Raw genomic sequence first — 223,702 nt, forward strand, 5'->3', positions numbered from 1 at the left:
GGCGGGGGAGCACCACAAGGGGTGAAGCTTGCGGTTTAATTGGAGTCAACGCCGGGAATCTCACCGGGGGTGACAGCTGGATGAAGGCCAGATTAAAGGTCTTGCCAGACTAGCTGAGAGGAGGTGCATGGCCGTCGCCAGTTCGTGCCGTGAGGTATCCCGTTAAGTCGGGTAACGAGCGAGATCCACGCCCCTAGTTGCCAGCGGGTCCTTGGGACGCCGGGCACTCTAGGGGGACCGCCACCGATAAGGTGGAGGAAGGTGTGGGCCACGGCAGGTCAGTATGCCCCGGATCCCCCGGGCCACACGTGAGCTGCAATGGCGGGGACAATGGGCTCCGACCCCGAAAGGGGAAGGTAATCCCCAAACCCCGCCTCAGTTGGGATCGAGGGCTGGAACTCGTCCTCGTGAACATGGAATCCCTAGTAATCGCGTGTCATCAGCGCGCGGTGAATACGTCCCTGCTCCTTGCACACACCGCCCGTCGCTCCAACCGAGTTGGGTTTAGATGAGGCATGGTCCCCGTTGGCCATGTCGAATCTAAGCTCAGCGAGGGGGGAGAAGTCGTAACAAGGTGGCCGTAGGGGAACCTGCGGCCGGATCACCTCCTACGAAACCCTTCGACTAAGGGCGAAAGGGGAAGCGGTAAACCCGCACTTTTTCCGCGTAACCAAATGCAATTCCCGAAGAGAATCTTCGTGGGATGAAGGGCGGAGCAGGCCTCCTTTCAGAGGCTTGCAATGGTCGCCGTGCAGAGTTTCGCAAGCTGGACGTGGCTTCAACGAGAACCCGACATGATACGCTGCCTGGTGGATAGCTGGGCTCAGGCGCTGAGGAAGGGCGTGGCAAGCTGCGATAAGCCCCGGGTAGGCGCAAGCGGCCTTCGATCCGGGGATGCCCGAATGGGAATCCCACCGCTGGACTTCGGTCCAACGGTGCTCCTTCACGGAGCGGGAACCCCCCGAAGTGAAGCATCTCATTAGGGGGAGGAAAAGAAACTAACTAGGATTCCCCTAGTAGCGGCGAGCGAAAAGGGAACAGCTCAAACCGAAGACCGTGGAGAAATCCGCGGCCGATGTGGGGTTGCGGAGCCGACTGCCTCCTAACCGGCGAAGCTGAAGTGGCATGGAAAGGCCTGCCGGAGAGGGTGATAGCCCCGTAAGCGTAAGCTGGAAGGAGTTGGGTCGGCTTCCTGAGTAGCATACCTTGGTTTTGGTATGCGAAGCTGGGAGAAACCAACTTCCAAAGCTAAATACGTCCTGAGACCGATAGCGCACTAGTACGGTGACGGAAAGCTGAAAAGGACCCCGGAAGGGGTGTGAAAAGAGCTTGAAACCAGGCAGCTACACCGCGCACCGGCCTGAAAGGGTGGATTCCAGCCAAAGGAATCCGCGGCAACGCGGAGGACGAGGCTGGAGGACCAGGGTCGGGCGTTCCGTCTAGAAACACGGGCCGGGGAGTTCACGGCTGTGGCGAGCTTAAGGCTGTCAACGCCGAAGGCGCAGGGAAACCGACAGGCCTGCAGCCGAGCTTAGGCTCGGTGAGGGGCGAGGTCTGAAAGGGCCTGGAGTCACAGCTGTGAGACTAGAAGCCGGGCGATCTAGCCCTGGGTAGGGTGAAGCCGGGCGAAAGCCCGGTGGAGGCCCGCAAGGGTGCTGACGTGCAATTCGCTCCCCTAACCTGGGGCTAGGGGCTAAAGACCAATCTAGCCCGGAGATAGCTAGTTCCCTCCGAAGTGGGTCGCAGCCCAGTCCCCCCGGAGGCTGTTGAGGGGGTAGAGCACTGATTGGGAAGCAAGGGATCGAAAGGTCCCACTTTCCTTTCAAACTCCGAATCCCTCAACGTCGGAGAAGGGGGGAAACGGGTTCCAGGGGGTAAGCTCCTGGACCGAGAGGGGGACAACCCAGACTGAGGTTAAGGCCCCCAAATGCCAGCTAAACGTCAAACCAAAGGGCGTTCTTGGCCTAAAACAGCGGGAAGGTTGGCTTAGAGGCAGCCATCCTTTAAAGAGTGCGTAACAGCTCACCCGCCGAGGCCAGGAGCCCCGAAAATGGACGGGGCTAAGCTGGCTGCCGATACCTCAGGGTGCAACTTAGGTTGCAACCTGGTAGGAGGGCGTCCTGACTGGGGAGAAGTTGAGCTGTGAAGTTCAATGGACCGGTCAGGAGTGCAGATCCCGGTGGTAGTAACAGCCAAGAGGGGTGAGAATCCCCTCCGCCGAAGGGGCCAGGGTTCCCCGGCAACACGTCGTTGGCCGGGGGTAAGCCGGTCCTAAGGTCTAGCTTAACCGCGACAGACCGAAAGGGAAACCGGTTAATATTCCGGTGCCTGCAGGATACCATGCGGCAACGCAGGCCTAGCCTCTGACACTTCAAGGTAGGGGAAGCAGGGTCGTCGCCCTGTTTAACCGGCCGAGGGCCGGGGAGCGCCGTAATGGCGAGAACCGGTTCGAGGCGGGAATAGCCGCCCCCTTTAGGGCGGTTTCCCCGATCCTTGGAGTCAATGAAAAGGAGGCTGGGAAAGGGGATTCCTGCAGACCGTACCGAGAACCGACACTGGTGCCCTAGGTGAGAAGCCTCAGGTGTGTCGGGTGTACTCCGGGGCGAGGGAACTCGGCAAAATAGCCCCGTAACTTCGGGATAAGGGGTGCCTGCCGTTTCGGCTTCGGCTGGAACAGCAGGTCGCAGTGACAAGGGGGTCCCGACTGTTTACTAAAAACGTAGGGAGCCGCAAGCCCGAAAGGGTGTGTACGGCTCTTGAATCCTGGCCAGTGACGGTACCTGAAACTCGGGTACAACCGAGCTAAGGGCCGTTAAACGCCGGGAGTAACTCTGACTCTCGAGCTTAAAGGGAGTCGTTAAACCCGGCTGTATGCTGGGAAACCGGAACCCAGCGCCCCCGAGAGAGGGAAAAGAGCGTTGGGCGTTGAAGGTGACCAGCAGGGAACCACCCTCCAGAAAGCCACAAAAACTGCGCATGCAACACCATAACAGGGCGTGAGAGTCCATGGTGCTCCATGAGTTCAGTGACCTAGCCGACGTTAAGGCGCTGCCGAAACGCCGCAAATACCTAGCCTACTACCTAGCTGGCTTCGCCGACGGTGAAGGCTGCTTTTCAATCTCAGTCAAAAGGCAGAATGACACAAAATTCGGATGGGTCGTCGACCCTGTCTTCCATGTGACGCAGCATAAAGACAACCGGCTGGTGTTGGAGTTGTTTCGGAGAATGCTGCAATGCGGTCGAATAATATCGAAGCCGGGCCAGGAGAACCTTCTCCAATACGTTGTCGACAACAGAAGGCAGCTGAAAGAAAAGGTCATACCTTTCTTCAGAAAGCATCGCCTCCTAGCCAAAGCCAAGGCCTTCAGCTTCTTCGCCGAGGTGGTGGAAAACCTTGAAAAGGGAGCTCATAGAAAAGCGTCGAGTTTCAAAGAGCTCATAAGAAACGTTTACGAGCACTCCGCCGACCGAAAACATGAGCTTGACGGTATACTGAAGGAGATCGATGAAAGGGTGGACGCCTCAGAGACCATACGCCGGGCACCCCAAAGCCAGCCTTCAGCCTAGAAGGTTGGGGTGAAGATATGGTCCAGTATCCCCATTTCCCAAGATGGTGGATGTTGCTTAAGGTAGCCAAATGCCTTGTCGGGTAAGTTCCGACGTGCATGAATGGAACAACGAGGGCCCCGCTGTCCCCGCCCGGAACCCGGTGAAGCCACATAACTTGGACGAACAGTCCAGGAACTTCCAACGGGGAGAGAAGACCCCGTGGAGCTTTACTGCAGCTTGTCGTTGGGGCATGGCTCTGGATGCAGAGCGTAGGCGGGAGCCGTTGACCTTGGCTTCTCCGGGAGCCTTGGGAGGCGCCGATGGAACACCGCCCTTCTGGGGCTGTGTCCCTAACCGGGGCTTGGGCCTCGGGACACCGGCAGGTGGGCAGTTTGGCTGGGGCGGCACTCCCTTAAAAAGATATCAAGGGAGCCCAAAGCTCGGCTCAACCGGGACAGGAATCCGGTGTAGAGGGCAAGGCCAAAAGCCGGGCTGACTGGATTCTTAAAAGCAGAGAATCCAGAGGCGAAAGCCGGGCCTAGCGATCCTTCATGTCCCCCTTGGTGGGGGCTGGAGGTGACAGAAAAGTTACCCCGGGGATAACAGACTCGTCGCGGGTGAGAGTCCCCATCGACCCCGCGGTTTGGTACCTCGATGTCGGCCCTTCCCATCCTGGCAGTGCAGCAGCTGCCAAGGGCGGGGCTGCTCGCCCATTAAAGGGGAACGCGAGCTGGGTTTAGACCGTCGTGAGACAGGTCGGACTCTACCTGTTGGAAGTGTTGGCCGCCTGAGGGGAAGGTGCCCTCAGTACGAGAGGAACGGGGTGTCGCAGCCTACAGTTTACCGGTTGTCCGACAGGGCAAACGCCGGGCAGCCGCGCTGTCGGGGATAAGAGCTGAAAGCATCTAAGCTCGAAGCCCCTCCCGAAAATAGGCGGCCATTTCGCGGCCTACGCCGGCTTGGCAACAGGGCTGGTTGCCGCGAACGAGGGCTGGGGTAGAAGACCCCGTTGATGGAGTGGACGTGTACGCGCCAAGGCCTTCGGGCCGAGGCGTTCAGCGTGCCACCCCCAACCGCCCGAGGTGTCGGGTTTAAGTGCGAAGCTACGTCTGGGCGAAAAATCCTCTGCACGGCGAGTGCTCTTTTTTACCAGGTTTTTCTCTGCGCTTTTCCTTCTTGGGGGAAAGCTTAACTGGGAGGGTTGAGCTGTTCTTTTGGGTTGGCGAGCAGGTGGGCGACTTCCCAGCCCCTAGGAGGGGTTGGAGGAAACTCCGCTCACACGGTGGAGCTCGCGGTGCCGCAAGGCATAGGACGAGAGTCCTAACCCCAGAGCAGAAACGGAATGTCCCAGCCTGGCATGGCGATGGGGCGTGCTAAGTCGCCGAGGACGGGCTGGGAAGCATTGAAACGGCTGCTTCGCGAGGTGCAAGGGCGAATAGGCGTCGATGAACCTCCACCTGAGACGCGGGTGGCCCGCGTAGCCGCATGTCGCCTAAAACAGAAAGCGGGTTACGGCCTGCACGCCAACCCATCAAATGCATACGCCAACTTTCGGTTTGAAGCATTCACCCAAAGAATCCTAGAACTCAATTTTTTGTTTTGTTTCTTTCCTAAAGCTGAACTAGCTTTTCATTGTTAAACCATAAACACGAAATAAAGGAGAATTAACACAGTTGCAACAATTCCACTTATAATGTAAGCGATTTTCTTGCGTTTTTCCCTTTTATGTGTCCAGGTGTACGGATGACGCATATTGGGGGACAATTTAATTTCGTTTACACCTGGAACAGAGTAAGTGTCAACTAACCACTCACTCAGCTTCTTCTTTTTCTTTGTCAATCCTTAAGCATCATCCTCTTGAGATTAATATAAATCCAAAGGCGTATATTTTTTATGCGTGGTCATAAGCAGTTTGGTTTAGTCCGATTTGGCTATACCTACTTCAGTTTCACTGCTTCCTTATTTTTTATAAGGACAGTTAACATAGTAAACCTATTTCTCCTTCCATTGATGTTAAATCCAGAAAGCTGGTCGAAGGCGGAGGTTTGGGGAGTTGAACGGTGAGCATCCCCCCGTCAAGCTTTACGCCTACATGCTGGAGCAGGATGACCCTCGGAAGTGCACCTCCGCCAAGCTGCTCAGGTTCCACCTAGCCCGGGGGATAAGGCGGGCTTCCCAGCTTCCTCGGCAGGCGGTTCTCCTAGACCCCTCGTCCCCTGTCCCCTTGGCCTCCGAAGACAGGCCGAGGGTGGAGCGGTGGGGCCTCGTAGCCGTGGACTGCTCTTGGAACAGGGTGGAGGAGGTCTTCACCCGGAGGCTCCGAGGCGTAGGCCGGCGTCTCCCCTTCCTGGTGGCGGCTAACCCTGTCAACTACGGGCAGCCTGGAAAACTGAGCTCCTTGGAGGCCTTGGCCGCTGCGCTTCACATCCTAGGCTTCAAGGCTGAAGGCGAGCGGCTTCTGGCCCTTTACAAGTGGGGCTCCAGCTTTCTCTCCCTCAACCGGGAGCTGCTGGAAGCCTACCGCCAAGCTGGAAGCCGGGAGGAGGTCTTGAGGCTTGAGGAATCCTACCGCCCAGCCCCGGCTTAGGGCTTCTCCCTGAGAAGCATGGGGTTCTCCATGAGGCGGGGCACCTCCTCCAAAAGGTCCGTGGGCAGAATGTGGTAGCCTTTCCTCTTCAGGGTCAGGTTTCCCGCCTCCCCGTTGACGAAGGCTCCGGCCACCGAAGCCTCAAAGGGCTTGACGCCTAAGGCCATGAGCCCCCCCACGATGCCGGAGAGGACGTCGCCTGTGCCCCCCACGGTCATGCCCGGGTTGCCCGTGCGGTTGAATTTGACCCTCCGGCCGTCGGATATGATGTCCACGTTTCCCTTGAGGAGGACCACGGCCTTCAGCCTCGTTGAGGCCTCCTTCACCTGCTCTCCCCTTTCTCGGAGGCCGCTGTGGGGCTTCGCCCCTGTGACCAGCTCAAACTCTCCCCCGTGGGGGGTGAGCACGCAGGCTGTTCTGGCCTCCCGCCTCAGCGCTCCGAAGAGCTTCAAGCCGTCAGCGTCCAGCAGCAGAGGCTTAGCCAGCCCCTCCACGGCCTTCAACAAAAGCTCCACAGCCTCCTTGGTCCTTTCCCTCGTCTCCAAGCCCGGCCCTAGGACGACGGCGGTGGCCCGGTGGAGATAGGACTCTAGGGTTTTCAAGTCCTCAGGGTCCAGGTAGTCTCCGCTCAGCTTCACCGTGATAAGATTGGGGGAGTAGGAGGAAACCACCCGAGCTGTCTCCCGGGGAGCGGCCACGTAGACTAGGTCCACTCCCGTCTGAAGAGCAGCCATCCCCGCCAAGGCCGGCGCGCCCGTGTAGGTTCCGCTGCCTCCCACCACCAGCAGCCTCCCGAAGTCTCCCTTGTGAGCGTCAGCCGGCCGGGTCCGCCGAGTTCTCCTCACATCCCCAGGGCCTGCGTAGGCTTCCGCCTCCGGGGGAAGACCGATGTCGGCTACGACGACCTTTCCCGCGTAGGCTGAGGCCTTGAGGAGGCCTGTTTTGGGGGCGTGGAAGGTCACAGTCATGTCCGCCCTGACGGCTTCCCCCAGCACCTCCCCGGTGGAGGCGTCGATGCCCGTGGGCACATCCACGGCCACCCGGTAGGCGGAGGCTTGGTTGATGGCCCTCACCGCCTGAAGGATGGGCTGCTGGATTCTCCCCCTAACCCCCGTGCCCAACAGGGCGTCCACCACCACCGCCGCCGCGGCCTCCGCCTTGGGGACGAGGGACGAATCCCTGGCGGTGGAAAGTCGGAGGCTTAAGTCCATGTTTTTGACGGCCTTCCAGTTGAGGGCGACGCTGGGGTCGGAGATTTTCTCCTCCCCCCCGACCAGGACGGCTGAGACCTGAAAGCCCCTGGAAGCTAGATGCCGGGCTGCCACCATGCCGTCGCCGCCGTTTCGCCCTGTTCCCAGGTAGAACATGCAGGTTTTCCCCTTCTTCAAGGCGGCCACGGCTTCGGCCACGGCTTTCCCGGCGCATTCCATCATCTGCGGCTTGGACACGCCCAAATACTCAGCGTTGTCCTCTAGGGCTGCCATTTCCTCGGCTGTTACGCTTTCCCGGTTCACGGGTTCTCCCTTCTCATCTTTGTAGAGGGTCTGAAGGCCTTAAAGATTTTAGTGGGCGGCGGGGGGTAGTTTTATAACCATGGTGGTGGAAGATTCTAGGTGGTGAACACCTTTGCCGACGGCTTACGTGCTGATCAATTCGGAGATAGGGTCTGAAGAAGCTGTTCTCCTAGAGTTGAGGAAGATAAAAAACGTGGTGGAATCCTACGTGGTCTACGGGGTCTACGATATTATCGCCAAGGTGGAAGCTGAAACCATGGAGAAACTCAAAGAATGCATCACCTGGAACATCCGCCGCCTGGAGAAAGTCCGCTCCACCCTCACCATGATCGTCATCGAGCCTGGAACATAACCCAGCTGGCTCTCAGCCGAACAGAACCCTTTTTTCCCGGCTAATTTTATCTCTGAAGTAGGCTAATGGGAGATGCCATTAGAGGTTCATGTGGGCTTCGACGACACCGACTCCCCCCTGGGAGGATGCACCACCTACATCGGAGCCCGGCTGGTTGAAATTCTGGCCGAGAAAGGCTTCGCCTTCCTAGACTACCCCAACCTAGTGAGGCTGAACCCCAACATTCCCTGGAAGACCCGGGGCAACGGCGCCGTCTGCCTCCGCCTCTCCGTAGGCGGCGAAGGCGACTACGAGGAGTTGAAGGAAACCGTTCTCGCCTTCATCCGCAGCCACTACGAGAAAGCTTGGAAGGACACGGAGCCGGCGGTCGCCTTCCTCCGGGGAAGCGTCCCCCCGATGTTGAGAAGCCTCTCCCAGAAGGCCCTGCGGAGGGTGGTGGAGCCGAGGGAAGCCCTCAGGGTTCTCCGCGCCTGCGGGGGGGAAGCCTTGGAGTTGGAGGGAAGACAGGGTGTCGTGGGAGCTGCGGCTGCCGTCGGAGAGACTTTGGAAGGAGACCACACCTACGAGGCGGTGGCCTACCGGCTGCCGGAGCGCAGGGGTGAGCCTCGGGCGGTGAGCTTCGACTCGGTGGTGGAGATGGACAGGGCTACGAGGCCGTGGACCTTCAACAACCTCGACCCTGAAACAGGCCGGGTGCTGGTGACTCCCCGAGGGCCGGACCCCGTCCTCCTAGGGGTGCGGGGGGAAACCCCCGAAGCCGTCAAGAAAGCCCTGAGCATGGTTGAAACCGGGGAGAAGCCGGAGCGGTGGGCGGTCTTCAGAACCAATCAGGGCACCGACGCCCACCTGGGGGAGACGGTTAAAATCAGGGACATCCCGCCCTACTCCGCGGTGGTGGTGGAGGGCTTCGTAGCCCAGCCGCCTCAGACCGCGCCCGGAGGCCATGTTATCTTCAGGTTGAAGGATGCCACGGGTGAAATCTTCTGCGCCGCCTACGAGCCCACAGGAAACTTCAGGAACACCGTCAGAGCCCTGAGGGTGGGGGACAGGGTCAAAGTCTACGGAGGCCTGAGGAAAGCCCAGCCCTTAGGCCCTAGGACCGTCAACCTGGAAAAACTGGAAGTCTTGGAAACGGCTCCCGTGGTGGAGTTCCGCAGTCCCCTCTGCCCTCGGTGCGGGAAAAGAATGACCTCCATGGGAGCCCACAAGGGGTTCCGGTGTGAAAAATGCAAACACCGCAGCTCAACCCTCCGCAGGGTTCCGTTCCCCATCCCCCGAAGCCTGTCCAGCGGGCTCTACATGCCTCCGCCTCGAGCTCACAGACATCTAACCAAACCCCTCAGCCGCTACGGGCTGGAAAAAGCCGGGAAACCCGGCTCCCCACCCCGGCCTGAAGCCTTCTGGGGCCTAGGGCCTCCGGCTTAGCTCCGGAACCCGCCCGGCTGGAAGGAGGCTGGAGAGGTCGTAGCAGCTGTCGAAGACCATGAAGCCCGCCACACTGAAGACGGTCAGCTGCCCTGTCAGGCCTAGGGACACAGCGCCCACCTTCATCAGTCCCCGAAGCCTGAAAAACCAGAAGGCCGTTCCTCCGCGGCTGCCCCAGTGGTCGTGGAGTTTCTCGTCCAAGAAGCCCAGCGCTGTTAAAGCCGCCAAGAGCACCGGTTTAGGATGCTGAAATCCCAGCCCTGCTGAAAGGGCAGCCAAAAAGGCGAGGCCGAAGACCAGGTTCAGCCTGTCCACCTTCAGGGAGGCCAAGCTGCCCAACACCACGGCGACCATGAGGGTGGCTGTGGAGCCGTCGGTCTGCAGCAGCAGCCAAAAGAGGAAGGCCGCCGCGGCGGAGGCCCCGTAGGCGGGGAGGCCTTTTTTCCTCTCCCCCCAAACGTCCGCCACCTTCAAGGTGAAGCCCGCGGAGGCGAAGGTGAGAAGGATGAGGGGGTTGAAGGTCAAAGGCATTCCTTCCGGGGGTTCAGCGGCCTTTGCCGTCGAACTTGGCTGGAGGGTATCTTGAGTTTATCCCACTAAAGTTTTATCCATTATGATGCCCCTTTAATGGGGATAATCCTTTGGCGGCTGGGCTGTTGTGGAGAAACCCTCAAACCGCCGGAAGCCTGCCTCCCTGCCGGGGGAAGTCGCTTGGCTGTTGGAGGAAGGCTTCTTCGGCTATCTTGGAACCTCCGGGAAGGGCATGGAGCCCCATGTTACTCCAGTGATCTTTGTCTTCGACCGCGGTTGCATCTACTTCCTAACCTCCAAGGTGGCTAAGAAGCTTAGGAATATGAGGGAAAACCCGAAGGTAGCCTTCTTGGTAGACATTCGAGACCCCTCTGACCCCCACAACAACAGGGCTGTGCTGGTTAAGGGGCGGGTGAAAATCTACGGCCTGCTAGACGGGCTGCTTCACTTGAGGGAGTTCTGGAAGGTTAGAAGGCTCTTGGACGAGAAATACCCCAAGTACATGAGGGTCTACCGGACGGAGAAGGCTAGGATTCCCAAGGAATGGGGGACAACCATCTTCCTCCGCAGGGTTCTCATCCGGTTGGATGTTGAAAGCTTCGTCTACATGAGGGAAGCCCGGCCGGTTTCGGTGAGGTTGGAAGGACGGTGAAGACCACGGCTCTAACCCCCCAGCTGGAAGCCCTGCTCAGGGACTCCCCTTTCGCCTACCTCTGCACAGTGGACGCCTCCAACCAGCCTCATGTGACTCCCATCTTCTTCACCTTCGACTTCTCAGCCTCCTCCCTCTACTTCGCCGCGTTCTCCGCCACCAAAAAGCTGGCGAACCTCAGGGTTAACCATCGCCTGTCCCTCACCGTCGACATCCGAGACCCGGTGGACCCCCTCAACAACTTCGGCGTCCTCATCCGCGGGGAGGCTGAAATCCTAGGCTCCATGGCCTCCTTGGAGGAGAAAGAGCTGGAGGAGTGGAAGCCCCTGCTCAGCCGCTTCGAGGAGAAGTACCCCCGGTTTAGGGAGTGGCTGAGGGGAGCCCTAGCCGACGTCAAACCCGCCTGCCTCTGGTGGGTGAGAGTTAAGCCTTCGAAGATAACCGCGTGGAAAGGCCCTCGGTTCGAGGCGTTGGCCTCCCGCTGGGAGCAGTAAATCCTATATGGAGCCTCTTCTCCCAAGTTTTCCGGGGATGAGGTTGAAGGCTAGAGCCCACGTCTTCGTCAGCGGCCGGGTTCAGGGGGTCTTCTTCCGCTGGGAAACCCGGGACGAGGCGGTGAGGCATGGGGTGAAGGGCTGGGTGCGCAACCTCCCCGACGGAAGAGTGGAAGCCGTTTTCGAAGGGGAAAAGGAAGCTGTGGAGAAGCTGGTGGAATTCTGCCGGCGAGGCCCCCCGGGGGCTAGGGTGGAAAAAATCCAACTCATCTGGGAGACGCCCGCCGGCGAGTTCGAAGGCTTCCACATCAGACGGTAAAGGTTTAAAGCCTTCTTGGCGCCCTCCCTTGTGAAGGGAGGTAGAGTTGGGAGAAGTTTTCAAGCCTGAAAGGCTGACCCGCGCTAGGAAGAAGCCTCTGCTGCCCGACGCTCCGAGGGTTCCCTCTCCCCCGCAGCCTTTAACCCTCACCAGCCTCTACCAGGAAATCCTAGAACTCAAGGAGGAGCTGGAGAAGATCAAAACCGCCCTGAAAAGGCAGGGGATACTCCTAGAAGACTAGGCAGCCTCAGAAAAGGCTTAAATAAAAAGGCCCCCACATTCTCCCGTTGATGATGAATTCAGCCTTGGCTGAGCCTTTGCGATGAGGAACTTCGATGGGCGGACTGACCTCGTTTCCCCCATCCAGCCGACACGTAGACGATGGAGCCAGCTTCCAGCTTCTCCCAGAACAAAAACTTGAAGCTTGGCTGAAAAATAGTGTGAAAAAGTGGCACATATGAGCATTGTTTTTTAAGCCTAGAAAACAGGTGGAAAAAACTCCTCGATCCTGATGAGGATGTTCCCCCCGTGGATGATGTTGTAGGTCTTGGAAAGCAAAGACGTGCCTTCCCCAACTCTGAAGGACCTAGCCAACACTCCGGAGGCGGAAACCATGCGGATGCTCAGGATTTCCCTCCGAACCTCCAACCGATGCCGGGAAATAATCCTCCCAATGGGCAGGTCGGTGCAGGTGAGGTCCCGGCGTATCCCAGCGGCCAGCCTGCTCAACGCCGTCCACGACCGAGCTACGGCGAGAACCCTTGGGGGTCGAGGGTTCCTCAACTCCACCATCCTGTAGTTAACTCTGCTTCCCTTCGGCACCTGAAGCCACCGGGCAGTCTGGGCGTCGGCGGGGGCAACCCTGCGGCTCAGCGTCTTCACCACCACCGGCTTCCCGGTTAGGATTTCCAGAATCCGGGTGACGGAGCCGTCGGTGGTCAGGAGGATCTTCTGGCCTTCCCCCAGCTTCCTTCCCAGCTTCCTCTCCACGCGGCTCAGAGCCTTCAAAAGCTTAAGGTGGGTGAAGGTTTCCATAATCCCAAGGCACCCCTGTTTCCCAGCGCATAGATGGCTGTCGAACGTCCTTAATGTTTCTCTTCCCCTTCGAGGGAGAAAAGATAATAATCCGGAAGCTTCATGTATTTAACCACGCACGGCATCCTTCCATATGCCGGCTCAGCAGCGGGGTGGGGTAGCCAGGTTTAACCCGCGGGGCTCATAACCCCGAGATCCGTGGTTCAAATCCACGCCCCGCTACCACTAAACTTCTGCTGTTCGGGCATGATTTGGATTTATTTTTGCTAAATATCTTGTTAAATGTAAATTTTATTCTATTTTTAAATGATGTTTAAATCTAATATTCTAGTTTGTAATTGTTTCTTTGAATTAATTAAGGCTATTAATAATAGTCCTATAAAGTCATATGTGTCCGTCTGATAAAAAATCTTTCATGCACCCCTCTATTATAGGCAGGTCAAATTAAATATGACATTAAAGCAAGTTAGCTATGATCGACATGCTCGAAATAATATTGTTCAGTATTTTTTTATTCGTTCTCCCCATTGTTCTTTTTATTATTCTATGGAAGTATATTAGACTAAAGTCCGAATTTTCAAGGATGGTTGCTGAAGGCGCTAACACTCTCGCTTCTAAAATGTATCAGGAGTGGGTTGAAAAAAAGATCGGCGAAGTTGAACAACAGAAAGATAGCGAGTACAAGTTATTATTTGAACAGTGGAAAGTTGAGTGTGAGAAAGACATTAGAGAGGATGCGATCAGGAGGTCGATAAGGACATTATTAGGCAAGGTATCAGAACAAATAGCCCCATTCCTCATAGCTACAAAGCTTGAAGTTGACCTAAGAGACCTAAGATTCTTGGGGACTCCAATAGACTTTGTAGCATTTAAGGGTCTCTCTGAAAATGACCTTGAAGAGATAATTTTTATCGAAGTTAAAAGTGGAAGTCCCCAGCTAACTAGGAGAGAAAGAATGGTGAAGGAAGCTATTGAGACTGGCAATATCTCATGGACATTGTTCCCTCTTAAAGAGGAGGTAGCCGAGGTCGGAGAGATAATCGAAGAAGAAATAGAAAAAGAAAGTGAAAGACAAATTAAACATAAGGAGGAGGAAGATGAAGAAGAGCTATAATTACAATATGAATTATCTGTATTGAGTTTTTGTTATTTGAATTAATTATTTTATTAAATAATTGTTGGATGATAGTCTTGTGAAGCTATATTTCATTATTTTAACCATTTTATTCTTATATGAATCAGCCATTCCTTCTCTGTCTTTAACTTCCAATGTCTCACAGTTAGATGCCAATTCCTCGAATCTTCAACTCAGTTTGTCCCGAGCATATCTTCCCTCACTGTATACTTTCAATAGGTATACTGATCATGAACCTCATAAAAGCCTTAGAGTTCTAAATATTCAGTTTTACGTAGCCTTTCTTTTTAAGCCAGTATCTCTGGTTTTTCATGTACCGCCAGACGATGTCGCCGCGTTTGGAGTCAAACTCCCATGGAGAAACCAAAACGAGGTCGCCTACCCTTATCCAGACTCGGCGTTTAAGCTTCCCCACGATGCGGCAGAGCCTCTCCTTGCCGTCTTCGCAGTTAACCAGAATGCGGTCGTAGCCGTACATCTTGACGGCCATCCCGAAAACCTGGCCTTCGCCTGGGAGGATGAGGTCTTGAAGCTCCTCTTCGCTCAGCACCTTCCTCTTCAAGCCGCCTCAGCTCCCCCTTCCCGCCTGCGGCTAGGCCTCCTTGGAGGCCGGCGGCTTCCCCGCTTCCTGTAGCATTCCCGGCAGTAGGTTGCCCTGCCTTCTAGGGGCTTGAAGGGAACCTCCGCCTTCCTGCCGCATTCCGAGCAGGTAACAGGGTACATTCTCCTTTCTTTCTGTTCGCTGAAGCCCAGTATTCTGCCGCAGTCCGCGCACTTGCAGAGGTTTCCCACGGTGAGGAAGTTGACCCATCTTTCGCATCGGGCGCAGTATTTCTGGATAGAACTACTGGGAGACGCTTCCCCCCCTTCCCGGTACGCCGGCTTTATAACCGCCGACGTGCGGTCCTGTATGCGCGTGAAATCCTCTAGCTCCCTGGGGGAAACTAGGATGAAGGACTTACCTGCACCCCCTGCCCTCGCCGTCCGGCCGACCCTGTGAAAGTAGATCAGCGGATTCTTCGGGACGTCGTAGTTTATGACAGCGTCCACATGCGGGATGTCCAATCCTCTGGCTGCGATGTCCGTGGCTACGAGGATTCTGAGCCTCTTCCCCCGGAACATCTCCATGACCCTGTCGCGCTGGTTTTGGCTGAAGCCGCTGTGAAGGGCCTCCACGCCGGGAAACCGCCTCCTAAGGCTTCCAGCCAGCCTGTCGACGCGGGCCTTTGTGGCGCAGAAGACGATGGCGGTGGAGGGTTTTTCCCGGCCTAGGATTTCAGCCAGCGCGCTCAGCTTGGATTTTTCATCCGCAGTCGCATATCTCTGGTCTAAGGTCTCCACAGAAGGCTCGTCGGAGTCCACCAGTACCTTCTCAGGGTTCTTCATGTACCTCCCGGACAGGCGGATGATCTCCCCGGGCATGGTGGCTGAGAAAAGGCTTAACTGCCTTGAGCTGGGGGTCTTCCCTAGGATATATTCGATGTCCTCAATGAATCCCATATCCAGCATGGTGTCCGCCTCATCCAAGACCACAAAGTTCACTCCCCCCAACGAAACAGCCCCCCTGCGGATGAGGTCGATGGTCCTTCCCGGGGTTCCCACCAGAACTTGCACGCCCTCTTCCAGACGGCGAAGCTGAACACCAATGGGCTGACCTCCGTAGACTGCTGCGACCTGGATGCCGGTGTATTTTCCCATCCGCCTGATTTCACGGGCAACCTGAACGGCTAACTCCCGCGTCGGAGTGAGAACCAGCCCTTGGATGCGCCTGTCTCCAGCGTCTAATCTGTGAAGCATGGGGACGGCGTAGGCGGCGGTTTTACCTGTGCCAGTTTTCGCCTGGCCTATGAGGTCTCTTCCCTGCAGCAGGGGGCTTATCGCCCGCTCCTGGATGGGGAACAGCTCCATGAACCCTAAACTGTCAAGCCCCCTGACTATTCTGGGGTCTAAGCCAAATTCTTGAAATTCACTCATTCTATTTTGACACTCCTCGGCAAAACTTAGTTTTCTTCCAACGGCATCAGAACCGAAAAGAAAACGGCTTTGCGTGCAAAACTATTAGCTTGGTGGCTATTAAACGTTTAGAAGGAAAAACAGGGATGCTAATTAAAAACAGCCTCCCGCAGGCTCTGTTTCCCCTGCTATCCGGAGCTGAGGGCTATGTCCCTGATGACGTCAGCCACATCCTCGCATCTGTCAGCCACGTTCTCCATCTCGTCTATTATCTCTTTCAGCAGCAGACACTGGCCGACAGCCTTCCAGTCGTTACACCAGCTTAAAAACTCCGGAACCACAGACTCCACCCTGAAGTCGTCGATGCGCTCTTCCAGGTTCTCAACCCTCTGAGACATCTGAATGGCGAGGTTAGTTTTCTTCGTCAACGCCTCGAAGGCAGCGTTCACATCCCCGGTGATCTTCAGAAGGTTGTCGGCGAAGATTTTGAGGATCTCCCTCAGATTTGGAGTCAAGTTTTCCGGGGATATGAAGTTCAGCTTTCTGGCAGCGGCCTTCGCGTAGGCGGCTATGTCGTCGGAGGTCATGGTAAGCCGGATGATCTCATCCCGGTTGATGGGGTGAAACAGGCCCTTGGAAAGCTCTTCTAGGATGGCTCTTTTTATTTCGTCAGCTTCCTTTTCACGCTCGAAAACTTCGTTGAAACATTTGTCCACTCCTTTTCGGTCGAGCTTGTGGAAGGCTTCGAAGGCCTTATGCATCTCCTCCACCACTTGGAGGATTTTTTTGAGGTGAGTTTTACACAGCTCCAGAATTTTCTTATCCCTCTCCCTGCCCAGCCATATGATGGAGCTTGTGGATTTGAAACGGGACATCCTACTCTGACCTTATAATGTTATGAGGACGGAAGCCAATTTAAACATAGACCAACTTATAAGGATGACGCAGGGAATAGTTAAAACCCACGTCAAAACGATTTTAACGATAACCCTAGGGCCCATCGTCTTCAACCCCGTGACCAACCCCACGCCGATGATGGCCCCCACACTGCTGTGGGTGGTGGAGATGGGCAGACCCCAACCGAAGAGGACATAGGGAACGGTGGTGAAACTCCAAACTACGAGGGCGTTGGACAGCTCCGCAGCCAGCCCCGAGGTCAACGTCAACCGGGTGATGCTGTAGCCCACTGTGCGGATAACCCTGTAACCCCAAGTGAAGCCGCCCAAGGCAATACCTGCACTGCCAAGAGCCGCCAGCAGAAGCATCGTCTCCGCGGTGGGCAGCCCGACGAATTCTTCAGTCACCGAGACGTAGACGCCTGTGGCATTACCCACGTCGTTGGCTCCGAAGGAGTAGGCTGAAAAAGCCAAGGCTCCTATTAGCGAGTATCTGACGACCTGCTCCATTCTTCGGGTGGATGAAAACTTCCCCAGCAGCGATCTTAACCCCAGATAAAGCAAAGCAGCGCAGACAAGGGAGAGAAGAGGAGACAGAAGGATGCCTAAGAAAACCTTGAAGAGAACCCCCCAGTTGAGGTTCGCTCCGTAGGCGATGAGCCCGTAGCCGATGACGCTGCCGACGGTGGTGTGGGTGGTGGAGACAGGTATGCCCTTCCAAGTGCAGAGGACCAGCCAGAGGACGATGGAGAGCACCACCGTGAAGGCCGCCAGCGGGTCGATGTGGGGAACTATCCCCCGGGAAAGAGTTTTCATCACCATGTGCCCCTGCAGCAGAGCGCCCAAAGCCACAAACACCGAGAAAAGAGCTATGGCCTTGCGCAGCGTAATAGCCCCGCTGCCCACGGCGCACTCCGTCGGATTAGCAGCGTCGTTGGCGCCCAGAGACCACGCTATCGACAGAGCGAGCACAAGTCCGACGATGAAAACCCAGACCTCAATCAAGGGGCGTTCTCCTCAGAAGGATGGACGATGAAATCTGCATTGGAGGAAAAGGTTGGTCTGAGAGGCTTAGAGCAAAAGGATGCGCGGCGGCTTGCACGCGGGGATTGGAGACGGTAAGGTATGCAGCCGGCTTTTTTTATTCTTCCACACCTTTGGAGGCGTGAGTTAGACTTCGAGGGCTGAGAGGGTGGTTTAGATATATAGAGATTTTCGACGTAAACTCAATAGGGGAAAAATAGATATATAGGCTCTATAGACTATATCGACGAGGCACCCGTCATGAACCACCCGTCTGAATGGAGAAAAATCCAACTCACAGGGGGCTCCACCTACGTCGTCTCCCTGCCCAAAGAATGGGCCAAGGAAGTCGGATTAACCCCCGGAAGCCCCGTGGCCTTACTCCGCCAACCAGACGCCTCCCTCCTCATCGTCCCGGAAGGAGACACGAAGCGAGAGAGCTTTGAGGAAACACTTCTCGAGGTATCCCCCAAGGTGGACCCGGAGGTGGTTGTCCGCGATTTTATAGCCCGCTACCTTGTCGGCTACGACCTCATCCAAGTGAAGTTCGGGCTTCAGACCACCAGACACCGGGATGCTTTGAAGAAGATCATCAAAGGGAAACTGATGGGCGTAGAGATAATAGAAGAATCCGCCGACGGGCTGACGGCGCAGTGTCTGCTAGGCTACAAAGAACTCCCAGTGGACCGGGCGTTGAACCGCATGAGCGTGCTGGCCTCCCTCATGCATAAGGATGCCTTGGCAGCCTTGACCAACTGGGACCACATGCTGGCCCATGAGGTTGTGCTCCGCGACGACGAAGTGGACAGGTTCTACTTTTTCATGGTCCGGCAGCTGAAAAAGGCAGTCTACAACAGGGCGATGATCAGGGAGTTCGGCTTGGCGACTCCCCGGGACTGCCTCGGCTATAGGCTTATAGTGAAAAGCATAGAGAGGGTCGCTGACCACGCGGCCAGAATAGCCCACACGGTCCTGACAATGGACGGCTTGCCCGATGAGAAATATTTGAGGGGGATAACCGCCATGAGCTCCCTGTCTCAGGAGGTCTACGCCGACTCCCTTAAGGCCCTCTACAAGGCGGATATAAAGCTCGCCCACGAAACCATAGCGAAGACCCGACAGATAGGGGCTTTAGAGGACGAGATCGTAGAACAGCTGCTGAACTTCAGACTGGCGAACACGCTTCTCATCAAGCTGCGGGTGGTCATAGAGAGCATCAGGAGAACAGCTGAATACGGAGCTGACATAGCTGAGATAATCCTCAACCTCAACGCGGATAAAACCGTCAAATATTGAGCCGCCGGCTTCGTCTTCAAGTTGGCAGGGAAACCGGCAAAATAGGTTTGCAGGTAAGGCTGAGAGAGCTCAAGGGTCGAGGCCGCCGTTCAGCTTGTTTTGTGGATGGAGTACAGAAGTATAAGGAATCCGATCAGCGTGAAACTCGACCTGAAGGCATGGGCTTCACCCAGCGACAGTCCTGCCACCTCGAAGAGCACGCCCTCCAACAGGGAGGCTATTCCTAGTATTCCGAAGCCTAGGGCGGCTGAAAGCATGGCTTTGCTGCGGCTTTTCCGGTAGCCTCCGTAGGCCAGAGTTACGAGGACCAAGGCGACAGCAAGGGACAGAAGCTCCACCAGCCTGATGTACCAGAAGAGGGCTGAAGCCATTTTCTTTCACCTACTCATGTACCTCCAGAACCTCATGAACCTGTCCAAGAGGTCTTCGTTGGGCACCAAGTCCACCTCCAGACTTCCCCCTCCATACTTCACCGTGACGGATTTGACCATGCTCCTATACAACGTGTATCTTCCCCCACTGTTCATCAAGACGGAACGCTCACCCGTGAGAAGACCCAGGCTGCTCAGCTCTTCCAAGTACCGATAGACGCTTCGAACCGGTATTCCGAGCTCTCCTGAGAGTTCGGAGGCGGATTTCGCCCGAGCAATGGTGGCGGAAACTATCTCCCGGACATGGCGGTCTGACACGGCCTTCGCCACCCTTTCTTTCATAGCCGGGTCGTTAATCTGCATGGCGGCATTCCGCCAACTTTTGGCATAGTGCTAATTGATTTTTATGTTATTTATAAAAAATATGTTTCGAGGGAAAAGTCCTGGTAAACTCCTCGAGTAGCCGGGGTTCACGTTTCGCCCGGGAGCAGGGAAGCGACGCCCTTCGTTTCCTTCCTCTCAAAAGGGGGTTGGAGAAAATAGGCCATACCTTTGGTTGCAGGGTTTTAACGGAGGATTGTTTAAAATGGGTTTGAAGAGGAGGGACTTTGTTAAAATCTCTCTGGCCCTAGGGGCGTTTACAGCCCTAGGCAGCATGCTTCCTTTAGGAGCAGGTTATCCGCTGGGAACGCGGGCGGAAGAAGCAGAGCTTCCCTTGGAGGAATGGATACCCACCACCTGCTGGATCGGTAAACAGGACTGCGGAATACTCGCCCGCCGGGTAGGAGGCCGAATCGTTAAGCTGGAGGGGAATCCCGCCCACCCCCTGAACAGGGGAACCCTCTGCCCCAAGGGTCAGGCCCAGATAATCTCCCTCTACGACCCCTACCGGGTTAAGGCACCCCTCAAGAGGGTGAACGAGAAAGGCGTGCCCGGGAAATGGGTGGAGATTTCATGGGAGGAAGCCCTGTCCTTGGCGGGGGAGAAGATCAAGGAGGCTAGGGCTAAGGATAAGCGGCTCCTCGTCTGGCAGAAGGGCAGGAGTAAGGCGAAGAAATTCTACGATGCGGCCTTTGTAAAAACCTCAGGGGCTACCAAGCTCCACCACGGAGCCTTCTGCTCTGACGCCGGATACCGGGCTGCCGAGTACACCGTCGGCTTCCACGGAGTCCTCCACCCTGACTTTCGCCACTGCAGATACCTTCTCTCTTGGGGCTGGAACCTGACTAACGCGGGAGGCAACAAGTTCTGCTGGATCACCTGGCCTCAGCAATTCTTGGATGCAAGGGAGCGAGGCATGAAGGTGGTCACCGTCGATCCTCGGCTCCGGGGCATGGGCCCCCACACGGATGAATGGCTGCCCATCAAGCCCAACACCGACCTCGCCTTCTTCCTGGCCGTAGCCCACGTTCTCATCAGCAAGGGCTACGTCGATGAGGAGTACTTGGTGAGGCATACCAACGCTCCCTTCTTGGTCAAGGACGACGGATATTTCCTCCGGGTGGACGGTAAGGAGCAGGTTTGGGACACCGCCACCAACTCCCCCAAGCCCCATGATGTGGAAGGGATCAAACCGGCCTTGGAGGGGGAATTCACCGTCCAAGGGGTGAAGGTGAAGACGGCCTTCCAGGCCTTCAAGGAGCATGTCGCCGACTACACGCCTGAATGGGCTGCTGAAGTCTGCGACCTGCCTGCGGAGAGGATCAGGCGAGTTGCCGAGGAGCTGGGTGAGAACGCCATGATCGGCAGCACCGTCGTCTTGGAGGGGGTGGAAATACCCTATCGTCCCGTGGGCATAATGGCCTACCATGTGACTCAGCAAGAGCTGGGCTTCCAAGCCATTCGGGCTGCCATCATGGTGTTCATGTTGCTGGGGGCCATCGAAGCCGTAGGCGGGCTGCGCGTGGACTTGGGAAGAAAGCTGCATAAAAACTTCAAGAAGCTGGATGAGATAGAAATCAAGGACCCCCCCTACAACATCTACCTGAAGGACAGCAAGTTCTTTCCCATAAACAGCAACAACTCATCCCTCGTCGCCCGCGTCATGTTAAATCCGGAAAAATACGGAGTAGACTACACGCCTGAAGTCCTGATAATCCACATGGCTAACCCGGTTCTGTCGTTCCCAGACCAGGAAGCCATCATCGAGTCGTATAAGAAATTCAAGTTCATCATCGTCATCGACCCTTGGCTGAGCGAAACAGCCGACCTCTTCGCGGATTTGGTCCTTCCCGCCGCCACCCTTGAAAAGTACGAGGGCCCCAAGAGCGTGAATGACCAGTATGTGGAGGCTAAAGCTCTCAGGCTGCCTCCCATGCCGCCTCTCTTCCAGAGCAGAGGCGACATCGACATCTACATCGACCTCTGCGAGAAGGCTGGTATACTGTACGGTGAAGGAGGCTACATCGACCACCTCAACAAGGAGCTTAAACTAAAGGAACCCTACATGCTCGACCTGAACACGAAGCCGGATGTCAGAGACATATTCGACCGTTGGGCGAAGTCCACGGGCATCTCGGAGGGCTTAGGCTACTTTGAAAAGCATGGAGTGACCGAGGCGAAGCCCATTCCCGCGAATAAGCTGTATGCACCAGCCTGGGACCCACCCTACGGGGGAATCAAACACCGACTTTACGGAGAGTCGCTCAAACGTTACCAGGATGTGATGAAGGAGAAGGGCGCCCCAGAGATTTTCTGGAGGGACTACACGCCTCTCCCAACTTGGAGAAATCCTACCATGGAGCAGTCCCCCTCTGAGTATGACCTTTACCTTATTTCTTCCAAGAAAATTGAGTTCAAACAGTCGAGGTCCACCTTCATCCCCCCCCTCAATGAACTTGCACCGAGACAGAGCTTGGAGATAAATCCTGCAACGGCCATGGCGAAAGGCATTCGGGATGGGGATGAACTCTGGGTGGAATCCCAGAACGCAGTGACGGGGGAGACAAAAAAGTTGAGAGTTAAGGCACGGTATTTGGAAGGCATAAGACCTGATACCGTATCCCTCTTCCATCACTACGGATTCTGGGTGCACCCTTGGACCAAGGGAAGCGGGCCGACGCCTAACTCGATCTTCTACACCGGCGAAGGCTATGTCGCCAACACAGCCGATCAGGCTTTCCATGTAAAGGTGAAGGTGTACAAAGAGTAGGGTGAGGGCAATGGTTAGATACGGTTATGTAATCAACCTCAGGCGGTGCATGGGATGTAGGGCCTGCGTAGAGGCGTGCAAAGTTGAAAACAACACACCTCAGGGTGTCTTCTGGATGTACGTTTTCAGGTTTGAAGAAGGCAAGTATCCGAACGTGAGATACACCTTCCTACCCAGACCTTGCATGCACTGCGATAACCCGCCTTGTGTGAAGGTGTGCCCTGTTGGGGCGAGGTTTAAACGGGAGGACGGCCTTGTCTTGACGGATTTCAACCGTTGCATCGGCTGTCGATACTGCGAAATCGCCTGTCCCTATGGGGTGAACTATTTCAACTGGAAAAAGCCCGAGGATAACCAGTACTACAACTGGAAGAATGTTACCGTCCGGAAGGAGGTTGAAGGCGTTATCCCACCCTACAGGAATCCAGACCATGACAAGCTTCACGGAGAAGAAAGAAGGCTTACCTCAGGAGGCAGCCACAAGGTTGGAATAATAGGAAAATGCACATTCTGCGTACACCGCTTAGAGAAGGGTTTGAAGCCCGCCTGCGTGGCGAATTGTCCTGTTCATGCCTTACACTTCGGCAACCTCGATGATCCCAACAGCGAAGTTTCGCAACTGTTGCGCAAAAACGGCTGGTTTCGACTTTTGGAGGAACTTGGCACAGAGCCTAGGGTCTTCTACATAGGCTATCCGCCTTCAGATAAAGCTCGAACTATAGAAAGCATCAAACGCGAGTTTGTTGAGAGGGAGGAGGTGGCAGTCTGATGGGAAACAGGTTGGATGAAAACATCCTACGTCCTCTCACCTACACGAGTAAGGCTTTCTACGGCGTTGTTGCCGTGCTACTCGGCTTGACGGCTTTGTTCCTCTATGCTTGGGGCTTTCAACTGACCCAGGGGCTGGGTGTCACGGGGCTTCGGGATGTGGGTGCACCCTACGCGGGAGCTCCTTGGGGCCTGTACATCACCAATTTCATCTGGTTCATCGGCGTCGCCCACGGTGGCATAGCCATGTCGGCGGCGGTGCGGGTTATGAAGGCGGAGAAGTACCGGCCCGTAACTAGGATTGCAGAGGTCTTAACCCTCATCAGCCTAGCCATGGCCGGGTTGAGCATCGTCCTAGACATGGGGAGACCGGATAGGCTGTATCTCATGCTGGTCTTCTACTTTGAACGAATAGGCCAGTCACCGATGACTTGGGACATCACTGTCATCTTCCTGTACTTCACCCTCAGCGCCGCCTACTTCACCCTCTCCCTACGGGAGGACCTAGCCGCCTACATGGAACATGCCCCCAAAAGGTTGAGGAGGCTCTACAGGCTTCTCCTCATAGGCTACGATAAAGGTGAAAAGCCTAAGGTTGAGCAGATAACCTGGTGGCTGGCCATGGCGATCCTGGGACTCATCACCCTGCTAAGCGGCGGAATGATAGCTTGGATCTTCGGCCTGATACCGGCTCAAGCCTTATGGTTCGGAGCCTTCTCAGGGCCTTACTTCCTCTCCGCAGCCTTAGCCTCGGCGCTGGCAGCGGTCATCGTGATAGCCGCCATCTTTCGAAGCGTCTTCAAGTGGCAGGACTACATCAAGCCCGAGGTCTTCCGCGGCCTTGGCACGCTTCTGGGCATCTTCAGCCTAACCTACCTGTACATGATGCTTCAGGAGCAAACGGCCGTAAGATACGCGGGGCCTGTGGCGGAAATGCGAATATCTCAGGCTCTGTTTTTAGGGGAGTTCGCAGCCCTGTACTGGCCGGTGGTCTTGGGGTTGGCGATTCCGTTCCTCTACCTGTTCGCCCAGACTGTCTATCCGAAAATCTTCAGTCTCAGATTAACCGTCCTAAGCGCCGCAGTCATGGTGGTGGCCTTCTGGGTGAAACGGTACCTCATCGTCGTGCCTTCTCTTCTGTTTCCGCGGATGCCCTATCCTCCGGGGACATATACGCCCACGTTCGTCGAATGGTCTCTGGTGGTAGGAACCTTCGCCATCGCAGTCCTCCTCTACATGCTCCTAGTGAAGACGTTTCCCATGATGGAGTTGAAGGAGAAATGATAAACCCAGCTGCAGTCATAACCCTAGCCACATTCGACTCGGTAGCCGCATGGTACGCCGGCTCAAAGCTGGTCGGCCATGTCCTGATTTTCGTGATACTGATGCTGCCCATCTACGCCTTACTCGTAGCAGCAGCGGTAGGCCGGCCGAGGATGATGAAGCTGACGGGCTTCTTCTACGGCTTCGTCGCAAGCACTCTCCTCCTACTGGTGGCGTCGGTGTTCATCCTGAGCGGCATCCTTTCCTTGATTGTTCCATGACACTGAAAGGTCAGGGAAACTCATGGCTTCCAGATGGCTGGGAAAAGGCGGAGGCGGAAACCGGGATGCCGACACAGCGACCTTTGCGGAATTAGCCCAAGTGGCTGAGAATCGAAGCAAAACCTATGATTTTTTGAAGGCTTTCTACATTCAACCTCCAAGCCGAGAGTTTCTAAAGTCTTTGATGGGTGAAGACTTCCTTCCACTTTTGGGCTCCGTGAAAAAGCTTGAAGGATTACCGGCCGACGCTGCGGAAGGGGTAGAAAGCATCAAACTCTTCATCGGCCGGTTGAAGGACGCCGGCTTCAAACTTCATGAAAGTCTAGCCGTGGAATATACCCGGCTTTTCCGCGGGATAAAACCCTCCTACGGTCCGCCTCCCCCATACGAGTCGGTGTACAGGGAAGGTACAGTATGGGGCGAATCCGCCGCTCAGGTACTACGGACATACCGGCAGTTCGGCTTAGGTCTTCAGGACGAGTTCAGAGGTGAGCCCCCTGACCACATCGGCTTCGAACTGGATTTCATGCGCCTCTTGTGCGGTAGGGAGGCGGAGGCTTGGAAAAACCGGAACCGAAAAGAAGTCTTAAGATGTTTAAGGCTGGAGGAAGGCTTCCTGAACGAGCACCTGACGGCATGGGTCTACGATTTCTGCGACAAGGTCGTGGAGCAGGATGCACTCGGCTTCTACCGGGGCATCGCCAAAATAACAAAGAGCTTCATCCGGTTTGACCACAGCCAAATCAACGCCTACCTGGACGTGGCAGAGCGGAGTGGGTGAGCAACGAAGATGGAGACGCTTTCAACCCCCCGGAGAACCGACCTCAAAAGAACCCTGAAGCTCAAAACCCTCCAGGAGGCTCTTCAAACTCTCCTCGCCCAGGTCAAAATCAGGCCGTTGGCAGAGATGGTGCCGGTGGAAGAGGCTGTAGGCCGAGTGCTGGCTGAGGATGTGGTATCGCCCCTCAACATCCCCCGTTACACCATGACGTTCATGGACGGCTACGCCCTCCGCTCCGAGGACACAGCCCAAGCCGTGCCTGAAAAGCCGGTGGCTCTGAGGGTCGTTGGCGAGGTTTTCCCAGCTGATTTTCCCATCTCCACCAAGGTTTCCTCCCACCAAGCGGTCTATGTGGCCTGCGGAGGCCCTGTTCCGGAGGGAGCGGATGCCGTGGTGAAAGTTGAAGAAGTCACCCCCGACGATGGATGCATCAAGGTCAGCCGCCCGGTGAGGGTGGGGGAAAACATAGCCTCCGCCGGGGAGGAGGTAAAGGAAGGCAGCGTAATCCTGAGAAAGGGACAAATCCTCAGGCCGCAGGACATGGCGCTTTTGATGGGTGTGAGAAAGGAAAGCGTCAGGGTTTGGAGAAAACCCAAGCTGGCCCTGATCTCCGTGGGAGACGAACTTGTCGAGGCCGGAAAAGCCGACCCCACCAAGACGGTGAACAACTACGCCTCCCTCATAGCAGGTTTGGCGCTGGAAGCAGGGGCGGAGCCCCTCAAGGCTGAACTGGTCCCCGACGATGCGGTCCTCATCGAGGCTAAGCTTAAGGAAGCCATCTCCAAGGCTGAGATCGTTGCCACCATAGGCGGCTGCTCGGTGGGAGTCAAAGACCTGGTGCCCGATGCGGTGAATGCCCTCGGAAGCCCAGGGGTCATCGTCCATGGGGTGGCAGTGAAACCCGGCCACGTGGCCGGTGCAGGTGTAGTTGACGGGAAACCCGTCATCATGCTTCCCGGACATGTGGTCTCGGCGACGATGGCCTTCTACCTCTTCATCGCCCCCCTCATAAACTGGCACCTAGGCCTTGGCTCCCGGGGTCTGCTTCCCACTGTAAAGGCAACCCTAAACCGGGAGGTCAAAAGTAAGACAGGCTCCCTTTTCCTGCGCGTTTCCATAAAGAACGGAGGCGACGGCTTTGTGGCCGAGCCTGTGCATGGCGGCTCCAACGTCCTGGCGACCCTCGTCAAGGCCAACGGCTTCGCCTTCCTTCCCCCCATGGAAACCCTCAGGGAGGGCGATGAACTGGAAATCACCCTTTTCAGCAAACATGAGTACGCTCACCTAGGGCTCCAGTAGAAGTTATCTTCGGCCAAAAAGTGTTCATGGAAACAGGCGGTTTTGAACGGATAGATGGAAAAGCTGCTGGCAGACTTAATGATCGACGTCAACCAAATATGTAATTCTAATTAAACCAAAAATTCAGCCGTCGATCCTTAACAGGCAAGCCTCATATAACTCTGTCGTCTAAAAGACGTTTAGATGGAGCTGGAAAAGGATTGGGTGGGATTTCTGAGAAACAGCGGAAAAAGAAGATAATGAGGGACATCATCCGGAGGCTGCATCAGGGCTTATCGGTGGAGGAGGCCAAGCAGCGGTTTGAGAGGGAGGTTGGCAGCATAAGCTCCACGGAGATAGCGGAGGTGGAGCAGTCCCTCATCGACGAGGGGCTGTCCCCCGAGGAGATAAAGAAATTCTGCAACGTTCACGCTCTGCTCTTCCAGTCGGCGCTGGAGAAAACGGTTTCCAAGGAAGAATCTCCCGCCCACCCCGTGCACTTGTTCAAGCTTGAGAACAGGGAGATCGAAAAACTCACCGCCGCCCTGAAGGAAGCGGCGGGAAAGGTGGGCGGTTATGAGCTTTCCGGGTTGAAGCGGGAGATAAAAGACCTGCTGGCGAGGTTGAAGGGTGTAGACGTTCACTACACGAGGAAGGAGCAGATTCTCTTCCCCTTCTTGGAGAAGCATGGTTTCTTCGGGCCTTCAAAGGTCATGTGGGGGAAGGACAACGAAATCAGGGAGCTGCTGAACAAAAGCCTGGCGGACATTGAAGGTGTAACCACAGAGGCGGAGTTCAGGGAGTATGTGGAAAAGACCCTCACCCCCCTGGTGGAGGAGGTGGAGGGCATGATCTTTAAGGAGGAGCGCATCCTCTTCCCCACGGCCTTGGAAAAGCTGGCCGCCGACGAGTGGGTTACGGTTTTGAGGGAAAGCGACGACGTGGGCTATGTCTTCATCCAGAAGCCCAAGGAAACCGAGGCCCTCGTCGAGGAGTTCAGGAAGTTTGTGGTGGAGGAGCCTTCGGTGAAGGAGGACGGCGTGGTCTCTTTTCCCACCGGGGAGCTGCATGTGAAGGAGTTGATGGCCGTTTTGAACATGCTGCCTGTGGACCTTACCTTTGTGGACAAGGACGACAGGGTCCGGTATTTCTCGGACACCCGGGACAGGATTTTCGTCAGGACGAGGTCGGTTTTGGGGAGGAAGGTGCAGAACTGTCATCCTCCCCAAAGTGTCGATGTGGTGGAGAAGATTCTGGCCTCTTTCAAGGACGGCAGCAGGGACTTTGTCGACTTCTGGATCAACCACAGGGGAAGGTTCGTGTACATCAGGTACTTTGCGGTGAGGGACAGGGAAGGAAACTATCTGGGGACGTTGGAAGTCAACCAGGACATCACGGGGATAAGGAAGCTGGAAGGGGAAAAGCGGCTGCTCGACGAAAGAGGGTGAAGGCTTAAATGGACCCGATGAGCAAGCTTCAACTTCGGAGGTGAAACCATGTCCACCTACATCATCCTAGGCAGGTACACCCGGGAGGGAATCACGAACATAAAAGACCACCCCAGGCGGCGGGAGGAAGCTCAGAAGGCGTTCAAGGCGGTGGGAGGGGAGATCAAGGACTTCTACTTCACCCTAGGCCGGTATGACTTCGTGGCCGTGTGTGAGGCCCCCGGCGAGGAGGCTGCTCTGAAGGCTTTGCTCACCATCGGCAGCGTGGGGGCGGTGAGCACGGAGACGCTGGTAGCTGTGCCCCGCGATAAGGCGGCGGAGATCATCCGAGGTCTACCCTGAGAGCGGTGCAAGGGCTTAGTAGAAGATTTTCTTCCGAGGCATGGCGACGATCTCCCTGATCTCCAAGCCCTTTTTCTTGTCGAAAAACCTCCCAGAGGTGGAGGGGCGGACGATGAGCACGGTGTCGGCTCCCCGGTCGCTTCCGGCTATGGTGACGACCTCCCGGTTAAGGGGAATCGCCCCCGCATCCGCGGCCATCAGGGCGATTTCCACACCAACCTTCGTGCCCTAGGAAATCCTCCTGAGGGTGTCCTCGGCAACCCCGGCTATGCTGGCTCCCCCTCGGAGAGCCGTGTAGGATTTCTCCACCCCATGGAAGGCGTGGACGCCTCGGAGGACGGTGGCCTTCAAGGCCTTCAGCTTCCTCAGGCTGGCCTCCTCCAGCTCAGCCCACTCCGGCGACTCAGCTACCACCACAACCTTGACCCCGGTGCCCCGGAAGGCTTGAGCAGCCTTAACTCCGGTCCGGCCTCTGGCTGAAGCGACGACCACATGTTTTATTCCCTCTTCCAAAGTCCTCTTCTTGGCGATTTCTACGGCCTTCCCCGTGTTCTTCTCTCCAGGCTCACGGAAGAGGTAAAGAGTCCTCTTAAGAACAGACATACCAAGCTCACCGCGCATAGTCCTTTTTCCGGAGATAAAAATTAATCTCAAACATTCTAAGCATTCAACTTTCAAGAAATTAAGGCTTCAGAAATTTATTAATTTCTTCCGCAATTAGTTCAGACCTTTTCTCTATAAAATCTTTATAATTTTGCAGTTTCCAAAGATTTTCATCTAAGGGTATTAACTGTTTTTGTAATTCACTTTTATCAATACCATATTTTTGAATGTAGGTATAAGGTTGATATCTGAGTCTTTTATTTGTGCCCGGATTAATGAAAGTTATATTCCCTAACAGTTCTCTTTCTTCTTTCTTGATTCCTACACTTCTTAAGAGACTTCTGGGAAAGAAGTGATGCTCTTCGATCGTAAAATCCTTATTTATCTCATTGTGTGTTGTATAGCCTATCCTGACCCCTGTAAACCAGTCAACTGCTTCGTTTCTATAAGTAATTAGGTAAAGGAGTAATTTAAAGAACCTACCTTCTCCTTGATAGTGGATCGCGTTTTTAATAGCCTCCTTGTTAATTGAGTCAACTCTTAATTCACCGATTAACTGGTTCACTGCCTCCCCAAAGGTTCTTGAATTTTTAATCTTGTTTATATCCTCTTGTAAGGTAGTCTCCGCAGAACCGCTATATCTTCCTTGCCACAAAGCTAATAGGAAAAAAAGAAAAGCCTTTTTAAATTCAAACTGATTTTCGAATCTACAACGCAAGTATATTAAGGGTATTATCGTATTTTTTGCATAAATTAATTCTGAAGATAGAATTCCAATATTTCTAAATTCTAATATTAGTCTATTAAGACTATTTTTAAACTTTGAAAAGGCATAGTCTAATAAGTTATTTTTATTTCTCAGAAAGTCATCACTTACTTCTCTTAAAATTGCTTTGTCTTCTCCTACTGAGGTTATTGCTCTAACAAGAAGTGTAGGATCAAAGTAAAAACCTCCCTCATCTAAACTATCAAGGTATCTAGAAAATTCTTCTCTTACCCATCCTTCATTGTATGCAGCAACATAAGCTAGAGTTATATCCGCTTGTTTTATCCTTGTGCCAGAACTATTTAGCCTTTCAAAGATAGTGGCTATATTTTCTAAGGATGTATTTATCTTAATTACCGGAATATCCATATTTAAAGCGGCCTTAATCTTGCTAGCATTATCGTAGATTTTTGTGAAAAGCTCTGGTCTATTTAATTTGTAAGATAACTCTTCAGCTAACTTTTTTATGTCCTCAGCATTAAAAATATCATACGGAGATACCCACTCATGGATTTGCTTAATCGCTGGATACTCGAGTGAAACTTCCAAAGTTAGTATGTTAATTTTTACTCTATATTTTTTGACTAAATCATTCCATATATTTATATCAAGCCAATAGGGTTTTCTTAAATTCAGGATGCAGAGTGCAACTATTCTTTGCTGTCCATCTACCATCCATTCTTTTGACTTATTTTCATAGACATGTTTACCTTGAGTATAATCACTCAAGTCCCAAACCAGAATAGAGCCTATCGGATAACCTTTTATTAAAGAATCAAGCAAGTCAGCAACTTGGTTTTTTGTCCAAACAAATTCTCTTTGAAACTCGGGTATATCAATTTTTCCACTTGCTGCTTTTTCGATTAGCATATGTATAGGTTCCTGACCAAGACCCGGCTTAGATGAACTCATTCCTTTCACCAAACAAAGTTAGTATCTTTGTTCATCTTTTATTAATTTGTGAAATAGTATTTTAATTACTTTTGGAGCATAACATTTTTCTTCTAACTTCCACGACTTATTAAATAACAAAACTGTAAAATCAATAATAAAAATTTATTTTAGGACTCATCAAAGTTAATATTTCAGATATTTATAAAACACCGAATAAATATTAAAAAACTATCTTGTTGTTTGGGTTTGGAGGAGTCGGTTGAGGCCGTTGACCATGGCTTCGACGCTGGCTTTGACGATGTCGGAGCTGGCGGCTCGGGCGGAGATGACCTTCCCCCCCGCGTCCTCGATCTTCACCACCACCTCCGCCAGGGCGTCGGAGCCCCCTGTCAGGGCCTCCAGCCTGTACTCCTTCAGCCTCACGTTGATGAGGTTGTCGGTGATCTTCCGAATGGCCTTGATAGCCGCGTCCACCGGGCCTACGCCGGTTTCCGAGGCCACATACTCCCTGCCCTTCACGATAAGCCTCACCGAAGCGGTGGGAATGACGTCGGTGCCCGTGACCACGGCGAGGTCCTTCAGCTCCAGCACCCTCTCCTCGGCCAGCGGCTGACCGCAGACGGCGCTGGCTATGGCCAGCAAGTCGGTGGTGGTGACGTATTTCCCCCGGTCTCCCAGCTCCTTCACCCTCTCCACGATCTCCCTCGCCTGCTGCTCGCTGGGTTTGAAGCCCAGCTCCTCCACCCTCCTCCTGACCCCGTGCACGCCCGCATGCTTCCCAGCTACGATGGTGGTCTCCCTCCCCACCAGCGCAGGGCTGATGGGCTCGTAGGTGAGGGGCATGGACAGGACCCCATGCGCGTGGATGCCTGACTCGTGGGCGAAGGCATTCTCCCCCACAATAGGCTTGTTGGGGGGCACGGGCACCCCCGTCAGCCGGGAGACCAGCCGGGAGGTCTCGTAGAGAAGCCGGGTGCGGAGGCGCAGCCTCCTCCGGTAGAGGGAGTAAAGGGCCATGGCCACCTCCTCCAACGCAGCGTTGCCGGACCTTTCCCCCAGGCCGTTGACGGTGACGTGGACCTGGGTGGCCCCCGCTTCCACGGCGGCCAGGGAGTTGGCCACGGCCATGCCGAAGTCGTTGTGGCAGTGGATGCTGATGGGCACTTTGACGGCTTCAGCTATCTCCCCCACCAGCCGGCGGGTCTGCTGGGGGGTGAGGACACCTACGGTGTCGGGGACGTTGACCCTGTCGGCTCCGGCTTCCACCACCGCGGTGTAGACCTGTTTGAGGTAGGCGATGTCCGTCCTGGTTGCGTCTTCGGCGGAGAACTCCACCTGCAGGCCGTGGGCTTTGGCGTACTCCACGGCCTCCACCGCCTTCCTGAGGGCCTGCCCGCGGGTTAGGTGGAGTTTGTGGCGGAGGTGGATGTCGGAGGTGGCGATGAAGAGGTGGAGGCTTCGGAGGTCGCACTTCAACGCAGCGTCCACGTCCTGCCGGGTGGTTCGGGCGAGGCCGCAGACCTCCGCCTTCAACCCAGCTTGGGCTATGAGCCTGACGGCTTCCATCTCCCCCTTGGACGTGACCGGGAACCCGGCTTCGATGGCGTCCACCCTCAGCCTGTCCAGTTGGCGGGCGATGTGGAGTTTGTCCTCGGCGGTGAGGGCTACTCCGGGGGTCTGCTCTCCGTCTCGGAGGGTGGTGTCGAACAGTCTCAAGTGTTTGGGGGGCATTTGCGCCGCGGTCTCCGTGTAATGGTTATCTCGCTGCCCTGTATTAAGGGCTTTCCGCCTCCTGGGTGAAAAGGTTTATGTAGTCGGGGAAAACATGTTTAGCCCCACGGTGCCATCTCTGAGGTAGGAGGTTTGGCGGTGAGGTATCGGATTGCCGTGATCCCCGGGGACGGCGTAGGCCCTGAGGTGGTGGAGGAAGGCGTCAAGGTGCTGACCGCTGCGGGGGACGCCTACGGGGTCAGGTTTGACTTCAAGTTTTACCCCTTCGGAGGCGACTATTATCTGGAGCATGGGGAGGTGCTCCCCGACTCCGCGTTGAAGGAGCTGGAGGGAGCGGACGCCATCTACTTGGGGGCCATAGGCCACCCGAGGGTGGCTCCGGGGGTGCTGGAGAAGGGGCTGCTGTTGAGGTTGAGGTTTCACTTCGACCAGTATGTGAACCTGAGGCCGGTGAGGCTCTATCCCGGGGTTGAGACCCCCCTACGTGGGAAGGGCCCGGGGGACATTGCCTTCTACGTGGTCAGGGAGAACACTGAGGACTTTTACGTGGGGGTTGGGGGGAGGTTCAAGGGTGAAAGCCACAGGGCTGGGTTGGAGGTGAACCGGAGGCTCTACAGGCTGAGGTTCAGCTTGGACGTGGCGGTCCAAGGGGCTCCCGGCGAGGTAGCCTACCAGCTGGGGATAGCCACCCGCCGGGGCGTCGAAAGGGTGGTTCGCTATGCTTTTGAGCTCTGCAAGCGGAAGGGTCTCCGCCGGGTTACCTCCGTGGACAAGGCTAACGTGCTGGGGGATGTCTACGGCCTCTGGCGGGAGGTCTTCTCGGAGGTTGCCCGGGACTATGAGGGTGTGGAAGCCGAGTTCGCGTTCGTGGACGCAGCGGCCATGTGGTTTGTCAAAAACCCTGAGCGCTTCCAGGTGGTGGTCACCCCCAACATGTTCGGGGACATCCTCACCGACCTGGGGGCGATGATCCAAGGGGGCCTCGGGCTGGCTCCCGGGGGTAACATCAACCCGGGGGGGGTGTCCATGTTCGAGCCCATCCACGGGTCGGCGCCCAAGTACGCGGGGCAGGGGGTCATCAACCCCATCGCCGCCATCTGGGCTGGGCAGATGATGCTCAGCCACCTGGGGGAGGAAGCCGCTGCGGAGGCCGTGGACAGGGCTATAGGCCAGGTGCTGAGGGAGGGGAAGACCCTGACCAAAGATTTGGGAGGGTCCTCCTCCACCTCCCAGGTCGGAGACGCCATCGCAGCGAAAATCCATTAGCAAACGTTTTAATTAAACAGGCCCCTAGAAAATACCCGTAGGGGCAGAGTTGGGTTTTCAGACGCCGCGTTATGCTTCTGAGCGGGATTTTGTTGCGAGGTTTCTACTTCCGAAGCTTAGGGAGGCTGCTGAACGGCTCGGTGTGGCTGATGTGGTTGACTTCTTTTTTGAGAAGCCTATCAACGGGACACCTGACTTGACAGCTGAGAAAGGCGGTAGGGGTCTGTTTGTTGTTGAGGCTAAATTCAAGAAGAAGGTAGGGCGAGTTCAGAGGGACATTGAGCCTAGGGACCCTGAGGTGGTGAGGCAGGCTCTTGACTATGCGGGGTGGGGTGGTTTTCCTTATTATGCAACTTGCAACGTGCGGAGGCTCATTCTGTTTCAACGTAAGCCTGAGGCTAAGGCTCTGGAGAGTGAGATTGCCTCCTTTGAGTATGAGCGTAGCCCTGACTGGGCTGAAAGTCTTCTTAAGACGGTGTTGGAGCTTGTTCCCGTCCGCCTTAAGCCTTTGGACGACACGCTTGTGGATACGTTGCATGAAGCTTCCTCTGACCTCTACCCGGAGTTTCTCTCCGCCCTGAAAGGAAGGCTTCGGGATAAGAAATTTCGGGAGCGGTATGTTGACTGGCTGGAAAGTCAGGGTGTTAAGTTTTCGGATGAGACCAACCGGTTGATTGCGGAGCAGACTACCTACCTCCAGCTTAACAAGCTTCTCTTCTACCAGGTCATAAGGGCGATTTACCCTGACAGGTTGAGGCCGCTGAGGATAGGGGAGGAGGAAGATGTTTCCGAGGCTTTGGCTGGTTTCTTTGCGGATGCTCGGAAGATAGACTATGCGCCCATCTACCAGAGTGATGTGATAAGTGAGATACCGCTGACGCCGAGGGCTCAGGAGCGGATCAGAACCTTACTGGACACTCTCAACGAGTTTGATTTTTCCAAGATGGAGAGTGATTTTATCGGGCGGATCTACGAGAAGCTCATACCGCCGTTGGAGAGGAAGAGGCTTGGGCAGTTTTACACGCCGCCGGGGATCGTGGACTTTATCGTGCAGTTGACGGTGACGAAGCCTGAGGCTGTGGTTTTAGACCCCGGCTGCGGTTCAGGGGGTTTCTTGGTCAGAGCCTACCACAGGCTGAGGGAGCTGAACCACATCCCTAGGGTGATAGAGGGCCCTCTGGCTGAGAGGTTTCACCAGCAGCTTTTGGAGCGCTTATATGGGGTGGATATAAATCAGTTTCCAGCCCACCTTACCGTCATAAACTTGGCTGTTCAAAACCCCAAAGCCAGAATTGAGAAGGTGAACGCTGTTGTCAGCGACATCTTCGACGTCAGGCCGGGGCAGGCGACGCTTTCAGGGTTCGAGAGCCTCACAGCTGAAGGTAAGCCCACGCTGGTAGAGATGCCTCCGGCCTTCGACGCTGTGGTGGCTAATCCGCCTTACATCCGTCAAGAGCTGCTGGGTGAGAAGGAGAAAGCGAAGATCAAGTCGCTGATCGAAAGCGAATATAAGGGTAAGCTGTTCATCGGTGCTCCCCAAAAGAAGGTGAAGGGTGCGGTTATCCTCGACAGGCAAAGCGACATATACATCTACTTCTACATTCACGGACTAAGATTTCTGAAGAATGGTGGAAGGTTAGGTTTTATCTCTTCTAACAAATGGCTAGAGGTAGGCTACGGAGAACCGTTTCAGCAATTTCTTCTAGACAGCGCTAAGATTCTCTACGTGGTTGAATTCGACAGAGCCGTATTTCCCGACGCTGAAGTGGATACCGCTATAACCATAGTTGAAAAGGAGTCAAATAAGGTTGCTAAAAAGGCTAATGAGGTAAAGTTTGTCCGCGTCAAGAAGCCAATGGGCATCAGGAATATGGTTCAGACTATAGAAAATATCAGTCAAAGCTTTGAGAATGACACCTTAAGGGTTAATATCATCAGGCAAGGCAAACTAAAACTTGGAAAATGGAATACGTACCTTAGAGCCCCACCGGTGTACCCGAAAATTATTTCGCATCCAAAGGTGAAGAAACTTGGAAAAATCGTTGAGATATTTCGTGGACCAACTTCTGGTTGGAACGATTACTTTATAATATCTGTTGAAAAGGCTGAAGAATGGGGTATAGAAGACGAGTTCCTGATGCCCTGTGCTTCATCACCTAAAAAGTTTGGGAGTTTAATAATCAAATCGGATGACATAGATGAATACTTCTTTGCTGTCGATAAGCCTAAGCACGAACTTCGTGGAACCAATGCTTTGAAATATATAGAGTTTGGTGAGAGACTAGAAATCGAAGTTAGAAGAGGTTCTCAGCGTGGCAGGCGACGTTTACCGGAGTTGGAAACTGTAAAGAATAGGAAGCCGTTTTGGTATGCACTTCCAAGGTTTGCGTCACCACATATCTTGTTCCCGAAGCTGATTAGAGGGAGGTTTATAGCCTTCTACAATGAAGCTAAAGCTCAAGGGTCAGACGTCTTTTATTATGTGGTTGTAAAAAAAGGAGAACCCACGGTTCTTGCTGGATATTTAAACTCCTCTGTCGCCATGCTTCTAGCTGAATTGTATGGGCGACAGTATACTGGTATGCTTGACCTTAAAGTCTATGAATTAAAGCAACTGCCTACCCTAGACCCTAATACGCTTACGCATGAAGAACGACTGCGTATTTCAAATGCGTTTAAACAGTTAGCAAACAAAATGGATAAACGGGTAATGGCTGAAGAGAAATTGCAGAGCGTTAAAGCTAGGTCGAAAGCTGATCGGGATGTAGGTTTGTTTGAGGCTGAGGCTCGGAGGGAGTTGGAGAGGGCTGTTAGGGCTGAGGAAGAAGCGAGGAAGAAGCTGGACGAAGCAGTTTACGACGCTTTGGGGTTAACAGAGGAGGAGCGGAGACAGGTTGAAGAGGGCCTCCGAGAGCTTCAGAAGCTCAGACGCCTGAGAACCCGAGCATAATACAGCTCCCCTTACCGTCGGCTATCTTCTTTGTTTAAATGCTCAATAAGGCCTCCGCATCTGAGGATTCTCAGCGAAAATTCGGGGAACGGCCCAGCCTTCAGGGTCTTCCCCGCAAACCCTAAGTCAACCTCCTCCATGGCATGGTAAACTTTTGGAATTACCTCGTTTAGGTTGGATATTTTTTCACATCCACCTCACTTTGCAAAAAGCTTTACATAAGTAAAGTTAAGGAATCTTGAGTAGCTTGGTTTGCACTAATTTAAGCTCCCCGATCCTAGAGTCGGTTGTAACCAAGGTTCCTCCCAGCGTTTTTGCAACTGCCACAATATAAGCGTCTGCCAAAGAGAGCCTGCCTTTATGAACGCACTTCAGCCCCCCTGCGGCGCGCGTAAGCCTCTCATTTATAGCTAAAATCGACAGCTCAGAGTTTCTGAGGGACGCATGTCTCACTTCCGCAGCTTCACGGCCTAATTTTTCACAAGTTTTATAGTAAAACTCGGCGAGGTTAATCTCACACGTGCAACCCTCCACCCTCCCCCTTGCAACCTCGTCAAACATTTCTTTGACACGCTTATCTTCAGCAAAGTAAAGAAAGAGAGGCCCTGTGTCAAAGACGAGCCTACTTTTCCTCAGACGCCTCCTTCCTCCTCTCCTCTTGCAATTCCCTTATCATCTGATATACTGTTTCCTTTATGGCTTTATCCGCGCCGAAGAGCTGCTCCAACGGAATGGCGGGAACAAGTAAGACCCCTTCATCAGCTTCAACAAACTTAATACGGGAGCCCCTCTTCAGTTTGTACTTTCTCCTAATCTCCACAGGGATGGTCACGGTGCCTTTCTGCGTAACAGTATAACTCAAGACACTTTCACTATACTTCTATTAAAAAAGTATCACATATAACCATTATGTAATACTAAAACAACCTCTTGAGACATACACCATTGAACCGTAATAGACGCCAGAATGTCCAATTTCCTGTGATTAAGGGACATCCCCAACAACCATTGAACGTCCGAATAATTATGCTATTCAGACACGATTTGCGCGTTTATCCGCATAATTTTCTTAAAAAGGCGAAGAAACACCTTGCCTTGAGGGTTTTCCTTCGCCAAGGCTAGGTTTGTTTTCGCTGTGTTTTTTGTTTAGGTGGGGGATGAGGCCTCCGTCTCGGAGGATTCCCAGCAGGAATCCTGGAAACGGCTTGGCCTGCAAGGTCACGCCTTTAGACTTGTTGGTGACCAGCCCCTTCTCTAGCTCCACCTCCAGCCGGTCGCCCTCCTCCACTTTGGAGGATATCCCCGGGCAGGCCACTGCGGGCAGGCCGTTGTTGATGGCGTTCCTGAAGAAAATCCTCGCAAAGGACTCCGCCACCACGCAACGAACCCCCGCATGCTTGAGGGCCAAGGCCGCATGCTCCCGGCTGGAGCCTCCTCCGAAGTTGACCCCCGCCACCACCAGCCCATACTCCTGAGCCTTCCGGGGGAACCCCGGGTCCAACCCCTCCATGGCATGGGCCGCCAAGTCCTCAGGCCTGGTCAGGACCAGGTATTTCCCCGGAAGGATGAGGTCGGTGTTGACGTTGTCCCCAAACTTCAGAGCCCGACCCTCCACCCTCACCGCCCACCCACCTCCCTAGGGTCGGTGATCCGGCCGGTCACCGCGGAGGCCGCCACCGTAGCCGGGGAAGCCAAGTAGACCTTCGCCCCCGGACTGCCCATCCGCCCTGTGAAATTCCGGTTCGTCGAGCTGATGCAGACTTCACCCTCCGCCAGCAGGCCGAAGTGCCCCCCCAAACACGGCCCGCAGTTGGGAGGCCCCACCGCCGCGCCAGCCCGGGCGAAAACCTCCAGGAGCCCCTCCTCCAAGGCCCGCAGGTAGATTTCCTGCGAAGCAGGAAGCACGATCATGCGCACACCGTCCTTCACCCTCCGACCCCTCAGCAGCCCCGCTGCCTCCCGAAGGTCGTCCATCCGGCCGTTGGTGCACGACCCCAACACCGCCTGGTCCACCGGCAGCCCGGCTACCTCCCCCACAGGCTTGACGTTGGCCACCCTCGGCGGACAGGCCACCTGAGGCTCCAGGGAATCGACGCTGAAAGACAGCTCCCCCTCATACTCCGCCCCCTCATCCGGGTAGAGCGGCCGCAGAGACCCCGCCACCCGGCCTTCCAAGTAGCGGAACGTCACCCCATCCGGGGGGACAAGTCCAGCCTTAGCCCCCAACTCCACCACCATGTTGCACAGGGTCATCCGCCCGTCCATACCCATCTTCCCCACAGTCGACCCGGTGAACTCCAAGCTCTTGTAGTTGGCGCCGTCCTCCCCCAAGCAGCCGGCCATGTGGAGGATCAGGTCCTTGGCGGAGACGTACCTCTGAAAACGGCCCTCCACCACCACCCGCACGGTCTCAGGAACCCGAAACCAGAGGCGGCCCTGCGCCAGCACAGCCGCCACGTCCGTGGAGCCCACCCCCGTGGCGAAGGCCCCCAAAGCCCCATAGGTGCAAGTGTGGGAGTCAGCCCCCACCACCAAGTCCCCGGGCTTCACATGACCCTTCTCCGGGAGAACCTCATGGCAGATGCCCCCCTTCCCCACGTCGTAGAAGTTCCTCACCCCATACTCCGCCACAAACCGGCGGAGCCTCCGCTGAAGCTCCGCCGACCTCACCGTGTCCGCGGGAACCTGATGGTCGAAGACCACCACCACCCGGCCGGGGTTCCAAACCCTCCGCTCCACCAGCCTCTCGAAGGCGTCCAAGGCCAGAGGACCCGTCAGGTCGTGCATCATCACCAAGTCCACCTCCGCCTCCACGTAGCCCCCAGCCTCCACCCGCGGCAGGCCGGAGGCTCTGGCCAGAATCTTCTCCGTCAAAGTAAGCCCGCTGCTCATGCCGCCTACTCGGACTCCTCCAACCCCGACATCTTCCTGATGAACCTCCCCACCTTCTCGATGGGGTGGTCTTCCATCTCCTTAAGCATCCTCTGTAGGTTCTCCCGGCCGCTCCGGGCTTCCTCAATCCACTGCCGGGCGAAGATGCCTTCCTTCACATCCCTAGCCGCCTTCCTCATGTTCTCCTTGACATGCTCGTCCACAACCTTCGGGCCTACGGCCAGACCTCCATACCGAGCGGTCTCCGACACCGCGTGCAGCATCCCCAAGATGCCCTTCCGGTAGATGATGTCCACGATGAGCTTAGCCTCGTTGCAGGCTTCAAAGTAGGCCAGCTCCGGCGGGTAGCCTTCCTCCACCAAGACCTCGAAGCCCTTCTTGAGAAGCTCCACCAAGCCGCCCACCAGCACCGTCTGCTCTCCGATGAGGTCGCTCTCCGTCTCATCCTTGAAGGTGGTCTTCAGCACCCCCGCTCGGGTGCAGCCTAAAGCCTTAGCGTACTCCAACCCCACGGTCTCTCCCTTTCCTGTGTAGTCTTGGTAGACAGCCAGAAGAGCTGGGGAGCCGAAGCCTTCGAGGTAGAGGCCTCTCACCGTGGGGCCCGGTCCCTTGGGAGCTACCATGAACACGTCGATGTGGGGCGGAGGAACGATGAGCTGGAAGTGAATGTTAAATCCGTGGGAGAAACCCAAGGCTTTACCCTCCGTCAGATGCGGCTTAATCTCCTCGTAGACCAACGGCTGAACCATGTCCTGGGTCAGCATCTGAACAACCTCCGCCCTCTCAGCCGCCTCAGACGCCTTGAAAACCCTGAAACCCTCTTTCTCAGCTGTCTTCCACTGGAGGCTCCCAGGCAGGTCTGATACGATCACATCTAAGCCTGAGTCTCGCAGGTTCTGCGATTGAGCTCTCCCTTGGCTTCCGTAGCCTATCACAGCCACGGTTTTGTTTTTCAGGTAGTTTGTGGTCACATCTCGGTCATAATATACTTTAACCACGGCTGTTCCCCCTTTCACACTTTTATGGCTTCGCTTCCCCTGAGGAGAGCTGTGATGCCTGTTCTGGCCATTTCTTTTACACCGTATTCTTTTATGAGGTCTAGGAAAGCGTCGATCTTCCTAGGCTCCCCTGTGATCTCGATGACCATGGAGTCCGCGGTCACGTCCACCACCCTCGCCCGGTAGATGCGGGAAAAATGAATGAGGTCCGACCGGGCTTTGGAGTCTTTCACATGAACCTTGATGAGGGCCAGCTCCCGGAGCACCGACTGCTTAGGATTCAACCGGGTGACCTTGACGGTTTCCACCAGCTTGTAGAGGTTCTTCACAATCTGCTCCACAGCCCACTCGTCTCCCCTGATGACCAAGGTCATCCTAGCCAGCTTTCCCCCCTCAAGAGCGCCCACGGAGATACTGTCGATGTTGTGGCCTCTCCGACGGATCATGTTCGTAACCTTGAAGAGGACACCCGGCTTATTCTCTACGATAGTGGCTATGATCTGGCTTGAGGGCTCTTGGCTCACGCTTCCCCACCTCTCCTCAGGGCCGCATGGGTTCCATGCGTTTAACCTTTGCACACGCATAGCTTAAGATACTGCGGCGATAATTAAAATTATGCCTCCTCACATTTCAGGAAGCCTTAAAATGCGTAGAGGAGTATCCAGTTAGAGCCATGACGGTCACATGGGATGAAGAGAAACCTCCAGCCGAAGTAGCAGCCCGTCCTGCCAAATGGGTCTACCTAGGCGTCGTGTTAATCGCCTTTGCCGTGGTTGCCTCCGGCTTCTCCGCCTACCTCTACCTGAATTTTCAGTCGCAGGTGGAGGATTTCCACTCCGACTACGCAGCGCTGGAATCTCAGCTTTCCAGCCTCCAGTCGCAGGTTTCCAGCGTGGAAGCTGAACTGAGGAGGCTTCGCTCCCAGCTGGAAGCTCTCCAGCCCCAACCCGCTGAAGCGGGCGCGCTGCTCACCCCCCAGCAGGTCTTCAAATTGGCTGAGCCCTCCGTCGTCCTCATCAGAGCGGAGTCCCTAACGATCTTCGGTGTTGAAGTATCAGAGGGCTCCGGCTTCGTTTACGACTCCCAAGGCCACTTAGTAACCAACAACCACGTGGTGGAGGGAGCCGACGAACTGGAGGTTGTCTTCCCAGACGGAACGGTCGTCGAGGCTCGGCTTGTGGGCGCTGACCCCTACAGTGACTTGGCGGTTTTGAAGGTAGACCTGCCGGCTGAGAAGTTGAAGCCTCTGCCTTTAGGAAACTCCTCCGAGCTTTCGGTCGGAGACCCCATCGTGGCCATCGGAAACCCCTTCGGTTTAAGCAACACCATGACGGCTGGGATAGTAAGCCAAGTGGGAAGAGAGTTAAGAGCTCCGAGAGGCTACATCATCATCGACGTCATCCAGGTTGACGCCGCCATCAACCCCGGGAACTCCGGAGGGCCTCTGATGAACATGAAGGGGGAAGTGGTGGGGGTGAACACGGCCATCATTTCAGGTTCAGGAACCTCCGCCGGAGTCGGGTTCGCCATTCCCTCCGACACGGTGAAAAGGGAAGTGCCTGTCCTCATAGCAACGGGTGAGTATAAGCATCCGTGGATAGGCATCTCAGGAACCGACGTGACCCCTGAGATCGCGGAGGCCATGGGGCTGAAGGAAGTGAAAGGCTTCCTCATCACCGACGTCGTCGAAGGCAGCCCAGCTGAGGCGGCGGGGCTCCGGGGGGGCAGCAGAACCGTTACCATCGAAGGCTTGGAGGTCAAACTAGGCGGCGACGTCATAATAGGCGTGGACGACGTGGAAGTCAGGAAGCTGAGGGACGGCATCGTCTACATCGAGAGAAACAAACAGCCCGGGGACGAGATCACCCTCACCATCATCAGGGAGGGACAAGTCCTCACCGTGGAGTTGATGTTGGGGGAGAGACCTCCGCCCTAAAGCATCCCGGCTTCTCAGCCAAGTCACCTTCAACCCTCCCGGAGAAAACTTTTCCTCCTATTCGAAGAGGCCTTGCCGACAAAACTATTTAAAGTGAAACCGCTAGCTATACTCTAAGCCGGCTGATAGGACCGTTTACCCTTGATGCTTCCCCCCAGAGGTTGAGAGAGGTTTCGAGTGGAATGTTCCAAGAGGAAGTCAAAAAAATCCAGCAACAGCACAGAATCATCGGCCGTGAGGAAGAGCTGAGTTGCGCTCTGGCTGCCGCTTATGCTGGGAAACACATCCTCTTGGAGGGTGCGGTGGGGGTAGGTAAAACCGTCATAGCGTTGGCGTTAGCCAGACATCTTAACCGAAAATTTTACCGGGTTGACGGGGACGAACGCTACACCGAGCATAAGCTCACCGGCTGGTTTGACCCCTCCGCGGTGATGGCCAAGGGCTACTCTTGGGAAACCTTCATCCCAGGACCTTTGACGCAGGCCATGATGGAGGGCGCTCTCCTGTTCATCAACGAGCTGAACCGAATGCCTGAAGGCACTCAGAACGTCCTCCTTCCCGCAATGGATGAAGGGCGGATAAACATCCCTAAGATCGGAGTAGTGGAGTCCAAGCCAACCTTCCTCATCATCGCAACCCAAAACCCTGAAGAATTCGTGGGCACAAGCAGGCTGGGGGAGGCTTTAAAGGACCGTTTCGTTTGGATTCGCCTCAACTACCAGTCGGGGGTGGAAGAGTGCGAAATAGTCAAAAAGGAGACAGGCTGCGAGGATGAGGCTTTAATTTCAACAGCCGTTAAAATCGCCAGAAAAACCAGAGAAGACCCTGACATAAGGCGGGGCTCCTCGGTTCGAGGGGCCATCGACCTAGTGGACCTTGTCAGAAAGTTTGCAGGAGGCTTCACCGCGGACGTGGAAGTTTGGGTAAAAGCCGCCATGATAGCCCTGCCGACCAAGATAGAGCTTCAGGACCAAACCACGCGAAAAGTCGACGAGCTGATCAAGAAAATAGTCACCTCCAGCCTAAGTGAAGTGAAAGCCGAAGCGCCGGTGAAGACATCTTCCCAGCCGGAAAAAAGTGACCGCGGAGGCCATGCTGGGGGACAAGGTTTTCAACAAGCCCTAAAGGACAGGCTTACAGGTAAAAAATTTCAACCCCCACTGAACATGTTAGCTCCGAAAAGGTCGGAAACGGTAGGCGAACTTCTTCTCGAAGGAAAACTGTTTAAGGAAGCGGTGGCCGCCATTACAAAGGCTGAGCCGAGCTGGCTGGGTTTGCATCTTCTGGCTTCGGTTAAGCCTGAGCTTGAGCCGGAGTACCAAGAGCTTGCGAAAAGGCTTCTGATCAGGATGATCGTAAGGCTTGCGGCTCAAATATCTTGGAGAGGTCTCTCCGCCACCTACTATGGCTGCGTGCCCTTCAAACCGGGAATGGAAGAGTTCGACGTGGAGCAGACCTACGAAAACTGGCTGGGTAACCCTTGCCCCGGCCCCGAGGACATCGTGGGGGTTGAAAAATTCAGGAAGAAAAACGCCGTGGCCATCATGTTTGACACCAGTAACTCTATGCAGATGAGTAAGATCGTAACCGCCGCCTTGGCGGTGGGGGTTTTAGCCTACAAGCTGAAGGAAGACCATCACTCCATCATCACCTTCAAGGAAAAGCCTGAAGTCCTAAAAGGCATGACGGAGAACTTGGAAATCGAAACGCTGGTGGGCAGAATCCTAGACCACCAGCCCGGAGGACTGACCAACATCCGGGACGCTTTAGCCAAGGGTTTGGAGGAACTGGAGCGGGTTCAAGTCCACAGGCAACTGGGCATCATGGTGACAGACGGATGGGTTACCTACGGAGGAGACCCGGTGGAGATCGCTGAGAAATATCCCCGTCTTCATGTGATCCAGGTTCCTCTGGGTGTGGGAGGAGGAGACCCTGACATGTGCCGAACCCTCGCCAAGGCTGGGAGGGGGAAATACTCCTATATGCGAAGTTTCTACCATCTCCCCCAAGCCATCCTCTCCATCTTGTGACACTTTTTTGCGGGAGCCCGGATTAAGGTCAGTCGGCTTTGAAACCTAGGTTCAGGCAGGTTTTTCTCGCGCTGGGGTGGAGAAAATGTTTTTAAAATAGTAAATATAATAAATATAATAATAAAATTTTCTGAGGACTAGGTCATGAAGAAAATTGAAGCCTATATAAAATCTGATAAATTAAAGGAAGCAATCCACGAGCTGAAGAAAATCGGCGTTCCCGGCTTCACCTACTATGCCGTAACAGGTCACGGCAGAGAGGAAGAAGTTAAAGGATTCGTCCCTAGGGGCATCTCGGCTATTCCCATCAAAGAAGACATCCTACCCCGAACGAAAATCGAGATCATGTGCAACGACAAGGATGTTGACAAAATTTTCGAAGCCATCTGGAAAGCCTGTTGCACTAAGAAACCGGGAGACGGAATGGTCTTCGTCTCACCCATAACAGCCGCCTATAAACTGAAGGCGAAAGAAAAGCTCTCTAAGCTAGAATAAAACCCTTGGGGCCTAGACCCTGCGGGTTTAGAGGACGCTATCCTCCGGAAAGAATCTTCCACACTTCTTTTTTTAGGGTTTTCTCAGCGAAAAGAAGCCTCGTCTCGAAGGTCTCGTCGATGACTACTCTCCCATCCGGTGTGGAGACCACGCAGCCTCCTATAGACTTCAGCGGCTTCTTGTCAAACGTCACCTTCATGTTTGAGGGCAGCTTCAGTTTTTGAAGCACCTGCTGGGAGCGCTCTAGGTCTTTTTCGTTAAGCTTCACCTTGATGCTCTCCGAGCCTATCTGAGACGCTGCCAAAGCTGTGAGATGGCGGAGGCTTTTGAGGTAGGCTTCCCCCTTGACGATTCCTCGAAGCTTTTTCTCCGCCTCCTTGAAGGCTTGACCTATCAGCCTGTTTTTTTCCGCCAGAATTTTCAGGGACGCCTCCCTTCTGGCTTCGCTGAGCCTTCTATCTTCAATGAGCTTAGCCTCTTCCCGAGTTTCAGCCTCAGCGTTCTCCTCCACTTTCCGTCCTTCTTCTTCAGCCTTCTGGACGAGTTCCCTCGCCTGCTTCTCAGCTTCTTCGATTCTCTTTTTAGCTTCAGCATGGGCGTCGGCTAAAATTTCTTCACCGATCTTGGCCAGAACTTGGCTGCTCAAAGTTTAACCCCCAAAATTTCCTCCACGATTCTTTCAGCCGCTTTTTCAAGGTTTTTGGATGCTTTTTCTCTCAAGGCTTTGATTTGGTTCTCAGCTTCCTTTTCGATTTTGGCGGCTTTTTCTTGGATGAGGGCATCGGTTTCCTTTATCATTTTTTCCCTTCGATGTTTCGCTTTTTCGGAGGCCTTTGCTTTGATGGCTTCTGCCTCCGCTTCCGCCTTCCTCAATATTTCCCTACTTCTGCTTTCTGCGTCCTCTATGATCTTCCTAGCCTGCTCTTCTATTTCCCTGATTTTCCTGAGGGTTTCCACCGAAGACAAAGCCTTCACCGCAACTCCGCTGAAAGTAAGATTAAGGTTTCTTGGGTGGTTTCGACTATATAAAATCTTGTTCAACCCCGAGAAGAAGGGTCTACATATAGTCTCTAAGGCTGGGTTTTCTTTTCTTCCCGGGAGCAGGTTTTCCTGTTTCTTCTTTTACTATCAGTTTCCCGTATACTCCATCGTAGCCCGGCTTTACCGTTACTCTACCCTCTCTAACCCTCACGATCAATTCGGCGACAGGGCGTTCTACAACTTCGCACAGCTCCCCGTAGGAGGCGTCGAGCAGAACCGTGTACTCGTTTCCAAACCTCCTCACCAAGGCGTTGTACCGCAGCCAAACCCTCTGACTGGACAGGCTGTCAGCCCCCAAGGCTGTGGCTATGACCTCGGAGAGGGGGAGAAGATGCACGTAAGCCGGGGTCTTTTCAGGCTTGAACCCCGCAGGTCTGTCAGCCAACTCTTCAACCCTCTGCTCAACCCCCTTGGTCATCTTCCGCCCGCAGACAGGGCACAAGCTTTCCATCTTCTCCGCCTCTTGGGCTGGGAGGGAGACGCCGCAAGCCCGATGTCCCGTCCAGTGGTATTTCCCGTAGGCGGGGTTGGTTTCGACGGTGAAGAGGAAGCGGCGGGGGTCCTTGGATTTTATGGCCTCCACGATATTTCGGAAGCCCAGATTTTTCAACTCTAAAACGTTGGCTTCCCTCCCCAGCCTCCAAGGCCAGTAACTGTGGCTGTCGGAGTTGGAGACCAAAGCTAAACGGTCCAACTCCTTTATCCTCCAGTTCATGGGAGGATCCGAGGAAAGGCCTGTTTCCAAGGCGAAGATTTTGGAGGTCTTGTCTTGGTAGCAGTCTTCAAGGCGGTCGAAGCCGCTGAAGGTTCCGAAGAGGCTGAACCAGGGAGTCCAAGCGTGGGCGGGAAACACAACGTTTTCCTCTGAGACTTGGAGAGTGAGCTCCACAAGCTCCGGAGGCGTCAATTCCAAAGTCGGTCTTCCATCGGCTTCTAGGGAGCCGTATTTTCGGAGCTCCTCGTTCAGCTGCTCAGCCACCTCCAAGCTGGGCATCCATATGACATGGTGGATTTTTTTCTGTTTACCTTCAAAGCTAAAAAGGGTGTGAACCTCGCAGCTTACCATAAAATATACTTGGGGGTTTTCGGCTTCCTTGAGAGTGTAAAGCCCATCCCACGGGCTTTCTTCCAGTAACGCCTTCAGCTCGTTGTACCATAGGGGATGGGTGGAGTCCCCTGTGCCCACCACTTTCAATCCTTTAATCTGAGCATAACGCGCTATGGAAGTCACCGTCATATCTTGGCTGGTAGCTCTGCTGTATCGGGAGTGAATGTGGCCGTCTAGAAACACCCTCAAAGCGGCCGCCTGAAACCCTGTTTTCCTCCCTTCAACCTATCCCTGAAGAAGGTTAAATCTTTTCGGCTAACTTCGACTGCGATGTTTTTATGCCTCAAGCAAGTTTCTCTCCTCATGAAGGGAGCCTACGTTCTCCTCCTCTCCGCCGAGGAAAACGCGAAGGTTAAGGTTGGAAGCCTAGGAGAAATAAAGCTGGCAAAAGGACACTACGCCTACGTGGGCTCCGCCCTTGGAAGAGGACTGAACCTAGAGAAACGGGTGCAGAGACATAAAAGATTAGCCGAAACGAAAGCCGGCTGTTTAAGATGGCACATCGACTACCTTCTGGCCTCGCCCAGCTTCCGTTGGAGGGAAGCCATCCTCATCGAGTCATCGGAACCCTTGGAATGCGCTGTTTCCCGAAGGCTTGAAGCCTTGGCAGAGGCGGTTATACCGAAATTCGGCTCTTCCGACTGCAAGAACGCTTGCAGAGGCCATCTTCACTATCTTGGAACCCGGCCTCTTCGAGAAATCAGAGACATTTTAGAAAACCTAAGATTGAACCTTCGTCATGCTGCTGTGAAACATCCTTAGCCGGCCGGACCCGGTTGGGGGTGTCTTCGGGTTTCCCTAGATGGTTTCTGTGAAGACTGTTACGCCTTCGATGTATTTCGCCCACTGCCTCAGAAGCTTCAAAGCCTCTGGGGTGGACAGGTCTTTTTTATACTCTTCCACGTTTTTGATGTCGATGCATTCGATGTAGTTGTAGGGAAGAGGCTTCCCTTCCAAGGTTTCCTTGAGCTTGTAGACGCGGTAGGAGGTTATGGATTTAAAGAATTTCTCGGTGGTCGGGTAATCAAATTCATGAACCCACTTCTCGTATTCCTCCGCTTTGGCTTCAGGGCGAAGTTTCGATAACACGAAAACCCTAGGCATTCTTCCACCTCCAATTGTAGATAGAGAAGGGGGGAGTGCGGATAAAAAACTATCCGGGAAGGGCAACTGGGCGGCAAAACCTAATAACCGCATAAATAGTTACTTCAAGATGGCTGAACCTAGGATGTGTTGCCCATGTGGAATAAGTGCCCGAAATGCGGTGGAAGGATGGTATGCGAAGAAGTTTCCATTCTAGGAAAACATGGAACCTTAGGGCGGAAAAGCTACCTTTTTAACGCCTACATCTGTAGCTCATGCCGCTACACGGAGTTTTTCCTTCAGCCTCCGAAAAGTTAGACTCAAAAAGACCGCCTCGGAGGATAGGGGACGGTGAAATTGTCGGTTGATAAAAGAATCCTCTACTTTAAGGTTCCGGGGGAGCAGTGCACTCAAGAAACTTTTCAACGGGCCAAAGAACGGGCTGAGGAGCTGGGAATAAAGGATTTGGTCGTCGCCTCCACCACCGGTGAAACTGGAATAAAAGCCTGCGAGTATTTCAGAGGATACAACCTCACCGTTGTCTCCCATTACACCGGTTTCAAGGAGCCCGGCGTCCAGCAGATGAGCCTTGAAAACCGCGAAAAAATCCGAAAACTGGGAGGTAGACTTCTCACCTGCACCCACGCTTTCCAAGGTGTGGAACGGGGGATAAGGGAAAAGTTCGCCACCGCCTACCCTGTCGAAATAATGGCTCAAACCCTAAGGCTTTTCGGAGAAGGCGTGAAGGTTGCAGTGGAGATATCCCTCATGGCAGCGGACGCAGGGCTTATTCCTCATGACAGGGAAATCATCGCCATAGCCGGAACGAATAGAGGAGCCGACACAGCCCTAGTCCTTCAGCCTGCCAACACGACTAGAGTTTTCAGCCTAAAGGTAAAAGAAATAATAGCAAAGCCCCGGCTGAACTGAAACGGAGAATTCTCATCCGAGATTTGGAAAATAATAATTCAGAGGTCAGCCTTCAGCCGGAGGGCGCAGGTTTTTCCAAGGTGATTTCCATGGTGCTGACGTTGGATTTTCTGTCTTCCCTCTCCACGGTTTCCGTTCCTATGGTGATGTTTTTGATGACCAAGTCCTTCACGAAGGCTCTCCTCAACAGTTCCACCGTGTCCACAGCTTTGCTGATGGCGGTGCCTCGGGCTTTTACGACGATTCCGTTGTAGCCTTGGTTGAAGAAGGTCACGCAGGCTACCACGTAGTTCATGACGGGTTTTCTACCAACCAACACCACATTCCGTTGGGCCTCGGGTTTTTCTTCTGCCATTCGCATCAACTCCTCTTGGCTACCGTTGCGGTGTTTAAAATATCATCCGATGGGGTTGAAAAATATTTTGGTCTCCTCCCTTTTAGCTGCAGGCATCCACCGGGAGGGTCCTAGAGTCGATCGGGGCATCCATAAGCATAAAACTGTTAACCATCCAGTTAACAACCACTTCAACAGCCCCAAAGTTTAAATAAAATTCGTAAAAAGTCTCCCTGCACCTTAAGGCAGCGAATGTGCATGTTCCCTCCGCCGATGGGGGCAACATCTAATAGGAGCCTTGCCGAATTTTATGGTTGGACAAGGCCAAGTCAAGCCTAACGTTTCCAAAGGCCGGCGGAAGAGATGACACCAACCTCCTCCGATGCGGTGTCCGGACTTTTCCAGCTCTGGGGCTTTAACTTCAGGTTTAGCGAAGCCTCCAGAGGAGGCGGTGAGCGTTGAGCGAGCCTGCCGTGAGCCCCACGGTCTTCCACTTTCTGGAGAAGCATGTGGGGAAACGGGTGGTCATCATTTTGGACAGGGACTTCGGCTACGAGGGAAAGATTGAAGCTGTCTCCCACATACCCCCCGGCATCTGGCTGGCTGAAGCTGAAGCTGTGGTTTTGCGGTCTACCATGGTCAACCCCATTCCCAGAGTTGTGAGCAGGGAGAAGAAAAGCGAACTTTTCATCCATCTGAATTCAGTGCAGAGGGTCGAAGTGCTCAGCACCGGTAAAAGCCGCGATTAGAGCGACAGAAAGAAAGGAGCTAAGCTGATGATCAGGATCACGACTACAACAGCCACGATGACGGCCTGCGGTTTTATCTTAACGCCGAAGGACTCCTCTTCATAGAAACGGAGAAGACCGGCCATCGTGCTAGGCATAGGCGCCTCTTCTCTTCTTCTCTTCATCCGGCTCATGGTGATCCTACCGACGGAGCAGCCTAAATCCTATTGGGACACTGGAGTCTATTAACTTTTCCCGTCAGCCTTAAGCGTTAACGATATTAGTTTCTTTAAAAGTTATTTTAAAAAATTTGGGGCGGCGGGGGTACTGCGGTCTTCAAGGCTTAAGATTTTTTGGGATGAAGGCATCGTGGTTAAGGTCGGTGATTCATCCCTGTGCTTCGACCCTCAAACATCCAAGCCCTCCTATCCGCATGTTTTCATCTCCCATGCCCACGGCGACCATACTGACGGCTTCAAGTCTCCTCGGCCAACCAAGTACTCAACCCACGCCACTGTCTCCATCTACGAAACTGTTTTCGGGAGAAAGGTGGAAAAAATCAAAAAGCTAAACTACGGGGACAAGTTCAAGGTCGACGGATTCGAGATCCAGCTTTTCGATTCAGGGCATATCTTAGGCTCCGCAGCCTTCAGCGTTCACACAGGAGAAGGTTTAGTGGTCTACACCGGTGACCTTAACTGCGTTGACACCCTCGTCTCCAAGGCTGCGCAGCTCGTCTCCTGCGACATCCTCATCATAGAATCCACCTACGGGAGAGCTGAATTCTCCTTTCCCTCCCGAGATTTCCTTTACCGGAAAATGGTTCAGTGGGTTGTGGAAAAAGTGAATGAGGGGCGAATTCCCGTGTTCTATGTTTATCCCATCGGAAAAGCCCAAGAAGTCATTCGGCTGCTTAACCGGTTTACGGAAATCAAAGTTAAGGTTCACCCCCAAATTGCCAAGGTCAACGAAGCCTACACTCGCCTCAACGTTAAACTTGAAGCGTCCCCCTGGGATGGAGTAGGAGAAAAATGCGTTGCAGTGTATCCAGTGCGTAGGCTTCGGAACGAGTTTGATGGGAGAAACCAAGTCGCGGCTCTAGCCACAGGCTGGGCTTTAAAGTTTACATCTCTCAGGGAGGGCGTCTTCCCCCTCAGCAGTCATGCTGACTTCCCTCAACTTCTCAACTATGTCAAGGAAGCTAAGCCTAAACTGGTCTACACATGCTTCGGCTCCAACGTAGAACTGGCTGAAAGCATCAGGCGGAAGCTTGGCATCCCCGCTCAGCCGCTTCCCGCATCAGCGGGCAGCAAGTCCATGCCATCCTATTTTTAGGTCTGGGGCCTCGGTGTTAGAGTAGCACGTCTAAGATTATGGCTAGAAACAGCAGCCCCAAGTAGGGGCTGGAATATTTGTACACGATCCAAGCATTTTTTCCAGTGGGCTGAAGGGCGAGGAAGACGTTCAAAGTCAATATGGCAGCGCCCAGCCCGAGGGCGGAAAAGAGATAACCCCATCCTAATCCGTCTGTCATGTAGAGTAGGAAGGAAAAGGCTACCAGTAGAGTTGAGGTGAAGGCTATGCACCGGACGGCTTTCTTCTCCTCCACCAGGGTGGGAAGCATGGGAACTTTCGCCCTCCGATAGTCTTCTTTGAACCTTATGGCTAGGCTCCAGATGTGGGTGGGGATCCACAGAACCACCACGGCTGCCAGCAGAAACGCGGAGAGAGTTAATGTGCCTGTAACCGCAGCATAGCCCACCAGCACGGGGGCTCCTCCCGAGAAGCTTCCAAACAGAATGTTGAGGGGATTCTTCCTCTTCAAAAATCTGCTGTAGACTAGAACATTATCTAAGACAGCCAGAAAAATCAGGAAAGTGCAAAGTAGATTGACCGTGGAGGATGCGGCTAAGGATAAGGAGACCAGAAAAAGGCCTGAGTATAAGGCTTTTTCAGGAGGCGCTATCCTACCAGCGGGTAAAGGCCTCTTTTTCGTTCGAAGCATCTTCGAATCTACCTCCCTGTCCAAGTAGCTGGTAAGCATGTTGGCTCCTGCCGTAGCGCATGTTCCTGAGAATATCACAGCCACAAGGAGGGGCGTAGGATTGTGAAAAACCTCCTCGCCGACAGCGAAGATCGCGCCTCCGATTCCTGTGAAGAGGAGGAGAGCGATGCTCCGAGGTTTTGCGATTTCAACATAGGCTCGAAAGACCTGCATTCCCGCATCCTCTTCTACGGCCAGCTCTTCTCTAGAAATATGATTTCCTCTGATAACTTTATCTGCATGACCGGTTTCCCATCAACGGTGAAAAGTTCAGAGTAAACCTGCGCCGGGTGTAGATGGTGGCATTGAATTTGGAAGAGTGCTTGAAAAGTCCCCTATGGCCTCTACTGGTTGAAACAGCCCACGCCATTCCAACCTATCCCTACCACAAAAGCTACGTCAGAGACGTCCTCCTCCGGGATAACCCAACTGTCGACGCTTCAGAAGTACATCTCCGCTTGGGCATCCCCCTAGGAGAGGCTTTGGTCATTCTCAACGAGTTGAAAACTCAAAAGTCAAACAAATCAGAGGACGGAGGGGGTTGAGGTTCTCCCAGCAGCCTTACTTTCTGCTCTGCTGCTTTTTCTGGTAGTCAGCTATGGCTGCATGCAACCCGTCGGCGGCTAGGTTGCTGCAGTGCATCTTGATGGGGGGCAGACCGCCTAGCGCCTGAGCTACGTCCATCTTGGAGATGCGGAGGGCTTCTTCCAGAGTTTTACCCTTAGCCATCTCCGTCACCATGCTGCTGGTGGCGATGGCCGCTCCGCAGCCGAAAGTCTTGAATTTCACATCCTCCAGCCGGCCGTCTTTGACTTTGATGTAGATGGTCATCAAGTCTCCGCACACGGGGTTTCCCACCCGGCCTACTCCGTCAGCGTCGGGGATCTCCCCCATGTTCCTAGGGTTGCGGAAATGCTCCATCACCTTCTCAGAATACATGTCTGCACCCCCAGCTTACCCCCGGTCTTCCGCGTTTTCAAGCCTCCAACTTTAAGTCAGCTGCCTCTTTATTATAGGTTCTTCCCAGAGGGGAGACATCTCCCTTAGCCTGCAGACAACCTCGCACACAGCCTCCACCGCGTAGTCTACTTCCTCCTCGGTGTTCTCTCTTCCCAGCGTCAGCCTCAACGACCCTCGAGCTTCCACATCGTTCAGCCCTAGGGCCCTCAGGATGTGGGAAGGTTCGCTTTTCTTGGAGGAGCATGCGGAGCCGGTGGAGGCGGCTATGCCCTTCTCATCTAGGCCTAGGATGAGGGCTTCCCCCTCTATTCCCGCGAAGCCAAAGTGGGCGTTGTGAGGCAGTCTCTGCGTGGGATGGCCGTTAAGCCACGATTTCGGCAAGCCTTCGAGGATGCCTCGGATCAGTCTGTCCCTCAACCCGGTGAGATATTTTCTGTCCTTCTCCATTCTCTGGGCAGCCAGCTCAGCGGCTTTTCCCAAGCCCACGATGCCGGGGATGTTTTCTGTTCCTGAACGGAGGTTTTTTTCATGGCCTCCGCCATGGAGGAGAGGCATGGGGGCGAGGTTTCCTTGAACGTAGAGAGCTCCCACGCCTTTAGGGCCGTGGATTTTGTGGCTGGAGAGGGAGAGCATGTTCACGTTCATTCTCTTCACGTCCACCGGTATCTTCCCCACCGACTGAACAGCGTCTGTGTGGAAAAGTACACCTTTCTCCCGGGCTATCTCGCCTATTTCCTCCAGAGGCTGAACGGTGCCTATTTCGTTGTTGGCGTGCTGAATGGTTACAAGAACCGTGGCAGGGCTGATGGCCTTCTCCAACATTGCCAAATCCACGAGGCCTTCCCTGTTCACAGGGAGATATTCCACCTGAAAGCCTAAACTTTCCAGATAGCGGCAGCTCTCCAACACTGCAGGGTGCTCCACCCGGCTAGTGACCACATGGGGGCCTCCGGGTTTTTTCCCCTGCGCGAGCACTAGGCCTTTGATGGCTAGGTTGTCAGATTCTGTGCCTCCGGAGGTAAAGACGATCTCCCTCTCCTCAGCCCCTATCAACTCGGCCACACTTCGCCGGGCGGCCTCTAGGGCTTCATGGGCCTCCCGGCCGAAGCGGTGTAGGCTGGAGGCGTTTCCAAACCGCTCAGAAAAGTAGGGCAGCATGGCTTGAACCACTTCAGGGTCTACGGGGGTGGTGGCCGCGTGGTCTAAGTAGATTCTCCTAGGCAAAGCTTCTTAAACCCCCAAAAAACCTGCGGGTAGATTGGATGGTTTTCTTCTCCAACCTACCCTAACTATAACGCGGTTATAAGTCTATCGACCTACCGACCGCCGGAGAGGAGTCTGCTTTTAACTGTTGAAAGAGTTTCCTGCGATACTCCGCCTCCAAGTAGCCGGCTTTGTAAAGGTGGTTGAAAAGCTCGCTGACCTTGAGGAAGGAATGCAGCTTAATTCCCTTGGAGGCAAGGTTTCTTGCTCCCCCCTCCTCCCTGTCTATAAGAACGAGGGCGTAGGGGGTTTTCCCTCCCACCTCCCACACGGCCTCCGCGGCCTCCAAAACCGACTTACCGGTGGTGATGAGATCGTCCACGAGGAGCACCGAATCCCCCGGCTTCACCGAACCTTCCACCCGTTTCCCCCGACCCCAAGCCTTCGCCTCTTTCCTCACGTAGATCAGAGGCTTCCGAAGGTTGAAGGCTAAAACTGAGGCGAAAGTCATACCGGCGGTGGGGATACCTGCCACCGAGTTAAAATTTTTTAAGCCGATTTTTTTAGCCTCCTCACCGTAGAGACGGGCAATCTTCCGGAAAGCCTGAGGGTGGCTGGGCACAATCCTCAAGTCGATGTAGTAGAAGCTTTCCCTGCCGCTGGTCAGCTTGAAGGAGCCGAATTTCACGGCTTCTACTTCAGCTAGGAGGAGGGAGATTTCCCGTTTGAGAGAACGGAGCTTCCCTTTCATGTTGAACCGCTCGAAATAAAAATAAACTCCCACCCTATAAAGATAAGACCGAGGTAGGCTGGATGGTTGAAGTATGGATTCCCTACGGGATCACGGAAGTATGTCTTACGGCACCCGCTGAAAACTTTTTGGGCACCATAGAGCCTAAGCTCCACCCTCAAACCCCAGTGGAGGCTGAGGCTGAACTGCGAAAAGCCTTGGAGAACCCCCTTCGAACTCCTAGGCTTAGGGAACTTGTCAAAGCCGGAGACAAGGTGGCCATAGCCATCGACGGCGATGCGGAGTTTCTTCCCTTGCAGGCTCTGTTTTCTCTTTTAAGAGAAGAGTTAAAGGAAGGCGGTGTCCTAACTTCCGACATCACTGTTTTCTTCGGCCGAGGTTTGATGAAACCCCCCACCTCTGAGTGGGTTTCAGGTTTGCTGGGGGAAGCTGGAGGAGAAATGCGGATAGAGGTTCACGACCCCTCAGACGCTGAAAACTTGGTGGAGCTGGGAACCACCAGCTACAGGACGAGGGTTTTCGTCAACAGGAGGTTTTCCCAAGCGGATGTCAAAATTGCCCTCGGAAGGATAGGACTCCACACCTACGCCGGCTACAGCGGAGGCGCGCAGGCCGTCCTGAACGCCGTCGGCGGGCTGAGGACTCTTCAGCACAATTATTCCCTCGCCTTCGACCCCAGGGCTGAAGTCGGCCGGCTGGCGGAAAACCCCGTCCACTTGGATGGGGTGGAAACGGCTAGAATGGTAGGGGTTGATTTCGCAGTAAACCTGCTGACCGACGAGGCACGCCAACCTTTGAAGGCTTTCGCTGGAAGCTTGGAAGCCAGTTTCCACGAGGGAGTTGAGGCCGCAAGAAGCTTGTGGGAGGTTCCCGTAGGGAAGAAAGCCGGCATCATCGCCGTCAGCCCGGGAGGTCATCCCTACGACGTGAGCCTCTACGAGGCTCAAGACGCCCTGCTGCGGGTGATGGGTATCCTCGACGAGGAGGCGGTGGTGGTCTTCGCCGCGGAGTGCAGCCAAGGATTCGGCGGCTTCGAATACTTGGAATGGATCGATGAAACTAGGACTCTCGACGACGTTAGGGAGCTGCTGAGAAAAGGTCCTGTCTACGGCTTCCACAAGGTCTTCCAGCTTAGGAACAGTCTTCAAAAAGCCCGGGTGATAGCCGTCACAGCCCTCCCGGAGAACATCACTTCAAACCTTTTCGGGTTTCGGACAGCCCGCTCGGTGGGGGACGCCATGGAAACAGCTTTCAGGCTGGCGGGGAGAAAATCCAAGGTCTGGGTTGTTCCCCGCGCCATGAAGGTTCTGCCTGTTTTCTCACCACAAGATGACAGCGCTCAAGGCTAGGATGACATAGGCCAGGACGCCCAAAACCTTCTTCTTAGGGGAGAGAGGCGACACCTCATCCAGCGGGCCTATGCCTCTGCCCTGAGCCATGAGGAATAGAATCAGCAAGCCGAAAAACCAAAACCCGGTGGCGAAAGCTATGAGCATGCCTGCCATGGATGCAACCCTATGGCCTTTTTCCCCAAACATGGCGTTGGCGATATGGCCTCCGTCCAGCTGCCATATGGGCAGAAGGTTGAGGAAAGTTATGACGAAGCCCAGCCACGCGGCTAACCCGATGGGCGGAACCAAGGCCACATAACCCAAGGGCGCCTCCGGGTTTACCAAGGAGCTGAGCAGCAGCCAAGCTAAGGAGGGAGGCATCTCAAGGAGGAAGGCTCCCTGCGCCTCCAACTGCTTTAAGAAGGCCTCATCCACTAGGTGGGCGGTTTGGAGAGATAGGTAAGCCACCACTAGGGTGACGGCGAAGCCTGTGAGAGGACCGCTGATCCCCAGCTCGAAGAGCTGGTCTCGGTTGATGGGCGGCTCCTTCTGCATTATCACCGCCCCGAAGGTTCCGAAGCCTATGGGGAAAGGGGGTCCTGGGATGAAGTAGGGAACCGTAGCCTCCAAGCCTCTCCTCATGCTTAGGGTTTTGTGGCCCAGCTCATGGAGGCCTACGATGCCCAGCAGGGCGGCGGTGAAGTAGAGGGAGTGGATGAAAACGTCCTCTCCGAAGAGCTCAGCCCAGGAAACCGAGTTGAAGTAGCCGCTGGCGAAGATGGTGCCGAAGGTTACGAGGAAAAGAATCAGAGGCAGCCTTCCCCCTCTCCCCGGCTTTCTCTGGGGTTTGGGGAAAACCTGGATGACCGTCCGCCCGGCTCTCCTTCGGAGAAAGGGCATGAGGCCGTAGGGCTTCATCTTATGGACGAGGTGTTCAAAGGCTTCCTTGGATGAATCCCTCAGGTGAACGATGAAGATGGGGACGTCGAACTCGAACATGGAAGCCTCCACGTAGAACTCTGAGGCTACAAGGCTGTGCATCTCCCTCAAGGTAAGAGGGGGGGAAACTGCAGAGTCAAAGGGGCTGTAGCCCATAGGTTTTCGACCGCAGGGAGTTTTCTCCTTCAGAATGCCTTTGAAAGCAAAGGCGGACATCCATTGGAATCCAGGAGTTGGATGTTAAATTAGATAGCCGGGAAGCTTAATAAAAAAGTTGTGAATTTGGTCTAGGTATGGAGGTTAAGCTTCCCCCTTCCTCTCCTCCACCCTACAGGCTTCGAAGGTTCAAAGCCAGCGACCTAGACAGCGTCATGGCCATCAACCGAGCCTGCCTGCCGGAAAACTACAGCGGAGCATTTTTCCTAGACCTCCACAAGGATGCCCCTCACTCTTTCATGGTGGCTGAGCATGAGGGCAGAGTGGTAGGCTACATCATGTGCAGGGTGGAGTTCGGCTTCTCTGAGCTTCAAAGGTTTAAAGTCTCTCGGAAGGGTCACATAATTTCCGTGGCCGTGCTGCCTGAGCATAGAAACCGGGGAGTAGGGCTGGCTTTGCTCACAGCCGCCCTCAAGGCTCTTCAAAGCCATTACAACTGCAGCGAAGCCTACTTGGAGGTTAGAGTCAGCAACCGGGAAGCCATCAACCTTTACAGGAAGCTGGGGTTTAAACCCATGAAAACCGTTCAGGGATACTACCTCAACGGCGAAGCCGCCTCAGTCATGGGCCGCAGGCTGCCTTTGGAGAAGGAGGAGGAAGAACGCTTCCCCAAGGAGATAATCATCAGCCCTGAAGAAAATCAGCCTTAAAGTTCAGGCCCCGGGGAATAGGTTCTCCGGCTTTCATGACCACTCTGCCATCCACTCGGAGCTCCCCTTTCTCCATTCCCTTTATCATGTCCAAGTGGGAGGAAGCCTTGTTTTTCCCGTGGTAGGCGCCTGTGTTGCTGCCGATAGCCAGGTGGATGGTTTTGTAGATTTTCTCGTCGATGATGATGCTTCCCCCTGTGTATTCGGCTCCGGGGTTGCAGCCGATTCCCAGCTCAGCGATCCTGTCCTTCTCCCCGGTGTTGGCGTTGAGAAACTTGGTGAAGACCTCTTCTCCCTCAGCCGCCCTGTAGCTGGAGATTTTCCCATCCTTAAACTCCAACCATAGGCCTCGAATCTTTCCGAAACCCGGAATGGCCACGTTCTCGAAGAAGATCCTACCGTTGGCGCTGGTTTCGATGGGAGCCACAAAGACCTCGCCGGAAGGAATGTTCAAGCCCACATCCCCCCGTTTCAGGTCTTCCTCGGAGATAACGGCGTCGTCGACGAGGATAGGCCTCCCCCTTATCTCGAAACTCAATTCCGTGCCATCCTCAGCTCTGATCTCCACGACTCCACCGCCTTCCAAGGCTTCTCTGTAAAAGTTGCAAAGGCTCTGCAGCTTGTCTGTGAAGGAGTTTCGGATGCTGTTGAAGAAGATGCTCCTAAACTTTTCCACTGGGCAGCCGTAGCCCTCCGCTGCTCCGGGAATAGGCCATCCCATGTAGGCCCATCGAACCTTCCGGGCGTCTAGGATTTCTCTGAGTTTCTGCCGGTTGGGAGCGGTCAGCTTGATTCTTTCCGCGAGGTCCTTGGACCATTGGGGATCGTCTTCCTCCCCGATGAAGAGGGTTACGTCCACGGTTTCAACTAAAGCCTTGGCCAGGGGGTCCATTTCCCGGAGGGATTCCTCGGGTTTCAAGCTGTATTTCAGCTTCTCCCTCCCAGACCTGTAGGTCAGCGTCAGGGTGTGGGCGCCCACCTTCCAGCATTCTTCCTCCACCTTGAAGGCGAAGTCAACGCAGGTGGGGTCGGTGGCGTTGTAGAGGATTCTGACCGACTCGAAGCCTCCGTCAGGTTTTCTCCCGATCTTCAGAGATTCATTAACCAACGAGCGGGCTATGCTTTCTTTTTCTTCCTCGGTAAGTTCCGTCATGGTTTTCCTCTCCGCTGTGGGAATGTGGCAGAAAGACCTTTCACGCCATCCCATAAAAGTTTTAATCAACCTCGCCTTTCTACTGCCTAACCCCTCTCAAGCGCAGGGTGTTATCTGTGAAGTTCGTCCTAGTCATCGGAGACGGTATGGCTGACCGTCCTGTGGAAAAATTTGGGGGAAAAACCCCCTTGGAGGCAGCCCACCATCCCCACATGGATGAAATCGCCTCCAAAGGAACCTGCGGGCTGCTTCAAACCATCCCCCCCAAGGCGGCCACAGGCTCTGAGGCGGCTACGCTTTCCCTTCTAGGCTACAACCCGGAGAAATACTCCTTGGGAAGGGGGCCCCTAGAAGCCTTGGCAGTCGGAGCGCCCCTAGGCTGGGATGACGTAGCCTTCCGGTGTAACCTCGTAACTGAGAGGGACGGAATCCTTGTAGACTACTCCGCCGGCCACATCACCACCGAGGAGGCTAGGGAGCTAATCCAAGGCTTAAACCAGAAGCTCGGCCGAGGCGAGGTCGCCTTCTACCCTGGGCTTTCCTACCGGCATGTTCTCGTCCTCCGAGGGAGAAAATACTCCCCTGCAGTTCGCTGTTTTCCTCCCCACTCCTTTGTCGGCCACCCTGTTTCCACTCTTCCTGTTACCCCTCTTGCCGAGGAGGCTGAGGAGACAGCCCGGCTTCTCAACAGGCTCGCAGCTGAATCCAAAGCCCTCCTAACAAGCCACCCGGTGAACATGAGGAGGGCTGCGGAGGGCAAAAGCATGGGGAACATGGCCTGGTTCTGGGGTCCAGGTCGAAGGCCGCGTGTCCCCCTATTCCATGAGCTTCACGGCCTCCGGGGGGCGGTTATCTCGGCGGTGGACATCGTCAAAGGCATCGGACTCTGCGCAGGCATGGAGTTGATAACCGTTCCCGGAGCCACAGGCTATTTTGACACCGACTACGAAGGGAAAGCAGACTACGCCCTCCGGGCTCTGGAGAAATATGACATGGTCATCGTCCATGTGGAGGCTCCGGATGAAGCAGGGCACCTAGGAGACTTCCACCTCAAAGTCAAGGCCATCGAAGACTTGGACAGGCGTCTTCTAGGCAGGCTGCTCAGCGGGCTTGAGGGCGACTACACCGTAGGCGTGGTAGCTGACCATGCCACTCCCGTGGAGGTGAGAACGCACACCCGCGACCCCGTGCCCTTCGCCGTCTACCGCAAAGCCGAAGCCTCCTCCAAGCCGGCGAAGCGGTTCGACGAAGCCTCCGTCAAAAGCTTAGGGTTGCTGCTGGAGAGCGGAGAAGCTTTTATCCGCCTTTTTCTGGGCTTACCTTGAGGCTTCTAATCCAGTGCCGGAGGAGGATGAGGGTGGAAAGGGCAGCTGGAATGTAGAAGATGCCGGCCTCGAATTCCAAGGCAAACACGGGCCTCCCCAGAATTCTCATGAAATAGAGGACAGCGGCTACAGCCGCGAGAATCAAGGAGGATAAACCCCAGCCTCCAAAGTTTCCCATCCGAAAACCAGCAACCTGAAAATATGCGTTATCAGCCGCGTTTTTTAGGCTTTTCCCTTTCTTCAGCCTTCAACAGCTTCTCCAACGGTATGTCCACATAGGTGCCGTTGGGCAGCTTCCTCCGAATTGTGACGGGGAGAACTCCGGCTTCCAGCTCGTAGGCGGCGATCTCTATGGGCCTCTTAACATGGTCAGGCGGAGTTACAAGGACAGGGGCCCCTAGGGTTATCTGCAGAGCCCGAGCCCCAATGATTCTCGTCCGCTCAAACCTCGTCAGCCTAGGAGGCCCTATGATGGTCAAATCTCCCTCAGACCTCACTGTTTTCCCTCTCGGAGCCTTCCCTCCCTCCGTTTGGTCTGACATGTCCTACAGAACACAGCCCCCTCTGAAGGGTTTTTCAAGAAAATACGAGCCCACGCTTCTGTTTAGAAAAAGATAGAAACATTTCACCTTGAGTTCACTCCAACAAGCTTGAAAAGGTGCTAAAAAGCTTAAAATTGCGGATTTATAAGTTTTACTCCCTCACGGCCTCTTCAGTTTTTCTTCAGCGCACTGAATCTCCGCATTGGGCAGTATGGCCACCCTAGGGTTGAGGGGGCAAGATGCCTTAATTTCCTCGAGGACCTCCTCCCAGCTGTTCAGCCACAGGGTGGAGGAAGGGTCCCCCACGGGCAGCAGGGGATGAGGAGTCTTATATTGAGAGAAAACTATCAGTCTGCCAAACTCCGGCCTTGAGGGCGCGCCGGCCCCAGGGGCAGTCTCCTTCTTTCCGAACATTCCATACAGGTAATGCGTCACCTGGCCTTCCGGTGTTTGGGCGATGATCACCATGACTCCGTTCTTCTTCACCGCATGCTTCCAGTTGGACAGAGCAAGGGTGGCTTCGTTGGCTTTAGCGTAGGTGTTGGCGACGACCACGTCGAACTTTCCTTCAAACCTCGTTGAATAGTGCTCCTTCGCCGCTTCTACTGCCTGTTTAAACGTTTCATGGACGTTTCCGGCAAAGATTTGGGCGCTGCCGCCGAATCCGTTGACGAGCACATCTATTTTCATATCCATGGCGGCTAGGTTCGCTGCTTCCTCTATGTCTTCTCTGACGGTGTTCCCTTTTAGAATCCCCCACAAGTTCCTTCTATCTACGGCGCCCATCCGCCTGCAGAGATTCACATGGTTGTGGTAGACAGCGGCATAGGAGGCGAGACCGGGGAGTATCATCTTCGCTCCCCCTCCATAGCCTGTCATGGGGTGAGGTGTCACGCAGCCTATCCCAATCCTCAGGTCGCAGCTTAGGTACTCCGCGTTTATCTCCAACTGGGTCCCCCAGCTGGTTTCCCCAACCCTTTCGCAGTTTGCAAAAGGATTATGATTGTACACAGGGTATCTCTGCACAATCTCTTCCCCCAGCTTCTTGGCGAAATCATACCTGCAACGGGCGCCATGCAACCCTAGGCCCATGATGAACCTGATACGCTCGTCGGATATTCCCGCCTTTTTTAGTTCCTCTAACACGTGGGGAACTATCTCATATGCACGGGTAGGCCTTGTCAAGTCGTCGACTACGATGACGGCTTCCCCTCTGCCCTCAGCAAGCTTTTCCAAGGGTTTACAGGCCCAAGGCTCCTTCAGCGCTCTTTTCACTTCACCTTCGCCGACGCTGGCTCTAGCGTAGCCGTTCATGGGCAGGAACTCCACATGCCAGTTTTCCGGGAAGCGGAGTTCAAGTTTTTCTCGGCCGAACCAAGCTAAAGCAGGAACCTCGTAGCTTTTGCCGTTCACCCCAGCCACCTCAACTTCCCATGGTGGAGAAAATTTTCAACTAGGCCATCAACCTTTGGAAGGCTGCAACCCGCTTTAAAGTTATAAGCTGGCTTAAAAATTAAACTCCTTCGAATGCCTGAGCACGGTGGTAAGCACGTTCCGCTAACCGGCTTCCGCTAGGAAGGCTGGCGTGGCTTGTTTCTGTAACTTAAATCTGTTTTAAGACACGGTGGAAATCTGCGGAATTTTTAGCTAAATTTTTTTATACTTTTTTATCAAAAAATTTAAATATGATCTGTCGCCCTATGCCTTTTGCGCACCAGCGCTGAGCCTGTCTCTTAACCTTTCACGTTGATCTGGGAGTTTGAACATGAGCAGACTGTACGGTTTAAGCCCTCCCTCAGAGCTTACGCCCAACGCCCTCAAGGTCTTGGAAAAAAGGTACCTTAAGAGGGATGAAGCCAACCGGGTGGTGGAAACCCCCCAAGACCTGTTTCTAAGGGTAGCTGAAAACGTGGCCTCCGCTGATAGGCTTTACGGGAAAACCGAGGACGAGGTTGAAAAGACAGCGGAAGGCTTCTACAAGATGATGGCGGGGTTGGAGTTTCTCCCCAACTCTCCCACGCTGATGAACGCCGGGAGGGAGCTTCAGCAACTCTCCGCCTGCTTCGTCCTCCCGGTGGAGGATTCCATTGAAAGCATCTTTGAAACCATAAAGCACACAGCCCTCATCCACAAGTCCGGCGGGGGGACGGGTTTCTCCTTCTCCCGGCTTAGGCCGAAAAACGATGTGGTCAAGTCTACTAAGGGTGTTTCCAGCGGCCCTGTTTCCTTCATGACCGTCTACGACGCAGCCACCGAGGCCATCAAGCAGGGAGGGACCCGGCGGGGAGCCAACATGGGCATCCTGAGGGTGGATCACCCTGACATCCTAGAGTTCATTACCTGCAAAAAAGGCGGGGATAAGCTGAATAATTTTAACATATCCGTGGCAGTTACCGAGAGCTTCATGGAGGCGGCGGAGAAGGGGGAAGAATACGACCTCATCAACCCTAGGACCGGCGAGGTGACGGGAAGGCTTCGAGCCGACATGGTTCTCAACCTCATGGCCGAGATGACCCATCAAAACGGGGACCCTGGACTGGTTTTTCTGGACAGGGTTAACAGGGACAATCCCACCCCTGAGCTTGGGCCCATTGAAAGCACCAACCCCTGCGGGGAGCAGCCGCTTCTTCCTTACGAATCCTGCAACCTAGGTTCCATCAACCTTTCCAAGATGGTGAAGGACGGAAACATAGACTGGGAGAGGCTGAGGGAAATTGTGAGACGGGCTGTTCACTTCTTGGACAACGTCATCGACGTCAACAAATACCCGCTGCCCATTATCGAAACCATGACCAAGGGAAACCGGAAAATCGGATTGGGGGTCATGGGCTTCGCCGACATGTTGATCAAATTGGGGGTTCCCTACGACTCCCAGCGGGGGCTGGAAATCGGGGAAGCCGTCATGAGGTTCATCCAAGAGGAATCCAAAGCTGCCTCCGAGGCTTTAGCCGAAGAAAGAGGGGTTTTCCCCAATTACAAGGGCAGCATCTACGATGGGGTGCGGAAGCTCAGGAACGCTACTACCACCACCGTGGCGCCTACCGGAACCCTGTCCATCATTGCCAACTGCTCCAGCGGCATCGAACCCATCTTCGCCCTGTGCTACGTTCGCAATGTTCTGAGCGGGCAGAGGCTGGTGGAAGTCCACAGCCTCTTCGAGGAAACAGCCAAAAAACGAGGCTTCTACAGCTCAGCCCTCATGGAAAAAATCGCCTTGAAAGGTTCTTTGAGGGGGCTGGGGGAGGTTCCGGAGGATGTGCGGAGGCTTTTTGTGACGGCCTTGGACATCGACCCCGAGTGGCATGTGCGCATGCAGGCCGCCTTCCAGAAGCACGTGGACAACGCCGTCTCCAAAACCATCAACCTCCCCCACCACGCTACGGTGGAGGATGTGAAGAAAGCCTTCAAGCTGGCCTACAGCCTAGGCTGCAAAGGCATCACCATCTACCGGGACGGCAGCCGGGAAAAGCAAGTCTTAGAGAGAGGGGAAACCTCCAAGCTCAGAAGCTACATCAAACCCCGAAGCCGTCCTGAGAAAACCTATGGCGTCACCTACGAGATTGGAACAGGCTGCGGCTCCCTTTATGTGACCATCAACGAGGACGAGCGGGGCGAACCCTTCGAAGTCTTCGCCCGCTTGGGGAAGGCAGGCGGCTGCGCCTCCGCCCAAACCGAAGGCCTGGGGAGAGCTGCCTCCACAATTCTCCGCTCAGGCATCGACCCCTGGGAGGTGGTCAAGCATTACAAGGGGATAAGCTGCGACAGGCCCTTCAGGCTTGGCCGAAACAAGGTTCTCTCCTGCGCCGACGCTTTGGGGAAGGCTCTTGAAAAATATCTGATGGAAAAGAGTTCCTCCAAAGAGGTGAAAAGCCTCCCTGAGACTGTCCCCCCCTGGGAAGGAGAAACCACGCGGGCCGCCAACGGAGCTTGCCCTGAATGCGGAAGCCCCGTGGTCTGGGTGGAGGGCTGCAGAAAATGCATCTCCAACTGCGGATGGTCTGAGTGCGAGTAAAGTTTTATGGGGGAGTTAACGGAAATTATCTTCTCAGGGAGCCGTAAACTTGAGTTTTGAAACGCTCACCCCCCTAGCCGCTCAGCTGGGCTTCGGCGGCCTCTCCGGCTTGGTGGTAGGCTATGCCTTCAAAAAGCTGCTGAAGATACTGGTGGTGCTCGTAGGTCTTTTCTTTGTCGCCCTCATGTATCTTGCCTATGTTGACTTCATAGAAATAAACTACGACAAAATTTCCAGAGCCTTCCAAGGTCTGATCTCAAGTCTTCAAACTGGGGACTTTACCCTCCCCACGTTTATAACCAGCAACGTGCCCTTCGCCGGAAGCTTCGTGGTAGGTTTCGGCATAGGCTTCAAGATGGGATGATACTCCGCCAAAAATAGCTCAGCTCAACCTCAAAGGTTTAATCCATCTCTCCGGCAGGCTTAATCTGTCCTATCCCCGCTTTACCGTCCCGCCTTTCTCCTTCGAGTTGAAGGCGTGGGCGATTTCCTCCACCGCGGAGATGAACCTCTCCACGTCTTGTTGGGTGTTGTAGAGGTAGGTGGAAACCCTCACCGCCCCTTGGGGCTCCTTCAGAACCTCCCTCATAAGAGGATGAGCGCAGAGAAGCCCTGAACGGACTTCCACATCTGCGACAGAGTCCAAGAAGAGGGCTACATCATGGGGGTTGAGGTTTCCGATGTTGAAACAGGTTATGCCAACCTTCCACTCAGGCTCAGGCCCGTGGACTCTGAGGCGGGGGATCGCCTTCAAAGCCTCGTAGATTCGCAGGGTCAGGTTCCTTTCATGGGCCTCGATTTTTTCCAAGCCGATCTTCTTCAAATAATCCGCAGCCGCCCCCAAGCCTATGGCTTCCCCCACCGCCGGAGTTCCCGCCTCAAACCTCCTAGCCTTCTCCTCCAGTCGGTAGGAGGCCGTATCCACGTCGACGATGGCTCCTCCGCCCAAAAGCAGAGGCTCCACTTCCTCCATTACTTCTTCCCGGATGAAGAGGCCGCCGGAACCCGTGGGGCCGCACATCTTGTGGCCTGAAAAAGCCAAGAAGTCGCAGCCCAGCCTTCGAACGTCAACTTGAAGGTGAGGCACCGACTGGGCACCGTCCACCAGCATGTAGGCCCCGTGGTCGTGGGCGATTCGGGAGAACTCTTCCACGGGAAGCTTAGTTCCCAAAACGTTGGAGACCTGAGCTATGCTCACCAGCTTGGTGCGGTCGTCTACCTTTTTTTCCACCTCCGCCAACGGAACTACACCTCGGCTGTCAGGCCATAGGATTCGAAGTTCAACTCCGAACCGTTGGGCGACCCTCAGCCACACCATGTAGTTGGAATGATGCTCAGTGACCGTGGTGACGACGTTGTCTCCTTTCTCCCATGAAAGACCTAAAGAGACGGTGTTGATTCCCTCGGTGGTGTTTCGAACTAGGATCATTTCCTCGGGTTTGGCGTTGATGAACCCGGCGATTTTTTTCCGAGCCTCCTCCAGTTCCTCTGTTGCCCGCTGGGAAAGCTTGTAAAGGCCTCTGCCCACGTTGGCTCTGTATTCTCTGTAATATTCCAGCATTTTTTCCAAGACAGGTTCAGGGGTGAGGCTGGTGGATGCGCTGTCCAAGTAAACTATGCCTGTGTTCAGAATCGGGTAATCTTCCCGGATTTTTTGAACGTCCACGCCGAGAGAAGGCCTCCGAAGATTATGAAAATTAAGCCTAGCAGGTTAAAAATCGTTTCTTCCTTTTCTTAAGCTCATGGAGAATTATTCCGTGGACAGGGAAGCCCCTCTTGGTAAGCGAAGGTTTAACCGTTTTCACCTTCCCTAATAAGATAGGCTGTTAACAGCCGCTGGAAGGGTTGCTGAAACCTTGAGCGTGAAGGAAGTTAAACTGGTTAAAGTCAGCCTCAGAACTGAAAGCAAAGAAAGCCTCCAAGAGTTCGTCGCCACCGAAACTCCAGTAAGCCTTCATCTCAACGGCGAACATTTGGTCACCATCATGGCTTCCCCCGAGAAGTTGAAGGAACTAGCCTTAGGCTTCCTCGTCGGAGAAGGCATCGTCAAGTCGAAGGAGGATGTGCGCAGCCTAGAAGTTGAAGACTCTAAAGTGAGGGTTGAGACCCGCGGAAGCGTGGAACTGAGGGTGAAAGCCTACCAGACAACCCGGCTGGTCACCACGGCTTGCGGGAGCATCGAAGATTTCGTTCGGCTTTTAGACCGCCTAGACCAGCCTAGGGTAAGCTCCCAGCTTAGAGTTCGCCCTGAAGTCATCCTCCAAATTGTGGGGGAGCTCAACCAGAAGGCGCAAGTCTTCAGGCTTACCGGTGGAACTCATGCCGCCTTGGTCTACTCCACAGAAGAAAATCGGACCATAGCTTTTGCGGAGGATGTAGGCCGGCATTCGGCGGTGGATAAAGTTGTGGGGGAGGCTCTCCAGTTTCAGGGAGACCTAGGCCGTTGCCTCTTAGCCAGCACCGGGAGGCTGTCAGGCGACATCGTCATGAAAGCCTCCAGAGTCGGAATCCCCATCATCTCCTCCATAGCCGGCCCCCTTTACTCGGGGGTTATGGCCGCGGAGAAGGTGGGCTCAACCTTGGTCTGCTTCGTCCGAGGCCGGAGGATGAACGTGTACACTTACCCTGAAAGGATAGCCTACCCATAAAATGATAAGAATGTTTTCTTCTATCCCCCGCTGACCGCGGGGAGGACGGAGACTTCATCTCCATCTTTCAATGCGGTTTCTAAGCCTTGGAGGTGTCTGATGTTTTTGCCGTTGACATAGATGTTCAGCAGCCGCCGGAGGTTCCCCGCTTGGTCGAAGACTCTGTCCTTAAATTTTTCCCCGTATCTTTCAACCAGCTGGCTTAAGGCTTCTCGGAGAGAAGAAGCTGAAACCTCCACCTCTCTCTCCCCTCGAGTTAAAGCCGTAAAGACGGATGGAAAGGAAATTTTAACCTTACCCATTTTAGCCTTCTCCCCCTTTCAAGTCGATGATATTTTTCAGAGAATCCATCCTAGGCTCGATCTCCGTGGGTTGAGCCAGAATTTCCGAGACCGCCTCAGGAGTTTTGAGGCCGTTTCCCGTTATGTAACAGACAACCCTCTCGTCAGGTTGAATGTCTCCCTGCTCCACCATTTTCTTTAAGGCCGCGATGACCACGCCTCCCGCAGGCTCTGCGAAGACGCCTTCTGTCTTAGCCAGAAGCTGAACACCCTCCGAAATCTCCTCATCCGTCGCATCTTCTCCTACGCCTCCACTTTCCCTTATGGTCTTCAAGGCGTAAACTCCATCCGCAGGGTCTCCGATGGCTAAGCTTTTCGCTATGGTCTCAGGGTGTTCGATGGGTGTAACCTCCAAGCTTCCAGCCTTGAAGGCTGAAACGATGGGCGCGCAGCCCGCAGGTTGAGCGCTGGAGATTCTGACATCATTTCTGGAAATCAACCCCAGCCGGTGAAGTTCCTCAAACCCCTTGGCTATGGCGCAGAGGAGAGCGCCGCTGGCCGTGGGAACTATTACGTGGTCTGGTGGCTCCCAGTTGAGCTGCTCGCAGACCTCAAAGGCCAAGGTCTTGGAACCCTCCACATAGTAGGGTCTCATGTTGATGTTCACCAGAGCCCAGCCGTAGGTTTCACAAGCCTGAGCCGCCAAGGTGTTAGCGTCGTCGTAGGTTCCCTTTATCGCCACGATGCGGGCTCCGTAGACCGATATTTGAACTATCTTGTTCATTTCGATGTCGCTGGGAACAAAGACGTAGCATGGAAGTCCAGCCTTCGCCGCGTGCGCAGCGGTGGCACAAGCCAAGTTGCCTGTGGAAGCGCAGCCCACTGCTTGAACTCCGAACTCCAATGCCTTGGAAACGGCGACGGAGGTAGGCCGATCCTTGAAAGAATAGGTAGGATTAACGGTGTCATCCTTGATGTACAGGTTTTTCAAGCCTAGCATCTCAGCCAACCTACTGCTCTTGTGAAGGATGGTATATCCCGCCTCCAAGTTTACTATGTTAGCCTTATCGTTGATGGGAAGCAGTTCAAAGTATCGCCAGAGGTTTTTAGGCTTCCCCTCGAAAGAACTCCTCCTGAGACTTAGGGAATCTAGGTCGTAGACGACTTCCAAGGGGCCGAAGCAGTCCTCGCAAGCGTAGAGTCTAACCGGTGGGTACTCTCGACCGCATTCTCTGCATTTCAAGAAGATTTTCTTTTCCAGCCCAACTCCCCACTTAGCGGTCAAGCCTTATAGGTTAGAGATAAAATATGCTAAATATTTAAATCTTCCCGATAATAAAATAACTATGAGTAATAATAAGGTTTCGAGCTATGTCGCTGCACATTCCTTCCGGGAAAGATTTAAAAAGCCTAAGGAAGGCAGCTGGACTAACCCAAAAAGAACTGGCCCTCCACTCCAAGGTAAGTCAATCTCTTATCTCCCGAATCGAAGCAGGGACGGTGGACCCTAGGGTTTCCACCCTCAAAAAAATCTTAGATTCTATTTCTAGCATCAGGAAGGTGAAAAACGTAGCCAGCGTCATGCACCGCCCTGTCATCACCGTCCAGTCCGATGAACCTGTGAGGAAAGCTGTAAACCTCATGGAGAAACATGGAATATCCCAGCTTCCAGTTTTGGAGAAAAACGTCGTCGTAGGAAGCGTACAGGAAGGAACTCTCATCAAGAAAATCTTTCAAAGCAAAAACCCCGAAGAAGTCTTCAGGACAAAGCTGCGAAACATCATGGAGGAAGTCTTCCCAATCCTCGGGCCTAACGCTGGAATCGAGGAAGCTCTGGCAGCGCTCATCCGGGAGAAGCCTGCTGTGCTGGTCATGGATAAAGGCCGCTTGATGGGAATCATCACCAAAATGGACATCATCATGGGAATGCGTTCCAGCCGTTAACCCGGTTTGGGCTAGGGATTCGAACCCACGTCCAGCTGGAAGGGCAGCTACATAGCTAAAGCCTTATTCCGCTCCTTAAACTTGGAAGCGGCTAAGGGTTGACGGGTAACCTGTTCTTGGTTGCTGAGCCATCTTCGAGACCAGTTTTTCAGGCATGCTTCTGAGCAGAAAACGTAGAGTTTGTTTACGCAGCAGGTCTTCCGTGTTAAAGGCTTCTCCCGGATCTGCCTGCCGCAGACTTCGCAGCGCATCAGCAAACCAAAACCACCAGATGAAGTTGTGCTTTAAGTAAAAATAGTATTATGGCGGCCAACTTATAAGTTGATCATTTCCCCCAAAATGTGCTCAGCGTTCCCATCGAGGTTTTTCCCCTTGAACAAAAAGTGCCAACTCTGCCAAGTTAGAGTAGTTTATGCGGTGTGCAGAAGATGCGGTAAAAAAGTCTGCGAAAAATGCAGCTACCACCACGGCCTCTGCGTTCGATGCGCGAAGGACATGGGAAGAAAACGTTAGGGCGCTCCGTTGGAGTAGGCTTTTAAAAGCAGCCTAAACTATCTCCAGTAGAGAACTTTTGACCTTCCCCCAGCCTATAAAAAGATGGCAGAGGATGTCCACAGGTTCTCCCTCCCTAGACAAGCTTCTCCACGGCGGCTTCCCAGCCGGGCAACTGTCTCTTGTTTACGGGGAAGCAGCTTCCGGAAAGTCCACCCTCGCTCTCCAATGCTCTCTCCTCTGTGCTAAACAAGGCTTCCAAGTGCTTTACATCGACGCAGACGGCTCCCTGTCCGCCCAAAGGCTGGAGCAGATGGCCTCCAGCCCTCCACTGGAGGTTGAGCGCATAGGAATTTTCACCCCCCGCAATTTTTACCAGCAAACCGTTTTGATCGAGGGGTTGGAACGCTACATCCACCCCCGGGTAGGTTTGGTCGTCGTGGACACTGTTAACAACCTCTACCGCCTCGCAGCCTCGGAAGCCAAGCTTCTTCCAGCCTCCAACAGAGAGCTGAACAGGCAGCTTGCCTACTTGGCGCATATTTCTAAAACCCACTCCCTGCCCGTGCTTCTCACCAGCCAAGTTCGCAGCGTTTTGGAGGAGGATTTTGAAGTCGACAAGGTGGAACCTGTAGCGACCAGAACTCTCCGGTTCTGGGCTTCCACCATCCTACATTTGAAGCCGACCCCAAGGCCTAACGTGAAGGTCGCCTTTCTGGAGAAGCTTAACGGCCGCCCCCGTTCTCGGCTTTTCTGCCACCTCCGCATCTCCGGCCAAGGCTTAGAATAAGCTGTTAGGGAGATGCTATCTTAAGCTGCAGGAGCATCTGAGCTCCGAATAAGCCTAAGGCAAAAAGGATAATGCCCACTGCCAAAGGCAGGGAAGAGCGTCTTAGTCGGTGGTTTTCCCTCAAGCCATGATAGGCCATGTATCCACCGGCAACACCTAAGGTTAAGAAAAACATGAAAAGAATACCCTCCGCCAAAGTCTGCTCACCTATCTGACCTGGCACCATAAAGGCCGGACCTCCTCTAAGGGAGATCAGCAGCGGAGGCCCCTTCACCACCATGTACAGTCCCCCGGCTAGGAGGAAGAGGACGGCGGCGATGAGGAGGAAAAGAGCCAGCTGGGGGATGAAACTTGGATACTTCACTTCGAAGATGGGAGGCCGGCCGAACTTTTTCGCGAATTTGGCTCTTTTAGCTTTTCTTCTTCTGGAGAACATGGGCGGCAACCTCCTTCACCCAGCTTCCCGTATTAGGGTTGTTCATCACTTCCCGGAGGTAGGTTTCCCAGTCGACTTCCATGGCGGCCTGCCATTGTTTAAAGGTTTCCTTCAGGTTTCGGTAGGCTAAGCTGTGGCGGTCGCAGTAGGAGTCTTCAGGTAAAGCCTCTCTAGAACAGGCGGGGCATTTCCTCTCCGGTTTCTCCACTCCCCTCAGCTCCTAGTTCTCTCAGCCTTGGAGGGACATTCGGGGTTGATGCAGAACTGGAAGGGCCTTCGGCCGGCTGTTTTGTAGACTATGATGGGCCAGTTGCAGGTTTTGCAGGTTTTCTCCGTGGGGGTAACGCTGCCTTTTTGGGGGAGAGGCAAAGCTTTGTTGCATTTCCCCGTGAAGAAATTGGTGCATCCAATGAAGCGTTTCCCGGTTCTTCTGGACCTGAGAATTATGAGGCGGCCTGTTCCACACTGGGGGCAGGGTCCGATGATTCTCCTCCTGAGCATCTCCGCCCTGATGGCTTCCGACAGCTCCACGCCTAGGGCTTCTTCAACCCTCTTCAACTGGGCGAGGATGGGCTTAAGCTCTTGGACGGCTTCTCTGAGGACGCTTCCTCTCCTCTCCAAGCTCTGCTCGATCCTCTCCATTTTTTCCTCCAGCATTCTGGTTAACTCCACGGAGACGATGGACGGACAGTATCGGCCTAGGGAGTTGACCACGGCGAAGCCTAGGTCTGTGGCCACCATTCTTTCCTCCCTGATGTATCCTCTTTCATAGAGAGTTTCGATGATCTCAGCCCTCGTCGCCTTGGTTCCGAGGTTGTTTTCCTCCATGGCCCTGAGGAGGCTGGCTGGATTGTAGCGGGGAGGAGGCTCGGTGTGGTGGAGGAGGCCTTCCACCTTTCTCAGCATGACTTCTTCCCCCACCTTCAAAGGCGGGAGGAGGACCTCTTCCGCTTCCAAGTAAGGCTTGTAGAAGACAGTCCACCCTTCTTCAACCATCCTCCGCCCGTAAAGGAAGAACCGGTAGTCTGCGCAGTTCACCGTGACCTTTGTGCTAAGCCGGAGGGAGGGCGCGCCGAAGGCGGCCATAAACCGTTTGGCGACGAGATCGTAGATTTTAGCCTCATCGCCGGTTAAATCTCTTTCAGGCTTTTTTCCCGTGGGGTAGACAGCCGGATGGGCTGGGTCCTCCCTTTTCCCCTCCCTAGGCCTAAGCTCCTTGGCTGAGAGAAGTTTCCTTGCAAGTTTTTCGTAGGCTGGGTTTTCAGCCAGCCCCTCCAAGACGTTTCGGTAATCGATGGTGGGGGGCAGCTTCTGGCTGCTGGTTCTGGGGTAGGAGATCAAGGCTTCTAAGTAGAGTCTCTCCGCGATGTCCAAGGCTCTTCTTGGGGTGTAGCCGAAGAACCGGTAGGCTTCCCTTTGCAGCGTCCCCAAGTCGAAGGGTTCCGGGGGAGGCCTGCGGAATTCTTTTTCTTCCACGCCCACTATCTTCCCCGTCTTCCCGCTGCATTTTTCCGCTATTTCCTCTGCTTCCCGCTGGCGGCTGATTTTTTCCCTTTCAAATTTAAGCTCGTACTCTTTTTCCCCTATTTGGGCGGAGGCTTTGATTTCCCAATAGGGTGTGGGGACGAAGCTTCGGATATCCCTCTCCCTCTCTACCACCAGTCGAAGGGTGGGCCCTTGCACTCGGCCGACGCTCAGGGTAACGTACTTCTTCGAATGTTTGAGAGCGGAAAGAATGAGCGCCCGGGAGAGGTTGACGCCGTAAAGCCAGTCTACTTCATGACGGGTCTGACCGGCTTCAGCCATTTCAAAGTCTAGGCGAGGCATGAGGTTCTGGTAGGCGTGGTTGAGCTCCCGAGGGGTGAGGGTGGAGAACTTCATCCTTTTGGCTTCCTTTTCTCGGCCGTGGCAGGTGTGTTTGAGGATGATGTAGCCGATGAGGCTGCCTTCCACATCGTAGTCCGCAGCGTTCACCAGCTCGTCGGAGTCCTTTCCCAGCTTTTCAATGAGGTGGATGATGGCCTTGGTTCTCCCAGCTCCCCTTTCCACCTCGTAGCGGGGAGCCCATTTGAAGGTGAAGACAGGGTAAAAGTTCCGCCCTCCCATCTGCTGGGTGACGGTGTAGAGGTGACCGGAAGCCGGGACCACCACCACTTTTCTGCCCGCCCTCTCCAGCTCGAAGTAGGGAATCTTGCTGAAAAGCTTCCTCTTCGGCTTCCCCTCAGCGAGGGCTGATGCTATGCGCTCCGCCGCGTCAGGTTTCTCGGCGATGACCAACGTGTAGTTTCCCATAAACCAAGCCGCCGACTAAAAATTAAGCAAAGTCCCTAATAACATTTCCACGATGGATGAGAGCGGAAAAGCCCTAGGTTAGAGAAAGCTTATTCCTTTCCTCCGTATTTAAATTTCTACGACGTCAAAAATCTGTCCTCGGCTTTGAACGGGAAAATAGATCAGGGGATGGCTGTGCGGAATACGAAGACCTCGGAAAGATTCATGCGCATGCGTCTGGTTACTCAGCGGGACTACGAAGAATTTGTGAAACTCCACGACCGCGTAACCGTTGAGCAGAGTGAGATTCCGATCGGGAAAAGCTGGAGGATCAGCCGGTATGAGCCGGATCGAGAATATAAGCCTGAGGGTACAACCGTCTGGAGTTTTCCGGACAGAGGCTGCTGGGCCACTCATGTAGGGAACTTTCGAGGTAACTTTTCACCCTTCATCCCCCGGAACCTCATTCTGAAATACACGGTGAAAGGCGACTGGGTGCTGGACCAGATGGTCGGCAGCGGAACAACCCTCGTAGAATGCAAACTTCTTCAGAGGAACGCCATAGGCGTAGACATCAATCCTGAAGCAATAATGGTTGCGCGGGATAGACTGAATTTCACTTGCAACTCCCCCTCCTCAGATTACGAGGAGCCGGTCATTCGAACATACGTGGGGGATGCGAGAAACTTAAACGAGGTTGCGGATGAAAGCATAGACCTGATAGTCACCCATCCACCCTATGCCTACATCATAGGATACACCAGGAAAGGCTTGGAGGGGGACATTTCCCAGCTGAGCCTCCCCGACTACCTTAGGGCGATGAGGAAGATAGCGCAGGAGTCCCTGAGAGTGTTGAAAGGAGGGAAACACTGCAGCATCCTCATAGGGGACACCCGCAGACACGCGCACTATGTTCCCCTCGCCTTCCGGGTGATGCAGAAGTTTTTAGAGGCAGGCTTTATCCTGAAAGAAGACATCGTAAAACTGCAACACAAAGTCTTAACAGACCGAGGGAAGTGGCGGAAAGCCTACTATGACTTCTACAAGATCATGCATGAGCACATTTTCGTATTCCGGAAGCCCTCAAAAGAAGAGAAAACAACCAAGTTTAAGCTAAGCGCCAAGTGGTGGTGACTCTCCTCGTCAGTCTGGGATCCGGGGAGGGTCCGAGTAACCTGCGGCTAGGTTTTCAGGGAGGCGAGGGGCAGAGCTCTCCCGTAGTTTTCTTCGATTCTCAGAAGCTCGTTCATCTTGGCAACTCTCTCTCCCCCCAGCACTCCCGCCTTGATGAGGGGGCAGCCGAAGGCAACAGCCAAATGGGCCAGATGGCCTTCGCAGGTCTCCCCTGAACGGTGGGATGCAATGGGGACGAGGCCTGAGCCTCGGGCGAGTTTGGCAGCTTCCAAGGCGTCACTCACCGTTCCCACTTGGTTGGGTTTGATGATGACGGCGGTGGCTGCCTTCAGCCTTATGCCCTCCTCCAGCTTTTCTCGGCTGGTTACGAAGAGGTCGTCTCCGCAGATGAGGCATCCTTTCGCCTTTTCGGTGAGCTCCGCGAAGCCTTGGAAGTCTTCCTCCTCTAAGGGGTCTTCCACGTAGGCTAGGCGGTATTCCTGAATCAACCGGAGAACATGGTCCATATGCTCTTCTCTCCCCAAGGTTCTCCTTTCGCTTTCATACCTGTAGACTTTCGATCTCGAGTCCCAGAAGGAGGAGGCCGCTACATCCAATCCAACCCTAACCTTGACTCCCATTTCTCCGGAAACCTCCTCCGCAGCCTTAGAAACCGCTTCCAAAGCCTCCTCGTTTCCCAGCCTAGGCGCCCACGCGCCTTCATCGCCTTTCCCCCGGGTGAAGCCGGGAGCTCTCTCCTCCAGCAGCTTCCCTAGGCGACGGTGAACTTGAAGGTTGGCTTCGTAGGCTTGGCGGAAGCTCCCACACCCTTCAGCCACCGTCAGATATTCCTGAAAGTCAGGAGCACCCTTACCCGCATGCTTGCCGCCTCCTAGGACGTTTCCCAGCGGGAGGGGCAGCCGAAGGTTCGAGGTTTCTCCCGCCAGCTGGGCGAAAAGGGGAACGCCGTGGGTGGAAGCGGCAGCCTGAGCGGAAGCCAAGGAGACAGCGTAGGCCGTGTTGCCTCCCAACCGGCTGAAGTTCTCCGTACCATCAATCTCGTGGAGGGTTTCGTCCACCAGCTTCTGATTGTCCGCGTCCAAGCCCACCAGCCGAGGTTCCACCGTGCTTCGCAGCTTCTCCACAGCCTCCCTCACGCCTCCGGGAGGGAAGTAGGCAACCTCATACTTGCCTTTACTTTTTCCAGCCGGGGCGGAAGCCCGACCTGAGCCTCCTAAGGTTTTAACTTCAACCTCCACCGTTTCTTCTCCCCGGCTGTTGAAGATTATCCTCGCCTTCACGCTTTGGATGATGGTGAGGGTGGTCAATGGAGCTTTCCTCCTACACTGGAGATACCGTTCACCTACCAGATCAGAGGTTTAGGGAGAAAAAATTTTTCCTCAAACCGGAGAGCTGTCACTACCGGCTGCCTTTGGTGAACTTTTTCGAGAACTCTAGGATTTCATCTAGGATGTCCAGATGGGAGAGAAGCATCCTGCGGCAGCAGTATCGTGTTACCCCCAGACTGTCGAGGACTTTCCCAGCGTCCTCTCCCCCATCCACCCGGCTTCGGAATTCCTCCCACTTGTCTCCGATAAGCCCGCCGCAGGTGAAACATCTCACAGGCACGATAACGGTTTCCAGCCTCCCCTTCGCTGCCTAGGGATCAGAGGCAGCTAAACTATTTAGACGTTACCTCCTCCTCGCAGCAACTTCCACTACCGGTATGATTTCTGCCTTCTCCTTCTAGCCCCTATCCCGCCGAACTTTTTCATCTCCTTCCTCCGGGCGTCTCCTGCCAGCATCGACCTATCTTGGGCGTAGAAGAGTTTCTTCAACTTGCTGCTTTTAAACCAGCTCAGAAGGCCTCGGGCAATGCTCATCCTCACCGCTTCAGCCTGCCCGAAAAAGCCTCCGCCTTTGACGGTGACGTCTATGTCCACCTGCTTCCAAGCGTCGCCGCTCAGGGTTAGGGGCTCTAAGATTTTCTCCCTAGCCACCTCAGGCTGGTAAAATTCCAGTGGAACCCCGTTTATCTTCACAATTCCCGTTCCCGGCCTAATCACAGTCTTAGCTATGGCTGTTTTCTTTTTCCCTACGGCGATTACAGGTTTTTTACCGGGCATCCTATTTCACGCCTCACTTCCAGCCTAGTTCCCGGGAAATCTTCTCCAATGTCACCCAGCCGCATCGAAGCCTTTGAGCCGAAGCCTCCTCCACGGTGTGCATCTTTCTCCCCTCCGCCTCCTTTGGGAGGCCTATGTACACGCGGAGCCTTTTGAAGGCAGCTTTCCCCTTGGCGGTTTCCTTCGGAAGCATACCTCGAACCATCCTTCTCAGAATTCTGTCCGGCCGCCTCACATGTTTCGGGCCGTATTTGGGGTTGCCTCTCCCCACGACCTCCCTGTAAGCTTTGAACTCCTTGAGGCGGCTGTTCTTCCGCCCGGAAAGGACTGCCTTCTCCGCGTTGACGATGGAAATTTTTTCGCCTTTCAAAAGCCTTTTAGCCACCACGCTCGCCAGCCGGCCGGCGATGAGGCCTCGGGCGTCGATGACTGTAAAGTCTTCAGGTAGGGTTGTAGGCAATTTTATCACGCTAAGAGTTTCACTTTCTTCCCTTCAGGGTTGATGGAGAGCATTTCTTCCAGTTTTAAGCATTTGCCCCCAGCTTCCTCTATCTTTTTCCTAGCTTTGGCGGAGAAAGAGAAGGCCGCCACCGTCACGGGATGCGTTAGAAGCCCGGCGCTGAGGGTTTTCCCCGGAACCACAACTTGGTCGCCGCGCTCTGTGTGCCTGTTTATGGTGCTGAGGTTCACGGCGATTCTCCTCCGCTTGGCTTTCTCGAGGAGTTCAGCTACCCTCCTCCAAAGTTTCACCTTCCGCGCTCTAGCCTCCTTACGGAGAAGCCTAGTCAAGGCAGCTCTTTCAGGATTGACTTCAGCCTTCCTCACGTTTGTTTTCCACCTTTGACGGCGAGCTTCTTGGTGACCTCTTCAGCCTTTTTCTTCAAAATCTCTGTTGCTTTGAATAGAACTTGCTTGGCAGACAGGCCTCCTACCGATTCTAGGTTGAAGATGAGGGTTGTATCATCCCAGGAAACATCCACGGCTGAGGGGTCTTGGGGGCATGCCTTCACACACTCGTAGCATAGGGTGCAGGAAACGGGGTCCACAACTACTATCACGTCTTTTTCAACTTGGAGGATGTTTTTAGGGCAGGCGTCAACGCACACCCGGCAGGCGTCGCATTTTTTGAGGTTGATCCTGATGTTAGGCATGTACTTGTAGGCGGCAACGGCGACCGGCTGCCATTTAGCGTGCTTTTTACCTGTTCCCAGCTTCGCGTAGGCTTCGAATTTAAGCTTTTGATTTACCTCCAGTTTGATGATGGGAATCTTGTCGGAAACAGGGCGAATGTGTGGGTCGTCGAACTTCAAGTCGCCTGAATACACCGTCTTCCGCCCGTCTAGGGCCTCTACTTCCAAGGTGGCCGTAGCCCGGCATCGGCTGCATCCCATTTCGCTTTTGCACTCGCATTCCTCGGGAAGAACGTAAGAGTCCAAGTCGGTGGTGAGGGGAATTAAGCCCAGCCTGTGAGCTATGGTCTCGTCATCCAAGGTTGAAGTGTTCTCGTAGAAGAAAACGTCCTCAATGGCCATGCAGGGGACTTCGCTTATCATGATACGCCTCAAGGCGTTGGCGAAGGCAGGGGAAGATTGGGAAAGGATGAAACGGACGCTGTTTCCTTCCGCCTCTAAAACTTTAACCTCCAAAGCCATTCTCCCCTACACTCGCCGTCCTCTTCTTCCTCCCGGCCTTCGGGTTCCGTCATGAGGTATGGGGGTGGCATCTTCGATTCTCCCAATTTTCAAGCCTGACCTGGCGAGAGCGCGGATGGCCGGCTGAGCTCCAGGGCCGGGGGTTTTTTGGAAATGCCCTCCCGGCGCCCTAACTTTGATGTGGACGCCTACGAATCCCCTGTCCTTGGCCATTTGAGCGGCCTTGGACGCTGCCTGCATGGCAGCGTAGGGGGACGACTCCAGCCGGTCGGCTTTGACGAACATGCCTCCTGAGCATAGGGCTACAGTTTCAGCTCCTGAAATGTCGGTGATGTGGACGATGGTGTTGTTGTAGGAGCTGAAGATGTGGGCGATACCCCACTTGTCTTTTTCGCTCACGGATTTTTCCCCCAACTATTGGCCTAGGGTCTTCCTTACAGGGTGTTCCTCTTCCCTGAAGGGGCTGTCGGGGCTGAAGGAGAGCTGACCCTCCTCATCCCTTCGAACCATGTAACTGGGAGCTGTCACCTTTTTCTCTCCAACTTGAATGTGGCCGTGGGTGATAAACTGCCGGGCTTGGTGAAGAGATTTAGCTAAACCCTGCCTGAAGACCACGGTCTGAAGCCTCCGCTCTAGGATGTTCTCCACAACCAAGTCTAGGACGTCTTCCACGGTTCCCCCTTTCTCGATGAGGCCGAGCTTGTAGAGTTTCGAGAGTAGCTCTTCCTCCATTTTCGCCCGTTTCTCAGGGGGCATACCTAGAAGGGAGCGGGCGATGTTTCTGTACTTGGTGAGTTCCGTTTTGTGTTTCCAGAGTTCTCTCTTGTTTCTCAAACCGAAGAGGCCTAGCAGCTTTAGCTCCTCAGCTAAGACATCCGCCTGCCAAGGCTGCCTAGGGGATTCGTATCTCCTCCTAGGTTTTTTCGGATCCCCCATTTCTCTCTGCCTCTGAAGCCTTAAGCTGACTCACGGCGGGCTGCAGCCTTTCTGCTCACACCTATAGCTTTTCCTTTTCTCCCCGTCGTCCTGGTTTTCTGGCCTCTGACCTTCAGTCCTAGGCTGTGGCGGAGGCCTTTCCAGCATTTTATCTCCTTCATGAAGTCTATGTCCATCCTTTCTCTCAAAGCCAGGTCAGACCCGTGAAGGTGTTTATCCGCCCCTGTTTCAGGGTCTTTTCTCCTGTTGTAGAGGAAGCTGGGAAGCCCAGCCTTTTCAGGGTTGTTGATGATATCCTCGATTTTCTGAACAGCTTCATCGCTGAGCTCTCCGACTCTAGCTTCAGGGTTAAGCTGAGCCGCCTTGACCACGGCCCTGGCGAGGTTTATGCCTAAGCCCCTAATTTTAGCTAGTCCGTAGGTTAGCTTTTTGGAACCTTCCACGTCGGTTCCGCAGATTCTTATGATATGCCTGAAACCTTCAGCCAAGCTCGATCACGGCGTATGCATTAAAAGATTTTGAGGTTAATATAAGGATTTAGGCTAATCTCAATTAAAATAAGCGAAAGTTCACCGTAAACGTGGCTTGGAAGGCGGGCTGCAGCCTCCCGGCTTCAAGCAAAATAAGCCGGAAAGGGCTGTTAAAGACAGGGAAGAAGATGATAGACCGAATTTGGCTGGTTCTACCGGAGCTAGGGTACATCAGGGTATCCACGGTCTTAACCGTGACAGCCGCTTTCCTCATGGTGCTAAGTCTTCGGAGGAAGCCCTACGTGGCGTATGTGGTTCGGAAGCGGGAGTTTATCTAGAATTTTTCAGGCTTCCCGTTTTTATGCTCCTTCGGCTTCGACAGCCAAACAGGTTCGTTAACCGTCTCTGAAGCGTTAAATGGTAAATTAACAGCGCGGCTCGCTGAAAATTATAACCTAAAGAAAAAGAGCTGGAAAAGGGTGGAAAAAAGAATGCTCGGCCCGAGGCATCGGGTTGCTTTGACAAGTTAAATTCTGCCCAGCTCTCCGGAGGATATCTTATCCACCAGTGTATTCCACTGTTCCGGGGTCAGTTTACACAGGTTTCCCTCTTCGCCTATTCGGACTTCTTTCTCATCGACTTCTACGGTTGGACAGCAGCTGCCCTCTCCGCATAGGGTCACTATCTTCACACTCTGTCACCTCCGATGATGTGTCTTATCTTCGAAAACTTAATCATGATATTTATCCTTTTATTCTAACAATTGTTAGCCGCCCTTCTGCTTTGAATAGTGTGGCTGTCTTCATTTTTGCTGTTAACGTCTATTTTCAAAATAATTATTAGTCATCGTAACCTGTTATCACTTATTGTGATAAATAGATGGAGGTGAATAAATGTGGAAAAGACCGCGAACGTTGGAAGAGAAATGGTGGAGAAAGCCGGTGTTGATGTTGAACTTTTGATAGATAAGCTTAAGAAGGCTGCGGCAGCTGAATTCACCACCTACTATTACTATACCCTCCTGAGAATGCACTGCACAGGTTTGGAGGGTGAAACAGTCAAGGAGATAGCCGAGGACGCTCGACTTGAAGACCGCCTGCACTTCGAAACTCTTGTCCCCAGAATCTATGAGCTGGGAGGCGAACTCTACCGAGACCTGAAGGAGCTTCATGACGACGCGGCGTGCGCCGCCGCCTATCTCCCCAAAGACCCCAGTAACGTGAAGGAGATTCTCAAGGTTCTGCTGGAAGCTGAAAGGTGCGCTGTGCGGGTTTACACGGAAATCTGCAATATGACCGCGGGAAAAGACCATCGAACCTACGACTTATCCCTAGCCATACTTCATGAGGAGATCGAGCATGAGGCATGGTTCCAAGAAATGCTGGAAGACAGACCGTCCGGACACTTCAGGCGGAGGTATCCCGGAGAGGGACCCTACACCAAAAAGTTCAGGCATATCGAAGCGCCCTAACGTTTCTCAAAAAAATAACCTTTTTCCCTTTTTTTTGAGTAAACCAGTTAAAGGAATAACCACCCATGCTCTTCGGTTTAGAATTAATTCAGATAGGCTTCCTAGCCAGTCTGATGGCGGGTGCTGCCACAGGGCTGGGAGCCATCCCCGTGCTTTTCATCGTCAAGATCTCCGACAGGCTGATGGACGTTCTCCTAGGGTTTGCGGCCGGAATCATGCTCGCCGCCTCTTTCTTCAGCCTGCTCATCCCGGCCATATCCCTTGGCGGGGTGTGGATGGCGGTGTTAGGACTTGTCGTCGGCGTGTTGCTTCTGCACTTGGTTGACCGCTATGTTCCCCACGCACACTTCATTCTAGGTCCGGAAGGGCCTTCTTCGCATCTGGCTTGGGTTTCGCTGCTGGTAATAGCCATCACCATCCACAATTTTCCTGAAGGGTTGGCGGTGGGGGTGAGTTTCGGAAGCGGAGACATTCGAGCGGGAATGGTTTTGGCCACGGGGATAGGTCTCCAGAACATGCCGGAGGGGTTAGCTGTAGCGTTGCCTTTAGTCCTCATCGGTTACCGTCGGTTGAAAGCGCTTGGCTACGCGACGCTCACAGGGCTTGTGGAGCCTCCGGGCGCCCTTTTGGGTTTGCTGGTTGTCACCTTAGCCAGCCCTATTCTTCCCTTTTCTTTGGCCTTCGCAGCCGGGGCTATGATGTTCGTGGTAGCCGATGAGATGATCCCTGAAAGCCACCGTAAAGGTCATGAAAGACCAGCTACCTTCGGGCTTATCTTGGGCTTCGTGATCATGATGCTACTGGACACGCTTTTCGGCTAGGTGAGGGTGCGCCTGTCTACAGCTCAACCCATATGTCTGAATTTTTGACGGCGACCTGAAAAGTTTTAAGAGGCTTTTCGGCTGGAGGCGCCAACACTTCTCCGGTGGTTATGTCGAACTTGGCGTAGTGGAAGCCGCAGGTTATCACTTTGCCTTCTACGTTGCCTAGGTAGAGAGAGTATCCCAGATGGGAGCATCGGTCCTCAACCGCGTAGAAGCTTCCCTGAAAATTGACCACAAGCACCCTCTTTTCCTCTAGGGTGAACACCTTGGACCTACCTTCAGGTATCTCACTCGTCTTGGCTACTTTGACAAATCTGCCCATAATGGTGAACCTGAAAGAAAAAGCTGTTGGGAAAACAAAAAACGTTTTCTGAGACGATAGCCTTAATATCGTTTACAACTTATCTGAGTACATAAAATATATGAAAGGTTATAGTCTTTGGAAGCTGAACTGGTCGCTTTGAGGGGGAAGCCTCCTAAGGTTAAGCCTACGTTCAAATACCGGGATGAATACCTTAAGGGCATAGAGAAGATTTTCTCCCTCTTCATCACCGACGAAGCCTCCCGAGAGTTTCTCTCCTGCACCCTCATCTGCAGGGACTCTAAAACTCTCCTTTCCGGGGGGTACGGGACCGGGAAGACCACGTTCATCGAAATGGCGGCTAAGATGTTCTACAGCAGCCAGCTGGGAATAGTTCGCTCTCATCAGGAGCTTACAACCTTCGACATCCTCTGGGCTTTGGACATTCAGAAATTCATCCAGTCTAAGATAGGGGCCATAACCCCGAGAAGCCTGATCACGGCGCCCTTTAAATTCATAAACGAGGTTCAAAGGCTGAACACTCAATGTCAAAACGCCCTCTTGGAGCTTCTTTCTGACAAGCACGTTGTCTTCTCAGATGTGCGGGCAGAATCCCCTGACTACGTTTGCTTCTTGGACATGAATCCTCATGACATCGGCACAGTCGGCTTGGTCAGAGCCTTGATGGACAGGATAGACTTCTCCCTCAACATCACGCCTCTGGGAACCGGGGACACCACGGAACTCTTGGTCATAAAATACGGAGACCGCCATGTCGACGACCTTCGAACGCTGGCTGAGCCTGTGCTGACCTACGAGCAGATGACGGAGATATGGAGCGACGTGGAGAGAGTTTGGGTTTCAAGGGAAACCTTCCACCGAATCTCCCTGCTGGCCACCTTGCTGAGAAGATGCGTCAGGGTGGAAAGGTCTGTCATGTCCTCCCGGTATAAACTGTCCCACGTGGGCTGCCCTTTCTACGGGGAAGTCTGCATGGACCTTATCATGCCCCTAGCCCACCGCTGGGTTGACTCTTCGGTGAAGCTTTCGAAGGCTAGGGCGTGGCTTCAAGCCCGGGATGAAATCTATTTCGACGACATTCTTTGGGCCATGACCTACACCTTGCCCCACCGCTTAGAGCTCACGCAAAGCGTCTTCGCCAAGTACCCTAATGAAGCAGCGTGGGTCAGCCAAAGGCTGAGGGAGAGTGTAACCTTGAAGGAGAGCCTCTGGGATGAGGCTTTGAAATTTTTGGCGCCTGCGTTAAACGGCGATAAGGCAGCGTTAGCCAAGTTGTCGGAGATGGGGTCCAAAGACCTCGCCGTGGGAGGTCTCTTTGAATGGGTGGAAGAGCGGCTGTTGGAGAGGAAGGAGAAGGAAGCTAAAGCAAGGTGAACGCTCCTCCCGCTGCGAACTCCGCGCCCTGTCGGCTTTAGGGAGTTTGGCCATATATGGCTAAATATGGCATAGTCTTTTTTTTGGCAGAAAGGTTTGGTGTTGATGCCAAGGTAGTGTGGCGGTGAAAGGGGTTGAAGGGATGAATCCTAGGGAGAGGGTGGAGGAGGCTTTGAGGCTGAGGCAGCCTGACCGGGTTCCAGTGCACCCTCACATCAGCCGGTGGGCGGCGAAGCTTACCGGGTCGACGGTTCAGGATTATTATCTGAAGCCGGAGGTCATGGTTCAAAGCCAGAAGACAGCTTGGAGGCTTCTAGGCCACGAGGTTGTCTACATCGGAAGCGACATCACCGTCGAGGCTCAGGCCTTAGGCTGTCAGAGCTCCTTCCCCCCTCAAGGTCCCCCCATGGTGGTGAAGCCTGTGCTGGAGGACGCTGCCCGCCTCCCAAGCCTCAAGCCTCCCAAGCCTCGAGAAAACCGGCGTATGAGCCTTGTGCTGGAAGCCTTGAGAAGGGCTGAGGAGGAATTTCGGAAGTCGGAGCTGATGATCTGCGGCGACGTGGTGGGTCCCCTCACCTTAGCCGGCTACCTCCGGGGAGCGGAAAACTTGGTCCGCGACGTAGCTCGAAGCAGCAGCCACCTGCCCGCTCTCTTGGAGCTTGCAACAGAGACCATTGTTTCCTACGCGGAGGAGCAGGTGGAAAGCGGAGCTCACATGGTTCTTATCAACGACCCCATGGCCTCCGGAAGCTTCGTCAGCCCTGAGCACTACCGGCTTTACGCGGCGCCCTATCAGAGGCGAATCGCGTCCTGCCTCCGGGAACTGGGCGCTTATACCATGCTTCACATCTGCGGGAACACCTCGGAGAGGCTGGGGTTGATGGCTGAAACCGGCATCCACGCCCTCAGCCTCGACGCCAAGGTTGACCTTCAATTCGCCAAGGAAACCGTGGGAAAAAAGGTTTGCATCGCCGGAAACCTAGACCCGGTTAGAGTGCTGATGGAAGGCAAGCCTGAGGACGTGAAACGGGAAGCCGCTGGAGCCATCGAAAAGGCCGGCGGGGGCGGAGGCTTCATCCTCATGCCCGGCTGCGGGGTGCCTGAGCCTGTTCCGGCGGAGAACTTGAAGGCCATGATGGACGCCGTTAGAGCTCACGGTCTTTACCGTTAGGAAACTGTTTAAATTTTCCCCGGCGGCATGGGGTAGTGGGAAGGCGGCGAAATCAGGAGCGTCGGTGCGGTGGTGGAGCTGGGTCTCCAACCCATGGAGGGCGACCATCTGGAGACTTTCCAAGGCGTCATCTTCAGCGTCAAAGGGCCTCTGCATCCTCCCGGCTACGTCGTCGCCTTCCCCAAGTATTACCCCAGCCCGGAGGGTTCAAGGGTCAGAGGAGGAAGGCGGTACGCTAAACTTGTCTCCTTGAAGGATTTCTACTCTTACGTGGAGAGAAACTGCCCTCAATACCTCCGCTTCGACCCGGTGTTGGGCGGGGAGGTCATCCAAGTTCCCCGCTTCCACATCGCCCGCTACCACACGCCGACCCAAGCCTTAGCTCAGCTTGCGGAGAAGGATAAACTCGACCCCGTGGAGAAGGACATCCTACAAATGGCCTTGTTCTTCAAGGAGGCAGCCGGCATTCCCCTCAGTGACTTGGGTGTATCCGGCTCGGTGATGCTGGGCCTCCATTCTTCCACCTCCGACATAGACCTGGTAATCTACGGGGAGGAAAACTGCCGGAAAGCCTACCGAGTTCTCTCCCAGCTGAGGGGGAAGGAGGGCGCCCCCATCCAACCCTTCACCGACGGCGAGTTGGCGGGCCTCTACCAGTCAAGGGTTGCAGATACCCCGATGGATTTTGAACTCTTCCTCCAAGTGGAGAAGAGAAAAGTTCTTCAGGGAAAGTTCTGCGGGCGAGGCTACTCTTTGAGGCTGCTGAAAAAACGCGGAGAACTGGGAGAAGAATATGGCGCCGTGAAATACCGCCCCTTGGGCAGCGTGGAGATTGAAGCCGTGGTGGCTGAGGATGGGGAGGCCGTCTTCACCCCCTGCCGTTACCTTTTGGAGGAGGTTTCCTTCCTCCGGGGGGAAGCCCCTGGGCTGGTAGCGGAGATAGTCTCCCACAGGGGACGCTTCTGCGAGCAGGCTCGACGCTGGGAAAAGATCCGCGTCCTCGGGAAGCTGGAGAAGGTTGTCTCCTCCGAGCGTGAACGTTTCCGGCTGCTCGTGGGGAGCGCCCCCGGGGATTTCTTCTTCCCTCTCCCCCCGCTGGAAGGAGTCCGCAGCCGGGCTGAGCGAAGGCAGTCTGGCCAGTTGGAGAAATGAAAATGAGGGCTATGAAGGTTTTCAGGGACCGGGACTACGTCAAGACGGGGGAGAGTTTTTTCTTCTGCGTGGTGGATGAGGTTCACCCTCCCGGCCGGGTTACAGCCTACCTCAAATACGCCCCTGAAAAGGGCGGTGGAGGCCGATACCGGAGGGCTCTGCCCTTCTACTCCGTGCCCCACGTGGAAGACACACTTCGGTTTTTGGAGAAAAACCACCCTCGTTACCTTTTCCTAGACCCCCTCAGCGGGTTAAGGTTCTCAGCTGTCCCTCTGGAGGATATAGCCTGCCACTACTGCCCTGAGGAAAGACTCCGCAGCCTCCTCGCCGAGGGAGCTCCAGACGACTTGGAGAGGAAAGCCCGAGACTTAGCGGTGCTCCTCAGCCGGCGGGGCGGGGTGGAAACCCAAGCCTTGGGCTTAACGGGCTCCATCCTCATCGGCCTGCATAACCCCCGGTACTCGGACATAGACCTCATCGTCTACGGAAAAAACAGCAGCCTCAAAGTCAGAGACGCCCTCCTAACCCTCTACGGAGAAGGAGACTCGGAGGTGCGGAGGTTTGAGGGAGAACGCCTGAAAGCTTGGTGCCTAGAGAAAACCCAGCTTCACCCCCTCACCCCTGAGGAGGCTGAGTTCCTCTACCAGCGGGCCTGGAATAGAGGCGTCTTCCGCGGCGTCATGTTCTCCGTTCACCCCGTGCGGTTGGACTTTGAGGTTGAGGATGCCTACGGAAGAAAAAAGACAACCCCGGAGGGCATCGTCCAGATTGAGGCTAGAATTCAGGATGATGGGGAAGCCATTTTCCTTCCCTCCGTCTACAAAGTGCGGGAAGTGAAAGTGACGGAAGGACCTGCGGTCGAAGACCTCACAGAACTCGTCTCCTACGAGGGCCTCTACGGAGGCGTCTACCGGAAGGGGGAGCAGGTTGCCGCCCGAGGGCTGCTGGAGAAGGTGGAAGACCTCCGAAGCGGAAAAACCTACCGAAGAGTTCTAGTAGGCTCGAGGGCAGCCCGTGGAGCCGATTACATAAAACTTCTTCCCCAACCCAGAATGAGAGGCGAATGAACGTCTAAACTCCCACTGTTTTCCCCGCTTTCAAGCTAGGGTTTTCCCTCTAATTTCTGAGGCAGCAGCACATGTTGAAGGTTTTCAGTCTTCAAGGTCTTCAGCCTCTGAATCAGCTTCCTGAGAGGGTCTATGCCGCCTTTCACGGCTAGGGTCTCTAGGCACCGATGCCTGTCGAGATGAATGTGGAGGGTGGTGGTTATGACCTCCGAGTAGGCGTGCTGAATCTCGGTTAGGCTCTGGAGAAGCCCCGGGGTTTCGTGGGCGTAGGTGAAGGTGATAGTCCCCACGAAGGTTCCCCCCCGGGTTCGGCTTAAAGCCTGGTAGTCGGCTATGAATTTTTGAAGCGCGTCCGCCACGGCCTTCGAGCGGTTGCGATAACCTATAGCCCTAGCTGTGTCCTCAAACTCCCTGTTAAGCTCCCTCGGCAGGGTTACACTTATCCTGGTAACTTTTGACCGGGTCAAGGTTTCCCTCCTCCAACCCAGTATTTTGTAGTGTAACTCCTCAACTTAAAAGGCCATGCTCTCGCTGCGCCGGAGCACTACCGTTATATTTCAGCTTCACCGAATACCCTTTATACTGCCCAGCAATCGCGAACAGCCCCGGTTGGTGAAAAACGATGGACGTTGAAAGCTTGAAGGAAGTAGAAGAAACCACCATCACCAAAGCCATCGTGGAGAAGGCCATGGAAGACTGGCTCAGCCTCTCCGAGGTCGATGTAGCCGTGGTCGGCGCTGGGCCCTCCGGCCTGACTGCAGCCCGCTACCTGGCCAAGGCCGGGTTGAAGACCGTGGTCTTTGAGAGGAGGCTTTCCTTCGGCGGAGGGATGGGCGGAGGAGGCATGCTCTTCCACAAGCTGGTCATCCAGTCTCCCGCCGACGTTGTCTTGAGGGAGGTAAACTGCAGGCTGGAGCCCTTGGAGGAAGGCGTCTACGTGGTGGACACGGCGGAGATGATGGCCAAACTGGCAGCAGGGGCCTTGGACGCAGGGGCTAAGATACTTCTCGGCTTGGTGGTGGACGACGTCATCATCCGAGGGGAAACCCCCACCATCACGGGGGTTGTAGTCCAGTGGACGGCGGTGACCATGTCCGGGCTTCACGTGGACCCTTTGGGGGTGAAGGCCAAAGCCGTGGTGGACTGCACAGGGCATGACGCGGAGGTTTTGGTCATCGCTTCGAGGAAAAACCCTGAGCTGGGCTTCACCGTGCCCGGGGAAGCGTCCATGTGGGCCCCCAAGGCGGAGAGGCTGATGCTGGAGAAGACAGGGCAAGTCTGCCCCGGGCTTTATGTGGCTGGAATGGCCACGGGAGCCGTTCACCAGACACCCCGCATGGGGCCGATTTTCGGCGGCATGCTTCTCTCAGGCCGGAGAGTCGCTGAAGTCATCCTCAGAGACTTGGGTTGAAGGGGCAAGGGGTTAAAGCTTCCGAACGGCTTCAACCAGCGCCCTCACCATGAGTTGAAGAGCCTTTTCGCCTTTTTCCCGGCTGGCTAGGGTAGGGTCGCCTATCACCCCCGTGGCAGTGTCCCCGCCGATGGATTTTCCAGAGCTGAAGACCCGAGCTGCCGCCTGCAGGTTGGCAGTGGTGAGTCCTCGGGGAAGCCATTCCGGCGTCTCCTTGGCAGCCTTGTCCATTTTCACCCTCTCAGGGCAGACGGCCAGCATGAGGGAGGTTTCCAGCTCCTCAGCGTGGACGAATATTTCCTCCTCCAAGGGGATCTCCCTCGCCAAGACTTCGGTGGGGAGGACGGTGAAAGGGCAGAGATGGTGAACGTTCAAGCCTTCTTTTCTGAGGTTTTGCGCCAGCTCCTCCACCAATTCACATTGTCCCGCGTGGCCGTTGAGCAGCACCATTTTCTCCACACCGTTTCTGGCTAGGCTTCGGGCAATGTCCCCGAGGACCTGTTTCAGGGTTTCAGCCTTGAGGCTGATGGTTCCAGCCCTAGGGAAGTGCTCCTCAGAGCAGCCGTAGGGCAGAACAGGGAGGACCAGTCCCCCCACCTCCTCAGCTACCTTCACGGCCATTTCCCAGACGTTCATGTAGTCGGTTCCCACGGGAAGGTGGGGACCATGTTGCTCCGTGCTTCCCAGGGGCAAGATCACGCAGGTTTCCCGTGGGATGAGTTCCTGAAGCTCAGGGGATGTCTTCTCAGCCCAAAACATCTTAAACCAGCCCTATGGAAAAAAGAAGGAAACTCTTTATTATATCTGCCAGAAAAACGCCGGCAGCCTTCGAAGGGCCGTTTCAGTTTTTCGCCATGAATTTTTCCAGCCTGTCTAAGGCCTCCTCCAAAGTTTCCAGGGGAGGCAGGAAGACCATTCTGAAATGGCTGAAACCGTAGACCGTGTCAAACCCTGACCCGTGCACCAAGAGGACGCCGGTTTCGTCTAGGAGGCTTAGGGCGAAATCCCTGTCGCTTCCCCACCGGCTGACGTCCTCGATCTTGGGGAAGACGTAGAAGGCGCCCTCAGGTTTGGCGCAGCTTAGCCCTTTCATTTCGTTGAAACGCCTCCAGACGTAATCACGCCTCGCCCGGAGTTTCTCAACCATCTCTGGAATGTGGTCCTGCGGCCCCCTCAAGGCGGCCACCGCGGCCTTTTGCATGGGAGTGTTGGCGCTAAGCCTTATTCTCGCCTCCTTCTCGATGTTCTGCTTAAGGTCCCCCAGTTTCCCTTCAGGGTCGTGGATGTAAACGTAGCCCAGCCTCCACCCGGTCATCAGGTAGGTTTTGGAGAAGCCGTTGAGGCCTATGACCGGGGTTTCCCCGGCGACGGCGGAAGTGCTGGTGAATTTTCTGCCGTAGACTATTCTGTCGTAGATTTCGTCGGAGAAGACGGGAAGACCGTGTTGGGCTGCCAAGTCTACGATGTCTTTTATGGTTTGCTCCTCGTAGAGGGCGCCGCAGGGGTTGTTGGGGTTCACCACTACGATGCCGCAGGTCTTCGCCGTGACCTTGGAGGCCATGTCCTCCACATCCGGCTGCCAGCCGGCTTCCTCCACCGTCCTGTAGGCGACGGGTTTCCCCCCGAAGAATTTGATGAAGGCTGGGTAGGGCGGGTAGGATGGGCCGGGGACGAGGACCTCGGCTCCGGGCTCGACCAAGGCGGCCATGACCATTTGGATGCCTTCGGAAACACCGTGGGTGACGATGACGTCCTCCGGGGAAAGGTCCACGCGGTTGTATTTTTTCTCCTTCTCGCAGACGGCTTCCCTCAGCTCCGGGAGGCCTTCGGAGGGAGCGTACCAGTTGAAGTCCCCCTTCACCGCTTCGATGAGCGCTCCCTTAATGTGCTGGGGGGTGGGGAAGTCGTATTTGACTGGGTCGCCTATGTTCAGGTAGATCACCTTTCTCCCCGCCTTCTCCAACCGCTTGGCGTGGACGACCACATCCCTGATGGCGTATTCTATGTTTCGCACTCTTTCCGTGAGCTTTACCATCCCAAGCCAGCTCCCGTTCGGAGTATTACAGGGCATTCTGCCGCTTAAAACTTTCATGTTCGAGTCCTCCTTGAGGCAGGGGGTTCTAGGCTAAGCCTCGGCGAGGCTTCGGCGACCTACTGCGACAAACTCGTTCTTCACCGAGCAGACCTTCACCTTCAGCCCAGCTTTCCCTAAAGTTTCGACAAATTTTTCGGCACTAACCTTCTCTTTGAGGTGAGTGATGACGAAGACAGCTTTTTCCTTGGAAACTCTCACAAATTCTCGAAGAAATTTTTCCGAGTCTACGAGATTCTGAAGCAGAGTGAAGGCTGCGGAGAGGTTGAAGATTCTATCGACGAAAGGAAGTAGGCTGACGTCGCAGCGAACCAGGTGTATCTCCGCCGCGGAGGTTTTTCCTTTGTTTTTGGCCTTTTTCAGCATGTTTCGGGAAAGGTCGACGGCGAAGACTTCGCATTTTCGCTCTCCACCGGCTTGAAGGAACTCTGCAAAGAGCCCTGTGCCGCAGCCCGCGTCCAGAACCCTCCCTCCAGTGGCCAGTTCCGTAAGCCTAGAGGCTTGGAGGTATTTCTCCCTCTGCTCTTCCCCGTAGAGGCTGTCGTAGGAGTCGGCGATGGCGTCGTAGTGAGCCATGGTTTTTCTTTTTTCCAGCGTTTCCAAGTCTGGGAAAATCGACGGAGGCCCCCTTCTGCTGGCTTTTTTACTCTGGGAAAAATTCGCTCAGCTTACGGGTTTTCTCAAACTTTAAGACTTCGTAGCATCTCTTCAGCGACACAGGTTTAAACTCCAACCCTTCCCGGGAAAGGAGCGCTTGGGCTTCCCGGGTCAGGCTGGGCGCTGCGATGATGCCTCTGAGAGGTCTCTCCGTTCTCATGCCCACCGCTTTGATGTAGCGTTGCAGCTGACGCACCGCCTCCCGGCCCGCGGGATTCCGTTTGATCTCCACCACAACCAAGCGGCCTTCACTATCTTCCCCCACCACGTCAACAAACCCTGCGGCTCCCAGCTCCTTCTCGGAGGTCAACGGCCGGAAGTCTTCCCCAACCAGCTTCGGCGCGAGGAGGATAGCCCTCTTCATGTCCTGCTCCGAAACGTAGAGGGAGAAATCTCCCTCATCTGTGAGGGTCAAGGTTGACAGGTGGAGAACCCGGTTGAAAAATATGTTGAGGACTTCTCGGGGTTGAAGCCGGGCGGCTCTGATTCTGAGCTCCTCATCCTCCACCTCCACTTGGAAGACGCACCCAGCCGGCTGCCAGTTGACGGGCTCGTAGCCTTCAGGCCTGTGGACGAGGACGGAGCCGTCGGTTTTGATGATGAGAAGCCGTTCTCCCCATCCGAGGGTTGAGGAGGCTCTGCCTTCGTAGCTGACTTGGCAGTTTCCGCTCATGACCACAAGGTTATGTCTAGTCAGAGCTTCCCGAAGGATGTCTGCAGCATCCCTCAGTTTGGGGTTCTCAAAGGAGCGGACGGACGTGATTACTCCCCCGAACGTTTCTCCCTGAGAAGGAGGTCCCTCTCAACCCCCTAAGCCTCAGAGAAGCTGGCTGCTGAGCTTCTCCAAAGCGACCCTCGCCTTCAGCTTCAACTCCTCGTAGAGACTGTTCCCATGAGCGTCGATGGTGACCGTAAGCGGGCCGAAGTTTTCAACCCTTAGCTTCCACAGGGCTTCGGGAATTCCGAGGTCCAGCCACTTCACTCCTTCAACCCTCTGGACCCTCTCCGCAGCCAAGACAGCGGCTCCTCCGGTGAAGTGGCAGTAGACGGCGCCCCGTCGCTTCAGGGCTTCAGCCACCTCCCGACCCATGCCGCCCTTCCCTACGAGCATTCTAACTCCGTAAGCCTCCAGCAGCGGAGGCGTTAAAGCCTCCAGCCGGGAGCTGGTGGTGGGACCTGCGGCCAAGAGCTCCCAGCCCCCCTTCTTTCCCCTTCTGACCAAGGGTCCTGAATGGTAGATGACCGCTCCCTCCAAATTCACTGGAAGCCCCCTACCCTTCTGGGCGTATTCCACCAGCCGCAGGTGAGCTCGGTCTCGGGCGGTGAAGATAACTCCTGAAAGGTAGACGGTGTCCTTCACCCGGAGGCGTTGGACATCCGCTTTCTTTAGGGGGGCTGCCAGTTTAAACGTAGCCAAGCGCCGTCAGTCTCCTATTCCAGAATCTCCACCGAACGGTCGGAGTGAATACGGGCCGTGGCTCTTCGGTCAGCCCAGCATTGAAAATTCAAGGCCACAGGCAGGTTGGCCGTGTGGCAGTGGGCGTGCTCCACCTTGGCGTCTAGGACGGTGAACTTTCCACCTAGGCCCATGGGGCCTATGCCCGTCCTATTAGCCAGCTTAACCAGCCTGTTCTCCAGCTTTGAAACAGCTTCATCCGGGTTCCGGGACCCCAAAGGCCTGAGGAGGGCCAGTTTGGCCAGCTTGAAGGCCAAGTCCCCTGTCCCCCCTATGCCCACGCAGAGGACCGTGGGAGGGCAAGGCCGCCCCCCAGCCTCCACAACCCTGTTCACCACGAATTTTTCTACGCCTTTCTCTCCCTCCGATGGGGACAGGACGGCGAAGGCGCTCATGTTTTCGGAGCCCGCCCCCTTGAGGACGACGGTTAACTCCACCCAGTCTGAGTCGTTGAAGACCCACTCGATGTGGGGTATGCGCTTTCCCAGGTTGTTTCCGGAATTTTTCCGGGTTAAAGGGTGAACAGCGTTGGGTCTGAGGGGCAGCTGGGCAGTGGCTTCAGCTGAGGCTTTTTCCAAAGCTCTGCGGAGTTCGGGGAGGAGGGACGGCTTCCTCGTTTTCACATAAAAGGATATGAGGCCGGTGTCTTGGCATATAGGCCTTCCGAGCCGCTCAGCAGCTTCGATGTTGTCCAAGATGTTTTTAAGCTGGGTTTTCCCTGTGGGAGAAGTTTCCTCCCCGTAGGCTTTCCTCAGCCTTTTCTTAACATCCGAGGGAAGCCTGACGGAAGCCCTTCGGAGGAGGTGGAAGCCTGTTTCCCTGAAAACTTCAGCCCAAGAGCTCATTCCAATTCAGCAAACTCCTTTAAAGATATTTTCAGCCAGCTCTCCCTTTTAAAACTGTTCACAGTTCTTAAATAGAGGAAAAGCCTAAAAGGTCCTTCTGGGTAGGAGCACCTCCTTGGCTTGCGGACAAGAGGAATCCGGAGAAGGGAAAACTCCCCAGTATAGGGAGATAGAGGAGATCCCCGGAGTCGGCCCAGCCACAGCTGAGAAGCTTCGGAAGCTGGGCTACTCCACCATCGAGTCCCTAGCCACCGCCAGCTTAAAAGAGTTAACCCAAACTTTGGGGGAGAAAACCGCTTACACCGCCATCACAGAAGCTAGGAAATGCATCATATCCATTCCCTTCATGAGGGCGGACGAATACCTGAAGTTCCGCTCAACCGTCGAAAGGCTGACCACCGGATGTAAGGCTTTGGACGAACTTTTAGGCGGCGGGGTTGAGTCTCAAAGCATCACCGAGGTCTACGGCGAATATGGGACGGGGAAATCTCAAATCTGCCATCAGCTCTGCGTCAACGCTCAGCTTCCCAAAGAGCAGGGGGGATTGGACGGAGGCGTCCTTTACATCGACACCGAGAACACCTTCCGCCCTGAGCGCATTGTGCAGATAGCTAAGCATCTGGACTTGGATCCTGACAGGGTTTTAAGCCGCATAATCTACGCGGAGGCTTTAACCTCCGACCATCAGATGCACCTGCTGGACAATGCCAGCGCCCAGTTTAAGGAAAACAACATCAGGCTGATAATTTTGGATTCCCTCATCTCCCATTTTAGAAGCGAATTCATCGGAAGGGAAATGCTGGCGGAAAGGCAGCAGAAGCTGGAGAAGCACCTTCACAAACTCATCCGGTTGGCCCGGGCCTACAATGCTGTTGCCTTTGTCACAAACCAGGTGATGGCTAGGCCTGACGCTTTTCTTTCCGAAGCCGTAGGGCCCACGGGCGGCCACATTTTAGCTCACACAAGCCATACTAGGGTTTTTTTGAGGAAAGCCGCGGCGCCTCATGTCAGGATTGCCAGGCTGATGGTCAGCCCCTCCCTCCCCGAGGGAAGGGAATGCATCTTCAAAATCTCCGAGAGAGGCATAGAAGACACAGTCTTGGAAAAGAGGCGGTGAAAGAGGTAGCCCATGCAGATATCCAAGGCCTTTGTTCAAAGGTTTCATAAACTCAGGGTGGACCGGGATTTCGCCGGAGCTGAAAGGGAGCTGGAGGCTCTTCGAGGTAGACTGGCGAGGGCTGAGTGGGGCCGAGGCTACTTAGCGGCCTTGGAAGGAATGCTCACAGCCTACCGCAACAGAAACGACAAGTACGCTCTCATTAACAGGTTTCCCTCCAGCAAGGAGGAAGTAGCCCCCCTCCTGGAGGAGTTTCGTCTGAAGTCGAAGAGCTACGTGAGCTCTGACTACGACAGGGGTTTCTTTCACGCTTGGGCTGACTTCGCTCAACTGGTGGCTGAGGGGCTCATCGAGGTTGAGAAGCCGACTGAGGTGAAAGAGGAGGAACTTGAAAGCCCCGCCTCCTAAGGCCGGCTACATGGCAAACCTCACAATCATGGTGTGGAAGAACACCCAGAAAGCAAACCAGACGATGATGTAGGCGAAAACTCCCTGAAGGGCGAGGTCTCTTTTTTTGGGGAGCTGCTCAGGCTTTATGGCGAAGGCATACCGCAGCACCACGTAGGAGAGAATGTAGATGCCGATGGCGAGGAAAAGGGCTAAAAACTTGGAGGCCTCGAAAAATCCCTCCACGTTCAGGTAGGCTGTGAGGGCCGCGGCTGCGAAGGCAAGGCCGAATCTAAACCACCAGATTTTGTCGACAAGCCTCAACCGGCGCCACCTGTCCTCTCCAAGGATGTCACAGCGAACATCTTCCCCCGTCGGTGGGCATCTGCCATCTTTCGGGCTAGATTAAACTATCTGCTAAAAGGATATAAACTCTGTTAGGGCGGCTTCTTCCTCCGAAGATATTTATCCCCCAGTCCTCTCTAAGTTTAGGGGCCTAAGGCCGGTTTGAAGAAGAACAGGGTGAAGACGCAGCCGAGCAGCTTCGACTTGGCGGTTCTATCCGCGGAGTTAGACAGGGCGCTGAAAGACTACTACGTGGACAACATCTACCAAGTGAACCCGACCACCCTACTGGTGAAGTTGAACAAGCCTGCCTCACCCGTCAGAAACCTCCTCATCGAAGCTGGGAGAAGGGTTCACCTCACCGCTTACTCGGTGGAAAAACCTCTGAGGCCTCCGCCCTTCTGCTCCGCCCTCCGAAAGTACCTCCTCAACGGCAGGGTTTCAAAGGTGGAGCAGCCCGACTTTGAGAGAATGCTCATTCTTCACATCTTCGCGCATGGTGAAAACTTCAAGCTGGCTGCTGAGTTCTTCGGGAAAGGCAACATCATCCTGACGGACGGTGAGGACAAGGTGCTCCATGCCCTAGCGCAGAGAAAAACCAAGGACAGGCTCGTGGCCCGCGGCCGGAAGCTTGCCCCACCACCCCCCCTAGGCCTCGGCCAGAGGCCTTCCAGCCCGGAAATACTCTTGGAAAAGTTGAAGCTGGAGAAAGTCGAGGTGGTTAAGGCTCTTACTCGAATATATGGGATTGGAGGCACCTACGCGGAGGAAATTCTCCTCCGAGCCGGTGTGGACAAGAAGCTGGCCGGAGGGGAGGTGACGTTCACCATGGCGGAGAGGATCTTCCAAGCCGCTCAGAGGGTTTTCCGGGAAATCGAAGACCCCCGGCCTTCGGTGGTGCTGGATGAAGACGGTGAACCCTTGGACGTCGTTCCCTTCCCCCTCCAAGTCTACTCCGGAAAAAAGGTGGAGAGCTATCCTAGCCTCAACGAGGCCTTCGACGAGTATTTCACCAAGCTTGAAACAGGGAAGGCTGAAGGGGAACGCCAGGCAAAGGTCGCCTCCAAGCTCGGGGAGCTGAAGAGAATCCTGAAGGAACAGGAAGCCAAGCTCGGGGAGCTGGAAAAGGAGGAAGCCCGGCATCGAAAGGCGGGGGAAACCATCTTCCACCACTCCCTAGAACTCCAGAGCCTCCTCCGAGAGGTGGAGAAAAACGTCCTCAACGGAAAGCCTTGGCCGGAAATCAGCCGGGAGATCGATTTGAGGAAAAACAAGGGCGAGACCCCTTACTCTTGGGTGGTGGGGCTCAATCCCAAAGACCGCCGGTTAAGGCTTTCAGTGGAGGGTTTAGAATTCGACCTCACCGTCGGCAAGTCGGTGTACGAAAACGCCTCCGCCCATTTCCAGGAGTCAAAGGACCTCCGAGGGAAAATCTCAAGCCTGAAAGAGGCTCTAGGGGAAACACAGCGGAAGATGGAGGCCTTGGAAAAAGACCTAGAGGCCCTGAGGGAGCAGCCCCTGCATCCTGTTAAGGTTAAGGAAAAAAAATGGTTTGAAAAGTTTAGGTTCTTCTTCACCTCCGGAGGCTTTCTCGTCGTGGCCGGCAGGGATGCCTCCTCCAACGAGGCTCTGGTTAAAAGATACGCGGAGCCTGAGGACCGGGTTTTTCACACAGACATAGCAGGCGCCCCCTTCGCCGTTGTCAAAACCGGGGGGAAACAACCCTCCGAATCCGACCTTCGGGAAGCCGCCCAGTTCGCCGTCTGCTACAGTCGAGCTTGGCGGGAGGGCTTGAACGCCGCCGACGCCTACCATGTGAACCCCGGCCAGCTGAGTAAGGCTGCTCCCTCAGGCCAGTATTTGGGGAGAGGCGCCTTCTCCGTCAGCGGGCCTCGAATGTACATTCGAAACATCCCCCTAAGAATAGCCCTAGGAGTCAAGCTGGAGGGGGGGATGCCTCAGGTTTACGCTGCGCCCCCGCAAGTTTTCCAACCCCCACAGCCCCACGTTGTGTTGGCTCCGGGGAACCTGCGCGCCAAAGAACTCGCCCTAAAAGTAAGGTCCACCTTAGCGGGGAAGACGCCCAAAGAATGGAGAGATGCTGTGTTGAAGATTCCCTTGGAAGACTTCATCGCCCTCATCCCCTACGGCAGGGGATGCATGGTAAGCTGAGGAAGAAAGTTTTTGGCGAGAATCCGCCGCCTCCAGTTTACACAGCTCTGTTCCTCCGATGGAAAGTAGCGCAGACAAGTTGAAAGCGTAAATAGGCTTCGATGCCTCCTATTCTCTAACTGAGCAGGTGAAACAGATGTCAGCGGAGGAAAGAATTAAAAACTATGCAGTAGAGTGCGGAGCTTTGGCGGCTGGAATCGCCAGCGTGGAAGACATCAACCGGTATGCCCCTGAGGGGCATAGGCCCGACGACATCCTGCCCGGCGCCAAAAGCGTAGTGGTGACAGGCGGGCCGCCTACGACGGCGGGAGCTTGGAGAAGCCCCAACCCGCGTATAACCACCCTCACGAGGGTCTACCCCATGATAAGGGGAACCGTGGTCATGAAACTCGCCGCCCTGATCGAAAGGGAATATGGATACTACGCTGTTTTTTACGACGGCCAAGCTGAGTCAGGGCATAATCCTTTCCTAAGCCTAAAACTCTGCGCTGAAATGGCCGGGCTGGGAACAAGAGCCCTAGCCGGAGGCGTGATATTAAACAGAGACCACGGCCTGCTAAACTTCAGCTGCGTGGTCACCTCCATGCCTCTAAAACCCGACGGTCCGATGGAGGAGCCTGTATGCCCGCATCATTCCTGCATCAAAATCTGGGAAGCGAAACATACGACACCGTGCTTGGAAGCCTGCCCCACATGCCTCTCAGGCTTCCTTGAAGGAGGAAGAATAAAATGGATGCAGTTCCGCCGATACCTCTGCGAGCCTCGGGCTCAAACCACCTCGACCACGGCCTTCCGCCAAAAGCTTTTGGAAATTGTCAACGAAACCGACCTTGAAAAGAGAAAGCAGATGGTCTACGGAGAGTTTTTCAGCCGTATAGTCAGGTCCTTGGCCTTTTCCAGCGAACTGGTTGGCGGATGCATCGAATGCCTCAGACACTGCCCTGTCTGCATAAAGGCCACTACGCTGAGGCCTATCCCGAGGGGTGGAAAACCTTGAAGCTGACATTCGCAGAACTATACCGGAGACACAGGGATACCGTGTTCCAGTTAAGTTTGGCGATTCAAAATTACGATGGAAAAACCTACACGCCTCCGCCGCTCTCCGACAAGGCGATAGCTGAAAAAATAGGGCTGACCGCCGAAGAGGTTAGAGAAATCCGCTGCCTAGCCGAAGCCGACGCTCTGCCGGCCAGCGTTTGGGCGGAGGCTGACGTGTTCAAAAACGAAAGAGCTAAAAAATTTCGAAGAGCCGAGAAAATTTGACCGCCCTTAAGACGTTGCCCTCGGTTAGGGTTTCCTTTTGAACAGGTATGCTCCCAGGAAGAGGAAGCCTACGCACACGCCTACGAGGACGGAGAGGTCGAGGAGGAGGGGTAGGGCGTTTTCTCCGCTGAAGAATCCCCGCAGCGCGTCCACCCCGTAGGTCATAGGATTCACGTAGGAGAGAATCCTCATCCACGTAGGCACCCCGGTGAGGGGGAAGAAGGCTCCGCTGAGGAAGAACATGGGCATGACGATGAAGTTCATGATCAACTGGAAGCCGTGGGGATCCTCCATCGTCGAGGCGAAGGAAACTCCCAAGCTTACAAAGGCCAGAGAAATCAGCATGCACACGCCCACCATGGCCAGCGTGGGGAGCACCCCGGGAAATCTGCCTACGACCAAGATAGCCAAACCCAGCATGGCAAGGCCTTGGACCATGGAAGTGGAGGCGCCTCCCAAGGTTTTTCCCAAAACGATGGATGTGCGAGAGACGGGGGCTACCAAAATTTCTTTGAGGAACCCGAACTGCTTGTCCCAGAGGACGGAGACCCCTGAAAAGACGGAGCTGAAGAGGAGGGCGATAGCCACGACCCCCGGAGCCAGAAACGCGAGGTAGCCTCCTTTCAGGCCTGGGAAGACGAAGGAGGAGCTGAACCCCACGCCGAAGAAAACCAGCCACATGAGGGGCATGGCTATGGCGCTGGCAACTCTGGACTTCGCCCTCGCGAAGCGCTTCACTTCCCTAAGCCACAAAATGTAGACGGCTCTCTTCTCAATCGTGGCTTTTCACCTCTTCATGAGCAGGCGCATCCTCTCCATGGGGCTTGTTTCCTCCTCCCTTATCCTCCGCCCGGTGTAGGTGAGGAAGACATCGTCCAAGGTCGGCCGGTGGAGGTCCACGGAGTTCACTTCCACCTCCAAGGACTCCGCCAGCTCTAGGACTTGAGGGATCATCTTGGCAGCATCGTAGACGGTGAGGCAGAGGGTTCCCTCCGCGGTTTTAACGGCTCTGACAGCCTGGTTCTCCTTGAAGGCTGAGGCTAAGGCATCCGCCTTCCCAGCCACCTTCAACTCGATGATGTCCCCGCCCAGCAGGTCTTTCAGGTGTTTAGGCTCGTCGCAGGCGATGATCTTTCCGTAGTCGATGATGGCCACCCGGTTGCAGAGGCTGTCAGCCTCGTCCATGTAGTGGGTGGTGAGGAAGATGGTCACCCGCTCCCTCCGGTTCAGCTCCCGGATGTAGTCCCAGATGTGACGGCGGGTTTGGGGGTCTAAGCCCAGAGTCGGCTCGTCGAGGAAGAGCACTTTAGGGTGGTGCATGAGGCCGCGGGCGATCTCCAGTCTCCTCCGCATCCCGCCTGAGTAGGTCTTCACCAGTCTGTCGGCTTTATCCTCCAATTCCACCATCTTGAGAAGCTCGGTGATTCGCTCTTTGATTTCCCCCGTAGCCATGCCGTAGAGTCTCCCGTGGAAGTCCATGTTCTCTCTTCCCGTGAGGTTCTCGTCGAGGCTGGGGTCTTGGAAAACTATGCCTATCGACTTCCGCACCAAGTCAGGCTCCTTCGCCACATCATAGCCTGACACCTTAGCCACGCCGGAGGTCGGCTTCAGCAAGGTGCAGAGCATGTGGATCAGCGTAGTCTTCCCGGCGCCGTTGGGCCCTAGGAAGCCGAATATCTCAGACTCAAAGACCTCCAGGGAAACACTGTCCACAGCCCTAACTTTCCCATCGTAGACTTTCGTCAGGTTTTGAGCTTCGATGACTGCCAAAGCTTCTTTACACCTATACACTCATGGAGACCGTAGGCTCTGATAAGCATAGCCCAAGTCGAATGCTGGCCGGCTTGGAAAAATCCAAAAGCCCGAGGAAGCCTACCTTTCAACTTTCTCCGTAAGCTTTAAAACCGGTGAAAGCAGCCTCTCCGCTTCCTCATCCCCCGTCTGGGTGATCCGGAAGGCTTTCATCCCGTCTTTGTCCACTCCCGCCGAAGTCAGCCTGCCTGTGGTGACCAGCTTGTTCAGGGTGTCGTTGAAATTAGCCGGAGCGGCCAGACGGGCTTCCGCGTAGGCTTCTTGAAGGTCTCGGGCGTTAACCGTCTGAAGCCCTCTCACGTTGTAGAGGTAGTAGACGATGAGCAGCGCCTTCTCGGTGTGAGCTTTCACCCCGGACCTTTTAAGCACCTCCACCAAGGACAGCTCCCCGAGAGAAAGCGCGGCTGGAGCCTTGGGTGTAAAGGCTGGAGGTGGGACTTGGGCGGACGGCAGCCGGCTTCGGGTGAACTCTTCCGCCACCTCCTTCATCAGGCTTAGATTATCTCTCACCGCCTCTAAGATGCTTCTCAGGGATTCTCCAAATCCTTCGGTTTTCCAGCCTTTGAGCTCGATGGTTAAGGGCCCTAAGCTCAACTTCAGGAGGTTTCCGTTTCTCTGAAGCGCGGTTTCTCTTTCTTCTCCCATTTCTCCCTCACCATTAAGAGGTTCTGAGGATAATAAAGCTAGTATCCTTAGAGCAGAGGCTCTCTACCTAGCGTAAGGCTGTCCGCCTATTCTAAACATTTATTTTCTCAGCGGAGATCATGTGATAGGGTTAAGCCTCATGCCTATCGAGTTAGATGAAGTTGACTTGACTATACTTAGGGAGCTGATGGAGGACGGAAGGAAGGCCTTCCGCCAGATAGCCAAAGCAGCCCAGGTGAGCACTCCCACCGTTGAAAGCCGTTTCAGAAAGATGCTCAACATGGAACTCATCAAGAAAATAGCCCCCATCCTCGACCCGAACAAGATCGGCTACGGGGTGGTGGCCACCGTTACCTTGAACGTGGAGGTTCCCCGCCTTGAATCCATCCTCCACACCCTCTCCCAGCGGGAGGAGGTAAGAAGTCTCTACGTGGTAGCCGGGGAAGCCAACCTGCTTCTCCAAGTTTTCTTCCAGAACATAAGGGAGCTCCAAGACTTCCTTCAGACAACCTTGGGGAAGATGGAAGGCCTGACCGTTGTGTCCAGCCACGTCGTCACAAGGGTGGTGAAGGAGGAAAGCTCGGTGGTGATCAAGCCCCGAGCCGGCCTCCGCCTGTCCTGCGACTACTGCGGCCGGGAAATCTGCGAAAAGCCGGGGGTCTTGGAAGTGGGAGGCGGGGAGCGGTATTTCTGCTGCAAACTTTGTCTTGAAGCCTACCGGGAAAAGTACAGGGAAAGAATAGAGAAGATCTCGGAAGGAAGCCGCTGACTTTTCAAGCCTTACCTAATTCTCACATACTGGTAGGCCCCGGTGAGGCTGTGGAAGCAATAGTGAACCTTCTGGTACTGTTTCCTGAACTCAGCCACCTTGCTTCTGACTTTTTCAGGCGGCTTCCCGTCGACGATGACCTGTTTGAGGAAGTCGGCTATCTCCTCCATCTCAGGCTCCCTCATTCCCAGCCGGGTTACCTCGGAGGTTCCGAGGCGGATGCCGCCGGGGTTCTGGTAGTGGCGTCCCATCTTGATGTCCCAGGGGAGGAGGTTTCTGTTGGTGATGATGTTGGCGTTTTCCAGCTTCTTCTCCAAGGTTCCCCCATCTCCGTAGGGGGTGATGTCCACCCAGACCACATGGGATTCAGTGAAGCCTTTCTTCTCCCCTAGGACTTTGAGCCCCCTCTCCCAGAGCGCTTGGGCTAGGGCTTTGGCGTTTCTGACAACCTGCTTCATGTATTCTCTTCCAAACTCCAACATTTCCGCCAGCATGACCGCTACTCCTGCCACAGCGTGGAGATGATGGTTGCTGACAAGCCCTGGGAAGGTTACCTTCTTCACCTGTTCAGCGTAGGTTTGGCGGGCGACGATCATACCGTGCTGAGGGCCGGGGAGAGTCTTGTGGGTGCTCATGGTCACGGCATCAGCGCCCTCCCGTAAGGGGTCTTGAAACAGGCCGCAAGCTATCAGTCCAGCCACATGGGCGGCGTCGTAGACCACTTTCGCCCCGGCTTCGTGGAAGGCCTCCGCCAGCTCCCTCACCGGATGGGGGAAGGGGAGGACGCTTCCTCCGAACATGGCCAGTTTAGGCGGGTCCTTTTCCCTGACCATATCCCTCAGCCTCTTCCTGGTTTCCTCCACGTCGATGTTCAGGTCTTCATAGCTGTAGGGGAAATACTCCACGCGGAGCCTTCGGGCTATGCCGGCGGTGCCGCCTAGCTCTCTCTTTCCCGTGGTTATGTGCCCCCCGCAGGGTATGGAAAGGGCGAACATGCGGTCGTGGGGTTCGGTGAAGAGGGAGTAAACAACGAGGTTGGCGACCACCCCGGAGATAGGCCGGACGTCGGCGAATTCAGCTCGGAAAAGCTTTTTCGCCATTTCGCTGCAGAGCATCTCCACCCGGTCGATGTACGGGCATCCGGCATAGACTCTTTCCCCCGGCCAGCCTTCAGCGTAGCGGTTTCCGAAATCGGTGGCCAAAGCCTCCCGAACCGCGGGGCTGGGAATGTTCTCGCTGGCTATGAGGGGGATCACTTCTCTAAACCAGCTGTGATGTTCCTCTAAAAGCCTCAGAACCTGGTCGTAGTAGGTGTGAGCATAGGACACAAGGGAGTCCTCCTGAACTCTTTCTCAATAGTATGCAGTAGGATAAAAGAATTCTCGGCCTTTGAAGGGGAAATTCAGCTTTTCTAGGCTGAAAACTCTGGCTTAAATCCTAGAGACCTACCCTAAAATTGAAGTAGGCTAAATATTGTAGTTTGAGATATATTTAGTTAAGGTGAACTTTTTGACTCATCAAAAACTACCCAAGGATGTGCTGTGCGGAATCTACTCTCCAGGGCGGCGGCTGGTTGAGTTCGCCGTGGAAAAGAAGAACGTGGTAGGGGCTTTGGCGAAGATCTCAGGCGAAATCGCCCGGCTGGGCGTAGACGTTTTCTCAGGTTTCCTCACAGCGTATCCGGGTGAGGAGCGTTCGCTGTGGAGTTTTGTCGCCGACTTGACAGGCCTTGATTTGACGCCTGAAAAGGTTGCGGAGGAGCTTAGAAAACTCGATGTGGTGTTGAATGTCAGATACGCGGAAGCGAGGCTCGACGGCTTGATCATCGACGACTTGCACTTTCCCCTGAAGGCTTCGCTGGGGGAAAGAAACATTCTCATACGCGTCAAGTCAGTGGCAGACATGTTTGATAGGATCTTTAAAGACTTCGGCACCGGCGGAGTGGCCATCGTCTACAAGATGGGTCTAGAGGCGGGGAAGCGCAAGGCAGAAGCCACCAAGGCCCACTACAGAGTAGACGGGCGGGAGATGTTGGAAATAATCTTGGCTGAACGGATAGCGAAAGGCTGGGGAATCCCAAGGCTGATAGAATTCAACCAAGAAGAGGCTGAGGCTACGGTGGAGGTTCAGGAACTGTTCGAATGCACCCCCTACAAGGGGAGGCTGAAGGAAGCCCGGAGCCATCTTTTCAGGGGGTACCTCAGCGGAGTGCTGACTGTGCTGTTTGGCAGAGAGGTTTTAGTCTCCGAGGTTGAGTGCATCGCCAAAGGAGACCCCTACTGCAAGTTTAAAGTTTCATAACTCATATACTTAAGATGATTAGGGGAAGGTTTTGTCCGAGAAAAGTATGTTGGAGAAGCTCCAGGGCTATTATTCCGTTGAACTGTATTCAGAAATCGAGTACAAGAGGTTCGCCGATAAGACCGATAACGTCTACGCCAAAAGCTTGTACACGAAACTGGCTGAAGATGAAAGGCGGCATCAAGGAATACTGAAGGACATCGCTGCATTCTACCATCCGGATTGGAGAGACATCCTAGTAGAGGTGAAGCCTTCGACTCCCATCCAACCCGAGAAACTAACCATCACCTCCGAAGTTCAAGAAGCCTACCACGCTATGAAATTCCACCTGAAACTGGAGTTCCTAGCCGTGACGGAATACAGGAAGACAGCCCAAGAAACCCGGGAGCCCAAGCTCAGAGACCTATGGTTGAATCTAGCATCCGACGAGGAAAGACATCACCGCGAGATAAACTCCCTACTCCAAGCCTTCGAAAAAGCCTACAAAGAGATTATAAAATAGACCGCCCGGCTTCTACTCAACTTTGACGTGGAAAAAGCTTCTTGTGCTTTTACAGAGCCAGACTAGGAAGAGCATGAAGGGAACTTCGGTTAAGACTCCCACAACGGTAGCCAAAGCCGCCCCTGAGGCTAGGCCGAATAGAACCGTAGCCACAGCGATGGCCACCTCGAAATGGTTGCTTCCCGCGATGATGGCAGTGGGCGCAGCGTCCTCATAGGAGAGATGGATGACCTTGGAAAGCAGATAGGCTATTCCGAAGACAAGGAGGATGTTGGCGAAGATACCCGTTGCGATCATTCCGATCACCAAGGGCTGCTCCACCACCACGTAGCCCTGCAGGGAAAACAGCACCACCAAGGTGATGAGCAAGGCGACGACGGAGGCCCTGCCCAGCCGGGGGGCAAGTCTCAAGTTAAACCACTCGAGGCCCCTCCTCTTGATGGTTTGGCTTCGCGTAATATAGCCTGCGATGAGAGGGACGACGATGTAGACCGTCACGGCGAAGGCTATGGTCTCCCAAGGAACCACGATGCCGGAAATCCCTAGGAGATAAACAGCCAAAGGAGCGTAGAGGACCACCATGGTCAGGGAATTTATAGCCGTCATGACAAGGGTGTGCCCCATGTTCCCGCGGGCTAGGTAGCTCCAAACGAGGACCATGGCAGTGCAGGGGGCGACGCCTAGGAGGATCAGTCCCGCCCTGTACTGGGCGGAAAGCTCCGAAGACAGGAAAGGGGCGAAGACCACACCTAAAAATAGCCAAGCGAAGAAGGCCATGGTGAAAGGCTTCACCGCCCAGTTGGCGAAGAGGGTGGCGGCGATGGGCTTAGGGGTCTTCCCCGCCTTCACAACCTCTTTAAAATCAATCTGCACCATGATGGGGTAGATCATGGCGAAAAGGCAGACAGCGATGGGAATGGACACGTAAGCCACGGTCAACTTGCTGAGAACGTCGGATATCTGCGGGAAAAGCCTCCCCAAGCCAATGCCGGCGATTATGCAGAGAACCACCCAGACGCTCAGGTATTTCTCCCAAACCCCCAGCCTTCTTTCCTTCGTAGCCATCCCACCGGCACGCTCAGGAGCGATATTTCTTTCGTCTTTCTTATTATTGACTTTCTATTTGAATTCAATCAACTATGCTGACGCATCTATATGAGTTTGGTTCTGATAAGAAAATATAGGGTAAAAAAAGGCCTTTTTACGCGCTAAGATTTTTTGAGCAGCTTTACCAAAAAAGGCGCAGTGATAAGCATAATCATCCCATAGACAGCGGAAGGTAAAGCCACCTCAGGGCTGAAGAATTGGAGGGCGACGGCGGTTCCGACGCCGAATTCCTTCATGCCGACGGTAAACATGTAGGTCTTAGAGCCTCCCTCAAACTTCATCAATTTTCCAGCTAGGGAGCCGATTAGGTAGCCGCTGAGGTTTAGGATCAGCAGCAACACAGCTAACCAGATGACGCCTATGCTTAGGATGGCCTCAGCATTGCTGGATGCCACGGTGAATATCAGCAGGACCACCATAACTGACGACAGAGAGGAAAACCGCTCCCTGTATTCTGCCAGTTTTTGAAATCTTGTCCGCAGCAAGGAGCCTAAAATGACAGGTAAGGCTACAATGAGCAACAGTTCCATCAGCATTTCACCCGCGTCTACAGCCACCGACCTCCCAGCAAACAGCGAAAGCAACAGGGGCATGATGAAGGGTGCCACTAGGATGGAGCTTCCCATGATAGCTGTGGCGAGGGCGAGGTTTCCGCCTGCAAGGTAGACCATCAAGGCGGAGGTTATCTCAGAGGGAGCAACGCCGATTATCAAGATGCCTAGGGCGGTGTGGGGGTTTTCTGCCCAGAATGTGAGGGACAGAGCTACAACCGGAATCACGGAGTATTGAACCCCCAGCGCGGCCAGTATTTTTTGAGGGGTTCTCGCCACTCTTCCGAAGTCTTGGAAGGTAAGTGTTAACCCCAAACCTAGAATCATCACGAACAAGATGGGGTCTACGTAGTGGGAGAGAAAGGAAAATTTGGGAAACAGCACGCCGGTGATCGCGAAAACGATCACCAGAAACAGAAGGTTGTCGTTAATCCATCTGGATAATCCCATGGATAAGGCCCTTAGGGAAAAAGATGGAGGCTCAAACAATTAAGCCGTTCGCAGGCGGCTGCCTATCACTTAGATAAACAACCAAAACCCATATAATACCAAGCCCTTACATGTCTTTAGCCATGACCCTCCGCTCCAGACAGCTTAAAACCCCCAACCTCAGACAGGTTTCTCTCGTCTGCGGCTTCCCGGACATGGGGTTTGTGGGAAAGCAGTCCGTGGACTATCTCATCCAAGAGCTTAAAGCAGAGCTTTTCCGGGAGCTCTACTCCTCCCACTTCCCTCCCCACGTCCTCATCCGGAAAGACGGCACGGTGGAGCTGATGAAAAACGAATTCTACTACTGGAAGAACCCGGAAGGGGCGTGGGACCTCGTGTTTTTCACAGGGAACACTCAAGCAGCCTCCCCCGAGGGACAGTTCGAGGTGGTGGAGGAAGTGCTAAACCTAGCTCAAAAATACGGTGTTCAAAGAATCTTCACTCTCTCCGCCCACGTGGTAGAGTCCCGAAGCCCTGATAAGCCCCCCAAAGTCTATGGGGCTGTCACCCATGTTGAACTGGTGAAACTTCTGGAGAAACATGGAATCGCCCTCCTAGAACGGGGACTCATCGAAGGTGTTCAAGGACTTCTCCTAGGGGAGGCTAGGCTCCGAGGGATGGAGGGCCTCTGCCTCTTAGGGGAAACTCCCGCCTTTACCACTCCTTCAGGCCGGCCTATTGTGGACGCTAAATCCGCGAGGGCTGTGTTGGAGGTGTTAACCAAACTCCTAGGCATACAGGTCAGCATGGCCGAACTGGAGAAGCAGGCTAAGCTGACGGAGGAGTTCATCCTGAAACTGGAGAAACTCGAGCAAAGCGTGTTGGAGAAGATGGTGAAAGCCCGACCTCCCGGGCAGTCCTACTACGTGTGAGGAGAGGAAAACCGGTTGACGGTCTCACCCTCCTGCAAGGTCAGATTCCTGTTCAAGCCCAAAGTATCCGCCCCCACAGCTGTAGTGGGCTCTCCGGGGCTCAGGTCCATCGGCAAGCTGGCCTTAAACCTTCTCAGGGAGCAGCTTCAACCTAAGCTTTGGGCTGAGCTTTACTCCCCCAGCTTCCCGGCTGTGCATCAGACTCGCCCATCCTACGCCTCCCAGCCAAGCCTCCCCGGCTGGGCCGGCGGGTTGTTGGAAGGGAAAGCCCTAAGCCTACCTAGGGTTAAATTTTTCCTAACCTCCGCTCCGACCCCGTTGGTGGTGGTTGAAGGCTACCACGCCAACTTCCAGGGCCAATACGAGGTGGCGGAGAGGGTTGTAGAACTCCTAGGGGAGCTGGGTGTCAAAAGAATGTACGTGCTGGCCGGTTACGGGTTGGAGGGGGCGGAGGTAGCCTGCGCCGCCACCAGCCTAAACCTCTTGGAGGAGGCTAAGAAGTTCGGGCTTGAACCCGGCTACGAAGGCCCTTTCATGGGCTTCTCCGGCCTCGTCTTCGGCTTAGGAATGTTAAAGGGCATCGAAGGCCTCTGCCTGTTTGGGAAAACCCAGCCTGACCCCGCGGAGCCGGAAAACCCCGACCCGCAGGCGGCCGCTGCGGTGGTGAGAAAGCTGGACGCCATCCTAAACCTCCGCCTAGACTCTTCCCGCCTCATGGGTGAGGGAAAAGAAGGTCGAAATTGAGTTGGGCAGCTGCCAGGAAAACAAAGCCTCAGCTTTCTCTTTCCAAAATTTCGAGGAAACCCCCCGCCTCCAAGAAGCCTGCAGGGAAATAGCCAAAAGGCTTCTCGCAGCGCCTTCGCCAAACCGCCGGGAGCTCAGCCGAATTAAGGCGGAGGTCTCAAAACTTTACGGCCTCCCCCAGCTGCCTGCCAACGCTCAGATCCTCCAAGCGGCGGAAAACTTAAGCCCAGCCGGCTTTCTCCAAGTTTTACGGAGGAAAGCCGTTCGGAGGACCAGCGGCGTCACGGTCATAGCCGTCATGACCGCGCCTCATCCCTGCCCCCACGGCCGCTGTCTCTACTGCCCCGGCGGGCCTGAGCAGGGGGTTCCCCAAAGCTACACCGGCCACGAGCCGGCTTCCCTGCGGGGGCTTCAGAACGACTTCGACCCCGGGAGGCAGGTGTGGAGCCGCATCCGCCAGTTGAGGGCCATAGGGCATGCGGTGGACAAGGCGGAGCTCATCGTTATGGGAGGCACCTTCCTTTCCACGCCTCCCAGCTACCAGGAAGACTTCATCCGAGGCTGCTTGGACGCCTTGAACGGTTCACCTTCCCGCAGCCTTTCCGAAGCTAAGTTGAAGGCGGAGAGGGGTGAAATCAGAAACGTGGGTATCACCGTGGAAACCCGGCCTGACTGGTCTCGGGAGTCCCACATCGACCGGATGCTGGAGCTGGGGGTAACCCGGGTTGAGCTGGGGGTGCAGACTCTCTACGACGATGTTTACCGTTTGGTAGGCCGGGGGCACGCTGTGGGGGATGTGGCGGAGGCGGCGAGGATGTTGAAGGACGCAGGTCTGAAGGTCTGCTTCCACATGATGCCCAACCTCCCCGGCTCCGACTGGGAGAAGGACCTGAAAATGTTTCAAACCCTGTTCGAGGACGAGGCCTTCAAGCCTGACATGCTGAAGATCTACCCGACAGTCGTCTTGGAGGGCACAGGCCTCCATGAAATGTGGAGGAAAGGAGCCTACCTGCCTTACCCCCAAGAAGACCTGGTGGAGCTTCTCGCCCGAGTTAAAGCCCAGCTGCCCGGCTGGGTGCGGATTCAGAGAATCCAGCGGGACATCCCCCTCCCAAAAACATGCGCAGGGGTGAAGACAGGCAGCCTCAGGGAAGTAGTCCGGAAAGCCATGGCGGCTCGGGGGTGGCGGTGCCGGTGTATTCGATGCCGGGAGGTGGGGCATTCCCAGTTGAAGCGCGGCCTCAGACCTAAACCTGAAAACATCAGGCTTAAGGTGGAAAAGTATCCGGCCTCCGAGGGTGAAGAGGTTTTTCTCTCCTACGAGGATGTGGAGCAGGATATTCTGGTAGGTTTCCTCCGGCTGCGGAAACCTTCCCCCAAAGCTCACCGCTGCGAGGTGGGAGGAGGCTCTCTCATCGTCCGAGAGCTCCACGTCTACGGTCCCATGTTGCCTTTGGGGGTGAGGGAGGAGGAGGGATGGCAGCACCGGGGCTACGGGAGGTCCCTGCTGAAGGCGGCGGAGAAAATCGCTGTGGAAGACTACGGGGCGGAGAAAATCCTGGTAACCGCAGCTCTAGGGGTTAAAGAGTATTATTACCGGCTGGGCTACAGGAAGGAGGGCCCCTACGTGGCCAAGGAGCTCAGGGGGTAAAGACTGTGGAAAAGGAGGAAATCTCAGGCTACAGGCATCAGGCCTTGGATGCCTTGAGGAAAGCCGGTGCGAGGGTGGGAGACAAGGTGAAGGTGGAAAGGGAAGGTGAAGCAGTGGAGGGAATCCTCATGCCCCGAACTCAGCTGGGCGACCCTAACTATTTGGTCTTGAAGCTGGCCAGCGGCTACAACATAGGCGTGAAAGTCAACGGGCGGGCGAAAGTGGAAGTAGTAGAGTCCAAGGCTAGGCCCCCGGGCGCTCCGCCCTTCGCGCCCCCGGAAGAGAAGCCGGACCTACCCTTGGTGGAGGTCATAGGCACAGGGGGAACCATCGTCAGCCGGGTGGAATACCGCACAGGAGCCGTCTACCCGGCTCTCTCCACCGAAGACCTCTACCGGGCGGTGCCGGAGATTTCCAGCATCGCCAGGGTGAGGGCCCGAGTGCTCTTCAGCCTCCTCAGTGAAAACGTCTACCCTCCCCACTGGGAGAAGATGGCGGAGGCTGTGGCTGAAGCCTTGGAGGAAGGCGCGGCCGGAGTGATAGTGGCCCACGGCACCGACACCATGGGCTACACGGCAGCCGCCCTCAGCTTCGCCCTCCAAGACCTACCCGCCCCCGTCATACTGGTAGGCTCCCAGCGGTCCTCCGACAGACCCAGCTCCGACGCCGCCTTGAATCTTATGGCGGCCGTGAGGGCTGCGGCCTACGGTCCCTTCGCCGAAGTCGGCGTGGCCATGCATGAGTGGGTCTCCGACGAGGCGGTGGTCATCCACCGGGGAACCAAGGTGAGGAAATGCCACACCAGCCGCCGGGACGCCTTCAAGACGGTGAACGCTTCCCCCCTAGCCCGAGTGTCCGACGGAAAGCTGACCATGCTGGCGTCGGAGGGCTTCAGGCCTCGGAACCCTACGGGAAAGGTGAGGGTGAAGCCTCGCTTCGACCCTAAGGTGGCTTTGGTTAAGTTTCACCCCGGCTTCAACCCTGAAGTCATCGACTGGTATGTGGACCGGAAATATCGGGGAATAATCCTGGAAGGCACAGGCCTAGGCCATGTAGCCCGGCTTTGTTATTCCCACCTCCGAAGGGCCTTGGATGAGGGTCTCTTCGTGGGTATGACCTCCCAATGTCTCTGGGGAGAGGTCCGCATGACGGTCTACGAGGTGGGCAGGGAGCTCTCAGCCTTGGGAGTGGTTCCCCTAGGGGATATGCTCCCTGAAACCGCCCTAGTTAAGGCCATGTGGGCCTTTGGGCAGGTTTCCGAAAAGGAGGAAGTGCAACGATTGATGCTCACCAACTTGGCGGGAGAGCTTTCCTCCCGGATTCTCCTCTGACAAAGTGGGAAGGTGTAGGAGGTTGGATGTCGACTACAGGGAGCTGGGAACCAAGGTAGGGATAGAAATCCACAGGCAGCTGGACACCCAATATAAGCTGTTCTGCAACTGCCCCACCCACCTCACCCGGGAGGAGGCGGAGACCATCTTCCTCCGCCGGCTGAGGCCCACGGCCAGTGAGCTCTGGGAAGTAGACACAGCGGCCCTCTTCGAGTTTCAGAAAGGCCTCACCATCCTCTACGAAGCCGACCCCAAAACCTGCTGCTTGGTGGAAATGGATGAGGAGCCCCCCCACGACCTAAACCCTGAGGCTGTGGACATCGCCCTCCAAGCAGCCTTTCTCCTGAAGGCTAAGCCTGTGGAGGAGATCCATGTCATGAGGAAGATCGTCATCGACGGCTCCAACACCTGCGGCTTCCAGAGAACCTGCGTTGTGGCCTTAGGCGGGGAGGTGGAAGTGGAGGGCCGGAGGATACCCCTCCAAGCCATCAGCCTCGAAGAGGACGCTGCCAGAAAGATGGAGGCCCGGGGGGACAGGGTTGTCTACCGCCTGGACAGGTTGGGCATTCCCCTCATCGAGGTCGCTACCGCTCCGGCCATGACTACTCCCCGGGAGGCGGAAAGCGCAGCTTTAGCCATAGGAAGAGCCTTACGGGGCACGGGGAAGGTTAAGAGAGGCCTAGGCTCCATCCGGCAGGACCTCAACATTTCCATCCGCCGAGGCGCCCTCATAGAAGTAAAAGGGGTCCAGGAGCTGGGCCTCATCTCCAAGGTGGTGGAAAATGAAGTCCGCCGGCAGCTGGGCCTCCTCAAGATAAAGGAAGAGCTGGAAAGCCGAGGTCTGAAGGCGGAGGAGCTGGTCTTCGCTCCAGTGGACGTGACCTCCCTCTTTCAGGCTTCCAAGAGCACCGTCATCCGGAGGGCTTTGGCCTCAGGCGGTCGGGTTTTAGCCTTGGCTCTCCCTAAGTTGGCCGGCCTCTTAGGCTGGGAGCTGGGGCCCAACCTCAGGTTTGGAACGGAGCTGGCGGATAGGGCTAAGTTCTTCGGAGGCGTGGGGGGGCTTTTCCACACCGACGAGCTTCCCGGCTACGGCATCACCCCCCAAGAGGTGGAGGCGTTGAAGGCTCAGCTGGGCCTCAGCCCCCTGGACGCGGCTGTGCTGGTGGCTGACCGGGCGGAGAGGGCGGAAAAGGCCTTGGAGGCGGTGGTGGAACGGGTGAAAGAGGCCCTCCAAGGGGTTCCTGAGGAAACTAGGACAGCTCGCCCCGATGGCTCCACCCGCTACATGAGACCTCGGCCCGGCTCGGCTAGGCTTTACCCGGAAACAGACATACCTCCCATCCTCATCACCCCGGAAAGGTTGGAGAGGCTGAAGGCGGTGCTTCCTCCTTCTCCAGAGCAGCTGGCAGCCCGGCTTATGGAGCGGTTTAGCATCAACAGGAAGCTGGCTGAACAGCTGGTGGACTCGGACTATCTCTCTCTCTTCGAAAAAGTGGCGGCAGAAGGCCGGATTTCTCCCTCCTTTGTGGCCACCGCTCTCACCGAGACCATGAAAAGCTTGGAAAGAAAGGCGGTGCCCGTGGACAGCCTAAGCGACGAGCAGCTCTATGGAGCCTTCACCCTCATCGGGGAGGGGAAAGCCGCCAAGGAAATCTTCCTCGAGCTGGTGGAGGAAATGGCCGCCGCTGGTGTCTCCCCCGAGCAGGCGTTGGAGCGGCTGGGCGTCCGAATGCTGAGCATGGAGGAGCTGGCGGCTGTGGTTGATAAACAGGTTAAAGAGCACCCTGAGCTGCTGGCGGAAAAGCCTGAAAAAGCTCTAGGCCGGCTGATGAAGATGGTCATGAGCCAAGTCCGCGGCAAAGCTGACCCCAAAACAGTGGCAGGCCTGCTGAGGGAGAAACTGGAAGACCGTCACTCCTCCAGCAGGAACACCTGAACCGTCAGCGGGCTGCCGTGGGTGAAGCGGCCGTTAACCCGGACGGCTCCCCGCCCCTCCCTCCCCTGGTAGGCTCCGAAAACTTGAGCCTCCCTAAGAAGGCGGCGGGGAGGGTGGGAAACCTTCTCCCCCGAACATTTAACCTCCACCAGAAACCTTCTGCCTCGGTAGACGATGAACATGTCCGGGGTTGTCCCGTTGACCGTGTCCGCCTTCCCAGCGTAGCCGTCGATGTCCACCCCCAGGCGAGCTGCCACATCTTCCAAGGCGTTGACGGTGAGCTCCACGGACTGCACCGCCATCCCCCGTCTGGCTTCCCCCCTTCCTCGGCCGGAGGACTTCGCCTCCAAGGCATAGCTTCGAAAACTCTCCAGAAGAGGGGTGGAGAAGTAGACTTCCCAGCGCTGCCGCTTCTTTTCCTTGAAAGGGATGTCTGCGAGGAGGGTGAGTTCGAGGAAGCCTGGTGTGAGACTTTGGTTCATGGGCCTTGGGTTTATTTAGGTGTTCGGGCTTTAAATATTTTACGTATTTTTACGTAAAAATCCGAAAAACTTATAAGAGCCACCCGCCATAAAAATATGCGAGAAAGTTGAAGGTTAAAATCTCCATAAAAAGGTCCTACGGAGACATCGTCCTCGAAGGGGAAAGCTTCGACGACCTAGTTGAAAACCTCAAAGGGCTCCCTCAGTGGCTGGACATTGTCGACAGCCTAATCCTCCACACCGAAACCCCCTCCACCCGCAAAGAGCTGCTGAAAGGCCTGGTGGAATACACTCAAGAAGGCACCGTCATCTCCCTACCCCGGGAACGGCTCAGCGACAAAGAAGCCATCTGTCTCCTCCTTTTCGCCAACGAACCCAACCCCCTCCAGCCCAAGGAAATCGCCCGGCTTCTAGCCAATTCCGGGAGGCTTTCCGCAGGCTTCGGAGCTAGGCTGAGTGAGCTCCGCTATGAGGGACTCATCCTCAAGGAAGCCGGCTCCTACAGGCTTACAGCCACCGGGAGAACCATGGTGGAGGACATGGTTCAGAGGCTGCGGAGCTGAAGCCCATGGCCGAGAAGCCAAGCCTCAAAGTCCATGTGGAGCTCGGTGAAGCCAAACTGGACTTGGAAGGCTCACCGGAGGAGGTGATCAAAGCTTTCCTGCAGCTGGTGGGCAGGGTTTACCCGGCTTACCGTCTGGTGGAGGGCTTGACGTTGACCGTGGACTTGGAGGGGTTGATGAAAAACTTGGAGGGCATCCTAGCCTTCACAGCGGAAGGACCCGTGATCCTGATCCCAAAAGACCGGCTGGGAAGGTTGAGCATCCGAGAGCTCATCGCCCTCCATCTGACCAAAGCTTATGTGGGTAATCAGGTGGGCAGGTTGGAAAGGGTTTCCCTTTCCGTGGATGAGTTGCTCCAAGCCATAGGGGGGAGGATAGGAGCCATGGCTGGAAGGCTGAGTGAAATGGTGGACGAAGGGCTGGTGGTGAGAATAGGGCGAGGCGAATATAAGATAACCACCTATGGGCTCAAGCACTTCCAAGAAAACATTCTGCCCAAACTCAGACAGCTTAAAGAAGCCTAAAAAAGGCGGAGCGCAGGCTTGCTGCTGGAAAACACAGCTGAAGCAACGGTTCCAACCCGATGGGCGGAGGTGAGCCTCCGCTCCTTGAAGGATATGGAAGAAAACTCGGGGGAAAGCTTGGAGCTGACCGTTGCGGATACAGGGGAGGAGGAGTCGTCTCTCCTCAAAAACTGGACGACATCCTTCCACCTGCACAGCCCTTGGAATGATTTTCAGAGCAGAATCGTGAAACTTCACCCCCGTCCCCCCCGGGTTAAAGTGGCGGCTGTGGACTGTTCCTCCAGAAAAATTGGGAGAACGAAGAAAGGCTTGGTCTGCGCCTTCCGAGGCACGGTTGTTTGGAGAGACGACTTCGCCTACCGGTACCTTCGCTATGGGCCCTTCCTTTTCCACATCACCGAGCGTTTTCCTGAAACCTTCAGAGACTTTGCCTTCAGCTCCACAGTGTCTGCAAGCGCCTTTTCCTTTCTCAACCCCTCCGGCTGGCTGAGCAGGATCAGATACCTCCTAGAGATAGAGCTGCAGAGGATGGTCTGCGAGTCTTCTAGGGACTCCATCATCCTGTGGGACGGCGTCATGCCGGCGGCCGGTTTAGACCTTGACCCCGTTTCCCCGTATCTTTCCCATATCCTCAGGCTGGCTAGGAGCGGCAACAACAAGGTTATGGCCCTTGCCAAGGAGACAAGGCTCTTCTCCGAAAACGGAGGCCCCCTCCCAGAAGCCACGGAGCTACCCTCCCCTTGCTTGGTGGACGTAGATAAGTGCGTCGGAGAGGTTTCCCCGTCCTCCCAGAGGCTGGGATACACTTTCATCGCCAAGTTCGCCCCTGACAGCCCGGGTTTCAGGTTGGATGTGGACCGCTGTCTGCCCAAGGGGGAGATGGTGGAGGCGGTGGAGCGGCTTCTAGCCAGCGACCTCACCTTCCAAGGCTATCCGGAAACCCTGAGAGCCGCCCACATCCTCTCAGCGTTGACCCCGGTGGATGTTCTGGGTCTTCAAAGGTCCCTGGCGGGGAGATACGGGTTCAAAATTGTAAGGTCTCCTCCTGTGAGAAGGATGCTCTTCGGACCCTACGGCGGGTGGGATGACAGCTAATGCGCCTCTTCAAGAAGGAGCATGACACCGTTCAAGTTCTGTGCTTCCCAGAGGAGACGGTGGAGAAAGGCGACTACCTAGTGGTGGAGGACCTAAAAGCCAAACGCAGCCTCCTCGTCCAAGTGGTGGACATCCAGTTCGCCAACCTCCCTGGGATGATGGAAGACCTCGTGAGGGAGGATGTGGGCGACGCCTATCTTTTCGGAGAAGACTACGACCCCCTCCAGCTGAACTCTCAGATCACCCTCCTCAGAGACATCCGAATTCTCCTAGGCAAAATCCGCTGCTCCATCCAAGGCGGCTCCATAGACATGAACGTTTCATGGCTGCCCTCCCGGGTTCACTCCCAGATCTACAGGTTGAAACCCCACCAGCTATTCGAGCTGCTGAAGCTGGGTTTCAGGCGGCCTATCAAGATAGGGGACGACGGGGACGGCTTTGAACTGCGGATCGACGCTGACGCTTTGGATGGGAAGCTGTCCATCATCACCGGGCGGAAGGGCTCTGGGAAATCCCATCTTTCCAAGCTGCTGGTCTTGGGGCTAGTGGACCACGGGGCTCCGGTGCTGGTCTTTGACGTCAACGGGGAATACGTCAACTTGGGGGTTAATCCCAACGGGGAGAAAAACCGCTACCACGACAGGATCATGGTGTTGAACCCTGCGAAAAACTTCAAAGTCACCCTCAGCTACATGGGCCTAGCAACCGCCTCCAGCCTCCTAGCCCACGTCCTAAGTTTGCCGGAAACCTCACTGAGGGAGTTTTCAAGGATCTGGAAAAACCTAGAGCGCAGCGACTCCCTCAGCCTCAAGAGCCTGAAAAACACCCTCCGATGCTGCGACCTCAACGAGCATGTTCGAGAGGCTCTCCTCTCGAGGGTCTACACACTGGAGCGCTCAGGCTTCGTCGTCGAGGAAGGGGAAGAAACCGTGAGGCTGGAGGATTTCTTCGCAAAAACATCGGGGACGGGAGGCGCGGCGGTCATCAACCTCAGCCGGTCTTTCCCCTTGGAGAGGAAGCTCGTCGTGGAGTTCACGCTGAGTAAACTGGTGGAGCTTTTGAGGGTGAGGAGGGTTAAGGCGTGTTTCCTCTTCGCGGAGGAGGCTCACCTCTACCTTAGGGAGACCTACTGGGAGGACGCTGTCACCCGGATGAGGCATCTGGGCCTCTTCACCACTTTCATAACCAACCGGCCGGACTCCATAGGCGAGGACATCTACAGGCAGGCGGACTCGATTTTTCTCTTCAACTTCAAGAACGAACACGACCTCAACGCCATATCCAAGGCAGCCAGAATCGACGGGGAGACCATGAAGGCCATAGCCCAGTCCCTGAAACCCCACCACTGCATGACCATCGGGCAGGTTACGGGGGAGATTCCCTTCGTCATCAGGGTGAAGCCGCTGGACGTGAAGACCATGGGAGAAACAAGAACGTTCTTCTCCTAGTCCATCATTTAATCTATTCAATAGGGGAGAAAGCCAAAAAAAGAAAAGTGGAATTGATGTTTTATTGGAGTCTGAGATTGCCGTTAGAGTTGAGTTAGTGGCTTCTTAACTTGCTCCAACTCTTTGAATGTAACTATTTTCGGCATTACTCGAATTAGTGTAAGGGTTATGGTCCATGTGAGGACTATGACTACAGACATGGTTGTGCCTATGGTAGCCATTTCATAGAGCATTACGGGTATGTTGATCGGGTTGGCCATAGCGGTTAGGAATGGAGGCCACGGAACCACTTCACCGTGCCAGACATGCTCAACCGCCAGCAGCATTACTCCGCCCCACAGCAGTGTATTCAGGAAAGTTAACTTCAACCTTGTAGCCAGTCTGCCAGATGCCTTCTGTATAATCGTTGTTATAATTGCTAGAACCATAGGGACTAGGAAGCATGCCAACGTCGATTCCTCCAGTATTACTAACGAAAAATATAATAATACTTTTTAGCCTTATAAGTTTATCGGAGGGTGAGGTTATGTGGCTTGTAATTCTAGCGTTTGCGGCAACAATCGTCACAGCCTTATGGTATTCTAAGGCCGAAAACGATGTATACATGCTTAAGTTCCTCAGTCTAATATTTTGGGGTACAACAATAATGGTCTTAGTCGACCACGTAGGGGGCTACCTCATGGAGGGGGGAGAGTTCCTTGAACTAACAACAGAAGCCACGGTTCTTGGCATAGTCCTAGTGATCACGGCTCTTATAGTATGGGAGGTGGCTCTAGTGCTCAAAGATCCAAAAGGTGTACTACATAAAAGAGAAGACGGCATAAAAACATTAAGCTCCCATTCTGACCGGTAAGAGATAATCATTTTGATCAGGCAAACCGAGTCGAACATTACATCTAATAGGCATCAAAATCCAAATAAGAGCGAAAAAGTCTATCCTAACTATAAAATTTCCCGCGCTTACCAACTCTGAGCACAACCACTCCCTCAGCTTCGAAATTAACCTTAAACATTATCCAGCAACTCTCGGAGAGGTATGAATTTGCTCTTCCTTCCCTCTAAATACTCGTTCAGCCGTGTCCTCAGCTCGTCGAGCTCCTTCTTGGAGAGAATTTCGTTTTCCTCAAACAGAATTAAATAGAGAGCTCTTGAGAGAATGTCAACCTTTCTTTCTAGTTCTGAGACTTTAGCCTCAACGGCCATTAAGCCCTTACGGGGGAAGGAATAAGCATATCCACTAAAAACTTTTTTTATTTCCTTTAAAATCAGTAAGCATATCCACAATAGAACCGGTCATTAGAAAGCTCTAAAACTTTTGGCGGTAAACATTAAGAAGAGAGGGAAGAATTGAAGTCCCTGAGCTTTGTTCACCTAGCCGACCTTCACCTAGGCTACACCCAATATAATCTGCCTGAGCGCAGGGAAGACTTCAGCCGGGTCTTCGTGGAGGCGGTGGACAGAACCTTAGAGCTCAAACCTGACTTCGCCATCCTAGCCGGTGATATCTTCGACAGCCCCCGACCCAGCAACCAAACCTTAGCCACCGCCGTCCGGGAGCTGAGGCGGCTCAGGGAAGCGGGGGTCAAGGTCTTTGCCACCGACGGCTCCCACGACATGGAGCCCAACGTCATGACGGGAACGGTGCTCACCCCCCTGCACAACGCAGGGCTCATCTGCTATCTGCCAAGGCTGGAGGGAAGCGCCTTCAGGGGAGAGGACTACTACATCTACGGGCTTCCCGGCTCCCGCAGCCTGATGGAGGCTGATGGAAAGTTTCCCTCCTACCTGAAGGATAAACCCCCGAAGCCGGAGCCCTCTGCCTTCAACATCCTAGTCTTCCACGGAGCCTTAGACGATCCCCGGTATTCGCCCCCCTACTTTAAGCCGGACATTCGGGTGGACCATCTTCCCTCAGGATTCCAGTACTATGCCGGAGGCCACATCCACGAGCCTAAACGCCTTGAATTTAAGGGAGGCCTCCTCGCCTATCCCGGTTGCTTGGAAACCACAGACTACTCGGAGGCCGCTGTGGAGAAGGGCTTCTACCATGTGAGGGTCGAGGCTCCCGATGCCGTTCCTCGGGTTGAGAGAATCAGCGTCGAAAAGGCGAGGAGGTTCATCGTGGAGGAGCGTGACTACAGCGGCATGACCCCTAAGGCTGTCTTCCAAGAGTCTTCAAACCTCCTCGCAAGCCTAGACAGCGAAGGGGCGGTGGTGGTCTTCCTGCTGAAGGGGCAGCTTCCCCCCGGCTACAGAAAAAGTGAGGTGGACGTCCACGGCATCAGGTCTTCAGCCCCCAAAGCCCTTCACACCATGGTCCTGAACCAGATGACGGAGGCGGAGCTGGCGGAAGAAGATGTCTTCCGGCTTAAAGAAGCTAGAGAGCTGAAAACCTTGGCTTACCGTTATCTCTTCGAGTATTTCAGACACCGTTATCCTGGAGGCGTCGACGTGAAGATGGCCAAGATAGCCTTGGAGCTGCTGGACCCCCTCATCCAAGGGGAGGAGGGGAAGGTGAAAACCCTGCTGGAGGAGGCGGTGGAAGGTTTTCCTGCAAAAGATGAGGGTTCAAAACCTTAGATCCCACCTAGACTCCCAAGCGACCTTTGGGGAGGGCTTCAACTGCATAGTGGGCGGAGTCGGCTGCGGGAAAACCTCCCTCCTCATGGCGCTCCACTTCGCCCTCTTCGGCGAGCCTCTCCACCGAAGCTACGACTACCTTTTAAGAGAGGACAAAACCTGGGGCCAAGTTGGAGTTCAGTTCGAGCACGAGGGTAAAAAATACTCCATCTTCCGAGGCTTGAAGAGGGAGAGAGACCGAATCCTCCAAGACTTCGACAAGCTGGTGCTCTTGGAGGAGGGGAAGAAAATCGCTTGGGGAAAACATGCAGCCGTCCAAGAGCAGCTCACCGCCATCACAGGCATCAGCAAAAACATGTTCGAGGAATTCGTGTGGATCCAGCAGGAGAAGCTGAAAGAAATCCTCAATATGCGCCCTGGGGATAGGCAGAAGACTCTGGACGAGTTCTTCGGGCTTTCAAGCTTTCAGAAGGCTTGGGAGAATCTTTTCCCCTACCAGAAAGAGTACGAAGGCGTTCGAAGGAACTTAGAAAGCGACCCTGACCTCCGCCACCTAGCCGACCTGAAAAAACAGTACGAAGACACCCTCTCCGAAACTATCAAACTCCAAGTGGAGCTAGAAACCTCTAAAGTCGAACTGGCCGAAGCGGAGAAGAGGCTTCTGGAAGCTGAACGCCAGCTGAGAGACCTCGAAGACTTGGAAAAAAGAGTGAACAAGCTGAAGGAGGAAAGATCCGGGCTTCAGGCACAGATAGCCGAAACGGAGGCAGCCATCCGGAGGCTTGAAGAGGAACACAGTCGCGTCGAAGAAGCCTCAGCTAAAAGCGGGGAAAAACTTCAACAGCTGAGAGTCCAGGAAGGGGGAGTTCTCACCGCTTCCAGCTCCCTGCTGGGGATGACGGTGAACTCTGGAGATGAGCTGCCTACCATCATAGAAAAACTGGAGAGCGATGTCGGAGAGCTGAGAAACACGCTAGCTCAGACAAGGGCCGCTGTGGAGGAAAGCCGTCAGGCCCGTGAGAGAATCGAGGCCGAAAAAATCTGTCCCACCTGCCGTAGAAAAATCGGCAAAACCCACAAGGAAAGGCTGAGCTTCCAGCTGAGAGAAGAGGAAGAACAAAACCTACGAAAGATGAGGGAACTCACCGGAAAGTTGGAGGAGGCGGGGCGAAAACTCCAAACCCTCACCGCGGCCAAGAATAAACTTGAAATCTTGAGGGTGGAGATCGCCAACGCTGAGGCTGAGCTCTCTGAAAAACAGCAAACCTCCACCCAGCTGAAAAGAGAAATAGCTGAGAAAGAGAAAAGCCGCGAAAAACTAGCCCAACGCCTGCGGGAAGTCGACGCCCAGATAGGAGAATTCCGGGTTGAAGTCTTGGAGTCGGCTAGGAAGCTCAGAGAGGAAAGCCGCCTGAGACGGGAAAGGCTTCTGCAGTCCATCCAGTTTCAGGAGAAAATGATCCAAGAAAAAAACTCCAGCCTAAGCTTGCTGGAGGAGAGGATCAAGAACGCTGAACAGAAACAAGCTCAAAAGAGGAAGGCTGAAAACCTAGCCGCCGCCGTTGAGGAGCTGAGACACGCCTACCGGGAGGTAGTCCCCCTTCTCCGGAGGCTGTACGTGGAAAGCCTGAGACATGCTATGCAGTCGGTGATGGACAGCCTTACCGTGGAGGCGGCTAGAAGCCTCAGCATCGAAATCGACGAAGAATACACTCCCTTCCTCGTGGAGGCTTCAGGCTTCCGGCGAGGCGTTCACCACCTTTCCGGGGGAGAGCGAACTTGGCTGTCTCTAGCCTACAGGGTGGGCCTAGGCCAACTCATCACCGAAGCCCGGACAGGGCAAAGCTTGGAGCTGCTCATCCTCGACGAGCCCACCGAGGCGCTGGGGGAGGAGGACCGAAGCATCGAAGCCTTGGCGGAGGCTATATCCAACCTGAAAAACGTCAGGCAGATCATCGTCGTAACCCACTCAGAACGTCTCGCCCAAGCAGCCTCGACGAGAATTTTAGTAGAGAAAAGAGACGGCGTAAGCCGGGTGGAAAAAGTCTAGGAGACGGCCTTTTTTTCAGCCTTCTTTCTTCTCCTCGGTTTGAGCTGAAGTGGAGGCACTCGGTGTCTCGGAGGCTGGAGGCGTTTCGATGGTGGGCGGTGCAGGGGCAGGCGTGGTGAGGAGGGTGTAGCCTATCCACGCTAGGATGAGACATAGAGCGCCGACCAGGATGACCATGACCACGGTGACGGCCAGCCACCAAGTCCAAGGCCCCGCTGCTAGGGCGTAGAGGTAGACCGCTAATGCCAAAAGACTTCCAACTAGGAGAATACCGCCTAAAGCCCTATCACTCAAAGCCAATGTGATACAGCCTCAAACAAAATCTCATGTTCGGAAACAATATATAACCTTTACCTTCAATTGCGACCATCATCGACTCCTATGCGCTAATAGGCCCCCGGATGATCTAATTTACTTCCTCCCTCGACGCACGTAATACACAACCAAAGCCACGACGACCACAACCGCCACTATCAAAGCAACAACCGGCATGAGCCTCTGAACCACCGGAACAGGCGTGGGTGTTGGTGTCGGTGTTGGGGTCGGCGTGGGTGTTGGAGTAGGCGTAGGAGTCGGTGTCGGTGTTGGGGTCGGCGTCGGTGTTGGAGTAGGCGTAGGAGTCGGTGTCGGTGTTGGGGTCGGCACGAATATAATCCCTCTTTCCACCAGTATGTCTACGATTTCCGGAGACAAGTATGCTTTCAACGTGTCCAAGGCGGTAACAGACAAGCCTCGGGATATGTTAACCAATTTCTGGACGCTGAGGTGTTCGTAGATCTTCGCAACACTCAAAGCTTTGCCAAGCTGGATCAGACGCTCAATAGCCAAAGTAGCTCTCTGCGTCTCCATGACTTCCACGATGGCTGCAGCGTCCTCGGGAGTGGACGGAAGTCTCACTATTTCATCCAAGATAGAGGCTACGAGATCCACGCTTACAATCGGAGCCTCGAGGATACGTGCAGCAGTGCCTGGAAGAATTGTTTCCAAAATCTGAGCTGTAGCTCTTAAGTTAACCGCCGCCATCTCCACCACAACTCTCGCCGTTCCTACGACGGTCTGTTCAGCCATAGCCGTCACAGCCTCCGCCGCAGCCTCTATCGACACCTCAATCAAAACTTCAGCTGAATCCGACGGCAGAGCTTGCAGGAGGCGTGTGGCCGCCTCTTCGGGGGCCTCTTCAATTTCAGCGGGTGAGGGAGGAGGTACTCCCGGTAGAATCAGAGTAGGCGCGCTGGGGAGGGGTGCCGGGGTTGGGGTTGGCGTGGGGTTAACGGTGAAAGTGAGCACTCCAGGAGAAAACTTAGTGGTAGTTATGGTATCCCATGGCTCTGTCCACACTTCCACTCTTGTCTGATAAGTGCCCGGGCTTAGAACAGCCGTATTTATGGTGACAGTGTAGGTGATGGTCTGAGGGCCGGGATAACCATATCCGAAGCCTATGTACCCGTAACCGTATCCCATTCCTGTAAATCCGGGAGGCAACCAACCGTACCCGTAGCTGGTGAGGTTGCCGTATTCATAGCCTGTAGGACCACCTGTCGGTGAAACAGTTACGCTGTATAGGAGGCCGGAAGGAGACTGGGGGCCCAGCGTCCCATTTGCATACCAGAAGCCGTAGATGCTCCACGATCCACTGCCATCATCCAAGTAGATGGCTGGGTAGAGGGGTGTCCGTTCTCCTGTTTCGATGGTGACGGTGACGGTGAAAGTAGCCAAGTCGCCTTGTGTGTAGATTTGACCGTCCAAGCCCGTGGTGGTTACGGTGATGGCTCTGGCGGTTTGGGATGGGAGATAGAGGAGAAGGGATACTATCACTAATGTGATGAGTAAGCTAGTAAGAGTTTTACTAGCCTTTATTCTCGAGAAAACACCCATCGCCCATCACAATTGAATAAAAAATGTTCCCCCTATCTGACTCTGTTTATTTCGGCCAATTGACTATTTAAAATTTATGTCCACCCTTGAATGTACGCATTCCTATAACTGAACTTAAACTGGGTGAACTTCTAAATAATACTATATGCAGGTGGTCTTTCCTGTGATAAACTTAATAAGGCCTCCAAATCACCTCCTAGATAAAGGAGGCCGCTTACTCTCTTAAAGACAAGTTTATGCTTAACTCTCGAAAGCTAACACCCAGTGGGTTGTATGTGCAGAATATTCGCTGCGATCCTAAAAGGCGGCAAGGCTTCCCCCATCCTCACCGCAGGTTTAAAGAGGCTGGAGTACGGAGGCTACGACTCAGCGGGAATCGCAACCATACACAACGGCAGACTCTTCGTGAAAAAAGACGCAGGAAAAATCAACGAAGTCGACCGGCGGCTCGACTTCGGCAGCCTCCCCGGCTCTCTGGGCATAGCCCACAACCGGTGGGCTACCCACGGTGCACCCGTACAGGTTAACGCTCATCCTCACACCGACTGCAAAGGCAGCGTAGCCGTTGTGCACAACGGCATCATCGAGAACTTCGCGGAGTTGAAAAAGGAGCTTCTGGATAAGGGGCACCACTTTATTTCGAAGACAGACACGGAGGTCGTCGCCCATTTGGTGGAGGAGTACCTCCTCCAAGGAATCAGTTTTCGGGACGCTTGTCTTCACGCTTCTAGGAGGCTGGAGGGGTCCTATGCTTTGGCCGTCATCTCGACGGTGGAGCCTAGCCGGATTATGCTCCTCCGCAAGGACAGCCCTCTGCTCCTAGGGCTCTCCGACGAGGGAAACTTCGCATCATCCGACGCTGTGGCGTTCATCGACCACACTCAAGATGCAGTTCCCTTGGATTCTGGGGAAATGGCTGAACTTACTTCCTCCGCCTACTCGGTTTTCAGAACCGCCGACGGGAAGGCTGTGCTGAAGAAACCCATCAGGCTCGAGTGGACTTTGGAAGAGGCCTCTAAGGAGGGTTTTCCCCATTTCATGCTCAAAGAAATCTTCGAACAGTCCAGATCTCTTCACTACGCTTTGAATCTTCAAAAGCCTTATCTGGAACTTATGGCCGAGCTTCTCGACAGGTCTAAGACGGTCTACTTGGTTGCAGCCGGGACCTCCTACCATTCCTGTGTTGCAGCCAGTTATATTTACTCGGAGTTGGCGGCCCTCACAGCCATACCAGTGGTGGCCAGCGAGTTCGTCGAGCAGTATGGGCGGTCGGTGAACGTAGACTCCACAGTCCTCCTCGTTTCTCAGTCGGGAGAAACAGCGGATGTTTTACGGGCGGCTGAGTATGTGAAGGCGAAGGCTGCGACGGTCTTGGGAATAACCAATGTGCTCGGCTCGACGCTCACTAGGGTTACAAGAGCCTACCTCCTCCAGCAATCCGGCCCGGAGCTTGGAGTCGCGGCGACTAAAACCTACGCTTCCCAGTTGCTCACTCACATGCAACTCGCCCTCTACCTAGGGAAGAAAAGGGGGAAGCTCTCCCAGTCTGAAGTAGACTACTACCTAGATGCATTCAAAAAAACGCCGGAACTGGTTGAACAGGCCCTGAGAGAGCATGATGAGCGGATGAAAAAGCTGGCGAGAAAATATCTGAGCAGAAAACATTTCTTCTTCCTCGCAAGAGGCCTGAACACAGCCACAGCCTTGGAAGCTAGGCTGAAGCTGTCGGAGATCGCTTGCACGCCCTCCACAGCTCTCCCTGCTGGAGAGAGCAAACACGGGCCTATATCCCTCGTAGAGAAAGGAGTTCCAGCGGTTTTCATCGCGCCGGATGATGGAACCAACAAATTGATGGAGGGGAACATCATGGAGATGAAGGCACGAGGAGCTGAGGCCATCATTCTCGGAGCGAGGGATGACGAGAAGCTGAGGAGGCTGAGCGACGAATACGTAGCCCTGCCGCCGGACATCCCCGGCATCCTCACTCCCATCGTCTACGTGGTTCCTCTCCAACTGTTCGCTTACCACATGGCTGTTGAAAAGGGTCTAGACCCAGATAAGCCCAGAAACTTGGCAAAATCCGTGACAGTTTTATAGCCTACTGAATTCGGTGGCCTGTTCGCAGCTCACTAGGTTTCTGCGGGTGCTTCCCGGCCGGGACTGCGAGTAGAATCAAATGTAAATCAAGTTTTTCTGCGCAGTAAGCAGAAAGAGAATGTTCAAGTTCTAACAAATGCACTAAACATATTAATTAATTTGTTTACAGAAGACTATCCTAAAAGCTTAAGGTGCTTCATTTTGAAGGTTAAGGGAAATGCTGCGAGGCTTATTCTCTCCTCCTCCATCGGTGTCATTCTCTTTGCGGGAATGCTTTGGTTCGTCGGAGTGGATAGGCTTTGGCTGTCGATGGAGAAAGCCTCCCCTGCATGGTTAGCAGTGTCCGCCTCCATGCTCTTGCCTTTCTATCTGGTTCGGGCGTGGCGTTGGAGAATGATCCTAACTCCGGTGAAAAATCCCGTCAAGCTTTCCAATGTTTTCTGGATCACTGCCATAGGCTACTTGGTCAACACCTTGATCCCCATCAGGCTGGGAGAACTGGTGAGAGCGGTACTGCTGGACCGAAAGGAGAAAACAGGCTTCTTCGAAGGCGCTTCCTCCATCATCATTGAAAGGATACTGGACCTGTTTGGAATCGTAATGCTAGGAGCGTTGGCGTTAGTTCTCCTGCCCAAAATGAGCCTGCCCGCATGGATTTTCGACACCCTAAGAGTGGTGGTGCTGGTGGTGGCGGCAACCTTGATAATCCTACTAGCTGGGACAAGGGCTGAAAGCAAGATAATCGCCGGCGTCTCTCACATACTCTCCGCCATCCGTTTCCCTGCAAAATGGAGGGAAAAAATCCTAGGCTACGTAGGCTCTCTTGTTAAGGGAGCCAGGCCAGTCGCCCAGAATCCAAGACTGCTTCTTTCAGCTCTAGCCTTAACTTGGGTGCTGTGGCTGTCGCAGTTTTTGGCATTTTACTTTGTTTTCAAAGCTTTCAACTACACGGTTCCGTGGACGGTTATCCTCCTCGGCTTTTCGTTTATGATGATCACCTACGCCCTCCCAGCAGCCCCCGGATACGTGGGCAGTTACGAGTTTTTCTGGAGTGTTGTGTTCGTAGGTTTGGGTTTAACCCGGTTAGATCTTTTGCTGGCAATGGCGATCGTCAGCCACCTATTGGGGATCGTAGTCCAGATGGCTGTAGGCTTCTTAGGCTTGGTTTGGTTAGGAGTATCCTTTCAGGAACTTCTGCGAATCCGTCCAACTCAGCGGTGACCAAAGAACGTGAAGCGGGGATAGGCGTATCGGTGCGCTGGGAAGGTGGGGTGGGCTGCTGTGGGGATGAAACGAGCGAATGCAAGGAAGATTATTGAAAGAGTTATGGCAAAATACTGAGATAATCTGTCTCTCAAAGGTTAGCCGCCTATCGGAAAGAATCCACAAATGCTACGACGACTAAACCCTAACATCGACGAGAGAGCGGAAGGACCTATATACAAAAGAGTTTGAAAACATGGTGCAAGCCTTCAAAAAACAGCCCAGATAAAGCTTTATATTTTATACATGTTTCTCTTTAGGTAAGACTGTGTGGATGGCTTTATGAAAGAAAAAAATGATAGTTTTGCGGATGCCTGCGTTCAGATCATCGAAAAACTGGCCGGGAAAGAGTCTGACCTAGAACTGATCTTCAAAGACTTGACATTGGAATTCGCCGGCTTGAAATCCAAGCTAACAGGCACTATTGCGCTGAACATCAGATACTACGCCAAAGAAAAAAGTTAACAGCCGCCCGGCCGATGGGCTCCATGCGAATACCGGCATGGCTTACTCAGTTTGTGAAATCGGGAGAAGTCAGCCTCTTCAAAAACGGAAAGAAAATTGTTGAGTTGGAGATAGAAGGACAAGAGTTCACCCTCAACCTTGAAGAGGCGAGTTTCTTAGAAAATTTGCTAAAAATAGGGGTTAAACCTGAGAAGAAGTCCATTATTAAAATGCTCAGGGAGCAGAGGAAATTTGCTGAAAAACTGAGAGAAGACGGACTTACAATAACAATATCTCACAAGGGTATAGCCGTGTTAAAGCTGGGCGCAGGAGCGAATCCTCGTTTCACACGGTGGCTAACGTTCACCAAGGCCATCGAAGTCAAAAGCTTGGGCAAGCTCATCGAGATGCTCAAAGAATTAAAATAGGCCTTTTTCAGGCATTTCCAGCCTCTTTCCCCTCATTTCTGATTCTATCCCATTACCCGAAGTTCCTCTAGCTCCGGTAAGGCGGCATTTCTCAAATCTTTGAGAGCCGTAAAGTTTAGCCTGTAGTAAACACTTATTAATCAAGCATGCATATCAAACGTTAAAAGGCCTTCACAGATGGTTGATGATTTTCCCGGAGAGCCGACGGTTTCAAGAGCTTTTGTGGAGCGTTATCGAAGGCAATTGCGTTGGATGCTTGTAGGCGTTGTAGTTCTCTTCGCCATTTTGGCTGCCATGAGCGACGTAGTTTGGTTTTTCTTGAACATCATGGAATTCGGTGCCCTCTACCTACGCCCCATCTATTTCACCCTTATAGGCGGGCTGGTCCTTGCAGCTGTGGCCCTCGTTCGGGTGGACTTTCGAAACAGGAGGTCCCTTACATGGTGGGCTCTTAGGCTTCTCGTGAGAGTTCTGCGTCAACGGGGAGTCGTGGAGGGTGTTCCAGCCGACTATTTTGACTTTAAAACTTTTAGGATGACTCCCTTCAACTTCGCCGCTTGGCAGGCTACCAAGGCCATCTTGGGGATGCTGGTTTTCGGAAACCTTCTCTTCGGCCTGTCCATATATGCCATGGCTCAGGGGTGGAATCCCGGTCTCGGCCAAATTTGGGGAATCTTCAGTCTTCCCTTTGTTAACCCCCCTCCTGACCAAGCCTACGCGCAAGCAAAAGTTATTCCCCTCATGCCGGCTTTGACCCTTATTGTTACACCGATTCTCGGCGCCATAGGCGCCCGGCTTACCATCCTTGTCGGTGCAACGCAGATGGTTCGAGTTCTGATGCCGACGGCTGCTGAGCTAGGCGGGGAGACTCGGCAATGGGGATGGCGCATCGGCATTATTGAAGGCTTAATCGCTTTAGCTCTTTTCTGGGCGATGTTCAATTCCTTTTTTCCGTCTTTTATAGATTACAATACCAAGTATGCTATCGCCGGATTGGCGGCGGCTGGAACTCTTTTCGCCTTCTTCAGCTACCTAGATCTAGTTAAAGGAAAAGGGCTTTTCATTCTCGCGCGCCGCCGTATTCTCACCCGATTTGTAGCTGTGCTTTTGATAGTCCTCGTCGTAGGCTCAGTTATGGCTGTCAACAACAACATAGCCGACGCCAAAAAAGTCGAATGGCTCGGCCCTTACACAGCGCAGCAGATAGGGGTAAACCGTTACTTGGCGGAACTGGATGAGGTGAGGGAGATTCCTTACAATTTCAGCATCACCCCCATACCGAGAGAGGCCATCGATGCCTATGGGGCAGAGAATCAGAAGCTCTTAAGTAAAGTTCGCCTGTGGGATTGGGGAGCGGCTTTCGCTAAACTGAAGCCTGAGATAGGGCTCATCCCCTACGTGGACTACCAAGACTCCGATATCCTCCGTTTCAACGGAACCCTCTATTGGAGCGCCTCCATGAAGCCTATCCTACCTGAAACAGTTCGCCCCGGAGACAGGTGGTATGCGGAGCACCTAGTCTACACGCATGTGCCCGCAGGTTTTCTGATTTTGGATGCTCAAGAAGGTAGGATTGTTGATTCAGGCGACTTCTTCAAGCAGCGGAAAATCTACTACGGTGAAGGCGGTCTCTTCGAGGAGACATGGGCTGCTTATCCTGTGGACCGCGAGCGAAGCGATGAACTGTTAGGCCACTTTTATGATGGAGCTGGCGGCCTAGACCTTCCGCCGCCTTTGAGCTGGATTTTTGAATTAAACTTCCTTCTGGCTTTTGGGGATGAGACAGTTCACGTGATGAGGTACAAAGATGTTTTCGACAGAGTGAGTCTGCTGTTCCCCTATTTCCAGTATCAGTTTGAGGGGCGGCGGTTAGACATGCTGCCGGTAACCGATGGTGAGCGCACATATTATCTGATGCCGTTGATCGTGGCGCTCAATACAAAGGATGTGCCTTGGAGTGTCGGTAATCCTTTTATGAGGCTGGTCGGCTACGCCCTTGTGGACATCTACGATGGAAACATTCAGTTGCTCGTGTTGGGTGACGACTATTTCAGTGAGCTGTTTAAAACCGTCTACAGCGACCACGTCACCACCGAGGTGCCTGACTGGCTCATGTACCAGATGAGGTACCCTGAGGAGTTGTTTGAGTGGCGAGTTGGAATGTACAATTACTACCACGTTACCGACCCCGCTACCTTCATCGTGGCAAAGGAATTCTTCGAGGTACCTCAAGGATTGAACACCTACTATATCATAGCTCAACCTCCGGACTTCCAGCAGCCTGAGTACGTCGGCCTCCTATCTCTCGAACTTCGAGGTGCGCTAGGCCGCAACCTAGCCGGCTACATGATTGTCCGTAATGACTACGACCATTTCGGTGAGATGAACTTCTACGAGGTAGACATCAAGTCGCCGACGAAACTGCTCGGCCCAACGGCTGTGCTGGAGGCTTTGGAAAAAAATTCCGAATTTGCTCAGTTGAAAACTTTGCTACGGCAGCCGCGGATAGGGGACAATATCCTCTACAGGGTAGGGGAACATGACGTCTATTTCATCCCAGTTTACACGGCGGGCGCAGGAGGCGTTGTCACGGAACTCGGGGTGGTGGCTGCTGTGGGAGCTGCTTTCACAGGGGAATATTACGTGGGCCTTGGCTCCACTCCCGAAGAGGCTTTCAAAGCTTTTCTAATCCAGTTGACGGGTGTTCAAGGCGTTCAAGAGCCTGGTGTACCATCTGCTGAGGCAGAGCTAACCTTGAACGAGCTGATCCGGAAGGCGGACACGCATCTGGAAGCCTATTTAGAGCTTTGGGCGGAGGGTAAGTATCGGGAAGCTGGAGAGCGTTTCGAGCAGTTCCAAGATGTATGGCGGCAAATACTTGAACGTCTAAGTTAAATGCATTCTAAAGGTGGGGGAGGTGACCGTGCAAAGGAAGCCTCCGAATGAAGACCTCATCTCAGCGGCTATTCTCCTCCTAGGCCTCATCGTCATCGGCTTCCTCCTCATACTCATCATCCGCGTGCAAAGGGGGCTTCTGGGAATCGTTCTAGCCGGTTTAGCTGTCTTCCTCTTAGTCTACTGGTTAAGGGAGCTCCGGAAAACAGTGAAGGAAGAGTGGTTGGCCGTTCCCGTTCAACAACAGGTAGAATGGGCCTACGACCTTATTGACCGTGACTCAGAACTGATCCTCGTAGCCGAGGTGCCAGGGCCGGAAGACCAAGTTAAGGTTAAGCTGGAAGGGCGTGTGCTGGAAATAGCGGGCGGACATGGCTTTCACAAGCGGGTGAAGCTTCCCAGAAATGTGGAAAAACCGGAAACAACCTACAACTACGGTGTGCTTGAGGTTAGGCTTAAGAAAAAATAACACGGAAGCCTGGATTTTCAGTAAATTATCCTACCCTAGGGGAAGCCCACCCTAAAAGATTGGTTCTCCTAGGGCTGGCGCAGAAGGCGGTTCCGTCACAGGGCGCAGTGTTGAGCTTTTCGCAGGCTTCCCGGCAGGAGGCAAACCTCAGCCCGTGGGTGAGGATGAGGTCCCTGATTTTTGAAATCAGCCTAAATCTAACCTCTTCCGGGAGGTATCTGTAGCCTAAGATCGCCTTTCCTTGAGAGTAGAGCTTTCTCAGGTTATGGGCGAGCTGAGGGTCGACTGCCTCCAAGCTTGAGAAGAAGCCTCTGACAGGTTTAAGGCTTGAAACCGTAACTTGCTTAACGCCTACCTCCTTCAAGGCAGTGGTAAGTTGCTTCAGATCTTCTAGGCTGTCGTTGAGGCCGGGGATGAGAGGGTCTATCCGTGCGGTGGTGGCGATTCCTTCTTCTGCCAGCTTTTCCAAGGCCTTCAGCCTCCGGCTGGGAGGCGGCGCATGGGGCTCGATGGTCTTCGCCACCTCGTCTCTGATGGTTGTGACGGTTATGGAAACCACTGCCCCCGCCTGTTTGAGGAGGCGTGTATCCCTCAGAACAAGGTCGGACTTGGTTACGATGAGCAGAGGGAAACCATGGCCGGTTAGAGCCTCCACGCACTTTCTAGTTATGCGGTAGTCTTTTTCCGCAGGCTGGTAGGGGTCGGTGCAGTCGCTGAGCATTACAGACAGCTTAGGGCTGGTATGCTCCGCCATCCGTCCGATGGACGCTGGAAGGTTATGTCTAGGTTTAACGGGCCCTTGGAAGGATGGGAATTTCACCGCGTAACAGTAGAGACATCCGTGGGCGCAGCGTCCAAGATAAGGGTTCACATTGTATTTGGGAGGACAGGTACAGTAGGCTTGGAGGGGAGATTTAAACCGGCTGAGTTTCTGGGAAGTCAAAAACGTTCAACTCTCCTCGACGGCTTCCTGTTCCTCCTCAAGAAGCCTTTGCCTAGCTGCCTTGAAGGGCGGAGGCTTGTAGGGAGAGTCCAGCACGGTAGCTACTCGTTCCGCCCTTTTTCTTCCAAACCCTTCCACCGAAGAAAGCTCTAAGCTTGAAGCCTGAAAAAGCCTCCTAACTGTGCCGAATCTACGGAGCATCCTGTCAGCCAACTTGATGCCAATCCTTGGCAGCGAAGAGGCTACTGCCAGCTGGGCTTCGCCTAAGCTGGAAATTTTACGCCTTTCCCTGACCACGGGCTCTCGGGAGCTGGGGGCGGTCAGTTGCCGCGTTATGACGTAGAGCAGTTCCGCTGTTTGGTCTTCTTCTGCTGTGAAAAACAAATGGCCTCCGAAGCGGAGGGAAAGGGAGGCCAAAGCGCCCCAGAGGGCGCGGGGATTCGGGAAGCTTTCCAAGGCGACGTGAAAGTCTCCCTCCACTACGAAAATGGGCTCCTGATAGGCTTCAGCCAGCCTTTGAGCTTGGTTGAAAAGTCTGCCTGAGAAAAGGGAGCTGAAGAAGTCGTGGGTTTTCTTTCTTTCCACAGCGTAGATGTCTGAAAGCACATAGTCTCCCACGGACAGGTTTCGGTAGACCAAGTGGACTCCGAGACTTTCCAGCCGGAAGGGCACCCCGGAGGCTTTTTCTCTGTAGTCGGCTACTATCTTAATCTCCGTCAACCCGTTTCATTCTCCGGATAAAATGAGAGGACAGCTCAGTCAAAGTTTGAGAAAGCCCAGTTAGTTAAAAAACCTTCCCTCTAAAAGAAATTGTAAGGTGCCCGCTTCAATTTATTCGATGAAATCGCTGACCTTAGGCGGCTCAGGGGGCAGTCCTTTCCGTTTTCTGATGTTCCTGATAATCTGCCCTATGAGCGAAGATGGCACGTTTTCCCACCTGGAGAATTCTGTTCCCCAGAAGGCTCTTCCCGCCGTGGAGCCCCTCATGGCTTCGGAGAGGTCGAAGGTTTCGGAGGCAGGGATCTCGCCCACCACGTACATCAAATATTCTTTCTGCTCCATGGATAGGATCCGCCCTCTTCTCCCAGCAATGATCTTCGTAACGTTTCCTACATGTTCGGAGGGAACCTTCACCGTGACTTTGAGAATGGGCTCGAGGAGCACGGGATCGGCGGAAAGGAAGCTGGCGTAGAGCGACCTCCGAGTGGCAGGCATGATCTGGGCTGGGCCTGTGTGAACAGGGTCCTCGTGGATTTGGGCGTCTTGAAGGCTGACTTTGACGCCTCGAACGATCTCATGGGCGATGGGGCCTTCCTCCATAGTCCAGTTGAAGGCTGAGATGATGGAGTCTTTAACCACATCCAGCCTTTGAATTCCCTTGGTCACATCGGTTAGGATGTTTCCGTGCTCATCCACTCTCCAAACGCCCTTAGCCTCATCGGGGTCCCAGCCTAGGTCCCGGAGGGTTTTAGCCATTCTATGTTTGTCGGTGTAGTCGGAGATTTCCCCCTTCTTTATCAGCTCTATGACCTCCGTTTGCAAGGGTTCCACTTGGACGAAGATCCTGTTATGCTTGTTGGGGGACTTACCCTCGTAAACCTGCCCTTTCTCCCTCACACTTTCCCTGTAGAGAATGATGGGCTGAGAGGTGATGATGTCCAAGCCGGCTTTCTGAATCCATGTGGTAGCAATTTCCAAATGAAGCTGCCCCATGCCTGAGATCAGATACTCACCGGTCTCCTCATTTATCTTGGTCACCAAGTTAGGGTCTTCGATGGAGAGTTTTCTCAGAAAATCCACCAGCCGAGGCAGATCTTTGCTGTGCTTAGGCTCCACAGCCACTGTTACCACAGGCTCACTTATGTATTGAAGCCCCTCGAAGGGTACTACATCCTTAAACGTGGAGACAGTTTCCCCAGCCTTAGCCTTCTCCAACCCCAAAAGGGCGGGGATGTTTCCACAGGGAAGACTGCCCACCACCTCCCGGAATTGCCCCATGTAGATACAGACCTGCTGAATCCGGTAGTCAGATTTGGCCCCTACCAAGTGAACCACGTCGCCGGTGTTGAGGACTCCTGAGAAAAGCCTCCCAGTGGCCACGACCCCCGCTTGGGGGTCTACCACCACGTTGGTGACGCACATCACGGCTGGGCCGTCTCTGTCGCAGTTAATCATAGCCTGCCCTACTTCACTGTCAGGGTCGCCTTTCCAGATTTTAGGTATCCGGTACTTCTGCGCTACGTGGGGGAGGGGAACGTGGTTTATGAGCATGGGGAGCACAGCCTCGTGGAGGGGGGCTATCTTAACAAGTTCTCCAACCCTCTCCTGCTGATAATATTCTACAATGTCTGAAAACTTGATGCCCCTCTCCTGCACCATCTGAAGGGTCAGCCCCCAACGGTCCTTAGCCGAGCCGAAAGCAATGTTCCCCGCTGCTAGATTCACCTTCCACCGGTCCTTATACTCAGGTTCAGCGTAGATTTCAATGAGATTGTTGAAGTCTCGAATAATTCTAGTAAGCTTCTCCTGCACCTGCGCAGGGGTAAGCCTTAACTCTTTAATGAGGCGGTCTATCTTGTTGATGAAGAGAATCGGCCTAACTCTTTCTTCCAGAGACTGTCTTGTTACCGTTTCGGTTTGAACCATGACTTCCTCCACGGCGTCCACTACCACCATGCAGCCATCGATAGCCCTCAGCGACCTAGTCACTCTCCCCGTAAAGTCCACATGCCCCGGGGTGTCGATGAGGTTGATGACATATGGTCTGTCTCCAATTTCATAATAGAGGCTGATGTTAGCGGCTTTAATGGTCATCTGCCTCTTCTGTTCCTCTTCTAAGTAGTCAAGGGCTAAAGCCTGCCCAGCTACCGAGGGGGAAAGCAGACCGGCTGCGGAGAGGAGGGAGTCGGTGAGGGTGGTTTTCCCATGGTCCACGTGGGCGATGATGCCGGCGTTCCTCACCTGTTCTAGGTTTTGGACTATCTTGGTGATTTCCCCTGTGGTCTTGAACTTAGGCAACTTCCAGTAACCTTCTGTCAGCGTTACGGCTATCACATAACGTCGAATTTTAAAAAGTTGTTGTTCGCTTTCCGGAAACCCCGTTTAAGCTTGCTTTCACTCGATAGTGGCATGCCTTGCCCTTAGGTCTTTCTCAGTCTTACCCAGTCTGCGCATCAACACCGTCACAAGGCTGTCTAAGAACACGGTGGAGGCTACTTCGAAAACCGTGCCCAAGGGGGCTAAGGGCTCATGAACTCCCAAGATCTGTCTTGAAAAGTAGTCGCGGTCCTTCGCCAGTTTCGTTCTTCCCCGAACGATCACGGTATGATCCGCTTGCTTCCCTAGCGGGGAGTTGCGGTGCGAGGTGATGGCCACTATCTTGGCTCCCACCTTCTTGGCTATTCTGGCCGCTGTAACTATCACCGTCGTTGTCCCTGAACCTGATATGGCGAGGAGGATGTCGTCTCTCTCAACTGCAGGGGTTATGGTTTCGCCGACGACGTGAACGTTGAAATTCAGGTGCATAAGTCTCATGGCGAAGGCTCTCCCCACCAAGCCGCTTCGCCCAGCCCCTATGACCATGATCTTTTTATCGCTTCTTTTAGCTTCGATGAGAAGGTCGATAAGTTTGTTGACTTCCTCTAGATCCAGTTTGCTTACAGTCAGCGAAATAGACCGGAGGATCTCATCTATTACGGTTTTAAGTTCCTCCAACCCGCATCATCTTCAAGGAAGACTGTAGCCTTTGGGGAGATTAAGCTTATGAGTCACCGAACTACCAGCACAGGGCACGAAGCCCACCTTATCACCCTTTCAACCGTGCTACCTAAGAGGATTCTTTTGATCCCGGTGAGGCCTCGGGTTCCCATCACGATAAGGTCGACTTTCGCCTCGTCCGCCAAGTCCAGTATGGTCTCAGTGGGCACTCCTTCGCGGATAAATTCCTCCACCTCCACGTCCTCGGTTTGAGCCTTTTCAACGATCTTTTTAACGGCTTCGGAGCCTAAGGCTTTCAGGTGCTCTAAGGCTTTTTCCCTATCCTCAGGCTTAAAGCCGGCAAGCGCGTGGCTGTCCACCACGTGGAGTATGATGAGCTTGGAGCCGAAGATTCTGGCTAGGTTTATGCCGTGCTCCGCAGCCTTAAAGGAACCTTGAGAGCCGTCGGTTGGGATGAGGATGCTCCTGTACATGGCTTACAGCCTCCTTTTAGTGGTCGGGTTTTGAGTTTAAATTAGTTTCTATGTCTTCTAAAAAAGGAGGTTCAGAACCCGCCGGCTCAGCCGACGATTGTAGGGATCTTTACATAAATCCGCGTAAAAACGATGAAAAATAGGGCTAAAACCGCGAGTCCTAAGGCCGCTAGGTCGGTTCTCCTGAATTTTAAGCTATACAGGCTTGTCCTCTGTTTTTTCACCCCGTAGCCTCTAGACTCCATGGCTTCAGCCAGTTCCATGCTTCTTCTCAGAGAATTGGCAACCAAAGGAATTAGGATGGGCAAATAGTTTTTCGCTCTTCGAAGAAGGTTACGGCCTTCTAGCTCAAGGCCTCTGGAACGCTGCGCGTCGGCTATGGACCTAGCTTCAGCGGCCAAGACGGGAACAAACCTCATGGCCATGGTCAAGGCGAAACTCACGTCAAAAGGGATGCGGGCTTTCTGGACAGCTAGGCTGAAATCATCCGGAGCTGTGGTGAGGAAGAAGATGGAGAAGGAGGAAATCAGAATTAAGAACCTCAAAGCCATGGCTATGGAGAAATCCAAAGGCCTGCCTGTTACGCCGACGACGGAAAAGAAAAAGTTTAAAGCAAAAATGACGGCGGCGAAGACGGAGGCTCCTTTCAAGACGGTTAGCCATTCCTTAGTTATCCTACCCACGACGGTTAGAGGCAGCATGGAAGCCAAAATCACCAGCAGGGGAAGAGTCTTACCTAAAACCAACGCTCCGACCACGTTCACGCAGGCGAGGAAGAATTTCACCCTAGGGTCTAACCTGTGGAGGAGGGTGAAGCCTTTTTTGAACTTAAAGCTTTTATAATGTATCATCAACCTCGCTTAAGCCTCCGGAGGTTTTCCATCAGCAATTCGCTTGCTTCCTCCACCCCGAAAACAGCCTTGGGGAAACCCAAGCGCGAGAGAGGGTCGAAGACCTCGACCAGTTGGGGGAGGGTCAGTGCGCCTTTCTTAATCAGCTCCCTGTCGGTCAGAACCTCTTCCACCGGGCCTGAGGCGATAACCCTGCCTGCTGCCATTAGTAGAATTTTGCAGCTGCATTCGGCCACAAATTCCACATCGTGGGTGACGACCACCACAGTTCTGCCCTCTCGGCTTATTTCTGACAAAAACTTTCTGAGGTTTGATTTCTGCTCGTAATCTTGGCCGATGGTAGGTTCGTCTATGATCAAATACTTCGGATCCCAAGCGAGGACGCTGGCTAGGGCGACTCTTTTCTTTTCCCCGCCGCTGAGAGTGAGAGGGGAAGCCTGCCTGTACTCTTCCAAGCTGAGAAGCCTCAGCACTTGGTCGGTTCTCTCCTCAATTTCCGCCCGGTTGAAGCCGAAGTTTTTCAAGGCGAAGGCTATTTCATCCTCCACGGTTTCGCTGAAAAGCTGGTGATCTGGGTTTTGGAAGACAAGGCCTACTTTTCTTGAAAGTTCCGCCACCGTCGCGCTTCCTGTATCCACGTCGTCGACCAAAACCCTTCCTTGGGTCGGCTTTAAGAGGCCGTTGAAATGTTTTATCAAGGTTGTTTTCCCAGCGCCGTTCTCCCCCATGACAGCTAGGAAATCCCCCTCCCTGACTTCAAGGGTGACATCCTTGAGCACTTCCACGCCCGGCAGATAGGAGAAAGAAACTTTCTCCAGCCGAATCACCGGTTCAACGCCTCCATGAGCTTGGCTGAAAACTCCTCAGGAGAGAGGGAAACAGGCGGAGGGATGAGGTTTTTTTCAGCCAGCAGCCTATGAAGCTCGGCAACCTTTGGAATTCCTATTCCCCTCAGCTTTTCAGCCGCTCCGCTTAGAATTTCTCGAGGGTCTCCGTCCGCTAAGATGCCGCCCTTCTCCATAACCACCATCCGGCTGGCGTGTTTAAGGGCCATTTCTAGGCGGTGTTCCACCATCAGAACAGTGATGCCTAATTCTCGGTTGAGCTTGGCGACGGTTTCCATGATGCTCTTAGCTGAAGCAGGGTCGAGGAAGGAAGTAGGCTCGTCGAACACCATCACAGAGGGCCTCATCGCCAAAACGCAGGCTATAGCTGCCTTCTGCTGTTCCCCCCCTGAAAGCTCATGGGGAGCTGAATCTTTCAACTTCCCAATGCCCACAGCCTCCAAGGCCCAGTCAATCCTCCGACGAATTTCGGCGGGAGGAAGACCTAAATTTTCCAGCCCGAAGGCTACATCCCTCTCCACCGTAAGGGAGAAAAGCTGGTTTTCGGGATTCTGAAAAACTAAACCCACATGCTGCGCCAGCTCCCGGGTGGGGTGGCTGAGAACGTCCAGCTGTGCCACCTGAATTTTTCCGCTGAGGTCTCCTCCGTAAAAGTGAGGTATAAGCCCGTTGAGACATCGGCATAAAGTCGTCTTCCCGCAGCCTGAAGGCCCGGCTAAGACGACGAATTCCCCTTTCCGAATTTGCAGATTCACATCTTTAAGCGCCGGCTTCCCAGCTTCAGGATAGGTGTAGACCAGCTCTTCGATTTCTATCATGACTGCAGCCGAACCTAGGTCTCCAGTGATCCATTAAAACGTAGCTACCATAAAATGTTAACCAACCTGGGCTTTGATGAGTTTAACCGCCTCAAAGAGAATCTGGTTTAGGTCTCCTTGGCAGTTGACACCGGCCGACGTGGGGTGTCCTCCCCCCGTCCCTGAGAAAACCTCCCCCACCATCATCGCCACATCCCTCCCCAAGTGTATGCCGGTTTCCTCGTAGAAGTCGGGAGTTGACCTGAGGCTAACTCTAACTTGGCCCTTTTTCTCTCCCCCAACCACCGCCACATGGCATCCTAACGTGAGAAGCCCTCGGGCTGCTGAAGCCTGATGAGAGTTCACATTGGAAACCGCCAGCAACCATTCGTTCAATTTGTGAATTTGAAGCCGCTCCGCCGCCTTTAACCTTGCAATTCTCTCCGACCGGGACATGGGTTTATACATGGCTGCGAGAGCTTTTTCGACATGAATACCCTTACCCACCAGCTCCGCCAAAATTCGGAAAGTCTGGGCTGTAGCATAGCGGAAAGCCTTTGTTTCATAGGCTATTCCGAAGAAGAGCCCCAAGGCCTCCTTCTTGGAAAGACGGAGGCCAGCTTGGCGGCAGAGTCTGTAGACTATTTCGCATGCGGATTTGGCTTTTCCGTCGACCAGCATGAGAGAAGCCAGCTTCCTTGTGTTGGGATGAACGGTGTGGTGATCCACCAAAATTAGGGGTTTTCCGCTGCGCTCCACCTTCGCTCCCCATTCATCCAACTGCCCCATGGTGCTCGTATCCACGAGAACTAGAAGATCCGCTTCCTTCAACTTGGGAAAATCAACTAACTTAACTGGCACATGTTTCATCAAAAGCTTGGACATGTCGCTGGGGCCTTGGACAGCGAAAATATCAGCGCGAAGTCCCGGCCTAAGCCTCCTTAAAAGCTTTGAAAAAACGAAGGAAGCAAACAAGGCATCAGGGTCAGCGTTATGGTGGCATAAGATGAGAGCTCTTTGAAAAAATTTTCTTCTTAAAAAGATCTTTAAAACCTTAAGCCGCAATACCTTTTGCTTAGCTAAGAAGGAAAACATCTACCCTACCCTGAGGCTAAAGCTTGTTCTACAACGTAGCAGGCTTGTAGTTTCCTTGAGTCAACTGGGTGGAGCTGTTTTCAGCCTTGTTTGAAGCTGCTGTTGGACTTCTCTTAGTTTCTCCCGGGTTTTTTCTTCCTGTTTACCGAGGACGTTAGCCCGGACATTGAGAAGCTCCTTTTTCTCCGTGAGGTCTTTCGTGATCGACGACTTGTCTTTTTTGACAAGGATGGAGCCTATGGACTTGTAAACGGAGGCATCGTCAGACATGGACTGCAGCTCTTCCAAAGCTCGATTGGTGTCGGTGAGCTCCATCTCCACCTGCTGTTTTTGGGCGACGATAACCTGCAAAGTCTGCTGAAGCTGCTGCAGCCTTGCCAGTTGTTCTTGGAGGTTTGCGGGAAGCTCGGAAGTTTCTTCTCCCATCAACTACCACTTATCCCTTCATCCAACACTCTATGACAGTTAAATAAGATTTACTCTTTAATAACATTTAGCAGCCGGCTTCTGTTAAACTGTTCTCCCTTAAACGTCTTGGAGTGGAAACCTCATCCAAGACGGCGATGATGCTGTTCAGCTGCGAGAACCACCGGCAAAAAGAGTTCACAGCAGCTCTGAGAGAGGTTATCCCGGAGGCATGAAAATCCATCACAAGGAGCTTCCCCCTAACTTTAACCTTCACCCTAGACCTAGCGCTTGGGGTTGTCCCTGTTTCAGGCTTCAACGCCTCATAGATCACCCTAGCTTTTCTTTCGCTGGGAAGACTGACAGTTATGAGAACCCCGGCTTTACTCAAGCATCTTCTCTCCCATTTTCAAAATTGTTAACAGTATCGCCCCATTCGATCCCGCGCAGGGATATAAAGGGGCCGATCTCCTTGAATCCGTTGATGGATGAGTAAAAAGTAATCCCGCGTAGGAAAGTTTTCTCCTCCAACAGCTTCATGTAAGCCCAGTTATTTTTTAATCCTTCTCCAGGAGAGAGGGGGACCGCTCCGAAGATTTTACTTAACACGTGTGCAAGTTTCTGCCCTTCTGGGGTGGAAGCCTTGAAAACTCCCAATCTACTGATTCTCTTTCTAGACTTTCTCCACGTTATGTCGAATTCTCTTTGCAGCCGTACTCCTTTAATGTAGAGGACCGGTGGAATCTGAGTCAGCGTCCCCCCTTCGGTTTTGTAGAAATCTATTCTCCCAGGGCCTCCCGCCCATCTGCCTAGGATCATTACGTACTTCACACCCATCTCCTCAGCTGTTTCCGCCAATCCTGAAAGACTCATCTTACCCCTGTTCACTCTATATGAGCGAGGGGACACTGTGTGAAGGTCCCTCATCAGAGTTCTCATGGATCTGGTGGGTTCTCTTGAGCTGGTGATCAGCAGATGATAAGATGAACCCCTTACATATGTGAAGGTATCCATGTTCAGTCACTGAATGTCAACGCCGAAAACTTTTGGGAAGCCCCAGTCAAAACAGTTCTTTTTCTCGAAGTCTTTGCTGGAGCTTTCCCCTCACCTTGATCCCTTGCACAACTTCTTCAGGCTGAGTTTCAAAGCGAGAAGTGGTCCTTTTAAAAGTTAATCCGCAGAACCCGTTGGACAGAAGTTTGTTTCTAACACAGAGGGCGTATTTGCAGCTGGCTCCTTCACAGAGGTCGTCTGCAAATCTGCAGTAGACGTTGCCAGACCTGTACTGGATCGCTTTTTGGCCGCATTTGAACAGATCGCAGGTGGGGGAGCATTTTTTAGCTTCATTCAAACCTAAAAACCTCCAACTGAAAACTCGGAAAGAACAATCGAAGCCTTCAGAGATCTGCTGAAAAATAGTTGGAAATCTTGATATTTTAACATTTTGGTCTTTCCCGGTTGAGGACGCCTCTTGGTTTGAAAGGAAGTTTTTAAACGGATGAAATAGTAGCTGGGAATGTCAGACTTTTAAAGACTTTTAATGATCGAGGATTTTGCAGAGCTACGGAAAACTTATAAAGACTTTGGAAGAATCAGCCTAAACGTAAAAGCTTACTTTGGGATTGGCGTTGCTGCGCACTATGCGGATGGCGAGGATCGAGGTAGTAGCACCAGCGGATAAAACCGATTTCATAATTCGAGATGTAGGAAGACTCGGCATCGCCCATTTCATCAACATCACCCAAACTAAAAAGAGAAAATACGAGGAGTTAACTGAAGAATTCAGGCATACTTCTAGGGAAGACCTTCTGCTGCAGCTTTCAAACCGTATACATAACACCATGAAAAAGCTTACCAGCGCACCTTACCCCAAGCCTCTCCCAGTCGGAAAGGACGTAGACGAGGTTTTAAAGAAGATAGAAGGCGAAATAGCCTGTCTCGAGCTGGAATGGGCTAAAATCGACAACCTTATGAAAGAAGTGACGGAGGAGAAAGCTTCCCTAGAAAAGGATCTAACCCAGTTCTACGAGGAGCTGGAGGCCGTTAAAAAACAGCTGGAAGAATTCGGTGTTAGCGTCCACCATCTCCAAGCATTGAAAAAGGAGAGTCTGGCTGACCGGGACAAGATAAGACGCCTGCATGAGCGGCTGTTGGAGGCTCAAAAAGCCTTAGCCCTGTTAGAGATGGCGGCAAAGCTGAGCGCACCTCATGAAAAACTTCCCAACGATGAAGCTGAACTTAAAAAGCTTAGAGAAGAGCTCCGGAAAGCTCTTGAACTCCACAGGCGGGTTGAAGAAAGCCTTCCCGCAGCCAAGGGAGAGATGGATAGAATCGAAGAGATCCTCCAAGGGACTAAGGAAGCTGTTGAAAAGAAAATCGAAGCAGTTGAAAAATTTAGGGAGGTTCAAGCTGAAGTAAGTCAACTTAAAAAGCTGGTAGAAGAGCTTGAGGCTTTAAACCCCGAAGCATTGGCGTTGACGGGAGAGGCTTTCACGCGGGTTCTCAGGGAGACAGTGGAGGTTCTTGATGTTCTCAAAGACATGCACCTAGGTTCCCTCGGCATTGAGGATACCATGCAGAAGGTGTCGAAAATCTCCTACGAAGTTCTGAAGAGCTACGAGGTTTTAGAGAACGCTGAAAAGTTTCTTTCTCTTCAAACTGTGAAAAACCTGATAGACCATGTTAAGGAAGCTGAATCCGCTGAGGTGGAGGGCCTGCTAGAGAAGGCTAGGGAACTGCTTGAAAGTACATCCATGAAGCATCTAGGAATCTTGGAGAAAGCCTTGGAGATCCGTCACCTCGAACATCGAATTGATAGGCTTTCGCAGGAGCCGGCTAGGTTGTTAGAGCGGCTGGAAGAGGTGGCTAAAGGAGCCTCAGTCATTCATGCCTACAGGGAGATTGTGGACATTGAGCTGAGAATCGAGGAGCTTAAGCAGAATTTCAGGAGAACAGGGAAAACCGCTGTGTTCGAGGTTTGGGTTAAAAACGTGGACAGGGAAAAAGCCTTAGAAGCCATCAGAAGAAGCTGCCCTGAAGCCGTGGTCAACGTAACTGGAGAGGAGCTGGGAGACAAACCTCCCACCTTCATGAAAAACCCCCGGATAGCCGCTTGCTATGAGAAGCTTGTGGCAGCCTTCGGCCTTCCTAACTATCATGAAATCGATCCCACGATTATCACGCTGTTCTCTTTCCCCATCATCTTCGGCTTGATGTTCGGGGACATGGGGCAGGGGCTAATTCTCATCGTCGGAGGTCTTCTCATAAAAAAGGTGTTCGACAGGTTCAAGCTTTCAGGGGACCTATGGGACCCCATCTATCAGGGGAGATTCCTCATAATCAGCTGCGGGATCACAGCCACCTTTTTCGGCTTCCTCTACGGCGAGTTCTTCGGTCCCACCACCGCCGGCCATGAATATGAGTGGTATACCATGCTCACCGGGTTGAAGGAAGGCCCTTGGTTCAGCCCCATCGACCCCCACAAAGGAGGGCCTGTCATGCTGCTGAAGGTAGCCTTAGTGGTGGGCATGATTCACATATCCTTTGGAATAATCCTCGACATCATCAACAAGCTTTCCCGGAGGGAGTTTAGAAAGAGTCTCGCTCCAGTTTCATGGCTTTGGTTCTACCTCAGCCTCAGCTACCTGATGCTGTCGGTGTTGTTCTTCGGCCAGAGGATTGAAAACATTCTGCTTGATCTTCAGAATATTGTTCCCTTCTTCGTCGTGCCTTTCATAGGAATGTTCGTTCTTCACAGGTTCTCGGAAAGCGCCATGGACGCCTTCTCCGAAATGGTGAGCAAAGCCATCGAGTCCATTTCTAACACCTTTTCCTACGGCCGAATTCTAGCCTTAGGCATCGCCCACGCGGTGTTCAGCGAAATCGCCCTCATAGGCTCTGGGGCGATGTTCTGGCCTGTGTTCATCATGGTCACAATCTTCATGATAATAGCCTTGGAGGGGATCATAACCTTCGCCCACACCCTGAGGCTTCACTGGGTAGAATGGTTCAGCAAATACTACAAGGGGGATGGAGTGCCTTTTGAAGGATTCATCATCCAAAGAAGATTCACAGCGCCGGCATAGGTTTCTCAGCCTAAAGCCGGCTGAGCTCCGAGGTTACTCCATAAAGAGGGTTTTACTCTTCGGCCTCATCCCTCCTGCTTTCGTCCTCGCCGGGCTCTTTCTCGGCCTTTGGATTTTCACCGCTCTAGAGTTTTCCCTGTTTTACAAGCTGGTTTTCACCGTTGGCACCACTTTTGCAGGCTTCGCCTTGGGGACTTTCGTGATAGTTAAGCTTACGGATAAAATCGTCAAATTTGCCAGGGTTGGAAAAGAATGAAGTCAGTCTACCTATACGGAACTTTAAGCCCTAGGATTAGGGCGAGGAAGTCTTTTCTGCTGGTGAAGGGCGACTACGACGCCCTCTTGGGTGCTGAAAACGTGCAAGCTGTCCTGAGAAGGCTGGAGGGAACAGCCTACCGCCATCAAGTAGCTTCCCTTCTTCTAGAAGAATTCAATCTGAGCAAAGCTGAAGAAAGTCTCATGGAAGCCTATCGGAGGGAGATAGACTTCATCGCCTCCCACCTGAAAACCCGGGAGGCTGCTGACTTCTTTTCTCAGCTCAGCCGCATACAGGAATTAAAATGTCTCGCAGACATTTTGAAGGCGATCTTTCTGGAGCTGCCTTGGGATGAAGCCTCCAGCTACATTCACCCCTATGGAAGGCTGGGGGCCGCGCAGTGCAAAGCTTTGGTCGACGGGAAAAATCTTAAACAGGTTTTAAGCCTCATCTGGGAAAGGCCTTTGGCTTTGGAGGTTGAGAGGCTGGTCAAGGAGGTTGAGGATGTCTCAAGGCGGGGGCTGGAGGTGGAGATCACTGTAACAAGGTACGGGATGATGGAAGCTTGGAAGAAGTTGAACGAGGTGAAAGGGAAGGATAGATTCAGCCTTAAGCTTATGGGCTTCGTCTTGGACGCTGCGAACATCATGGCAGTGTTGAGGATGAAAAAACTAGGTTTCAAACCTGAAGAAATCGGGTGGAACCTCATTTCCGCGTATTACAGGATCTCTCGGGAGGGGTTGGAGAAGGCTTCAGCCGCCCCCACAGAGAAGGAAGCTGTAAAGGTTTTCGCATCCGGCTACTACGTAAACCAGCTTTCACCTCTCCTGAGCGCCTACGAGGTTAAAGGAGACCTGTCTATCTTTGAAACAGTCTTCAAACGTTTCCATGCCGGTGAATGTGAACGGGTTTTCATTTCACCTTTTTTCCACCTCGGAGAGGTTTTGGCTTATCTTTATCTGAAGCTTTATGAGGTTCAGGACCTCATCGCCATCCTCATCGCCAAACAGGAAGGGCTCCCCGCTGAGAAGACTAAGCCTCATCTCGTCCTCCACCAGCCGCCCTATCCGCTTTGATTCGGAGCCTCTCCTACCAAAAGAGTTTTAAATTCAATGAATTAATCTTGAACATCCCACATAGGGCAGGTGAAGCGGATGAGTTTCCACCTAAGAACAGCGCCGGTAACCGTTCTGCTGATAGCAATGGCGGCAGCCATGCTGGTAGCTTTTGCCTCCGCGCAAGAGACCCCCGAAGCGGTTGAAGCTGTGAAAACCATCGACTTAGGGCTGATGGCCATAGGCGCAGGCATAGCCATCGCCGTTCCCGGCCTTGGAGCGGCCCTAGGCTTATCGATGGCAGTATCCGCCATCGCAGCCGCAGGGGCAGAGAGGCCTGAGATCATCGGAAGGTTCTTCATCTTCGTAGTCTTCATCGAAGCTATAGCCATTTACGCTCTCATTGTAGCCATATTCATCATTTTGATGCTTCCAGCAGCTTGAAAAATTCCAACATAGTGTCGAAAGAAGACAGGCAGAACCCTTAGATATCTTTAGTTCCCTAGCTTAAAAAAGAGACGAGCGCCGAAGAACAATGTTGATGCTTTTTTATGTTTAAAAATAGTTTGCAGAAGATGTTTTATCGGAGACAACACTTGTTCTTGAACAGCTTAGCATAAGAAGCTGAAGTTGCAGATAAAGAGAATTTATTCAATTTTCACCATTCAGCTGGTGTTTGTCTTTCTGCTTTAACTATCTCACCTGATTAATTGGAGTGCTTTAGCTAGTTTATATCTTTGCCTTAACCTCATGATTTCGGCCTGAGCTTTTCTTTTGGCATGGAAAAGTTTTGGCTTAATGAGCGGCAGACGACGCCATCTCTCCAGTTTCGGAAGGTTTTTAGCCGATTCATATTCTGTTAAAAGCGACATGCTCTCGGATGAGATTGAAGCGTATTCAATAAATCTGGGGTATCTTTCTTTCACCCATGATAAGCCCATTCCGCTTAAGGGGCTTTTATATAGTTGTGCGCCGCGGATGATCTCTTCTCTTATCTGAAAGTCTGATTTCTCCCCCTCTTTCCGTGCCAAATTACTTCACTGTGAAGTACGTTGGATTAAATGAATTAATAAATTTTACCTTGGCGAACGTTGAATTTGCTGCATTTACTCACAAAGCCTACTGGGGCAGCTGTTAAAAAAAACTTAATCTGAAAACTTCGCAAGAAAGTTGGGGGAATTTGGTGAAACTGGTGTAGGCTGGCAAAAATACTAGAAACTTGGCGAATATTTTCTATCTAAGAAAAATCATGAAGCTTGTCAGAAGGATTTTTGAGATAAACCTAAAACTCCAAGGTCGTTTTAAAGTCGAACTGCCCAACTTTAGAATCAAAGGGAAAAACAGTCTAGACTGGTAGTCTGTGTCCCCGTATCTTTCAATTTCCCTCCGAAGCTTTTCCTCTTCGGCTAAGAAACGGAAGATGCAGTCCAATTCTTGGTCTGAAAATTCATCCAGCATTCTGCGCATTTTGGATGTAAAGTTCAGCTCTCTTCCGAAGGCTTTTTCACAGACTACCGCGTAGTGGTTCGACATCTGCAGCCAAGATAACCCTCCAGCGAGGATTTGAGCTGCTGCTTCCCCCGCAGCCTTTCCAGCTTTTAACCCAAAGTAAATACCCCCTCCTGAGGTGGATTTGTTATGGCCAGCGGCTCCCCCTGCCAGCATCAGGTTGCCTCGGCAGCACTCCTTAACCGGGCCGTGGAGGGGGATTTCTCCTCCTTGAACGTGTTTCACTTTCCCCCTCCGGGTTTTCTTGGAAAGAACCGGATGGCTTCGGAGCGCCTTTTCTAGGCAGCTTCGGGCAGGAGTCTTCCAGAGGTCTCCCCGCACACAGAGGCCTACCCGGGCTCGCCCTGTATCCAAAGGGACTATCCAGCCGAAGAAGCCGGGAAACATCCTCCTCCCAAAATAGAGTTCCACCGCATCTACTTCGTTGAAGTCCACTCCCTCCATCTCATACTGGATTCCCTTCAGGCGGGGAAGCTGGCAGGGAAGACCTACCCTCTCCGCTAAGAGGGGCGTGGAGCCCTCAGCGTCGACTACTACCCTAGCTTCAACATACCTGATGTGGTCATGCTTGACCTTGAGAAGGCAGTTCGGTTTGCCTAAGCCTTCTAAACCGTAGGCTTTAGCCTCAAGCAATAGCTCTGCTCCTGCGTCTAAGGCTCTCTCAGCGAGTTTTCTGTCCAGTTTCTCCCTGTCGACGATGTGAAATTCGCCCCTGTCCTTGAAGAGGGAGAACTGCAGGTTGCTGGGAGAGTAGAAGAAGGCGCCCCTCACGGTGTTCAGCACGCAGTCCCGGGGGAGGTTAAACTCTTGAAAGGCTCTGGCTGTAATCTTGCCTGTGCAGTGGGCCGGCCGCCCTATTTGGGAGTGCTCCTCCAGCAGCAAGGTTTTCAAGCCTGCTTTAGCCGCTGTGTAGGCGGCTGTGGAGCCCGTGGGACCAGCGCCAACTACCACAACGTCGTAGGTCAACCCAGCTCCTTCCGGCTATTTTTCGAAGGCTCAAAACTATTTATGGGTAAACATAATTTTTAAAGGCTGAAGCTAGAGCCGACTGCGAGGGTCTCCGGTTTTGAAACTTCTGGTCAGCGTTGTTGACAAGGCGGAAGCCTTGGAGGCTGCGAAGGGTGGAGCCCACATCGTCGATGTGAAAAACCCTGAGGAGGGCGCCTTGGGAGCCAATTTTCCTTGGATAATCCGCCAAGTTAGGAAGTCGATCCTCAGCCAGGTTGAGGTAAGCGCAACCCTAGGAGACCTACCCTACCTGCCGGGAACAGCCTCCCTCGCCGCCTTGGGCGCAGCGGCTTCCGGAGCCAATTACGTGAAGGCAGGCCTCTACGGGGTTAAAACCGTGGAGGAAGCCGTCAAGCTTCTCACAGGGGTGAGAAAGGCCTTGGAAGGCTTGAAGCCCAAGGTTCAAACCATTGCAGCCGGCTACGCTGACTACGAGACTTGGGGCTGCTTGAGCCCTTGGAAGCTACCCCTCGCCGCCTACAAGGCGGAGGTAGACGGGCTGATGGTCGACGTGAAAAGAAAAAACCTCCAAAACCTCTTCGATCACGTTCACCTAGGAGAGTTAAAACTTTTCGTCCAGGAAGCCCACACCTACGGGTTAAAGGTTGCCTTAGCAGGGGGCCTAACCGCCGAAAACCTAGAAGCCCTCCGGGATACAAGCGTGGACATCGTCGGCGTCCGTAGGTCCGTTCTTTCAGCCGCCGGAAGGGTGGACAGAGAAAAAGTGAGCCGGATGCTTGAAGCTACAAGTTTCCCAGAGCGCTGATGCAAACCCCTCGTTCAGGGAAACTCTAATCCGGTACTATTTCCGAACAGAGAACCGAGCGGCCCTCCAAAATTCTCCGCATTCGCTCAGGCTTCCGACCGTTGACCACGAAGCAAGTCAGCTTCCCTTCAGCCAAAAGCCTCGGAAGCTCAGCGTCGACGCAACTCCACCTCCGCCGGACTTGAAGCTCGCCTACGGTGAGCTGAGGAATGAGCTTGCCGCCGCCTTTCTTCGGGTCTTGGGTGAAAATTCCGTCCACATCCTTGAGAAGGAGAAGTTTATCCGCCTTTAGGCGGAGGGCTAGGAAGGCGGCGATGGAGTCGGAGGTTACATCCCAAGAAGCCCTCAGAAGCCTAGAGGCCGCTGTAAACCGAGAGGGGAGAAAAATCGGAAGGCCGCATCTCCCAAGCAAGATTTCCACCTCCTCCAATCTGCTCACAGTATGAGAGGCGGGTATGAAGCTGTGAAGGAGAAGGCCGAACTGGTCCATGGCCAAGACAGCCATCCGGTGGGCTGTCTGAGGCGGAAGGCTGAATTTTCGGTCCAGCGCCCTCACAGCATCCGCTAGAGGGCCTCCCCCCGGGACGATGAGCAGTCGATGCCGATGGGACAGCCGGCTGAGGGTTTTGCAAAGCTTCTTCAAGGCCTGAGGATACTCAGTTAGGCTGCCTCCCACCTTCACCACGGCTTCCACCATCTAAACTTCCCCTCCTCCTCCGCCGTAACGCTCCGCCGCCATCAACGCCGCTGCCCCTGCGGGAGCTGTCTTCGATATAGCAAGGCCTGTAAGCTCGTCAAGGTTGACAACTTGGCGAAAACCAGCCTTTAATGCCGCTTTCCGAGCTAAAAATTCAGCCCCTAGGCCTGCGGTCACCACGGGTATGCGGTTCTTATCCAAAGCAGGGAGGGCTGCGGCTTCAAAAACTTGGTTCAAGGCCTCTGCTATCTGGTTCACCTGTTCCCCTGCGACAAACTGGGCTATTTCCTCAACCTCCGTCTCCCCCAGCATGCTCAAATCTGCGCAGACAACCCTCGCCAGCCTGGCTGAGGCTTCAGACTTGGTGACTCCTCTCCCATCGCTGGTTTCCACGGTGTACTCCTCCTCTTTCAGGTTGCCGAGGATTAGGTGGACGTCGCCGGTGGTGGCGAAGAGCTCCGAGGAAACCCTCACTCTCCCACCGCCCAGAGGAATAGACTTGACCACCGCGGCGACGTTGGTCCTGAGGGCACCTGTGTAAACCAACTCCCCGCAGCCCAGCTTTTCCAAATCGGTTTTACCCCGCGCAGCAGTCTTGCTTGCGAGAACGGGGATGATGCTGGTGGTGGTGCTGCCCACGTCTACCACGAGGCCGTTGCTCAGGTAGCGGGCGACCAGCCATCCTGTGGCAGCCCAGTTGGCTGAAGCCACCCGGAGGGGGCTGAGCTTGGCTTCCTCAGGGGAGATCAGGCTTCCTTCCACGTCCACGATGCCTAAGGGTGAATCGCCGAAGGCTTCCCCCACGCAGGATATGATATAAGCTACGCCTTCTCCCTTGGTCTGAAAAACATCGGAGAGTTCCGCCGTCATGGTAACGCCTACGCCGTCCCAGCTGCCCGAGGGGGAACCTGCCATCCGTCTTCCCAGTCCCCTGAGAAGAGGGAGAAGACGGTCTTTGCCCTGCTTCCAAATGGGGAAATACTGGACATCTGTCCGGAGTTTTTTCTCTCCCCCCTCAACTTTTTGTAGGCAGGCTGCTTTAACGTTCGCTCCGCCTACGTCCAACCCCAAGGTTTTTATCATGATCCTATTGGTGGATGCTCAGCCTTGAAAATCTTATCCAAAACCCTGCGGAGCCTCTGAGAAGCCTCAGAAAAGGTAGAGCCGTGGGCGACTAAGTATCCCTCTCTGGCCTCCGGCTGCCAGCGGGGCGGGAGGAAAAACTCCGCGCTTCCTCTGACCCTAGTTTGAGGCAGTTGAACCTTCTTGTAGACAGCGCTGCCCTTGGAGAAGATTTTCTCGGGAAGCCTTCCATGGAAGGCTGAGCCTAGAAGGAGGGCGGCTGGGTTTTCCTCTAGGATTTTCCTCACCCCTAGGTAGGATGCAGTCAGCCGAAGGTTGATGTCCACCACCACCGGCCCGTGGGGAGTTAAGACCAAGTCAACTCCCACATAACCCCGCAGAGGCGCTAGGGCCCTTGCAGCCTTCACAGCCTCCTTTAAAGCAGCCTCTTTCAAGGGTGGAGCGTAAGGGGTGAAGCCGCCTAGGTAGTGGGAAGCTGAAGATGGTCTTCCCAAGGTTATCCACTGCTTGTTGAGGCTGAGGGGTTTCAGGTCCTTTCCGCTACAGAGGAGACTAACGCTGGCTGAGGCGCCCTTGAGGTATTCCTGAACTAGGAGCAGAGAGGCATGGGCCTCCTTTACCGTTTTCTCCAAGGCTGAAGCCACGTCTTCCTTCCGGTGAATTAGGCTGAGTCCGGTGCACCCTGCTTCTTGGTCAGGTTTGACTACGGCTGGGAAACCCACAGCCTCCACTGCTTTCTCTAAGCCTTTGCAGCCGTCTTGAACCTTCGCCTTCACGGTTTTGGGAACTTTCACTCCCGCTTTTCTCAAAACCTCGTATACGGCCGACTTCCTCTGAAATTTTTTAACCGTTCCCGAAGGGCAGTTGAGGGACTGGCAGCCCCCTTCCTCCATCGTTTCCACAGCTTCACCTAAGGCGTTTCGAGTTTCAGGAGCTATGACCAAGGCGGCGTCAGCGGCAGCTGAAAGCTTTCGGACGGCAAAGTTTAACTCTTGGGGCGACTGGATGAAAACCGCTTCGTCGACGCGGAGGAGGGAACGGGCGGTTTTCAGCCTCCGGTCTAGGGTAACGGCTACTTGGCAGCCTAAACTTTTGAGGTCGGATATGAAAGCTTTGAACATTCCATAGCCGTCGCAGAGAATCTCCGATGGTATGACTTCCCCGGCAAACCCTCCCCCGGCTGCGTATTCGAACACAAAAACCTTCACGGCTTATGATGCCCCAAGTTGACGTTTGCGGCCTCTGGAATGTTTAGGAAATCTTGGAGTTTAACCTTTTATTTTTTAACCCGCCTCCTGAGAGTCTTTCTTACACTGGGAATTTCTAGGGTAAAAGTCATATGAAACAGTATAGACTTTATTTAGATGAGCAATGTTGCTTGACTTCGAAAAAGGCGAAAGAGTTGCGAAAACGTCCGTCGGCATATTCGCCGTTATCGGAACGGTGGAACTGATTTTCGGGATCCAGTCGGGCAGCATTGCTTTAACAGCGGACAGCGCCCACACCTTCACCGATGCGCTTGTTTCCGCCATCACCTTTTTCGGGCTCAGAACCTCCCGACGCCCACCCGGAGGGAGATTTCATTTCGGCTACCATAAGGTTGAGACGTTTTCCGCCGTGCTATCCGCCCTGATAATGGTTGCTGTAGGTGTGCTTATCGTCTATAGGTCCTTTCTAGAGCTGAGGGCTCCTGAGCCTCTGACTGCTCATTTCCCTGCCATGGCCACGGCGTTGGGAGCCTCAACGGTTTTCCTTTTGCTCGGCCTCAACAAGAGGAAGACAGCGAAGAGGATTAACTCTAAATCTCTGAGCTTCGACGCCTTCAACACCTTGAAGAGCTCCGCAGCCTCGTTCTCAGCTTTCCTAGGCATCAGTCTCTCCTACCTGGGTTTTTTCCGGATAGACGCCGTCGCCGGCCTTGTCATCGGCGGTTTCATTTTTGCCGTCGCTTATATTACGATAAAAGAATCCTCTCTCATTCTGCTGGATGCATGTGCGTGCAGCGTCGACACCTTGGAAACGGCTAGGAGACTGGTGGAAAGCGTGGAAGGCGTTAAGAAAGCTGAGGACATCCGGCTGAGAAGCGCAGGTCCCTTCATCATGGGTGATGTGGTGATAAAAGTTGACGGGAAAACAACCGTCCAAGAGCTTGAGGACATCAACGCCAAAATCGAGGATTCGGTCAGAAGCTATATTCCAAACCTTCTAAAGCTGATAATTCAACCCAAACCCTATGAGGAGGATGGACAGTCCTAAGCACGAATGTACAAAACCGCCGGCATTCAGCCTTCAGGTGGAAAGGCTTAGATATGGTTGCACTCCCCTCTAATGGGGGATGAATTTTGAGTCAGCCGCCAGTGAGCGAAGGAGAAGACTTGGACTTTGAAACCGTGAAAGAAGACTGGAACGAGTACAAGCTCAGCGACGGCTCAACCCTCAAGGTAAAGACCGTCCTCATAGGCGTTCGCCGGCTTAAAAACCAGTACACCCCCACCGGAGACCCTGTCTACGTTATCACCTCCCACAACGTGGTTCGGTCCCTCCACGTGCCTGAGAAACTTAAAAGAAGGCCAGCCCCGCCGGCTGGAACCACCATATGAGGGCTTGAGGAAACAACTTATAGCGGGAGAGCTCTAAGAGTTTATTGGCCTATTGATGGGAGTTAAAGATGGTTGAAAGAATTTTTCCTGACACCTCCGTCATCGTAGACGGAAAGATAGTTCGCATGTTGGAGCGAGGAGAACTCAAGGCTGAAGAAGTGGTCGTTCCCTTGGTGGTGGTGGAAGAGCTTCAGGCTCAAGCCTCCAAAGGTCGGGACTCAGGCTTCATAGGGTTAAGAGAGCTGAAAAGGCTCAGAGCCGTGGGGGAGACTCGAGGCATTAAAGTTTCCTTCTCTGGCACTAGGCCTAGCTTAGACGACATCAAGCTGGCTAGAAGCGGTAGAATCGACGCCCTCATCATGGACATGGCCTTAAAGGAGGGGGGAACCCTCGTCACCGCGGACTATGTTCAAGCCTTAACCGCCGAAGCCAACGGCGCCAAGGTGGTCTACATTCCTCCCGAAGGCCGGCCGCCTAAGCTGAAGTTTGAAAAATACTTCACCCCCGATACCATGAGTGTTCACTTGAAAGCGGGAGCCGCGCCCATGGCCAAGCGGGGCAAACCCGGCGCCTCCAAACTGGTGAAGTTGAGAGAGAGGCCTCTCACCGAGGAGGAGATGGAGAACACCATCAGGGAGATCCACGAAGTCAGCAGGCTCAGAGGGAAGGGTCTTTTCGAAATATCCATGAATAATGCCACCGTCATTCAGCTGGGAGACTACCGTATAGCCGTGGCTAGGCCTCCCTTCTCAGACGGCTTAGAAGTAACCATCGTCCGGCCTGTGGTGAAGCTGAGGCTGGATGACTACGGCTTATCTCCGAAACTCTTAGAAAGACTTCGGGACAAGGCAGAGGGTATCCTCATAGCTGGGCCTCCGGGCTCCGGGAAAACCACCTTCGCCTCTTCTCTAGCCCAGTTCTACATGGCTCAAGATAAGATCGTGAAAACACTGGAGGCCCCTAGAGACCTGCAGGTGGGGCCTGAAATCACCCAGTATGCTCCCTTGGAGGGGAGCTTCGAGAAAACAGCGGACATTCTCCTCCTCGTCCGCCCTGACTACACTGTTTTCGACGAGATCAGAAAAACTCAGGACTTTAAGACCTTCGCCGACATGAGGCTGGCTGGAGTGGGCATGATAGGGGTAACCCATGCCAGCAGCCCCATCGACGCCATCCAGAGGTTCATAGGGCGGACGGAGTTGGGAATGATCCCCCACATCGTCGACACGCTGATTTTCCTCCGATACGGAACGGTGGAAAAAGTTTACGAGCTGAGTTTAACGGTCAAAGTCCCCACGGGGATGACGGATGAAGCCCTAACAAGGCCTGTCATAGAAATCAGAGACTTTGAAAGCGGCCGCTTGGAGTATGAAGTCTACACTTTTGGGGAGGAGAACATCATCGTCCCCGTCGCCCCCACCGAAGCCGCCAAGGTTCCCCCAGCCCGAAGGCTGGCTGAAACCCGGATTTTGGAGGAAATCCGCAGGCTCGCCCCCAAGGCTGAGGTGGAACTGGTCTCCTCAGACCGGGCTGTGATCCGAGCGGACAGCCGAAGCATCCCCATGCTCATAGGCAGGGAGGGCGCCAACATCTCCAAGCTGGAGAAGAAGCTGGGAATCCGTCTGGATGTAAGGCCTCTCCGCGGCGAAGAGGGAAAACCCGTCAAATTCTCTTTAGAGGAAACCAAAAGCAGCATCGACCTGCTTTTCGACCCTGAAATAGTAGGAAGCCAAGCCCGTGTTTATGTGGACGGAAAATTTCTTTTCGCAGCGACGGTGGGTAAAAAAGCTAGGATACGGGTCTCGAAACGAAGCCCTATGGGATGGGAGCTCGGGGAAGCTATCACAGAAGACCGGGAGATCACCGTAACAGTATAAGCTGACCCGAAAAAGATTAGGCCGTATATGGCATGGGTTTTCTGGGCGTGGGGTTATGAACTTCGGCAGCGTTTAATTTGCTGTCCTGTTTTTTTAAACTGGACAAAAAACTTTATGATGAACTCTTTGAGGTTTAAGGGGTCATCCACATAGGTGATGGTGGAGGTTCCGTTTAGCCTCGCCATTTTTTCGCAGAAACGTCTCAGCTCCGGCCGCCGGTCCAGTATGATGATGTTAAGCCTGATGTCGGCTTTCCCGGCCATGTAGGCAGCCCTCAAGGCGCTTTCTTCAGGTGTTTCATCCCCATGGCAGGCTGCAGTGGGTTCCCCGTCTGTTATCAGGAAAATGTTCTTGTTGCCTTCTTCCCGGGAGAGAAGCTCTGTGGCGAAGTCGATAACCTGTCCTATGTCAGTGTATCCATAAGGCCTCAGCTTAACGATCTGCCCGTAGGACAAGAGTTGAGGCCTCTGGTTGTAGGCTACTACATGGAGTTTATCTTCCTTGTAGTCCCTCTGAAGTATCTCTCTGAAAGCCAAGGCTGCCGCTATGCCTCCTCTAAACTTATTCCCTCGCATGGAGTAGGACACGTCGACCAAAAGGGCGTTGGTTGACTTGGCTTCGTGGAGGGGAACCCTGATTTTCAAGTCATCCTCCGCGATCCTCATGTTCACAGGGTCTCTTACTGCCGTGCGGATAAGGGTCTCCTGAATGTCCAACATATCGTAAGAGTGCTGGAATTCGTCGAATTCCCGGAGAGTGGAGGAGGGCATACTACCCCAACCGGTTTCCTCAATCTCATGGGGGCCCTTATCTTGATGTTTTTTCAGGTTTAAGAAAACTTCCTCCAACACTTTCTCAGCTATGATTTTCTCACTTTTCTCCGTAAACTCCGGATACAAGGCTAAAACGTTCTGGTAAGGCCAATCCTTCGGCGGCTTCAGCTCAATCCAACCTTCCTTGTTGAGGGCTTCCAGTATCTGGTTGAGGAAATGCTGGATCAGCTGTTCGGCTTGAAGATCTGAAGGCTGAATTTCACCTTTTTTGATTTTCTCCAGAAGCTGCTGCCAAGCTTTCTCTTTGGCTTTACGCTGCAGCACGTATTCTTTCAGCCATCGGCTGTCGTGGCTTCTCATCCAATGCCAAAGTTGGCTTTCCGCCTCCGCGCCGAGGCTTTCCTCCATACACTGGTTCTTGCATTGCCGAATGAGCTCTTCCAGCAGTTGAGATTCAGATTTTTTTTCACGTGATTGCGCATCAGGATTAAAAAGCTTGTAAAGAAGGTCCCCTGTCATCTCTTTTCCTAGAATGGAGGAAAGCTCTTGCTCCTCAGGCTTTCTGCACAGTTCACATTCAGGCTTCATTTTCCACCAGCTCTCCCAAATAGTAGGTGAAGTCCTTTTTGTCCACCAACCTAGGAGCACAGTGAAGCATGGATTCTAGGATGATCTCCACGGTTGAAAGATAATAATCGTCTTCCAGCGCATCGTCGCGGGAAATAGCCCTTACGTACTGGTTGATTACTCTATACTTTCTCAGCTTGGGGACAAGCTCCATTCGAACGGATAAAGCCTGTCTCCCATCCGAGGGTGTGCCGCAGGCTCTCAGAGCATCGTAGAATTCTCGAAACTTTTCAGAGGAAAGCTGATTGTAGATTTCTTTGCAGGTTTGCTTCAAAGCCTCCTCCAGCAGCTTGTCCACGATCTCCTCCTTCTTGTCCACAAACCCAAATTCCACTTCCATCCTGCCTACGAGGGCAAGTTTGACTATTTCGTTGAATTCCCCGTAGTCGGAGAGGAGAGGCGTCCTCCGGCCGCTTCTCAGAGCTTTAGATAGAACGTGGTCAAATAGTTTTATGGTAGCTCTGCAGGAAGGCTCCGATTCTATCCTCCGAGCGTCGGCAAACCGCTCCTTGTCGCGGGCGTACCTAACCGTTCTCGCCAATATCTCCTGATGCCAAGGAGGTATCTTGGGGGTCTCTCCGGATCGCGTGGCGTAAAACGTGTTCCTCAAACCTATTTCTATTTCCTCCTCCAAAGTCTCAGGAGGCCCTATTTCTATTTCCTCCATCCTGTCTAGGAGAGGCTCTTTGATGGGTGAGGTTCCCCGGTAGTTGGCGGGATTGGTGGAAGCTAACTCCAGGGTATCGATCTTGAAGGGGACAATATCCCCCTCCATGGTGGTCACCTGATGTTCTTCAAAGAACTCGTGGAGCAGAGTCTGCAGGGATGAGGGCACTGCCCCCAATTCGTCGAAGTATCCAACCCCCCGATTGGCTTTGAGGGCCCTTCCGGGAATGAAGACTTCAGGATGGTCCAGCTCATAGCCTTCCCTAATCTTCTGAATGGATATGCCGCCTATGAGCTGCCTGCTGGTGAGCATAGGGTCCCCGGGAATCCTGACCCATATCCGCGGAATCCAAGTGAGCTCTACCCTGTTGCTTTCCAGAAGCCTCTTTCTGCAGGAGAAACAGGAAGGCCGAGTGGGGTCGTCGTGGATTTTACATCCCTTCACCGCCAAGAGTTTGGTGGGAAGCAGCTGCGCTATAGCCTTGGAGAAAGTTGTCTTACCGTAGCCTTTTCTTCCCTTGAAGAGGATGGGGGAATTGGAGAGGAGGGCGTTTTTCACCAGCTCTTTTTCCTTTCTCTTTCCAACTACGCTTGGGAAGATGTCCACTCCAGCCTTTTCACTTTCCAAGATTTTCTCTATTATGTAGTCGATGGTGTGTTTTGAGTGGTACTCCTTGTAGGGGGGACTCCAGATGTCGATTTCTTCCCCGTAGAGGGTGAAGACTGGAGCGTTACTCTCCTTTACCACCACTTCCTCGAAGATGAGGCGGTCTATTTCGCCTGTTCCGAGTTTGGAGGGATTCGGCGTTTTTCCACAACTCCCTAGATATCTGGGATGAGAGTTATCACAATATAGATTTACTTACTTATTTATTTCACGTTTTACAAACAAATAACAGCCCAGAGAGGGGCCTTCAGCCGCTTTCCCTCTGGGAGCTCTCAGCCGCTTTCCCCACCGCCTTGGCCACCTTAACCATGCTGGGCCGGAGGAGTTTACCGTGGAGGAGGTAGCCTTTCCGGAGGACCTCTACCACGGTGTTATCTTCAGCCGAATCGGTTTGAACTTGCTCCACCGCCTCGTGGACGGCTGGATTGAAAGTTTTTCCCAAGGCATCGATTTCCGTTACGCCTCGATCTTTCAGGGTTTCCTTTAAATCCCTTAAGGTCATCCGGATTCCTTCAGCCAGTGGCCCTTCTCCCGCAGAGGGCCCGGTGTATTGAGCTGCTCTCTCTAGGTTGTCCACGATTTCCAGAAGCTTCACCATGAGTGGAATGCTCTGAGCCTCCGTGGCTTCTTCGATTTCCTTTTTAACCTTCTTCTGATAGTTGTCGAAGTCTGCTTGAAGATATTTAAGCTGGTTGAGGTAGCCTTCCGCCCGCGCCTTCTCCTCCTCCAAGGCTTTCCTAAGTTTTTCTATTTCTCCCTTCAGCTTTTCAGGGTCCGCTGTTTCGATTTCTTTTTCTTCTTTTTCATGAGGCTCCGAGGAACCCACGGCTTTTTGCTACCCCCTGAAAAGCATTTTTAAAGCGAAAGTTTTCAGCATTTGAAAAACTGCGTTTCCATAATAAGTTTTTCGGGTTTTCAGCCGAAGAGTAGGGTATGAATTTTTAAATCAGCAGCGAGCTTTCTATGCAAATAGAGCTGAGAAAGCTGAAGGAGTGAAATGAAACTTGTCCAGCGTTAAAATGGAAGAAATGCGTGTTGTGGAAACAGCTCCCTTTGACGTCAAGAAGCAAGCCTTTATCGTCGGGGTTCCGGACGTAGGTTTGGTGGGCCCTATCGCCGCCTCCCACTTAGTCCAGTCGCTGGGTATGACGGAGATAGGATACGTGGAGTCAGATATGCTCCCCCCAGTGGTAATCGTCCACAAAAACCATCCCAAGCCTCCCTTGAGGCTTTACGGCTCCGGAAGCCTAGCCGTCATGACCACGGAAGTGGCCTTGACTCCCAAGTCTCTCTTCTACCTCACCCGGGCTCTCACCCGGTGGGCTAAGATGAGGGGGATCGAATTTGTCGTGGGGATGACAGGTCTGGCTATCCCCAACCGAATGGATGTGGAGAAACCCACCGTTTACGCGGTGGGCTCCACCGACAGTGCTAAAGCTCTCATTAAGAAGGCTGAGATTCCTCCCTTCGACGAGGGGGTTCTTGTGGGAACTTATGCTTTGCTCATCCGAGAGTGCCTCCGGGAAAACCAGCCTAACATCACCCTTCTCGCCGAGTCTCACTTCCAGTTTCCAGACCCTGGAGCTTCGGCCTCCACTATTCAAAGCCTGAACTCCCTGCTGAACCTCAACATAGGGGTTGAGGAGCTTTTGGAGAAGGCTGAGGAGATAAGGGTGAAAGCTCGGGAGCTCATGAGAAGAACTCAAGAGCAGCTGAGAGGCATGCATAAGGTACAGGAGCAAGAGGTCCCGGGAATTTACGTTTAGGGGGGGTCAGCCATGTCAACTAGGAAAAGGCGTTCCTTTTTCGACCTCTTCGATGAGATCAGAAGCGAAATAGACCGAATGATGAAAGAATTCACCGAAGCCATGCTGCCTGAAACGCCCATGTACGACGTGACCAAGAAGGAGCTTCAACCCCTCACCAACATCCAAGAAACCGAGGAAAACGTCATCGTCACCATAGACCTGCCCTGCGTCAGAAAGGAAGACATAAAGCTTCACATCACAAAAGACAGTCTCAAAGTTGAAGCTCCCACCCGGCAGTGCATTCAATTCGAGCCGTGGGGACCCTTCCAAAGGCAGGTGGAGTTTGAAGTCTTTCGGAAAATCCTGAAACTACCCACCACCGTGGAAGCCAAGAAAGCTAGGGCCAGGTTCCAAGGCGGCATCTTGGAGGTAACCATCCCCAAAAAGACCGTGGGCTTCGAGGTGCCCATCGAGTAGAAGGCCATCCTCCGGCAGCAGGCTCTGCCTTAAAAAGCCTCGGATCGAGCAGCGGGGATGATGATGGTTCAAAAAAGGAGACAGGTCACCTACAGGGAAGCCGGCGTAGACATCGAAGCTGAGGAAGAGGCCCTCAGAGAAGTTGTGAAAAAATGCCATGAAAGCTTCGTCTTCCGAAAAGGACCCGGCAGCGCTGTTATCCCCATTTCCCACTTCTCCGGCGTCGTCAAAATTTCCGAGAAACTGGGCTTGGCTGTGAAGACCGACGGAGTGGGATCCAAGGTTCTTATCGCCCAGCTTATGGAGAAATACGACACCGTGGGCATCGACTGCGTGGCCATGAACGTGAACGACGTAGTCTGCGTGGGAGCGGAGCCCCTCTCCTTCGTCGACTACATCGCCGTTCAAAAGCCGGACCCGCTGCTTTTAAAGGAGATAGCCTCAGGCCTCGTGGAGGGAGCCAGAAGGGCGAAGGTGGCCATCGTGGGGGGTGAAATAGCTCAGCTTCCAGAAATCATCCAAGGTAGCGTGGAAGGCAGAGGATTCGACTTAGCTGGCATGTGCATCGGCCTCCTGCCCCTGAATCGCCTGCTTTCAGGGGAAGCTGTTAGGGAAGGCGATGTGGTCGTAGGGTTTGAAAGCTCAGGCATCCACAGCAACGGTCTAACCTTGGCTAGGAAAGTTCTCCTAGAAAAGGCTAAACTCAGCCTCTTCAAGCCTGCGGAAGGACTTGACAGGCCCTTGGGGGAAGAACTGCTCGAGCCCACCCGCATCTATGTGGCGGAGGCTCTGGAAATGCTAGATTCGGGCCTCCAGGTTAAGGCTATGGCTCACATCACCGGAAAAGGCCTCCTAAACCTAGGGAGGATAGGTGGAGATTGCGGTTTCCTCATCGAAAACCTACCCCCTCCTCCCCCCATCTTTAACCTCATCCAAAGCAGTGGAAAGGTGGCTGAGGAGGAAATGTACCGGGTCTTCAACATGGGAATAGGTTTCTGCGCGGTGATTCCTAAGGAAGAAGTTGATTTAGCGTTAAAAATAGCGGAAAAACACGGTGGAAGAGCTCATCTTCTAGGAAAAGCTGTAAAAGACCCTGAAAGGAGGATCCGAATAAAACCCAAGCGGTTGGTTGGCGTTAGAGGGAGATTTGAGAAATATTAGCTTCTGTAAGGAAGAAGTCCTTCCCAGCCGGATTATCAAAAATCTTATATTTCTAGGCCCGATTAAAAAACAGTTTAACGGAGGTAGTTTCCTTGGCTGAGATAAGAGTCGCTATAGCCGGTGTCGGCAACTGCGCTTCTTCCTTAGTCCAAGGAGTCTACTACTACAGAAACGTAAGTGATGATGAAAAAGTTTTAGGTCTCATGCACACGGTTTTCGGAGGATACAGAATCGGAGACATACGGTTTGTAGCAGCCTTCGACGTGGACCCCAGAAAAATCGGAAAAGACCTCTCCCAAGCCATCTTCTCCGCGCCCAACTGTACCCTGAAGTTCTCCGATGTCCCATACTTGGGGGTACCGGTTCAACCAGCGCCTATGCTGGATGGTGTGGCACCTCACATGATGGAAAGCTTCGGGCTTAAGGACGACGACCCCGTGGAGCCCGTGGAGATCGTTGATGTCCTGAGAGCTTCGGAGGCTGATATGCTGATCAACTATCTTCCCGTAGGCAGCCGACAGGCTACGCAGTATTATGCGGAAGCCGCGCTTAAAGCTGGCTGCGGATTCGTCAACGCCATACCGGAGTTCATAGCCTCCAGTCCAGAATGGGTGAAAAGGTACGAGGAAGTAGGCTTGCCGCTGGCTGGCGATGACATCAAAAGCCAAGTGGGTGCGACTATCATCCATAGGACCTTAGTGGAGCTTTTGGAGAGCAGAGGCGTCAAAGTGGATGAAACCTATCAGCTGAACATCGGGGGAAACACCGACTTCCTCAACATGACGGTGGAGGATCGCTTGGCTAGGAAGAGGATAAGCAAAACCGAGGCGGTTACAAGTCTTCTCCCCTACGAAATACCTGTGCGGATAGGCCCCTCCGACTACGTGCCTTTCCTCAACGACCAGAAAATATGTTACCTCCACATTAAGGGGAAGAAGTTCGGCGGCGCCTCCATTACGGTGGACCTGAAACTTGCGGTGGAGGACTCTCCAAACAGCGCTGGAGTCATGGTCGATGTGATTCGGGCGATGAAGTTGGGGTTAGACAGGGAGTTAGGCGGAGTCTTAACCAGCATCTCAGCCTACGCCTTTAAACATCCACCTCAACAGGTTCCAGACCATCAAGCCAGAGTGTGGGTGGAGGAATTCATCCAAGGTAAAAGACAGCGGTGAAAACTCCGCTGTTAGATTCACCTCACCTACACCACCCTAGGGAAGTTTGACTCAGCTTTCAAGAAGCGATAGTGTAGTGTAGGGTTTAATCTTTAAATTCTTCATCCAACCATGTCGAAGGATGATGATACCTTCAACCGTCAGGGTGGCTACGGGTCTATACTGTAACTGGGATTCTTTCGTCAGAGTAGACAGTCAGGTTCTTCGCTGGGTTGAGAACTTGCAAAAAGTAAAACCGCAAGCCGTTGTTTTAAAGTCCTTGGAAGAAGCTGTATACACTCTGCAAAAAGCTTTCAGGGAAGGAGGAAGGGAGTTCCTCATATCCCGGGAACTCTACTCTTCTCTTGATTCTCTTTTTAAGAGGAGGGAGAAAAGAGTTGGAGGCAACGGTTACCATATGGGTAAAGTTTTGTTCGACCTAGGTCTTAGGCCGTTGGTATCCTACCCTTGCCGGCCTCCCAACCTCATGCGGGCTTCCCCGGCTTTCAAGATAGCTTGTGGAAAAGAATTCAAATTGCCTGAGGAGGCAGTACGGGTCGGGGACCCGGAATACGACCACATCGTCTTCGAGTTTACAGAAGACCCTTCTCTAGGGGTTTTCTTAGAAGGGCGCCATATACTCTCCTGGGACAGGATGTCTTCGGAGGGAAAATTTGACTACGACTTTCTGGAGCATGCCTCCGACCGGAGGTTCGTGGACGTTCTGATTCTCGCCTACGCCCATCTTCTTCTCCCAGATTTCAAAAAGAAAACCGACGAGGTAGTTGACTACTTGGACGGTTCGAGGAGGCCAAAAGTGCACTTGGAACTGGGTCAAGGTTCGGAGGAGGCTTTAACCTATGCCCTAAAAAAGTTCACAGACTATCACTGCGTAGACTCTCTAGGTCTTAACGAGAAAGAATGCGCAGACTTCCTGAAGGCTTCTTCAGGAAGACCTGAAGACCTAGCTGAAGCTGCATTGGAGGCCGCTAAGCTCTATGGTGTGGACAGAGTCTGCGTTCACTCATCCTCCTTCGCCCTATCCGTATCGAAGTACAGCTTAGACAGGGAAGCGGAAGCCTTGACCACAGGCCGTTTGGTCGCCGCGGCTAAAACCTTCGGTCTTCCCTTCGAAGAAAGTCTGAATTCAGCTGCTGGTCTTCCCTGCTCAGAGGTTAAGCCGAGAAAAGAGAAGAGAGACGGCTACAGCCTCTGCCTCATTCCCGCTCTCATAAACAGGAACCCAAAGGTTTTAACAGGCCTAGGAGACGCCTTCGCTGCTTCTCAGTCAGTCAAGGCGCTTATTCCCTAAAGATGAAGGGCTTTGTTCGCAGTGTGGTAAAATTATATGCCGGGAGGTTTTATTCCAAAATTATGGAAGCTTCGGGTACAGGTATATTGACAGCGTCCGCTGGAAAGGGAAGAACCGCTGCGAACAGCGTAGGCATCTTCATGGAAAGAGGAGCAGTTCTCTGCATCTTTGGCAGAGAATCTCCCCATGTGGGTGCTGTAGCTTTGGCTGTCCCTCGGCCGAGTTTGAAGGATCCTCGTAGGCTGAGTGCAACTTCCTCGGTGCTCACGGTAGTCGGCCATAAGGAAGATGAAATAGTTAAACCTCTTTCAGAGGAAGCCGCCAAGAAGCTTAACCTCACCACAGTAGTTGTGGCAGGTCTTCACGTGGAGAAAGCCTCAGACCGGGACATCGAAGCCTTAAAAGAAAACGCTAAGCTGAGCGCAGAAAAACTCGTGAAAACCTTCATGAGACGTTGGAAATAAAAAGACAACCCTGCCGGGCGACCCCGGCGGGAGCTAGGGTTATTTCTCCATCAGGCTTGTGAATGTGTCGTGGTGGTTTTCTTCATCCTCCAGTATCTTTCTGAAAATTCTCGCCGTGGTCACATCTTCTTCATTCTGCGCCGTTTTAATTATCTGCTTGTAAAGCCGGATTGCTCCTTCTTCGTCTTTTATATCTTGTTTTATCATTTCTTTAAGGGTTTTTCCGACAAAGATGGGCTTAGGTTTGGTTGTAGGTTTTCCTCCCAAGTAAGCCAGTCTTTCAGCGATTTCTTCAGCGTGCTTCATCTCGGTTATAGCTATGCTTCTCAGCTCATCCTTCACGGCGAAACCTTCTACCCCCGCCCAGAGGATATGCTGCCACATATACTGGATTGATACCTGTAACTCTCTTGCCACTGCTTCATTCAACAAATCCAGCAATTTTTTTGATACCATATTCTAACCTCACCTTATACTCCGAAATAGGCGCGATTTGTTTTTAAGATTTTCTATCACCTGCCCGCAACAAAGATAATCAAGCAGAAAGACTCCTCTCCTGGAGTGAAAGATAATAATCCCCGCCGCTTAATATACTCCAAGGAAGCATATTCGAGGTTTCACCATGGTCTATAGAAGGCTTTCCGTCGTAGACGTCGACCTCTGTGTAGGCTGCCAGTGTTGCATGTTTGCTTGCAACAGAAGGTTTGCCGAAGCAGGTCTATCTAGGTCGGCAATTCACGTCAGATCTGCTGGAGGGTTTGAAAGAGGCTTCGTGGTAACGGTTTGCAGAGCCTGCCCAGATCCCCCTTGCATGAAGGTTTGCCCCACCAACGCTTTGGAGCTCAGAAAACATGGGGGCGTCATTCTCAAGCCGGAAAAGTGCATCGGATGCCAGAACTGTGTTGAAGCCTGCACCATCGGGGCTATCTTCTGGAATAAAGTTGAAGCCAAGCCTGTTATCTGCGTCTATTGCGGCTACTGCGCTGACTTCTGCGCCTTCGGGGTTCTGAAAGCTGAACCCTTGGAGGGGGAAAAGAAATGATGGAAGAAGATTCCCTCAGCCGGATTCTCTATGTGGATCTGTCAAGGCGGAGGTTCTGGGTTAAGGAAAGGCCTGAGCTTTTTGAAAAGTGGCTGGGGGGCGCAGGAGTCGCCATCCAACTGCTCAAGGAAGAATGCCCCAAGGATGCTGACCCCTTCGGTCCGGAAAACCCTGTGATTTTCGCCGTGGGCCCCTTGAACGGGCTTTTTCCAATAGCCTCCAAAACCGCAGCCATGTTTAAGTCTCCTCTCACAGGCAATCTGGGTGAAAGTTATGCGGGAGGCAGAAGCTCCATCGCCCTACGGATGGCCGGCTACGGTGCGTTGGTGATTAAAGGCTCCAGCGAAACACCTGTTTACCTTGCAGTTCACGAGGAGGATGTCCATTTCAGGGAAGCTTCAGTCCTTTGGGGAATGCGCAGCAGCTACACGGTTGGGCGGGTGATAAGAGGAAGGGAGCCGGCGGCTGGAGTGAGAACCATCATGCGCATCGGGAGAGCAGGGGAAAAACTAGTTTCCTACGCCTGCCTGGTCACCGAAACCTACAGACATTTCGGCAGACTGGGGCTGGGAGCAGTCTTCGGCAGCAAAAAGCTGAAAGCCTTAACCATCTCCGGAAAGCGTTCCTTCAAGTTCAAGAAACCCCGACAGTACCGGGAGGTCTACGACAAAATCTTCGAGCAACTTGTCACATCTCCCGCGATGAAAAAATACCATGAACTGGGCACGGCTATGAACATCGGCCCGCTGAACGAGATGAAAGCTCTGCCCACCAAAAACCTGTCATCGGCTTCGTTTGAAAAGGCAGAGGACATCTCGGGGGAAAGTTTTGCTGAAAAATATCTAGGCCGAAGGGTGGCCTGCGCCCACTGCCCTGTTAGCTGCGTCCACATCGCTGCCTTGAGGGAACCCTACGAAACTGAGCCCTACTTCTACAAGACCAAGATGATCTCCTACGACTACGAGCTTATCTACGCCTTGGGTTCCATGCTTGAGATACCTTCTCCACCAGAGGTTCTGAAACTTATCGACGAAGTGGAAACCTTCGGCTTGGACGCCATGAGCACCGGTGTAGCCTTGGCTTGGGCGACGGAAATGCAGGAAAGAGGATTGATAACAGAGACAGAGCTCTCCGGCCTCAGGCTGAGATGGGGCGACGCTGAAGCCTATACTAAGGCCATTCAGATGCTGGTGGAGCAGCCCAACGATTTCTTTCGAGCCTTAGCCCGCGGTGTCGACTACGCTTCTTTAAAGTACGGAGGCTCGGAGTATGCTCTAGCCTTCGGAGGTAATGAGATGCCCGGCTACCACACCGGCCCGGCGGCGCATGTAGGCTATCTTGTGGGCGCGCGTCACAGCCACCTAGACGGCAGTGGGTACAGTATCGACCAAAAGTGGAGCGCGGCTGGAAGACAGCCTACAGCGGAGGATGTTGCAGCTGCCCTGATCTCGGAGGAGATATGGCGGCAGATACTTTCCAGCCTTGTAATATGCTATTTTGGCAGAGGAGTCTACACGCAGGAAATCGTGGTTGAAGCTCTGAATGTAGCTGGGTATCCGGTGAGCTACCAAGAGTTGATGAAACTGGGGGCTGAGATCCTGAAAGCCAAGTATGAGTTCAAGTTCAGTCAAGGCTTCAGCTTCGAGGGGCTGAAGGTGCCAAAACGAGTTTTAGAGACGCCTACTCCCTTGGGCTTTATTTCCGAGGACTTTATCAGAGAAAGTGTAAACCTTTACAGGAGAAAACTGGAAAGCTTATGAGGGCGTCGAGGCTTAAACGGCTTGGTTGGTGGAAAAGATTTATGGGCAGCCAAGCATCTGTGAATACACTTTGCAAGGCAGGATTGAGGGGGAGAAAAATTGACATCCGCAGAAACCTATGAGTACCTGCTGCCCTTGGAAAGCTTGGTGGTTTCAGGCATTCAGATAGGCACGAAAATCAAAACCAAGCATATGGAGCCCTACATCTACAGGGTGAGGCCTGACGGCCTGTTCATCATCGACACCCGAAAAACCGATGAAAGAGTCAGGATAGCAGCTAAATTTATGGCTACTTTTCCCCCCAGCAGTATAGCTGTGGTTTCCTTTCGTCTCTACGGGCAGACGCCTGTGGCTAAATTCTGCGAAGTAACAGGTTGCGTTCCTATCTTAGGACGGTTCCCCCCAGGCGCTTTCACTAACCCCCTCTGCCCCAGCTACATGGAGCCTCAGCTGGTGATGGTCACAGACCCTGCTGCCGATGAGCAGGCGATAGGGGAAGCATCCAAGATCGGCTTGCCTGTCATCGCCCTCTGTGACACCGACAATGTTGTTGAGAACATCGACCTCGTCATCCCCACCAACAACAAAGGGAGGAAAGCCTTGGCCATGGTTTACTGGCTTCTAGCCAGACAGGTTCTACGGGAGAGAGGGGCTATCTCCACGGACGGCAACCTCTCGGTGCCAGTTGAAGATTTCGAGACCAAGCTTACCGAGAGTAAGGAAGAAACTTAGTCGTCAGGGGCAAACCGCGGCTTCCAGCTTTTTGGTGCTTGTTGCTTCTTTTCCGGGTTAGAGTCTCTGGTTAAATATAAATACTTGTAATACTTTCAGGTTAACAAGTAATATCATGCCGGGTTGAAAATTGGAAGCAGAACTGCTTTTAGTTCTTTCCCTCGGTTTTGTGCTGGGATTAGAACATTCAGCCGACGCAGACCATGTAGTGGCAGTGTCCACCATCGTTAGCAAGAACAAAAGTCTAGTGAAGTCTTCGATCCTCGGCACCTTGTGGGGAGTCGGACATACCTTCACCCTGTTGGTGGCAGGATTCACCGTTTTACTCTTCAAAGTTACCCTATCCGACATGATGAGATTTCCGTTCGAATTTGCCGTGGGAATCATGCTGGTGGCGCTGGGGGTTTCAGTCCTCAGAAGAAGCCTATGGGACAGGGTTCATTTCCACCGCCACACCCATGGTGCGCAGTCACACATTCATCTCCACTCCCACAGAGCTGGGGAAAGCCACGACCATAAACACACGCCGCTCCTCATAGGCATGATTCACGGCTTAGCGGGAAGCGCTGTGTTGCTTCTGTTGGTGCTTTCAACTCTGGATTCCCTGTTCCTCGGCTTGGTGTACATCCTCGTTTTCGGGGTGGGTTCCATCTTAGGCATGATGGGCTTGAGCGCCGTCATCAGCCTGCCCTTCATACTTTCAGCTGAACGCTCCGCAAAGCTGAACCGGTGTCTGAGGGCTATGTCAGGCTTCTTGAGCATCGGGCTGGGAATTCTAATAGTCCTAAAGGAGTTGAATCTAGTAGGAGTCTTCTAGACAGGCTGGGATAGGCCGCCATATTTAATTGGAGAACAGTTTTATATTCGCCAGTTTTCTTTTCGTTAGAAAGGGACGGAGGTTAGAAATTATGGTTAACATCAGAAGGCTGGTCATCGATTCCCTCATGCCTAGGGACAGCTCCATCATAGACCTTTCCCAGGCCATCTGCCGGGTTGAAGGGGTTGAGGAGGTTGACATATCCGTCATGGAGGTGGATGTAAAAACCGAGACCATCAAGCTCACCATCCGAGGGGCGAACATCAACTACGATGAACTCTGCAAAGTAATGAACGACCACGGCACGGCCATAAGAAGCATCGACGAGATAAACGTGGCTAGGAAAAAAATATCAACCCCCTCCCAGCCTACCTGAGGCTGAGGAAAGCCCGGGACAGCTGCGAAGACGCTTTTCCCTTGAAAGCGTTGCTTAGGGTTCAGAAAAGCGTCCGGCCGGATGGAAACACTGCCGATTTATTCTACGTGGACACGGTAGAGGTCCATGTCCTCTCCCAGCAGGGAGAGAAATTCTCTGGCAGACCTTTTAGGGTCTTTAGACTGAGTTATGTATCTTCCTACCACGATGATGTCAGCGCCAGCTTGGACGGCTTGGTGTACGTTTGAAGGGCGGATACCCCCGGCTACGCCCACCAAGAGCTTCTTTTTCCCCTTAGGGGCTTCTTTGATTTCCGCTATCTGGTCCCACCGGGTTTTTTCCCCTCTCCCCACGTCTATGCTTTCATGGAGGATGACCACGTCCGGAGGTTCTTTCAGAGCTTTAATTTTCTCCACGGGGTGAGGAACATTCATCATATCGATAAAGGAGTAGATCCCCAGCCTAGCGGCTTCGTAGATGAAAAGGTTCAGGGTTTCATTGCTGGCAAGGCCTGAGGCCACCACTCCGTCGGCGGTTTCGTCGAAGGCTAGGTTAACCTCCACCTGCCCCACGTCCAAGGTTTTAAAGTCGGCTACGACGAAGGTTTCCTTGGCAATTTCCTTGATGGCTCGAATAACCTTGGCACCGTACCTTTTGATCAAAGGTGTGCCCGCCTCCAAGATAAGCCGGTCGCTGAGGGGAAGTTCCGCCAAGATGGTCTTAGTCCTTTCAAGGTCGGGTATGTCTAAGGCCACCTGCAGATAGGGGGGCATCCACAGCCTCGGAACCCTGAAGCCCATGATGGGATGCTTGGCTCTGTCCTTGTCGTACATGATCTTCTCCAAAGGCGGGTAGCCGGCGAGGGCTCTTTTCAAAGCCAGTTTGGTCGCCCCATAATTGTAATGGTATATTTTCCTCAAGTCTTGAGCCTCAGGGTGGACGAAGACGCTGCACAGTATAACCCAGTCTTCCACCTTCTCCGCTGGGATGACGCCTTCTTCCACAGCGTCGGCTACAGCCTTAGCCACAGCCGCCTGAGCTGGGCCGAATACTTTTTCCACCTGAGTGGACTCTTCGATGGTGACCTTGGGGACGATGAGAGTGAAGGGTTTAGGGGGAAGATTAGGCCTTATGACGGCTAGGAGAGGCGTGTGCCCCGCGGAAACGTTGGTTAACCCCGCGGCGAAGGCCTGCCCCACTGGGCTTTCCTTGTCTCCGATGATGAGGTCTATGTGGGCTACCTCAGCGCCTTCTCCCACCAAGGCTTCTCCTATAAAATAATCCAAACCACGGGCACCTCTTCGAGTGAGAGAATAATATTAGGTCCAAACCTATAAATACCTCTAGCTTTTAAAGGGCCTTGGAATCTGGATGACGGCGGGGGCGTAGGCTTCGGGAGGCATTGACCTCGGGGTAAGAGTCTACGAGCTTCGATCCCCCAAGGAGGGGCCCACAAGGCTTTTCCTAGGCGGTTTACACGGCCGGGAGGGGAAGACCGCTAAGCCCATTTTGATGAGGGTGGCGGCGGACGGTGTTCCCTCCAGTGGAAGGACGATAATCATCCCCACTCTCTCCATGGGTAAAAAATACCTCAGTACTCTTCAGGAGAGCTACTATGAAACCGAGGAAGGTGCTAAGGTTCTGTCACTAATTCGGGAGTATAATCCCTCCATCTACGTGGAGCTTCACTGTTATCGACACTCGGCTTTCTCATCCCTGACCAGTTTGGAGAGACTCAGCAAGACGGGAGTGCCGCCCATGGTCGAACTGGAAGAGAAGATGCTTCTCGGAAGCGTGTCTCCACACCTGCTTTCTAGATTTAAATTCGAATTTTCCTTGGTATTGGAGGTTCCTTGCCGAGCTTCCCTCAAGACGAAGATGAAAGCCCTCCGACTGTTGAATTTCATAAAAAACTCCGAAAATTGGAGAGCGGTTTTAGAAAAATTCAAAACGGAGTACCCTCATCAACTGGAGAAAGCTTCGAGGCTTCTTCGAGGCTGGCTTCCCGAAGGCGTAGGCGCGCGGGGCCCGCCAACTAAAAGTAACTCGGAGAACGCTTTTATCTAGAGGCTGAAAGGGCTGATTGTAGGTTGGTCTCCCTAACCTTCTACGGCGGCGTCGGCGAAATAGGCGGCAACAAGATTCTCATAGAAAGCGGAGAGGACAGAATTCTCCTCGACTTCGGCATGTCCTTCGCTCTCAGGAGAAAATTTTACTACACTTTCCTATGTCCCAAAACAGAGAAAAGCCTGCTGGAGTTCGGTTTGCTGCCGAGGCTGAAAGGCGTCTACAGGTTCGATAGGTCTGAGCCCAGCTTGAACGGGGTTTTCCTCTCCCACTCCCACCTAGACCATGCCGGTTATGTTTCTTTTCTGAAGAGGGAGATCCCTATCTTCTGCGGGGAAACCACGGCCACCATTCTCAAGGCTTTAATGGAGCTGAGGGGAAGAGACCTCGAATTCGACCTAGAAGGTTTAGAGTTCAAGACGTTCAGAACCGGGAAGAAAATTCGGCTTGGCAGCTTGGAAATAGAGCCGATTCACGTGGACCACTCTGTTCCAGGCGCCTACGGACTCATAGTTCACACGGAGGAGGGTTCCGTCGTCTACACTGGAGACTTCCGACTTCATGGCTCCCGGCCGGAGATGACGGAAGAGTTCCTCCGCAAGGCAGGGGAAGCAGACCCTCAGGCAGTCATCGTAGAGGGGACAAACGTGGTGGGGGCTGAGATGTCTTCGGAGGCGGAGGTTTCAGCGAAGCTGGAGAAACTCGTCCAGAAAACCTCAGGTCTAGTGTTAGCGGACTTCGCAGTAGGGGATCTTGACAGACTCAGGTCCTTCCACGGAGTGGCTGAAAAAACCGGGAGGCAGCTGGCTGTCACCCTAAAACAGGCTCATCTCCTCAGGAGGCTCGGCGGAGACCCGCACCTGAAGGTCCCCTGCTTGGAGGACGGCTGTTTGCTGGTTTTCAAAAGGAGCAAAAAACGGTATGCCCCTTGGGAGCAGGCTTTGATGGAGCTGGACAACGTCGTTGACCCGGCGGGAGTCGCTGCGAATCAGGGAAAGATTATCCTCTCCACCTCCTTCTACAGCCTCGGCGAGCTTTTGGAGATAAACCCCAAAGCCGGAAGCTGCTATGTGCTCTCCTCCTCGGAGCCTGTCACAGAGGAGGGGGAAATCGAATTCGACAGGCTGGTTAACTGGCTGGACCACTACGGTCTACCTCAATACCACATCCACGTCTCAGGACACGCCCTGCCCCACCAGCTGAAGGAGGCGGTGGAGGCCATGGGAGCCAAAAAGGTTTTTCCCATCCACTGCGAACACCCGAAACTCTTTCGGAGGTTTCTGGGAACCAAGGTTAACGTCAAATTGGTGGAGAAAAATAGGGTTTATTCCATTTAGGCTAGCCCGGCTTTCTTCAGCAAAGCGCCACGTCTGCTTACCCGTGAGTAGTAGACGAGTCCTCCGGTTTCCTCCTCTAGGAAAACTTGAGCCTCCTCTTTCAACCTCTCCGCCTGAGGCTTTCCTCGGATGAAGCCGTAGACAGCCGGCCCGAAGGAACTCATTCCCGCACCCAAAGCTCCTTTTTCCAGCATGAAATCGATAATCTGCCGGACGATCGGAGCTTGAAGCTGGTGCTCGATCTTCTTGAAGCCTATCCCCTGAATTTCGGTGAGGGCTGCTCCGAAGCTGGAGGCGTCGCCCTCCACCAGCGACGGCCAAAGCTTCATCAGGATAATCCGGGCCAGCTTGTCCACTTCCCGGGATGGGAGGGGGCAGTAAGTCTTGAAGACTTCAACCTCCTGACGCCCATGCTGGCCTCTTGAGACATCAGGAACAGCGACCACGAAAAACCAGTCTGGAGGCGGATGGACCCTAGCCAAGATGGGAGGCGGGGGCGCCTTGGAAACCCGGGAAGGAAGAAACTCTCGCTTTTGAGCTTCAGCTCCGAAACTGTGACCGCCGTCTAGGATAATGCCTCCGGCTTGAAAGGCAGCGACCCCTATGCCGGAGGTTCCCCCTCTTCCCATGAGAGCGGCCAGCTCTGTTACGCTGAGCTTCAACTCCAAGTACTCCGCCAAAGCTTTCCCCACAGCCAAGGCCAGCTGGGTGGCAGAACCTAAGCCCACATGTTGGGGAATAGAGCTCAAAACTCTGATGGAAACTGGAGGTTTTTGATGGAGGTGCTGAACGAACTTTTCAGCGAACCTCCGGCATAGGCCTTGGGCCTCCAGTCTCCGGGAAGGTTCAACCTCAATTTCCCAACCGGGGGTCTCCAGGGCTGCGCCTACCCCCCCGTCCACTCTGCCCAGCTCTCCGTTGAGGTCGATGAGGGTGAAATGGAGGCGGGAAGGCGTGGTAACGGTTATCTTAATCATTCCATCATCTCCTAACCCGGGGGTGGCTTTACCCTCGCTTTTTTCTTTCCTTGATCATCCGGGTGAAGTAGTCCCGTTTATCCTTCGCCCTCCTGCAAGCTTCAGCCACCTGGGTTTTGAGCTTTTCCTTGTCTGTCTGAGCCTCTTCCCCCACAACTCTTTTGACTTCGGTGTAAGGTGATTCCCTGAATTTGGGCTTCAACTCCTTCAACTCCCCTCCGTAAGAAATCTGAGCCTCCAACGGCCCGTCGACCACCCTTCCCACTTCACCGATTTTTATGCCTAACCCTGTCACCGCGGCCTTCAAGTGTTCCGCATGGTCTTTGGGGGCGAAGATAAGAAGGGAATCTAGGGAGACCCCTAGAGGGTCGATGGAGAGACTTCTCATCATCCGGAGAACCGCGGGGTTTACCAATTCTTCAAAAGCCTGTCCATCCACCACCATTCCGACCCCAGCCTCCCTGCAGATAGTGTTGGCGTCCCCCCGTATGCCCCCGTTGGTCACATCGGTCATGGCGTGAATCTGGGAGACGAGGCCTGAATCAAGGAGGAAACGGCATACCTCCAAAAAGTTGATGTTAAGGGTCTCGAGGAGGACGGGGAAGTTGCCCGAGTAGATGGCCGCTGTAGCCACTGTTCCCCCTCCCGCGCCCTCTGTCATGAGGACGATGTCCCCCGGCCTGATGTTCCGCTTAGCCGTCAGAGCTTTGGGGCTCTCCGCCAAGCCCACGGCTCCAACACAGCTTACCATACGGTCTCCCAGGACCATGTCTCCTCCAACCCTCAAGGTGCTACCGGAAACAAGGGGAACCCCCGTCAACCCCGACACCGTGCTTACACCGGCCACGAAGTCGAAAAGCTTCCCCACATCTCCATCGTCGGCTAGATGCAGGTCGTCGAAGAGTGCCACAGGTCTGGCTCCTTTAACGTAGACGTCGCGGAGGCAGGCGCGAGTGACATGGAAGCCGGCGATGAAGGGGAAGCTGCTGAGCCTGGAGTGGGTTCCGTCCACGGCCACCGTGACCACGACCTTCTCTTGCTCCCTATAGACGGCTCCCGCATCATCCAAGGAAAGAGGCCCTAGAAGAGGAGTCAGACCCTCCACTGTGGCCAGCTGGGCGATGAGGGAGTGAACGTAGAGGTCACCCTCTCCCCGGGAGCCGACGCCCATCTCCCCCATTTTCACCCCAGCCTGCGGGTATTCTAGCAGCCGTCGGAGGGCCTTGTGCTTGGGCTTCCGGCGGCTTCTCTCAACCTCTGCCAGAACTGCCTCCGCCAGTCTTCCTGCCTCCTCCAAGGAAGTCTCTTTGTAGGTTTTAATTTCCTCCACCAGTCTTGCTTTTATGAGGCTGGGAGTTGTTTTTCTGTCCAGTAAAAGGTTGACCAAACCTTCCAAGTCTGTCAAATTCATCCTCTCTAGACCGGGGCCGTTTTTCCGGCTTTCTTAACCAAGATCGTAGGCTTCCCAAATATGCTTAGCCCCAGGGCCGGAGGAGGCAGACACAGTTATATAATTCGGGGAGACCCCGCTTTTCAAGCGGAGAAGTCCCTGCTTTGTCCATCCTCAGCCTTGAAAACCGCCAGCTGGACGGAGAATACCGGCTTCATGTAAAAGCTAAGCAGCGAAGCTACGTCGAACAGAAGTATTTTGAACTCTACATCCTCAACGGAGAAAACCAGCAAGCGGAGCCCCCGCTTTTCAGAGGCATACACAGCTCAGGCCGGGCTTCCCTCTGGGTCAAAGGCTGGGTGGACGGGGAGTACTTTGAACAGGTAGCGTTCCCCCACGGGGCTAAACTCCACTTGACCGAATCAGGCTTGGACGTGAGGCTTTTCAAGCTCTTAGGCAGCTTGATTCCTCTTGGAGGAAGCCTGATGGTGGCCTACGAAATGTTCTGGGGAAAAAGCCAAGTCCACCGGGAGACAAGCCTGGCTTTAAAGCAGGGAATACCACCCCTTCTAACTCCTCTGGGATACCTCCTCTTCCAAGCTGACTGCTGGATAGGTATCAAGGACTGGTACTGGCCTGAAGGAGGCATGGAAGGACCCCCAAAGCTTCAAGGCTTCAAAGCGCCCGACGAAAAAACCGAGCGGAAGAAAACTTTGGACACGATCAAGATGTTGGAGAATTTCCTTCGCAGGCAGCCTGAGAGTATCTCTGAAACAGAATCGGCCGCTCGCAGATTGGCTGAAAAAATCCTCAGCCGGCTTTTAAAGAGGCAAAAGAAATAACAGCGATCCTCCGCTCTGCGGGGACACGTAGGCTTACCAGTCTTGTCTTCTAAAGACTAAATAACCGGTTAGCCAATGCCGCGTTTTTCCTACCTATCAAATAAAGCTACTGTAGAAAATCGATGAAAGATTTGGAGCCCCGGGAGGGATTCGAACCCTCGACCTTCCGCTGTCCCTCCTCCGCTACGAGGCGGACGCTCTGACCGGCTGAGCTATCGGGGCGCAGAATTTTCATTCACAGTTACATTTTTTAACTTTGCTGAATATAGCAAATTCGCTTGAAAGAAGGAATCCTCTTCTTTTCTCAAGACTGTTACAGGAAGCAGTTTAGAAAGTCCTTTAGCCTAAGGCCGTCGAGTTCAAATTTCCTACATGAAGAGAAACAAGGTGAGGGGAGAAACTTTGAGCTGCAGCGGAGAGGCCTTAAAAAACCTAATCCGAAATTACGGGAAAACCTACGCGGAAGAACTAGGCATCAACCTCAAGGCAGCTGAGGAATCCGAGGTTTTCAAGTGGTTTCTGGCGTCCGTTCTCTTCGGAGCGCCTATAGCTGAAACCTCCGCCAAGAAGACTTTTCGACAATTTGAGCGAAGCCATCTGACTGCTCCGGAAAAGATCCTGAAAGCAGGATGGAACAGGCTTGTCGCCCTCCTAGATGAGGGAGGCTACACCCGGTATGATTTCAAAACTGCTACCAAACTGCTGGAAGCAGCGGAAAACTTGAAGAAGAATTATGGAGGAAGCCTCAACCGCCTCCATGATAAGGCGGCTGACTCACGGGACTTGGCCGTTAAACTGCAAGGGCTGGCCAAAGGCATAGGCCCCACCACCGTCAACATCTTCCTCAGAGAGATGATGTCCTTATGGAAGAAAGCCTATGCCCCCCTCCAACCCGCCGAGATTGCGGCTGCGCAGGCGTTGGGCTTAACTCGCTTGGAGGGCAAGGGCGAAGAGGAAAAAAGGGCTATTCTCGAAGATTTGGTGAAGGCTTGGAGGCAGCTAGGGGGGAAGATGGAGGACATACCATCCTTGAGGGCGGCCTTGTTCAGGTTCGGTAAGGCTGTCCTTAAAGGGAAAGGGAAGTAACCGCCAAGACTACGCCTGTGTCTTCTGGAGAAGTCTTATAAGGAAGTTAGGTTTTCTAGGGGTATCCTCCTGAATGTTAAGCTTTGGAAAGCAAGCAACTTCGGGGAAGAGCTTTTGAGCGAGGTTAAAACCTTAAGGATCAAAGGCGAAGTTAAACTGGGCTTCAGGCTTGTTCCCTTCGTAAAGGAGGTCAGGGCTCTAAGCCGGGAGGAGGCCTTGGAAAAGGTTTACAACGAAATTGGGGGTAGAAACAAGTTGAAGAGAAAACAGCTTAAGATCCTAGCCGTAGAAGAGATCAAGCCGGAGGAGATTAAAGACCCTCAACTTCGAGCCCTCGCAGGAATGGGAGAATAAATGGCAGCCGAGGAAAAACCTGAAGAAATAGAGAGAAAACTCCGGGACATGGTAGTGGAACTTCGGATACTGGAAGGAAACGCCCAAGAACTGCAGTCAAGGCTGGGAACGGTGGAGATGGCTCTCCGCGAGTACAACATGGCGGAGACAACGGTTAAAGGACTGGAACAAATGGAGGCTGACAACGAAATCTTGGTTCCCGTGGGCGGAGGCACTTTCATCAAGGCTAAGATTGCCGACACCGATAAGCTCATGGTAAGCATCGGAGCCGAAGTTACCACCGAAAAGACCGCTAAGGAAGCGGTAGCTCTCTTGGAAACCAGACAGGCAGAATTGAACAGCATTAGGAACTCGCTTCAAAAACAGTTCACTCAGCTTCTGAACAGGATGCAGGTGCTGCGGGGTGAAATCCAGAGGATAACAGGCTCCCTCAGAACGTGAAAACGTGATGTTTGAAAAGCTGAGGAAAGCCTTCCACACCTTTGCCGATAGAATCTCCACCCAAGAGCTGACAGGCGGAAAGCTTCAAAGTCTACTGGAAGAATTCAAAATCATGCTCCTCGAAAATGATGTGGCCCTGAGCGTGGCGGAAAAAGTGGTGGAAGACCTCCGGGCGAAAGTGGAAGGTCTTAGAGTTGGGCGGCTTGGAGACAAACGCGGGCCGGTTCTGGAAGCCTTGAGAGGCGTTCTCTGTGAAGTCCTTACCGGCTGCGGAAGCCTAGACCTCCTAAAGCTGGCTGAGGAAAGGAGAAAGGAGAGCAGACCCCTCACCCTCGTCTTCGTGGGTATCAACGGAACAGGGAAGACGACAACCATAGCCAAGATGGCGAAGTTTTTCTTGGACCGAGGCTTCTCCACGGTTCTAGCCTGCAGCGACACTTTCAGAGCCGGCGCCATCGAGCAACTGGAAGAGCATGCCAGACGTTTGGGAATCAAGATGGTTAAGCATGCTTACGGCTCAGACCCTGCCTCCGTAGCCTTTGACGCTGTAGCGCACGCCCAAGCTCGGGGCATCAACGTGGTCCTTGTGGATACAGCGGGCAGGATGGAGACTGACCGGAACCTGATGGAGGAAATGCGGAAGATCGTCAGGGCAGCGGAGGCGGACGCTGTTCTCTTCGTAGGCGACGCTTTAACCGGGAACGACGCGGTGGCGCAAGCTCAAGAGTTTAACAGGTACGTTCAAGTCGACGGCTCCATTTTGACGAAGATGGACGCTGACGCCAAAGGGGGAGCCGTGGTTTCCATAGCCTATGTGACAGGGAAGCCCATCGTCTTCATGGGCGTTGGGCAAGCCTACGGTGACCTTAAGCCCTTCCACGTCGAAGAGTTCATAAGCCAGCTGCTGGGGGACCATTAGGTTGAGGTTTGGGGGATGAAAGGCCGAGACTTCCTGACTTTAGGAGATTTCTCCGCAGAGGAGCTTTGGGCGATCATGAAAGAAGCCCTGAGGCTGGAGCAACTGGGCGGCTCCGTCTCGGAAATTCTCAAGGGAAAGTTCCTAGTTCTCATCTTCCAAAAGCCTTCCACGCGAACGAGGATTTCCTTCGAAGCGGCTATCAAACAGCTTGGGGGCGAATGCGTAAGCCTAGGCTGGAGCGAGATGCAGCTTGGCCGTGGGGAGACCATAGCAGACACAGCTCGAACCCTAGACCGGTATGCCGACGGCATCGTGGCAAGGGTGTTTTCCCACGGCCACTTGGTGGAGATGGCTGAATATGCGGCTATTCCGGTGGTCAATGCTCTCTCCGACCTCTACCATCCATGTCAAGCTCTCTCCGATTTTCTGACCATCTACAAGAAGCTGGGCAAGCTGGAGGGTGTCAAACTCGCGTGGATCGGCGATGGGGACAACGTCTGCCATTCGCTTCTTCTCGGCTGTTCCAAGCTGGGTGTCGACATGAGCGTAGCTTCCCCTCCCGGCTTCGAGCCTAAAGGTGAAGTCCTCCAAGCTGCTCAGCGGGAAAGCCGAAAATCCGGCTGTAAGATAGAGGTTGTCAGGGAACCGGAGGCAGCGGTCCGCGGCGCTGACATCATCTACACGGATACGTTTATCTCCATGGGTCTGGACGAGGAGAGACAGAGACGGCTTCAGGCATTCCTCCCAAAATACCAGGTGACCCTCAAGCTTCTCCAGCTGGCAAACCCCGACTGCCTCTTCATGCACTGCCTACCCGCCCACAGGGGCGAGGAAGTGGTCGACGAAGTCCTCGATGGTCCCCATTCCATCGTGTGGTTTCAGGCTGAGAACAGAATGCATCTTCAAAGAGGCCTCCTCTCCCTCCTCATCTAGTCTTTCCGGGAGATGTTCGCAATTTTCCTCATAGCCGCCTCCAAGGAGGACCCCGCGGGCCTCAACATCGCCCAAAAGCTCATAAAAGAATACGGCTTCAAAAGGCTGGAGAAGCCGGGCTCTCCGAAACTAGACCTCTACAGGAAAGACGACGTGCAGCTCGTCCTTATCGAAGGGCCGTGCACCCACGCCTCCCAGCTCAGCCGGCTTTTTCCCGTGGAGGCCGTGGTCTTCGCCTCCAAGCACAGGAGCGAAAGCTTAGAGCCCACTCTCACCGTCCACGTTCCCGGGAACCTAACCTCTGAAGCGAAACAAGGAGGTCGTCCCAGAGAGCTGGCGTGGGCTTGGCCTCAGCGCATGCGCAAAGCACTCCTCGCCCTAATGGAGGGAAAGAATAGGCTGCCTTCCGACTTTCGGGTCTCCTTGGAGGCAACCCATCACGGCCCCACCGAGTTAGACGTCCCTGTGTGGTTTGTGGAGATAGGAAGCTCAGAGGCTCAGTGGAAGAACGATGAAGCTGGGAGGGTGGCGGCGGATGCTGTTTGGGCCTCCCTAGGCCCTCTTGCTGGGGGGAGGGCTGCGGTGGGTTTTGGTGGGGGGCATTATTCTCCGAAGCATACGGAGTTCTGCGCGGAGACGGATTACGCCATAGGCCACATTTTCCCCAAATACGCTTTCGCTTCAGGCATCGACGATGAGGTTTTGGCTCAAGCCTTTTCCAAGACTTGGGGAGAATGCCATGTGGCCGTCGTAGACTGGAAGGGGCTTCAGGGAGGCTTGCGGAGGGTTCTTTTGGAAAAGCTGGAAGTCATGGGCGTGGGGGAAATCGTGAAAATCTGACCGTAGATCGGCAGTTTTCAGAAGGGAAAGACTTTAAGTTTACCCTTAAATTTAACTAGAAGGAGCGAATCATGGGCTTGAGGTCATGGCTTACTTCCAGCTACAGGCTGTTGAAGACTGCTTCGAAGCCAAGTAAGACGGAGTTCTGGCTTCTGCTCCGAGTCTGCATTCTAGGCGTGATCGTGGTAGGAGCCGTGGGCTTCCTCATCAAATTCATCTCCGCCATCATAGGGTTCAAGCCTTGAAGAGGGCCTGTTTCCGCATATCTCAGAGGTATGAAAGTTGAGCGAAGAGGATAAGGCAGAGGCAAAATCCGAGGCTGAGGCTGAAAGCCGAGAGAGTGGAGTTGAGGTTGAAAAAACTCAGATATTTGCCTTGAAAACAACCTCAGGCCAAGAGGTCAATGTGGCTAACATGATCTCCAACAGGGCTGCAGCCAACAAGGCACCCATCTACGCTGTGCTGGTGTCAGGAACCCTGAAAGGCTACATCTTCGTGGAGGCGGCGGGCCCTCACTTCATCGACGATATTGTATCTGGGGCTAAGCATGTGAGACAGAGGCTTCCAGGGCTGATCAAAATCTCCGAACTGGAAAGATACTTGATCACCAAGCCTGTGATCGAGGAGCTGGAGGTGGATGACACCGTCGAGGTGGTAGGAGGGCCTTTGAAGGGCATGAAAGCCAAGATAACCAAGGTGGACAAAATCAAGAACGAAGTCACCTTAGAGCTTTTAGAAGCCTCCATAACCATGCCCATAACCGTCGGAGGCGACTATGTAAGGCGTCTCGAAAAGGGGCGGCGGGGGAAATAGCCTTGGGCGAGAAAAAAATAGTGGAAGCCTTGATCAGCGGAGGAAAAGCCACGGCAGGCCCTCCATTGGGCCCAGCCTTAGGCCCGTTGGGGGTTAACGTCCCTGCCATTGTGGGAAAGATCAACGAGCTCACCTCCCAGTTCGGGGGGATAAAGGTTCCGGTTAAGGTTATCGTAGACTTAGAGACCAAAAGGTTTGAGGTAGAGGTAGGTACGCCTCCCACCGTAGCCCTCATCGTCAAGGAGCTAGGCATTGAGAAAGGTTCAGGGACGCCTAACACGCAGAAGGTTGGAGACCTCACCATGGAGCAGGTGAAGAAGATAGCCGCCATAAAGATGGCTCAGTCCTATTCCAAAAGCTTGGAGGCAGCGGTTAAAGAAGTCCTAGGAGTCTGTGTGAGCATGGGAGTGACTGTGGAGGGAAAAGAGCCTAAAACCGTCCAGAAGGAGATTGCTGAAGGCCGCTACCGGGAGCTTTTAGAAGCCTAAGCCTGAAAACCTTATTGGCTACTTCCCTCCTACTATTGAGGCTTAAGCTGAATCGGTGTGAAGGATTGCAGGTAAAGATTGAAGCCTTAACCGAAGCCGTTAAGGAGGCTTTGGAAGCAGGGAAAAGAAATTTCACTCAAAGCATAGACCTCACGGTGAACTTGAGGGACATAGACCCGAAAAAGCCTGAAGCCCGTTTGAACGAGCTGGTGGAAGTCCCTCACGCCGTTCAGAAGGAGGTCAAAGTCTGCACCATAGCCTCCGGCCAGCTGGCTTTAGAGGCCAAGAAAGCGGGAGCAGAGCGGGTGCTTCAAAGGGAAGACCTTGAAAACTTGGCCAAAGACCGGAAAGCCGCTCGGAGAGTAGCTCAGGAATATGACTTTTTCCTGTCTGAAGCCTCCATGATGCCCTTGGTGGGAAAGATTTTCGGGCCTTTCCTAGGGCCTAAAGGTAAGATGCCTACCCCCATTCCTCCCAACGCCCCTGTTCACTCCTACATTGAAAGACTCCGTCGCACGGTGAGACTGAGGCTGAAGGACCAGCCTATCGTGCACTGCCGGGTGGGTGTGGAAGGCATGGACCCTTTTCATATTGCAGAGAACGCCATGGCGGTGTTGAGGAGGCTGGAAGAGAAGCTGGAAAAAGGAGCTAAAAGCATTGCGAAGGTTTACGTGAAGACTACCATGGGCAAGCCTGTGGTTGTGAAAGGGGGAAGCTAGGTTGAGCTTGAAGGCTGTGTTGAAGGTTAAAGAGCGGAAGAAGGCGGAGGTAGAGGCCCTGACTAAACTCCTCAAAGAGTACAAGGTGGTGTCGCTCAGCAACCTCCACAAAGTCCGAGCAGCCCAAATCCAGAAGCTGAGAAAAATGTTTCGAGGAGAGGTCATCTTCAAATGCGCTAAGAACACTTTGCTGAGGAGAAGTCTTCGAGAGGTTTCCAAGGAAAAGCCCGGGCTGAACGGTTTGGAAAAATATCTAGGAGGATCCACTCTTCTCATTCTGACAAACCTAGACCCCTTCAAACTTTCCATCATGCTGGATAAGAATAAAGTAAAGCTGCCGGCTAAGGTCGGAGACATAGCTCCCTCTGATATCGTCATCCCTGAGGGAAGCACAGGTCTTCCCCCGGGGCCCATCATCAGCGAGCTCACGGAGCTGGGATTACCCACCAAGATTGAGGGGGGAAGCATCTGGGTGACCAGGGACACGACGCTGGTGAGGAAGGGCGAAGTCATATCCGCCCAGGTGGCCAGCCTCCTGAGTAGGCTGGGAATCAAGCCCATCGAAGCCAAGCTCAGCCTGACCGCGGCCTACGAAGACGGCTTAGTTCACCCCCCGGAACTCCTCCAAATAGACCTTCAAGCCTTTAAAGAAGAGTTGCAGAAGGCCGTGGACTCCGCTCGAAATCTGGCGGTTAACGCAGGTTACCCCACCCCAGAGACGGTGCAGATTCTCTTAACCAAGGCGGCTCTGGAAGGGCGAAGCTTATCCATCGCCGCCAAGGTCTTCGACAAGGAGACGCTGCCCATCCTCTTGGCTGAAGGCAGCCGCGAGGCGAGCAGTCTGCTGGGCAAGTTGAAGGAGATCGACGCCTCGCTGGCTTCCTAGCTGGCGGGGGGCTGAAAGGTTGGGAATATATTTATAAGGATGAGGCTTGATTGAGCATACACTCAAGAGGTGAGTTCCTGTGACTGTCTCCTCTGCCTACGTTCACGCGGCTTTGCTACTCCACTACGCCAACCAAGGCATTAACGTGGACAACCTCAAGAAGGTCTTGGAGGCTGCGGGTATCCCCCCAGACGAGTCTAGAATTAAAGCCCTAGCCGCCGCCATATCTGAGGTCAACGTGGAAGAAGCCCTTAAAGCCGCACCAGTAGGCTTCGCGCCCCAAGCGCCAACTGCGCCCGCCACGCCTGCGGAAGCCAAGAAGGAAGAGAAGAAGGAGAAAGAAAAAGAGGAAAAGAAGGAAGACGAGGCGCTGGCAGGACTGGGCGCCCTCTTCGGCTAGCCTCCGCCTACCTTTCTCAGCTTCCTCCCCATGCTTCTCCTTTCCCCTAGCGAGCTTTGGTCTAAATAGTTCTTCCACCCAAGTTTCTTAGAGGCGAAACCTTGGGAAAGCTCACGTTCATAGGTTTAGGTCTCCACGACGAGAAAAGCTTGTCTCTGCTGGGGCTGGAGAAGGCTAAAGCAGCTGACAGAGTTTACGCTGAATTCTACACCAACCTCATGCCTAAACTTTCCATCAAAGCCTTGGAAAACCTCCTAGCCAAACCCGTCACCGTCCTTTCCAGAGGAGACTTAGAAGAGCGGGCTGAGGAAGGAATCCTCAGGCAGGCGTCAGAGGGAGAAGTTGCCCTGCTGGTGCCGGGAGACCCCTTGGTGGCTACCACGCACATTGACCTCCGGCTTCGCGCCGAAAGGGCAGGCATTGAAACCGAGGTTTTAAACGGGGTCTCCATCTACTCAGCCGCCCCCGCCGCGGCGGGGCTTCAAGTCTATAAGTTCGGGAAGACGGTGACCGTTCCCTTTCCAACTCCCTTCTACAAGCCTGAAACCCCCTATGAAGTGGTTGTGGAGAACAGCCGCCGAGGTCTTCACACGCTAGTACTTTTGGATGTGGACAGCGAGAAAGGGCGGTGTATGACGGTTAGGGAGGGCTTGGAGTATCTTTTAGAGGTGGAGGAGAAAAGAAAAGAAGGGGCAGTGACCCCGCGTCGGCTGGCCGTGGGACTAGCAGGCCTAGGCTCCCTGAAGCCTGAAGTCAAGGGAAACCGAGTGGAAAGACTGCTGGAAACAGTCTTTGAGGAGCTTCCCCAGTGCATCATCTTCCCGGGGAAGCTTCACTTCATGGAAGCTGAAGCCTTGAAAGTTTTTGCCGGCACTCCGGAGGAGGCTTTCCGGTGAGCGCGTCGCGGAAGCTGGAGGAAATGTACCGGAGATATAGAGAGAACCTCAGCCAAGCTCTTTCAGGGTTGAAGCTTCAGGCAGCCGGGGAGGAGGCTTCAAGGGTAAGGGAAATAGTCGAGTTGGCTGAAAGCTACCGGCGGGACGCGGAGCACTTCCAGAACACCGGGCGGCCTGTCACCGCTCTGATATCTCTAGCCTACGGGGAAGGCCTGCTGGACGCCCTTAGACTTTTAAGGCTCGTTCACTTCACATGGAAGAGGAGTGGAGCGGGCTGAGGAAGCGGCTGGACAACGGGCGGAAAAGGGTGCTGGCTTCCGGGGTCTTCGACCTCCTCCATCTTGGGCATGCGCGTTTTCTTCAGAAGGCCAAGGAGGTCGGGGGAAAGGACTCGGAGCTTTTGGTCGTGGTAGCCCGGGATAGCACCGTCAAGAAGTTGAAGGGAAGCCCTCCCGTTCTCCCGGAAAAGGAAAGGAGAGCCTTGGTGGAGATGCTTAAACCCGTGGACAAGGTGGTATTGGGAAGCAGGAAACTGGTGGACATAGAGGGAATCATCCGAAAACATAAGCCCGACATCATTGCGTTGGGCTACGACCAAGACCAGATTGAGGCTGAGGTTAAACGCGTCGTCGCCGCGAAGGCCTTCCCCATTCAGGTGGTCAGAATTCAAAGGTTCGGCTCCGAAGGCTTCAACAGCTCCTCGAAGATCAAGGAACTCGTTGCAGCCTTAAAAAAAGCTGAGAAAAAGAAGGCTAAACCGCTAAGGACGGGTTAAGCTCGCCGCGGTGGGACTAGAATTTTAAGGCCGAGTCAGCCAGCTGGCGGGCGTCAAGGCTTTCTTGAGCCGGATTCAACACTAGAAAGGCCCCCTGCGGGTTGAAGTAAGGCGGCCCCTTCCTAGAGAAAAGGGTTAAAACTTTCCCCCTATGGGAGGCCATGACCCCTTCAGGGCAAGGTTGATGGCCTCGGATGAGAACCTTGGCCCCAGCCAGCGCCAGCACTCGAGCTGTCACGTCTTCGCCAAACAGTCTCCCCGCCCCGCGGGGGGAAGGATAGACTCCTGCGATGTCGTCTTCAGGGTCGCTCCAGAGAATTTCCTCCAAATGGCTTGTGGAGGGGTGGGTCTGATGGGCGTAGGCTAAGTCTTTTAGAGTTGAAGCCTGACTGGGTGCCCCTCCGTGGAGCAGCAGATAGGCTCCCTCCACCAAGACAGCTTGATGCAATCCCTGGAAAAGCCTCACTAAGCTCAAGTAGAGGTCTCTTCCCGCGGAGCCGAATTTTCTCTGAAAGTCGGAGGGTAGGTCATGGGGCATCCCCAAAAGGTCTGGGGGGGCTTCGTGGTTTCCTCGGAGAAGAATCACCCTTTCAGGGTGGTCCCGCTTCAGCCTGAGCACCAAACTGTAGACTTCAGGAGAGTAGGGCCCTCTGTCCCCATAGTCTCCTAAAAAAATCAGCTTCACATCCTCCCCAGCCGCTGTCCGCTCTAAAAACCTGCTTTTTCGAAGGATGTGGATGAGGCTCTCTAGGTCTCCGTGAAGGTCTCCCACGACCACGATTTTCCCTTTGCGCGGGAGGACGACTAGGCCTCCGGTGATTTTCATCTCCTCCCTGTAGCCCCCTTGGCTTCGCTCCGCCTTCAGCAAGGCTTCAACTTCCCCCATCAGCTGGGCCATTTTGTCGGAGGAAATTCTGAAAGCCTCCTCGGCCCAGTGTTCAGCCAAATGCAATGCAGAGCCTCCGAACTGCACAGCCTACTTTTCCCTGATTTTTTCGATGTACATGAGGGAGAAGTCCAGCTGGGGGAGGTACTCCATTTTCAGCGTGGCTTCAGCCTTGCCGTAGTGGGTTTTGACTTCAACCTTCAGATGCCTCCCTTGGAGGGCTGTGTAACTGTACGGGTCTCCTCGTCGGCGTTTCTTCAGCAGTTTGGGGTCTAGACGCACCTTCACTGCGGCTCGGTAAGGTTGGAGGAGGAAAGCTTTCTCCGCAGCCTTTTCCACAGCTTTAATCACATCCCTATCGCGGGTTATGGGTGTTCCCACAAGCTGGTGAACCAAGGCGCCTAGCGCTATGCCTCCTTCGAAGACGGCTCTCTCCCTGTCGGTGACCGAGGGATCAAAATATTTTTGGGCTTTATCCTTCATGTTCCGCGTGGAAATCACCTTTCCAAATTTTTTATAGGTGTAGGAGCCGCGGGGAGATAACAGCCGCTTAGCCTTTGGAGGAAGCCTTGGAGGTCTTCCCTTTTAGGCCTAATTCTTTTCGAATGTCCCCTAGCGTTATAGCCCGGTGGGCTACAAAGTCATGCTTGTGGATGCTTTCTTCGCTCCGTAGCTTAAAAACCACCATCACACTGTCAGGAAGCTCTCTGAAGGTTTCGGCGAAATGCTTCATCATAAGTCTGATACTGTCCTCAGCGAAGAGGGGGTTTCCTATGGCCTTCATAACCAACTCCGCTTCGTCTTTCCTCTTGAGCAGCCCGTAGCTGGAGGCGCTCATGGATTTCTCCACCACGTCCACCAAACTCAAGGCGTCCATCTCGTAGCCGCTGGGAACCTCCGTGTTGACGATGCCGAGGCTCCGCTGCATGTGGGTGGGCAGAGGGATGTCCTTCAGTATCCAGCGGAAACCCTTGGGGGAGAAGCGATTTCTCACCATCTTCCGTCTTACATTTTCCGCCAAAATCTCCTGGGCGCAGGGGCAGGCGGTTACGCCTTTCACTCCTACTCCCACCCTTCTTTCCAAGGTCACAGAGCCGTCGGGGGCTTTGAAAGCTGTTGCGGAAGCCGTGAGGGTGCAGGGCTCGTAGCTGAGCTTCCCAGTTTTAGGAGTGGTCTTCCCTATGACGGCTTCCCCTCGAGCCTTCACCCGGGCCCTTGAGATGGATTTGTGTCTTCGAAAAAGCTCTAGGGCTATGTTCCCGCAGATATTTTCCAGCTTGTAGGTTCTCCCGGAGAACTTCTCCAAGACCTCTGATATTATCTCGTAGTGGCGGGAGGCGTGGATGCCCTTCTGGTGGGCGGGGAGGTCGACGAAGACGTCAAAGCTGGGTACCACCACCACTGGTTTTTTGTTGTAATAGGCAAAACCCACGGGCATCTTCACCCCCACCACCCCCACCTCTTTCAAGGGGATGGAGAGGGGCGGTGCTTTATCTTGGATTTCCCGTCGGCTCAAAGTCTTGTCAACCCGAATTTCCTCGGCTCCCTTTAAATTAAAGGAAAGCTGCGGACATTATTAGCCTAACAGGGTTAGTTAAATCTTTAGCCGCAGCCTTCCCACTCGAAGATTTCTCCGTCTTGAAGATAGCTTCTCCCCGTCTTCAAGGCTATCTTAGCCTTCTGAAGCTCGCAGCCCAAGTAGGCTGCGTGATCAAGGAGAGAAAGCAAACCTGCCTTCACCGCAGCCCTGTAAATCTGCCAAGGCTCCCTCCCCCGGATGGACGTGTCTGGTTTAGTTGCCCCGGGTTGAAAGTGAAGGGCCACCAGCTCCCCCCTCGTCCGATCCACTCTCAGCTTGAAGCAGCCTTGGGGGTCACGAGCCACCTTCGCCTCCGAGGGAACCCTCAACATGGCAGCGCCCTGTTCCTCTTGGTGGTTGAGGGGTTCCTCTCTCCGCCTTTTCTCCTTCAGCCTGAGCAAGCTGAGCCCTAGGTCTTTTGGAGGAGAGCCTCTCCTCCGGGCTAGGGCCACCATGCGAAGAGCGGTGGAGAGCTCTTGAACAGCGCCCCATGTTTTGTCGCTGGCTTGGGTTGTGAACATGAAGCTTACACCCAGCTCCCAGCCGAGGAGGGCTAGGAGAAAGTTTAACCCTCCGGAATCCGCGTCCACCAGCTCAGTGACGTTGCCGGCTCCGAAGAAGCTGGGAACTCCCGGGTTCCTCCGCCCGAACTCTACGTAAGCCAGCAGGGAATCTAAGAAGCTGAAAGGTGGATGTAAGCCTAGGATAGGGTCGGCGACGACTTTTTTAAACCCTAAAGCCTTCGCCTTCCGCAGGTTAGCCTCCAGTCTCCGAATTCTTTCCCCGTAATGGGGAGCCACGCGGCCTCTCTCATCAGCAGGAGTCACCACCACCGGTAAGTCTCGGGCGAAGGAGGTAGCTTCCCCCATGTTCGTCTCGTTGAGGCTTAGGACCATGGTAGCTCCCGCCTCCACCCCGGCTCTAAGCTCGTCGATGTCGTTGGAGTCGATGCTGACAGGCTTGGCAACGGCTTTCACGGCTGCCTTCACCGCCCTTCGAGCCTCCTCCACCCGGCCGCCTCCCGCCTCCATGCCTACGTCCACGATGTCAGCTCCGCTTTCCACATAATACCGAGCCCAACGCGCAACCGCCTCCTTTGGAAGGGCTGAAGCGTTCACGATTTCAGCCACCAAGAGGGGAGGACCCCCAAGGTAGGTGCCCACTTTTCCCCTCCCTACACCTACGGTGACGCTGCCTTCTCTCCGAGCCAGCCGCCGGGTTTCCATCCGGAGGGAGGCCAACTCCTCCGCAGCCTTCTTAGCCACCGCCTCCTGGGCCAACTCGCAGGCAGGTTGGGAAGTGGATAAGGGGAGTTTTCCCAAACTGTCTAGGATGAGGGGTAAGTCCGCTGCGTGCTTAGGGCCCTTGTAGGTGGGGATGCCTGTAGCCTTCCAGACCGGGGCGGTGTCGCCTTCCATCATTCCCGGGAGCAGTATGATGTCGAAGCCTTCCCAGTTTTTTTCAGCTAGCTTTCGAGCTACATAGCGGGGAGATAAAAGAGCCGCTACCTGCATGGGGAGGGATAGAACTTCAGCCTCAACCTTGCTTCGGCGGACGTACTCCTCCACCGAAGTCTTGGCTAAGGTTCCCGTTACCACCAGAACCTTCAACTTCGGCACCTTCAAGGTCTAGACGACCTAACTAAAAAAGCATGACTGCGGAAAGGTTAACCCAGCTTCTTGCCATAAGTAATAAGAGAGACGGCTTCCTATAAAATAAGGGGCCCCGCTTCTCCGGAAGATGAACCATGTTTGTCCCCTGCGAGCTTGCCGTGAAATCAATCCTGCCGGCCTTCCGCGCCTTGGTGGCGGAGAAACTCGTCGGCGTCTACGGGCTGAAGCAAGGGGAAGCAGCCCGGCTTTTGGGCATCACCCAGTCCGCTGTCAGCCGCTATGTTAAAAACGAAAGAGGCAGCGTTCTTAAATCCAAAATCTCGCGGCTGGAAGAGGTTAATACCTTGATGGAAGAAGTGGCGGAAAAACTCATCGACGGTAAGACAGACCTCCACGAGATAAGCCGCCTATTCTGCCGGGGCTGTCAGAGGGTGAGGACTATGGGGTTGCTGTGCGAAAACTGTAAGAGGTTTAACCCTCAACTTGACGAGAACTGCGACCTCTGCACTTGGCACAAGACTCGTGGGGGCTCAGAGACTGTGGAAGGCTGTTTCCCGCTCTGAAACTTCCAGGCCCTAAACCTGTTACCTTCCTCGTCATGTTTCAGCCGATGCATTTTGGGCTGTAAACAGAATGGAAAATCGACGGGGGAATGCTGGAAAAAGTACTTATGAGTTCCCAGCCATAATTCTGCCGGTGTGAAAAAAATGGGAATCCTGAAGGTAGCTTTGCCCAAAGGTCATCTTTGGAGCGGAGTGAAAAGCCTCCTCGACCGAGCGGGATACGGGTTGCGGGTGGAGAGCGAACGCTCCTACTCAGTGAACTCCAACGACCCCGAGCTTGAACTCCGAATCCACCGGGCTCAGAACATCAGTCCCCTAGTTGAGGAGGGAAAGTACGACCTAGGCATCACAGGACTGGACTGGGTGGTGGAGCACAGGGCGGATGTAGAGGAGCTGGCCGACTTGGAGTTTGGGAGAGTAAACGTGGTCGCTGCTGTGCCCCAACACTACGGCCTTGAAGAGTCTTCCGAGGGGGAGAAAGTGTTCGAAAGATTCGTGGCGAAGCTGCGGAGGGAGGGAAAAGAAAAGATCATCGTTGCCTCCGAATACGAGAACATCACCCGAAGCCTGTGTGAGGAGAAGATGGGCTCCGTCCCATACAAGTTCATCCGCTCCTACGGGGCTACGGAAACCTTCATCGGAGTCGCCGATCTCATCGTTGACTGCACCGAGACAGGGACTACCCTCAGGGACAACGGCTGGCAGATCATCCACAGGCTTTTCACCTCCACCGCCCGGCTGATCGCTAACAGGCAAAGCTTGAAGGACCGGTGGAAAAAGGATAAAATAGAAAGCTTCCTGCAGCTGGTCGCGGGAGCGCGAGATGCGAAGGGGCTGAAGCTCATCAAGCTGAATGTGGCCGCGGAAGCCCTGAAAGACGTGTTAGGCGTCCTCCCCTCCATGAAAAGCCCCACCATCTCCCAGCTGGCCGGAGATGGGAAGCCAGGATTCGCTGTGGAGGTGGCGGTGAAAGAAAACCAAGTGGTGCAACTGATTCCCCTGTTGAAGAAGAAGGGCGCGACGGATATTCTGGAAATAGACATCGATAAAGTCATCCGGTAAGTTGGACTTGCGTCCGTCGAAGATGCGGGGAGCATTCTGGAGGAGAGAAGTATTTTGATCGTAGGAATAGGGGTAGACCTGATAAAAATTCAAAGGATCAAGGAGGCTCTGGACAGGTCGGGTATGCGTTTCTTGGAAAAAGTTTTCACCCCCAAAGAGATAGAGCTGGCTTCCAAGGGCGAGGATAGAGCAGCCTATTTTGCGACCAGGTTCGCCGCTAAGGAAAGCGTACTCAAAGCCTTCTGCACAGGGTGGGCCGGCGTTAAAGGCACAGACATTCACATAGAACCGGGGGCTCGAGGGGAGCCTTTGGTAAAACTTTCAGGCGGACTGGCTGAAATGGCCTCTCAGAGAGGAGTCACCCGAGTTCTCGTAAGCCTCTCTTATGACTCCGAATATGCCATTGCCATGTGCATTCTACTCGGCAGCCGGCCTTAACTGGGAAACTTTGCGGTCAGATTTTCTTTACCTTCTCCGCAATCTCCATGGTGTCGAGGGCTATCATTTTTTCCTCGTCGGTGGGAACTACGAGAACTTTCACCTTCGAATCAGGGCTGCTGATGACCCCCTCAGCCTTAACTGTTTTCACGTTCGCCTCCCCGTCCAGCTTAACTCCTAGGAACTCAAGGTTCTCACAGATCATTCCTCTCATCAAAGGGGAGTTCTCCCCAATGCCAGCTGTGAAAACAAGCACGTCAAGGCCTCCCATAGCCGCCGCGTAGGCGCCTATGTACTTTTTCACCCGGTAGGCGTACATTTCCAAGGCCAGCTTACACCGAGAGTTCCCAGCCTCCGCTCCTTTGATCACTTCCCTCATGTCATTGCTAACACCGGACACCCCCAGAAGGCCGCTTTTCTTGTTCAGAATCTTGTCCAGCTCCTCTACGCTCAGGTTTGCCCTCCTGTGGAGGTAGAAGATGACTCCGGGGTCTATGTCCCCGCACCTAGTTCCCATGATAAGCCCCTCCAAGGGGGTTAAGCCCATGCTGGTGTCTACAGACTTTCCCCCCTGCACAGCGTTTAACGTAACCCCGTTGCCCAGATGGCAGATGATCATCTTCAACCGGTCTGAGGAGCTTCCCAGCATCTCCTCCGCCTTCTTCGACACGTACCGGCAAGAGGTTCCGTGAAACCCGTATTTTCTGACCCCGTACTGGATGTAAAACTCTCGGGGAACCGCGTACATGTAAGCCTTCTCCGGCATGGTCTGATGGAAAGCCGTGTCGAACACAGCTACATGGGGAACTTCAGGAAGCTGCTTTTTAGCCTCCGTGATCCCTGCGAGGTTTGCGGGATTGTGAAGAGGCGCCAGAGGAATGCATTCCCTAATCTTTTCCTGAACCTCCGGAGTGATGAGGGCTGGCTCGGTGAAGGCGGCGCCTCCGTGCACAACCCTATGCCCCACGGCTGCTATTTCTCGAAGGTCTTTGATGACTCCGTGCTCCTCATCCAGCATGGCTTTCATAACCAAAGAGAGGCCTTCGCTGTGATTGGGGATAACTGCTTCTCTTCTAGTCTTTTTCCCTCCTGTTTCATGCTCGATGTAGGAGCCCGGCTCACCTATCTTAGCAACAGTTCCCTTGGCTATTACTTCATCTTTTTCCATGTCCCGAAGCTGATATTTGATGGAGGAGCTTCCGCAGTTAAGGACGAGAACTTTCACCCAATCCACCTCTGCGCTTGCACAACCAGCATGGCTATAGTGCCGGCGATATCCTCAGCCGACGCTCCCCGGGAAAGGTCGCTCACCGGCTTGGCGAACCCTTGGAGAATGGGGCCGTAGGCTTCTGCCTTCGCCAGCCGCTCAGTGAGCTTATAGGCTATGTTTCCTGCGTCCAAGTTGGGGAAGATGAGAACGTTGGCCCTCCCTCCTAACGGGTTGTCCCCCTTGATCTTCTTTCTCGCCACCTCCGGCACCAAGGCAGCGTCAGCTTGAAGCTCTCCGTCGACCAGCAACCTGGGAGCCTTTGTTTTCACGAGGTTAACGGCCTCCACCACTTTATCCACCAGAGGGTGGGTGGCGCTTCCTTTGGTTGAAAACGAAAGCATCGCCACCCGCGGTTCCCAGCCTAACATAGTCCTTGCACTGTTGGCACTGGCAAGGGCGATGTCGGCTAACTCCTCGGGGTTGGGGTCGATGTTCACCGAAGCGTCGGCATAGAGCAGAGCTCCCTTCTCACCGCCCTCGTAGCCAGGGACAACCATCAGAAAGAAGCTTGACGGAGCGCATATCCCCTCCTGCAAGCCGATGATCAGCTTCGCAGCGGCGATAACCTCCCCGGAAGAGTAGGTCGCCCCTGCCACCATGCCCTCCGCGTCTCCCGCTTTCACCATCATGCAGGCGAAGTTGAGGGGCTTTCTGAGGAGCGCCCGGGCCAGCCTATCGGAGGAGCCGCTTGCCTTGCTGTAGAGGGCTATGTACTCCTCCAGTTTAGGCCAAGATTCAGGTTTGGCGAATTCGACTTTCTTTAAGCTGACACCCAGCCTTTGTGCTTTTTCTTCAATTTCTTCTCTGTCTCCCACAAGAAACGGCTTAGCCACGTTTTCCTTCACAGCTATCTCAGCCGCTCGGAGAATTCGTTCATCCTCAGGTTCGGGGAGAACTATTCTTTTGGGGTTGAGAGCAGCCTTTCTTTTAAACTCCTCGATAACCTTGGGCATGCAGGTTTTCGCCTCTTTTAAAACAAGCTTCACTTGACTTTGAAGGTGAGGATGTCCAGTCCGGCGAATTTCTTTATCTCCGCTTTCACATCCATAGGAAGCCTATCCAAGGCTTCCCTGATCTTAGTGGGATTGGATACGTCTATTCCGGTGATCATAGTCATGAAGGTGGGGCCTTCCTTGAATTTCACAAGGCCGTAGGCGTAGGGGGCGTAGTCTTGAAATTCCATGGGAGTCGGTATGGCGCTGCTGGCGAAGATTATAAGCTTCCCCTCTCCACTAAACTCCGTCCAATCCAGTTCACGGCTTGAGCATTTTTGACAGATGGGATAAGGTGGAAAGATGTACACGCCGCATTTTTTGCATTTGAAGCCCATGATTTTCCCTTCGGCCAGAAAGTCGAAAAACTTCTTCATCACCGTCATCAAAATTCACCTCCTCCTCAACACTGTAACCGTCGCTTCAACTCCTATTCCACAGGCATGCCAGAGGGCGGTTTCAGGCTCAGGCTTGATCTGCCTCTCTCCAGCTTGACCTCTCATCTGTTTTACGATCTCGTACAAATCCGCGCCGCATGTTGCAGCGTAGGCGTTACCGAAGCCCAAGTGGCCTCCGTTGGTATTCATAGGTCTCTCACCGTTAAAGGATATCCTCTGGTCGCGGAAGGCCTTCCACGCTTGCCCTCTCTCAAAATAGCCAACTCCCTCAGGGAAGACGAAATACTCGCTCACCGAGCAGTCTCCGACCTGCAGGTAATCGATGTCCTTCGGCTCCACCCCTGCCATCTGGTAGGCGTTTCGGGCAGCTATCATCTCCACAGGCCACTCGTAGGGGTCTTTCTCGTAGAACGGATAGGGGTCGGTGCACCAGCCGAAGCCCAGAATATCCACCGGTGTGTCGGTGTATTTCTTCGCCTTCTCAGGTGTTGTGACGATGTAAGCCGAGGCGCCGTCGGCGATGGGGGGAATGCAGCAAGCTCTCAGAGGATATGCCAGATAAGGGTTAAACTTGGATTTGTACCATTCTTTCACATCCTTGAAGCCCCGCCTAGCCGCTTGGTCCTTCAGCTCAGTTTGATGGTATGCCTTAGGGTTTCTGGAACTCGCCCTGCGAGCGTTAACGGCAATGCCGAAGAGGGCGTCTTCCACATCATCCATGGACAGCCCGTATTTCTTGGCGTAGGCGATAATCGGAATAGCCTCGAACATGGCGCTTACATCATAGGCGTGGGTCCAGTAATATTCTTGGTCCCCTCCCCACTCAGTCCACTCTAACACTTTACCTAGGTCTGCGGGCTTTCGGACAGTGGGGTTGAACGTGGGTGTGCTGCTCAAAATCTCGCAGGCAACAATCAAGACGGTATCATAGACTCCTGAAGCAATGGCCATGGCCGCCAATCCTGCTCCCGTGTTGGTGGTTGCGCAGCCTGTTGCGAAATGCAAAGCCGGCTTATACTTCATGCCGATCCAGTTGGCAACGCGGAAGGGTGAATGCGCATGAGTAGTGTTGGGGAGGTAGTGGCCGAAGAAGAAGGCGTCTATTTCCTTAGGGTCGATTCCAGCATCATCGTAGGCTTCGAAGGCAGCTTCGGAGACTAGGTCTTGGAAGCTTTTGTCTTTGAGCTCCGAGGTCTCCAGCACGCTTCCAAAACGCGTCACGCCAACCCCGATGATGGAGGCCTTACTTTTTAAAACACCCATCTTTCTTCACCTTTCCAGTATTCGTATCTTTTTCCTTTCATATTATTGTTTCTCCGCCAGTTTCTTCTCAATGTAGCTTACAGCCTCTCCTATTGTCTTGTTTTTCCGCGCCTCGACAAACGGTATGGTGATGTTAAACTCGTATTCCAGAAGAGCTATCAACTCGATGATGTTCACAGACTTCGCGTGAAGGTCTTCGACGAAGCGAAGGTTGTCAGCTAGTTCCTCAGGGTTTTTTCCGAAAACATCGGCGATTATTTCTTTAACTTTCTTTTCCACAGACATCCTTCATCCCTCTACACTACCCTGCTTTGCGGTTTTAAATGTTTCCCAAAAACCCATCCTCATCTTCAGCTAAAGCTTCAAATGGAAAATGTTCAGCCCACAAACTACGCAGTTTTCATTCGCAGGTTAAACTTTATTATTCCCTCGGAATCTTTCTTTAAGAAATGTTGAGAAGGAGAGTGGTGCTATGATGCAGACAACGGAGGAAAACCTGAAAAACGCCTTCGCAGGAGAATGTCAGGCTCGAGTGAGGTATCTTATCTTTGCCGATGTGGCCAGACGAGAGGGTTTCCCCAACGTGGCTAGGCTGTTCACCGCCATCTCAGAAGCGGAGCAGATACATGCCAATCACCACTACCGGCTGCTGGGCGGCCTCAACGGAGGCTTCACCACAGTGGCCAAGGGAACCTTCGGCCCGGGAGAGACGAGCAAAAATCTGAGCCTCTGCATAATGGGCGAAACCTACGAGATTGAGGAAATGTACCCTGCCTTCAGAGCTGTGGCTGAATTGCAGGGAGAGAGAGCAGCCTTCACCAGCTTCGACTGGGCGTATCAAACGGAAAAAGTTCACGCTGAACTTTACAAAAAGGCGAAAAAAGCCGTGGACGCTGGGAAAGATGTGGAGTTAGGGACCATTCAAATATGCCAAGTCTGCGGATACACACTGGAGGGGGAAGCCCCTGACAAGTGTCCCGTGTGCAGGGCCGGCCGAGAGGCGTTTAAAGCCTTTCAATAACTCTCCCGCAAGTTTTCTCCGCCGAAACATCTCAGCCTTTGATTTTCTTTGCTATTTCCGCAACCCTTCGACCTAGAGTTTTAGCTATTTCTAGATCGTTCTCGGTGGGAGGCCTGTCCGCCATGGGGCCTGAAACCGAAGAGGCCCCGTAGGGGCTTCCTCCTCCTGTCTCGAGGGAGAAGAGCCGCTGTTCGGAGTAGGGAACACCAACGATAATCATACCTAGATGGAAGAGAGGCATCATGGAGGTGATTATGGTTGTCTCTTGGCCTCCGTGAAGGGTACTGGTGCTGGTGAACACTCCGGCTACCTTGTTTTCCAAGGCTCCCTTCTCCCAGAGGCTGCCGGTGCGGTCGATGAACTGCTTCATCTGGGCGCTCATGTTACCATATCTGGTGGGGGTTCCGAAGACTATGCCGTCGGCTTCCGCTAAATCTTCCGGCTGGGCTGTGGGAATGCTGGAGAGTTCCTCTTTCACTTTTTTAAGCCTTTCATTGGCTTCGATCACTTCTTTGGGGATGAGTTCAGGTACCTGTTTCAGCGAAACTTCAACGCCCTCGACGCTTCCAGCCCCCTGGGCTACCGCCTTAGCAAGCTTAGCCACGTTTCCGTACATGCTGTAGAAAACAACCAAAACCTTAACAGAATTAGCCATTTCTTTCACCACATTTATAATTATATATCTTTGTTTATTTAGTTTGCTGGTTACTAGTTTTTTAACCATTTTTCTCAGATCGCTCCTTTTTCGAGAGGACTAGAAGTTTCTGTTTCAGTCTATCCAAGTCTCCCAGCAAGTCCGGGGGAATGGGCGTCCTCCCAACCCCGTACTCGTCAAGGTAGAGAATTCGGTCCCCCACTTTCCCGAAATTGGTAGGTTTCAAATCCAGAAAGTAGCCTTTACTCTGAGCTTCAACAATGATGGTGAGGGCGCCTTCCACCTCCTTCAGCGAACGAAAAGAAACAGGCTGAGCATATTCATGAAAACTGGCCACAGCGAGCTGAGGTTTTCCATTCCATTCCACTGCCCCTAAAATGGTGCCGAAGTACTCCGGGAAAAAGGAGAACTTCTCCCTTATCCTTTTAAGATAGTGGTGACGGGCTTTAGCAGCTTTGACACTCTGCTCTCCCCATTTTTTAACCTTGAACACTGAGTCGTCTACCCTGTAGACGTCGGTGTGCAAGCCTTTGAGAAGGCTTTTTCTGCTCACGGCTTCAGGTTTGCCCTTTACGCAGTTTAACAAGGGATCAACCGTCTTTGGTGAGTGAACTCTCCGTCTTCCCTAGGTAGATATTCCCGCGGAATATAAAGAGTTAAATCTGAGCAACCCTATCTAGGAAAATGTTTCCTCAAATAGTTTAAAGAAGCCAAGAAGTGAAGCTTGAAGTTCAGGGGACAGAAAAGTTGAAGCCCAAAGTCAAAGCCTTAACCCAAGAGGAAATTGAAACCTACTCTCGGCAGATAGTGCTCAAGGACATAGGCTATGAGGGACAGTTAAAGCTGAGGAACGCCAAAGTCTGCATCATCGGCCAAGGCGGCTTAGGCAATCTGGCCTCCATGCAGATGGCCAGCATGGGAGTCGGATACCTCCGCATTGTAGACAGGGATGTGGTGGAGCGGTCGAATTTGCATCGGCAGCCTCTCTACACGGTGGAGGACTTGAACTATCCTAAAGTCGAAGCGGCTGCCAAGAGGCTGAGCCGGCTGAACCCTGACACGGAAATAGAAGCTTTACCTCTCTCTGTAAACGATGATACAGCGGAGAAGCTGGTTGAGGGAGTAGATGTGGTGGTGGACGGCTTGGATTCTATCGAAGCTAGGTACGCTGTGAACAGAGCCTGTGTGAAGCTGGGGGTTCCCTATGTTTTCGGGGCGGTGTCAGAAGTTTTCGGAAACCTTTCCACCATCATCCCCAGAGAAACGCCTTGTCTCCAGTGTTTCTACCCGGACTTCAAAGACTACATGCTTCCCGCCTGCGCCGTGGTGGGGGTTCACCCTTCCATCATAGCCGTGATCACAAGTCTTCAAGTTTCTGAGGCAGTTCGAATCATAAAGGGGGACTCCCCCCTTCTAGCGGGGGCTCTTTTATACTGTGACCTCCGTAACCTCTCCTTCGATAAGGTGAAACTGGCCCCCCAGCCCAACTGTCCCACCTGCGGGGTGAAAGCTTCCCAAATCCGCCCCCGTGAGCAACGGGAGCCTGTGGAGGAACTCTGCGGAAGAAGTGGTAAGAGGACCTTCGTGGTCACTCCCCGAAAGGAGCTAGACCTAGACTGGAAGGCTGTGGATAGAGCTCTCAGAAAATTGAAGGCTAAGGTTAAGGTTAAAGCCAAACTTGGGGTAACCTACACTCTCAGCAAGGTTTCAGTGAACCTTCTTAAGAGCGGAATCATGATCCTCAATGGAATTAACACAAAAGAGGAAGCTCTCTCCATCTACCAGAAGCTTCTGGTGGACCAGTTGAACATCAACCACAGAGAGCTCTGGTAATCCTATTTCAATTTTCTTTCAGGCTTTTAAACCGTAAACAGCCTTGCCTATTTCTACGAAAAGCTCAGGTTTTGAGGCTCCGAAGAAATTCTGCTTCAGCCACGCTACCCTAACCCCTTGCTCTGAGAGGTAGATGTTTAAGCCTTTTTTCTCCATCTTCAAACTCAGCCTCCCAGCCAAGGCTTTCACAGCCTTCACAGTGCCGGCGTCAAACTTCACCATGTCCCTTCGGTCGCTGTACATTCCGAGGATGAGGGGGTTGAAAGCGAAGAGCCTGTTCACTTTGAAGGTTCCCTCCCCAAATTCCGGGAAACCAAGCTGGATGCCAGCCTCAGTGATACCTTCTCTTTTCTTTTTTTCCACGTATTCCACAGCTTTCCTAAATGCTTCAGCCACTTCGTGTCACCTTTCAAAATCAAAATTTTTATATCACAATCGCCTATTAAACCCGCGCTTTATCGGTGAGATAAAAGGCAGGAAATACCTAAAAACTCGGAGAAGCGGCAGCCGCTGCACTTGGCACGTCTCTTCCGGGGGCGGGCGTTCATGGTTGTAATGTCTGGCGCTAAGGCTCTTGTGGAGTCGTTGAGAAGGGAAAAAGTAGAGGTGATCTTCGGCCTCCCAGGCGGAGCCATCATCCCGGTTTACGATGAGCTTATCGACTCAGGGATCCGGCATGTGCTGGTCCGCCATGAACAGTGCGCTGCCCATATGGCCGACGGCTACGCCCGGGCCAGCGGCAGGGTAGGCGTATGCATGGCCACCTCAGGGCCGGGAGCCACTAACTTGGTCACAGGCTTGGCCACGGCTCAGATGGACTCTTCACCTCTCGTGGCCATCACCGGCCAGGTTCCAACTCAAATGATAGGCCGGGACGCCTTTCAGGAAGCGGACATTGTGGGGGTGACGGCTTCTATCACCAAGCATAATCTCCAACTGAGGGATGCGGAGGAGATTCCCTACGCGGTGAAGGCTGCCTTCGAGATAGCCAATTCAGGTAGGAAGGGCGTTGTTCTCCTCGACCTCCCGAAAGACGTTCAGATGACGGAAAAAGACATGGTCTTTCCGGAGAAGGTGGAGTTTGCCAGAGAGCCTCTCCTTGAACTTCCCCCCTTAGAGAATTTGAAGAAGGCTGCCCGGCTTCTGGAGAAGGCGGAGAGGCCGCTGATACTGGCTGGAGGTGGGGTGGTGGGCTCAGGGGCGCTGGAGGAGTTTCGAACCTTGGTGGAGCGGTTGAAGGCGCCGGTGGCCACGGCTCTCATGGCCAAGGGCTGCATTCCAGAAAATCACCCCCTTTCTCTAGGTTTGATGGGGATGCATGGGATGCCTTATACCAACAGGCTTCTCTTCGAAGCGGATGTCATTCTGGCAGTGGGCTTCCGATTCTCAGACCGCACCATCGCCCCGGGAAAGACTCTGCCCAAGGAAACCAAGGTAATCCATATTGACATAGACATTTCGGAGATAGGGAAAAATGTGGAGGTAGACATTCCCCTTCAAGGAGATGCTAAAAAGTGTTTGAAAGCTATACTAAACCTGATGGAGGGTCCCCTTCAAGAAAGTCGAACCTCCGCCTGGCTGAGACATGTGGAGGAGCTTAAGCGAAGCTTCAAACCTCGGGAAAGCCCTGAAACCCCCGGCTACCTCAAACCTCCCCGGTTGATGAAGGAGCTGAGGGACATCCTTCCCCCCAATGCTATCGCCACCACCGAAGTAGGCCAGAACCAAATGTGGGCGGCTATCTATTTTAAAACCTACCATCCCAGAACCTTCATCAGCTCCGGAGGCCTAGGAGCCATGGGCTTCGGCTTCCCCGCTGCCTTGGGCGCCAAAGTAGCCAAGCCTGAGGTGCCTGTGGTGGACATTGCGGGGGATGGAAGTTTCTTGATGAACGAGCAGGAGCTAGCCACTTCGGTGAAGGAGGGGATCCCCGTCACGGTGATCATCATCGACAACAGGATGCTGGGGATGGTAGCCCAGTGGCAGCGGGCTCTCTACCAGCGACGCTACTCTCAAGTGGAGCTGGGGAACACCCCCGACTTCGTCAAGTTGGCGGAAGCCTACGGAGCCTTCGGCTTGCGGGTCGGCTCCTATGAGGAGTTTCGGAGAGCTGTCAGGGAAGCTCTCAAGAGCGACGTGACCACCGTTATCGACGTTCCTGTTTCCCCGGAGGAAAACGTCTCCCCCATCTCCATACCCGGGGCTCCGGAAGGCTGAGGGCCGGAAAACTCGCCCCGTGGGGCTGTACTTTTCAGTCCTAAGCTGCCCTTATGGCTTAGCGGGGTGGGAGCAGACGTTGTCTTGGGAAACGCAAATATCGCATTTGAAGTCCAGCGAGCCTATGTCCGTCATGTGCAGCTGGCAGAATTCGCGGCTCGACCGGATGAGGACGCAGGCTTCACAGAGGTTGAGGATGGCCTCCACGGAGGGCACTTTCCCTCCAGCGACGAAGTTGGCTATTTCCTTGACCTTCTTCCCCACTTCCTGGATTTTTTCAACCCTCACCCGGTAGCCTTTCTTGTCCTCATGCCCCCGCTTTTGGGATAGATACCAGCTGATGGCAGCCTGGGTTATACCCAGCTTCTCCGCGGCTTGGGTTTGAGTGAAGTTGTGGGTTTCGATGAGCTCCTTGGCTATCATAGCCCTCATGACGGGCAGCACGTGTTTGACCACCAGTTCGCAGGGGGGATGCATGAGAAACCGCCATATCTAGCCTTGAATGACTCAATGAATTTAATCGCCAAAGAAATATATAAAGAGGGGGCTTCCTTCAACGCTATCCAGCGTTAGGAGGCGTTTTCTCCGCAGAGGCGGAGGATCCTCTGCCAGTTTTCGTCGACGATTCGCTGGATCTCCTCCAACAGTGGCTTGTTTTCAGGTTTGAAAAGATGCCTAAACCGGCCTTGCGCCTTTAGGTATTCACTGACCGGTATGGGCTTGGGCACTGGGAGGTTGAGCTTGTATTTTCCTTTCTCCACTTCGTAGATGGGGAAATACCTGCTCTGAACAGCCAGCCGAGCCACCGTCACGCTCTGCGCCATGTCGCTGCGCCATCCCCGTGGGCAGGGAGCGAAGACGTGGATGACCGCAGGGCCCTCTACTTCTAGGGCTTTCCTCACCTTGGTCATGTAGTCGTTCCAATAGGCCACGGAGGCTGTGGCTGCGTACTCGATTCCATGAGCCACGCAGATGCCTATGAGGTCCTTCTTCAGCTGAAGCTTCCCCGGGATGACGGAGCCCACCGGCGTGGTGGTCGTCCAAGCGGCTTTGGGTGTGGCTCCCGACCGCTGGATCCCCGTGTTCATGTAGGCTTCGTTGTCGTAGCAGATGTAGACAAAGTCGTGGCCTCTCTCCAAGGCTCCGGAGAGCGCCTGCAGTCCGATGTCGAAGGTTCCCCCGTCGCCTGAGAAGGCGATGATGTCGGCTTTTTTGGCTTTTCCTTTTTTCTCCAACACCTTCAAGGCTGCTTCGATGCCGCTGGCCACTGCCGCTGTGTTCTCGAAAGCGGTATGAAGCCATGGAATCCTCCAAGAAGTGTAGGGGTAGATGGTGGTAGCCACCTCCAAGCAGCCTGTGGACTCGGTGACGATGGTGGGGCCTCGGGCGGCTTTAAGGGCCATCCTAGCGGCCATGGAGGCTCCGCAGCCAGCGCATAGGCGGTGGCCTGGAGCCAGCGGCTCTTCTTCAGGCAGCTCCTTCAGCTTGACCATTATTCCCTCACCCCCACGAAGGCGGTGGGCAGTTCTGTGATTTCCGTTTCAGCCGTCTGCAGTGCCTTCTTTAAAACTTGCTCCAGGTCTGAAGGTGTGATATCCCGGCCTCCTAGGCCGTAAACGATGCCCCAGACCCTAGGCCTCTGCTTCGCGGCGTAGAAAACAGCCTTAACGTCGCTGCATAGGGGAGCTGAGGGGGCTCCGAAGCTCAGCGCCCTGTCCAGTACGGCGATGACCTTCAGGTGGCTGGCTTTTTTCAGCAGGTCCTCCGCGGGGAAGGGCCGGTAGAGGCGGAGCTTTATGGCTCCTACTTTTTTCCCTTCCGCCCGCATCTTATCCACGACCACCCGGGCTGTTCCCGCGGTGCTCCCTGAGCACAGAACCGCGACTTCCGCATCTTCCAAAGCATGGGTGTGGAGGGCAGCATAGGCTCTCCCAGCAAGTTCGCCGAATTCTTTCCCCACCTTCTCCACTTTGGTGGGGACGCGTTTCATGGCTTCCTCCTGCTGGACTTTAAACTCGAAATAGTAGTCGGGAAGGCAAAGGGGACCCACGGTGGAGGGTTTTTCAGGGTCCAGTTTGAAGGCGACTTCCCTTTCCGGCAGAAAACTTCTCACCTCCTCATCCCCCAAGGTTTCCACTCCTTCCATGCAGTGGGAGACGATGAAGCCGTCTAGGTTGACGGTGATGGGCAGGAGGATTTCAGGGTCTTCGGCTATCTTGAAAGCTTGAATCACCGAGTCATAGGCCTCTTGAGCGTTTTCGGTGTAGACTTGTATCCACCCGCAATCCCGGGAGCCCATCATGTCCGAGTGGTCACCGTGGATGTTGATGGGCGCGGAAAGCGCCCTGTTGGCTACCCCCATGACAATGGGGCATCTGAGGCCTGAGGCTGCGTACATCATCTCATGCATCAGGGCTAACCCTTGGCTGGCTGTGGCGGTGAAGACCCTAGCCCCCGTAAGGCTGGCTCCTATGCAGGCGGACATGGCTGAGTGCTCAGATTCCACGCAGATGTACTCCGTGTCCACCTCTCCGTCGGCCACATATTCGCTGAATCTTTCCACGATGACGGTTTGAGGGGTTATGGGGTAAGCGGCCAACACATCCACGTCGCACTGCTTGGCAGCGTAGGCCACGGCCTCGTCGCCGGTTAAACCTAGGATTTTCCTCACCGGGCTTCCTCCTCCATTCTGATGGCCTTTACAGGACATTCGGTGGCGCAGATTCCGCAGCCCTTACAGTAATCGTAGTCGATTTCCACAAACTTGTCCCTCCGGATGATGGCGGGTTCCGGGCAGTAAATCCAGCAGATCAGACAGTTGGTGCACTTTTCAGTGTCCACCACCGGTTTGAAAGTCCGCCATTCTCCCGTCTTATATTCTACGGAGGAGCCGGGTTCAGGTATGATGGCGGCTGCGTGCAAGGTTTTCCACCCCGGTTTTTCTGTTTTGCCGGGTTTCCGTTTTTCACCCATCCGCCCTCACTTCCTCGTAGGCTCTTCGAATGGCGGCGATGTTGCTTTCCGCGATTTTTCCGGAAAACCGCTCCCGAACAACCTGGACCACCGAATCTAAGGACACTAAGTCCGCTGCTTTAACCAAAGCTCCCAGCATGGCTGTATTGAAGATAGGCCTGCCGAGGGTGTCCAAGGCTATTCTAGTGGCGTTGACCGTGAACATCTTGACGTCCCCCCGGCCGATCTGCTTCCTGAGCTCTTGAGGGGTCACGTCCGTGTTGACAACTAAACAGCCGCCTCCCTTCAACCCTTCGGCTACGTCGATTCCTCCCATGAGGGTGGGGTCGAGGACCACGGCTACATCGGGTTCGTAGACTTGACTGTGAACGTGAATGGGTTTCTCACTGATGCGGGTGAAACCCAGAACGGGGGCGCCGGTGCGTTCAGGGCCGAACTCTGGGAAGGCTTGAACGTATTTGCCCTCCCGGAGGGCGGCGTAGGCAAGGAGCTGGCTCACTGTCACCACGCCTTGCCCGCCTCTTCCATGCCACCGAATTTCCTTCATCTCAGGTTTCCCACCGAAACCTTTCAGCTATTTAACTCGCCACCCTATATATAGGTTAAAACTTGAACGCCTGCGAGAAAACTGTTTTCTACGCTTAAGATGTCAAATGGAGGTGAAGGCAGAAGCTTTAATAAAGTTAGCAGTTAACAAAAGAAACAACTGGAAACCTGCCCCCAAAGTAGGCCGGAAGCCTTTAAGCTTATATAACCAGAAGCCTTGCAAACATAGGCTGGGTTCAACCATGAGGGGAGGCAACTACCGCATAGGCAGAAGCATGCCCTACGTGAAGAAGGAGTACATAGGCGGAGCTCCGCCTCCGAAAATCACCAAGTTCACCATGGGAGACACTAAGGGCAGCTTCACCCACCGGCTTCAGCTTCTCTCCCAGAGGAGGGTTCAGATAAGACACAACGCCATCGAGGCGGCAAGGGTGGCTGCCAACAAGGTTCTCTTAGACAGGCTGGGGGAAACCGGCTACCGCCTCCGAGTCCGAGTCTACCCCCACGTGGTCTTGAGGGAGAATAAGATGATGGCCTTCGCAGGAGCGGATAGGCTTCAGGAGGGAATGCGGAGGTCCTTCGGGAAACCCGCTGGGCTGGCGGCTAGAGTGGAAATAGGGCAGCCTCTGCTGGAAGTGGAAGTAAACGAAGAAGGCGTTGAAGCCGCCAAAGAGGCCCTTCGCGTAGGGGCCAGTAAGTTTCCCACTCCCTGCACTGTGGAGATAACCTCAGCTTCCCCTCAGCAGCCTTCTCGTTGAGGAGCGCGCTCAAGGGGAGTCCGTCTTTCGGCTGAAGTGAAGCGGGAGTAATCGGTTAGAGTTTTGAATGCTGGTTGCCATGAGCTTTAGGATTACGGCTGAGGAAGCTGTGAAAATTATCCTGCAAAAGGGAGCTCAAAGGGTGCTCCTTCAGCTACCCGACGGCCTTAAGCCCCACGGGTTTAAACTGGCTGAGGAAATCACCCGGAGGACAGGGGCGTTGGTTTATGTTTCCGCCGACCCCTGCTATGGAGCCTGCGACACCGCTTGGGAGGAGGCGGAGAGGTTGAAGATAGACCTCCTGATCCACTACGGCCACAGCCCCATGCCCACGGAGGGGGGAGTGGAAACGGTGTATCTGGCGGTGGAGGGGGAAGCCGACTTGGAGGCGTTGGTGGAGAAGGCTCTCCCCTTGGTGGAGGGCTACAGGAAGCTGGGTTTAACGGCTGCCGTTCAGCATGTTCAAGCCTTGGGAAGACTGAAAGAAATTCTCGCCGCCCGAGGAATAGGCGCCGAAATAGGCCCTGCAGCCGGCCGAGTAGCCTACGGTGGACAGATTTTGGGCTGCGACTACACCACGGCTCAGAAGATCCGGTCTGCGGTGGATGCTTTTCTCTACTTGGGAGGAGGCCTCTTCCATCCCTTGGGGATTTTCATCTCCACCGGGAAGCCTGTGGTGGTGTTAGACCCCTACCTAGACCGGGTGATGGAGGTTTCGAAGATGGGGGCGAAGCTCATGAAGCAAAGGCAGGCAGCTGTCGCCAAGCTTCTGGAGGCGGAGAAACTGGGGATACTGGTAGGGCTCAAGCCCGGGCAGCGAAACGTCCCGCAAGCCGAAGCCTTGAAGGAGAAACTGGAAAAGCTGGGGAAAAAGGCGGTTCTCCTCTGCGTGAGGGAAGTCACCCCCGAAGTTTTAGACAACTTCCCAGATGTGGAGGCCTTTGTGAACACCGCTTGCCCTCGAATAGGGTTCGACGACGGCTTCCGCTTCAGAAAACCTCTGGTCACACCGGAGGAAGTCTCCAAACTGCTGAGAAACCATGGAGAAGCCTAGGTTCTTGGTGAAAAGGAAGCAGCTGGAACGTTTCCTTTCCCAAGTTAAGCCCCACCCAGCCCCCAAACTTTCCCTGGAGCAATATACCACACCGGCTCCCTTGGCGGCTGCTCTGCTCTACACGGCAGCATACACCTTCGACGACATCGTCGGCAAAACCGTCTGCGACCTAGGCTGCGGAAGCGGAATTCTCTCCCTCGGGGCAGCCTACCTGGGGGCGGAAACCGTGGTAGCCGTGGATGTGGACAAGGCGGCGGTGGAGGCGGCGAAGGAAAACGCGGAAAGATTCGGCTTGGAGGTTGAATGGGTGGTGGGCTCCATAGAGCTCTTGAGGGGGGCTTTTCACACAGCCTTGCAGAATCCCCCCTTCGGGGTGTGGCGGAGGGGGGCTGATGTAGGTTTTCTGAGGAAAGCTTTATCCCTAGCCTCCACGGTCTATAGCATACATAAAAGCAGTGAAAAGGCTAGGAGCTACTTGGATAGGGTGGCGAGAAGCCTAGGCGGCCGGGTTACCGCGGTTTTTGAGTCGAAGCTGACCATACCGCGTCAATTCGGCTTCCACAGAAAACCTGAATACGAGGTTAAGGTTAACGTTTACAGAATCGTGAGGGATGAAGGACGGCAGCCTACCTGAAAAGGTCTGGAAAATTTGTAACTCCCGGCGACAAGATCGGGTCCATCGAAGAATTCAAGCCTGGGAGAGGCACCTACGAGCATCGAGGAGCCATCTACTCTCAGATCACAGGGCACATCATGGTGGATAGGGATAAAAGGGAGGTCAATGTCTTCCAGAGAACTCGAACTCCGCCGGTGCCCAGAAAAGGCAACATCGTGGTGGGAGAGGTTCAACAAGTCCAAGACAAGATGGCGACCCTCCGCCTGTTTAAGGTGGGTAGAAGCGAGCTTAAGAAGCCCTTCACCGCCATCGTCCACGTGTCCCTAGCAACCCAAGGCTTTCTGAGGTCGATCTACGACGCCTTCAAGCCGGGGGACTTAGTGCGCGCTCAGGTGGTGGGGGATGAAAACCAGCCTTTCCAGTTGACCACGGTGGGAAGAGAGTTGGGGGTCATTCAGGCTTCCTGCAGCCGATGTGGAAAGCCTTTGCTCCTCAACCGAAAACAGCTGATCTGCCCGCAGTGTAGGGCTGTGGAGAAGAGAAAAATAAGTGAAAAATACGGGGAGCTTTAGCTCAGGCGAAACAGCCATGAACGTGCTTATCTCTAAAAAAGGAAAGAACGAGTTGGAGTTTGAGCTTCAAGGAGAAACCCACACTCTGCTCAACCTGCTTCAGAAAACCCTCCTCAAAAATAAACGCGTCGAGTTCGCAGGGTATAGGATCCCCCACCGACTTGTGGACGCAGCTGTTTTCTACCTCAAAACCACCGGAAACCTAGAGCCGGTGGAAGCCTTGTCGGAGGCTGCTGAGGAAATCAAAAACGAAGCTGAAGAGTTTAGGAGAAAAATGGCGAAGGCCTTGGACGCCTTTGAACGGGGAAAAAGCTGAGGTTTCACCCCATTTCTTCGAGGACTTCCCGCGTGGACATCACCGAGGCTTTATAGAATTTTTTCAGATACTCCAACCCCGATCTATGGTCTTCTTCACTGAAGGCCTCCACCCCATCTTCTGGTATTATTATCTTGTAGCCTCGGAACATGGCGTCGGCGGCTGTGTGTTTCACGCAGCAGTTGGTATGCAACCCCGTCAGGATGACTCTGTCCACCTTCAGCTCCCTCAGCAAAATGTCCAAGTCGGTTTCGAAGAAGCCGCTGTACCTTCTCTTTTCGATGACGAAATCTCCCTTTTGCGGTTTGAGCTCGTCGATGACCTCCGCTCCCTTGGTTCCCTTGACAGCGTGAGCGCCCCACACGTCGAACTCCGCGTCCACAGCAGGGAGGTGGGCGTCGTTGGCGTAGATGACTTTGACGCCTTTTTTCCTCGCAGCCCTTATCAGTTTCCTGATCTGCGGGATGATCCTCTGAGCCCGTGGGCATTTCAGAGCGCCCTTGACGAAGTCGTTCAACATGTCGATGACTATTAATGCTGCTTTGGCCAACCTGTTTCATCCTCCTATGTTGGAGTACAGTATCGACAACATGCCTGATTTATTTTTCCCTTCAGCCGAAGCCTTTCCAGCCATGTGGGCTTGGGCTGTGTTTATGTAGGTGGAGAAACAATCAGGATTTAATCCCTAGGAGAAGCTGGGTTGAAAGATGGTGGAAAGACTTTCAGCGAGTAAAGCGGTCATCACCATCAGCGGCCTTCACGGAACGGGAAAGAGCACCTACGCCGAAGCTTTATCCAAAGACCTTGGGCTGAGGCACGTCTCAGCCGGAAGACTGTTTCGGCGGCTGGCTGAAGAGAAGGGGCTGAGCCTTCGAGACTTGACCTTCCAAGCTGTGAAGAGCAGGAAGATCGACAGCCTTGTGGATGCGGAGATCAAGAAGGAGGCTGAAAAAGGGGGGGTCGTCGTCGACGGTCTTCTTTCAGCTTGGATGGCTGGGGAAAACGCTTGGGTTAAGGTCTACCTCTACGCTTCCGACGAAGCGAGGTTCAAACGTATCGCTCGAAGGGATGGAGAAACCGTGGAGCAAGCTAGAAAATCAACCTTAGAGAGAGAGCGTGTTGAAAGGGCGCGCTACAAGAAGTTTTACGGCATAGACCTTGAAGACCTAACCGTCTACGACATTGTTTTGAACACGGAGCTTTTCCCCCTCAAGTCCAGCCTTAAATTATTAAGCAGCATAATAAAGGAGTACTTGAAATTCAAGTTGAAGGAGGCGGATGGCATTGTCTCTGCTGGAAGTAGGAAGAGTATGCATCAAAAAAACCGGAAGAGAAGCGGGAAAACAATGCGTGGTAGTGGACATCATCGACAAAAACTTCGTCCTCGTAACAGGACCTAAAGACCTAACAGGCGTTCGCAGAAGAAGAGCCAACATCGACCACTTAGAGCCAACGGAGCAGAAGATCCCCCTGAAAAGAGGGGCTGACGACGAAACCGTCATGAAGCTTTTGAAGAAAACCGTGGAAGAAGCAGCTCCCAAAAAGAGAAAGAAGCCCTCCAGAAAAAAGGCGAAGGCTGAAGCCCCGCCGGCCGTGGAGGCGCCTGAAGAGGCGAAGGCGGGATGAAGCGAACCCCCCTACCTTGGGAGCCTTCTAGGGAGCTCAAAGTCAAGGATGAAGCGACAACCGACAAAAAATACGGAAAACCCCCGGAAAAGAGGGAGCTGACGGAGCATCTGCGCTTCGGCTACGTCAACCTTGACAAGCCGCCTGGGCCCTCAAGCCATGAGGTAACAGCATGGGTGAAGAGGGTTTTGGGCGTAAAGCACGCCGGCCACGGCGGGACCCTTGAGGCGGATGCCGCCGGGGAAATCCCGGTGTCACAGGCGTGCTTCCCATCGCCTTGGAGGAGGCTACCAAAACTCTCCAAGCCGTCTTGGCTGGGGGAAAGGAATACGTCGGCGTCATGAAGCTTCACGGCGAAGTGGTCTATGAGGACGTCATCAGAGCTTTTAAGGAGTTTCTAGGGGAAATCTTCCAGAAGCCCCCCCTCAAGGCCTCGGTTAAGCGAAGAGTCCGGGTTCGAACCGTCTACTACGCCCAAGTCCTTGAAGCGGAGGGAAGAACTTTCCTTTTCCAGCTGGGATGCCAAGCTGGAACCTACGTCAGAAAGATCGTCCACGACCTCGGGGAGGTCCTAGGCTGCGGCGCCCACATGGTGGAACTGCGGAGAATCCGGGCAGGCCCCTACACAGAGGGAGCAACCCTCACCAAGCTTCAAGACCTAGCCGACGCCTACGCGGCTTGGAAGGAAGAAGGGGACGAGAGACTCCTCAGGGAGGTCATCCAGCCTGTGGAAAGCTCAGTGGCCCTACTTCCCAAGGTCTACGTGAAAGACTCGGCGGTGGAGGCCCTCTGCCACGGAGCCCACCTGGCGGTGCCCGGGGTCTCCAAGCTGGACTCGGGCATTACCCCCCAAAGCCTCACCGCCATCCTCACCCTCAAAGGGGAGCTGGTGGCCTTGGGCAGAGCCCAGCTTTCCACCGACCAAATAATGGAAAGCAGCCGGGGGATAGCCTTCAAGACGGAGAGGGTCATCATGCCGCCGGGAACCTACCCCAAGGCATGGTAGGCTAAGAGCTGGGAAAGCTTAAAACCCTCGGAAACATCATTTCCCTTCGACTTCCCCCGCCGGAGTCGCCTAGCGGTATGGCGCAGGCCTGGAGCCCCCTCTGAGGCTTCTGAAGCCTGAAAGCCTGTGGGCCTTCTGGGCCCCCGGGGGTTCGAATCCCCCCTCCGGCGTCAGAATTGAGGCTGGAACTTGTTGCGGGTAAGCCGCTTAATCGCCCAGTTGAATGACCCCCTTGCGAGGGGCAGAAAAAGAGTGGGAAATGATGCTACCTTTACCCACACAGGCTTTCAGTTTGAGGCCATAAAAGTTTATTAATGCCGCGGCTGGCTTCTAACTGTGCTTGTTGACCTATCTCATAGGGCAGAGGTTACTTTTTAGAGAGCAGGCTGGGGAGAGGATTTAATATTTATGTCTAAAAAAGATGAAGGAGAATTCAACATCTTCAACCACGAACTCGTCCCTAAGCATATTCTCCTCTCCAAGGAGGAAGCCCGCGAGGTCCTGGACCGCTATAAGATCATGCCCTACCAACTTCCCAAGATTAAGGAGTCAGACCCTGTGGCTAGGGCTTTAAATGCAAAGCATGGGGACATTCTCAAAATCTTGAGGGAAGGCGGGCCGGCAGGCGCGGCGGTATACTACAGATACGTCATCAAGGAGAGGTGAAGGATTTTGGCTGTCTCCCAGAATGAAAGATACTTGCTGGTGGAAGGCTTCCTCAAACAGGAGGGACTGGTGAAGCAACATCTAAACTCCTACAACTCCTTCATAAACCGAGGTATTCAGGAGATCATCGACGAGGTTGGCGGCATCGACATTGAAGCTGAACACCGGTACAGGATCAGGTTTGGGAAAATTGAGATTCGAAGGCCTAGAATTGTTGAGGTCGACGGCTCCGACCATGAGATCTACCCCTTAGAGGCGAGGATTCGAAATCTCTCCTATACAGCGCCCGCATACTTGGAGGTTTGGATAGAAAAGGATGGGAAGAAAAGCGTATCCTTAGACCCCGTCTACATCGGCGACCTCCCTATCATGGTGAAGTCGGAAAAATGCCACCTCTCCGAGATGAGCGAAGATGAGCTTATCTCCATCGGCGAAGACCCTAAGGACCCTGGGGGCTACTTCATCATCAACGGCTCTGAGAGGGTTATTGTCGCCCTCGAAGACCTAGCCCCCAACAGGATAATCGTCGACTACGAGGAAACTGGGACTACCGCAACCTACAGGGCTAAGATCTTCTCCACCACCGTCGGCTTCAAGGCGAGAATTGAAGTGAAGATGAGGGCGGATAAGTCCATGCACGTCTCCATCCCCGGAGTCGTCGTGGACATACCCTTCGTCGTCCTGATGAAGGCCCTAGGACTTGAGGCGGACAAGGACATCGTCGAAGCCGTCTCCCTGAAAAGGGAAGTCCAAGAGCTACTGGAGCCTTCCTTCGAAAAATCGGAGGGTATCATCAAAACCAGAGACGCCATCCTCTACATTGGAAACAGGATAGCCTTCGGCTACGCGGAGGATTACCGGATTCGAAGGGCTGAGCAGGTTATCGACAGAAACTTTCTCCCCCATCTCGGAAGAAACCCGGAAAACCGCATCGAGAAAGCCTACTTTTTGGCTGAAGTAGCCAACCGAATGATTGAGCTGAGGTTGGGGCTGAGGAAACCGGATGATAAAGACCACTACGCCAACAAGCGGCTTAGGTTGGCTGGGGAGCTGCTCGCCGACCTGTTCAGGGTTACTTTCCGAAATCTCTGCAGGGATATGAAGTACCAGCTGGAGAGGACCAGCCTGAACCGTGTGGGCGCCGTGGGCGCCATCAACGCCGCCGTCAGACCCGGCATCATAACCGAGAGAATTCAGCATGCCTTGGCCACTGGAAACTGGGGGAGGGGAAAGGTTGGCATAACTCAGCTTCTCGACCGCACCAATTACATTTCAACCCTGAGCCATCTTCGACGCCTTCAATCACCTCTAAGCCGAAGTCAGCCTAACTTTGAGGCTCGAGACCTTCACTCAACCCACTGGGGTAGGCTGTGCCCCAACGAGACCCCTGAAGGGTCTAACTGCGGGCTTGTGAAAAACATAGCCCTCTCAGTTTCCATTTCCGTAGGGGAGCCGCTGGAGAGAGTTAAGGAAATTCTCGAATCCTTGGGGATGGTAGACTCAACCAAGGCTGATGAAGAGCTGAAGTCTAGGGGCGCCAAAGTTTTCGTGGACGGCCGTCTGGGATATGTCGAAGACCCCGTCGGCTTTGTTCAAAAGCTCAGAGAAATGCGGAGGAAAGGGGAGATCAGCCGGGAGATCAACGTAGCCCTCTACGAGTATACCTCCGAAGCCGGAGTCCTCCGGGAGGTTTATGTTTGCTGTGATGCAGGGAGGGTGAGAAGGCCGCTCATCATCGTGGAGGACGGAAAAGCCAAGGTTACACCCGAAGACTTGGAGAAGCTGAGGAAGGGTGAGACAGGCTGGGACTATTTCCTGGAGAAAGGCCTCATCGAGTACTTGGACGCTGAGGAGGAGGAAAACGCCTACATAGCCATGGAGCCTGAGGACTTAACCCCTGAGCATACGCATCTGGAGATAGCTCCCAACACCATACTGGGCATATGCGCCTCCATCATCCCCTACCCAGAGCACAACCAGTCGCCTCGAAACACCTACGAGGCCGCCATGGTTAAACAAGCTTTGGGAATATACGCTTCTAACTATTTCCTGCGGACGGAGTCTCGTTCTCACCTCCTCCACTATCCTCAAGTCCCCTTGGTTAAAACTGACCTCATGCGGATGATAGAATACGACAAAAGGCCTTCTGGCCAAAACTGCGTGGTAGCCGTTCTTTCCTATGAAGGCTACAACATGGAGGACGCTTTGGTCTTCAACAAGTCCTCGGTGGAAAGAGGGCTGGGCCGCTCCACGTTCTACCGCATCTACGACGCTGAGTCCAAGCAGTATCTGGGAGGTGAAAGAGACCGGTTTGAAACACCTGAGCCTGGAACCATAGGCTTCCGGGGGGAACATTATTACAGGTTCCTAGAACCCGACGGCATGATAAGCGTTGAAACCGAGGTCTCCGGCTCCGACGTGCTGGTCGGCAGAACAAGTCCTCCCAGGTTTTTGGAGGAATACAAGGAGTTCGAGGTCAGAGGCCCCACTCGAAGGGACACGTCCATCAGCATGAGGCCTTCTGAGAAAGGCGTGGTGGACGCTGTCCTGCTCACAGAGACATCCCAAGGGAACAAGATAGCCAAGGTGAGGGTCAGGGACATCAGGGAGGCTGAGCTTGGCGACAAGTTTGCCTCCCGCCACGGGCAGAAGGGGGTCATCGGAATGCTGGTTCCCCAAGAGGATATGCCCTTCACCGAAGACGGCATCGTTCCCGACATCATCATCAACCCCCACGCGTTTCCCTCCCGGATGACCATAGGCCAGTTTGCGGAGGCCATGGCGGGTAAGGTAGCAGCCATCCTAGGAAGACCTGTAAACGGGACGCCTTTCTCCAACGAGAAGATTTCGGACCTGAGACAATATTTGAAGAAGTTGGGCTTCCAGCATGGAGGCAGGGAAACCTTCTACAACGGAGTGACCGGTGAGAAGTTCAGGGCTGACATCTACGTGGGCATCGTCTACTACCAGAAACTCCATCACATGGTCGCGGATAAAATGCACGCGAGGGCGCGGGGGCAGGTTCAGATGCTGACCCGGCAGCCGACGGAGGGTCGAGCCCGAGGGGGAGGGTTGAGGTTTGGAGAGATGGAACGAGACTGCCTCATAGGCCACGGGGCTGCCATCCTGCTGAAGAACAGACTGCTGGATGAGTCTGACAAGTATACCATATATGTCTGCGAGAAATGCGGGTACATCGCCTACTATGACGCTCGGCAGCGAAAATACGTCTGTAACATTTGCGGGGAAGACGCTGTTGTTTCCGCTGTGACCATATCCTACGCGTTTAAGCTGCTGCTTCAAGAACTGATGAGCCTTTGCATCGCGCCTAAACTGATCTTGGAGGAGAGGACGTGAAATGTCGGCGGCGGGAGTTTTCGAGGAAGCCACCAAGGCCATCAAGAAGATAAAATTCAGCATTCTATCCCCCCAAGAGATCAGAAAATACTCCGTGGTGGAGATCAGGGAAGCTGACACCTACGACGAAGACGGCGCGCCCATCGCCTCAGGCCTAATGGACGAAAGGCTGGGAACCCTTGAACCTAGAACCCGGTGTAAAACGTGCGGAAACACCGCGGCCCGATGCCCCGGCCACTACGGCCACATCGAGCTGGCTACGCCGGTCATCCACGTGGGCTTCATAAAGTACATTCACGAGCTTCTCAACGTTTTCTGCAGGGAATGCGGAAGAATTCTTCTCCCTCCGGATAAAATTGAAGCCTACGTAGCTAAGATCGAGAATGCTAAGAGGGAGACCGGAACCGATCCGGTTCACGTCTACGAGGCTGTGAAGCATGAGGCTAGGAAGAGTAACCGCTGCCCCCACTGCATGAAGAAGCCCATGTTCGTCGAATTTTCGAAACCCACCAACTTTTTTGAGCATACCGAAGAGGGTCCTAAGCCCTTAGACCCTTCCAGCATCCGGGCTCGCCTTGAACTGATCCATGAAGAGGACCTGAAGCTACTGGGCTACGACCCGTCCTCCTTCAGGCCTGAATGGATGATTCTGCAGGTTCTCCCCGTCCCTCCGGTGAGCGCCAGGCCTTCCATCATGCTGGAGTCAGGGATCAGGTCGGAGGACGACCTAACCCACAAGCTGGTGGACATCATCCGCATCAACAGGAGGCTGGACGAATATGCCTCCGAAGGCGGTGCCCCGCCTCTCATCTTCCATGAACTTTCAGACTTACTTCAATACCATGTGACCACCTATCTGGACAACGAAACCTCCGGTATCCCCCCAGCGCGGCATCGGTCCGGCCGGGCGTTGAGGACACTGTCTCAGCGGCTTAAGGGGAAGGAGGGGAGGTTCCGAAGCAACCTCTCGGGGAAGAGGGTGGACTTTTCCGCTAGGACGGTTATTTCGCCGGATCCCAACCTCGCCATCAACGAGGTGGGAGTGCCCTTAGATATTGCCATGAGGCTTACCTACCCTGAAGTGGTCACAGAATGGAACTTAGAGGAAATGCGGAAGCTGGTCACCAACGGCCCGTCGACCTATCCTGGGGCGCTGTACGTCATCAGGCCTGATGGTAAAAGAATTAGGCTGGAGTTTGTAGCCGACCGGTCTAAGATAGCCGAAACCCTGCTGCCTCTCTTCATCGTGGAGAGGCATCTCAAGGACGGCGACGTGGTGATCTTCAACCGACAGCCCTCCCTCCACCGGATGTCCATGATGGCCCATAGGGTCAAGGTGCTTCCATACAAGACTTTCAGGCTTCACCTCTGCGTCTGCCCGCCTTACAACGCGGACTTTGACGGGGATGAGATGAACCTGCATGTTCCTCAGACAGAGGAGGCGGTGACAGAGGCTCTTGTCCTCATGCAGGTTCAGGATCAGATTCTCTCCCCCCGCTACGGCGGCCCCCTGATAGGAGCGATAAGGGACTTTATCACAGGCGCCTATCTTCTGACAAGAAAATCCACTTACCTCAAAAAGAGTGAGGTCTGCAGCTTGCTGGCTTCCATAGGCTACAGTGGGCCGCTTCCAGAGCCTGCGGTGACGAAGCCTGAGCCTCTCTGGTCTGGTAAGGATATCTTCAGTCTCCTTCTCCCCAAGGAACTGGACTACGTCATGAAGTCTAACATCTGCCAGAACTGCCCTGAATGCGATGAGGAGGATTGCAAGAACGACGCCTATGTGGTGGTGAAGAACGGAAGGCTGCTCATGGGCGTCATTGACAGGAATGCTGTGGGGGCTGAAAAGTCGGAGAGCATTCTTCACAGGGTTGTGAAGGAATACGGCTCAGAGGCTGCCAAGGACTTTCTCAACGCCCTTTGCAGGATGGTGAACACCTATATTGCCATCGAAGGCTTCTCCTACTCTCTCGACGAGTTGGACATCTCCGAGGAGGTCAGAGAAAAGATAGCGGCTAGGGCTAGGGAAGCCAAAAAGCGCATAGACGAGCTGACGGAGCAGTTTAGAAAGGGCACCCTCACCCGGCTGCCGGGTCAAAGCCTCGAGGATTCCTTCGAAATTTACGCCATGAACGAGCTGGCCAAAGCTAGGGATGACGCTGCGAAGCTGGCTGACAAATACTTCGGCATGGACAACCGGGGCAGCATGATGACTCGGTCAGGGGCCAGAGGTTCCAGCTTGAACATCGGCCAGATGACCGCCTGCGTAGGTCAGCAGTCGGTTAGAGGGAAGAGGATCATCCGAGGGTACAAGGATCGGGCGCTAACCCACTTCAAACCCGGAGACCCAAGCCCCGAGGCCCGGGGATTCGTCTACTCCTCTTACCGGGATGGGCTTTCACCCTCCGAGTTCTTCTTCCACGCCATGGGAGGAAGAGAAGGCTTGGTGGACACGGCTGTCCGAACCCAGCAGAGCGGGTACATGCAGCGGAGGCTCATCAACGCCCTTCAGGACATAAGGGTAGAGTATGACGGAACAGTTCGAATGGCCACCGGCGAGGTGACCCAGTTCAGCTACGGTGAAGACAGCGTCGACCCTGCGAAGAGCGACCATGGGAAAGCGGTGAACATCGAAAGGCTTATTGAAAGGATTAAACTGACCCATGGGAAGGGAAAGCCTGCTGGCGAAAAATACGTGGAGTCCAAAGTTGAGTCTGTTAAGTCGGAGTTGACCCCTCTGCTGGTGGAGGAGCTGCGGAAAAACCTTCTTAAGGCTAAGTTGAACAAGGCGGGAGTAGATTACGCTGTGGAGACCACCGTTAACAGCTACAAGAAAGCGAAGATCGAACCCGGGGAATCCAGCGGGATCATCGCCGCCCAGTCCATAGGGGAGCCCGGAACCCAGATGACTTTGAGGACCTTCCACTTCGCAGGGGTTAAAGAGAGAAATGTCACCCTCGGGCTTCCTAGAATAATCGAGCTGGTGGACGCGAGGAGGGTTCCTTCCACCCCTATCATGAACATCTACCTGAAGAAGGAGTTGCGGAAAAACAGAGAGAAGGCTGTGGAGATCGCCCGGGACATCGTTTACACCACAGTCAACAACGTGGCTTCCAGTGTCTACATCGACCATGTGAAGGCTGCTGTTGTGGTTAAGCTGTCTAGGACAAGCCTTGAGGAGCGGGGGCTCACTGCCAAAGATGTGAAGGAAGCCTTGAAGCTTCTCGGATGCGCTGTCAAGTCTGAAGGGGACATGACCATCTTGGTGAAGCCGGCTACGGTGGAGGAGTTGCCGAAGCTTCTGGACAAAGTTTCCTTCTATCACATCAAAGGAATTCACGGCATAAGGCGGGCGCTGGTGACCTTTGACAAGGGCGAGTGGACTATTCAAACCGACGGGTCGAACTTGGCGAAAATATTAAAAGTTCCAGGCGTGGACACCACCCGAACCACCACCAACAACATCCACGAGATAGCGGCGACGCTGGGCATAGAAGCCGCCAGAAACGCCCTGATAAACGAGATCAAAAGCGTCCTCGACGAGCAGGGTTTGGATGTCGACGTGAGGCATGTTATGCTTGTGGCTGACACCATGACCTTGGAGGGGGAGATCATGCAGATAGGCAGGCATGGAATAAGCGGGGAGAAAGCCAGCGTCCTCGCCAAGGCTGCCTTCGAAATCACCGTCCCAACCCTCATTCAAGCTTCAGTTCGAGGCTACGAAGACACTTTAAGCGGCGTGACGGAGAACGTTATCTGCGGCCAGATGATCCCTGTGGGCACGGGGACCATAGACCTTTATATGATGCCGGCGAACAAAGGATCCAATCAGGCATGAAAGCTGACTTATGGTGATGACTTCCGTGGTTGACTTGACGAAGGCTCTGGCGATGCTCGTCAAGACGGGGAAAGTAACCTACGGATTCAAGGAAACTCTGGAAATGTTAAAAAGCGGAAAGGCGAAGATGATCATCTTCGCCGGAAACTGCCCGGCTGAGAAAAGAGAGCAGCTGGAAAGACTTGCGAAGCTCTCTCAGACACCCATACTTCAATATCAAGGTTCAAGCGTGGATTTGGGTTTGACTTGCGGTAAACCCTTCACGGTTTCAGTCCTAGCAGTCAGGGAAGTGGGCGATTCAAAGATTCTCAAGCTGGTGGAAAGATAAAAATTGTCTGGGAAGATCAAGCTCACCGCTGAGGAAATGCGCTACATAGCCCTCTTTGAAAGCATAACAGGTGCCACCGCCAAAGACTGCCTCATCGACAACCACCAGAACAAGCTTATCTTTGTCACCAAGGAGCATGAGGCAGGCTTAGCCGTGGGTAAAAACGGCGGCAAAGTGAAGACTTTGAAGAGGGTGACAGGCAGGGACATTGAAATCGTCGAGTACGCCGTCAACCTTCAAGATTTCATAAAAAACGCCTTCATGCCTGCGAGGATCAAGGAGATAAGAGTCACGGAGAGGCTTGACGGAAAAAAGATAGTGGTTGTGAAGGTTCATGAAGCCGACAAAGGAATGGCCATAGGCAGAGGTGGAGAAAAAGCCGCCCGAACCAGGCAGCTGGCTAAGAGATACTTCGGCGTAGACAACATCGTCATCGTCTGAGCAACCCTGTCGTGAAAGGCTAATCTTAAATTTTTCCGAAGCGTTATCAATGTTGTAGTAGGATGGTATCTTTAGAGAAAAGTTGGCTGAGTGCCTACCTACCTTATTCTGAAGAGGAAAGACGGAGGATAGGGGAATTTCTCAAGGTCCGTGTTCCCAGCTACGGGTCCCTATGCTTGCACTGCAAAGGAGGCAGAATGCTCTGCGGGAAAAGCTGCTGCCCCCTCATCGTCAAAGCTGAGAAACTGCTCGGCCAACTTAGAAGCATCGACTCGGAGAAGATTCAAGGGTCCACTCCTCCCAGCGTCTTCGTGGGGAGAATAGGCTACCCCAAGGTTTACGTAGGCCCTCTCATCCCTCCCTTCCATGGAGATACGGCTTTCTTGGACACTCCTGAAACTTGGATTGGAAGGGGACTGGAGGACATCGTAAACTTCAGAAGCACCCTAGTCAGGGGGAAGTTCCCCGTCAGCGCAGACCAGCCTCTCAGGGGAGGCAGCCTCTTCGAGAAACTTCAGGAAATGGCCTTGGCAGCAAGGCCTGTGGACGCGGAGGCCCTTTTCGCCCAGAAGCCTCAGGGAGCCATCGTCCTGAGCGATGAAGTTCAACCCTTCGGGCCCTCTGCGCCTCTCAGGGCTTTCTGGCTTTCAAACGTCCACGCGGACAGGGTCGTGGAGAAATGCTACTACGATGACGATTTAAAGGCGGGGGAGGCTGTGCTTCAACTTTATCGGGACGGGGTTCCTGTTTCAAAGATCCAGCGCTGCTTCAGTTTGGGCATGTTCGGGGACAAGGGTAGACGGCGGGTGGTGCCAACCCGGTGGAGCATCACGGCAGTGGACGAAGCGATTTCCCTCAGCTTGCTCCGAGAGGTGCGGCGGTATCCGCCCGTCGGCGAGTACAGGGTTTACGCCTTCAAAAACTTGGACAACATCTTCACCGCTATCTTTCTCCCCGAAGCTTGGAGCTTCGAATGGATCGAAGCTTGGTTCCCTGGGACGGTTTGGAACCCTCAAGGCCGGGAGCCGGAGCTGATGGGGGACTATGAAGGATTCAGGGGGAGAACAACCTACGCTGATGTGGGCGGCTGCTACTACGCGGCTAGGCTGGCGGCGGCTGAAGCCCTCAGCCGAGAGCGAAGACAGGCGAAAGTTCTGATCCTGCGGGAGATCCGCAACGGTTACCTTCTCCCCGTGGGGGTTTGGAATGTGAGGGAAAGCGTCCGGCAGGCCTTGAAGACCCAGCCTCATAAATTTGCCAGCTTCCTGGAGGCTCTCGATTTTGCCATGAGAAACCTGTCTGTCCCCCTCAAGGCTTGGCTTCCTAGGAGCGTCATTCTCCGGCAGGCGCTGTTTCAGAGGAAGCTGGCTGATTTTTCACCCCAAGGCTGAGCAGCCCATGAGCTTCGCTGAATACGTCTGGACCCTATGCCAAAGGGCCCTCTCCCCGAGTGGTCTGCCGGGTTTAAGCTATGCTCTCAACCCTTACCAAGGCTGTGAGCATGGCTGCCTTTACTGTTATTCTCCCAGCCTTTTGGGGGACAAGGCCTTAGCCCAACGTTGGGGAAGCCTCATCAGAGTTAAGGAAAACGTGGCGGAGAAACTTCAAGAAGACCTAAGGAAAAAACGCAGAGGCCAAGTAGGGGTGGGCACCGTCACCGACCCTTACCAGCCCTTAGAAGCCCGCCTAGGGCTCACCCGTCGATGTCTGGAGCTTCTCTCCGCCTACAGGTTCCCCGTTTCCATTCAAACCAAGTCCCCCCTAGTTTTGAGGGACTTAGACCTGCTGAGGCAAGGAAGGTTCGACGTGGGCTTCACCCTGACGGCTGTGAACGAGTCAGCCCGAAGCCTTGAGCCCAAGGCACCGAGCCCTGAGGCTAGGCTTCAAGCCCTCGAAAGCCTAGCATCCGAGGGAGTGGAGACCTGGATTTTCCTAGGCCCCATCATTCCCTTTGTCAACGACGACGAAGCCAACCTCAGCTGCATTGTGAAAGCGGCAGCGTCCACCAAGAGCTCCCTCATCTATGACAGGCTGAGGCTGCACCCCGGAGTTTTGGAATCCCTCAGAGTTTTCCTCGAGGAAGTGAAGCCGAGTTTAGCCGAGCAGGTGCCCCGCCTGCTTTCCACCCGCAGCGCCTATTGGCGGGAGGTGGAGGGGAAAATTCAGAAACTCTGCCGATGGGAAGGCGTCCGCTGCGAGCCGGCCTTTCCTCCGCGTCCCCGAGAGTCTAAGCTTTTAAACTATTGAAGGACAAGCTTCACCGTGGGGAAGACCCAATGTCGCTGCGGGTGGGGAAAATCATCGGGGTGGAGATAAAGCTTCACTACACTTGGTTCGTAATCTTCACCCTCGTCACCTGGACGCTGGCCCAAGGTTATATGCCCCGACAGTACCCCGGGCTGTCCCCAGCCCTCTACTGGGTTATAGGGGCAACGGCCGCCGTCATCCTCTTCGCCTCAGTTCTGTTCCATGAGCTGTGCCATTCCTACGTGGCCAAGAGGCAGGGCCTTTCCGTCCCAGCGATAACCCTCTTCCTTTTCGGAGGGGTCTCCCAGATCGCGGAGGAGCCGCCCAATCCCGACTTCGAGTTCAAGATGGCTCTCGTAGGCCCGCTGTCCAGCTTCGGCTTGGCTGCTCTGCTGGGGGTGGCGTGGTATGGGGCCCTTGGACTGAATCTGAAGCCTGAACTTGTGGCTCCTCTGCAGTACGGTGCTCTGATAAACGTTTTGCTGGGGGTCTTCAACCTCATCCCAGCCTTTCCCTTGGACGGGGGGCGTCTTCTCCGCGCTAAGGTTTGGAAGTGGAAGGACGACCTTGTGGCTGCGACGAGGCTTTCAGTGAAGGTGTCAGAGGGCTTCGCCTACGCCTTGATGTTCACCGGCTTTTTGGTCATTCTTTTCGGAGCGTGGATAGGCGGCTTGTGGCTGATATTCATAGGATGGTTTCTGCGAAACGGAGCTGAAGCCAGTTTAAGGCAGACCATCATAGGTCAGGCTCTCTCCGACGTGGTTGTGGGAAACGTCATGACCCCTCAGGTTGTGGCAGTGGAACCTCACCTAACAGTGGAAAAGGTGGTGGAAGAGTATTTTTACAGGTATAAGCACGGGGGTTTCCCTGTGGTTCAAGGAGGCAGATTCGAGGGAATGGTCACGGTGCACGATGTTCGGAAATTTCCTAAGGAAAGCTGGAGGGGGCTCTCGGTCAGGGACATTATGACTCCCGCAGAGAGGATTATATCTGTTAAGCCTGACGAG

Annotated in this window: 246 protein-coding genes, 3 tRNA genes, 2 rRNA genes, 1 other RNA gene and 1 pseudogene (1 of these 253 cut by a window edge); 138 read left to right on the top strand and 115 right to left on the bottom strand. The window is 53.9% G+C overall.

Translation table 11 applies throughout. From position 1 onward, the window contains the following. The 4 genes from BWM17_RS02770 to BWM17_RS02785 all read left to right on the top strand — a co-directional run. A 16S ribosomal RNA gene (locus BWM17_RS02770) occupies positions 1-610 on the top strand; the annotation flags it as partial. A 175-nt stretch (positions 611-785) separates the two neighbouring features. Next, positions 786-4,642: ribosomal RNA gene (locus BWM17_RS02775) — 23S ribosomal RNA — on the top strand. Between the two features lie 129 nt (positions 4,643-4,771). After that, positions 4,772-5,073: RNase P RNA component (gene rnpB, locus BWM17_RS02780), an RNA gene on the top strand. Positions 5,074-5,602: 529 nt separating this feature from the next. Further along, positions 5,603-6,136: a DUF367 family protein gene (locus tag BWM17_RS02785; protein WP_309492397.1), complete on the top strand. Its 534-nt coding sequence runs from the start codon at positions 5,603-5,605 to the stop codon at positions 6,134-6,136. Here BWM17_RS02785 and BWM17_RS02790 read toward each other — a convergent pair. Beyond that, the gene (locus BWM17_RS02790) at positions 6,133-7,650 is read right to left on the bottom strand and encodes an NAD(P)H-hydrate dehydratase (protein ID WP_309492399.1); all 1,518 of its coding nucleotides are present in this window, start codon (positions 7,648-7,650) and stop codon (positions 6,133-6,135) included. The genes BWM17_RS02785 and BWM17_RS02790 overlap by 4 nt on opposite strands. 112 nt (positions 7,651-7,762) lie before the next feature. Between BWM17_RS02790 and BWM17_RS02795 the strand changes: the two genes are divergently transcribed. Both BWM17_RS02795 and BWM17_RS02800 read left to right on the top strand, forming a co-directional pair. Beyond that, positions 7,763-8,002: an Lrp/AsnC ligand binding domain-containing protein gene (locus BWM17_RS02795; protein ID WP_309492400.1), complete on the top strand. Its 240-nt coding sequence runs from the start codon at positions 7,763-7,765 to the stop codon at positions 8,000-8,002. A gap of 72 nt (positions 8,003-8,074) precedes the next feature. Beyond that, the gene (locus tag BWM17_RS02800; protein ID WP_309492401.1) at positions 8,075-9,427 is read left to right on the top strand and encodes a tRNA(Ile)(2)-agmatinylcytidine synthase; all 1,353 of its coding nucleotides are present in this window, start codon (positions 8,075-8,077) and stop codon (positions 9,425-9,427) included. On the opposite strand, the gene BWM17_RS02805 is transcribed toward BWM17_RS02800, so the two are convergent. Next, positions 9,410-9,958 (bottom strand): hypothetical protein, encoded by a 549-nt coding sequence (locus BWM17_RS02805; RefSeq protein WP_309492402.1) that lies wholly within the window; start codon positions 9,956-9,958, stop codon positions 9,410-9,412. The genes BWM17_RS02800 and BWM17_RS02805 overlap by 18 nt on opposite strands. 127 nt (positions 9,959-10,085) lie before the next feature. On the opposite strand from BWM17_RS02805, the gene BWM17_RS02810 reads away from it, so the two are divergent. From BWM17_RS02810 to BWM17_RS02830, 5 genes are all read left to right on the top strand, one after another. Continuing rightward, positions 10,086-10,610, top strand: a complete 525-nt coding sequence (locus tag BWM17_RS02810) for a pyridoxamine 5'-phosphate oxidase family protein (protein ID WP_309492403.1) — start codon at positions 10,086-10,088, stop codon at positions 10,608-10,610. Next, positions 10,607-11,104: a pyridoxamine 5'-phosphate oxidase family protein gene (locus BWM17_RS02815; protein WP_309492404.1), complete on the top strand. Its 498-nt coding sequence runs from the start codon at positions 10,607-10,609 to the stop codon at positions 11,102-11,104. Before BWM17_RS02810 ends, BWM17_RS02815 begins: the two co-directional genes overlap by 4 nt. A 7-nt stretch (positions 11,105-11,111) precedes the next feature. Next, positions 11,112-11,423: an acylphosphatase gene (locus BWM17_RS02820; RefSeq protein ID WP_309492405.1), complete on the top strand. Its 312-nt coding sequence runs from the start codon at positions 11,112-11,114 to the stop codon at positions 11,421-11,423. Between the two features lie 46 nt (positions 11,424-11,469). After that, positions 11,470-11,664 carry a hypothetical protein gene (locus BWM17_RS02825; protein WP_309492406.1) on the top strand — a complete coding sequence of 65 codons (195 nt, stop codon included), beginning with the start codon at positions 11,470-11,472 and terminating at the stop codon, positions 11,662-11,664. A 94-nt stretch (positions 11,665-11,758) separates the two neighbouring features. After that, on the top strand, positions 11,759-11,884 hold the full coding sequence (locus BWM17_RS02830; protein WP_309492407.1) for a hypothetical protein: 126 nt from the start codon (positions 11,759-11,761) through the stop codon (positions 11,882-11,884). A 16-nt stretch (positions 11,885-11,900) separates the two neighbouring features. Here BWM17_RS02830 and BWM17_RS02835 read toward each other — a convergent pair whose 3' ends face one another. Next, positions 11,901-12,458: a chorismate--pyruvate lyase family protein gene (locus BWM17_RS02835; protein ID WP_309492408.1), complete on the bottom strand. Its 558-nt coding sequence runs from the start codon at positions 12,456-12,458 to the stop codon at positions 11,901-11,903. A 146-nt stretch (positions 12,459-12,604) separates the two neighbouring features. Between BWM17_RS02835 and BWM17_RS02840 the strand changes: the two genes are divergently transcribed. Both BWM17_RS02840 and BWM17_RS02845 read left to right on the top strand, forming a co-directional pair. Then, a tRNA-Met gene (locus BWM17_RS02840) sits at positions 12,605-12,683 on the top strand. A 256-nt stretch (positions 12,684-12,939) separates the two neighbouring features. After that, positions 12,940-13,572 (top strand): Holliday junction resolvase-like protein, encoded by a 633-nt coding sequence (locus tag BWM17_RS02845; protein ID WP_309492409.1) that lies wholly within the window; start codon positions 12,940-12,942, stop codon positions 13,570-13,572. A 277-nt stretch (positions 13,573-13,849) separates the two neighbouring features. On the opposite strand, the gene eif1A is transcribed toward BWM17_RS02845, so the two are convergent. The 4 genes from eif1A to BWM17_RS02865 all read right to left on the bottom strand — a co-directional run bounded on the left by eif1A (position 13,850) and on the right by BWM17_RS02865 (position 17,447). Next, positions 13,850-14,155: a translation initiation factor eIF-1A gene (gene eif1A / locus BWM17_RS02850; protein ID WP_309492410.1), complete on the bottom strand. Its 306-nt coding sequence runs from the start codon at positions 14,153-14,155 to the stop codon at positions 13,850-13,852. Next, complete coding sequence (locus tag BWM17_RS02855) at positions 14,152-15,567, bottom strand: DEAD/DEAH box helicase (protein WP_309492411.1); 1,416 nt, start codon at positions 15,565-15,567, stop codon at positions 14,152-14,154. The genes eif1A and BWM17_RS02855 overlap by 4 nt, the downstream gene beginning before the upstream one ends. Positions 15,568-15,734: 167 nt before the next feature. Continuing rightward, complete coding sequence (locus tag BWM17_RS02860) at positions 15,735-16,421, bottom strand: DUF47 domain-containing protein (protein ID WP_309492412.1); 687 nt, start codon at positions 16,419-16,421, stop codon at positions 15,735-15,737. Positions 16,422-16,433: 12 nt separating this feature from the next. Beyond that, on the bottom strand, positions 16,434-17,447 hold the full coding sequence (locus BWM17_RS02865) for an anion permease (protein ID WP_309492413.1): 1,014 nt from the start codon (positions 17,445-17,447) through the stop codon (positions 16,434-16,436). A 20-nt stretch (positions 17,448-17,467) separates the two neighbouring features. Between BWM17_RS02865 and BWM17_RS02870 the strand changes: the two genes are divergently transcribed. Both BWM17_RS02870 and BWM17_RS02875 read left to right on the top strand, forming a co-directional pair. After that, positions 17,468-17,611 carry a hypothetical protein gene (locus tag BWM17_RS02870; RefSeq protein WP_309492414.1) on the top strand — a complete coding sequence of 48 codons (144 nt, stop codon included), beginning with the start codon at positions 17,468-17,470 and terminating at the stop codon, positions 17,609-17,611. 115 nt (positions 17,612-17,726) lie between these two features. After that, a complete protein-coding gene (locus BWM17_RS02875) occupies positions 17,727-18,761 on the top strand; it encodes a phosphate uptake regulator PhoU (protein ID WP_309492415.1) in 1,035 nt (344 codons plus the stop codon). An 89-nt stretch (positions 18,762-18,850) separates the two neighbouring features. On the opposite strand, the gene BWM17_RS02880 is transcribed toward BWM17_RS02875, so the two are convergent. Together BWM17_RS02880 and BWM17_RS02885 are read right to left on the bottom strand one after the other, a co-directional pair. Further along, complete coding sequence (locus BWM17_RS02880; protein ID WP_309492416.1) at positions 18,851-19,132, bottom strand: DUF7521 family protein; 282 nt, start codon at positions 19,130-19,132, stop codon at positions 18,851-18,853. Between the two features lie 6 nt (positions 19,133-19,138). Then, positions 19,139-19,495, bottom strand: a complete 357-nt coding sequence (locus BWM17_RS02885) for a helix-turn-helix domain-containing protein (RefSeq protein WP_309492417.1) — start codon at positions 19,493-19,495, stop codon at positions 19,139-19,141. Between the two features lie 223 nt (positions 19,496-19,718). Here BWM17_RS02885 and BWM17_RS02890 point away from each other — a divergent pair, with 223 nt between their 5' ends. The 8 genes from BWM17_RS02890 to BWM17_RS02925 all read left to right on the top strand — a co-directional run bounded on the left by BWM17_RS02890 (position 19,719) and on the right by BWM17_RS02925 (position 28,444). After that, a complete protein-coding gene (locus BWM17_RS02890; RefSeq protein ID WP_309492418.1) occupies positions 19,719-22,283 on the top strand; it encodes a molybdopterin-dependent oxidoreductase in 2,565 nt (854 codons plus the stop codon). 10 nt (positions 22,284-22,293) lie between these two features. Continuing rightward, on the top strand, positions 22,294-23,052 hold the full coding sequence (locus BWM17_RS02895; protein ID WP_309492419.1) for a 4Fe-4S dicluster domain-containing protein: 759 nt from the start codon (positions 22,294-22,296) through the stop codon (positions 23,050-23,052). Further along, positions 23,052-24,335, top strand: a complete 1,284-nt coding sequence (gene nrfD, locus BWM17_RS02900) for an NrfD/PsrC family molybdoenzyme membrane anchor subunit (protein WP_309492420.1) — start codon at positions 23,052-23,054, stop codon at positions 24,333-24,335. The genes BWM17_RS02895 and nrfD overlap by 1 nt, the downstream gene beginning before the upstream one ends. Then, positions 24,332-24,595, top strand: a complete 264-nt coding sequence (locus BWM17_RS02905; RefSeq protein ID WP_309492421.1) for a hypothetical protein — start codon at positions 24,332-24,334, stop codon at positions 24,593-24,595. The genes nrfD and BWM17_RS02905 overlap by 4 nt, the downstream gene beginning before the upstream one ends. 22 nt (positions 24,596-24,617) lie before the next feature. Further along, entirely contained in the window at positions 24,618-25,376 is a 759-nt protein-coding gene (locus BWM17_RS02910; RefSeq protein WP_309492422.1) for a molecular chaperone TorD family protein, read from the top strand. A gap of 9 nt (positions 25,377-25,385) precedes the next feature. Next, the gene (gene glp / locus BWM17_RS02915; RefSeq protein ID WP_309492423.1) at positions 25,386-26,675 is read left to right on the top strand and encodes a gephyrin-like molybdotransferase Glp; all 1,290 of its coding nucleotides are present in this window, start codon (positions 25,386-25,388) and stop codon (positions 26,673-26,675) included. 200 nt (positions 26,676-26,875) lie between these two features. Then, on the top strand, positions 26,876-28,102 hold the full coding sequence (locus tag BWM17_RS02920; protein WP_309492424.1) for a DUF438 domain-containing protein: 1,227 nt from the start codon (positions 26,876-26,878) through the stop codon (positions 28,100-28,102). A 48-nt stretch (positions 28,103-28,150) separates the two neighbouring features. Continuing rightward, positions 28,151-28,444 carry a GYD domain-containing protein gene (locus tag BWM17_RS02925; RefSeq protein ID WP_309492425.1) on the top strand — a complete coding sequence of 98 codons (294 nt, stop codon included), beginning with the start codon at positions 28,151-28,153 and terminating at the stop codon, positions 28,442-28,444. 15 nt (positions 28,445-28,459) lie between these two features. Here BWM17_RS02925 and BWM17_RS02930 read toward each other — a convergent pair whose 3' ends face one another. From BWM17_RS02930 to BWM17_RS02945, 4 genes are all read right to left on the bottom strand, one after another. Then, complete coding sequence (locus BWM17_RS02930) at positions 28,460-28,657, bottom strand: hypothetical protein (RefSeq protein ID WP_309492426.1); 198 nt, start codon at positions 28,655-28,657, stop codon at positions 28,460-28,462. Between the two features lie 15 nt (positions 28,658-28,672). Next, entirely contained in the window at positions 28,673-29,047 is a 375-nt protein-coding gene (locus tag BWM17_RS02935; protein WP_309492427.1) for a hypothetical protein, read from the bottom strand. 79 nt (positions 29,048-29,126) lie between these two features. Next, positions 29,127-30,725, bottom strand: a complete 1,599-nt coding sequence (locus BWM17_RS02940) for a GmrSD restriction endonuclease domain-containing protein (protein WP_309493710.1) — start codon at positions 30,723-30,725, stop codon at positions 29,127-29,129. A 210-nt stretch (positions 30,726-30,935) separates the two neighbouring features. Then, positions 30,936-32,438 carry a 2-isopropylmalate synthase gene (locus BWM17_RS02945; protein WP_309492428.1) on the bottom strand — a complete coding sequence of 501 codons (1,503 nt, stop codon included), beginning with the start codon at positions 32,436-32,438 and terminating at the stop codon, positions 30,936-30,938. 138 nt (positions 32,439-32,576) lie between these two features. On the opposite strand from BWM17_RS02945, the gene BWM17_RS02950 reads away from it, so the two are divergent. After that, positions 32,577-33,704 (top strand): isocitrate/isopropylmalate dehydrogenase family protein, encoded by a 1,128-nt coding sequence (locus BWM17_RS02950; protein ID WP_309493711.1) that lies wholly within the window; start codon positions 32,577-32,579, stop codon positions 33,702-33,704. Between the two features lie 49 nt (positions 33,705-33,753). Further along, positions 33,754-36,654: an HsdM family class I SAM-dependent methyltransferase gene (locus BWM17_RS02955; protein ID WP_309492429.1), complete on the top strand. Its 2,901-nt coding sequence runs from the start codon at positions 33,754-33,756 to the stop codon at positions 36,652-36,654. A gap of 228 nt (positions 36,655-36,882) precedes the next feature. Here the strand turns inward: BWM17_RS02955 and BWM17_RS02960 are convergent, their stop codons facing one another. The 6 genes from BWM17_RS02960 to ilvN all read right to left on the bottom strand — a co-directional run bounded on the left by BWM17_RS02960 (position 36,883) and on the right by ilvN (position 41,068). After that, on the bottom strand, positions 36,883-37,290 hold the full coding sequence (locus BWM17_RS02960) for a type II toxin-antitoxin system VapC family toxin (protein WP_309493712.1): 408 nt from the start codon (positions 37,288-37,290) through the stop codon (positions 36,883-36,885). Further along, positions 37,277-37,516 carry an AbrB/MazE/SpoVT family DNA-binding domain-containing protein gene (locus BWM17_RS02965; RefSeq protein WP_309492430.1) on the bottom strand — a complete coding sequence of 80 codons (240 nt, stop codon included), beginning with the start codon at positions 37,514-37,516 and terminating at the stop codon, positions 37,277-37,279. The genes BWM17_RS02960 and BWM17_RS02965 overlap by 14 nt, the downstream gene beginning before the upstream one ends. A gap of 207 nt (positions 37,517-37,723) precedes the next feature. Beyond that, positions 37,724-38,275 carry a 3-isopropylmalate dehydratase small subunit gene (locus BWM17_RS02970; RefSeq protein ID WP_309492431.1) on the bottom strand — a complete coding sequence of 184 codons (552 nt, stop codon included), beginning with the start codon at positions 38,273-38,275 and terminating at the stop codon, positions 37,724-37,726. After that, complete coding sequence (locus tag BWM17_RS02975; RefSeq protein WP_309492432.1) at positions 38,272-39,546, bottom strand: 3-isopropylmalate dehydratase large subunit; 1,275 nt, start codon at positions 39,544-39,546, stop codon at positions 38,272-38,274. Before BWM17_RS02975 ends, BWM17_RS02970 begins: the two co-directional genes overlap by 4 nt. 5 nt (positions 39,547-39,551) lie before the next feature. Then, positions 39,552-40,544 carry a ketol-acid reductoisomerase gene (ilvC, locus tag BWM17_RS02980; RefSeq protein WP_309492433.1) on the bottom strand — a complete coding sequence of 331 codons (993 nt, stop codon included), beginning with the start codon at positions 40,542-40,544 and terminating at the stop codon, positions 39,552-39,554. A gap of 14 nt (positions 40,545-40,558) precedes the next feature. Next, positions 40,559-41,068 carry an acetolactate synthase small subunit gene (gene ilvN / locus BWM17_RS02985; RefSeq protein ID WP_309492434.1) on the bottom strand — a complete coding sequence of 170 codons (510 nt, stop codon included), beginning with the start codon at positions 41,066-41,068 and terminating at the stop codon, positions 40,559-40,561. A gap of 149 nt (positions 41,069-41,217) precedes the next feature. Between ilvN and BWM17_RS02990 the strand changes: the two genes are divergently transcribed. The 3 genes from BWM17_RS02990 (at position 41,218) to BWM17_RS03000 (ending at position 45,005) form a co-directional block, all read left to right on the top strand. Then, positions 41,218-42,480, top strand: coding sequence for a S1C family serine protease (locus tag BWM17_RS02990; RefSeq protein WP_309492435.1), 1,263 nt, complete (start codon positions 41,218-41,220; stop codon positions 42,478-42,480). 182 nt (positions 42,481-42,662) lie between these two features. Beyond that, a complete protein-coding gene (locus BWM17_RS02995; protein WP_309492436.1) occupies positions 42,663-44,510 on the top strand; it encodes an AAA family ATPase in 1,848 nt (615 codons plus the stop codon). Between the two features lie 144 nt (positions 44,511-44,654). Continuing rightward, positions 44,655-45,005: a P-II family nitrogen regulator gene (locus BWM17_RS03000; RefSeq protein ID WP_309492437.1), complete on the top strand. Its 351-nt coding sequence runs from the start codon at positions 44,655-44,657 to the stop codon at positions 45,003-45,005. A gap of 37 nt (positions 45,006-45,042) precedes the next feature. Here the strand turns inward: BWM17_RS03000 and BWM17_RS03005 are convergent, their stop codons facing one another. The 3 genes from BWM17_RS03005 to BWM17_RS03015 all read right to left on the bottom strand — a co-directional run bounded on the left by BWM17_RS03005 (position 45,043) and on the right by BWM17_RS03015 (position 47,343). Beyond that, positions 45,043-45,651 (bottom strand): V-type ATP synthase subunit E, encoded by a 609-nt coding sequence (locus BWM17_RS03005; protein ID WP_309492438.1) that lies wholly within the window; start codon positions 45,649-45,651, stop codon positions 45,043-45,045. After that, positions 45,648-45,980, bottom strand: a complete 333-nt coding sequence (locus tag BWM17_RS03010) for a V-type ATPase subunit subunit G family protein (protein ID WP_309492439.1) — start codon at positions 45,978-45,980, stop codon at positions 45,648-45,650. Before BWM17_RS03010 ends, BWM17_RS03005 begins: the two co-directional genes overlap by 4 nt. Positions 45,981-46,062: 82 nt before the next feature. Beyond that, a complete protein-coding gene (locus tag BWM17_RS03015; protein WP_309492440.1) occupies positions 46,063-47,343 on the bottom strand; it encodes an endonuclease Q family protein in 1,281 nt (426 codons plus the stop codon). Between the two features lie 81 nt (positions 47,344-47,424). Between BWM17_RS03015 and BWM17_RS03020 the strand changes: the two genes are divergently transcribed. Beyond that, positions 47,425-47,916 (top strand): GIY-YIG nuclease family protein, encoded by a 492-nt coding sequence (locus tag BWM17_RS03020; RefSeq protein WP_309492441.1) that lies wholly within the window; start codon positions 47,425-47,427, stop codon positions 47,914-47,916. Positions 47,917-47,952: 36 nt separating this feature from the next. On the opposite strand, the gene BWM17_RS03025 is transcribed toward BWM17_RS03020, so the two are convergent. After that, entirely contained in the window at positions 47,953-48,258 is a 306-nt protein-coding gene (locus BWM17_RS03025; protein ID WP_309492442.1) for a hypothetical protein, read from the bottom strand. A 168-nt stretch (positions 48,259-48,426) separates the two neighbouring features. Between BWM17_RS03025 and BWM17_RS03030 the strand changes: the two genes are divergently transcribed. Together BWM17_RS03030 and BWM17_RS03035 are read left to right on the top strand one after the other, a co-directional pair. Then, a complete protein-coding gene (locus BWM17_RS03030; protein WP_309492443.1) occupies positions 48,427-48,555 on the top strand; it encodes a hypothetical protein in 129 nt (42 codons plus the stop codon). A gap of 39 nt (positions 48,556-48,594) precedes the next feature. After that, complete coding sequence (locus BWM17_RS03035; protein WP_309492444.1) at positions 48,595-49,167, top strand: pyruvate kinase alpha/beta domain-containing protein; 573 nt, start codon at positions 48,595-48,597, stop codon at positions 49,165-49,167. Between the two features lie 52 nt (positions 49,168-49,219). Here the strand turns inward: BWM17_RS03035 and albA are convergent, their stop codons facing one another. Continuing rightward, the gene (albA, locus tag BWM17_RS03040) at positions 49,220-49,522 is read right to left on the bottom strand and encodes a DNA-binding protein Alba (protein ID WP_309492445.1); all 303 of its coding nucleotides are present in this window, start codon (positions 49,520-49,522) and stop codon (positions 49,220-49,222) included. A gap of 437 nt (positions 49,523-49,959) precedes the next feature. Here albA and BWM17_RS03045 point away from each other — a divergent pair, with 437 nt between their 5' ends. Further along, positions 49,960-50,250 carry a hypothetical protein gene (locus BWM17_RS03045; RefSeq protein WP_309492446.1) on the top strand — a complete coding sequence of 97 codons (291 nt, stop codon included), beginning with the start codon at positions 49,960-49,962 and terminating at the stop codon, positions 50,248-50,250. Here the strand turns inward: BWM17_RS03045 and BWM17_RS03050 are convergent. Continuing rightward, on the bottom strand, positions 50,247-50,387 hold the full coding sequence (locus BWM17_RS03050) for a preprotein translocase subunit Sec61beta (RefSeq protein WP_309492447.1): 141 nt from the start codon (positions 50,385-50,387) through the stop codon (positions 50,247-50,249). The genes BWM17_RS03045 and BWM17_RS03050 overlap by 4 nt on opposite strands. Positions 50,388-50,598: 211 nt before the next feature. Here BWM17_RS03050 and BWM17_RS03055 point away from each other — a divergent pair, with 211 nt between their 5' ends. Further along, on the top strand, positions 50,599-51,564 hold the full coding sequence (locus BWM17_RS03055; protein ID WP_309492448.1) for an MBL fold metallo-hydrolase: 966 nt from the start codon (positions 50,599-50,601) through the stop codon (positions 51,562-51,564). 16 nt (positions 51,565-51,580) lie between these two features. Here BWM17_RS03055 and BWM17_RS03060 read toward each other — a convergent pair whose 3' ends face one another. Continuing rightward, positions 51,581-52,501 (bottom strand): heme o synthase, encoded by a 921-nt coding sequence (locus BWM17_RS03060; RefSeq protein WP_309493713.1) that lies wholly within the window; start codon positions 52,499-52,501, stop codon positions 51,581-51,583. A 71-nt stretch (positions 52,502-52,572) separates the two neighbouring features. Here BWM17_RS03060 and BWM17_RS03065 point away from each other — a divergent pair, with 71 nt between their 5' ends. Next, on the top strand, positions 52,573-52,818 hold the full coding sequence (locus BWM17_RS03065; RefSeq protein ID WP_309492449.1) for a hypothetical protein: 246 nt from the start codon (positions 52,573-52,575) through the stop codon (positions 52,816-52,818). A 16-nt stretch (positions 52,819-52,834) separates the two neighbouring features. On the opposite strand, the gene nifU is transcribed toward BWM17_RS03065, so the two are convergent. The 3 genes from nifU to pyrE all read right to left on the bottom strand — a co-directional run bounded on the left by nifU (position 52,835) and on the right by pyrE (position 55,187). Then, positions 52,835-53,212: a Fe-S cluster assembly scaffold protein NifU gene (gene nifU, locus BWM17_RS03070; RefSeq protein ID WP_309492450.1), complete on the bottom strand. Its 378-nt coding sequence runs from the start codon at positions 53,210-53,212 to the stop codon at positions 52,835-52,837. Between the two features lie 51 nt (positions 53,213-53,263). Further along, positions 53,264-54,457, bottom strand: a complete 1,194-nt coding sequence (gene nifS, locus BWM17_RS03075; RefSeq protein ID WP_309492451.1) for a cysteine desulfurase NifS — start codon at positions 54,455-54,457, stop codon at positions 53,264-53,266. 76 nt (positions 54,458-54,533) lie between these two features. Further along, positions 54,534-55,187, bottom strand: coding sequence for an orotate phosphoribosyltransferase (gene pyrE, locus BWM17_RS03080; protein WP_309492453.1), 654 nt, complete (start codon positions 55,185-55,187; stop codon positions 54,534-54,536). A 62-nt stretch (positions 55,188-55,249) separates the two neighbouring features. On the opposite strand from pyrE, the gene larA reads away from it, so the two are divergent. Next, positions 55,250-56,536, top strand: a complete 1,287-nt coding sequence (larA, locus tag BWM17_RS03085; protein WP_309492454.1) for a nickel-dependent lactate racemase — start codon at positions 55,250-55,252, stop codon at positions 56,534-56,536. On the opposite strand, the gene BWM17_RS03090 is transcribed toward larA, so the two are convergent. Continuing rightward, positions 56,507-57,673, bottom strand: coding sequence for a site-2 protease family protein (locus BWM17_RS03090; protein ID WP_309492455.1), 1,167 nt, complete (start codon positions 57,671-57,673; stop codon positions 56,507-56,509). The two genes, larA and BWM17_RS03090, sit on opposite strands and share 30 nt — an antisense overlap. Before the next feature lie 77 nt (positions 57,674-57,750). Between BWM17_RS03090 and BWM17_RS03095 the strand changes: the two genes are divergently transcribed. Continuing rightward, the gene (locus BWM17_RS03095) at positions 57,751-58,323 is read left to right on the top strand and encodes an N-acetyltransferase (RefSeq protein ID WP_309492456.1); all 573 of its coding nucleotides are present in this window, start codon (positions 57,751-57,753) and stop codon (positions 58,321-58,323) included. On the opposite strand, the gene BWM17_RS03100 is transcribed toward BWM17_RS03095, so the two are convergent. Further along, positions 58,298-59,530: an aminopeptidase gene (locus BWM17_RS03100; RefSeq protein ID WP_309492457.1), complete on the bottom strand. Its 1,233-nt coding sequence runs from the start codon at positions 59,528-59,530 to the stop codon at positions 58,298-58,300. The two genes, BWM17_RS03095 and BWM17_RS03100, sit on opposite strands and share 26 nt — an antisense overlap. A 62-nt stretch (positions 59,531-59,592) precedes the next feature. Here BWM17_RS03100 and BWM17_RS03105 point away from each other — a divergent pair, with 62 nt between their 5' ends. Continuing rightward, positions 59,593-60,801: a cofactor-independent phosphoglycerate mutase gene (locus BWM17_RS03105; protein ID WP_309492458.1), complete on the top strand. Its 1,209-nt coding sequence runs from the start codon at positions 59,593-59,595 to the stop codon at positions 60,799-60,801. On the opposite strand, the gene BWM17_RS03110 is transcribed toward BWM17_RS03105, so the two are convergent. The 3 genes from BWM17_RS03110 to BWM17_RS03120 form a co-directional block, all read right to left on the bottom strand. Beyond that, positions 60,773-60,979, bottom strand: a complete 207-nt coding sequence (locus BWM17_RS03110; protein WP_309492459.1) for a hypothetical protein — start codon at positions 60,977-60,979, stop codon at positions 60,773-60,775. The two genes, BWM17_RS03105 and BWM17_RS03110, sit on opposite strands and share 29 nt — an antisense overlap. A 31-nt stretch (positions 60,980-61,010) precedes the next feature. Next, positions 61,011-61,343 (bottom strand): DNA-directed RNA polymerase subunit K, encoded by a 333-nt coding sequence (locus BWM17_RS03115; protein WP_309492460.1) that lies wholly within the window; start codon positions 61,341-61,343, stop codon positions 61,011-61,013. 159 nt (positions 61,344-61,502) lie between these two features. Further along, complete coding sequence (locus tag BWM17_RS03120; RefSeq protein ID WP_309492461.1) at positions 61,503-62,756, bottom strand: lactate racemase domain-containing protein; 1,254 nt, start codon at positions 62,754-62,756, stop codon at positions 61,503-61,505. Between the two features lie 352 nt (positions 62,757-63,108). On the opposite strand from BWM17_RS03120, the gene BWM17_RS03125 reads away from it, so the two are divergent. Then, complete coding sequence (locus BWM17_RS03125) at positions 63,109-65,355, top strand: vitamin B12-dependent ribonucleotide reductase (RefSeq protein WP_309492462.1); 2,247 nt, start codon at positions 63,109-63,111, stop codon at positions 65,353-65,355. 49 nt (positions 65,356-65,404) lie between these two features. Next, entirely contained in the window at positions 65,405-65,719 is a 315-nt protein-coding gene (locus BWM17_RS03130; protein ID WP_309492463.1) for an FUN14 domain-containing protein, read from the top strand. Positions 65,720-65,788: 69 nt separating this feature from the next. Here BWM17_RS03130 and BWM17_RS03135 read toward each other — a convergent pair whose 3' ends face one another. Beyond that, positions 65,789-67,021: a cysteine desulfurase gene (locus BWM17_RS03135; protein WP_309492464.1), complete on the bottom strand. Its 1,233-nt coding sequence runs from the start codon at positions 67,019-67,021 to the stop codon at positions 65,789-65,791. A 196-nt stretch (positions 67,022-67,217) separates the two neighbouring features. Here BWM17_RS03135 and fdhD point away from each other — a divergent pair, with 196 nt between their 5' ends. Next, positions 67,218-68,003, top strand: a complete 786-nt coding sequence (gene fdhD / locus BWM17_RS03140) for a formate dehydrogenase accessory sulfurtransferase FdhD (protein ID WP_309493714.1) — start codon at positions 67,218-67,220, stop codon at positions 68,001-68,003. Between the two features lie 20 nt (positions 68,004-68,023). Here fdhD and BWM17_RS03145 read toward each other — a convergent pair whose 3' ends face one another. Both BWM17_RS03145 and BWM17_RS03150 read right to left on the bottom strand, forming a co-directional pair. Continuing rightward, positions 68,024-68,305: a ubiquitin-like small modifier protein 1 gene (locus BWM17_RS03145; RefSeq protein WP_309492465.1), complete on the bottom strand. Its 282-nt coding sequence runs from the start codon at positions 68,303-68,305 to the stop codon at positions 68,024-68,026. A 1-nt stretch (position 68,306) separates the two neighbouring features. Next, positions 68,307-69,569, bottom strand: coding sequence for a threonine synthase (locus BWM17_RS03150; RefSeq protein ID WP_309492466.1), 1,263 nt, complete (start codon positions 69,567-69,569; stop codon positions 68,307-68,309). Positions 69,570-69,655: 86 nt separating this feature from the next. Between BWM17_RS03150 and BWM17_RS03155 the strand changes: the two genes are divergently transcribed. Then, a complete protein-coding gene (locus tag BWM17_RS03155) occupies positions 69,656-70,228 on the top strand; it encodes a CBS domain-containing protein (RefSeq protein WP_309492467.1) in 573 nt (190 codons plus the stop codon). A 47-nt stretch (positions 70,229-70,275) separates the two neighbouring features. Here BWM17_RS03155 and BWM17_RS03160 read toward each other — a convergent pair whose 3' ends face one another. Further along, complete coding sequence (locus tag BWM17_RS03160; RefSeq protein WP_342766498.1) at positions 70,276-70,479, bottom strand: hypothetical protein; 204 nt, start codon at positions 70,477-70,479, stop codon at positions 70,276-70,278. 121 nt (positions 70,480-70,600) lie between these two features. On the opposite strand from BWM17_RS03160, the gene BWM17_RS03165 reads away from it, so the two are divergent. Together BWM17_RS03165 and BWM17_RS03170 are read left to right on the top strand one after the other, a co-directional pair. Further along, positions 70,601-70,741, top strand: a complete 141-nt coding sequence (locus tag BWM17_RS03165; protein ID WP_309492469.1) for a hypothetical protein — start codon at positions 70,601-70,603, stop codon at positions 70,739-70,741. A gap of 94 nt (positions 70,742-70,835) precedes the next feature. Then, positions 70,836-71,510, top strand: coding sequence for an AAA family ATPase (locus BWM17_RS03170; RefSeq protein WP_309492470.1), 675 nt, complete (start codon positions 70,836-70,838; stop codon positions 71,508-71,510). Positions 71,511-71,514: 4 nt separating this feature from the next. On the opposite strand, the gene BWM17_RS03175 is transcribed toward BWM17_RS03170, so the two are convergent. From BWM17_RS03175 to topA, 3 genes are read right to left on the bottom strand one after another with little or no spacing between them, the layout of a single operon-like run. Next, positions 71,515-71,946, bottom strand: a complete 432-nt coding sequence (locus tag BWM17_RS03175) for a hypothetical protein (RefSeq protein WP_309492471.1) — start codon at positions 71,944-71,946, stop codon at positions 71,515-71,517. Next, the gene (locus tag BWM17_RS03180) at positions 71,921-72,154 is read right to left on the bottom strand and encodes a hypothetical protein (protein WP_309492472.1); all 234 of its coding nucleotides are present in this window, start codon (positions 72,152-72,154) and stop codon (positions 71,921-71,923) included. The genes BWM17_RS03175 and BWM17_RS03180 overlap by 26 nt, the downstream gene beginning before the upstream one ends. 5 nt (positions 72,155-72,159) lie before the next feature. Beyond that, a complete protein-coding gene (gene topA, locus BWM17_RS03185; RefSeq protein WP_309492473.1) occupies positions 72,160-74,238 on the bottom strand; it encodes a DNA topoisomerase I in 2,079 nt (692 codons plus the stop codon). Positions 74,239-74,448: 210 nt separating this feature from the next. Here topA and BWM17_RS03190 point away from each other — a divergent pair, with 210 nt between their 5' ends. Then, the gene (locus BWM17_RS03190; RefSeq protein WP_342766499.1) at positions 74,449-75,351 is read left to right on the top strand and encodes a TRM11 family SAM-dependent methyltransferase; all 903 of its coding nucleotides are present in this window, start codon (positions 74,449-74,451) and stop codon (positions 75,349-75,351) included. A 47-nt stretch (positions 75,352-75,398) separates the two neighbouring features. Here BWM17_RS03190 and eno read toward each other — a convergent pair whose 3' ends face one another. From eno to BWM17_RS03235, 9 genes are all read right to left on the bottom strand, one after another. After that, complete coding sequence (gene eno / locus BWM17_RS03195) at positions 75,399-76,658, bottom strand: phosphopyruvate hydratase (protein WP_309492475.1); 1,260 nt, start codon at positions 76,656-76,658, stop codon at positions 75,399-75,401. Between the two features lie 91 nt (positions 76,659-76,749). Continuing rightward, complete coding sequence (locus BWM17_RS03200; RefSeq protein ID WP_342766500.1) at positions 76,750-76,974, bottom strand: DNA-directed RNA polymerase subunit N; 225 nt, start codon at positions 76,972-76,974, stop codon at positions 76,750-76,752. 74 nt (positions 76,975-77,048) lie between these two features. Then, positions 77,049-77,456, bottom strand: coding sequence for a 30S ribosomal protein S9 (locus BWM17_RS03205; RefSeq protein ID WP_309492477.1), 408 nt, complete (start codon positions 77,454-77,456; stop codon positions 77,049-77,051). Positions 77,457-77,469: 13 nt separating this feature from the next. Then, a complete protein-coding gene (locus tag BWM17_RS03210) occupies positions 77,470-77,925 on the bottom strand; it encodes a 50S ribosomal protein L13 (protein ID WP_309492478.1) in 456 nt (151 codons plus the stop codon). Beyond that, positions 77,922-78,281, bottom strand: a complete 360-nt coding sequence (locus BWM17_RS03215; RefSeq protein ID WP_309492480.1) for a 50S ribosomal protein L18e — start codon at positions 78,279-78,281, stop codon at positions 77,922-77,924. The genes BWM17_RS03210 and BWM17_RS03215 overlap by 4 nt, the downstream gene beginning before the upstream one ends. Beyond that, positions 78,278-79,102, bottom strand: a complete 825-nt coding sequence (locus tag BWM17_RS03220) for a DNA-directed RNA polymerase subunit D (RefSeq protein ID WP_309492481.1) — start codon at positions 79,100-79,102, stop codon at positions 78,278-78,280. The genes BWM17_RS03215 and BWM17_RS03220 overlap by 4 nt, the downstream gene beginning before the upstream one ends. A 12-nt stretch (positions 79,103-79,114) precedes the next feature. Continuing rightward, entirely contained in the window at positions 79,115-79,507 is a 393-nt protein-coding gene (locus BWM17_RS03225) for a 30S ribosomal protein S11 (protein ID WP_309492482.1), read from the bottom strand. A 15-nt stretch (positions 79,508-79,522) separates the two neighbouring features. Beyond that, positions 79,523-80,044: a 30S ribosomal protein S4 gene (locus BWM17_RS03230; RefSeq protein ID WP_309492483.1), complete on the bottom strand. Its 522-nt coding sequence runs from the start codon at positions 80,042-80,044 to the stop codon at positions 79,523-79,525. 20 nt (positions 80,045-80,064) lie between these two features. Further along, the gene (locus BWM17_RS03235) at positions 80,065-80,532 is read right to left on the bottom strand and encodes a 30S ribosomal protein S13 (protein WP_309492484.1); all 468 of its coding nucleotides are present in this window, start codon (positions 80,530-80,532) and stop codon (positions 80,065-80,067) included. 92 nt (positions 80,533-80,624) lie between these two features. Between BWM17_RS03235 and BWM17_RS03240 the strand changes: the two genes are divergently transcribed. Continuing rightward, a complete protein-coding gene (locus tag BWM17_RS03240; RefSeq protein ID WP_309492485.1) occupies positions 80,625-80,852 on the top strand; it encodes a hypothetical protein in 228 nt (75 codons plus the stop codon). 188 nt (positions 80,853-81,040) lie between these two features. Here the strand turns inward: BWM17_RS03240 and BWM17_RS03245 are convergent, their stop codons facing one another. Continuing rightward, positions 81,041-81,205, bottom strand: coding sequence for a hypothetical protein (locus BWM17_RS03245; protein ID WP_309492486.1), 165 nt, complete (start codon positions 81,203-81,205; stop codon positions 81,041-81,043). Positions 81,206-81,409: 204 nt separating this feature from the next. Between BWM17_RS03245 and dps the strand changes: the two genes are divergently transcribed. Then, positions 81,410-81,985: a DNA protection during starvation protein gene (dps, locus tag BWM17_RS03250; RefSeq protein ID WP_309492487.1), complete on the top strand. Its 576-nt coding sequence runs from the start codon at positions 81,410-81,412 to the stop codon at positions 81,983-81,985. 65 nt (positions 81,986-82,050) lie between these two features. Continuing rightward, complete coding sequence (locus BWM17_RS03255; RefSeq protein WP_309492488.1) at positions 82,051-82,806, top strand: ZIP family metal transporter; 756 nt, start codon at positions 82,051-82,053, stop codon at positions 82,804-82,806. A gap of 16 nt (positions 82,807-82,822) precedes the next feature. Here BWM17_RS03255 and BWM17_RS03260 read toward each other — a convergent pair whose 3' ends face one another. Continuing rightward, entirely contained in the window at positions 82,823-83,131 is a 309-nt protein-coding gene (locus BWM17_RS03260; RefSeq protein WP_309492489.1) for a non-heme iron oxygenase ferredoxin subunit, read from the bottom strand. Between the two features lie 117 nt (positions 83,132-83,248). Between BWM17_RS03260 and BWM17_RS03265 the strand changes: the two genes are divergently transcribed. From BWM17_RS03265 to BWM17_RS03280, 4 genes are all read left to right on the top strand, one after another. Next, a complete protein-coding gene (locus BWM17_RS03265; protein WP_309492490.1) occupies positions 83,249-84,505 on the top strand; it encodes an AAA family ATPase in 1,257 nt (418 codons plus the stop codon). A 118-nt stretch (positions 84,506-84,623) separates the two neighbouring features. Further along, on the top strand, positions 84,624-85,676 hold the full coding sequence (locus tag BWM17_RS03270; protein ID WP_309492491.1) for a uroporphyrinogen decarboxylase family protein: 1,053 nt from the start codon (positions 84,624-84,626) through the stop codon (positions 85,674-85,676). Between the two features lie 69 nt (positions 85,677-85,745). Further along, positions 85,746-86,828: a nucleotidyltransferase domain-containing protein gene (locus tag BWM17_RS03275; RefSeq protein ID WP_309492492.1), complete on the top strand. Its 1,083-nt coding sequence runs from the start codon at positions 85,746-85,748 to the stop codon at positions 86,826-86,828. 2 nt (positions 86,829-86,830) lie between these two features. Next, a complete protein-coding gene (locus BWM17_RS03280) occupies positions 86,831-87,895 on the top strand; it encodes a nucleotidyltransferase domain-containing protein (protein ID WP_309492493.1) in 1,065 nt (354 codons plus the stop codon). 35 nt (positions 87,896-87,930) lie between these two features. On the opposite strand, the gene BWM17_RS03285 is transcribed toward BWM17_RS03280, so the two are convergent. Further along, positions 87,931-88,362: a CopG family ribbon-helix-helix protein gene (locus BWM17_RS03285; protein WP_309492494.1), complete on the bottom strand. Its 432-nt coding sequence runs from the start codon at positions 88,360-88,362 to the stop codon at positions 87,931-87,933. A gap of 155 nt (positions 88,363-88,517) precedes the next feature. On the opposite strand from BWM17_RS03285, the gene BWM17_RS03290 reads away from it, so the two are divergent. Further along, the gene (locus BWM17_RS03290; protein WP_309492495.1) at positions 88,518-89,306 is read left to right on the top strand and encodes a sulfide-dependent adenosine diphosphate thiazole synthase; all 789 of its coding nucleotides are present in this window, start codon (positions 88,518-88,520) and stop codon (positions 89,304-89,306) included. Between the two features lie 12 nt (positions 89,307-89,318). Here BWM17_RS03290 and BWM17_RS03295 read toward each other — a convergent pair whose 3' ends face one another. The 6 genes from BWM17_RS03295 to BWM17_RS03320 form a co-directional block, all read right to left on the bottom strand. Continuing rightward, positions 89,319-90,065 carry a creatininase family protein gene (locus BWM17_RS03295; protein WP_309492496.1) on the bottom strand — a complete coding sequence of 249 codons (747 nt, stop codon included), beginning with the start codon at positions 90,063-90,065 and terminating at the stop codon, positions 89,319-89,321. An 82-nt stretch (positions 90,066-90,147) separates the two neighbouring features. Further along, positions 90,148-91,341: an aminotransferase class I/II-fold pyridoxal phosphate-dependent enzyme gene (locus BWM17_RS03300; RefSeq protein WP_309492497.1), complete on the bottom strand. Its 1,194-nt coding sequence runs from the start codon at positions 91,339-91,341 to the stop codon at positions 90,148-90,150. Positions 91,342-91,431: 90 nt separating this feature from the next. After that, positions 91,432-92,001 (bottom strand): class I SAM-dependent methyltransferase, encoded by a 570-nt coding sequence (locus tag BWM17_RS03305; protein WP_309492498.1) that lies wholly within the window; start codon positions 91,999-92,001, stop codon positions 91,432-91,434. A gap of 40 nt (positions 92,002-92,041) precedes the next feature. After that, positions 92,042-92,818, bottom strand: a complete 777-nt coding sequence (gene nucS, locus BWM17_RS03310; protein ID WP_309493715.1) for an endonuclease NucS — start codon at positions 92,816-92,818, stop codon at positions 92,042-92,044. A gap of 54 nt (positions 92,819-92,872) precedes the next feature. After that, positions 92,873-93,472, bottom strand: a complete 600-nt coding sequence (locus tag BWM17_RS03315; RefSeq protein WP_309492499.1) for a FumA C-terminus/TtdB family hydratase beta subunit — start codon at positions 93,470-93,472, stop codon at positions 92,873-92,875. Between the two features lie 14 nt (positions 93,473-93,486). Beyond that, a complete protein-coding gene (locus BWM17_RS03320; protein WP_309492500.1) occupies positions 93,487-94,356 on the bottom strand; it encodes a fumarate hydratase in 870 nt (289 codons plus the stop codon). 115 nt (positions 94,357-94,471) lie between these two features. On the opposite strand from BWM17_RS03320, the gene radA reads away from it, so the two are divergent. Together radA and BWM17_RS03330 are read left to right on the top strand one after the other, a co-directional pair. After that, a complete protein-coding gene (gene radA, locus BWM17_RS03325) occupies positions 94,472-95,473 on the top strand; it encodes a DNA repair and recombination protein RadA (protein ID WP_309492501.1) in 1,002 nt (333 codons plus the stop codon). 12 nt (positions 95,474-95,485) lie between these two features. Then, positions 95,486-95,881 (top strand): hypothetical protein, encoded by a 396-nt coding sequence (locus BWM17_RS03330; protein ID WP_309492502.1) that lies wholly within the window; start codon positions 95,486-95,488, stop codon positions 95,879-95,881. Between the two features lie 6 nt (positions 95,882-95,887). On the opposite strand, the gene BWM17_RS03335 is transcribed toward BWM17_RS03330, so the two are convergent. Next, positions 95,888-96,184 carry a hypothetical protein gene (locus tag BWM17_RS03335; RefSeq protein ID WP_309492503.1) on the bottom strand — a complete coding sequence of 99 codons (297 nt, stop codon included), beginning with the start codon at positions 96,182-96,184 and terminating at the stop codon, positions 95,888-95,890. Positions 96,185-96,367: 183 nt separating this feature from the next. On the opposite strand from BWM17_RS03335, the gene rqcH reads away from it, so the two are divergent. The 3 genes from rqcH to BWM17_RS03350 all read left to right on the top strand — a co-directional run bounded on the left by rqcH (position 96,368) and on the right by BWM17_RS03350 (position 99,640). Beyond that, positions 96,368-98,377, top strand: coding sequence for a ribosome rescue protein RqcH (rqcH, locus tag BWM17_RS03340; RefSeq protein WP_309492504.1), 2,010 nt, complete (start codon positions 96,368-96,370; stop codon positions 98,375-98,377). Between the two features lie 136 nt (positions 98,378-98,513). Continuing rightward, positions 98,514-99,374 carry a hypothetical protein gene (locus BWM17_RS03345; protein ID WP_309492505.1) on the top strand — a complete coding sequence of 287 codons (861 nt, stop codon included), beginning with the start codon at positions 98,514-98,516 and terminating at the stop codon, positions 99,372-99,374. Next, positions 99,371-99,640 carry a hypothetical protein gene (locus tag BWM17_RS03350; RefSeq protein ID WP_309492506.1) on the top strand — a complete coding sequence of 90 codons (270 nt, stop codon included), beginning with the start codon at positions 99,371-99,373 and terminating at the stop codon, positions 99,638-99,640. Before BWM17_RS03345 ends, BWM17_RS03350 begins: the two co-directional genes overlap by 4 nt. A gap of 24 nt (positions 99,641-99,664) precedes the next feature. Here the strand turns inward: BWM17_RS03350 and BWM17_RS03355 are convergent, their stop codons facing one another. From BWM17_RS03355 to BWM17_RS03365, 3 genes are all read right to left on the bottom strand, one after another. Continuing rightward, on the bottom strand, positions 99,665-100,393 hold the full coding sequence (locus BWM17_RS03355; protein WP_309492507.1) for an ABC transporter permease: 729 nt from the start codon (positions 100,391-100,393) through the stop codon (positions 99,665-99,667). Between the two features lie 33 nt (positions 100,394-100,426). After that, entirely contained in the window at positions 100,427-101,410 is a 984-nt protein-coding gene (locus tag BWM17_RS03360; RefSeq protein ID WP_309492508.1) for an ATP-binding cassette domain-containing protein, read from the bottom strand. 102 nt (positions 101,411-101,512) lie between these two features. Then, entirely contained in the window at positions 101,513-102,097 is a 585-nt protein-coding gene (locus BWM17_RS03365; RefSeq protein WP_309492510.1) for a hypothetical protein, read from the bottom strand. Between the two features lie 139 nt (positions 102,098-102,236). Here BWM17_RS03365 and BWM17_RS03370 point away from each other — a divergent pair, with 139 nt between their 5' ends. Further along, positions 102,237-102,866, top strand: a complete 630-nt coding sequence (locus BWM17_RS03370) for an Lrp/AsnC ligand binding domain-containing protein (RefSeq protein WP_309492511.1) — start codon at positions 102,237-102,239, stop codon at positions 102,864-102,866. A gap of 11 nt (positions 102,867-102,877) precedes the next feature. Here the strand turns inward: BWM17_RS03370 and glyA are convergent, their stop codons facing one another. Further along, the gene (gene glyA, locus BWM17_RS03375; protein WP_309492512.1) at positions 102,878-104,194 is read right to left on the bottom strand and encodes a serine hydroxymethyltransferase; all 1,317 of its coding nucleotides are present in this window, start codon (positions 104,192-104,194) and stop codon (positions 102,878-102,880) included. 181 nt (positions 104,195-104,375) lie between these two features. Here glyA and BWM17_RS03380 point away from each other — a divergent pair, with 181 nt between their 5' ends. Both BWM17_RS03380 and BWM17_RS03385 read left to right on the top strand, forming a co-directional pair. After that, the gene (locus BWM17_RS03380) at positions 104,376-105,167 is read left to right on the top strand and encodes a V4R domain-containing protein (protein WP_309492513.1); all 792 of its coding nucleotides are present in this window, start codon (positions 104,376-104,378) and stop codon (positions 105,165-105,167) included. Between the two features lie 31 nt (positions 105,168-105,198). Then, positions 105,199-105,669, top strand: a complete 471-nt coding sequence (locus BWM17_RS03385; RefSeq protein ID WP_309492514.1) for a ferritin family protein — start codon at positions 105,199-105,201, stop codon at positions 105,667-105,669. A 12-nt stretch (positions 105,670-105,681) separates the two neighbouring features. On the opposite strand, the gene arsB is transcribed toward BWM17_RS03385, so the two are convergent. Together arsB and BWM17_RS03395 are read right to left on the bottom strand one after the other, a co-directional pair. Beyond that, the gene (arsB, locus tag BWM17_RS03390; RefSeq protein ID WP_309492515.1) at positions 105,682-106,734 is read right to left on the bottom strand and encodes an ACR3 family arsenite efflux transporter; all 1,053 of its coding nucleotides are present in this window, start codon (positions 106,732-106,734) and stop codon (positions 105,682-105,684) included. A gap of 143 nt (positions 106,735-106,877) precedes the next feature. Next, positions 106,878-107,777, bottom strand: coding sequence for a bile acid:sodium symporter family protein (locus BWM17_RS03395; protein ID WP_309492516.1), 900 nt, complete (start codon positions 107,775-107,777; stop codon positions 106,878-106,880). A 110-nt stretch (positions 107,778-107,887) separates the two neighbouring features. Between BWM17_RS03395 and BWM17_RS03400 the strand changes: the two genes are divergently transcribed. Genes BWM17_RS03400 through gatE form a run of 5 tightly spaced genes read left to right on the top strand, consistent with a single transcriptional unit; the run spans position 107,888 to position 114,350 of the window. After that, entirely contained in the window at positions 107,888-108,688 is an 801-nt protein-coding gene (locus tag BWM17_RS03400; RefSeq protein WP_309492517.1) for a proteasome assembly chaperone family protein, read from the top strand. A gap of 15 nt (positions 108,689-108,703) precedes the next feature. Beyond that, positions 108,704-109,432 carry a PAC2 family protein gene (locus BWM17_RS03405; RefSeq protein WP_309492518.1) on the top strand — a complete coding sequence of 243 codons (729 nt, stop codon included), beginning with the start codon at positions 108,704-108,706 and terminating at the stop codon, positions 109,430-109,432. A gap of 1 nt (position 109,433) precedes the next feature. Further along, on the top strand, positions 109,434-111,083 hold the full coding sequence (locus BWM17_RS03410; protein WP_309492519.1) for a tRNA uridine(34) 5-carboxymethylaminomethyl modification radical SAM/GNAT enzyme Elp3: 1,650 nt from the start codon (positions 109,434-109,436) through the stop codon (positions 111,081-111,083). A 5-nt stretch (positions 111,084-111,088) separates the two neighbouring features. Further along, a complete protein-coding gene (gene gatD / locus BWM17_RS03415; RefSeq protein ID WP_309492520.1) occupies positions 111,089-112,414 on the top strand; it encodes a Glu-tRNA(Gln) amidotransferase subunit GatD in 1,326 nt (441 codons plus the stop codon). A 22-nt stretch (positions 112,415-112,436) separates the two neighbouring features. Then, positions 112,437-114,350 carry a Glu-tRNA(Gln) amidotransferase subunit GatE gene (gene gatE / locus BWM17_RS03420; protein WP_309492521.1) on the top strand — a complete coding sequence of 638 codons (1,914 nt, stop codon included), beginning with the start codon at positions 112,437-112,439 and terminating at the stop codon, positions 114,348-114,350. On the opposite strand, the gene BWM17_RS03425 is transcribed toward gatE, so the two are convergent. Further along, positions 114,326-114,832 (bottom strand): hypothetical protein, encoded by a 507-nt coding sequence (locus BWM17_RS03425; protein ID WP_309492522.1) that lies wholly within the window; start codon positions 114,830-114,832, stop codon positions 114,326-114,328. The genes gatE and BWM17_RS03425 overlap by 25 nt on opposite strands. A gap of 107 nt (positions 114,833-114,939) precedes the next feature. Between BWM17_RS03425 and BWM17_RS03430 the strand changes: the two genes are divergently transcribed. From BWM17_RS03430 to BWM17_RS03445, 4 genes are read left to right on the top strand one after another with little or no spacing between them, the layout of a single operon-like run. Then, positions 114,940-115,395, top strand: coding sequence for a hypothetical protein (locus BWM17_RS03430; RefSeq protein ID WP_309492523.1), 456 nt, complete (start codon positions 114,940-114,942; stop codon positions 115,393-115,395). A gap of 5 nt (positions 115,396-115,400) precedes the next feature. Then, positions 115,401-115,919 carry a hypothetical protein gene (locus BWM17_RS03435; protein ID WP_309492524.1) on the top strand — a complete coding sequence of 173 codons (519 nt, stop codon included), beginning with the start codon at positions 115,401-115,403 and terminating at the stop codon, positions 115,917-115,919. 18 nt (positions 115,920-115,937) lie between these two features. Beyond that, entirely contained in the window at positions 115,938-117,014 is a 1,077-nt protein-coding gene (locus BWM17_RS03440) for a hypothetical protein (RefSeq protein ID WP_309492525.1), read from the top strand. Then, positions 117,014-118,462, top strand: coding sequence for an ATP-binding protein (locus BWM17_RS03445; RefSeq protein ID WP_309492527.1), 1,449 nt, complete (start codon positions 117,014-117,016; stop codon positions 118,460-118,462). Before BWM17_RS03440 ends, BWM17_RS03445 begins: the two co-directional genes overlap by 1 nt. 83 nt (positions 118,463-118,545) lie before the next feature. On the opposite strand, the gene BWM17_RS03450 is transcribed toward BWM17_RS03445, so the two are convergent. After that, complete coding sequence (locus tag BWM17_RS03450; protein ID WP_309492528.1) at positions 118,546-118,911, bottom strand: hypothetical protein; 366 nt, start codon at positions 118,909-118,911, stop codon at positions 118,546-118,548. Between BWM17_RS03450 and BWM17_RS03455 the strand changes: the two genes are divergently transcribed. After that, positions 118,905-119,315: a hypothetical protein gene (locus BWM17_RS03455; RefSeq protein ID WP_309492529.1), complete on the top strand. Its 411-nt coding sequence runs from the start codon at positions 118,905-118,907 to the stop codon at positions 119,313-119,315. The two genes, BWM17_RS03450 and BWM17_RS03455, sit on opposite strands and share 7 nt — an antisense overlap. A gap of 152 nt (positions 119,316-119,467) precedes the next feature. Here the strand turns inward: BWM17_RS03455 and BWM17_RS03460 are convergent, their stop codons facing one another. Continuing rightward, positions 119,468-119,665, bottom strand: a complete 198-nt coding sequence (locus tag BWM17_RS03460; RefSeq protein ID WP_309492530.1) for a hypothetical protein — start codon at positions 119,663-119,665, stop codon at positions 119,468-119,470. A gap of 144 nt (positions 119,666-119,809) precedes the next feature. On the opposite strand from BWM17_RS03460, the gene BWM17_RS03465 reads away from it, so the two are divergent. Both BWM17_RS03465 and BWM17_RS03470 read left to right on the top strand, forming a co-directional pair. Further along, positions 119,810-121,042 carry a DNA repair exonuclease gene (locus tag BWM17_RS03465; protein WP_309492531.1) on the top strand — a complete coding sequence of 411 codons (1,233 nt, stop codon included), beginning with the start codon at positions 119,810-119,812 and terminating at the stop codon, positions 121,040-121,042. Further along, positions 121,023-123,092 (top strand): SMC family ATPase, encoded by a 2,070-nt coding sequence (locus tag BWM17_RS03470; RefSeq protein WP_309492532.1) that lies wholly within the window; start codon positions 121,023-121,025, stop codon positions 123,090-123,092. Before BWM17_RS03465 ends, BWM17_RS03470 begins: the two co-directional genes overlap by 20 nt. Before the next feature lie 15 nt (positions 123,093-123,107). Here the strand turns inward: BWM17_RS03470 and BWM17_RS03475 are convergent, their stop codons facing one another. After that, complete coding sequence (locus BWM17_RS03475; protein ID WP_309492533.1) at positions 123,108-123,392, bottom strand: hypothetical protein; 285 nt, start codon at positions 123,390-123,392, stop codon at positions 123,108-123,110. Between the two features lie 111 nt (positions 123,393-123,503). Beyond that, on the bottom strand, positions 123,504-124,907 hold the full coding sequence (locus tag BWM17_RS03480) for a hypothetical protein (protein WP_309492534.1): 1,404 nt from the start codon (positions 124,905-124,907) through the stop codon (positions 123,504-123,506). Between the two features lie 333 nt (positions 124,908-125,240). On the opposite strand from BWM17_RS03480, the gene glmS reads away from it, so the two are divergent. From glmS to BWM17_RS03510, 6 genes are all read left to right on the top strand, one after another. Then, the gene (gene glmS / locus BWM17_RS03485) at positions 125,241-127,064 is read left to right on the top strand and encodes a glutamine--fructose-6-phosphate transaminase (isomerizing) (RefSeq protein ID WP_309493716.1); all 1,824 of its coding nucleotides are present in this window, start codon (positions 125,241-125,243) and stop codon (positions 127,062-127,064) included. A gap of 201 nt (positions 127,065-127,265) precedes the next feature. Then, the gene (locus tag BWM17_RS03490) at positions 127,266-128,285 is read left to right on the top strand and encodes a lysylphosphatidylglycerol synthase transmembrane domain-containing protein (protein WP_309492535.1); all 1,020 of its coding nucleotides are present in this window, start codon (positions 127,266-127,268) and stop codon (positions 128,283-128,285) included. Between the two features lie 324 nt (positions 128,286-128,609). Beyond that, a complete protein-coding gene (locus BWM17_RS03495) occupies positions 128,610-128,792 on the top strand; it encodes a hypothetical protein (RefSeq protein ID WP_309492536.1) in 183 nt (60 codons plus the stop codon). Positions 128,793-128,815: 23 nt separating this feature from the next. Next, positions 128,816-129,199, top strand: coding sequence for a hypothetical protein (locus tag BWM17_RS03500; protein WP_309492537.1), 384 nt, complete (start codon positions 128,816-128,818; stop codon positions 129,197-129,199). A 177-nt stretch (positions 129,200-129,376) separates the two neighbouring features. Next, positions 129,377-132,094, top strand: a complete 2,718-nt coding sequence (locus BWM17_RS03505) for a UPF0182 family protein (protein ID WP_309492538.1) — start codon at positions 129,377-129,379, stop codon at positions 132,092-132,094. 13 nt (positions 132,095-132,107) lie between these two features. Further along, positions 132,108-132,563: an Hsp20/alpha crystallin family protein gene (locus BWM17_RS03510; RefSeq protein WP_309492539.1), complete on the top strand. Its 456-nt coding sequence runs from the start codon at positions 132,108-132,110 to the stop codon at positions 132,561-132,563. A 25-nt stretch (positions 132,564-132,588) separates the two neighbouring features. Here the strand turns inward: BWM17_RS03510 and BWM17_RS03515 are convergent, their stop codons facing one another. The 13 genes from BWM17_RS03515 to BWM17_RS03575 all read right to left on the bottom strand — a co-directional run bounded on the left by BWM17_RS03515 (position 132,589) and on the right by BWM17_RS03575 (position 143,040). Then, positions 132,589-133,506 (bottom strand): SPL family radical SAM protein, encoded by a 918-nt coding sequence (locus tag BWM17_RS03515; protein WP_309492540.1) that lies wholly within the window; start codon positions 133,504-133,506, stop codon positions 132,589-132,591. A gap of 6 nt (positions 133,507-133,512) precedes the next feature. Continuing rightward, on the bottom strand, positions 133,513-134,226 hold the full coding sequence (locus BWM17_RS03520; protein ID WP_309492541.1) for an ERCC4 domain-containing protein: 714 nt from the start codon (positions 134,224-134,226) through the stop codon (positions 133,513-133,515). A 111-nt stretch (positions 134,227-134,337) separates the two neighbouring features. Next, complete coding sequence (locus tag BWM17_RS03525) at positions 134,338-136,524, bottom strand: elongation factor EF-2 (RefSeq protein ID WP_309492542.1); 2,187 nt, start codon at positions 136,522-136,524, stop codon at positions 134,338-134,340. A 96-nt stretch (positions 136,525-136,620) separates the two neighbouring features. After that, the gene (gene hxlB / locus BWM17_RS03530) at positions 136,621-137,220 is read right to left on the bottom strand and encodes a 6-phospho-3-hexuloisomerase (RefSeq protein WP_309492543.1); all 600 of its coding nucleotides are present in this window, start codon (positions 137,218-137,220) and stop codon (positions 136,621-136,623) included. Positions 137,221-137,273: 53 nt separating this feature from the next. Next, the gene (locus tag BWM17_RS03535) at positions 137,274-137,696 is read right to left on the bottom strand and encodes a universal stress protein (RefSeq protein WP_309492544.1); all 423 of its coding nucleotides are present in this window, start codon (positions 137,694-137,696) and stop codon (positions 137,274-137,276) included. 86 nt (positions 137,697-137,782) lie between these two features. Further along, positions 137,783-138,547: an energy-coupling factor transporter transmembrane component T gene (locus BWM17_RS03540; RefSeq protein ID WP_309493717.1), complete on the bottom strand. Its 765-nt coding sequence runs from the start codon at positions 138,545-138,547 to the stop codon at positions 137,783-137,785. Then, positions 138,547-139,374: an energy-coupling factor ABC transporter ATP-binding protein gene (locus tag BWM17_RS03545; protein ID WP_309492545.1), complete on the bottom strand. Its 828-nt coding sequence runs from the start codon at positions 139,372-139,374 to the stop codon at positions 138,547-138,549. Before BWM17_RS03545 ends, BWM17_RS03540 begins: the two co-directional genes overlap by 1 nt. Then, entirely contained in the window at positions 139,371-140,210 is an 840-nt protein-coding gene (locus BWM17_RS03550; protein WP_309492546.1) for an energy-coupling factor ABC transporter ATP-binding protein, read from the bottom strand. The genes BWM17_RS03545 and BWM17_RS03550 overlap by 4 nt, the downstream gene beginning before the upstream one ends. A gap of 57 nt (positions 140,211-140,267) precedes the next feature. Next, a complete protein-coding gene (locus BWM17_RS03555) occupies positions 140,268-141,284 on the bottom strand; it encodes a DHH family phosphoesterase (RefSeq protein ID WP_309492547.1) in 1,017 nt (338 codons plus the stop codon). 60 nt (positions 141,285-141,344) lie between these two features. Beyond that, entirely contained in the window at positions 141,345-141,710 is a 366-nt protein-coding gene (locus tag BWM17_RS03560) for a prefoldin subunit beta (RefSeq protein WP_309492549.1), read from the bottom strand. Positions 141,711-141,777: 67 nt separating this feature from the next. Then, entirely contained in the window at positions 141,778-142,080 is a 303-nt protein-coding gene (locus tag BWM17_RS03565) for a KEOPS complex subunit Pcc1 (RefSeq protein WP_309492550.1), read from the bottom strand. Beyond that, complete coding sequence (locus BWM17_RS03570) at positions 142,077-142,598, bottom strand: hypothetical protein (RefSeq protein WP_309492551.1); 522 nt, start codon at positions 142,596-142,598, stop codon at positions 142,077-142,079. Before BWM17_RS03570 ends, BWM17_RS03565 begins: the two co-directional genes overlap by 4 nt. Before the next feature lie 151 nt (positions 142,599-142,749). After that, positions 142,750-143,040 carry a hypothetical protein gene (locus tag BWM17_RS03575; RefSeq protein WP_309492552.1) on the bottom strand — a complete coding sequence of 97 codons (291 nt, stop codon included), beginning with the start codon at positions 143,038-143,040 and terminating at the stop codon, positions 142,750-142,752. 265 nt (positions 143,041-143,305) lie between these two features. On the opposite strand from BWM17_RS03575, the gene BWM17_RS03580 reads away from it, so the two are divergent. From BWM17_RS03580 to BWM17_RS03595, 4 genes are all read left to right on the top strand, one after another. After that, positions 143,306-145,774: a V-type ATPase 116kDa subunit family protein gene (locus BWM17_RS03580; RefSeq protein ID WP_309492553.1), complete on the top strand. Its 2,469-nt coding sequence runs from the start codon at positions 143,306-143,308 to the stop codon at positions 145,772-145,774. Next, a complete protein-coding gene (locus BWM17_RS03585) occupies positions 145,731-146,030 on the top strand; it encodes a hypothetical protein (RefSeq protein WP_309492554.1) in 300 nt (99 codons plus the stop codon). Before BWM17_RS03580 ends, BWM17_RS03585 begins: the two co-directional genes overlap by 44 nt. Beyond that, a complete protein-coding gene (locus BWM17_RS03590) occupies positions 146,027-147,106 on the top strand; it encodes a V-type ATPase subunit (RefSeq protein WP_309492555.1) in 1,080 nt (359 codons plus the stop codon). Before BWM17_RS03585 ends, BWM17_RS03590 begins: the two co-directional genes overlap by 4 nt. A gap of 78 nt (positions 147,107-147,184) precedes the next feature. Further along, positions 147,185-147,529 (top strand): ATP synthase subunit C, encoded by a 345-nt coding sequence (locus BWM17_RS03595; RefSeq protein WP_309492556.1) that lies wholly within the window; start codon positions 147,185-147,187, stop codon positions 147,527-147,529. A gap of 254 nt (positions 147,530-147,783) precedes the next feature. Here BWM17_RS03595 and BWM17_RS03600 read toward each other — a convergent pair whose 3' ends face one another. Beyond that, positions 147,784-148,116 (bottom strand): hypothetical protein, encoded by a 333-nt coding sequence (locus BWM17_RS03600; protein WP_309492557.1) that lies wholly within the window; start codon positions 148,114-148,116, stop codon positions 147,784-147,786. Positions 148,117-148,318: 202 nt separating this feature from the next. Further along, complete coding sequence (locus tag BWM17_RS03605; RefSeq protein WP_309492558.1) at positions 148,319-149,560, bottom strand: NAD(P)/FAD-dependent oxidoreductase; 1,242 nt, start codon at positions 149,558-149,560, stop codon at positions 148,319-148,321. A gap of 100 nt (positions 149,561-149,660) precedes the next feature. Here BWM17_RS03605 and BWM17_RS03610 point away from each other — a divergent pair, with 100 nt between their 5' ends. Further along, positions 149,661-150,368, top strand: coding sequence for a (5-formylfuran-3-yl)methyl phosphate synthase (locus tag BWM17_RS03610; RefSeq protein WP_309492559.1), 708 nt, complete (start codon positions 149,661-149,663; stop codon positions 150,366-150,368). A 25-nt stretch (positions 150,369-150,393) separates the two neighbouring features. Here BWM17_RS03610 and BWM17_RS03615 read toward each other — a convergent pair whose 3' ends face one another. Genes BWM17_RS03615 through BWM17_RS03625 form a run of 3 tightly spaced genes read right to left on the bottom strand, consistent with a single transcriptional unit; the run spans position 150,394 to position 153,356 of the window. Further along, complete coding sequence (locus BWM17_RS03615; protein ID WP_309492560.1) at positions 150,394-151,065, bottom strand: hypothetical protein; 672 nt, start codon at positions 151,063-151,065, stop codon at positions 150,394-150,396. After that, positions 151,066-152,148 (bottom strand): hydantoinase/oxoprolinase family protein, encoded by a 1,083-nt coding sequence (locus BWM17_RS03620; RefSeq protein ID WP_309492561.1) that lies wholly within the window; start codon positions 152,146-152,148, stop codon positions 151,066-151,068. Next, positions 152,145-153,356: an ATP-grasp domain-containing protein gene (locus BWM17_RS03625; protein ID WP_309492562.1), complete on the bottom strand. Its 1,212-nt coding sequence runs from the start codon at positions 153,354-153,356 to the stop codon at positions 152,145-152,147. The genes BWM17_RS03620 and BWM17_RS03625 overlap by 4 nt, the downstream gene beginning before the upstream one ends. 166 nt (positions 153,357-153,522) lie before the next feature. Between BWM17_RS03625 and BWM17_RS03630 the strand changes: the two genes are divergently transcribed. From BWM17_RS03630 to BWM17_RS03640, 3 genes are all read left to right on the top strand, one after another. Further along, positions 153,523-154,404 (top strand): cation diffusion facilitator family transporter, encoded by an 882-nt coding sequence (locus BWM17_RS03630; protein ID WP_309492563.1) that lies wholly within the window; start codon positions 153,523-153,525, stop codon positions 154,402-154,404. A gap of 86 nt (positions 154,405-154,490) precedes the next feature. Next, on the top strand, positions 154,491-154,748 hold the full coding sequence (locus tag BWM17_RS03635; RefSeq protein WP_309492564.1) for a hypothetical protein: 258 nt from the start codon (positions 154,491-154,493) through the stop codon (positions 154,746-154,748). A 68-nt stretch (positions 154,749-154,816) separates the two neighbouring features. Next, complete coding sequence (locus BWM17_RS03640) at positions 154,817-156,625, top strand: PINc/VapC family ATPase (RefSeq protein WP_309492565.1); 1,809 nt, start codon at positions 154,817-154,819, stop codon at positions 156,623-156,625. A gap of 53 nt (positions 156,626-156,678) precedes the next feature. Here the strand turns inward: BWM17_RS03640 and BWM17_RS03645 are convergent, their stop codons facing one another. The 3 genes from BWM17_RS03645 to BWM17_RS03655 form a co-directional block, all read right to left on the bottom strand. Further along, complete coding sequence (locus BWM17_RS03645) at positions 156,679-157,986, bottom strand: VWA domain-containing protein (RefSeq protein ID WP_309492566.1); 1,308 nt, start codon at positions 157,984-157,986, stop codon at positions 156,679-156,681. Next, positions 157,976-159,439 (bottom strand): hypothetical protein, encoded by a 1,464-nt coding sequence (locus BWM17_RS03650; RefSeq protein WP_309492567.1) that lies wholly within the window; start codon positions 159,437-159,439, stop codon positions 157,976-157,978. The genes BWM17_RS03645 and BWM17_RS03650 overlap by 11 nt, the downstream gene beginning before the upstream one ends. A gap of 166 nt (positions 159,440-159,605) precedes the next feature. Further along, on the bottom strand, positions 159,606-160,184 hold the full coding sequence (locus tag BWM17_RS03655; protein ID WP_309492568.1) for a nucleotide exchange factor GrpE: 579 nt from the start codon (positions 160,182-160,184) through the stop codon (positions 159,606-159,608). A gap of 178 nt (positions 160,185-160,362) precedes the next feature. Here BWM17_RS03655 and BWM17_RS03660 point away from each other — a divergent pair, with 178 nt between their 5' ends. The 6 genes from BWM17_RS03660 to BWM17_RS03685 all read left to right on the top strand — a co-directional run bounded on the left by BWM17_RS03660 (position 160,363) and on the right by BWM17_RS03685 (position 165,671). Continuing rightward, entirely contained in the window at positions 160,363-161,124 is a 762-nt protein-coding gene (locus BWM17_RS03660) for a proteasome assembly chaperone family protein (protein WP_309492569.1), read from the top strand. Positions 161,125-161,136: 12 nt separating this feature from the next. Further along, positions 161,137-161,583, top strand: coding sequence for an Hsp20/alpha crystallin family protein (locus tag BWM17_RS03665; RefSeq protein WP_309492570.1), 447 nt, complete (start codon positions 161,137-161,139; stop codon positions 161,581-161,583). Between the two features lie 63 nt (positions 161,584-161,646). After that, positions 161,647-162,744: a phosphoribosylformylglycinamidine cyclo-ligase gene (purM, locus tag BWM17_RS03670; protein ID WP_309492571.1), complete on the top strand. Its 1,098-nt coding sequence runs from the start codon at positions 161,647-161,649 to the stop codon at positions 162,742-162,744. 92 nt (positions 162,745-162,836) lie between these two features. After that, a complete protein-coding gene (locus BWM17_RS03675) occupies positions 162,837-163,916 on the top strand; it encodes an inositol-3-phosphate synthase (RefSeq protein WP_309492572.1) in 1,080 nt (359 codons plus the stop codon). 121 nt (positions 163,917-164,037) lie between these two features. After that, positions 164,038-165,207: an ADP-dependent glucokinase/phosphofructokinase gene (locus BWM17_RS03680; protein ID WP_309492573.1), complete on the top strand. Its 1,170-nt coding sequence runs from the start codon at positions 164,038-164,040 to the stop codon at positions 165,205-165,207. 62 nt (positions 165,208-165,269) lie between these two features. After that, a complete protein-coding gene (locus BWM17_RS03685) occupies positions 165,270-165,671 on the top strand; it encodes a hypothetical protein (protein ID WP_309492574.1) in 402 nt (133 codons plus the stop codon). 39 nt (positions 165,672-165,710) lie between these two features. Here the strand turns inward: BWM17_RS03685 and BWM17_RS03690 are convergent, their stop codons facing one another. Next, positions 165,711-166,127 (bottom strand): ferritin-like domain-containing protein, encoded by a 417-nt coding sequence (locus BWM17_RS03690; RefSeq protein WP_309492575.1) that lies wholly within the window; start codon positions 166,125-166,127, stop codon positions 165,711-165,713. Positions 166,128-166,293: 166 nt separating this feature from the next. On the opposite strand from BWM17_RS03690, the gene BWM17_RS03695 reads away from it, so the two are divergent. From BWM17_RS03695 to BWM17_RS03715, 5 genes are all read left to right on the top strand, one after another. Further along, a complete protein-coding gene (locus tag BWM17_RS03695; RefSeq protein WP_309492576.1) occupies positions 166,294-166,713 on the top strand; it encodes a 4Fe-4S dicluster domain-containing protein in 420 nt (139 codons plus the stop codon). Next, positions 166,710-168,473, top strand: a complete 1,764-nt coding sequence (locus tag BWM17_RS03700; RefSeq protein ID WP_309492577.1) for an aldehyde ferredoxin oxidoreductase family protein — start codon at positions 166,710-166,712, stop codon at positions 168,471-168,473. Before BWM17_RS03695 ends, BWM17_RS03700 begins: the two co-directional genes overlap by 4 nt. Before the next feature lie 99 nt (positions 168,474-168,572). Next, on the top strand, positions 168,573-169,205 hold the full coding sequence (rpsB, locus tag BWM17_RS03705) for a 30S ribosomal protein S2 (RefSeq protein WP_309492578.1): 633 nt from the start codon (positions 168,573-168,575) through the stop codon (positions 169,203-169,205). A gap of 130 nt (positions 169,206-169,335) precedes the next feature. Then, positions 169,336-170,022 (top strand): hypothetical protein, encoded by a 687-nt coding sequence (locus BWM17_RS03710; RefSeq protein WP_309492579.1) that lies wholly within the window; start codon positions 169,336-169,338, stop codon positions 170,020-170,022. 91 nt (positions 170,023-170,113) lie between these two features. Beyond that, on the top strand, positions 170,114-170,398 hold the full coding sequence (locus BWM17_RS03715; RefSeq protein WP_309492580.1) for a DUF211 domain-containing protein: 285 nt from the start codon (positions 170,114-170,116) through the stop codon (positions 170,396-170,398). A gap of 98 nt (positions 170,399-170,496) precedes the next feature. Here the strand turns inward: BWM17_RS03715 and BWM17_RS03720 are convergent, their stop codons facing one another. Then, positions 170,497-171,684 (bottom strand): bifunctional 5,6,7,8-tetrahydromethanopterin hydro-lyase/3-hexulose-6-phosphate synthase, encoded by a 1,188-nt coding sequence (locus tag BWM17_RS03720; protein WP_309492581.1) that lies wholly within the window; start codon positions 171,682-171,684, stop codon positions 170,497-170,499. 115 nt (positions 171,685-171,799) lie between these two features. Between BWM17_RS03720 and BWM17_RS03725 the strand changes: the two genes are divergently transcribed. Next, positions 171,800-172,465 (top strand): DUF2119 family protein, encoded by a 666-nt coding sequence (locus BWM17_RS03725; RefSeq protein WP_309493718.1) that lies wholly within the window; start codon positions 171,800-171,802, stop codon positions 172,463-172,465. Positions 172,466-172,488: 23 nt separating this feature from the next. Continuing rightward, positions 172,489-173,802, top strand: a complete 1,314-nt coding sequence (locus BWM17_RS03730; RefSeq protein ID WP_309492582.1) for an MBL fold metallo-hydrolase — start codon at positions 172,489-172,491, stop codon at positions 173,800-173,802. On the opposite strand, the gene BWM17_RS03735 is transcribed toward BWM17_RS03730, so the two are convergent. Further along, on the bottom strand, positions 173,799-174,779 hold the full coding sequence (locus BWM17_RS03735) for a beta-ribofuranosylaminobenzene 5'-phosphate synthase (protein WP_309492583.1): 981 nt from the start codon (positions 174,777-174,779) through the stop codon (positions 173,799-173,801). The two genes, BWM17_RS03730 and BWM17_RS03735, sit on opposite strands and share 4 nt — an antisense overlap. A 28-nt stretch (positions 174,780-174,807) precedes the next feature. Next, positions 174,808-176,190 carry an AIR synthase-related protein gene (locus tag BWM17_RS03740; protein ID WP_309492584.1) on the bottom strand — a complete coding sequence of 461 codons (1,383 nt, stop codon included), beginning with the start codon at positions 176,188-176,190 and terminating at the stop codon, positions 174,808-174,810. A 143-nt stretch (positions 176,191-176,333) separates the two neighbouring features. Between BWM17_RS03740 and BWM17_RS03745 the strand changes: the two genes are divergently transcribed. Further along, entirely contained in the window at positions 176,334-177,011 is a 678-nt protein-coding gene (locus BWM17_RS03745; protein WP_309492585.1) for a DUF1122 family protein, read from the top strand. A gap of 132 nt (positions 177,012-177,143) precedes the next feature. Here BWM17_RS03745 and BWM17_RS03750 read toward each other — a convergent pair. Beyond that, a tRNA-Thr gene (locus BWM17_RS03750) sits at positions 177,144-177,233 on the bottom strand. A 180-nt stretch (positions 177,234-177,413) separates the two neighbouring features. Here BWM17_RS03750 and BWM17_RS03755 point away from each other — a divergent pair. The 15 genes from BWM17_RS03755 to BWM17_RS03825 all read left to right on the top strand — a co-directional run bounded on the left by BWM17_RS03755 (position 177,414) and on the right by BWM17_RS03825 (position 186,561). Further along, complete coding sequence (locus BWM17_RS03755) at positions 177,414-178,097, top strand: hypothetical protein (protein WP_309492586.1); 684 nt, start codon at positions 177,414-177,416, stop codon at positions 178,095-178,097. Positions 178,098-178,211: 114 nt separating this feature from the next. Continuing rightward, complete coding sequence (gene rpl18a / locus BWM17_RS03760) at positions 178,212-178,451, top strand: 50S ribosomal protein L18Ae (RefSeq protein WP_309492587.1); 240 nt, start codon at positions 178,212-178,214, stop codon at positions 178,449-178,451. Then, a complete protein-coding gene (gene pfdA, locus BWM17_RS03765; protein ID WP_309492589.1) occupies positions 178,452-178,892 on the top strand; it encodes a prefoldin subunit alpha in 441 nt (146 codons plus the stop codon). A gap of 7 nt (positions 178,893-178,899) precedes the next feature. Then, positions 178,900-179,811, top strand: a complete 912-nt coding sequence (ftsY, locus tag BWM17_RS03770; protein WP_309493719.1) for a signal recognition particle-docking protein FtsY — start codon at positions 178,900-178,902, stop codon at positions 179,809-179,811. Positions 179,812-179,826: 15 nt separating this feature from the next. Then, positions 179,827-180,744, top strand: coding sequence for an ornithine carbamoyltransferase (gene argF / locus BWM17_RS03775; protein ID WP_309492590.1), 918 nt, complete (start codon positions 179,827-179,829; stop codon positions 180,742-180,744). A 12-nt stretch (positions 180,745-180,756) separates the two neighbouring features. Then, positions 180,757-181,584, top strand: a complete 828-nt coding sequence (locus tag BWM17_RS03780; protein WP_309492591.1) for a D-aminoacyl-tRNA deacylase — start codon at positions 180,757-180,759, stop codon at positions 181,582-181,584. Positions 181,585-181,655: 71 nt separating this feature from the next. Further along, positions 181,656-181,829: a protein translocase SEC61 complex subunit gamma gene (locus BWM17_RS03785; protein WP_309492592.1), complete on the top strand. Its 174-nt coding sequence runs from the start codon at positions 181,656-181,658 to the stop codon at positions 181,827-181,829. Between the two features lie 37 nt (positions 181,830-181,866). Next, positions 181,867-182,397, top strand: a complete 531-nt coding sequence (locus tag BWM17_RS03790) for a transcription elongation factor Spt5 (protein WP_309492593.1) — start codon at positions 181,867-181,869, stop codon at positions 182,395-182,397. A 2-nt stretch (positions 182,398-182,399) separates the two neighbouring features. After that, entirely contained in the window at positions 182,400-182,885 is a 486-nt protein-coding gene (locus BWM17_RS03795; protein ID WP_309492594.1) for a 50S ribosomal protein L11, read from the top strand. A 65-nt stretch (positions 182,886-182,950) separates the two neighbouring features. Next, positions 182,951-183,604 carry a 50S ribosomal protein L1 gene (locus tag BWM17_RS03800; protein ID WP_309492595.1) on the top strand — a complete coding sequence of 218 codons (654 nt, stop codon included), beginning with the start codon at positions 182,951-182,953 and terminating at the stop codon, positions 183,602-183,604. Position 183,605: 1 nt separating this feature from the next. Further along, positions 183,606-184,490 (top strand): 50S ribosomal protein L10, encoded by an 885-nt coding sequence (locus BWM17_RS03805; protein ID WP_309492596.1) that lies wholly within the window; start codon positions 183,606-183,608, stop codon positions 184,488-184,490. A 79-nt stretch (positions 184,491-184,569) separates the two neighbouring features. Further along, entirely contained in the window at positions 184,570-184,890 is a 321-nt protein-coding gene (gene rpl12p / locus BWM17_RS03810) for a 50S ribosomal protein P1 (RefSeq protein WP_309492597.1), read from the top strand. A 101-nt stretch (positions 184,891-184,991) separates the two neighbouring features. Continuing rightward, positions 184,992-185,786, top strand: coding sequence for a diphthine synthase (dph5, locus tag BWM17_RS03815; protein ID WP_309492598.1), 795 nt, complete (start codon positions 184,992-184,994; stop codon positions 185,784-185,786). Continuing rightward, positions 185,783-186,064: a DUF357 domain-containing protein gene (locus BWM17_RS03820; RefSeq protein WP_309492599.1), complete on the top strand. Its 282-nt coding sequence runs from the start codon at positions 185,783-185,785 to the stop codon at positions 186,062-186,064. Before dph5 ends, BWM17_RS03820 begins: the two co-directional genes overlap by 4 nt. After that, positions 186,040-186,561, top strand: coding sequence for an adenylyltransferase/cytidyltransferase family protein (locus BWM17_RS03825; protein WP_309492600.1), 522 nt, complete (start codon positions 186,040-186,042; stop codon positions 186,559-186,561). Before BWM17_RS03820 ends, BWM17_RS03825 begins: the two co-directional genes overlap by 25 nt. Before the next feature lie 16 nt (positions 186,562-186,577). Here BWM17_RS03825 and BWM17_RS03830 read toward each other — a convergent pair whose 3' ends face one another. From BWM17_RS03830 to BWM17_RS03845, 4 genes are all read right to left on the bottom strand, one after another. Continuing rightward, a complete protein-coding gene (locus tag BWM17_RS03830) occupies positions 186,578-187,507 on the bottom strand; it encodes a metallophosphoesterase family protein (protein ID WP_309492601.1) in 930 nt (309 codons plus the stop codon). A 30-nt stretch (positions 187,508-187,537) separates the two neighbouring features. Then, positions 187,538-187,948 carry a dihydroneopterin aldolase family protein gene (locus BWM17_RS03835; protein WP_309492602.1) on the bottom strand — a complete coding sequence of 137 codons (411 nt, stop codon included), beginning with the start codon at positions 187,946-187,948 and terminating at the stop codon, positions 187,538-187,540. Positions 187,949-187,997: 49 nt separating this feature from the next. After that, entirely contained in the window at positions 187,998-188,963 is a 966-nt protein-coding gene (mptA, locus tag BWM17_RS03840) for a GTP cyclohydrolase MptA (RefSeq protein ID WP_309492603.1), read from the bottom strand. 86 nt (positions 188,964-189,049) lie between these two features. After that, positions 189,050-190,636 carry a dihydropteroate synthase-like protein gene (locus BWM17_RS03845; RefSeq protein ID WP_309492604.1) on the bottom strand — a complete coding sequence of 529 codons (1,587 nt, stop codon included), beginning with the start codon at positions 190,634-190,636 and terminating at the stop codon, positions 189,050-189,052. A gap of 137 nt (positions 190,637-190,773) precedes the next feature. Between BWM17_RS03845 and BWM17_RS03850 the strand changes: the two genes are divergently transcribed. From BWM17_RS03850 to acpS, 3 genes are all read left to right on the top strand, one after another. Next, entirely contained in the window at positions 190,774-191,202 is a 429-nt protein-coding gene (locus BWM17_RS03850; RefSeq protein ID WP_309492605.1) for a hypothetical protein, read from the top strand. 144 nt (positions 191,203-191,346) lie between these two features. Next, the gene (gene hisG / locus BWM17_RS03855) at positions 191,347-192,264 is read left to right on the top strand and encodes an ATP phosphoribosyltransferase (RefSeq protein WP_309492606.1); all 918 of its coding nucleotides are present in this window, start codon (positions 191,347-191,349) and stop codon (positions 192,262-192,264) included. Between the two features lie 54 nt (positions 192,265-192,318). Then, positions 192,319-192,702: a holo-ACP synthase gene (acpS, locus tag BWM17_RS03860; RefSeq protein WP_309492608.1), complete on the top strand. Its 384-nt coding sequence runs from the start codon at positions 192,319-192,321 to the stop codon at positions 192,700-192,702. Positions 192,703-192,718: 16 nt separating this feature from the next. Here acpS and BWM17_RS03865 read toward each other — a convergent pair whose 3' ends face one another. Genes BWM17_RS03865 through BWM17_RS03885 form a run of 5 tightly spaced genes read right to left on the bottom strand, consistent with a single transcriptional unit; the run spans position 192,719 to position 196,910 of the window. Next, positions 192,719-193,927 (bottom strand): acetate kinase, encoded by a 1,209-nt coding sequence (locus BWM17_RS03865; RefSeq protein ID WP_309492609.1) that lies wholly within the window; start codon positions 193,925-193,927, stop codon positions 192,719-192,721. Then, positions 193,924-194,925, bottom strand: coding sequence for a phosphate acetyltransferase (pta, locus tag BWM17_RS03870; protein ID WP_309492610.1), 1,002 nt, complete (start codon positions 194,923-194,925; stop codon positions 193,924-193,926). The genes BWM17_RS03865 and pta overlap by 4 nt, the downstream gene beginning before the upstream one ends. A 29-nt stretch (positions 194,926-194,954) precedes the next feature. Beyond that, positions 194,955-195,350, bottom strand: coding sequence for a Zn-ribbon domain-containing OB-fold protein (locus tag BWM17_RS03875; RefSeq protein WP_309492611.1), 396 nt, complete (start codon positions 195,348-195,350; stop codon positions 194,955-194,957). Positions 195,351-195,356: 6 nt separating this feature from the next. Next, complete coding sequence (locus tag BWM17_RS03880; protein ID WP_309492612.1) at positions 195,357-196,625, bottom strand: thiolase family protein; 1,269 nt, start codon at positions 196,623-196,625, stop codon at positions 195,357-195,359. A gap of 42 nt (positions 196,626-196,667) precedes the next feature. Continuing rightward, positions 196,668-196,910, bottom strand: a complete 243-nt coding sequence (locus BWM17_RS03885) for an acyl carrier protein (RefSeq protein WP_309492613.1) — start codon at positions 196,908-196,910, stop codon at positions 196,668-196,670. Positions 196,911-197,097: 187 nt separating this feature from the next. Between BWM17_RS03885 and BWM17_RS03890 the strand changes: the two genes are divergently transcribed. After that, entirely contained in the window at positions 197,098-197,646 is a 549-nt protein-coding gene (locus BWM17_RS03890) for a rubrerythrin family protein (RefSeq protein ID WP_309492614.1), read from the top strand. A 31-nt stretch (positions 197,647-197,677) separates the two neighbouring features. On the opposite strand, the gene wrbA is transcribed toward BWM17_RS03890, so the two are convergent. Continuing rightward, a complete protein-coding gene (wrbA, locus tag BWM17_RS03895) occupies positions 197,678-198,301 on the bottom strand; it encodes an NAD(P)H:quinone oxidoreductase (protein WP_309492615.1) in 624 nt (207 codons plus the stop codon). A 61-nt stretch (positions 198,302-198,362) separates the two neighbouring features. After that, on the bottom strand, positions 198,363-198,854 hold the full coding sequence (locus BWM17_RS03900; RefSeq protein ID WP_309492616.1) for a hypothetical protein: 492 nt from the start codon (positions 198,852-198,854) through the stop codon (positions 198,363-198,365). Positions 198,855-199,018: 164 nt separating this feature from the next. Between BWM17_RS03900 and BWM17_RS03905 the strand changes: the two genes are divergently transcribed. Beyond that, a complete protein-coding gene (locus BWM17_RS03905) occupies positions 199,019-200,134 on the top strand; it encodes a HesA/MoeB/ThiF family protein (RefSeq protein WP_309492617.1) in 1,116 nt (371 codons plus the stop codon). 18 nt (positions 200,135-200,152) lie between these two features. Here the strand turns inward: BWM17_RS03905 and BWM17_RS03910 are convergent, their stop codons facing one another. Beyond that, a complete protein-coding gene (locus tag BWM17_RS03910) occupies positions 200,153-200,530 on the bottom strand; it encodes a hypothetical protein (protein WP_309492618.1) in 378 nt (125 codons plus the stop codon). 150 nt (positions 200,531-200,680) lie between these two features. On the opposite strand from BWM17_RS03910, the gene ilvB reads away from it, so the two are divergent. Then, complete coding sequence (gene ilvB, locus BWM17_RS03915; RefSeq protein WP_309492619.1) at positions 200,681-202,351, top strand: biosynthetic-type acetolactate synthase large subunit; 1,671 nt, start codon at positions 200,681-200,683, stop codon at positions 202,349-202,351. A gap of 51 nt (positions 202,352-202,402) precedes the next feature. Here the strand turns inward: ilvB and BWM17_RS03920 are convergent, their stop codons facing one another. The 5 genes from BWM17_RS03920 to BWM17_RS03940 all read right to left on the bottom strand — a co-directional run bounded on the left by BWM17_RS03920 (position 202,403) and on the right by BWM17_RS03940 (position 205,871). Further along, on the bottom strand, positions 202,403-202,828 hold the full coding sequence (locus tag BWM17_RS03920; protein WP_309492620.1) for a hypothetical protein: 426 nt from the start codon (positions 202,826-202,828) through the stop codon (positions 202,403-202,405). A gap of 92 nt (positions 202,829-202,920) precedes the next feature. Further along, a complete protein-coding gene (locus BWM17_RS03925) occupies positions 202,921-203,844 on the bottom strand; it encodes a thiamine pyrophosphate-dependent enzyme (RefSeq protein WP_309492621.1) in 924 nt (307 codons plus the stop codon). Then, on the bottom strand, positions 203,844-205,022 hold the full coding sequence (gene porA / locus BWM17_RS03930) for a hypothetical protein (RefSeq protein ID WP_309492622.1): 1,179 nt from the start codon (positions 205,020-205,022) through the stop codon (positions 203,844-203,846). The genes BWM17_RS03925 and porA overlap by 1 nt, the downstream gene beginning before the upstream one ends. Further along, on the bottom strand, positions 205,019-205,324 hold the full coding sequence (gene porD / locus BWM17_RS03935) for a pyruvate synthase subunit PorD (protein ID WP_309492623.1): 306 nt from the start codon (positions 205,322-205,324) through the stop codon (positions 205,019-205,021). Before porD ends, porA begins: the two co-directional genes overlap by 4 nt. Further along, on the bottom strand, positions 205,317-205,871 hold the full coding sequence (locus BWM17_RS03940) for a pyruvate ferredoxin oxidoreductase subunit gamma (protein ID WP_309492625.1): 555 nt from the start codon (positions 205,869-205,871) through the stop codon (positions 205,317-205,319). The genes porD and BWM17_RS03940 overlap by 8 nt, the downstream gene beginning before the upstream one ends. Before the next feature lie 106 nt (positions 205,872-205,977). Here BWM17_RS03940 and BWM17_RS03945 point away from each other — a divergent pair, with 106 nt between their 5' ends. The 5 genes from BWM17_RS03945 to BWM17_RS03965 all read left to right on the top strand — a co-directional run bounded on the left by BWM17_RS03945 (position 205,978) and on the right by BWM17_RS03965 (position 209,186). Then, positions 205,978-206,628 carry a 50S ribosomal protein L16 gene (locus tag BWM17_RS03945; protein WP_309492626.1) on the top strand — a complete coding sequence of 217 codons (651 nt, stop codon included), beginning with the start codon at positions 205,978-205,980 and terminating at the stop codon, positions 206,626-206,628. A 67-nt stretch (positions 206,629-206,695) separates the two neighbouring features. Then, entirely contained in the window at positions 206,696-207,682 is a 987-nt protein-coding gene (dph2, locus tag BWM17_RS03950) for a diphthamide biosynthesis enzyme Dph2 (RefSeq protein ID WP_309492627.1), read from the top strand. Then, on the top strand, positions 207,669-208,316 hold the full coding sequence (locus BWM17_RS03955; RefSeq protein ID WP_309492630.1) for an METTL5 family protein: 648 nt from the start codon (positions 207,669-207,671) through the stop codon (positions 208,314-208,316). Before dph2 ends, BWM17_RS03955 begins: the two co-directional genes overlap by 14 nt. Continuing rightward, positions 208,313-208,870 carry an exosome complex RNA-binding protein Csl4 gene (locus BWM17_RS03960; RefSeq protein WP_309493720.1) on the top strand — a complete coding sequence of 186 codons (558 nt, stop codon included), beginning with the start codon at positions 208,313-208,315 and terminating at the stop codon, positions 208,868-208,870. The genes BWM17_RS03955 and BWM17_RS03960 overlap by 4 nt, the downstream gene beginning before the upstream one ends. Before the next feature lie 16 nt (positions 208,871-208,886). Then, a complete protein-coding gene (locus BWM17_RS03965; RefSeq protein WP_309492631.1) occupies positions 208,887-209,186 on the top strand; it encodes a DNA-directed RNA polymerase subunit L in 300 nt (99 codons plus the stop codon). Positions 209,187-209,190: 4 nt separating this feature from the next. Here BWM17_RS03965 and BWM17_RS03970 read toward each other — a convergent pair whose 3' ends face one another. Next, the gene (locus BWM17_RS03970; RefSeq protein WP_309492632.1) at positions 209,191-209,736 is read right to left on the bottom strand and encodes an isochorismatase family cysteine hydrolase; all 546 of its coding nucleotides are present in this window, start codon (positions 209,734-209,736) and stop codon (positions 209,191-209,193) included. A gap of 160 nt (positions 209,737-209,896) precedes the next feature. On the opposite strand from BWM17_RS03970, the gene cmk reads away from it, so the two are divergent. The 12 genes and pseudogenes from cmk to BWM17_RS04035 form a co-directional block, all read left to right on the top strand. After that, positions 209,897-210,586 (top strand): (d)CMP kinase, encoded by a 690-nt coding sequence (cmk, locus tag BWM17_RS03975; RefSeq protein WP_309492633.1) that lies wholly within the window; start codon positions 209,897-209,899, stop codon positions 210,584-210,586. After that, positions 210,471-210,812: a 50S ribosomal protein L14e gene (locus BWM17_RS03980; protein ID WP_342766491.1), complete on the top strand. Its 342-nt coding sequence runs from the start codon at positions 210,471-210,473 to the stop codon at positions 210,810-210,812. Before cmk ends, BWM17_RS03980 begins: the two co-directional genes overlap by 116 nt. Beyond that, a pseudogene (locus tag BWM17_RS03990) lies at positions 210,809-211,818 on the top strand (RNA-guided pseudouridylation complex pseudouridine synthase subunit Cbf5). The gene BWM17_RS03980 and the pseudogene BWM17_RS03990 overlap by 4 nt, the downstream one beginning before the upstream one ends. Positions 211,819-211,876: 58 nt before the next feature. Next, a tRNA-Ser gene (locus tag BWM17_RS03995) sits at positions 211,877-211,988 on the top strand. Positions 211,989-212,226: 238 nt separating this feature from the next. Then, positions 212,227-212,484 (top strand): DNA-directed RNA polymerase subunit H, encoded by a 258-nt coding sequence (locus tag BWM17_RS04000; protein WP_309492637.1) that lies wholly within the window; start codon positions 212,227-212,229, stop codon positions 212,482-212,484. A 6-nt stretch (positions 212,485-212,490) separates the two neighbouring features. Then, the gene (locus tag BWM17_RS04005) at positions 212,491-215,841 is read left to right on the top strand and encodes a DNA-directed RNA polymerase subunit B (protein WP_309492639.1); all 3,351 of its coding nucleotides are present in this window, start codon (positions 212,491-212,493) and stop codon (positions 215,839-215,841) included. A 1-nt stretch (position 215,842) separates the two neighbouring features. Then, positions 215,843-219,679, top strand: coding sequence for a DNA-directed RNA polymerase subunit A' (locus BWM17_RS04010; RefSeq protein WP_309492641.1), 3,837 nt, complete (start codon positions 215,843-215,845; stop codon positions 219,677-219,679). A gap of 16 nt (positions 219,680-219,695) precedes the next feature. Next, positions 219,696-220,007 carry a 50S ribosomal protein L30e gene (locus tag BWM17_RS04015; RefSeq protein ID WP_309492642.1) on the top strand — a complete coding sequence of 104 codons (312 nt, stop codon included), beginning with the start codon at positions 219,696-219,698 and terminating at the stop codon, positions 220,005-220,007. A 3-nt stretch (positions 220,008-220,010) separates the two neighbouring features. Next, complete coding sequence (locus BWM17_RS04020) at positions 220,011-220,448, top strand: NusA-like transcription termination signal-binding factor (protein WP_309492643.1); 438 nt, start codon at positions 220,011-220,013, stop codon at positions 220,446-220,448. A gap of 62 nt (positions 220,449-220,510) precedes the next feature. Beyond that, a complete protein-coding gene (locus tag BWM17_RS04025; RefSeq protein WP_309492645.1) occupies positions 220,511-221,839 on the top strand; it encodes an Nre family DNA repair protein in 1,329 nt (442 codons plus the stop codon). Between the two features lie 7 nt (positions 221,840-221,846). After that, positions 221,847-222,695, top strand: coding sequence for an SPL family radical SAM protein (locus tag BWM17_RS04030; RefSeq protein WP_309492646.1), 849 nt, complete (start codon positions 221,847-221,849; stop codon positions 222,693-222,695). Continuing rightward, positions 222,692-223,702 carry the 5' portion of a site-2 protease family protein gene (locus tag BWM17_RS04035; protein WP_309492647.1) on the top strand. 141 nt of this gene lie beyond the right edge of the window, so only the first 1,011 of its 1,152 coding nucleotides appear in the window; the start codon lies at positions 222,692-222,694; its stop codon lies off the right edge, out of view. The genes BWM17_RS04030 and BWM17_RS04035 overlap by 4 nt, the downstream gene beginning before the upstream one ends.

The organism is Candidatus Hecatella orcuttiae (assembly GCF_002009985.1).
GTDB classification, from domain to species: Archaea; Thermoproteota; Bathyarchaeia; order Hecatellales; family Hecatellaceae; genus Hecatella; species Hecatella orcuttiae.

Coding starts and splice junctions, on each gene's coding strand:
- BWM17_RS02800 (WP_309492401.1), top strand. CDS start 8,075: ATGCCATTAGAGGTTCATGTGGGCTTCGACGACACCGACTCCCCCCTG.
- BWM17_RS02805 (WP_309492402.1), bottom strand. CDS start 9,958: ATGCCTTTGACCTTCAACCCCCTCATCCTTCTCACCTTCGCCTCCGCG.
- BWM17_RS02820 (WP_309492405.1), top strand. CDS start 11,112: ATGGAGCCTCTTCTCCCAAGTTTTCCGGGGATGAGGTTGAAGGCTAGA.
- BWM17_RS02830 (WP_309492407.1), top strand. CDS start 11,759: ATGGGCGGACTGACCTCGTTTCCCCCATCCAGCCGACACGTAGACGAT.
- BWM17_RS02835 (WP_309492408.1), bottom strand. CDS start 12,458: ATGGAAACCTTCACCCACCTTAAGCTTTTGAAGGCTCTGAGCCGCGTG.
- BWM17_RS02845 (WP_309492409.1), top strand. CDS start 12,940: ATGCTCGAAATAATATTGTTCAGTATTTTTTTATTCGTTCTCCCCATT.
- BWM17_RS02855 (WP_309492411.1), bottom strand. CDS start 15,567: ATGAGTGAATTTCAAGAATTTGGCTTAGACCCCAGAATAGTCAGGGGG.
- BWM17_RS02860 (WP_309492412.1), bottom strand. CDS start 16,421: ATGTCCCGTTTCAAATCCACAAGCTCCATCATATGGCTGGGCAGGGAG.
- BWM17_RS02870 (WP_309492414.1), top strand. CDS start 17,468: ATGGACGATGAAATCTGCATTGGAGGAAAAGGTTGGTCTGAGAGGCTT.
- BWM17_RS02875 (WP_309492415.1), top strand. CDS start 17,727: ATGAACCACCCGTCTGAATGGAGAAAAATCCAACTCACAGGGGGCTCC.
- BWM17_RS02880 (WP_309492416.1), bottom strand. CDS start 19,132: ATGGCTTCAGCCCTCTTCTGGTACATCAGGCTGGTGGAGCTTCTGTCC.
- BWM17_RS02885 (WP_309492417.1), bottom strand. CDS start 19,495: ATGCAGATTAACGACCCGGCTATGAAAGAAAGGGTGGCGAAGGCCGTG.
- BWM17_RS02890 (WP_309492418.1), top strand. CDS start 19,719: ATGGGTTTGAAGAGGAGGGACTTTGTTAAAATCTCTCTGGCCCTAGGG.
- BWM17_RS02895 (WP_309492419.1), top strand. CDS start 22,294: ATGGTTAGATACGGTTATGTAATCAACCTCAGGCGGTGCATGGGATGT.
- nrfD (WP_309492420.1), top strand. CDS start 23,052: ATGGGAAACAGGTTGGATGAAAACATCCTACGTCCTCTCACCTACACG.
- BWM17_RS02905 (WP_309492421.1), top strand. CDS start 24,332: ATGATAAACCCAGCTGCAGTCATAACCCTAGCCACATTCGACTCGGTA.
- BWM17_RS02910 (WP_309492422.1), top strand. CDS start 24,618: ATGGCTTCCAGATGGCTGGGAAAAGGCGGAGGCGGAAACCGGGATGCC.
- glp (WP_309492423.1), top strand. CDS start 25,386: ATGGAGACGCTTTCAACCCCCCGGAGAACCGACCTCAAAAGAACCCTG.
- BWM17_RS02925 (WP_309492425.1), top strand. CDS start 28,151: ATGTCCACCTACATCATCCTAGGCAGGTACACCCGGGAGGGAATCACG.
- BWM17_RS02935 (WP_309492427.1), bottom strand. CDS start 29,047: ATGTCTGTTCTTAAGAGGACTCTTTACCTCTTCCGTGAGCCTGGAGAG.
- BWM17_RS02940 (WP_309493710.1), bottom strand. CDS start 30,725: ATGAGTTCATCTAAGCCGGGTCTTGGTCAGGAACCTATACATATGCTA.
- BWM17_RS02945 (WP_309492428.1), bottom strand. CDS start 32,438: ATGCCCCCCAAACACTTGAGACTGTTCGACACCACCCTCCGAGACGGA.
- BWM17_RS02975 (WP_309492432.1), bottom strand. CDS start 39,546: ATGAGCAGCGGGCTTACTTTGACGGAGAAGATTCTGGCCAGAGCCTCC.
- BWM17_RS02990 (WP_309492435.1), top strand. CDS start 41,218: ATGACGGTCACATGGGATGAAGAGAAACCTCCAGCCGAAGTAGCAGCC.
- BWM17_RS02995 (WP_309492436.1), top strand. CDS start 42,663: ATGTTCCAAGAGGAAGTCAAAAAAATCCAGCAACAGCACAGAATCATC.
- BWM17_RS03000 (WP_309492437.1), top strand. CDS start 44,655: ATGAAGAAAATTGAAGCCTATATAAAATCTGATAAATTAAAGGAAGCA.
- BWM17_RS03020 (WP_309492441.1), top strand. CDS start 47,425: ATGTTTTTATGCCTCAAGCAAGTTTCTCTCCTCATGAAGGGAGCCTAC.
- BWM17_RS03025 (WP_309492442.1), bottom strand. CDS start 48,258: ATGCCTAGGGTTTTCGTGTTATCGAAACTTCGCCCTGAAGCCAAAGCG.
- BWM17_RS03030 (WP_309492443.1), top strand. CDS start 48,427: ATGGTATGCGAAGAAGTTTCCATTCTAGGAAAACATGGAACCTTAGGG.
- albA (WP_309492445.1), bottom strand. CDS start 49,522: ATGGCAGAAGAAAAACCCGAGGCCCAACGGAATGTGGTGTTGGTTGGT.
- BWM17_RS03050 (WP_309492447.1), bottom strand. CDS start 50,387: ATGCCTAGCACGATGGCCGGTCTTCTCCGTTTCTATGAAGAGGAGTCC.
- nifU (WP_309492450.1), bottom strand. CDS start 53,212: ATGTATTCTGAGAAGGTGATGGAGCATTTCCGCAACCCTAGGAACATG.
- pyrE (WP_309492453.1), bottom strand. CDS start 55,187: ATGAAAGGGAAGCTCCGTTCTCTCAAACGGGAAATCTCCCTCCTCCTA.
- larA (WP_309492454.1), top strand. CDS start 55,250: ATGGTTGAAGTATGGATTCCCTACGGGATCACGGAAGTATGTCTTACG.
- BWM17_RS03090 (WP_309492455.1), bottom strand. CDS start 57,673: ATGTCCGCCTTTGCTTTCAAAGGCATTCTGAAGGAGAAAACTCCCTGC.
- BWM17_RS03095 (WP_309492456.1), top strand. CDS start 57,751: ATGGAGGTTAAGCTTCCCCCTTCCTCTCCTCCACCCTACAGGCTTCGA.
- BWM17_RS03100 (WP_309492457.1), bottom strand. CDS start 59,530: ATGGGATGGCGTGAAAGGTCTTTCTGCCACATTCCCACAGCGGAGAGG.
- BWM17_RS03110 (WP_309492459.1), bottom strand. CDS start 60,979: ATGGGAAACTTTGGAGGCTGGGGTTTATCCTCCTTGATTCTCGCGGCT.
- BWM17_RS03115 (WP_309492460.1), bottom strand. CDS start 61,343: ATGTCAGACCAAACGGAGGGAGGGAAGGCTCCGAGAGGGAAAACAGTG.
- BWM17_RS03125 (WP_309492462.1), top strand. CDS start 63,109: ATGAGCAGACTGTACGGTTTAAGCCCTCCCTCAGAGCTTACGCCCAAC.
- BWM17_RS03145 (WP_309492465.1), bottom strand. CDS start 68,305: ATGGGTAAGGTTAAAATTTCCTTTCCATCCGTCTTTACGGCTTTAACT.
- BWM17_RS03155 (WP_309492467.1), top strand. CDS start 69,656: ATGTCGCTGCACATTCCTTCCGGGAAAGATTTAAAAAGCCTAAGGAAG.
- BWM17_RS03160 (WP_342766498.1), bottom strand. CDS start 70,479: ATGCGCTGCGAAGTCTGCGGCAGGCAGATCCGGGAGAAGCCTTTAACA.
- BWM17_RS03170 (WP_309492470.1), top strand. CDS start 70,836: ATGTCCACAGGTTCTCCCTCCCTAGACAAGCTTCTCCACGGCGGCTTC.
- BWM17_RS03175 (WP_309492471.1), bottom strand. CDS start 71,946: ATGTTCTCCAGAAGAAGAAAAGCTAAAAGAGCCAAATTCGCGAAAAAG.
- topA (WP_309492473.1), bottom strand. CDS start 74,238: ATGGGAAACTACACGTTGGTCATCGCCGAGAAACCTGACGCGGCGGAG.
- BWM17_RS03190 (WP_342766499.1), top strand. CDS start 74,449: ATGCGTCTGGTTACTCAGCGGGACTACGAAGAATTTGTGAAACTCCAC.
- BWM17_RS03205 (WP_309492477.1), bottom strand. CDS start 77,456: ATGCCCGGTAAAAAACCTGTAATCGCCGTAGGGAAAAAGAAAACAGCC.
- BWM17_RS03230 (WP_309492483.1), bottom strand. CDS start 80,044: ATGGGGGATCCGAAAAAACCTAGGAGGAGATACGAATCCCCTAGGCAG.
- BWM17_RS03255 (WP_309492488.1), top strand. CDS start 82,051: ATGCTCTTCGGTTTAGAATTAATTCAGATAGGCTTCCTAGCCAGTCTG.
- BWM17_RS03260 (WP_309492489.1), bottom strand. CDS start 83,131: ATGGGCAGATTTGTCAAAGTAGCCAAGACGAGTGAGATACCTGAAGGT.
- BWM17_RS03280 (WP_309492493.1), top strand. CDS start 86,831: ATGAGGGCTATGAAGGTTTTCAGGGACCGGGACTACGTCAAGACGGGG.
- BWM17_RS03290 (WP_309492495.1), top strand. CDS start 88,518: ATGGACGTTGAAAGCTTGAAGGAAGTAGAAGAAACCACCATCACCAAA.
- BWM17_RS03295 (WP_309492496.1), bottom strand. CDS start 90,065: ATGTTTTGGGCTGAGAAGACATCCCCTGAGCTTCAGGAACTCATCCCA.
- BWM17_RS03300 (WP_309492497.1), bottom strand. CDS start 91,341: ATGGTAAAGCTCACGGAAAGAGTGCGAAACATAGAATACGCCATCAGG.
- BWM17_RS03320 (WP_309492500.1), bottom strand. CDS start 94,356: ATGAGCTCTTGGGCTGAAGTTTTCAGGGAAACAGGCTTCCACCTCCTC.
- BWM17_RS03330 (WP_309492502.1), top strand. CDS start 95,486: ATGCAGATATCCAAGGCCTTTGTTCAAAGGTTTCATAAACTCAGGGTG.
- BWM17_RS03345 (WP_309492505.1), top strand. CDS start 98,514: ATGTCAGCGGAGGAAAGAATTAAAAACTATGCAGTAGAGTGCGGAGCT.
- BWM17_RS03365 (WP_309492510.1), bottom strand. CDS start 102,097: ATGGGAGAAGAAAGAGAAACCGCGCTTCAGAGAAACGGAAACCTCCTG.
- BWM17_RS03370 (WP_309492511.1), top strand. CDS start 102,237: ATGCCTATCGAGTTAGATGAAGTTGACTTGACTATACTTAGGGAGCTG.
- arsB (WP_309492515.1), bottom strand. CDS start 106,734: ATGGCTACGAAGGAAAGAAGGCTGGGGGTTTGGGAGAAATACCTGAGC.
- BWM17_RS03395 (WP_309492516.1), bottom strand. CDS start 107,777: ATGGGATTATCCAGATGGATTAACGACAACCTTCTGTTTCTGGTGATC.
- BWM17_RS03400 (WP_309492517.1), top strand. CDS start 107,888: ATGTCTTTAGCCATGACCCTCCGCTCCAGACAGCTTAAAACCCCCAAC.
- BWM17_RS03425 (WP_309492522.1), bottom strand. CDS start 114,832: ATGAACCAAAGTCTCACACCAGGCTTCCTCGAACTCACCCTCCTCGCA.
- BWM17_RS03435 (WP_309492524.1), top strand. CDS start 115,401: ATGGCCGAGAAGCCAAGCCTCAAAGTCCATGTGGAGCTCGGTGAAGCC.
- BWM17_RS03445 (WP_309492527.1), top strand. CDS start 117,014: ATGCGCCTCTTCAAGAAGGAGCATGACACCGTTCAAGTTCTGTGCTTC.
- BWM17_RS03455 (WP_309492529.1), top strand. CDS start 118,905: ATGCCAACGTCGATTCCTCCAGTATTACTAACGAAAAATATAATAATA.
- BWM17_RS03460 (WP_309492530.1), bottom strand. CDS start 119,665: ATGGCCGTTGAGGCTAAAGTCTCAGAACTAGAAAGAAAGGTTGACATT.
- BWM17_RS03470 (WP_309492532.1), top strand. CDS start 121,023: ATGAGGGTTCAAAACCTTAGATCCCACCTAGACTCCCAAGCGACCTTT.
- glmS (WP_309493716.1), top strand. CDS start 125,241: ATGTGCAGAATATTCGCTGCGATCCTAAAAGGCGGCAAGGCTTCCCCC.
- BWM17_RS03495 (WP_309492536.1), top strand. CDS start 128,610: ATGAAAGAAAAAAATGATAGTTTTGCGGATGCCTGCGTTCAGATCATC.
- BWM17_RS03500 (WP_309492537.1), top strand. CDS start 128,816: ATGCGAATACCGGCATGGCTTACTCAGTTTGTGAAATCGGGAGAAGTC.
- BWM17_RS03505 (WP_309492538.1), top strand. CDS start 129,377: ATGGTTGATGATTTTCCCGGAGAGCCGACGGTTTCAAGAGCTTTTGTG.
- BWM17_RS03535 (WP_309492544.1), bottom strand. CDS start 137,696: ATGTACAGGAGCATCCTCATCCCAACCGACGGCTCTCAAGGTTCCTTT.
- BWM17_RS03540 (WP_309493717.1), bottom strand. CDS start 138,547: ATGATACATTATAAAAGCTTTAAGTTCAAAAAAGGCTTCACCCTCCTC.
- BWM17_RS03550 (WP_309492546.1), bottom strand. CDS start 140,210: ATGATAGAAATCGAAGAGCTGGTCTACACCTATCCTGAAGCTGGGAAG.
- BWM17_RS03555 (WP_309492547.1), bottom strand. CDS start 141,284: ATGTTTTCCTTCTTAGCTAAGCAAAAGGTATTGCGGCTTAAGGTTTTA.
- BWM17_RS03560 (WP_309492549.1), bottom strand. CDS start 141,710: ATGGGAGAAGAAACTTCCGAGCTTCCCGCAAACCTCCAAGAACAACTG.
- BWM17_RS03590 (WP_309492555.1), top strand. CDS start 146,027: ATGAAGTCAGTCTACCTATACGGAACTTTAAGCCCTAGGATTAGGGCG.
- BWM17_RS03595 (WP_309492556.1), top strand. CDS start 147,185: ATGAGTTTCCACCTAAGAACAGCGCCGGTAACCGTTCTGCTGATAGCA.
- BWM17_RS03615 (WP_309492560.1), bottom strand. CDS start 151,065: ATGGTGGAAGCCGTGGTGAAGGTGGGAGGCAGCCTAACTGAGTATCCT.
- BWM17_RS03620 (WP_309492561.1), bottom strand. CDS start 152,148: ATGATAAAAACCTTGGGGTTGGACGTAGGCGGAGCGAACGTTAAAGCA.
- BWM17_RS03640 (WP_309492565.1), top strand. CDS start 154,817: ATGGTTGAAAGAATTTTTCCTGACACCTCCGTCATCGTAGACGGAAAG.
- BWM17_RS03645 (WP_309492566.1), bottom strand. CDS start 157,986: ATGAAGCCTGAATGTGAACTGTGCAGAAAGCCTGAGGAGCAAGAGCTT.
- BWM17_RS03665 (WP_309492570.1), top strand. CDS start 161,137: ATGTCAACTAGGAAAAGGCGTTCCTTTTTCGACCTCTTCGATGAGATC.
- purM (WP_309492571.1), top strand. CDS start 161,647: ATGGTTCAAAAAAGGAGACAGGTCACCTACAGGGAAGCCGGCGTAGAC.
- BWM17_RS03680 (WP_309492573.1), top strand. CDS start 164,038: ATGATGATACCTTCAACCGTCAGGGTGGCTACGGGTCTATACTGTAAC.
- BWM17_RS03685 (WP_309492574.1), top strand. CDS start 165,270: ATGGAAGCTTCGGGTACAGGTATATTGACAGCGTCCGCTGGAAAGGGA.
- BWM17_RS03690 (WP_309492575.1), bottom strand. CDS start 166,127: ATGGTATCAAAAAAATTGCTGGATTTGTTGAATGAAGCAGTGGCAAGA.
- BWM17_RS03695 (WP_309492576.1), top strand. CDS start 166,294: ATGGTCTATAGAAGGCTTTCCGTCGTAGACGTCGACCTCTGTGTAGGC.
- BWM17_RS03700 (WP_309492577.1), top strand. CDS start 166,710: ATGATGGAAGAAGATTCCCTCAGCCGGATTCTCTATGTGGATCTGTCA.
- BWM17_RS03715 (WP_309492580.1), top strand. CDS start 170,114: ATGGTTAACATCAGAAGGCTGGTCATCGATTCCCTCATGCCTAGGGAC.
- BWM17_RS03735 (WP_309492583.1), bottom strand. CDS start 174,779: ATGATTAAGATAACCGTTACCACGCCTTCCCGCCTCCATTTCACCCTC.
- BWM17_RS03740 (WP_309492584.1), bottom strand. CDS start 176,190: ATGAATTTGACAGACTTGGAAGGTTTGGTCAACCTTTTACTGGACAGA.
- pfdA (WP_309492589.1), top strand. CDS start 178,452: ATGGCAGCCGAGGAAAAACCTGAAGAAATAGAGAGAAAACTCCGGGAC.
- ftsY (WP_309493719.1), top strand. CDS start 178,900: ATGTTTGAAAAGCTGAGGAAAGCCTTCCACACCTTTGCCGATAGAATC.
- argF (WP_309492590.1), top strand. CDS start 179,827: ATGAAAGGCCGAGACTTCCTGACTTTAGGAGATTTCTCCGCAGAGGAG.
- BWM17_RS03780 (WP_309492591.1), top strand. CDS start 180,757: ATGTTCGCAATTTTCCTCATAGCCGCCTCCAAGGAGGACCCCGCGGGC.
- BWM17_RS03785 (WP_309492592.1), top strand. CDS start 181,656: ATGGGCTTGAGGTCATGGCTTACTTCCAGCTACAGGCTGTTGAAGACT.
- BWM17_RS03825 (WP_309492600.1), top strand. CDS start 186,040: ATGGAAGAGGAGTGGAGCGGGCTGAGGAAGCGGCTGGACAACGGGCGG.
- BWM17_RS03850 (WP_309492605.1), top strand. CDS start 190,774: ATGTTTGTCCCCTGCGAGCTTGCCGTGAAATCAATCCTGCCGGCCTTC.
- hisG (WP_309492606.1), top strand. CDS start 191,347: ATGGGAATCCTGAAGGTAGCTTTGCCCAAAGGTCATCTTTGGAGCGGA.
- pta (WP_309492610.1), bottom strand. CDS start 194,925: ATGCCCAAGGTTATCGAGGAGTTTAAAAGAAAGGCTGCTCTCAACCCC.
- BWM17_RS03875 (WP_309492611.1), bottom strand. CDS start 195,350: ATGACGGTGATGAAGAAGTTTTTCGACTTTCTGGCCGAAGGGAAAATC.
- BWM17_RS03880 (WP_309492612.1), bottom strand. CDS start 196,625: ATGGGTGTTTTAAAAAGTAAGGCCTCCATCATCGGGGTTGGCGTGACG.
- BWM17_RS03885 (WP_309492613.1), bottom strand. CDS start 196,910: ATGTCTGTGGAAAAGAAAGTTAAAGAAATAATCGCCGATGTTTTCGGA.
- BWM17_RS03890 (WP_309492614.1), top strand. CDS start 197,098: ATGATGCAGACAACGGAGGAAAACCTGAAAAACGCCTTCGCAGGAGAA.
- wrbA (WP_309492615.1), bottom strand. CDS start 198,301: ATGGCTAATTCTGTTAAGGTTTTGGTTGTTTTCTACAGCATGTACGGA.
- ilvB (WP_309492619.1), top strand. CDS start 200,681: ATGGTTGTAATGTCTGGCGCTAAGGCTCTTGTGGAGTCGTTGAGAAGG.
- BWM17_RS03920 (WP_309492620.1), bottom strand. CDS start 202,828: ATGCATCCCCCCTGCGAACTGGTGGTCAAACACGTGCTGCCCGTCATG.
- BWM17_RS03925 (WP_309492621.1), bottom strand. CDS start 203,844: ATGGTCAAGCTGAAGGAGCTGCCTGAAGAAGAGCCGCTGGCTCCAGGC.
- porD (WP_309492623.1), bottom strand. CDS start 205,324: ATGGGTGAAAAACGGAAACCCGGCAAAACAGAAAAACCGGGGTGGAAA.
- BWM17_RS03940 (WP_309492625.1), bottom strand. CDS start 205,871: ATGAAGGAAATTCGGTGGCATGGAAGAGGCGGGCAAGGCGTGGTGACA.
- BWM17_RS03945 (WP_309492626.1), top strand. CDS start 205,978: ATGGAGGTGAAGGCAGAAGCTTTAATAAAGTTAGCAGTTAACAAAAGA.
- dph2 (WP_309492627.1), top strand. CDS start 206,696: ATGCTGGTTGCCATGAGCTTTAGGATTACGGCTGAGGAAGCTGTGAAA.
- BWM17_RS03955 (WP_309492630.1), top strand. CDS start 207,669: ATGGAGAAGCCTAGGTTCTTGGTGAAAAGGAAGCAGCTGGAACGTTTC.
- BWM17_RS03965 (WP_309492631.1), top strand. CDS start 208,887: ATGAACGTGCTTATCTCTAAAAAAGGAAAGAACGAGTTGGAGTTTGAG.
- BWM17_RS04000 (WP_309492637.1), top strand. CDS start 212,227: ATGTCTAAAAAAGATGAAGGAGAATTCAACATCTTCAACCACGAACTC.
- BWM17_RS04010 (WP_309492641.1), top strand. CDS start 215,843: ATGTCGGCGGCGGGAGTTTTCGAGGAAGCCACCAAGGCCATCAAGAAG.
- BWM17_RS04015 (WP_309492642.1), top strand. CDS start 219,696: ATGACTTCCGTGGTTGACTTGACGAAGGCTCTGGCGATGCTCGTCAAG.
- BWM17_RS04025 (WP_309492645.1), top strand. CDS start 220,511: ATGGTATCTTTAGAGAAAAGTTGGCTGAGTGCCTACCTACCTTATTCT.
- BWM17_RS04030 (WP_309492646.1), top strand. CDS start 221,847: ATGAGCTTCGCTGAATACGTCTGGACCCTATGCCAAAGGGCCCTCTCC.